The organism is Polaribacter sp. P097 (assembly GCF_036864555.1).
Classification (GTDB): domain Bacteria; phylum Bacteroidota; class Bacteroidia; order Flavobacteriales; family Flavobacteriaceae; genus Polaribacter.
This window is the reverse complement of sequence record NZ_JAZETJ010000001.1, coordinates 1211103-1441788: the sequence shown is the minus strand read 5'-3', so window position 1 is coordinate 1441788 and position 230686 is coordinate 1211103. Positions and strand designations below refer to the sequence as shown.

Sequence of the window (230686 nt, the reverse complement as noted above, 5' to 3'; positions counted from 1 at the left end):
ACATGAGAATTGTAGCTCATAAAACTTGTGGATTAGCTGCAGAAAATTTCATGATTTCTATGGCTGCAGAAGGTTATGACACCTGCCCTATGGAAGGGTCAGACACTTTACGAGTTAAAAATTTATTAGGTTTGCCTTCTGGAGCTGAAATTAACATGATCGTGTCATGTGGAATTAGAGATCCAAAAGGGGTTTATGGAGAACGATTTAGAATTCCTTTTCAAGAAATTTATAAAGAGGTTTAGCAAGTAAATTACTGCTTTGGTTTTAAAACCAAAACATTAACGCTTTTCTTTATTTCTGCTTCATTCAAACTCATTTTTACAAACTCACCATCTACAAATTTCTGAGCTTGATCTTTATAATGATCACTAAACACATTACCTGATTGACCTGTTGGTAAAATTGCAGCACTGTTTTCTATATCAGAAAAATCAATAACTCTTCTTGTTGATGGGCCAGCAGTAATTTTGTACACACCTGTGCTATCTAATTGAAAAATTTGATTGTTAATTACTTCATTACCTCCAATAGTTTCAAAAGGCCCAACATTAAAGATTGACCTTAAAACACCTCCAGCTTTACCAATGGCATGTTCATGTTCTAAAGAAATTACTCTTTTCCACATCCAATTATCTACATTTTCTCCTAACTGAGTTTCTAAGAACGAATAAGCACTTAAAAACGAATTGGTAATAATTTCGTTTCTAGTTTCTGTAGTGTTTTTAGTCGTTACATTATCCCACCAAATAGAATTTTCTCTATTAACTTGAATTGGCAAGGCCTGATCTTGTAATTGAGAATTAATAAATAAAGTAAAACTATCTCCTAATTCATCTTTATAAGTGGCTGCTAAAACTTCATATAAAAATCGATTGTAAATGGTTGGTGCTATTGCCGTTTTTTGATAATTTCCATTCCAACTTTCCAAAATGGAAATCGCCTTTTTTTGTGATGCAGATAAATCTTCTCTATTTACGTTTTGTAATAAATCTTTAGCAATATCAGAAACAGTTGCAGATTGTACATCATATATCATTTGCTCAACATCCTGCTTTGTAAAATCGTTTTTTTGATTTAATAACGTTGTTATTCTTTTAGCTCTGTCTTGAGGCTGATAATAACCTGGGTACAATTTACCTCTCACTGAATCTGGCTGATTATTTGCAGAATATACATAGTTCCAGGAAGGATTTATAGCCTGAGGGTTTTCATCAAATGGTAAAAATTCAGTGATCTCATCATTACCAGAAGCACCATCTAAATACAATTTAGAAGATAAACTATCTCTAAGTTGATATAATTTTGCAGAAGCAAACCATGCTATATTTCCTTTGGCATCTCCATACATTACGTTTAAACCAGGAGCATGAATTTTTGAAACAGCATTTCTAAAACTATTTAAAGAGTTTGCATGAGACATTTCGAAAGAAACATCTAATTGCTCATTGTCTAATTGAGTGTATAACCAATGCATAGCAATTGGTCTATCATCGTTCATATGAGATATAATGCCGTTCATAATTGGCCCATGTTTAGAAACTTTTACACTAAAAGTAGTATCAGCCTCATCTTTAATTTTTATTGTTTTAGAACGTAATGCATAAGATTTGTAACCATCTGATGTTTTGTATTGATTCTCATCATCAACTTTATTCTCTTCTATATAAAAGTTTAAATCATCATTAGCCAACATAGTTAAACCATAGGCATATTCTCTATTATGCCCTAAAAGCGGAAATGGCATTAGTGCTATGTTAAAACCATAAATTTCAAAATCTGGAGTTTTTATGTGATTTTCATACCAAACTGAAGGTTGTGAAAATCCTATGTGAGGATCATTAGCAAACAAAACTTTACCATTTTTAGTTTTTTCTGGTGCTATTACCCAAGAATTGCTACCTATAAAAGTAGAAACAGGTAATTTATCCATCAACTTACTTACAGCTGCAGAAAGTTCGCCTTTAATTTCTTTGGTTTCATACTTGTTGATGGTAAGTTCATTTAAATCGGTTGTCATTATTTCATTGAAATAAGCATCACCTAATTTCTCTTTAATTTCGGTTAACAACGGATCTGTTTTATGTGCAACTGCAAAACTAAAAGCCATATAACCAAACACATTATATACATCTTTAATGGTGTAATTTTCTTTTTCTACACCTACTAATGAAAACTCTAAAGGCGTTTTACCTTCATTAATAAATTGATTAATACCATTTAAATAAGCCTGAGTTAATCTATAAGGTTCACTGTTCTTATCTAAAGCTGCAATAGATTTTTCAGCAGCCTCTTCTATACCTAAACCAGCAAAAAACACATCAGTCTTCAGTAAATCTTTTCCAAAAATTTCAGACAATCTACCAGCAGCAATTCTTCTTATAAGCTCCATTTGCCATAATCTATCTTGCGCATGCACATAGCCTAAAGCTGTGTAAGCATCTTGCTGATTTTGAGCCTCAATATGTGGCACACCAACTTCATCAAAATAAACAGTTACTTCGTCTGATAAATTTTCTAATTCTAATTCTCCTGAATAATCTGGATAATAAGTTCTAGAATACAACCATGCACCAACTACAATTAGCACAATTAATAGAAGAATAATTTTTAGGCTCTTTTTAATAAAATTCATTTGAAAATTTTTGATGTAGCCAAAGATAAAATAATTATGTTGTATTTTTGATACACTAACAATTTGATGATTTATGAATAAAATTCAAATGGTTGATTTGCAAAAGCAATATCAACAAATAAAAGATACTGTAGACAACTCTATTCAAGATGTTTTAAACTCATCTTCATATATAAATGGCCCATTAGTTAAAGAATTTCAAAAAGATTTAGAAGCCTACTTAAATGTAAAACATGTAATTCCTTGTGCAAACGGAACAGATGCTTTGCAAATAGGGATGATGGGTTTAGGTTTAGAGCAAGGTGATGAAGTAATTACTGTAGATTTTACATTTGCAGCTACTGTAGAAGTTATTGCACTTTTAAAGTTAACTCCTGTTTTGGTAGATGTTGATAAAGAGACTTTTAATATTGATATTGAAGCGTTAAAAAAAGCTATTACACCAAAAACAAAGGCGATTGTACCTGTACATTTATTTGGACAAGTTGCAAATATGGATGCTATTTTAGAAATCGCTAAAGAGCATAATCTTTTTATTATTGAAGATAATGCACAAGCAATTGGTGCTAATTATACTTTTAAAGATGGCTCGCAGCAAAAAGCAGGAACTATTGGAGATGTAGGTACAACATCATTTTTTCCATCTAAAAACTTAGGTTGTTATGGAGATGGAGGTGCAATTTTTACCAATAATGATGATTTAGCACATACCATTCGTGGAATTGTAAATCATGGAATGTATGAACGTTATTATCATGATGTTGTTGGTGTTAACTCAAGATTAGACTCAATACAAGCTGGAGTTTTAAAAGCAAAACTGCCTCATTTAGATACGTATTGTAATGCTAGAAGAAATGCAGCTCGTTTTTACAATAAAGCTTTTGCAAATCATTCAGCAATAATTACACCTACTGCACAATCAAACAAAACAGCTAATTGTGGACAAATTTGTGACGTTTGTGATTGTCATGTTTTTCATCAATATACTTTGCAAATTACAAATGGACAAAGAGATGCTTTGCACAAACATTTATTGAGCAAAGAAATACCAAATGCTATTTATTATCCTGTTGCTTTACATGCGCAAAAAGCATATAAAGACGACAGATATAATGAAGAAGATTTTCCTGTAACCAATGAATTGATAAAAACAGTAATTTCATTACCTATGCACACAGAGCTAGAGGAAGATCAATTACAATTTATAACAAACACAATTTTAGATTTTTTAAACTAAATTCAAAAGATGTCAAAATATAAAGACCAACTTGAATATAGCAAAAAGTCTTTAAATAAAATTTATTACATAAATATTCCAATAAGTATTATTGTAGGGATTTTATATTCTATTTATTCACCTTATTTACCAGGAAGAAAAGGAAGACCTCCAATGATAGAGAGAATGGAATACTCAGATGCTGTTTTACAGTCTGCTTTTATGTTTTTCTCAATACTTTTAATAAGCTTCTATTTGATAATTTCTAGGAAAAGGAATAAGCTAAATGAATTAGATAGAAAATATAAAAATGACATTAAGAATATAAAAGAATACAAATCCGTTTCAAACTTTAAAAACTAATTAACCAATGAAAAAAATTTTAGTAACAGGAGGTCTAGGTTTTATAGGTTCTCATACAGTAGTTGAGCTACAAAACGAAGGTTTTGAAGTTGTAATTATTGATGATTTATCTAACACAACCTTATCCGTTTTAGATAGCATTACAGACATTACAGGTGTAAAACCAACCTTTCACAAGGCAGATGTTCGTATTAAAAGTGATATTAAGGCTGTTTTTGATGCTCATGATATTGATGGAGTAATTCATTTTGCTGCCTTTAAAGCAGTTGGTGAAAGTATTGCAAAACCATTAGATTATTACGAAAACAACTTAAGTTCTTTAATTTATATGTTGCAAGAACTTAGAGATCGTAAATTAGATAATTTTATATTCTCTTCTTCTGCAACTGTTTATGGTGAGCCAAATCATTTGCCAATTACAGAAAATGCACCTGTTAAAAAAGCTGAATCTGTATATGGTAATACCAAAAAAATTGGTGAAGAAATTATAAGAGATTCAAGCAAAGCTTATGGAATAAATGCAATTGCTCTGCGTTATTTTAATCCTATAGGTGCACACGAATCTGCTAAAATTGGTGAATTACCTTTAGGTGTACCTCAGAATTTGATTCCTTTTGTTACTCAAACTGCTGCTGGTATTCGTGAACAGTTATCTGTTTTTGGAGATGATTATCCTACAGAAGATGGTACTGCCATTCGTGATTATATTCATGTTGTAGATTTAGCAAAAGCACATATTGCAGCTTTAAAAAGATTAATTAATAAAAATAATAAAGAGTCTTTTGAGTTTTTTAATATTGGTACAGGTAAAGGTACTTCTGTATTAGAAGTAATCAATACTTTCGAAAAGGTAAACGACTTAAAATTAAATTACAAAATTGTAGGTAGAAGAGATGGAGATGTAATGTCTTGTTACGCAGATACTACAATTGCAAACAAAGAACTAAACTGGAAAACAGAAATTGGGCTAGATGAAGCTTTACGCTCTGCTTGGAAATGGCAGCAAAAACAATCTGTTTAAAAAGCATAAAAAAAACCTCAAAAGCAATAATTACTTTTGAGGTTTTATTTTTAAAATAAGATTTTATTATCCTTTTACAGGAACAGAAACTCTTGTTTTTCCCCAACCTAAATGCATCACAGCATTATCATCTTCACCATTAAAAACAATAGAAAAAGCTTCTAAACTTTTTTTACCTTGAGAAACTTGTGCTTCTACTCTAACAACATCTTCTTTCTGATCGTAGAAATAAGAACCCCATACATTTTTTTGATTACTTAAAATAACAGTCCAATCTCCATCTGTTGGTATTGTAAATAAAGTATACGTTCCTGCTTTTACCTTTTTATCTCCAAAAACAACATCTTTATAAAAAGTAATTTCTGCTGCTTCGTTTGCTCCAGTTCTCCAAACTTTTCCTTGAGGAGCTAATTTATCTAAAGATCTGCCTTTTAACTGAGGTCTACTGTAAATCACTTTTACTAATTTGTCTGCTTCTCTCCAGTTAGAAGGATAGGATGCTGCATCCATAGGACTTACATCCATCTTTGGAAAATCTTGTGCAGTAACTTCTGTAGATGAAATTAAGGCGATTGTAAAAATTGCGATTGATAAAATTGCTTTTTTCATGTTTCTATATTTTAATTATTGTTTTACTTCTGTCAATCAAAGTTAAGAATCCTTGCAAAAAAAACTTGCGTTTTTTAATGACAATTACAGTCTGAACTGCATCCTTTAGATTGTTTTGTTGGTAATATGTATTTTTTCACTAAAAATAATAGTGCAAAAGCCAGTAAAATGTATACTATAATTTCTTGCATTAACTTAATATTTGATAGGTTAATAAAGAGGAAACATAGGCTAGAACCGCCATTCCAAATAATTGAATTAATGGCCATTTCCAAGTTTTAGTTTCACGTTTAACAATGGCTAATGTTGCCATACACTGCATAGCAAACGCATAAAAAACCATTAATGACATACCTACTGGAAAATTAAATCGTTTCTTACCTGTATCAGGATTTATTTCTGAAGCCATTTTTTGTTTAATGGTAGTAGTGTCTTCATCATCTGCTCCAACACTATAAATGGTAGCTAAAGTTCCTACAAAAACTTCACGAGCTGCAAAAGAGGTAATTAAAGCAATACCAATTTTCCAATCATATCCTAAAGGTTTAATTGCTGGTTCTATAGATTTACCCAACATACCTATATATGATTTCTCTAATTTTGTTGATGCTATTTTTTGTTGAATTTCTTCTGTACTTAAATTCTGATTTTCAACTTTAGCAAATACAGTTTGTTCTGCGTTTTTAAATTCGTCTCCTCCATTTGATGCCAAAAACCAAAGTATTACAGATAATGCTAAAATAATTTTACCTGCACCTAACACAAAGGCTTTCGTTTTTTCTACCACTTCATAAAATACGTTTTTAAATGAGGGTAGTTTGTAATTTGGCATTTCTACTACAAAAAATGATCTTGATTTTATTTTTAGCGTTTTGTTTAAAATGTAAGCCCCTAATATTGCAGAAGCAAAACCCAGCGCATACAACAGCAACAATACCAAACCTTGTAAGTTTAAAAAACCTAGAATTTTAGTATCAGGAATTATAAGTGCTATTAAAATTGCATAAACTGGCAAACGTGCTGAACATGTTGTAAAAGGTGTTACTAAAATGGTAATTAAACGTTCTTTCCAATTAGAAATAGTTCTTGTGGCCATAATTGCAGGTATAGCACAAGCTGTTCCTGAAATTAACGGAATTACACTTTTTCCATTCATTCCAAATCGTCTCATAATTTTATCCATTAAAAAAACAACACGACTCATGTATCCAGTTTCTTCTAAAATGGCTACAAACAAAAATAAAATTGCGATTTGAGGTATAAAAATCACAACACCGCCAATTCCTGGTATAATACCTTCTACTAATAAATCTGTTAAAACACCAACTGGTAATCTATTTCTAATAAAGTTTGCCAACTCTGCAAAAACACCATCAATAAAATCCATTGGCACAGATGCAATGTCAAATATCGATTGAAAAATTATCAATAAAATCAGAAAGAAAATGGCATACCCAAATATTTTATGTGTAAAAATTTTATCTAGTTTACTTCGTAAATCTTTAGCCTTAGATTTATCTACAATATAGGTTTTCTTTAAAATTTTATTAATTTCTTGATACCTATAAATAGTTTCTTTGTGTTGGTATTTCTTTAATTTAGGCACATCTTGCTTAAAAGCTAAAAGCTTTTCTTTTTCTTCTTTTGTAATGGTATCTGGGTAGTTATTTTGAGTTACCATTAACCACAACTCATATAAAGAATAATTTGGACTAATCTTTTTGAGATTTTCAAAATAATCTGGATCTATCTTAGAATTTATTCCACAAAGAGGAGATGCTTTAGCTGCCACATGACAACGAATAATGGCTTCTTTAACTTCTTGAATTCCTTCGTTCTTTCTTGCACTAATTAATACAACTTCTGTATTTAATTCTTTTTTTAAGAGTGATAAATCAATAGAAATACCTTTTCTATTCATTTGATCTACCATATTAATGGCTAATACAGTAGGTATTTCTAAATCTTTAATTTGTGAAAAAAGTAATAGATTACGCTTTAAATTTTCTACATCTGCAACCACTAAAATAACATCTGGAGATTCTTTTATATCTTTCTTGAGCAATGTTTTTAAAACAATACTTTCATCTAAAGAAGTAGGATTAATGCTGTATGTACCAGGTAAATCTGTAATTATGGCATTTTGTGTAGCAGACAATTTACTTTTACCTAGTTTTTTATCTACAGTAACTCCAGGGTAATTACCTACCTTTTGATTTAAACCTGTAAGTTGGTTAAAAAGCGAAGTTTTACCAGTATTAGGATTACCAATTAAAGCAATTTTTATATCGTTTTTAGACATTAAATTTCGCTTTTAAGAATTTGAATAATTGCTGCAGTTTCTTTTCTAATGGCCAAATGACTACCATTTACACAGATATAAATTGGGTCTTTTAAAGGAGCTTGCTGTATTAGCTCTACTTCTGCCCCAGGCAAGCAACCCATTTCTAACAATTTTAATGGAATTATCTCTAAAGACTCTTCAGATATATAACCAATTTCTCCAACATTTAAAGATGCAATTGTATTCAAAAGTATATTTTTATTTGGTTAACAAAGATAATACTTTAGAATGAGTCTAAACAACTTGTTTGAATCATTTTTAGAATAAATTAATATAACTTTAAAAACCCAAAAATACCTATATGAAAAAAATTCTTTTCTTCTTTTTATTAGGTTTTATGCAAATAAATTCCCAAAACAACAATCTTATAAAATTAGAATTAAAAGATAGTATTTTAAAAAAAACTATTGCTGATTATATAATTCTTAAAAAAAATGATTCATCAGAGTTTGAGAGAATTGGCTACATAGCTTTAAGGCAAATTTATTTAAATGAAGAAGCCATAAACAATGATTTAAAATCAAAATTTGATATAACAGATCAATACTATAGACCTACAAATGATTTACCTAGTTTTTATACTTATATTGAAGAAAGACTAGTGCTGATTTATGATCATTCTGTAATTTCTAAAAACACACCATATTCAAAAAAAAAGCAACGCAAAATAATAAGGCTTGTAAAACCCTATTTAAATAAAACAATTCGTTTAAAAATTAGAGATGACAATGGTAAATTAATTGTTAAAGACAGGCATTTTAGAGATGAAAAAATTACTCTTCATGGTGGCATTCTCCTCTCTATCTATGAGAATGGAAAAGTAATTATTGATAGTGGTTATCGTTAATACTTCAATACAATAGGCTATATATTTTTAAAAAAGGTAGCAAATTAAAATTACTCCCTTTTTTCATACTCTTCTTTTAGCAAAACCATATCGTCTTTCAACTTTTGCATATCCTCTTTATTAGTGCCATCATAATAACCTCTAATTCTTCTTTCTTTATCAATGAGTACAAATTGTTCTGTATGAATAAAGTCATCTTCACCTCCATCACCATCTTCAATTACAGCAAAATAACTTTTTCTTGCTAAATCGTAAATGTGTTTTTTAGCACCTGTAGTTACATTCCATTTACCATCAATAACCCCTTTATTTATAGCATACTCTTTTAAAACAGGTACACTATCCATCACTGGAGTTACAGAATGACTTAGAAACATAATATCATTATCATTCTTATAATATTCTTGTAGCTCATTCATATTGTAAGCCATAGCCACACAAATATTTGTGCATCTTGTAAAGAAAAAATCTGCGATATAGATTTTGCCTTTATAATCTTTTTGAGTAATAATTTTGCCATTTTGATTTATCAACTCAAAATCAGCAATGGTATGATCTTTTGTTATGTGCTTAATAGATTCATGCACCAAACTAGGATTTACATCTGAAGGGCTGTATACTTTTAATTTCTTATCTACCTTTAACAAATGATAAAAAACGGGCACTGTAACTGCAGAAAAAACAACCAAGAAAATTAGAGTGGCTTTACTTTTTTTAAAAAATTTTAAATCCATAAAAAGTGTATCTTTTGCAAATTTACGGCTTAAAAAAATGCAAAAAAAGTACTCTTTAAGTTATTAGGCTTAAAAGTCTGTTAATTTGCAATATCAACTTTTAAGATTACTTTTTAAACTCTCTTTAATAATGTACCTTTGTCAGTTATACAATTAAGCGTTATTACTGAATGGAAATATTAATAAAAGCATCACAATTTATATTAAGCTTATCTTTATTGATTGTTTTGCACGAATTGGGGCACTTTATCCCTGCAAAATTATTTAAAACACGAGTAGAAAAATTCTATTTATTCTTCGATTATAAATTTTCTTTATTTAAGAAAAAAGTTGGTGAAACTGTTTATGGTATTGGCTGGATTCCTTTAGGAGGTTATGTTAAAATCTCTGGAATGATAGATGAAAGCATGGATACTGAGCAAATGAAACAACCAGCTCAACCTTGGGAGTTTAGATCAAAACCAGCTTGGCAACGTTTAATTATTATGTTGGGTGGTGTTTTTGTAAACTTTGTACTTGGTATTTTTATATACATTATGTTAATGTATGCTTATGGAGAGCAATATTTACCTAATGATAATTTAAAAGATGGTGTTTGGGTACAAGATTCTTTGGCCATGAATTTAGGTTTAAAAACAGGTGATAAAATACTATCTGTAGATGGTCAAAAAGTTAAGAAATTTTCTGGCTTATCTTTAGAGTTTATTAATGGTAATAACTTCGAAATTGAAAGAGAAGGACAGGTTATTGACAAAAAAATCCCTACTGATTTTATTTCTCAATTGATGGATAGAGGAAAAGATGCTGGCCCATTTTTATACCCACGTTTTCCTTTTGTAATTGGTAAAATCTCAGATGATTCACCAAATGTGAGTTCGGAATTACAAGAAAAAGACATAGTTACAAGTGTAAATGGTACCCCTTTAAAATATTATGATGAAGCTAAGGCTGTATTATCTAACTACAAAGGACAAGAAGTTACAGCAACTGTGATTAGAGAAAAAGTTGAAAAGGAAATAACACTACAAGTAACCAATGATGGTAAACTTGGTGTAGTTTTTACAACTTTACCTTTGTCTGATTTAGAAAAATTAGGGTATTATGATTTAGCAAATATAGAATACTCTTTTTCAGAGGCTATACCTGCTGGTTTTAACAAATCTTGGAAAACCTTAACAGATTACGTAAAACAATTAAAAAAGATATTTAACCCAAGTACAGGAGCTTATAAAGGCTTAGGAGGATTCATTTCTATAGGAAGTATTTTTCCTGATGAATGGAGTGCAGAATCTTTTTGGAATATAACTGCATTTTTATCTATTATGTTAGGTTTTATGAATCTTTTACCAATACCAGCTTTAGATGGTGGTCATGTTGTATTTACGCTTTGGGAAATGATTACTGGTAAAAAACCTGGAGATAAATTCTTAGAGTATGCACAATTAGTAGGTTTTGTATTACTTATTGCACTGCTACTATTTGCTAATGGTAATGATATTTTTAGGCTACTCAAATAAACTAGGTAGTAAAAATTAAAAAAGCCTCGCAAATTGCGAGGCTTTTTTTTTAAACTCTTAGAGACCTATTAATTACAGAAAAGTATGTGTAATTTGTATTGCACTTATCACAAGCATAGCTTTTTGTACCTGGTATTAATTTAACCATGGGCTTACGTCTCATTCTGTGCCTAGACACAGATTTACATCTTGGACAGGCTTTCATTGATTAGGTAATTTTTTGATTAGCGAAAATCAAATGTACTTAAAATCAATGGTATATGTAGAATTATTTATTAAATTAATCTTTATTTAATGATGGCTTGCTCATTTTTCCAATCTATCCATTTTTGGCCTTTTACTTTTCTCATGATATTATCTATGGTTCTCATCACAAAAATATTGTAAATGGCTTTACCCAAATTTTTAGGGTTTCTGGCAATTGCTCTTAGACTCATTGAAAAACCAGGTGTAATGTATTTCATATAATGCCAATATCCTTCAGGCATGTATAATACTTGTCCATGCTTTAAATGAGTAGTATACCCTTTAGCATTTTTAAGATTTGGCCACTTCTCAAAATCTGGATTAGAAAAATTAATATCTTCCCTTGTAATTAACGAATATGGTATTTTGTAGAGATGTTTGTTTTGCTTCTGATCAAATAGAATAACCTCTTTTTTACCTTCAAAATGAAAATGAAAAATATTAGCTAAATCAATATCATAATGCATAAACGTATAAGAATCTGTACCTCCAAAAAATAACATTGGTAAGCCTTTCATTAGGCGTAAACCAAAGTCAGGAAACTTATAATCTTTTTGCAATACAGGCACTTCTTTTAAAACATTCCATAAAAAAATTCTAAATTTTGTAGGTTCTCTTTTTAATAAATCTACATATTCAGACATTTTCATTTTTGCATGTGGCTCGTTAAAACCGTCTTTAAAATCTACTGGTCTATCATCATATAAAGGTACAGTTTTATCGCCTGCAACTTCTTTCATATAGTCTAAAGACCATTTAGAAAATGCTGGCCAATCTTCTATAAACTTTTCAATAACCACAGGTTTTTGTGGTTTAAAATAATTTTTAAGAAAGTCTTCTTTTGTGATTGTCTGTACTCTATCTATTTGAGATAAGTTTAAACTCATACTGCATCTAATTGAACTGCAAAGTTAAGAAAAGGTAAAGGAAATATTAAACAAAAATAAACCATCAACTTTATAATAAAGCTGATGGTTTAAACAATGAAGTTTATAAAACCTTAGTTATAGGTTATAGCGTAAACCAAAAAGTATATTGCTTGGTGGCATAGGTACAAAACCACTTTCTATGTATTCAGCATCGAAAATATTATTAGCTGTAATTGTAAAACTAAATTTATTTACGTCTAAAATAATAGAAGCATCCCATACATTGTAACTCTGACCTGTAGTTCTTTCTGCATGTTTATACATTATATTTTGTCTTAAGTTCTTAAAGAAAGAGGTAGACAATTGTGTAATAAATTGATGTCTTAAAGTATTTAAAGAATAACGAGATAAGTCTGAGTTTTGATCTATAATATCATCTTCTAAATAAGAGTAACCTACTTTTAAACTTTGATTAAAATCATTTAGTTTAAATAAATAAGTAGCATCAAACTCTAAACCTTTGGTGTTTACCTCTGCAATATTGGTTGCTGTAAATACACCTGTTGCAGTATCTGGTCTAATATAATCTATTAAATTATCTGAATCTCTATTGAAAATAGCAAACGATGCAAAAAAGTTGTTCCCATTAAATTTTACTCCTAATTCTTGTGCGAATGCACTTTCTGGTTCTAAATCAGGGTTACCAGAAGTTGCAGGGTCTGAATAATACAAATCTGTATATGTTGGCACTCTATAAGTATAACCAACATTACCATAAGCTTTAAAGTTATCAGAAATCTGAATTCCTAAATCTAAACCAGGAAAAGCATTAAAATCGAAGTCAGAAAAATAAGTTACAGCCACACCTGGTGTAAGATCTATATTATCTCCTATTTTAAATCTGTGCTCTAAAAAGAAATTAGCTAAAGTTCTGTTTCTATCTCCTAAGTTATTACTGCTAATTGAAAAACGAGAAACATCAATACCAAAACCTGTAATACCTAAACTAGATGTATATGATACATTAGTTTCAACTCCAATTTTATTGGTAATGTGCAAATTTCTAAAAAAACTAGGGTCATCTCTTTTTAACAAGAAAATATCTTGACCTCTTCTCCAATAGATTCTTGGTTTTATTTTAAAATTACCTGTATTAAACGTAGTAGAAAAACCAACTAAACTATTCTGAGTTTCTTCATACTCGTTCCAATCAGGGTTTGTGGTATAGAAGTTTTCTGCACCAAATTTCTTATCAAAAAAAGTAGCAATCATTTCTATAGGTTGTTTGTTCTTATTAAAAACACCTTTAAGAAAATAATTATAATTGTTATAATCTGAATTGTTTCTATATCCATCAGAAGTTAAAGCACCTACGTGTGCAATGAAAGATGAATTTGCAAACTCTTTACCCACAGTTACTGATCCATTTAACTGCCCAAAAGAACCTGCTTCTACATTTGCAGAAACTGTATTTTCTAAATTCTTCTTAGTAACAATATTAATTGCTCCTGTAAATGCATTTTGGCCAAAAACTCTTGCTGCTGGCCCTTTTATAATTTCTATTCTCTCAATTACTTCTATTGGTAAAGCTGCATTCATTGTATGGTGCCCTGTTTGTGCATCATCCATTTTAATACCATCTATTAAAAGTAACGTTTGATCAAAACCACCACCTCTAATGTATAAATCTGCTTGGCTACCTGCAGTACCTCTTCTTCTAATATCTACACCTGCTACCAATTGTAAAAGGTCTGCAACATTGGTTGCTGCACTGTTTGCAATGTCTTTACTAGTAACAATATTTATTGTTCTAGAGTTTTCTTTAAAAGGTAAATCTATTCTTGTTGATGTAATTACAACTTCTTTTAAAGTATCATTTTGTACAATATACGATTGCGCATTTCCAGTTGAAACACCCAACAAAACTGCCAGTAATAAGGTTATTCTAAATTTCATAAATCGTTATTTAAATCGACTGCAAAAGTCGTAACTTTACTAGCGCTTAAAATAGTCCGGTTTTTAAATGACAGATAGTCCACTTTTATCAATAATTGAAAAGAATATCAAATTTGATAAATCTAAAACGCAAGCCATTTATATTCAGGCTGCCCATGATTTTATTGGTTTGTTTCAAAGAAATATCATTTTAGCAAAAACCAAATTACCAGGTACAAGAGCTCTTGCCAAAACTTTACACATTCATAGAAATACTGCTGTAGCTATCTACGATGAATTGGCCTCTCAAGGCTGGGTAGACATTAAGCCTAACAAAGGCACTTTTGTTACCTCGAAAAAAATAGGTGTCTCCAATAAAAAAAGAAATACTGAATTTGTAGGCAGTTCTAATTTATCAAAAACTACGGGTTTTAACTTTCAAAAATCTTTTCATTTAGCATCAACAGTGCAATTAACAGAAGCTAAATACTCTATAAATGAAGGCAAACCAGATTTACGCTTGCATCCTGTAAATCAATTTACGAGATGGTATAGTGCAGCTATGAAGCGTAAAACATTAATTCAAAAATGGAACAGACCACAAGAAGCCTCTACTTCTATGTTTCAAACTCAGTTATGCAATTATTTAAATGCAACAAGAGGTTTACATGTTAGCCCTAAGAATTTAATTAGTACAAGAAGTACAGAAATGAGCTTATACATTGTTTCTCAACTTTTAATACAGAAAGGTGATGTTGTTATAGTGGGCGATTTAAGTAACTACGCTTCTAACATGATTTTTCAGCAAGTAGGTGCTCAATTAATTACAATACCTGTAGATGAAGATGGTCTAAATGTAGATTTTATCAGAAAAAATTTTATTAAAAACAGTATTAGATGTGTTTATGTTTGTGCTCATAGAGATTACCCAACAACGAATACATTGAGCGAAAAACGAAGAACAGATCTATTAATGTTAGCAAAAGAATTTGGTTTTGCCATTATTGAAGATGATTTTGATTTCGACTTTCAGTTTGATGGATCGCCTGTTTTACCAATGATAAATTCAGACGAAAACGGATTGGTAATTTATTTGGGAAAACTAGGCCAGTCTTTGTTTCCAAGTTTCCAAACAGGTTTTGTAATTGCACCAGAAAATTTAATACAAGAAGCTAAAAATTACTTGTATTTATTAGATGAGCAAGGAGATTTAATTCAGCAACAAATGCTTTCGGAATTAATTACTGAAGGTGAAATTTATAGGTTGATGCAAAAAAATATCGTCATTTATAAAGAACGAAGAAATTACCTGAATCAACTTTTATCAAAATACTTTCATAAAATTGCAAAGTGGAGCATTCCTGAAGGTGGTTTAGCTCTTTGGCTCACTTTTATAAAACCTATCTCTTTAGTGCAGTTGGCTACAGAAGCTGAAAACAACAATTTATTTTTACCAAAAACCATTCTTTATCAAAATCAAACTACATGTGCAATTCGTTTTGGTTTTGGGCATTTAAATAAAGATGAGTTAAAAATTGTTATTTTAAAACTAAAAGAAGCTTATGTAAATGTGAGTGCCACTATTTTAGTAGAATAAACACCTCAAAATTCAAAGAAAAGTTATAATTTGCATTTATGGAGGCTTTACAACATCTTACTTTTTTTGAACCAGAACAATCGTTGCACGAAGGGGCTGTTTTTATTGACACAGGAATATCTGCTGGTTTCCCTTTAACCACAGAAGATATTGTAGGTGAAAAAATTTCTTTAGACGATACACTCGTAAGAAATAAAGACACTACATTTTATGCTAAAGTAAGAGGCCAATCTATGATAAATGCTGGCTTAAACCATGATGATTTATTAGTAATTGACAGAAGTTTAGAACCTGCAGATAAGAAAATTGCAGTTTGTTATATTGATGGAGAGTTTACAGTAAAACGTTTACGCGTTCAGAAAAACGAAATTTGGTTGCAACCAGAAAATCCAGATTATCCTATTATAAATATTACAGAAGATAACGATTTTATGATTTGGGGCATTGTAACCAACGTAATTAAAAAGGTATAAAATTATAGTATGAAACGTTTTGTATGCCTAATTTTAATACTACTAGCAGTAAAAACAAGCAATACTCAAACCTTTCATGACACCATTCCTTTTAGAACTAATTTAGGCCTAATTGTAATTCCTATAAATTTTGACAATCATATAAAACATTTTGCCTTTGATACAGGAGCTCAATATTCTGTTGCCTATAGCTGGGCAAAAGAAACTCTAGAAAAAACCAGCAAAACCATTACTATTAGATCTTCTAGTAATTTAAGAAGTAAATTACGATTTTATAAAAGTGGCAAATTTAAGATTGGTAGTAAAACTGTTTCTAATCATCAAATTTTGAATGCACCAAGAAACGAAATCTTTTCTTGTCATAAAATTGACGGGATTTTAGGTGTAGATGTTATTGAACTATTAAACTGGACTATAGATTACAAAAATAAAGTTTTGGTGATGCATCCTAAAAACTATGTACCCAACATAAAAGAAGAGTTTTATCCTTTGGATTTTAAATTCACTAAAAATAGACCTTACGTTTTCTTAAATCATAAGCAGAAATATAAACTTAAATTTCTCTTAGATACTGGTGCAGGAAGTTTATCTAATATTTCTAACAATAATTATAACTTAACCAGTTTAGAAGATTTACCAACAAAACAATTTTACTCTGGTAGTTTTGATGTTAATGGAATTTTAACAACCACAAAACCCACCATCTTTAAATTAAAAAATACGACTTCTAAAAACACAGTGCTCTCTCCAGTAATTAGTTATAACAATCAAAAATCTAGTAAAATAGCAAATTCTTTATGGAAAAATAAAAAGCTATTCTTAAGCTTACAAAAAAACCTGCTACTTGTATCTCAAAATAATATTAATCAGAACTACCTAGCTTATTCGTGTTCTATTATGGTTAGAAATGGTAAAATGATAGTTGTAAAATTACAGAAAGATAGCGAACTATGGAAAATGGGTGTAAGGCAAGGTGATGAAATTTTAAAGTTTAATGGTAAATCTTTTACTGATTTCTGTGAGTTAGACACCTATCAAAGGAGCATAGCAAAAACAGGAAAAAGTTTTGAAATTACGCTGTTGAACAACCAAAAAGTTGTCATCTCAAAAAATGTAGTTTTAGAAGAATAATTTTTCTATTTCGATATTTTATTATTGTTTTTCAATAATTTTAATATATTTGAAAATATATTAAAACATTTCATATGCTCTTTCTTTATCCTATATTAATCATTTTAGGCATTTTTATTTTAGGGACTATTTTTATACTATTCTCTCAGAAAAATATTTCACGATTTCTAAGTATTGTGATTACTATTGCCTTTTGGGTATTGCTCATATTTTCAATTTTTTCCATTTCTATGCAATTATTTGTTAAAGATAGCACTATCAAAACCTCAGAAACATCTTCGTTTACATTAGGCACAAATTTCAAAAAAGGCTATAATATTCCTGTAGAATATTCTATTACTTTCCCAAGTAAAAAAGTTTATAGCACAAAGAATAGTTCTTTTACAAAATATGATGATGAAACAAAAAACTTTTATGATGATGATTTCTTAAGAAGAGCTGGTACAAGTAAAAAGGAACTTGATAGTATTTTTAAATTCTCACCAGAAGTTAAAAAAATTGGCAAAGAATTAATTGTAGACAACCACTTAAACTCAAATAATGGTATGACCATAACAAGTTCATCCTTTGTAAATAAGGAAGGATATATTACAGTCAAATCTTCTAAGTGGTATTTTACAGCAATTCAAATTCTTCAAGAATATTTAAGGATACTTTTTACTTTAATAATTTTGTATCAACTAAAAACGCTGTTCAAACTCTTAAAGCAAAAGATTAATTTTAGTTTAATACTTGCTCAAAAAGTAAAAGTTATTGGTTTGCTAATAATTGTATATCAACTTATACAGCTTACATTTAGTATATTTTATATGACAAATTATAGTTACGCAAGCTTTAAAGATATAACCATGACAGACATTGTTACAATAAACATAACTCCTAGATTAGAATTTGAATATAGCTATATTATAATAGGTTTAAGTTTGTTAGTATTGCATAAACTGTTATCAAAGGGAGATGTTATTCAACAAGAAAACGATTTAACAATCTAATATGGCAATTGTAGTAAATTTAGATGTAATGCTTGCCAAACGCAAAATGCGGAGTAAAGAATTGGCAGAAATAATAGGCATAACAACTGCTAACTTATCCATTCTAAAATCTGGTAAGGCAAAAGCAATTCGTTTTTCTACTTTAGAAGCCATTTGCAAGGCTTTAGATTGCCAACCAGCAGATATTTTAGAATATCAACAAGATTAAACTAAAAAACTCCGAATTTTCATTCGGAGTTTTTTAATTATATAATTTATAAATTACTATCTATTTTTAGGTTCATCCATATTCATAAACATAAAATCTACATCCATGTTTTCTTCACCTAACAAATATTTACTAAAATGATCTGCTCTTAACCAAAAAGAATATTCTGTCATTCTACCAAAACCATGTCTTTGTCCTGGCATAATCATAAATTTAAAACGTTTCTTAGCTTTAATTAATTCATTTGCCATTCTTATAGTTCCTGCAGGATGCACATTGTTATCCATATCTCCATGAATTAACATTAAATGTCCTTTTAAGTTTTTAGCTAAAGATTGATTGTCATCGATTTTGTATTTATGAGAAATTTTACCCTTCTCATCGATTTCTTCTTTAACTCCATGATGCGTTTCACTCCACCAAGAATTGTAAACATTATTATCATGATTTCCTGCAGATGAAACAGCTGCCTTAAAGAAATCTGGATATACCAACATTGCTGCTGTAGACATAAAACCACCTCCTGAATGGCCATAAATTCCTACTTTTTCAATATCGATAAACTTATGTTTGTTTGCCAATTGCTGTGCAACGTATTTTTTATCTGCCAAACCATAATCACGTAAATTACCATAACCATAATTATGATACCATTTAGATCTGTCTGGATGACCACCTCTATTTCCTAAAGTAATAACCACAAAACCAACTTGAGCCATTCTGTCTAACCTATCCATTCTATAAGAAAAAGATTTGTTTACAGCCTCTGTTTGTGGCCCTGGATAAACATATTCTAATAACGGATATACCTTTGTAGTATCCATATCAAAAGGTTTATACATTACTCCATAAATATCAGTAATTCCATCATCAGCTTTTACTTTAAAAGGCTCAGGAAATTTATATCCTGATGCAAACAATTGAGATAAATCTGCAGTTTCTAAATCCATTACTTTACGTCCATTAGCATCTCTCACTTCTGATTTTGGCACTGTATTTACCCTAGAGTAATTACTAACAAAGTATTGATTAGAGTCTGACATACTTGTACGTTTTGTAAAATTACCAGGATCTAAAGTTCGCATTCCAGAACCATTTAGGTTGATTTTATACGTGTGTAAGTAATAAGGATCTTGTTCTTTATTTACACCATTAGCTGTAAAATATAAGGTTCTACTTTTTTCATCTAACCCTTCAAAACTATCTACATGATAATCACCTTCTGTAACTTGGTTTTTTAAATTACCATCTGCATCATATAAATAGAAATGTGCCCAACCATCTCTTTCTGCCCAATGCAACATTTCTGTTTCATTGTTAAACAATACCAATGGTCTAGACTCTATATATGTATTAAAACGTTCTTCAATTAAGGTTTTATACTCACCTGTTTCTAGGTCTGCAACATTAATATCATACTTTTTACGATCTCTAGAAATTACACTAAAGTATAATTTACCTTTTTTAGATAATAGTAAAGATGGTGTAAACTCATCATCTCTTTGAGACTGCTTTCTTGGTGCTCTAAACACATTTATACTTTGCTGACGAACTGTATCTAAAGGAACTGTAACATGCGTTTTTGTTGGAATATCAAAAATCATTAATTCTGATTTGTAATATTCTTGTTCTCCTGGCATGTGGTATTTATATGTTTCTAAAGTTGGTCTTTTCTTACCTGTAGAATTAATTACCCATAAATCTTTAATATGTCTAGAATCCGATTTTTCGAATACAAACTTTTTAGAATCATGAGACCATGTACCCCAAACTCCTTTTCTTTTGTCTTTATTTTTTTCTACATCTTCATTATCTTGTCCTCTACCACCCCAAGTATAGCCATAGTTTTCTTCACCATCTGTGGTCCATTGGTTTTCTACAACAGTAGTATCTTTTTCATCTTTGATAAACTTTTTAAAGTTTACTTTGTCCATCCAATAGATGTTATGATTTTTACCATACAAAACAATAGAACTATCTGGAGCAATATTTGCCCAACGTTGCCAAGGCTTTTTTTCTGGCTTTTTGGTATCTAAAATGGTTAAACGATTGCTACCTAATCTATACTCAAGGTGATACGTTTTCTTCTCCATTTTTGGCTTTTTCTTTTTAGCCTTCTTGGTAGAAGTAGAGTCTTTTTTCTGTTGTTTTTTATCCTCATCTACAACCTCTACTTCTTCTGTAGAAGTTACTCTAAAACGAATAGCATTTTCTGCCTCATTAAATTTGATATTGAATCTTGGCAGATGCTTAGCATCATAAGGATCTTTAGTAATTTCAGTCAACCACTTTGCCATTTTTACATTGTCAAATAGTGGTTTTTTTGTTTTTCTATCTACATCTACTATGTAGTGATTAGAACCTTCTGATGTTTTATAGGCATACCAAAAACGGTTTCCTTTTTTTAACCAATGAGGGCTCACTGAAGTAGAGTGTACCATTTTAGCCAGATTCTTAGGCGAATATTTGGCTGCCTGCCTATAATTAGGTTTTGGAGTTTCTTGCGCAAACACAATAGAAATAGCAAAAAGAAACACAAAAAATAGAGTATTTTTTTTCATTTAAAATGTAAGATTAGTTTGAATTATCTATAAAGTTGACCAAAACAATTAACACTGCAAATTTTTTAAGAAATGTTTGTTAAAATTTTAACAGTTTACTGTTAGTTCAGGTTTCTTTTCTCAATAAAAAATCGTTTTAACAGCAGAGAACAATCATTCTCTAAAATACCTGATGTTACTTTTGTTTTTGGATGCAATTGTGTACCAAGATTCACAAAACCTCTTTTTGGTTCTGAAGCTCCATACACAATTTTTTGAATTTGAGACCAATAGCTTGCACCTGCACACATTTGGCAAGGCTCTAGAGTTACATATAAAATGCAATCTTTTAAATATTTACCACCCAAAAAGTTAGCAGCTGCTGTAAATGCTTGCATTTCTGCATGTGCAGTTACATCATTTAAGGTTTCTGTTAAATTATGCGCTCTTGCAATTATTTGGTTGTTTAACACAATTACAGCACCAACAGGAATTTCACCTTTATCAAAAGCAATTTCTGCTTCTTGATAGGCTTTTTTCATGAAATAGGTATCATCAAAAGGTTCAATCATGTTTTTGAATCTAAAAAACCAATATTACAAAATTTGATATTGTATTTTTGTAATCTAATGAAAAACTTATTAGCCAACATATCAAACCCTTCAGATTTAAGAAAACTGAATGCAGATCAATTGCCTGAATTGGCAAAAGATTTAAGAGCTTTTATTATAGATATTGTGGCTACAAAAGAAGGTCATTTAGGAGCGAGCTTAGGTGTTGTGGAATTAACTATTGCACTTCATTATTTATTTGACACCCCTAATGATTTATTAGTTTGGGATGTAGGTCATCAAGCTTATGGCCATAAAATTTTAACCGATAGAAAAGCAGTTTTTCATACCAATAGACAATTTAAAGGCATTGCTGGTTTTCCTTCTAGACAAGAAAGCAACTTTGATACTTTTGGAGTTGGCCACTCCTCTACATCTATTTCTGCAGCTTTAGGCATGGCTATAGCATCAAATTTAAAAGGTGAAACAAATAAACATCATATTGCTGTTATTGGAGATGCTTCTATTGCAAGTGGAATGGCTTTTGAAGCCTTAAATCATGCAGGAGTTTCTAAAGCAAACATCCTGATTATTTTAAATGATAATGCGATAGGTATAGACCCTTCAGTAGGTGCTTTAAAAGAATATTTAACGCGAGTTAAGACTGATAAAAAATTAGCAGCACAGAACAACATTATCAAAGCCTTAAATTTTGATTATTCAGGTCCTGTAGATGGCCATGATCTACCTAAATTACTCAAGGAATTAGATCGATTAAAACAGGTTAAAGGCCCTAAATTTTTGCACGTTATTACTACTAAAGGTAAAGGTTTACAAAAGGCAGAGGAAGATCAAATTACCTATCATGCACCAGGAAAATTTGATAAAATTTCTGGTGAACGATTGCCTAAAGAGGCTAATTCATTCACCAAATATCAAGACGTATTTGGTAAAACTGTTTTAGAATTGGCTAAAAAGAACTCTAAAGTTGTGGCAATTACGCCAGCAATGTTAACTGGTAGTTCTCTTAAGTTAATGATGCAAGAATTACCAAATAGAACTTTTGATGTTGGTATTGCAGAACAACATGCAGTTACGCTTGCAGCAGGAATGGCTACTCAGGGTTTAGTGCCCTTTTGTAATATCTATTCTACATTTTTACAGCGAGCTTATGATCAGGTTATACATGATGTTGCCCTGCAAAATTTACCTGTAATTTTTTGCTTAGATAGAGCTGGTTTGGTTGGTGAAGATGGTGCCACGCATCATGGTGTATTTGATATTGCTTACTTAAGATGTATTCCTAACTTAATTGTTTTTGCTCCTAGAAATGAAATTGAATTGCGCAATATTTTGTACACAGCTCAGCTTAGTTTAGAAAATCCGATTGCAATTAGATATCCTAGAGGATATGGAAAAATTAAAAATTGGGAAGTAGGGTATTCTAAAATTGAAATAGGTAAAGGGCTTTGCCTAAAAGAAGGATCTGAAATAGCTGTACTTTCTGTTGGTACAATTAGTGAAAATATTATAGAAGCCATTGCAAACTCAAATAATAAAGAGATCATTGCTCATTATGATATGCGGTTCGTAAAACCATTAGATGAAAAGTTATTAGAAACCATATTTCGCAAATTTTCTAAAATTATTACTATTGAAGATGGTACAGTAAAAGGTGGCTTTGGTTCAGCTATTGTAGAATTTACTGCCAAAAATAGTTTTAAAAACGATATTAAAATAATTGGTGTTCCTGATAATTTTATAACGCATGGAAGCATTTTAGAGTTACAAAAAGAAATAGGTTTAGATGTTAAATCTTTAACTAAATTATTTTCTAAAACATAAAAAAAAGGCACTTTAAAAGTGCCTTTTTTTTGTGGTAATCAACAGTTATTTATTGAATAATTATTTTCTTAGAAGTCCTTACTCCTTTATCATCAATTAAATTCAGAATGTACATCCCTGCATTTAAATTAATGCTCATCTGTTTTTCTTTCTGTGAGCTAAAATCTACAGTAGAATTATAAGCTTCTCTTCCAGAAACATCATATATTTTAATTTTTGTTTTTGCAAAACTATCACCTGCATAAATAGTAAAATTACCATTTGAAACTGTAGGATATACTGCAAACAACTCTTTATTATCAATAACATCTTGTACAGAAGCTGTTGCTGCATTTATAGATTTTATGGCCCAACCATATGAATTTACACCTGCATCTGTAACCAATCTAAATCTAAAAACTACAGTTTGCCCAGCAACTAAACCTTTATCAATTAAATTGATGGTTTGCGTTTTAAAAAGATTGTCTGTATAAACTGCAAAAGGATCATTATAAGTACTTAACCAATCAGAATATCTTCTAGCATCATACTTATCTAAAGTTACCCAGTTTTGTAAATCTGTAGAAGCTTCTATTGTTACATAATCGTAGAAAGAAGTCAAATCAGCCAAATTATCTGTATACGGTTCTACAATTGCAACATCTGTATAGGTTAAGGTATTACTACCTTGAGAAATAACTAAAGGTTGCTTTAAAATGGTAGTATACGTTTTATTGGCAACATAAGGATGTTCTGCTGAATTTAAAACATCTTCAGTAAAATAAAGTGCGTTATCAATTTTGAAACCACCATCTAAAGTATACACATCAGATTCTTCGAACTGTGCAATATTTACATTTGAAGCTGGCGCATTAAAATTAATAATATTTACAAACTCTTCAGCAATACCAGTTTCTAAACCAACATTATCATCAAAAAGTTGCACTCCAATTTTATGAGTTCCTTCAGATAATGCTGCTGTTTCAAACGTATAAGTTACACCTGTAGTATAATCTTGAATTACTTGATCTACTTCTACATCATCTACAAAAAACTTAGCTCTTGTTACATCTTCTACAGTTGCATTGTATTCTACAATTGTACTTGAATCATCAATACCTTTTTGTCTTAAAGCAACATCTGGCGCTACTAAATATGCAGGCAAAGTATAACTTGCTAATTCTGTTACTGTAGCAGACCAAACTCCTCTACCATAAGTTGAAATCACAACTTGATCGTTTACGATTCTAAGATCGTAAGTAGCCACAGGTATAAAGCCATTAACCATATTCCAAGTTGTACCACCATCTAACGTTTCTACAATACCAATATCTGTACCTGCCCAAATTACATTTTCGTCAAAAGGCATCTCTAAAACACAGTGAACTGCTACATCTGGAAAACCTCTTAACTCTCTATTTGCAAAGCCAGAAATATCTGTCCAAGTCTGACCTAAATCTTCTGTTTTTAAAATTTTTGCTGCACCTTGAGAAGCGAATGAAACGTAAGCTCTGTTTGCTTCTGTGTAAGAAGGAGCAATTCCTGTAATGAACAAGTTTTGATCTCCATTTGGATTGTCATATACGCCTGTTGCACTAAATGTTTGACCATTGTCTTGTGATACATGCATTACATAAGAACCACTTTCTGTCATTGCTGCACCTGCCCAAACTATATTTGGGTTTGCAGTAGATGATTCTACATTTAAAGCACTAGAAGCACTTGGTGCAAAATTATTAGAAATACTACTTAATCTCCAAAAACCACCAAAATCTGTAGATCTCCAAACTCCGTTTGTTGAAATCGCAAATACTACATTTGGATTGTTATCTACGTTAGATAATTTAGAGTAAAAAGGAGATAAACTTCCATTTCCTGAATCATCAAAACTAGTTAACGCTCCATTATAATCTATATATCTACCAATATTACCGTAGTTTTGAGATGCTACTATAAAATTACCTGGTTTGTTGTAATGCCAAACAGCTTCAAAACCATCTCCTCCTAATATTTTTTGATACGATTTAGTAATGCTTGAATTGTCTCCAGAAGAAATCCAAGAACCATTATCTTGAGCACCTGCTATATAATTGTCTTCTCCATTTTGTTTTGTAGCTGCATAAAATTGAGTACTATTTTTACCTGCTACAGTTGCAGACCAAGAACCATCTATGGCCCCTGGATTTACACTAAAATCTGTACTATAAACTCCACCATCATTTGCCAACAAAATTCTAAATTCTTGATTGCTTCCAAGAATGTAACTCATTCCATGCTGATCTACATGAACTTCATCATTTATTTGAGTGCTATCATAACCAGATGCTATGGATTGAAAACTAAAAGTAGTACCAGTTACAGTTACTTTAAATACAGCTACACCACCAACATAAAACGTATTTACATCATAAGGATGTGCCATAATAATATTATCATACCAACCTTGACCTGTAACTAAATTTGCATTAGGACTTGTGGTTGTTAACTTTGTATATGACTCCCCTTTATCTGAAGAAACATAAAAATCTGTATTGGTATAAGTACCACCACTTGCAGAATAAACACTTAAATAAATGTAATTGCTATCTGCAGCAGATACTGCCAATTCAAAACGACCATGACTTGGATTAAAATTGGCTCTATCAAAAGAAGTAGACCAAGTTAAACCACCATCTGTACTTTTTACGATTCCGAAATTACCCACTGAACCATACTGAATATTAAAATCTGTAGGATCTGCATCTAAATCTTCTACAGTATCAGAAGAAACATAAGTTTGAGACCAAGTAGCACCACCATCTGTAGTTCTATAAATTCCGCTAGTTGTACCCACAAGTACATTGTTTTTATCTGTTGGATTAAGTATAATTCTACCTACATCTCCAAAATTAGCGGTGTTTGGCAAATTAGTCCAAGTAGCACCACCATCTGTAGTTTTATAAACACCTGAGCCACCAATAGCACCCAAGTTACCATAAGGTTCTCCTGTACCTACATATAGTGTATTTTTGTCTTGAGGACTAATAACAATGGTTGAAGTTGCCAAGTTAGGAATTGTACTATCTGTTATATTAGTAAACGTAGTTCCTGCATCTTCTGTAAGCCAAACTCCACCACCTACTGTACCAAAAAACCATCTGTTTGCATCTGTAGGATCTACTGCTATACCTCTAGTTCTTCCTGGTACGTTTGCAGGCCCTCGTTCTGTAAAAACTGCTGTAATTTCTTTGGCGCTTTTGCTAGGTGTTCTTCGTTTTCTAGCCTTTTTAAATTCTTCTATTAAATAGCCATTTTTATAAGTAGATTTTTCAGCATCAATAGGTTTTCTAATTTCCTTTTGATAATCTGCCATGTGTTCAATACCCTTTTTAAGGCTTGTATTTGGACTTTTCTTCGTCTTCTTTTCATTAATGACTTTAATTTTAGTTTCAGAAGAAGTTTTAGTTTCTTTCTTGTTTTCTATATTACAAGAAATAGAGATTACACTTAAAAGTGCGATTAAAAGGTAGTTAACTTTTTTCATTTATTTTATTTCTATTATTATACTATTCTCTTTATTCTTTGAATCATTTTCTAACAAAACACCATCACTATCCTGTTTAATCATTCCAACATGTGGGTATCCTATTAACTGCGTATTTGAATGCCAAATCAATTTTGTGCCTTCGAACTTGCCTGTTTTTAGAACTTTTTTATCAGCTGCATTTAAAACTTTATAATCGATAATTTTTCTTGCAGTTAAATCGTTTTTATAACTTGTAATTAAAATATAGGTTTTGTTATTGTTGTAATTCTGCTCTACAATCATGTCTTTGCTAGTAGTTTCTTTAATTTGCTCTGAATCAGTAGATAATTTATTGCATTTGCATGAAGTAAGAAAGCAAAATAATAGTAGCAATTTTAAGGGTAAACTTACTCTTTTTAGCATATTTTATTGAGTATTTGATATTTCTAGTAAAAATAAAGCTAAAAACTTAAAACTAAATCAAGATAATTGTTAATTTTTTAGCTTTTCCTAATTTTTAGCTTAAACAAAAAGTCAAATTATAGTAAACAAAAAAAGGAGGCTATTATGCCTCCTTTTTTTGTTTTTAAATTAACTATTATCTAGGTATATCATCCATAGAAATTTTTCTATCAATAGTATATTTAGCATATTTAATTTTATTATTTTTCTTATAAGATAAAACAACTTCGTTCGGTTGTAATTCAAAAGGAAAATCTTCGTTTGCTTTTAACGTAAGTTCTTTATTGATACTACCTGAAATACTAAACTTTTCTGTATTCTTTTTAGAAGGTACAATTTGGTTTTTAAAATAGATAGCCATCAACTCATAAGTATTTGTATCAAACTTATTAAAGTTTAGATTTACTTGAATGTAGGCATCCTCATCTGCAATTGCAGGTGGAATTTCTTTATAAATCCCTTCTTTTAATTGCAAATCGTAATCTTTTACCAAAGTATAGTCTTGCGATTTACAACCAAACATTAAAACCACTAAAAAGAATGAAAATAGAATTCTCATAGGTTTAGTTTTTTACAAATTTTCTAGAAATTGCTCTATTATTTTCATTCAACTTTACAATGTAAACACCTTTGGTTAAACTAGATACATCTATAGATTTTTCATTTAAAAGACCTTTTAAAACCTCTTTACCTCTAATATCATAAACAGCGAACTTTGTATCGTTAGATAATTCAATATCATTAGAGCCAAACTGTAATTTAAATTGAGTTGGATTTGGATACATTGCCAATGTTACATCGTCTATCGTATTTGAACTTATTGATAAAGGACTATTTAAATCGGCTTGATAAATTCCATTTCCATGTGTACCCATTAATAAAATATTGTCTGATGGTCTATAGACTAAACCACTTACAACTGGAATACCCATTGTATTTGCACCTTGTAATTCCCAATCTTCAGTTGTAGGATCATCTGAACTATATAAACCTCTAGCAGTACCTACAAAGTAAGTAGTTACTCCATTTACTGAAGCTATTGCTCCAGCTCTAACTGAAAATGCCTCTAAGTTACGTTCAACCTCTGTCCAAGTTGGAGTTGCAGCAGTTGCATTGTTGGTAATGAAAATGTTTCTAATATCATCTCCATAACTTGCGTAAGTAACCATCACAATATCTGGGTTTGTTGGATGCACAGCAATATCTGATGTATATTGGCCATTATTGGTTTCAACAGGATCAATAACCACTTCATCAGGAGTAATTTTTACTAAAGTTGATAAATCAGTAGCATTAATTGGATCTTGTAAACGAAATATATTACCACCTCTACCACCAATAAATAGGTAACTATTTGCTGGATCATAAGTTCCTCTAGTTGTTTCAAAAGTTGTAATTCTTTCTGAGAACTGAGTACTACCTACTAAGGTCCATTCTGTACTAGTCACATTTGGAGCATCGTTTGTTCTTACCAAACTTCCATTACTTGCATAATAGATGGTTGATGGATTATCTGGATCCATATGAAAGTAAGTCACAAACTGACTAGGATATGCTTCTCCACCAGTAGTTGGAGTTATAGTTGCTGTAATATTAGTTCCTGTTCCTCTGTACATAGAACCATTTTGAGTTGTTACATACGTAGTATAGCCTTCTGCCAATAAACCTGTTTGTGGTGTTACTGCAACTGCAGCACCATCACCACCAAATAAATCAATCATGGTAGCAGCATCTGCACTACCAGCTTCTAAACCACCAATTGTAGTACCATTATCTTGTGCTCCACCAATTATAAAATCGTTTCCAGCCTCATTTACCATATTAACATGGTAATATTGATAGGTTAAATAGTTATTATTTAAATTCTCCCACTGAACAAAATTAGAATTGATATTATTTGTTTTGTGCACACCACCATCTGTACCTGTAAAGAATACATTACTATCTGTTATGCTCCATGTTAATGCATGAATATCTGGATGATGATCTACACCTCCTTCATTATATGTTGCATATGTTGCTGCTCCTCTATAACCACCAATTCTTTTAAAAGTGTCATCTGTAGTGATGTCTGCAATTTTATACACGTTTGTACCACCAATAGTTACAAAGTTTTCATCATCTGGCTTAACAGAAATTACTAAATCATAAGCACCTTGAATTGAAAATGGATCATTACCATCACTATCTCCACTAGGATCATCTGGTAATTTACTGCTGTAATCTGTCCATGTAGTTGTAGCAGCATTGTATTGCCATAAATCTGCTTCAGGAACTCTGTTTCCTTCTCTATTACTTTCACCATTGTTATACAAAATGTATAAAATATCTTCATTAGATGGCGCTAAAGCCATTGTAATTCTATTTGAAGGTGTAAAGTCTGCTGAAGTAGGATTTATTTGTAGCCAATTTCCATTTCCTGTAGCTGATGTGTAAACACCTCTGCTAATAGAACCACTACCATCTAAAGATGCATAAACTCTACCTGTACTAGCAATAACTATATCTGTCCAACCTGTATCATTATCTGTTAATTCTAATTCTACAACTGGGCCACCTTCTGCCATTCTATAAATTTTACCTGCTGTACCTACAAATAATTCACCTGTTGTAGGGTGTACCTCTAAATCAATTACAAAATCAAAAAAGTTATCAAAAACTTGAAAAGTACCATTAGCTGTTGCTGGTAATTGTTGCCAAGTTACACCACTATCTGTAGATTTCCAGATTCCATTTCCTAAATAGCTTTCTTGTATTCCTGCACTGTTTCCTCTTAACTCACCTGTTCCATAGTACCAAATATTTTGGAAACCAGCTCTAGGATCTTGAGCAATTGCTGTAACATTATGTATGTCGTTTAAACCAGAAACTTTGGTCCAAGTTGCACCACCATTTGTTGTTCTGAAAACACCACTACTCACACCACCAGCTATCATTGTGTTACCTGTAGCATCAGACAAATCTATTTTTAAGGCTCTTGTTCTACCTCCTAAATTAGAAGGCCCTCTACTTACAAAATCATAAGCTGCAGATTTTTTAGCTACATTTTTTTGTTTTTCAATAAAAGCAGTTTCTAATTCTTTATTCTTTTCCGTTTCTGGAATCAACCCTGTTTTAGGGTTCTTTTGCATGTCAAATTCATGCAACCATCTAGCCTCTGTATCCTCTGCTTTTTCGGCTAAGGTTTTCTTTTTCTTTTTAGGCAATTTTGCATCATCATTGTTACTAACGTTACAAGACAAAACCAAACTCATTGTAAAAACAACAAGCATTACATTGTAGATTTTTTTCATTTGTTTATTTTAAAATATATTTCCAAAAATTTTTCTTCTTAGTCTAATTGCATAGCTATCAGACATCCTCGAAACGTAAGTACAAATAGCCATGATTCTATCATATTGACTATCAGATTCACTAACGAATTCTTGAGGCATTAAATTTACTAATAAGTTGTCATAATTACTATTATTGTTATTATAATTATTATTAATGGCAGTTATAAAAACATCTAATAAATCGCCAATAATTCGATAACCTGCAACTTCTTTCTCTAGCACCTCTTTACTCTTGTAAATTTTATCGATACTTATTTTTATAATGTCATTAATTTGTGCCTCATACTTACACTTGTCTAGTAAAGAATTTTTAAAATCACCATTTAAAATGGACAGTTCATTATCTAAAAAGATAGTTACAGCCTCATCAATTAAAGCATTAATTGCTATTGCTCTTAAATAAGCTGTTCTATCTTTGGTGTGTTGTAAAGCATAATATTTGTCTCTATTGATGCCATGAATTAATTTAGACATGTATTCTAATGCATAATCTTCTTCGATTAAACCTAAGTTTATACCATCTTCAAAATCAATAATCGTGTAACAAATATCATCTGCAGCTTCTACCAAATATGCTAAAGGATGTCTGTAAAATGAATTGGCTTCTAAATTTTTAGGCTTCATACCTAATTCTGCAACAACATCTATAAAAGCTTCTTTATCCGATTGAAAAAAACCGTACTTTTTATCCACAATATGAGAGGTTGGTTTTTTAGGTAAACTCTCTTTAGGATACTTTAAAAACGCACCCAAAGTTGCATAACAAAGACGCAGACCTCCAGAGATACCTTCTCTAGATTCGGTTAAGATCTTAAATCCGTTTGCATTACCTTCAAAATCTACTAAATCTTGATATTCTTTTGCTGAAAGATACTCTTTGTACTGTAACCCTTTTCCTGTTTTAAAATACTCGCCAATGGCTTTTTCTCCTGAATGACCAAAAGGAGGATTCCCAATATCGTGAGTTACAGAGGCTGCTGCAACTATAGCTCCAAAATCGTTAAATGTATAGCCTAATTCAACTAAGTTTGGATGACGTTCTAGCAATACTTTACCTACTCTTCTACCTAAAGTTCTACCTACAACAGAAACTTCTAAACTGTGTGTTAAACGTGTATGAACAAAATCGGTTTCTGATAATGGTATTACTTGTGTTTTGTCTTGTAGACTTCTAAATGCTGATGAAAATATGATTCTATCAAAATCTACTTCAAAACCTAAACGTGTTTCATCTTGTGCAATTCTTGGTCTTTTTTGAGTATCACCAAAACGTTTTAGAGAGAGTAATTGTTCCCAGTTCATTTTTAAAATTTAAGATTACCGAAAATACAAAAAGAGAGGCATTTCTACCTCTCTTTTTATCAACTTTTAATTTATTTAAAGTTTGGTTTAAGATCCACACATTAAACAATCATCATCTGGCCCTGCTCCTTTAGAAGCATCTACCATTGCTTTAAATTCTGCAGGCGTCATTGGTTTCTCTTCTTCAATAACCTCTGCCTTTTTCTCTTTAGAAACCGTAAACTGAATTGCATTTACTGCAGATTTAGTTCTTAAGTAATACATTCCTGTTTTTAATCCAGATTTCCAAGCATAGAAATGCATTGATGTTAATTTACCATAATCTGGATCTTTTAAGAATAAGTTTAAAGATTGAGATTGATCGATAAAGTATCCTCTATGACGTGCCATATCAATAATATCTTTCATACTCATTTCCCAAACAGTTTTATACAATTCTCTTAATTCTGCAGGAATTTCTTCTATGTGTTGTATAGAACCATTTGCACGCATAATGCTTTCTTTCATATCATTATCCCACAGACCTAATTCTACCAAGTCTTCTAATAAGTGTTTGTTTACCACAATAAACTCACCAGATAAAACTCTTCTTGTATAAATATTAGAAGTATAAGGCTCAAACGCTTCATTGTTTCCTAATATTTGTGATGTTGATGCAGTTGGCATTGGTGCAACTAATAAAGAGTTTCTAACTCCATATTTCATTACGTTTTTACGCAATTTATCCCAATCCCAGTTTCCACTTAATTCATTGTCATTTACCCCCCACATGTTAAATTGGAATTCACCTTCAGACATTGGAGACCCTTTAAATGTAGAATATGGTTCTTTTGCTTTTGCAATTTCCATAGAAGAAGTTACAGCAGCATAATACATTGTTTCAAAAATATCTTGATTCAATTTTTTAGCCTCATCACTTGTAAAAGGCAAACGTAAATTGATAAATGTATCTGCTAAACCTTGAATACCTAAACCAACTGGTCTGTGTCTGAAGTTTGAATTTTCTGCTTCTTTTACTGGGTAAAAGTTTGCATCGATAACTGTATCTAAATTACGAGTAACTTTCTTAGTTACATCAAATAATTTTTTGTGATTGAAGTATTTTTCTCCATTTTCTCTTTCAGAAACAAACATTGGCAATGCTATAGAAGCTAAGTTACATACAGCAACTTCGTCTTTTGCAGTGTACTCCATAATTTCTGTACATAAGTTAGAAGAACGAATTGTACCTAAATTTTTCTGGTTTGTTTTTCTGTTTACTGCATCTTTATATAACATATAAGGAGTTCCTGTCTCAATTTGAGATTCTAGAATTTTCTCCCATAATTCACGTGCTTTAATGGTTTTTCTTCCTTTACCAGCAGCTTCGTAACTTGTATACAAACGTTCAAACTCTTCACCATAAGTATCATATAAATGAGGACACTCATGAGGACACATTAATGTCCATTCTCCATCTTCTTGAACACGTTTCATAAATAAATCTGAAATCCACATTGCATAGAATAAATCTCTTGCACGCATTTCTTCTTTACCATGGTTTTTCTTTAAATCTAAAAAGTCGAAAATATCTGCATGCCAAGGCTCTAAATACATTGCAAAAGAACCTTTACGCTTACCTCCACCTTGATCTACATAACGTGCTGTATCATTAAAAACACGTAACATTGGTACAATACCATTACTTGTACCATTTGTACCTGCAATGTAAGAACCTGTAGCTCTAATATTATGTAAAGATAAACCTATACCTCCTGCTGACTGAGAAATTTTAGCTGTTTGTTTTAATGTATCGTAAATACCCTCTATACTATCATCTTGCATTTGTAATAAGAAACAAGAAGACATTTGTGGCTTTGGTGTACCTGAGTTAAAAAGAGTAGGAGTTGCATGTGTAAAATATTTTTTACTCATTAACTCGTAAGTTGCAATTGCTTCATCAATATCATTTTTATGAATACCAATAGAAACACGCATTAACATGTGCTGTGGACGTTCTGCAATTTGACCATTCAACTTTAATAAGTATGAACGTTCTAATGTTTTAAAACCAAAATAATCGTAGTTAAAATCTCTATTATAAATGATGGTAGAATCTAGCTTTTCTGCATTTGCTTTGATAATTTCATACACATCATCTGCTAATAAAGGTGCCTTTTTTTCTGTACGTGGATTTACATAAAAATACAAATCATCCATAGTTTCTGAGAATGACTTCTTAGTATTTTTATGCAAGTTAGAAACTGCAATTCTTGCAGCTAATTTTGCATAATCTGGATGAGCAGTTGTCATGGTTGCAGCTGTTTCTGCAGCTAAATTATCTAGCTCTGAAGTAGTTACACCATCATACAAACCTTCTATAACACGCATGGCCACTTTTACAGGATCAACAATTTTATTTAATCCATAACACATTTTTTTTACTCTAGCAGTGATCTTGTCGAACATCACTGGCTCTTTTTTGCCATCTCTTTTAACTACGTACATAGGTTTGTTTGTTTAATTTATTACTAATTTATTTAGCCGACAAAACATCCACATTTGGCGGCTTTTTATTTTTTTCTGACAAGAAATCATCAGAAGGAATTTATTTTTTGAAGATTTAGTTACTTAAATCTAGAAATCTGAATCGAAACTAATACTACCTGTTCCACCAGATTTTACTCCAGCTTTTTGGTATTCTGATACTCTTTTTTCGAAGAAGTTTGTTTTACCTTCTAAAGAAATCATTTCCATAAAATCGAATGGATTGGTAACATCGTATACTTTTTCACAACCGAATTCTAACAATAACCTGTCTGTTACAAATTCTAAGTATTGTGTCATAAGTTTTGCATTCATACCAATTAAACTTACTGGTAATGACTCTGTTACAAACTCTCTTTCAATGTCTAAGGCATCTACAATGATTTCTTTAATTCTGTCTTTTGGCACTCTATTTACAATGTGATTGTTGTGTAAGTGCACAGCAAAATCACAGTGCATACCCTCGTCTCTAGAAATCAATTCATTAGAAAAAGTTAAACCAGGTAATAAACCTCTTTTCTTTAACCAGAAGATAGAACAGAACGCTCCTGAAAAAAAGATACCTTCTACTGCTGCAAAAGCAATTAAACGCTCTGCAAAAGATTCTGATTCAATCCACTTTAAAGCCCAATCTGCCTTTTTCTTAATTGCAGGAAAAACTTCAATTGCTCTAAATAACCTGTCTTTTTCTACTTCATCTTTTACATAAGTATCAATTAGTAAAGAGTAGGTTTCTGAATGGATATTCTCCATCATGATTTGAAAACCATAGAAAAATTTAGCTTCTGAATATTGCACTTCGTTTACAAAATTTTCTGCTAAGTTTTCATTTACAATACCATCTGATGCTGCAAAAAATGCCAAGATGTGTTTAATGAAATAACGCTCATCATCTGTTAATTTGGTTGTCCAGTCTACTAAATCTGAATGCAAATCAATTTCTTCAGCTGTCCAAAAACAAGCCTGCTGTTTTTTATACCATTCCCATAAATCGTTATGTTGAATAGGGAAAATTACAAAGCGGTTATCATTTGGTTGTAAAATTGGTTCTTGTTTAGACATTGTGTTGTGTAATTTGAGCGTTATTGAATGTTATTTAATCGTTAAGAACGACCTCTACAAATATTGAAAATTTTGTTCCAAAAAGAAAGTCTTACTTATTCACAAATCCCTTGAAGTTTTTAACAAAATGAAAAAAAGTAGAAAAAATAGCCATTTTTAAAATTTATATAAATATCTCATTATCAGTTTTTTAAAATGTTAAAAAATCCTTAAAGCCTAATTCTATTGACATTCTTAAAAACGCGCTTCAGAATTTTATTTTTTAAATTTTGAAACGAATTAAAATTCAGAAAATTAAATTTTAACGTTAAACAAAATGATTAATTTTTAGAAAATGCAAAACATAGACCTTTATATAGTATCTTTGTTTCATTATTAACATTTATTTATAACAAAGTGAAAAACGGAACAGTAAAATTCTTCAACGAATCTAAAGGATTTGGATTTGTAATTGAAGACGGTTCAAAAACAGAGTATTTTGTACACGTATCAGGTTTAATTGACGAGATTAGAGAAGGTGATGCAGTAGAATTTGACCTGAAAGAAGGTAGAAAAGGTTTAAACGCAGTAGACGTTAGAGTTATCTAATTATATTATTTAGAATTTTTTTACATAAGAACAAGTCGCTTAATTTTTTTTAAGCGACTTTTTTTTGCCTTATTTTTGTATAAATATTTTATTAGGCATGAAAAAAAGGTTTCCACAAATTGTACAAATTGCTATTATTTCTCTGTACCTTATTTTTCTAGCAGGCTCTATTGTTAGAATGACTGGTTCTGGAATGGGTTGCCCAGATTGGCCTAAATGTTTTGGTTATTATATACCACCAACATCTGAAGAGCAAATAACTTGGAAACCAAATACCGAGTTTAAAGAAGGCTTTATCATAATAAAAGACGAAGTTTTATTCGTAGCTGAAAAAGACCTTACGACATCTAATGAATTTGATGCTAATAATTGGTCTGAATACACAAAACATGATTACAACATTTTTAATGTATATCATACTTGGACAGAGTACATCAATAGGCTAGTATCGGTATTAGCAGGCTTTGTATTTCTGTTTCTAATTTATGGTTCTACTAAATATTGGAAAGAGAATAAAACCATCACCTTTTTATCTTTTGGTGCCTTTTTCTTGATGCTGTTTGAAGCTTGGCTTGGTAAAACAGTTATAGAGAGCAACTTAACACCTACTATTATAACCATACACATGGTTGTTGGCTTGATAATTATTGCTCTTCTTTTGAACTTAAAATACATTATTTCAGATCAAAAAACCTATCCTTATAACTCACTATTTAATAAATTACTTATAGTTTCTGTGATATTTTCTTTGATACAAATTGCAATGGGTACTCAAGTAAGACAATTTATAGACGAGCAAGTAAAACTATTTGGTTTCGAAAATAAGAACCATAGTTTAATGAACCCAAGTTTTAAATTTTACTTTCACAGATCGTTTACAATTGCAATTGTTTTGGTAAACTTTGGCTTATTTTACATCAATCAAATAAAAAAATTAGGCTACAAATTAATTAATTGGATTGTATTTCTAATTTTCCTAGAAGCAATTACAGGTATTTTAATGTATTATGCAGAAATTCCTATTGGTACTCAAGCTATACATTTAATGGCAGGTGCTTTATTATTTGGGATGCAGTTTTATTTATGGCTACAGAGCAGAAAAACGATTAAGCGTTAGCAGTTAGCAGTTAGCAAGTTAGCAGTTAGCAGTTAGCAGTTAGCAGTTAGCAGTTAGCAGTTAGCAGTTAGCAGTTAGCAGTTAGCAGTTAGCAAAAATAAATTTAAAGCAAAAAATCAAAAAAAAGCGCTATTTTCACTCCAAAACACTGAATACTGAATACTGAATACTGAATACTAAGGATGTGCATTTACCCAAACTTCACCATCAGAAAAGTATTCTTTTTTCCAAATAGGCACAGTTTCTTTTAAGGTATCTATTGCAAATTCACAGGCCAAAAACGCCGCTTTTCTATGCTTAGCTGATGCTGTAATAATTACTGGAATTTCACCTATTTGCAACATACCTTCTGCATGATGTATGGCGATTTTATGGATTTCAAATTTAGCTAAAGCTGCATCTGCAATTTTCTGCATTTCTTTTACAGCCATGGGTTTGTATGTAGAAAAATCTAGCTGTTTTACTTCTTTACCTTCTGTATCATTTCTAACAGTTCCTATAAATGCAGTTATTCCTCCACAAACATCATCTTCTACAAAAGCATAACATTCTTGTAGATTTAATTTATCTGCAGTAATTTTAATTGAAGTTCTTTGCATACATCAACAAAAATAATAATTCGCAATGTATCTTTGTCATGAAATGAGAAATAGTTAAAAAATGAAAACAGCATTTAGAATTATAAGCTTTTTAGAAGGAGTATCTTATTTATTGTTACTCTTTGTTGCTACACCTATTAAATATTTACAAGGTGATGCTTCTTACGTGAAACTTTTAGGTATGCCTCACGGAATTTTATTTATGCTCTACATTGTGCTAGCTATTGTAATTCAGAAACAAATGAATTGGAATACAAAAACTTTAGGCATTGTATTGTTGTGCTCAATAATTCCTTTCGGAACCTTTTATGTAGATAAAAAATATTTGCGATAATTAACCTCCACTAACAGGTGGAATTACAGCAACAACATCATTAGATTTTAAAAGAACTTCGTCTGTTGCGTAAGCTTCATTCACGGCTAATGCATAGGTTTTAATATTCTCTAAAGCTGGATAAACTTCTTGTAAATGCGTTCTAAATTCAGCTATTGAAATTGTTTTATCTAAAGTTAAATCTACTTTATTTTCTGTTACTAAATCAGATGAAATTCCAAAAAATAGCACTGTTATATTCATACAGTAAAGATATTAAAACAAACTAATTCTAAAGACCAAACCACTTTCTTTTACATCTCCATATTGGGCATTTACATAGGCTACTCTTAAAAATCTGTATTTACCAAAACCTAAATTATCTAAACCTACTGAGTATTCTGTGTACGGTTTTTTATCTGCCATAAATAAAGCTTTACCTCCAGCAACCAAATGAAAATTAAGTTTATTAAATAACGGAATTTTACCCAAAACAGAACCTTTAAAATTATGTTCTACATGCATTTCTGCATATTTATCATTGGTATAATATTGGTAATAATCTAGTAAATTAAAACTGTTTAACTCTCTATCTATAGGAAAAATCAATTGATTTCCATTCGCCTGTAAATTATCCATAAAGGCTATATCTTTTGGTTTTACAAAAGCAGCTGCTCTTAAATTATAGGCAAACTTACCAAAGTTACCAGCATTAATATTTTGCCTAACATTTGCTATAAATAAATCTGAATTTAAAGCATCATTATCTGCGCCAAAACGCTTAATATAATTTAATGACACTGTTGGATATTTATTATTACCCTGATTTACTTTACGATCTGGGTAGCTCAAATATTTCTGACCGAATACAAAAGTTGTTCCTAAGTTTAAGGTAGCAATATTATGTTCTGTAAATGCTGGATTTACAAAATCTGTTGGGTCTAAAGGATTGTTAGAAGTATATCCATTTGTTTCTGGCTTTGCAAAAGAATAATCTGTAGTATTAAACAATGGAGTTCTTTTGGCATATTCTAAAGATCCTGAAAAATACAAACCATTTTTTACTTCTTCAGAGTACTGAACTTTAGCAAAAGTTTTCTCGTATATTTTCATATAATTTTGCCTGTAAAACAAGGAAGCTATTGTATTATTTAATCTAAAAATAGGGTTTCTACCATTAAATTGCGGAGTAACAATTCCTCCAGTAACAGAAAGTCTTGGTCTAGATAGGTTGTTCCATTTTTTTGTAAATGAAAATGTAGGTCTTAATTTTTGATCTGAAAAACCATAATTTAAATTGGCTGAAGCATTCCACCATTTGCCTTGCTCATTAATTTGCTCAAAATAACTTACGCCAGCAGAAGTATAAACCCCTTGAACTGTATTAAAACCTGTTCTAAGCAAAGGACCATTAAAAGAAAAAGTACGGTTTTTATAAGAGTTTCTATACGAATAACCTAATAAAGGATCTGACCAATTGAACTTATTACCTTTAGCATCAATAGAATCTAAATACTTTTTAGACTTTCGAATAACTTTAATACTGTCTTTAATTTTATAATCCTTAACCTCTTCTAGCGTTAAAGAAACTGGTCTTAATTCATTCCAAAAAACACTGTCTTTTTTAGTTGCATTTTCTTCAAATGAAAGCACCTCATTTGTAAAAGTAGTTTCAGTAAAATTAGGATTAAAATCATAGTCTGAATACACGTAAGAAAACTTTCCTCTAGGTTTAAATCCGAAAATGGAAATATCAAAATCTATAGATTGACTAATTAACACCCATGCATCTATTTTTTCTGAATAGGCATATCCTTGTTTTAAACCCAAAGAATTTACAAACGGTAAATTCACTTGTACACCAGAAGTAACTAAATCACAACCATAAATTGCCCAGTCATTCTCCACAATATAAATAGACCCTTCAAAAACACGATCATTATTTCTTCTCGGAATTAATTTAATTTTATTGATTAAAATTCCGTTTGCATCATAAAAAGTACCTTCTAATTTGTATTTGTAATAACTAAAAGCATTTGAAGAAATAGGTGACACCAAATCATTAAAAACCTCAATACTATTGTCATACAAATTAATATTTGAATCTTCTGCCCTATTAAAACTCACTCCATTATCTTCTCCAGAAACTTTACTTGCTACAATTTTTTCTTTAAATTTTTTCGGTTTCTTCTGAAACGAAATTTTAGAAAATGTTTCCGATAAATATATAATACCACTCCTTGTAGAATCTAAACCACCCCCAAAATCTCCTGTGCTTTGTCCGAAAAATTTTTCTGGAGCGTCTTTAATTCTGGTTAATCCTCTTGAATAAAATTGTGCAGTATAATTGGCATACTTATCAGTATTTTTACTTTTGGCTGCAATTGCATTTCGTATAATAACATTAGCAGGATTTTCATCTGTAGAAATCGAAATCTCACTTAATTGCACACTTTCTTCTTCTAAAGAAACATCTAGAGTGTAAGGAAATTCAGTAACAACTATATTTTTTTTAAGAGTTTTGTATCCTAAAAATTGAAAAACGATAGTATGCTTTCCTTTAGACGTTATGTCTAAAATATAAACCCCATTATCATTAGATGTTGTACCATTTACAGTTTTATCTAAATAAATACTAACAAAAGAAAGTGGCTCTCCTTTAGTATCTGTGACAATACCTTTTACCTGTGCAAATTGAATGGATGCACACAAAAAGATTAAAAACGTAATTTTTTTCATGGGTTGGTTTTGTTGTATAGACGCAAACATATAGTTTCTGTTACAGGAAAGTCTTTAAAAATTGTTAAACATATCACCTCTAACTTGGTTTAATTGTTAATTATTTTAAAATTTAAGCAATTAATTTCAAGAATTTATACGTTAAAAAACCATTTGGAATATCACTTTTAAACAAGTCCTAATTTTAATTGTTAACCCATCATTTAGAAAGAGTTTTAATAACGTAAAAGAATAGAAAACATTTTATTACTCTTACATTGAAAAGTATATATTTGTAGGTCTAAATAAAGGAAACAAGTATTTATGAGTAATTCAAGAAAAAGACACGAAGCATTACTTTATCATGCCAAACCAAAGCCTGGTAAAATTGCAGTTGTACCCACAAAGAAATACGCAACTCAACATGATTTAGCACTAGCCTACTCACCAGGAGTTGCAGAGCCTTGTTTAGAAATTGCCAAAGACAAAAACAACATTTACAAATACACTTCTAAAGGTAATTTGGTAGCAGTAATTTCTAATGGAACTGCTGTTTTAGGTTTGGGTGATATTGGGCCTGAAGCCTCAAAACCTGTAATGGAAGGTAAAGGTTTGTTATTTAAAATATTTGCAGACATTGATGTTTTTGATATTGAAGTTGATGCTACAGATGTTGATAAATTTATAGAAACTGTAAAAGCAATAGCACCAACTTTTGGTGGTATTAATTTAGAAGATATAAAAGCACCAGAAGCTTTTGAAATTGAAACGCGTTTAAAAGAAGAGTTAGATATTCCTGTAATGCATGATGATCAGCATGGAACTGCAATAATTTCTGCTGCAGCATTAAAAAATGCGATAGAAATTACTGGTAAAGATATTTCTAAACTAAAAATAATAGTAAATGGTGCAGGTGCTGCTGCCATTTCATGCACGCGATTGTATTTAAAACTTGGTGCAGTTAGAGAAAATATTATCATGTGTGATAGTAAAGGGGTCATCCGAAAAGACAGAGACAACTTAACTACACAAAAAGCAGAATTTGCAACATACCAAGATGTAAACACCTTAGAAGAAGCAATGCAAAATGCCGATGTTTTTATAGGGCTTTCTATGGGGAATATTGTTACCCCAGAAATGTTGCTTTCTATGGCTAAAAATCCTATTGTTTTTGCCATGGCAAATCCTGTACCCGAAATTGAGTACGATTTAGCTATAGCTACAAGAGATGATATTATTATGGCTACAGGTAGATCTGATCATCCTAACCAAGTAAATAATGTATTAGGTTTCCCTTTTATTTTTAGAGGAGCATTAGATGTTAGAGCTACAAAAATTAATGAAGCTATGAAATTAGCTGCTGTGCATGCTTTAGCTGATTTAGCCAAAAAATCTGTACCAGAACAAGTAAACATTGTTTATGATGAAGTAAGCTTAAACTTTGGTAAAGAATATATTATTCCAAAACCTTTTGATCCTCGATTAATTTACGAAATTCCACCAGCAGTTGCCAAAGCTGCAATGGAATCTGGAGTAGCCTTAGAACCAATTTCTGATTGGGATGCTTATAGAGAAGAATTAATGGAGCGTTCTGGTTCTGGAAGTAAAGAAATTAGACAAATTCATAATAGAGCTAAAAGAAATAAAAAACGAATTGTTTTTGCAGAAGCAGATCATTTAGACGTTTTAAAAGCTGCTCAAAGAGTACAAGAAGAAAAACTAGGGCTACCAATTCTTTTAGGAAGAAAAGAGGTAATTTTAGAATTGAAAGAAGAAATTGGTTTTACTGAAGATGTACCAATTTTTGATCCAAAAACAGACGAGGAAAAAGAAAGAAGAGATCGTTTTGGAGTTGCTTATTGGGAGTCTAGACAACGTAAAGGAAGAACATTAACAGAAGCAAAAAAATTAATGCGAGAGCGTAATTATTTTGCAGCAATGATGGTAAATGTTGGTGAGGCTGATGCTTTAATCACAGGTTATTCAAGACCTTACCCAACTGTTATTAGACCAATTTTAGAGTCAATACAAAAAGATAGTGGTATTTCTAAAGTGGCTGCTTGTAACTTAATGCTTACAAAGCAAGGCCCAATGTTTTTGGCAGATACTACCATAAACCTGAATCCTACTGCTAAAGATTTGGTTAAAATTTCGCAAATGACATCTAACTTGGTTAAAATGTTTGGTATGAAACCAAATGTGGCCATGTTGTCTTTTTCAAATTTTGGTTCTACTAAGAATGAATCTTCTCAAAAAATTAGAGAAGCTGTTTCTTATATTCATCGTAATTTTCCGAATGCAGTTGTAGATGGAGAAATTCAAGCAGATTTTGCATTGAATCCAGAAATGTTAGCCAAAGAGTTTCCATTCTCTAAATTGAATGGTAAAAAAGTGAATGTACTTATTTTTCCAAACTTAGAATCTGCAAACATTACCTACAAATTATTAAAAGAAATGCAAGGTGCAGAATCTATTGGACCTGTAATTTTAGGGCTAAGCAAAGCTGTACATATTGTGCAATTAGGGGCAAGTGTAGATGAGATGGTTAATATGGCTGCTTTAGCTTGTGTTGATGCTCAGCAAAGAGAGAAAAAATAAAAACAGTACATTAGAGCCAAGAAATAGCCATGATTACACAAGTTAGAGGAAGATTAGTTGAAAAAAGTCCAACAGAAGTTGTAGTAGACTGCAATGGAGTTGGGTATTTATTGCACATTTCTTTAAATACATTTTCGGGTTTACCTGAAGATGAAAATGTAGTTTTATACACCCATTTATCTATTAGAGAAGATGCTCACACCTTGTTTGGTTTTATCAACAAAACAGAAAGAGAAGTTTTTAAATTATTAATATCTGTTTCTGGAGTTGGGCCAAGCATTGCAAGAACCATGTGTTCTTCTATGACATCAGACGAAATACAGCAAGCAATTGCATCAGAAAATGTGGCAGTAATTCAGTCTGTAAAAGGCATAGGAGCTAAAACTGCACAAAGAGTAATTGTAGATCTAAAAGATAAGATTTTAAAAACCTTTAATATTGATGAAGTTTCTGTTTCTGCAAGCAATACAAACAAAGATGAAGCGTTATCTGCTTTAGAAGTTTTAGGTTTTAATAGAAAACAATCTGACAAAGTTGTAAATACAGTTCTAAAAGCAAACCCTAATGCTTCTGTAGAAAACATTATAAAACTCGCTTTAAAAAATTTATAATCAATTGACTAGGGTATTAAAACACATAATTTTATTAGTCCTATTTACTTTTACAGTAAGTTTCTCTTTACAGGCACAAACCAAAACTACTAAAGATTCTTTAGCTGTTAAAAAAGACACCTTAAACTTAAAATACGATTTTAAATACACCCAAAAAGGTGGTCTTTTTCTAGATGATTTGGCTAAGAAAGAAGTCATTTTTGATAAAGAACTCAACAAATACGTAATTCTAGAAAAAATTGGAGATTACTACACCAAAACTCCAATTTATTTAACACAAAGAGAATACCAAGAATACCGTCTTAAAAGAGACATGTTGCAATACTTTAAAGATAAAGTAAGTGCTACAAATAGTAAGAAAAAAGGAAGTGCAGCCGCTCAAAAAGATTTATTACCAAGTTATTATGTAAACTCTAAATTCTTTGAAACTGTTTTTGGTGGCAACAAAATAGAATTTACACCAACAGGAAACCTAAACCTTAAACTTGGCTTCATTTATCAAAATACAGAAAACCCACAAATTTCTGAAGAAAACAGAAGTAGTTTTACCTTTGATTTCGATCAGCAAATTAATGCTAGTATTCGCGCAAAAGTTGGTGAGCGTCTCGAATTTACTGCAAACTACGATACACAAGCAAGTTTCGATTTTCAAAATTTAGTAAAGGTAGATTACACGCCTACAGAAGATGACATTTTACAAGGTATTGAGGCAGGTAACGTTTCTATGCCAATTAAAAACTCGCTTATTAATGGTGCACAAAGCTTATTTGGTGTAAAAACAAAATTGCAATTTGGTAAAACAAGTGTTACAGCAGTTTTTTCGCAGCAAAACTCAGAAAGTAAAACAGTAGTTGCAGAAGCTGGTGCATCTATTCAAGAGTTTGAGTTAAGAACAACAGATTATGATAATGATCGTCACTTTTTCTTATCTCAATTTTTTATAGACAATTATGCCAATTCTTTAAAACAATATCCACTGGTAAGTAGCCAAGTAAACATCACCAGAATCGAAGTTTGGATTACCAATAGAAATGCAACCACAGAAGATTTTAGAAGTATTGTAGCACTTGCAGATATTGGAGAATTAAACAATCCTGGTTCTAATTATCAAAATTTAGCTGATGACAATAACACAGTACAACCTGTAACACCTGTTAGCGTTAATACAAATGGCAATGTATTTTTCTTACCTCAAAATGACGCCAATAATATTTACGATCCAACTGTTTTAGCAGGTATAAGAGATATTTCTGATGTAGACAATACCCTGCAAGGCCGTTTTCAAATGGAGCAAGGTACTGACTATTCCATTTTAGAAAATGCCCGAAAATTAACTACCAACGAATATATTTTAAATTCAAAATTAGGTTACATTTCTTTAAACAGACGTTTAAACGATGGTGAAGTTTTAGCAGTAGCTTATGAATATACAGTAGCTGGTTCTGTAAATGGTAGTACTAAAAAATCATTTAAAGTTGGTGAGTTTTCAAATGATGGTATACAAGCTCCACAAAATTTAGCCGTAAAATTATTACGTTCAGAAATTTTACAAACAGTTAGGCAAAACCCTAACACAAATGAGGCAGAAGCGTTTCCTACTTGGAGGTTAATGATGAAAAACATCTATGCCTTAGGTGCTTACCCACTTTCGCAAGATGGTTTTCGTTTTGAAATTCAATATAGAGATGATGAAACAGGTATTGCCTCTAACATTTTACAAAATGCTAGCACACCAAACATACCTACTACTCCATTAATTCAAGTTTTAAACTTAGACCAATTAGACCAAAGCCAGTTTAGAACTCCAGATGGCTTTTTTGATTATGTAGAAGGTATTACTGTAAATTCACCTAATGGATACATTATTTTTCCAGAACCTGAACCTTTTGGTAACGATTTGGTTTTAGACCCTTCAGACCCAAATGATATTGGTTTAGATGAAACTTTAGATGCTCAATATCTTTTTAAAGAATTGTATTTAAACACCAAAATTAATATTCAAAATAACTTTCAAGCAAAAGACAAATACTTTTTAAAAGGATATTTCAAATCAGAAACTGCAGGTGGTATTCCTATTGGAGCGTTTAACGTACCTCAAGGATCTGTAACAGTTACTGCAGGTGGAAGACAATTGGTAGAAGGTGTAGATTTTGTGGTAGACTATTTACAAGGTCGTGTACAAATTATAGATCCAGGATTACAAGCAAGTGGAACACCAATTAGTGTTTCTACAGAAAATAATGCTGTATTTAATCAACAAAGAAAAACATTTATGGGTGTTGATGTAGAACATCAATTCTCAGAAAACTTTGTAGTAGGTGCAACTGTTTTAAATGTAATGGAAAGGCCACTTACACCAAAAATCAACTTTGGCTCTGAACCAATAGACAACACTATGTTTGGTTTAAATGTAGATTTCTCTACAGAAGTACCTTACTTTACAAAACTAGCAAATAAATTGCCTTTTGTAGATACAGATGTACCTTCAAATTTATCTGTAAGAGCAGACATGGCTTATTTGTTACCAGGAACGCCAAGTGGAATTGATGTAACAGGAGCTGCAACTTCGTATATAGATGATTTTGAAGCCTCACAAATACCAATTAGTTTACTATCTGCCTTAGATTGGTATGAAGCAAGTACACCAAGAAACCAATCTAATGATCGTTTTAATGGTGGTAATAGCGATTTATCTTACAATTATAAAAGAGCAAAATTAGCATGGTACAGCATAGATCAAATCTTTTATGGCTTTGGAGAAACACCTCCAAGTATAGATGCAGACGAACTGTCTAGAGCTGAAACCAGGCAAATTAATTTTAATGAGTTGTTTCCAAATCAGCAGTTTGATATTACTCAGAATACACAAATAAGAACCTTAGATTTAGCGTATTTTCCAGAAGAAAGAGGTTCTTACAACTACAACCCAAATGCTACAATAGTTGGTGATAAAGCTGTTTTACCAAGTCCTGAAACAAATTGGGGTGGAATTATGCGTCCTTTAAACACCAACAATTTTGATCAAGCCAATGTAGAATACATTCAGTTTTGGGTAATGGATCCTTATCAAAATTACTCAATCACACAAGAAGAAGGCTTACCTCAAGGCGTAAATCCAGATGATATTTCTAATCAAGTTGGAGATTTATACATCAACCTTGGTAATATCTCTGAAGATATCACCAAAGACAATCGTAAAATGTTCGAAAATGGGTTACCTGAAGATGGAGCTAAAGTTGATGGTGTAAACGTAAACAGAACAATTTGGGGAGATGTACCTAGAAATCCATCAATCATTTATGCTTTTAGTGAAGAAGATGCAGCAAGAACTAATCAAGATTTAGGTTTTGATGGTTTAACCAATGATGGTGAACGTAATTTGGCCAATGTAGATCCAAAATTTGCAGCGTTAACAGATCCTGCAGCAGATGATTTTCAGTTTTTTAGAGGATCGCAATTAGATGGTTTAAATGCATCTATACTAAGAAGGTATAAAGACTTTAACAATACACAAGGTAACTCACCAACGTTAAATCAATCTCCAGAACCTTATCCAACATCATCAACAACATATCCAGATGTAGAAGACATCAATAGGGATCAAACAATGAATACTGTGGAGAGTTATTTTGAATATCGAATTTCGATGAACAGAAACGATTTACAGAAAGGAACCAATTTTATTGTTGATGAAAAAACCACAACTGTAACCTTAGAAAATGGGAATACTCAAGATACAAAATGGTATCAATTTAGAGTACCTGTAAGAAATGGAACGCCTGTAAATGGTATTACCGATTTTAACAGCATACGTTTTGTTAGAATGTTCTTAACCAACTTTAAAATGCCAGTTGTAATTCGTTTTGGAGAATTAGATTTGGTAAGAGGAGATTATAGAAGATACACTAGAACTATAGACCCTGCAATAGATCCTGATAGAGAATTAACACAAGCAGAACTAGAAGGTTTTGAAGTTGGGGTAGTAAGTATAGAACAAAATAATGGTAGCTACATTCAGCCACCAGGAATTGAGCGTGAGCGTTTACAAGGAAGTACAACTGTACAATTACAAAATGAGCAATCTGTAACTTTAAAAGTAACCAACTTAGAACCAAATAAAACCAGAGCCATTTATAAAAACTTAAGTGTAGATTTAAGACGTTTTAAGAATCTAAAAATGTTTATGCATTTAGAAGGTGATGATGGTTTTGCAGGTGTAATTCGTTTAGGAACAGATTTGAACGATAACTATTATGAGGTGCAATTGCCTTTAACAGTAAGTTCAGGAGGAAATAGCCAATTAGATATTTGGCCAGAAATTAATAACCTAGATGCACTTCTAGAAACTTTTGGTAAAGTAAAATTAGAAAGAGATGCAATAGGCGCTCCAATAAACGAATTGTATACCTCAATTGAGCAAAGTTCTAATGTACCTTATACATTAAGCGTAAAAGGTAACCCTACTTTGGCTCAAATTAGAACAGTAGTTTTAGGATTAAAAAATACAAGTAACGTAAATAGAACTGGTGAGGTTTGGTTTAACGAATTAAGAGCTGCTGGTTTTGATAATGATGCTGGTTGGGCAGCCGTTTTAAATGCTGATGCAAACTTTGCAGATGTTGCTAACGTTTCTTTATCTGGTAGTATGCAAACCATAGGTTTTGGTAATGTAGAAGACAGAGTAAACCAACGATCTTTAGATGAAACAAAACAATATGATGTTTCTACCACAATTAATTTAGGTAAAGTAATTACACCCAAAGATTGGGGAATTCAAGTACCTATGTCTTATAGTATTGGAGAAAAATTTATAGACCCTAAATTTGATCCTCAATACCAAGATGTATTGCTAGAAGATGCCATAGATCAAAACCCTAATAGCGAATTCTCTAGAGATTATACCAAAAGAACCAGCATTAGTTTTGTAAATGTAAAGAAGAATAGAAACCCTAATTCAAGTAAAAAACCAAGATTTTACGATATAGAAAACATTGCAGTTTCTTACGCACACAACAAAGAGTTTCATAGAGATTATAATATAGAAAAATACATTAACGAAAATGTTACAGCATCTGCTGCCTACAACTACAATTTTAATAGTAAACCAATAGAATTATTTAAAAATTCTGAGAAATTTAAGAGTAAATATTGGCGATTTATAAAGGATTTAAACATAAATCCTGTACCAAGTTTATTGGCAATCAACTCTAGAATTAACAGAAGTTATAATGAGCAACAATCTCGTAATTTAGTGCCAGGTTTATCTCCTCAACCAGAATTAATTCAAAGAAGATTTTTATTTGATTGGGATTACACTGTAGGTTTCGATTTAACAAAATCGCTTCAGCTAAATTTTAATGCTACCAATAACTACATTTATGATGCTTTTGGTAGTGGAGAAGAATTGCAAATTTTTGATAACTTCTTCAATACAGGTAGAGCAAATCAATACCATCAAAAGTTAAATGCAACTTACCAATTGCCATTAGATAAATTTCCTTTCTTAAAATTCATTAAGGCAGATTATGCATATACTGCAGATTTTGATTGGCAAGTACAATCTCAAGATGAATCTATTGCAGAGCAAATTGGTAATGTAATTCAGAATGCAAATACGCACAATTTAAATACTACTTTCTCTTTTGATAAGATTTACAAAAGTGTTGGCTTCGAAAAATTACTCTTAACGAAACAACAAAGAAAATTAGCTAAAGAGAATAAAAATGCTAGAATTCAACCTAAAAAGAATTTACCAACAGGAAAGAAAATTTTAAAACTTTCTTGGGATATTTTAACCTCGGTTAAACAAGCAAAAATTAGCTATTCAGAAAATAATGGGCAATACTTACAAGGGTATGATGAAGGTATTGGTTTCTTAGGTGGTGCACCAACTTCATTTGCTTTTGGTAGTCAAGTAGATATTAGAAACAAAGCCTTAACCAATGGTTGGTTAGTTTCTCCACGAGCTTTAGTAGATGACCCTAACACACCAATAGATGAAAGCGCCTTTTACAACAAAACTTATAGCAGAACACATTATAACAAATTAGATTACACCTTTACTTTAAAACCAATAAAGGATTTAAATATAGATGTTAGAGGTAATAAAATTAAAACAACAGACTTGTCACAGCAATTAGATATTATTGCAGATGGTACAGAAAACGGAACAATTGATTTTGGAATCGATGCTTTCGAAACTGGTAACTTTAGTACAAGTCATTCTATGTTCGGAACCGCATTTACAGATGGTGATGCACTTTTTCAAAGAATGAAAGATTACAGAACAACTGTAGCTAACAGGTTTGCGAGTGAAAACCCAAGTGCAGATCCTGCTGGATTTGGAGAAAATAGCCAGCAAGTATTATTACCTGCTTTTATAGCAGCTTATTCTGGTAAAGATCCTAATACAGTAAAAACAGGTTTGTTTAGAAATATTCCTATACCTAACTGGACTTTACGTTACAATGGATTAATGAAGTTAAAATGGTTTAAGAAAAACTTTTCTACGTTTATCATATCTCATGGATATAGATCATCATATACCATTTCTAGTTTTACTAACAATTTACAATATGATGAAGCAACAAAATTCACCACAGTAAATGCAGCTGGTAATTATGAGGCACCTAAATTAGTAGCAGCTGCTACTTTAGTAGATGAGTTTTCACCTTTAATTAAGGTAGATATGAAAATGAAAAACTCTTTTTCTTTAAGAGGAGAAGTAAAAAGAGATAGAACTTTAACCATGAACTTTAACAATAGTACTTTAACAGATATTGCAGGTACAGAATATATTTTTGGTTTAGGTTATGTATTTAAAGATGTTAAAATGAATACTCGTTTTACGGGTAAGAAAACAACCTTAAAAGGCGATATTAATTTAAGAGCAGATGTGTCTTTAAGAGATAATTTAACACAAATTAGATATATAGATGAAGATAATAACCAAATTAGTGGTGGTCAACGATTATTTTCTATTAAATTTGTGGCAGATTATAGGTTAAGTAGTAGTTTAACAGCATCATTTTATTACAATCATCAAACATCTAAATATGCCATTTCTACCACTTTTCCAAGACAAGCAATTAATGGTGGTATTAACATCATATACAACTTAGGAGGAAATTAAAACTTAAATAAATATATTATACAATGAATATTCCAGCTACTTTAAAATATACAAAAGATCACGAGTGGGTTAAAATTGAAGGCAATATTGCAACAGTAGGAATTACAGATTTTGCACAAGGTGAATTAGGAGACATCGTTTATGTAGATGTAGATACTTTAGATGATACTGTAGAAGAAGGTGAAGTGTTTGGCTCAGTAGAAGCAGTAAAAACAGTTTCTGATTTATTTATGCCTTTAACAGGTGAAGTTATTGAATTCAATGACGAGTTAGAAGACGATCCAGAATTGGTAAATTCAGATCCTTATGAAAAAGGATGGATGATAAAATTAGAAATTTCTGATGAAGCTCAGATTCAAGACTTACTAAATGCTGAAGCGTATAAAAGTCTTATTGCTGGATAATTTTATTTTTATAGCCATAACTTTTACAATAACAATTGTAGGGTTAAGCTTATTTAAATTACCAAGTAAAGATATAGGTGTTAAGAATGTAGATAAAATTTATCATCTTATCGCCTATTTTAGTTTAGCTTTTGCTTGGTTGGTTAGTTTTTACCAACAAAAAAGCAAAAAAATGCTAATAGTTTTAGCTTGTGTGGTATTTGGCATAATAATTGAAGTATTACAAAGTGCCTTAACAAATTACAGAACAGGCGATTACCTAGATGTTTTTGCAAACACTTTAGGTGTTTTATTAGCTTTACTCTTTTTTAATGCTATTTTTAAAAAAAAGCAGATTAATTAATAGTAGAATTGTAAATAAAACAATTTTTTATTTAAATTAGCAATCTATTAAAAACTCTTTATAATGCAAATTAAGAAAAATCCAAAATCGAATTTAGAAAATTTTAGTAAGATTTTCATGCAGATAGGGCTTGTATTAGCTTTATTTGTTACATATGTTGCAATCGAACAAAAGACTTACGATAAGACTTATGGTGATTTAGCTGTAGTAAGTATGGATGCTGAAATGGAAGAAGAAGTTCCAATTACAGAAAGAATAGAACCAGTAAAACCTAAAACTCCACCACCACCAACTCCAGAAAAAATTGAAGTTGTTGAAGATGAAAAGGAAATAGAAGAAACTGTAATAGAATCTACAGAAACTGATGAATCAGAAGCTGTAGAAGTAGAAGAAATTGTAGAGGTTGAAGAAGCTGAAGAAGTTGTAGAAGATGTAAGTTTCATGATTATTGAAGATGTACCAGTTTTTCCTGGGTGTAAAGGAAATAAAGCTGAGTTAAAAGCATGTTTCAGTAAAATGGTACAAAAACATTTCTCTAGAAAATTTGATGCAGAGTTACCAAATGAATTAGGTTTATCACCAGGAAAAAAGAGAGTTTTTATTGGATTTAAAATTGATAAACAAGGTAACATTGTTAATATTCAAGCAAGAGGTCCTCACCCAAAAATCGAAAGTGAAGTTATTAGTGTAATGAATAAATTACCAAAAATGACTCCTGGAAGACAAAGAGGTAAACCAGTAGGTGTAAAATATAGTATTCCTTTCTCTCTTATTGTAGAGTAATTAGAATCTTATATCAATATAATAAAAACGTTTAGAATTTTTCTAGACGTTTTTTTTGCTTTACATTGAAATGCAAATTCAGTTTTAAAAGCTTAACACCAAATACAGAATCAACATGAAAATAATATCTACAAATATTGGTAAGCCAACCGAATTTATTTGGAATGGTAAAAAAGAAACCACTGGTATATTTAAAACACCAACTACAGAACCAATTTATTTAACCAAAAATGATGTATTAAAAGATGAAGTTTCTAATAGATTAAATCATGGAGGATACTATAAAGCTTGTTATATATTTTCTGCAGATCACTATCCTTATTGGAAAGAATTATATCCTAATTTAGATTGGACTTGGGGTATGTTTGGCGAAAATTTAACCCTTACCAACTTTAATGAAAAAGAGGTTTATTTGGGTGATGTTTATAAGGTTGGTGAAGCTATTGTACAGGTTTCTCAATACAGAGAACCTTGCTATAAATTTGGTTATAAATTCGGAACTCAAAATGTTCTAAAACAATTTATACAATATGGTTTTGGCGGCACTTATTTAAGCATTTTAAAAGAAGGATTTGTAAAAGTAAACGATGAATTTGAACTCATTGAGCGTTCTGAAAAGAGAGTCTCTGTTTACGACTTGTTTAAACTAGTGTTTGATAAAGATAAAAACCAAGAGTTGTTAAAGATTGCAGCAGAGAGCACCGCAATTCCTGCCAAGAAGAGAATGATGTTAAGTAAATTTCTTAAAGAATAAAAAAAGCTCAATAAAATCGTTAGATTTTATTGAGCTTTTTAAAATAGTGTAAATAGAACCTTAATCGTTATTTACAGCTACTTTAGATTCTGGCTTCCATACATTCACAGAAGCAATTGCATTACTTTCGTAATTAATTTCTTTTAAAGAGTCTGCTGTCCAAACAAACCACTTACCTACTTTCTTACCATTGTCATAATAAGCCAGCTGAACTTTGTTACCTTCTTTATCAAAACGTACCCATTCACCAGTTAATTTTTTATCCTTAAAAAATCCTTGTGTTTTAATTGATCCATCTTCATGATAATAAGTTGCTTTAACTAAATCTCCTTCAGCCTTAAAAGTAGGTTTTTGTTCCTGTGCATATCCACTCATAGTAAGACTGAATATTACAATTGCTAAAAATTTTTTCATAATTCTATGTTTTAAGGTTTACATTTCCTTTACAAATATACAATTTAAATTACATAAAATAAACATTTTGGTAACATTAATTTAACATTGGAGTTAATTTTAACATTTTTAAAATCATAATTCACATAAAATCAGTAATTTAGATTGTTAACATTACTCAGTGTTTTGGTAACATTGAAATTAACTTTATACCTTTTTTATGAATATTTTACAAATTTTACTGATAGCTCAAGTAATCTTAATCCATATTTACATCGTTTTATTAGAAATGGTTTGGTGGACTAGCAAAAGAGGTATGAAAGCTTTTGGTCTTAAAGATCTACACTTTGCTAACGAAACCAAAGTGATGGCTGCCAATCAAGGTTTGTATAATGGTTTCTTAGCAGCTGGGTTGTTTTGGTCTGTTTTAACAGCAAAAACAGACGTTGCCTTATTCTTTTTAGCCTGTGTAGCTGTTGCTGGTATTTATGGTGCTTATTCTACCCAAAAAATTAAAATTCTTTACATACAAACCATACCAGCATTGTTAGCTGTTATTTCATTATTATTCTTATAGAATTTATCGCTTCGTTTTCTTAGATATCTTTATTTTAGCTATTTAAAAAGATATAAAAACAAAAAAAATGGAAGAATACATTGAAAAGTTTCAAGACATATTCGTTGAATATGCACCAAAAGTACTTACAGCGTTAGTAATATTAATAGTAGGTTTATTTGCGATTAAGATTGTTGTTCGTTCTGCAAGAAAATTAATGGGTAAGGGTGGTGTGGATGTTACACTTCAAAAATTCTTAGGAAATTTAGCAGGTTGGGCATTAAAAATTTTACTATTTATTGTTGTTATCTCTAAATTAGGAGTAGAAACTACTTCATTTGCAGCTATAATTGCAGCTGCTGGTTTAGCTGTTGGTTTAGCCTTGCAAGGTTCTTTAGCTAATTTTGCTGGTGGAGTATTAATTATGATTTTTAAACCTTTTAAAATTGGAGATTTAGTAGAAACTCAAGGAGAAATTGGTGTAGTTAAAGAAATCGAAATCTTTACAACCAAGTTAAAAGGTCTTTCTAATAAAGAAATTATAATACCTAATGGAGCCTTATCTAATGGTAATATTGTAAACTATACTACAGAAGGTACAAGACGTGTAGATTTAGTTATAGGCGTTTCTTATGATGCTGATATTAAAAAAACCAAAGAAGTTTTAATGAATGTTTTAACATCTCATTCTAAAGTATTAAAAGAACCAGCACCAACTGTAAATGTTTCTGAGTTAGCTGATAGTTCTGTAAACTTTGCTGTAAGACCTTGGTCTACTGCTGATGATTATTGGGATGTTTATTTTGATATTACAGAAAACTCAAAAATAGCATTAGACAACGCAGGTATAGAAATTCCTTATCCACATAGAGTAAACATTAATAAAACAGAAGATTAATAATTAAAAAGTAGGTTTCTTTTTCTTTTCAGGAATTACTACAAAATCTTTCAAGTAAAAAGGTTCAAAATAAGCGACATCTTCGATGTCGTTTTTTTTGTACTTCTCATATGATAAAACCGCCATTTCTTTTGACGAAGGAAAATAATCTGCCAAAAATACAGCATTCTCATGAGTGATTACTTCTTTGCATTTCAAAGCACCATCACCTAAAAAAGTTACTTTACTAGTCTCTAAATAAGATAAAAATGAATTTTCTGTGATAACTTCTGCCTTTATTGCTCTAACCTCATTGTAATTAGCATCAAATACAGAAGCATAAACCTCCATTCTTCTAGCATCAATCATGGGTACAATAAAACCTTCAGATACTTTAGTGGCATATGCTAGTGATTGTAAGGTATCAATTGAAATTAAAGGTTTGTCAAAAGCAAAACATAAGCCCTTGGCAGCAGACACTCCAATTCTTAAGCCTGTATAAGAACCAGGACCTTTACTTACAGCAACAGCATCTATATCTTTAGAACTTAAGTTGGCTTCTTTTAAAACATCAGCTATAAATGGGTGCAATACTTCTGCATGTGAATAATTGCCATTATTTAGTTCTTTAATAGCCAAAATAACACCTTTGTCTGCTATGCTTACAGAGCAGTTTTTTGTAGCTGTTTCTATGTTTAAAATAATACTCAAATTCTTTTTTTTACAAAGATAAATATAAAAGAAAACCTCACTAAAAAAGTGAGGTTTATTGATGAAATATTTTTTTGATTACTCTAACACTAACTCACCCGCATAAAATTGCAATACTTTAGTTTTAAAAACATAATCATATTTAGAACGTATTAATGTAGTTTGAGCATTCACCAAACGATTTCTTACTTGATCAAAATCAAATTGAGTCATTGCTCCAAAATTATAACGTTCTTGTGCATTCTTAAACGATTCTTCCTGTGCTTCTAAAGAAATTTTAGCAGCCTCATAACTCTTTAATGCTGTTTTTACATCTAAGAAAGATTGCTCTATAGTTTGTTGTAAATTTAATTTTTCGCTCTCTAATCTTGTTTCAAAAATATCTTTATTTATCTCTGCTTGAGAAACTCTGTTTCTTGTTTGAAAACGATTAAAAATAGGTATACGTACATTAAAGCCTAAACCATAACCAAGGTTGTCGTTAATTTGATCAAAGAAATCTGTGTTAGAAAAACCTGGAGGTAAATTTAAGTTATAACCGTAATTAGTAGAAACACCTGCAGATGCAGTGATTGATGGTAAAAAATCTGCTTTAGAAATTTCGATACCCAATGCTGCATTATCTATGGCTAATTTTGCTCTTTCAATCTCTGGTAAATTATTTAAAGACTTTTCGTAAACATTACTTGAGTTTGTATAAAACAAGTTTTCTGATGGCGTACCAACATCTACAGGTGCTACATCAAAGCCTTCTGCAGGTACTTGTAACAACTGAGCTAAGTTTAATAAAGCTAAATCTAATGCATTTTCGTTACTAATTACAGTTTGTAAATTAGACGCAGCTGTAGATTGGGTATTTAATAAATCTCCTTTAGGTATTACCCCAGATTTGAACCTACTTTCTGCAGCTTCAATTTGCTTTTCACTGATTTCGTACTGAACTCTAGCAGCATTTAAATTTTCTTTTGCAAACAAGACATTTAAATATCCGTTAACTACAAATAAAGAAATATCATTTTCTATTTTCTTTAAATCTAATTTACTGGATTCTACACCTAATTGTGCCTGCTTATAAATATTGGTATTTCTAAAACCGTTAAAAACAGTTATACCTGAACTTAAATTGATAGATCCACCAAAGAAACTTGTATTTACCCTGTCTTGAGATACAGGATCGAAACCAGTACCAAAGTTTAAGTTACCACCTGTGTTACCAGATAAGTTTGGTAGAAAGTTACCTTTAGCTATTTCTACATCAATTTCTGATGATGCTAAATTTAATTTATTCTGCTGTATAGAGATGTTCTTAGCCAAGGCTTCATCTACACATTCTCTTAAAGTCCATTGTTTTTGTGAAAAAGTAGCAATAGAAGTAAATAAAGCTACAAGTACTATTAGTTGATTTCTCAAAACTTAAATATTTTTTGGTTGGTTAACACTTTCTTATCAATCGAAAGAAATGCGTTTATTTCAATTTGCTAATAAGACGATTAAAAGTAAAATTTGTTACAGTATTTTACTCTTATTGAAATGTTAATTTTTAATTCTCTTTCTATATCTGTATAAAGTGAAGAATAATACACCAATTAATAAGTAAGGAAAAACCATTAAATAAGTAATTCCGTTATTTACGCCTTCAGCCATAGAAATATCTCCATTTTCTACTACAGCCTTACACATGGCACATTGAGCGTAACCAAATTTCGATAGTAATAAAAAAGCTGCAATAAAAAAGTGTTTATATCTAAGCATAATAAGGAGCTATCATTAAATATACAATAACACCTGTTACTGCTACGTATAACCAAATAGGAAACGTTTTTCTCGCTATTTTTTTATGCGCTGCAAAATTACCCAACTTTGCTCTCATATAAGTTAATAGCACAAAAGGTATTACTATTACAGATAGTACAATGTGCGTTATTAAAATAAAATAATACACGTAAGCAATAACACCTTCTCCACCAAAAGTAGTAGAATCAGAGGTCATGTGATAAGCGATATACATTACCAAAAATACCAATGATAAAAGAATTGCAAACGTATTCAATTTTTCATGTAACTTTTGATTTCCATTTTTAATAGCAACTACAGCTGCAATTAAAACAACTGCTGTTAACCCATTAATAGTTGCATATATAGGTGGTAAAAAAGTTAAAGGCTCTACATCAAAACCTAATTCTCTTAAGTTAATTCCAAACAATGCTGCTACAGCTAAAGGAATAATAATAGTTAAAGCCGTAATAATTTTCTTGTACTTCTTTTCTTGTGCTAGGCTACTCATTTAATAATAATTTTATGTCTTCTTTTAATTCTTTCATTTGATCTGGAAAATCTTCATCACCCAAAGCACTATAATACATTAAAGGGTTACCTAGTTCGTCTTTTCTAGATCTTATGTAACCATCTTTATCTACTAATGCAAATAAACCTGAGTGTTCAAAACCTCCATGCTCTTCTTCTCCTTTTCCAACATACAATTTAAAACCTTTGGTAGATAAATTATAAACTACCTCTTCTGACTTTCCTGAAAGCAAATGCCAATTTTTATGAGTTATACCATTATTCTTAGCATATTCTTTTAATACTTCTGGAGTATCAATTTCTGGTGTTATTGATATAGATGCAATACCAAATTCTGGATTTCCAAAAAACGAGTTTTGTAAAACCAGCATTTTTTGATTCATAATAGGACAAATACTAGGGCATGTAGAAAAGAAAAACTCTACTACATATACTTTGTCTTTATAATTTTCATTGGTAATAGTTTCACCCTCTTGATTTATAAATTCGAAATCTGGTACTTTACCGAATTTCATTAAACCAGAGTCTTCGAATCTGCCTACTATTTTAGGAATAGCATAAATACCAAATAACAATATAATAAAAGCAATACCTACGTATGAATACTTCTTTTTCATAATCCTACTTCCTTTCTGTTGGCTTTATTCTTATTTTTATCTTTAAAGGCTGCATAATATTCATAGTACAAAACCTTAACATCATCCTTTAGTTTACTATTTAATACAGAAACCGAATTTATATTGTACCCATAAAGTTTTCCATCTGAAGTATCATCATCATTTGTTCTACCTCTTAAGTTACCTTCTCTATCTATTAAAAAAACATTATTAGTAGTCAAATCTACCAATGGTTCATTAATAGACATAGTATCGTACAAACCTTCTATTTCGCCTTCTGAGCTCTCTACAAAAATCCAATTTTGCATATCTGTAAAAGCAGATAGCTTTTCTTTTAAACGATCAACTGCTGCATCACTCCCTTTAGGATAAATAGCGATAATTTGAAATTGCTTATAGTCTAAGAAAGTTTTGTAAATCTTTTCATTTAAGGCTAAAATTCCAGGTCTCATATTTTCGGTATTGTTTCCAAGAAAACTAACAATTGAAATATGGCCTTTAAATGAAGTTTGATTTTTACTATCTATTTCAGAAATATCTGCAACGTTCTTAGTTAACACAGGTAACTTTGTAAAGTTATTAGTACCTGTAGATAAAATTAAAAACAGTATTAATGGAAAGATAAAAAGTAGAAATAATACAATTCTTTTCTTGGTAAAAAACTTCATAAGGGAATAAATTATAATTGAACTAAAACTAGTTTTGTACTTATTAAGTATAGAAAAAGGTGGTTAAAACCACCTTTTTTATTTTTTTACCAACGTACAAGTGGTGCTAAAGTATCGAACAAATAATTACCTTCTATAAGTAATAAAGTTACTAAGTAACAGATTAGGAAAATTCCTGTCCAAACAATAGATCTTCTAAACCATTTTTTTTCACCTTCTAAGTGCATAAAAGACCATGCAATGTAGTAAGCTTTAAACAAGGTTAAAATTATAAAAATCCAGTTTAAAGGGCTTGTACCTAAAAAACTTGTTAAATGTAAAATGTCTGGTTTTATGATACCTAATGCTACTTCAACAATAGTAACTATAGATAGTAAACCAAATACCATCCATATTTTCTTAACGTTAGATTCGTGTGCGTGTGCCATTTGTTGCTCTTATTTTTTAATTATACTAAGTAGAAGAATGTAAATACGAATACCCAAACTAAATCTACAAAGTGCCAATATAATCCTACCTTTTCTACCATTTCATAATGTCCTCTTTTTTCATAAGTACCAAGAATTACATTAAAAAATATAATGATGTTAATTACTATTCCAGAGAATACGTGAAAACCGTGGAAACCTGTAATAAAGAAAAAGAAATCTGCAAATATGGTGTTACCATATTCGTTTACTTTTAAGTTAGCGCCTTCAACAACCATGTTTGCTTTAGCCAACTCTTCTAAACCTTTTTCTCTAGAAAAGATGATTTTTTGTTTCTTATCCATATCTATTTGCTCACTTCTAATTAAAATAGAAGGGTTTGCCTCATAAGAAGCCATAACTTGAGCTACAGAATATTCAGGTACTGTTTTTTCACCTTCAAACCACAAACCATTCTTTTTGGTATGTGTTATTCTACCATCTGTTCTTTCTCCAACAACAAAATCAGAAAGTGCTATTTGATGCCCATCTTTTACAAACTGTAATACTTTACCATCTGTAGTTTTAACTGCACCATAAGAACCTTTAATAAACGTATTCCATTCCCAAGCTTGAGAACCAACGAAAATTAAACCTCCAATAATGGTAGCAAACATATACCAAGCTACTTTATTCTTTTGCATTTTATGACCAGCATCTACAGCCAACACCATAGTTACCGAAGAAAATATTAATACAAACGTCATAAATGCAACATAATACATAGGGAATTCTCCATGTATAAAAGGGATGTGCGTAAATACCTCATCTGCAATTGGCCAAGAATCGATAAATTTAAAACGCGTTAAACCATAAGCTGCTAAAAATCCTGAGAATGTTAGTGCATCAGATAGAATGAAGAACCACATCATCATTTTACCATAGCTTGCACCAAATGGTCTTACTCCACCACCACTCCAAGTGTTTTTTCCGTCTGAAGGTATAGCAATATTTGCTTCCATAAATAATATTTAATTAAAATCTTAAATGTTTGTCAAAATTAATCAATTTTCATCACCTAATAAAATAGAAAAAGAAAAATAGATAAATCCATAATAAATCTACAAAATGCCAGAAAATAGCTCCTAATTCGAACCCTAGCAAATCATTTGGCTTGTATTTATATTTAAAATGATTATAAATTACAACAAATAGTACAATAACCCCTGCAAAGATGTGCAAGATGTGCATAAATGTAATACCAATTATAAAAGATGTAGATACTGTGCTTTCTGGCCCAGTAAAAAATAAACCTACACTTTTTAACTGATTAAAACCTACATATTGTTGCCAAATAAAACCTAATCCTAAAGCCAAGGTAAGTACCAAGAAAATTAGTGACATTTGTCTTTTATCTTTCTTTAAAAAACTTTGCGATAAAAATAAAGTAATACTACTTAATACAATTAAGCCAGTACTAATAAAAAAGGCCTGTGGCAAATCAAAATCTACCCAATCATCACGCTTCATACTTATTACATAAGCACTGGTTAGCCCTGCAAAAAACATAACCATACTAATCATGGCTACCCATAACATAGGCTTGGCTGATTTACTTTGAGCTGCCTTATACTCTTGTTCTAATGCTTGTTCTTCTATCATCTTAATGTAAAAATTTATCAACTACATATATAACTTGTACAATGGTTATGTACAAAACGCTGGCTAGCATTAATTTTCGGGCATCTGTATTTTGTTCAGATTTGTGCAATTTTACACCATAATACAACATTACCAATCCTAGTAATGCTACTATTACAGCTGTTAGTGGATAGATATAAAAATCTCCAGAAACTTTTAACACAGGTGCTATAGAAACCAAAATCATAATAACTGTGTAAAAAATAATTTGTTTTACAGCACTTTTATCTTTGGTATTCATTGGCAGCATATTAAAACCTGCCTTTTTATATTCTTCGAACTGCAACCAACCTATGGCCCAGAAGTGTGGAAACTGCCAAAAAAACTGAATCATAAATAGCATACCAGCTTCTATACCAAACTGATTTGTTGCAGCTACCCAACCTAACATAAATGGTATAGCTCCAGGTATTGCACCTACAAAAACAGTTAAAGGTGTAACAGATTTTAATGGTGTATAAACAGAGGTATATAAAAATATAGAAATAGCCCCAAACAATGCTGTTTTTGGGTTAATGCTATACAAGATACCTAAACCCAAAAGTGTAAATAAAACTGCAACAAACATGGCAAAATTAACAGACATTCTACCTGTTGGTAATGGCCTATTCATTGTACGCAGCATAAGAGCATCAGTATCTTTTTCTATAACTTGATTAAATGCGTTAGAAGCACCAACCATAAAAAAACCACCTAAACCTAATAAAATTAATGTTGAAAAATTCACGACATCAACTGCTAACAAATAGCCAGCAACAGACGAAAAAACTACGCTTAAAGATAAGCCAACTTTAGTAAGCTGTTTTAAGTCTGATAAAAGCGTATCCATTGCTATTTTTGTCTCTGAAATTACAGTTGAATTCATATTGCCACGAATGTTTTGCAAAGATATTTGATAATTATGAATTTACCATACAAATCGATGGTTTTGTGATTTAAAACACATAAAAAAACCCACTCATAATATGAGTGGGAAAATTGCTATGAAAAAGAAAAAGTGTGGTTTAATAAAAAACCACGTGCAAATATAAATATAATTATTTAGAAAAATATTTATATTCCTCTTTTTTTGATAAATCAGTCACTTGATACAAAATTGTATTATTTATAGTAGTAGCTTGTAATACACCTCTAATTCTATTATAATAATACACAGAATCAATATCAATATTCTGACTATATCTATTGTTAAATTTTAAATAAATAGAATCATTTTGCATGGTAAATGTTCCTTTATTTATGCACCTGTATGTTTTGTATAAGGTTTTTAATTCGAAATCTTTATCGGTAAAAAGTGTAAGCTTTACATTGGTTTTTGCTGTAGCTGGAGATTTAAAAGCCAACTTTGTAGTTTTGAATAAATTATCATCATGAAAGCATAATAAAAACAACAGCACAATTGTATACACGACTGCAATAAGTACAGGTCTGTAATTAAAAAGTTCTTTCTTTAGTGCAATGCCATATAAATTATTGAATAGCACCACCAAAAACACAATAACAAAGAGTAACGCAAACGCACCAATTACAATAATTTCTGTAACACCATAACAAAAATCTCCTGGATGAACTAGGTGGATTAATGGCAATAGTGCTATTAAAATGAGCAGGATGTATCTCTTTCTTATTTTCATTAGGGGTCTTTGAATAAAGTAATATAGTGTATTATTTTTTAGAAAACTTAGCCAATGCCTTTTTAGTGGCTTCAGATAGGACTAATTCTCCAGAAACTTTAGCTCTTTCTATCAGTAAATTTCCCCAATGATCTGTGTTTTCCCAAAGCACTTTTTTCATTTCTGCTAAGGCTTGTGAATTGTACGAAGCTAGTTTCTGCGTAAAATACTCAAGTTCTGTATCTAATTCCTTTGTATTTTCTAAAACCTTTGAATACAAACCTTTTTCTTTTGCCCAATAAGCATTTTTCCAATTGGTTGCATCTAAAGTTAATTCGCTCAAAGCAGCCAAACCAATTTTACGTTTTACTGCTGGCTCTATAACAAAAGGCCCAATACCTATAGTTAGTTCAGATAGTTTTATAGACGCTGCTTCTGTTGCCAATACATAATCGCAAGCTGCAGCCAAACCTACACCTCCACCAACAGTTTTACCTTGCACTCTACCTACAATTAATTTGCTGCAGGTTCTCATGGCATTAATCACATTTGCAAATCCAGAGAAGAATTGTTTTCCTTGTTCTAAATTTTCGATAGCAACTAACTCATCAAAAGAAGCACCAGCACAAAAAGCTTTTTCTCCTTCAGATTTTAAGACAATTACAGCTACTGCATCATTAGTAGAAATAGCAGTAAATTCTTTTGCCAATCGATCTAATAATTCACTAGGAAATGAGTTACTGGCAGGATGTCCAAATTCTATAGTAGCAATATTTCCTTGAATATTGGTATATAAACTTCCATTTTGTCTTGTAGTAGTCATATCTAAAGTTTTATCAAAAGTATGTTATTATAAATGAAAAATCAAAGTAAAAAGAAAGTCATTATGCGAACATAATGACTTTAACTTCTTAAACAATTGAAATTGTAAATTACAATAATTAACCTACAATATTTACAATTTTACCTGGTACAATTATTACTTTTTTAGGTGTTCTACCTTGTAATTGTGCCTGAGTTTTTTCGTGAGCCATTACCGTTTTTTCTATTTCTTCTTTAGATAAATCTAAAGACAATTCTAATGTAAAACGCATTTTACCATTAAATGAAATAGGATAGTTCTTTGTACTTTCTACCAAATGTTTTGGTTCAAAAACAGGAAAAGGAGCTGTTGAAATTGAACTTGAATGCCCTAACTTATTCCACAACTCTTCTGTAATATGTGGTGCATATGGTGATAATAAAATCAATAATGGCTCTAAGATTTCTCTTTTATTGCATTTTAGAGCTGTCAATTCATTTACGGCAATCATAAAAGTAGATACTGATGTATTGAAAGAAAAATTTTCGATATCATCTTCTACCTTCTTAATGGTTTTATGTAATGTTTTTAATTCGTCTTTAGTAGCAGCTTCCTCAGAAACTTCAAATTGTTCTCCATTAAAATATAGTTTCCATAATTTTTTCAAGAATGATGAAACTCCAGAAATACCAGAAGTTTTCCAAGGTTTGGTTTGTTCTAAAGGCCCTAAAAACATCTCGAATAAACGTAAGGCATCTGCACCATATTCTGCAACAATATCATCAGGATTTACAACATTGTATTTTGATTTAGACATTTTTTCTACTTCACGCCCTACTTTATATGTACCATCATTTAAAATGAATTGAGCATTTTTAAACTCTGCTCTCCAATTTTTAAAAGCTTCAGTATCTAATTCATCAGAAGCATTTACAAACGAGACATCTGAATGTATTCCACTTTTTATAATCGTTAATAATTCTGATTCTTGCTGATTTATAATTTTCTTATCCAATAAATATTCCAATACTATATTTTCGAACTCATCTGCATTTGAAAACAATTCTTTAGAAACAAATATCAACGGAATTTTAGCTTTTATATCATCAAAAGAACTGCTTACGGAACAACCCGATTTTACAAAAACATCTGCTTTGTAAACAAAAGCACTTGTTCCCAAAATCATTCCTTGATTAATTAACTTTTTCGCAAATTCATTTACAGGCAACACACCTCTATCAAATAAAAACTTTTGCCAAAAACGTGCGTATAATAAATGACCTGTTGCATGTTCTGAACCTCCTATATATAAATCGATATTCTGCCAATAGGCTAAATTTGCCTTAGATGCAATTTCGCTATCATTATTCGGATCCATATATCTATTAAAGTAATACGAACTACCAGCCCAACCAGGCATTGTGTTCAACTCTAATGGAAAAACAGTTTCATTATCAATCAACTCGTTAGCAACAACTTCATTCGTTTTTGTATTCCAAGCCCAAACTTCTGCATTTCCTAAAGGTGGTTTTCCATCTTCAGTAGGTAAATATTTTTCTACTTCTGGTAACACAATTGGCAAGTGCTTTGCATCAATCATTTGCGGCATTCCGTCTTTGTAATATACAGGAAATGGCTCACCCCAATAACGTTGTCTGCTAAACACAGCATCACGTAATCTGTAATTTATTTTACCATAACCAAAGCCTCTTTTTTCCATTTCGTAAATGGCTAATTTTAAGGCTTTCTTATATTTTAAGCCTGATAAAAAGTCTGAATTTGCAATTACAGTTCCTTCTTTATCTGCGTGAGCAGCTTCAGAAATATCTACGCCTTCAAAAATATTAGGAATAGGAATATCAAAATGCTTTGCAAAATCATAATCACGTTGATCTCCACAAGGTACAGCCATTACAGCTCCTGTACCATAAGATGCTAACACGTAATCACCAATCCAAATTTGAACCTTTTCACCAGAAAAAGGATGAATTGCATAAGCTCCCGTAAACGCACCTGAAATTGTTTTTACATCAGCCATTCTATCACGTTCAGAACGTTTGGCTGTTGCTTCTACATAAGATGCAACTGCTTCTTTTTGAGCATCAGTTGTAATTTTAGACACCAACTCATGTTCTGGAGCTAAAGTCATAAAACTAACTCCAAAAATAGTGTCAGGACGTGTTGTAAAAACGGAAATACTATCTTCAAAACCATCAATTTTGAATGAAACCATTGCTCCTTGAGAACGTCCAATCCAATTGGTTTGCGAATCTTTTAAAGGTTGTGGCCAATCAATAGTGTTTAAACCATCCAACAAACGTTGTGCGTATGCAGAAATTCGCATAGACCATTGTGTCATTTTTTTACGAACCACAGCATGACCTCCACGTTCTGAAACTCCGTTTACAATTTCGTCATTGGCTAAAACAGTTCCTAAAGCAGGACACCAATTTACTTCTGTATCCGACAAAAAAGTTAAACGATATTGCAATAATATTTCTTCTTTTTTGGTTACTGAAAAAGCGCTCCATTCTTCTGCTGAAAAAGAAATAACCTCATCATCACAAACTGCGTTTACAGTTGTATTACCTTCTTTTTCGAAAATTGAAATCAAGGCAGAAATATCTTCTGCTTTATCTGATTCTTTGTTGTACCAAGAATTAAATAGCTGAATAAAAATCCACTGTGTCCATTTGTAATATTCAGGATTTGAAGTACGTACTTCTCTACTCCAATCAAAAGAAAAACCAATTTGATCTAATTGTCTTCTATATGTTTTAATATTCTCTTCTGTAGTTTTTGCAGGATGTTGCCCAGTTTGAATTGCATACTGTTCTGCAGGCAAACCAAAAGAATCATAACCTTGTGGATGCAATACATTAAACCCTTTATGACGTTTGTAACGTGCATAAATATCACTAGCAATATACCCTAAAGGATGCCCAACATGTAACCCTGCTCCTGAAGGATAAGGAAACATATCTAACACATAATACTTAGGTAAATCTGAAGTATTAGAAGCTTTAAAGGTTTGGTTTTCTGCCCAATATTTTTGCCAATTCTTCTCTATTTCTTGATGATTGTATTGCATCTATTCTCTATTTAAGGGTGCAAATTTACGTTTATTCTATGAAAGAATAAATTCGAATTTTAACAATTCTACTCTTACAATCATTTTGTAAATTAGCCAGATAAATCCATCCAAAATGAAAAAAATTTTTATTGCTTTATTAGTAACTGTTGGTTTAGTTGGCTGTAAAACGCCTTCTGAAGAAAAAACAAAAGAGTTAAGTGTAAATTATAAAAAAATTGAACTAGACAATGGCTTAGACGTTGTTTTTCATATCGACAAATCAGACCCTGTTGTGGCTGTAGAGTTGATGGTTCATGTAGGTTCTGCCAGAGAAATTGAAGGCAGAACAGGTTTTGCACACTTGTTTGAACACTTACTTTTTTTAGAATCAGAAAATTTAGGAAAAGGTGGTTTAGATAAAATGAGTGCAAGAATTGGTGGTTCAGGTGCTAACGGTTCTACCTCTAGAGATAGAACAAATTACCTACAAACCGTGCCAAAAGATGCTCTAGAAAAAATGATTTGGGCTGAGGCTGATAAATTAGGGTATTTTATTAATACTGTAACAGATCCTGTTTTAGCGAAAGAAAAGCAAGTGGTTAAAAATGAAAAAAGACAAAGCATAGACAACAGACCTTATGGACATAATCAATATGTGATTGATAAAAACCTATATCCAAAAGATCATCCTTACAACTGGCAAGTTATTGGCTCTTTAGAAGATTTGCAAAATGCGACTTTAGAAGATGTAAAAACATTTTTTAGAAAGTGGTACGTACCCAACAATTCTACCTTAGTTTTATCTGGTGATATCGACATTGAGCAAGCTACAAAATGGGTAAAGAAATATTTTGATGAAATTCCTAGAGGTGAAGAAATTGAACCACTAGCTAAAAGACCAGGTAAAGTAGCCGAAACTAAATTGTTGTATTATGAAGATAATTTTGCGAGAGTACCTCAACTTACTATGGCTTGGCCTAGTGTTGCTCAATACCACAAAGATTCTTATGCTTTAGAGGTATTAACACAATATTTAACCAATGGTAAAAATGCACCTTTCAATCAGGTTTTAATTGATGATTTAAAATTAACATCAAACACAACCATGTACAATTACACTTCTGAATTAGCAGGTCAAACACAACTAATTGTAAGGGCTTTTAACGGAGTAAAGTTAGATGAAGTAAAAGAAGGAATTGAAAAAGCTTTTGCAAAATTTGAAGAAGAAGGGATTTCTGAAAAAGATTTAAATAGAATTAAAGCAGGACAAGAAACTCGTTTTTATGGCAGTTTATCTAGTGTTTTAGGTAAAGGTACTGGCTTAGCTTCCTACAACACCTATACTGGTAATCCTGGTTTTGTAACTCAAGACATCAACAGCACTTTAGCTGTTACTGCAGAAGATGTAATGGATGTGTATAACAAGTATATTAAAGAACAAAATTTTATTGCAACTAGCTTTGTACCAAGAAATCAAGCAGATTTAGCATTATCAGGGTCTGATTTGGCAGATGTAGTTGAAGAGAAAATTGTTATTGGTGCAGAAGAAAAATTCGACCCTAAAATTGCTGCAAATTATGAAAAAACACCTTCTTCTTTTGACAGAAGTATAGAACCAGATTATGGAGAAACGCCTTCTTTGGCAGTGCCTGATGTATACAAAGCTAACTTAGAAAATGGCTTAAAAATATACGGAATAGAAAATGATGAAGTGCCTTTAGTGCGTTTTAATTTATCTATTAAAGGAGGTCAGTTATTAGAATCTATGGATAAATTAGGTTTGGCCAATTTAACTGCAAGTTTGTTAGAAAAAGGTACAGCCAATAAAACAGTAACAGAATTGGAAGAGGCTATTCAAGAGTTGGGTGCCTCTATCAACGTATATTCAGGCACAGAAAACATTACAATAAGTGCAACTACTCTAGCTAAAAATTACGATAAAACATTAGCTCTAGTAAAAGAAATGCTATTAGAACCAAGGTTTGATAGTAATGAATTCGATTTATTAAAGAAGGCCACAATAGCTCGTTTACGTCAGCAAGAAGCTAGCCCAAATGCAGTAGCTAGAAATACGTATAATGAGTTGATTTATGGTAAAGACAACATGCGTGCAAAAAATAATTTAGGAAGCACAGCCTCTGTAAGCAATATTACCCTAGAAGATGTAAAGAATTTTTATAATACCAACATTTCTCCTTCTGTAGCTAAAATGTTGGTAGTTGGTGATATTTCAGAAGCACAAGTAACTTCATCTTTACAAGATTTAAATGATAATTGGCTGGCAAAAGAGGTAACTATACCTGAATACAAAACACCAGATGCACCTACTGAACCAACTGTATATTTTTATGATATTCCAAATGCAAAACAATCAGTTTTACAATTTGGTGCTCCTGCTTTGGCTGCAACAGATGAAGATTTTTATCCTGCAACTGTTATGAATTACATTTTAGGTGGTGGTGGTTTTGCTTCTAGATTAACCCAAGAATTAAGAGAAGGTAAAGGATATACATATGGAATTAGATCTGGTTTTTCTGGTTCTAATGCAAAAGGTGCTTTTACTATTTCTAGTGGAGTTAGAAGTAATGTAACTTTAGAATCTGCGCAAGCTGTAAAACAAATATTAGAAGACTATCCAGAAACATTTTCTGATAAAGATTTAGAAACTACAAAAAGCTTTTTAATTAAAAGTAATGCAAGGGCTTTTGAAACTTCTAGAGCAAAATTAAACATGTTATCGAACATGAGTGAATATGGCTGGGAATCTGATTATGTAAAAGACAGAGAGGCTGTTGTAAACAACATGACTAAAGAGCAAATCAAAGCTTTAGCCAACAAATATGTGAATCCAAATAAAATGATTTGGTTGGTTGTTGGTGATGCAGAAACTCAATTAGATAGAATGAAGGAGTTGGGTTATGGAGAACCTGTTCTTTTAAACAAGCGTCAAGAAAAAATAAAGAAATAAAACGTTTTCTCTTATATTAAAAAAGGCTTTCAATTAATTTTGAAAGCCTTTTTTAATAATCAATATTTTATGTTTAAATACAATTTAGGTAGTCTGAACCTCTTTCATATAAGGTTAGTTGTATAATTCCATCAGCATAAAAATTAACAATGCTATTGTTACAGGTAAATTCAACTTCATACGTTTTTACATTTCCAAAATGGAAATCCATGGTTAAAAGATCACCTGAAATGGTATAATCTACAGTACCTGGAATCGCTTCACTTGTAAACTCATTATCTACAGCATAGTAAGTAAATCTTTCTCCGTTTGAAAACGTATACATTACCCTATCCTCAAAATCTTTAAGCAACCATTCTTGCTTTTCTAAAACAGCTACTTTTTCATCTATAGTTAATGGTGCTCCATAATCATTTGAATCATCATTACAACTTGTAAAAAGAATTACAAATGTTACTATAAAAAAGCCTACTACTTTGTTCATTTTGTTTTTCATCTTGTTTGGTTTTAATTGGTTGCTGTAAATAAAAGAACAACCCACGTTTTGAGCAACTTAAACTACATCAAAAGGAAAATTATACGTTAAAAAGGAAAAACAAGGGTTTAAATTTCTACAAAGAAGCACCACTTGCAGTAACACTTCTATCTATTTTACGCATTAATCCTTGTAAAACTTTTCCTGGTCCAACTTCTATAAATTCAGTTCCTCCATCAGCAACCATAGCTTGTATACATTGTGTCCATTTCACAGGCGCCGTTAATTGTGCAATTAAATTACTTTTAATTGTAGCTGCATCTGTTATAGCCATTGCTGCCACATTTTGATACACAGGACAAACAGGTTTATTGAATGTTGTATTTTCTATTGCAGCTGCTAACTCTTCTCTAGCTGGCTCCATTAAAGGCGAATGAAATGCACCACCAACAGGCAACAATAATGCTCTTCTTGCGCCTTTCTCAGTTAATACTTCACATGCTTTTTTAACAGCTTCAATATCTCCAGAAATCACCAATTGACCTGGGCAGTTGTAATTTGCTGCAACTACCACTCCTTCTTCAATAGCAGCACAGGTTTCTTCTACAACAGCATCTTCTAAACCTAAAACTGCAGCCATAGTAGATGGTACATCTTCACAAGCTTTTTGCATAGCCAAAGCTCTTTTAGATACTAAGCGCAAACCATCCTCAAAAGAAAGTACACCATTTGCAACCAATGCAGATAATTCTCCTAAAGAATGCCCAGCAACCATTTCTGGCTGAAAATCATCACCCAACACTTTTGCTAAAATAACCGAATGTAAAAATATGGCAGGCTGTGTTACTTTAGTTTCTTTTAATTCTTCTGGTGTTCCAGTAAACATAACATCCGTTATCGAAAACCCTAAAATATCATTGGCTTTCTCAAACATTTCTTTAGCCAAGCCTGAGTTTTCGTATAAGTCTAAACCCATTCCTGGAAATTGTGCTCCTTGTCCTGGAAAAATATATGCTTTCATTGTAAGTTTTTTATAAGTTGAATTCTTTTCTAAATTTTAAAGCGACAAAAATAATGAAATTTAGTTGAAGCTTCATCTTTGTTCTTCTCTGTACATTTTGCCTCTTGAACTTCAAACAAAATTTGTAACTTCGTTTGTATGAATAAAAAAGACAAACAGGCTGCAGACCGAATTTACCTCATTCTAGCAGCACTTTTTATAGCTTCTTTGGTGACCTCTAACTTAATTTTTCAAAAATTTTTTTACTGGTATCCTTTTCAACTAGAAGTCTTTGATGTAAAATTATTTGAAGTTTCTGTAGGCCTTTTGCCCTACCCAATCACCTTTTTAATCACAGATATTTTATCGGAAATTTATGGTAAACGTAAAGCAAATGAAGTTGTTATTGCTGGTATTTTTGCTTCTTTCTTTTCATTACTCATTATATATGTATCTAAAGAAGTACCTGCAACTTCTTGGTCTAAGGTAGATGACACCACGTTTGTAGAAGTTTTTGGTGCAGCACCTTTAGCTGTATTGGCTTCTATGCTGGCCTATTTATTTGCACAGTTTATAGATATTAGAGTGTATCATTTTTGGAAAAAACTTACAAATGGGAAACACCTTTGGCTGAGAAATAATTTCTCTACATTTTCTTCTCAGTTTATAGATACCATGACTGTTCTTTTATTGCTTTGTTCTTTTGAAATTATTGAATGGAATAAATTCTGGGGATTATTATTAAGTGGTGTGCTTTTTAAAATAATCATTGCAGCTTTAGATACTCCGTTTTTATACTTGGCTGTTTATGCATTTAGAAAACGATTCCGATTAAAAATAAACGAGGAAATTTTAGACTAATCTTTTTGTAAAGTTCTAAAAAATTGCTCGTCTAAAAGAGAAACCAATCTATCATGAAACAATTATCTTTTCTATTTTTTGCCCTTGTTTTTAGTACTCAGGTAAATGCACAAACATCAATATTTTCAAACTTACTAGAAAAACATGTTAGCACAGAAGGGTTTGTAAACTATGATGCCTTTAAAGCAGATGAGGCACAGTTAGACAACTATTTATCACATTTAGAAAGTACTATTCCAGATAATTCGTGGTCAGAAAATCAATTAAAAGCCTTTTGGATTAATGCTTACAATGCTTATACCATAAAACTTATTTTAAAAAATTATCCTTTAAAATCGATAATGGATATTAAGAAGGATGGCAAAACTGCATGGAAAATTCCGTTTGCAAAAGTTGGTGGAGAAACCTATACTCTAGATGAGATAGAGCATACTATTTTAAGAAAAAAATACTTTGACCCAAGAATTCATGTTGGTGTAAACTGTGCATCTATTTCTTGTCCAAAAATCTTAAATAAAGCCTTTACTGCTGTAAATATTGATAGTGAATTAGAAGAACTAATGAAAGAATTTGTGAACGATTCATCTCGAAACAAATTAGGAAAAAAGAAAGTTCAAATTTCTTCTATTTTTGATTGGTTTAAAGACGATTTTACAAAAAATGGTAGTGTAATCGATTACTTAAATAAATATGCCAACACAGCAATTAATCCAAAAGCAAAAATCTCTTATTTGAAATACGATTGGAGATTGAACAGTAAATAATTACTATCTTTCATATTTTTTTATAAAACAAATTCAATTTATGTCTAAAACATATTACGATGCTGCTGATTTGAGAAAATTTGGCAAAATAACAGAATGGAGTGAAGAACTAGGAAATAAGTTTTTTGATTATTATGGAAAAGTTTTTGAAGAAGGTGCCTTAACTGCTCGTGAAAAATCGCTAATAGCCTTGGCTGTTGCACATACAGAGCAATGCCCTTATTGCATAGATGCCTATACTAAAGATGGTTTACAACGAGGCATTACCAAACCAGAAATGATGGAAGCCATTCATGTAGGTGCTGCTATTAAAAGTGGAGCAACTTTGGTGCATGGTGTTCAAATGATGAACAAGGTGAATAAACTAGAAATGTAAGTGATTCACTAAAAAGTGATGGGGCTTAAAAAACCACAAAACCATTTTCTGCGTACATAAAGTAAATAACCTAAAAAAGATTCTGAGATAACTTCAGCATACATATGGCTACAAAATCATTAAAAGCAAGAAATAACGACATCGCAAATACCTCTCGTCAAATGGAAATTCTTTCAAACGGAATTTTCGCAGATGGTGAGTTGCCAACCTTTGCAAAAAAAATAAAAGAAACCAATCAATTTCCTTTACGTCCAAAAAAATTAGAAATTCTTCAAATTAACTTAGGCTACATGTGTAACCAAGTTTGTGAGCACTGTCATGTAGATGCAGGGCCAGACAGAAAGGAAATTATGACTGTAGAAACCATGCAGCAATGTTTGGATATTATTAAAAAAACAGAAGCCCATACTTTAGATTTAACTGGTGGTGCCCCTGAAATGAATCCTAATTTTAGATGGTTTGTAGAAGAGGCATCTAAAGCCGGAATTAAAGATTTCATTGTGCGTTCTAATTTAACCATTATTAGAGCCAATAAAAAATATTACGATTTACCTGAATTCTTTAAAAAACATAATGTACATGTGGTTTCTTCAATGCCTCATTGGACTCGTGGAAAAACTGACAAACAAAGAGGTGATGGTGTTTTTGATAAATCAATCAAAGCATTGCAAGAACTAAATGCTGTTGGTTATGGTATGCCTGGTTCTGATTTAAAATTAGACTTGGTTTACAATCCTTCAGGAGCATTTTTACCTGGAGATCAACAAGCTTTAGAAAACGATTTTAAGAAAGCCTTAAAAGAGGAATTCAATATCGATTTTCATAGTTTGTTTGCCATCACAAATTTACCAATCAGTAGATTTTTAGATTATTTAATTGCTTCAGACAATTATGAAGATTATATGTATGCTTTAGTAGACGCCTATAATCCTGCAGCTGTAGAGAATGTAATGTGTACAAATACATTATCTATTAGTTGGGATGGTTGGTTGTATGACTGTGATTTTAACCAGATGCTAAATTTAAAAGTAGCCAATAAAGTAAAGCACGTTTCTGAATATAATGAAGAATTGTTACAAGACAGAAACATTATTATAAACCAACATTGCTATGGTTGTACTGCAGGTGCAGGTAGTAGTTGTCAAGGTGTAGTTGCATAATTTAAGATTCTAATTTCTCCCCCAAAAGAGAAAATAAAACTATTTGATTCAAAATACTGCCATATTAATTTTTGCAAATTCAGCTGAAAAAGATGCTGAAAGAAAATCGTTTCTTTCTGCTGATGCTATTGCTGCATTAAATAAAGACACTTTAAAGAAGGTTAAAAAATCTGGAATTACCTATTTCCATTTTTCTGAAAAAAATCAAGTTGGCGCTAATTTTGGTGAGCGTTTTTCTAATGCAATAGCTTCAGTTTTTAAGAAAGGATATCAGAATGTAATTACCATTGGTAATGATACTCCTCATTTAAAAACAAGCCATATTCTTAAAGCTGCTCATCAGCTAGAACATAACAATTTAGTTTTAGGGCCTTCTAAAGATGGTGGTTTTTACTTAATGGGAATCAAAAAAGCACATTTCAATAAAAAAGCTTTTGTAAAATTACCTTGGCAAACGAAGTTGTTAAACGCTTACATTTCTAAACTTTCTGCTAGCAGTAATAGTTCTATTGCTTATTTAGAGCTTTTGAACGATTTAGATGCACAAGAAGATATTGCCACAATTTTAGAGAGTCGTTTTTATATTAATAAAGATGTACTTCTAATTTTAAAAAAGCTTTTCATTTTTAAAAAAGTTACTTTTTATCATCTAGAAAAAAGTATTGACTCTTTTCTGCAACCTTTATACTATAATAAAGGTTCTCCTAACCTTGCTGTTTAGTTCGTTTTTGTTGCCTTAGCAACACCTCAATCAAAATTCTTTTACACAAAATTACTACGTAATGAAACACATTTTTATGTGGATTTTACTGTTGGCATCTAGCATCAGTTTTTCACAAATTAAAATATCGGGTACAGTTACCGATAAAATTTCTGGAATGGGTATTCCTTCTGTGGCCATAGCTACCTCATCAGAAAACGGAACAACTTCAGACATAAATGGATCGTATACCATTTTTGTAACTGATAACAATCAAGTATTAACCTTTTCCTATTTAGGATACAAAACACAAAAAATAACTATAGGTACTCAAAGAATCATCAATGTTCAATTAGAAGAAATTGAAACCAATTTAGATGAAATTGTGGTAACAGCCTTAGGTTTAAATAGAAAAACAAAAGAACTGGGTTATGTAGTTCAAGAACTAAAATCAAAAGAAGTTACCAGCGTAAAAACTGTAAACTTTCTAGATAACTTAGCTGGTAAATTGGCAGGTGTTACTATTTCACAAGGAGCTACAGGTGTAGGTTCTTCTTCTAAAATTACCATTCGTGGAGAAGCTTCTTTCTCAAATAATAATCCGCTTTTTGTGGTAGATGGTACACCAATTAACAACAACTCTGTTTTTAATTTTACCAACGAAGCAGCTGCTGGTTTTCAAGAAATTGATTTTGGTAATGGAGCTATGGAAGTAAATCCTGATGATATTGAATCTGTTACAGTTTTAAAAGGGCCAAGTGCTGCAGCTTTGTATGGTACTCGTGCTTCTAATGGTGTAATTGTAATTAACACAAAAGATGGTAGTAAAAAACAAGGTTTAGGGGTAAGCATTAATTCTTCTATTACATTTGATTCTGCCTTTCGTTTACCAGATTTTCAAAACGAATTTGGCCAAGGAAATTCAGGAAATTTTGAATATGTAGATGGTTTAGGAGGTGGAGTTAATGATAACATTACCTATTCTTGGGGGCCAAGATTAGATGCAGGCAACTTAATTGCACAATTCGATTCGCCTGTAACGTTAGCTGATGGCACTGTTGTAAGAGGTGGAGATACCTCTTTATATTCAGGCAACACTATCACTCCTACTCTTTTTCAATCAAACCCAGATAATTTAAAAGACTTTTATCAAACAGGAGTAACCACCATTAATAATATCGCTATTAACGATAGTTTTGAAAGAGGTTCTTACAGATTATCTATCACAGATTTGGATAGCGAATCTATTATTCCTGGTGTGAACTTAGAGCGAAAAACGGCTGCTTTAAAGTTGAATTTCAATCCTTCAGAAAAAACAAGAATTACAAGTTCTGTAAACTATATAAATTCAAGTTCAGACAACAGACCTGCAAATGGTTATGGTAGCGAAAATGCAAACTATTCATTAGTTGCTTGGGGGCCAAGATCTTTAAATATTGATAGTTTACGCGATTATTGGCAACCTGGTTTAGAAGGAGTGCAGCAATACTCTTTCAATTACACATTTTTTGATAATCCGTTTTTTATTTTAAAAGAAAATACGAATGCTTTCAATAGAGATCGTGTTTTTGGAAAGATTGCTGTAAAACATCAATTTACAGATAATTTAAGTGTTTCTCTTCGATCAGGAATGGATTATTCATCAGAAAAGAGAGAACTAAAACGAAACTTTAGTAGCAATCGTTTTAAAAATGGTGCCTATGCAGAACACGATGTTTTTTACAGAGAGGTTAATACCGATTTTTTAGTAAATTACAACAATACCTTTGGTGATGTTTCTTTTGATGTTTCTTTTGGTGGTAATCGATTAGACCAAAATGCAAGTACAAAACAAACACAAACTACCAATTTGGCTCAGCCTGGTATTTTTAGCTTAAACAATGCAGCATCTCCTTTAGAGGTTTTTGAATTTACGTCTAAAAAGAGAATCAACTCTTTATATGGTATCGCTAAATTTGGTTACAAAGACTTTTTGTTCGTAGACATTACAGGCAGAAACGATTGGTCTAGTGCATTAGCCACACCTTTTTCTATAGATGGTACATCCTTCTTTTACCCTTCTGTATCTTCTAGTTTCATTCTTTCTAATTATACAGAATTGCCTTCGGCTATTTCCTTTGCAAAGCTAAGAGCAAGTATTGCTCAAGTGGGTAATGATACCAATCCTTACCAAACTTCTGGTGCATTCGTGTCACAAACGCCTTTTAATGGGCAACCCACCTTTAGCAATCAAGACTTTATTCCAAATTCAAATCTAAGGCCAGAAATTACCACTTCTTATGAATTGGGTGCAGATTTGCGTTTCTTTAAAGATCGACTAAATATTGACTTTACCTATTACAATGCCACCACAAAAGATCAAATTATTTCTTTGCCAATTCCTATTTCTTCAGGATACAATCAACAAGTTATTAATGGCGGAAAAGTAAATACCACTGGTGTAGAAATTATTTTAGGAGGTACACCAATACAAACCGAAAACTTTACTTGGAACACCACTTTTAACTTTGCAAGTAACAAATCTGTAATTAAAGATTTACCTCAAAATGATGGACGTTTAACCCTAGCCTATAGCAGAATTTACAACAGTGCCAATCAAACAGTTTGGTTTCAAGTAGAAGAAGGTGGTCAAATAGGTGACATGTATGGTACAGGTTATGAAAAAAATGCAGAGGGTGAATTTCTCTTAGATGATAATGGTAGATATATAGCCAATAACGATTTAATAAAAATTGGAAACTACAATCCAGATTTTACCTTAGGTTGGAACAACTCGTTTCGTTATAAAAACTGGAACGCAAGTTTCTTGTTCGATTGGAGACAAGGAGGAGAAATTGTATCGAGAACAAGAGCTTTAGGTAATGTAGGTGGTCAATTAGCAGAAACCGCTTTTAGACCAGATGCAGGTATTGTTGCTCAAGGTGTAAATGTAAATACAGGTCTGCCCAACACAGTTGCTGTAACTGCAGAAAGCTATTACAGACAATTTTACGATAGAAACCATGAAGAAAACAATGTGTATGATGCATCTTTCTTAAAACTTCGTCAAGTTTCTATAGGCTATGTTTTAAATTTAGAAGAAGGTTTTTTAGGCTTAAAAGATACCTCTAGCATGAGTTTTTCATTTATAGGCAACAACCTTTTTGTGCTTACAGAAAACCCACATTTCGATCCAGAACAATTGGCTGTACAAGGCAATGGTTTTGTAAGTGGTGTAGAAGATATGAGTTATGCCAATAGCAGAAGTTTAGGGTTTAAATTAGGGTTTAATTTCTAGTTCTTACTAGCGTAAGAATTCTTAAAATAAGAAAACATGAAAAAATATATAGTCATCATTACAATATTCATTGCAGCTATTACAGGCTGTACCAAAGATTTTGAAGAAATCAATACCAATCCTAATGCACCTGTGGCTGTGCAACCTAGTTTGTTATTAAGACAGGTTATTTATGATTTTGGTGAACAAATGAGTTACGAAGGTTTTGTTGCAGGCGATTTGTTAGGGCAGCACAGAACTGCCTTAGATTTTAATTTATTTGACAGACACGATTTAAAAAGTCCGCAATTGGGTGGTAATCCTTGGTCTATTTTTTACACCAATTTACGTGATAATGAAATTATACTAAACCAAAGTAGAACTACAGATGCTTTTGCTGTGTATGAGGGTCCTACCTTAATTTTAAAAGCTTATATGGCTGCTGGTTTAACAGATTTATTTGGAGATGTTCCTTACTTTGAAGCCTTTAATGGTGTAGAAGGTACTGTAACCCCTAAGTATGATTTGCAAGAAGACATCTATCAAAATGAAAACGGAATTTTAGACAATTTAGATAAAGGTATTGCAGCCATAAACGCCTACAATGGTTCTATTGGTTTAGAGGGTGATATCTTATTTGACGGAAACTTGCAATCTTGGATTCAGTTTGCCAACTCCTTAAAAATCAAATACCTCATTCGTATTTCTAAAAAAGTAGATGTTGCTGCTCAGCTGCAAAGCATCTATACTCAAGGCAATTATATTACCAATAATAATGATAATGCTGTATTCGATTTTACAAATTCAGAACCAAACAGTTTTAGATTGGCGCAATTAAGAGTTGGAGATTTCAACAACTTTGTGCTTTCTGAAACCATGGAAGAAATTCTGCTAGATTTAGATGATGCTAGAATAGCCACCTTTTTTAGACCTTTTGCAAACGCAACTTCCAACGAATTTAACGGTTTAATAAACGGAATTAACTCTTCTACAACCTCAATTGCTTTAGCAGATTATTCGCTATCAGGCACTACATTTAGAGAAGACACCTCTACTTTAGATGCCAATCTTATGACTGCTTGGGAAACTAGTTTCTTATTGGCAGAAGCTGCAGAAAAAGGATTGATTACTGCCAATGCAGAAACTCTTTACAATGAGGGTGTAGCACAAGCTTTTGATTACTGGAATACTGCTTTGCCAAGCAATTATTTAGTAGGTAATGCCAATTATAATGCTGCAGGTACAACTCCTTTAGCGCAAATTATAACCCAAAAATGGATAGCTTCTATCATTCAAGGTTATGAAGGTTGGATAGAATATAGAAGAACAGGTTTTCCTGCACTTAAGGCTGTTTCTGCAAGTTTAAATAATGGATTAATTCCTGTTAGAATGCCTTATCCTGCTGAAGCTGCAACTTTAAATCAAGAAAATTACAGTGTAGCTGAAGCTGCAACAAATGGCAATAGTTTAGATGTAAACGTTTGGTGGAACGAATAATATGGATGTAATTAATTGGCAATGGGCGTTGGTAATTTGTTCAAGTATCATCTTGTTCTTTCTATCACCACTCGCAAAAACTACAGATGAATTCTTTAAAGCAGTTCATAAAAAGAAAGCACCTAGCACCTTAGTGTTAACAGGTAGCTTAATCATTTCATGGATTTTTGCAAAAAGCATAACCAATGCAGCCAATTTAGGCTTGGCATTTGGTTTAGTGGGTGGTGTTGCTTATGCTGGGTATTACCTATCTTTTGCTGTAGCAGGCGTTATCATTTATCAATTAAGAACACAAGGTAATTTTACAAGCATTCATCATTTTCTAAATTCTAAATTTGGGAAACAAGCTGTAGCCATTTTCTCATTGCTTATCGCATTTCGATTGTTTAACGAAGTTTGGAGCAATACCATGGTTATTGGTAACTATTTTGGTGATGTTGGCAGTGCCTCATACTATTGGTCTATATTAATTTTTACAGGTTTAACCTTAAGCTATGCCTTAAAAGGTGGCTTAAGTAGTTCTATTTTTACTGATGTTCTTCAAATGGTATTGTTCGCAGTTTTACTCATTGTAATATTAGCTATGTTATTTCATACCGAAGATTTTTCCTCAAAAGAAATTCTAAATTCAGGAACTTGGAGTTTTGAATTGGGGCTCAATTTGTTTTTTGCAGCACTTTTACAATCCTTTAGTTATCCTTTTCACGACCCTGTTCTTACAGATCGCGGATTTATAAGCAGCCCAAAAGTAACGCGTAAAAGTTTTCTTTGGGCAAGTATTTTAGGTGCTTTCTGTATCATCTTTTTTAGTTTTATTGGTATTTATGCACAAACGCAAGGTTTAGATGGACAAGCTGCAGTTGCTGTAGGTAAAGCTTTTGGTGTAGTGTTGTTATTAGTAATTAATTTTATAATGATTACCTCTGCAGCCTCTACCTTAGACTCAACATTTTCATCATTTTCTAAATTATTGACAGTAGATTTAAACTTAGGGAAATCCGTTTCTTTTGGACGATTGGCCATGGTTGCAGTAGCCATTTTAGGTACAATTCCTGTTTTTTTAAATGCAGAAATTTTATCAGCAACCACCATATCAGGAACCATGGTAATTGGGTTAACACCTATCTTTATTTTCTGGAAACAGAACGTTCCTAAAATTAGTTTTTACCTATCTGTAGGTGCTGGCTTGGTTTTTGGCATCCTTTTAGTGTTTGATGTTTTTCCTGAATCACTCATTTTTACTGAAGGCAAGTATGCCAGTTTATTGTGGGTTAATCTTTGGGGCATTAGCAGTTGTATCATTTTATATTTTATTCCAAAATGGATCAGATAACAGAAAAATTAGGTCAGAAATCAGGAAAACTACTTGTTTTTGGTGGTGTGTATAGCAATTTACAAGCCCTAGAGGCCTTAAAGCAAGTTGCAGAACAAGAAGGTATTGCACCAGAAAACTGCATTTGTACAGGAGATATTGTAGGCTATTGTGCTCAACCAGAAGAAACAGTACAACTCTTTAAATTATGGGGCGCAAAAAGTATTGTGGGAAACGTAGAAATACAATTACGAGAAAATGCTGCAGATTGTGGTTGCGATTTTAGAGAAGGCTCAAGATGCGATGGATTTTCGCAATTGTGGTATCCTTATGCACAAAGCAAACTTTCTGAAAACTCGTTAGCTTTTCTAAAAACATTACCCAATTACATCAACTTTAAGTATGCCAATCAAAAAGTTAGTGTGGTGCATGGTTCGTATTTTAATGTGTCAGAATTTATATTTAAATCTACACCTTGGGCAACAAAACAACCAAATTTTAAGGCCACAGAAAGTGATGTAATTATTGCTGGTCATTGTGGTTTACCCTTTTATCATCAAAAAGAAAATAACTTATGGTTAAATCCTGGTGTTATTGGTATGCCAGCAAATGATGGTAATCCTTCTGTTTGGTATGCCATTTTAGATGATACACAGAATACTTTGTCTTTTACACATAAAACCTTAAATTACAATTATAAATTAACCAGTAAATTAATGCAAAATGGTTTGTTACCAGAAGAGTATTCAAGAACCATAGTTACTGGCATTTGGGACAATACAGAAATTTTGCCTGCCATAGAAAGTGGCTTGCAAGGTTTTGGAATACAATTATAATCATCATGAAAAGAATTGCTTTTTTACTACTATTTATTAGTACAGCTACTTTTGGGCAACATAAATTAGACAAGTTACTAGAAAAATGGAACAAGAGAAATGTGCCCTACATGTCTGTAGAAACTTTGGCCTTGCCACAAACTGATGCTATTTTATTAGATGCAAGAGATCAAAAAGAATACAATGTAAGTCATTTAAAAAACGCCATTCGAGTGGGATATGATGATTTTAAAATCAACGAAACCCTACCCAAATTACCCAAAGATAAAAATGCAAAAATAGTGGTATACTGCTCTTTAGGCATTCGCTCTGAAACTGTAGCGTACAAATTAATGCAAGAGGGCTATACCAACGTTTACAATTTATATGGTGGCATTTTTGAATGGAAAAACGCCAATTTTAAAGTTGTGGACACTTTGGGCAATGACACAGAAAAAGTACACACGTTTAACAAGACTTGGAGCAAATGGCTTCAGAAGGGAAAAAAAGTGTATTAAGTTCTACCCTCTAAAAGCACAAAAAATTCATGAATAAAAACCTACTACTCATTTTTACAAGAAATCCAGAATTGGGTAAAGCTAAAACACGTTTAGCCAAAACAGTGGGCGATGAAACTGCACTTGATATTTATAAGTTCTTATTAGAAAGAACAAGAGATGAAGCCATTCAAGTAGCAGCAGATAAAGCAGTTTACTATTCAGTTAAAGTTAGAGAAAATGACATTTGGGATGCTGCTCTATTTCAAAAACACCAACAAAAAGGAGCAGATTTAGGCCATAGAATGCAACATGCTTTTGAGCAAGGATTTAAAGCCGGTTATGAAAAAGTACTTATTGTAGGTAGTGATTTGTATGATTTATCTTCTAAAAACATCGATTATGCTTTCGAAACATTAGACCAACATGATGTAGTACTTGGTCCTGCAGAAGATGGTGGGTATTATTTATTGGGCATGAAAACTTTACATACGTCTGTATTTCACAACAAAGAATGGGGTACTTCCACTGTTAGAGCAGATACTTTAGCAGATTTAAAATCACAAAACGTTAAACTATTAGCAATAAAAAACGATATTGATTTGTATGAGGATATAGAATCTATACCAGAAATTATGAATCGTTTTATTCTAAATAAAAATTAAAAAACAAACAATTCGATAGCTATTATGAAAGCAGCACAGTTACAAGAAACCATACAATTTTTAAAAGCAAAAGGCATTGACAACCCAGAAGTTGGTATTGTTTTAGGTACAGGCTTAGGTAAATTGGTAGACGAGATTGAAATTAGTATTGAAGTCGCTTATTCAGATATCCCTAATTTCCCATTAGCTACTGTAGAATTTCATTCAGGTAGAATTATATACGGAACCTTATCAGGTAAAAAAGTTGTGGTGATGTCTGGTCGTTTTCATTTGTATGAAGGCTACACACCTTGGGAGGTTACTTATGGCATTCGTACACTACATGGATTGGGCATTCAAAATTTATTGATTTCTAATGCAGCAGGTGCTATAAATCTAGACTATAACAAAGGCGATTTAATGCTAATTGAAGACCATATCAATTTACAAGGTAGTTCTCCACTAGCCTTTAAAGGTGCTAATGAGTTTGGAAACATTTTTGCTGATATGTTAGAACCTTATTCAAAAGCCATTAACACCCAAATAAATTTAATTGCCACAGAACAAAATATTCAGTTACATAATGGAACCTATGCCAGTGTTTTAGGCCCTCAATTAGAAACAAGAGCAGAATACAGAATGCTTCAAATTTTAGAGGTAGATGCAGTAGGTATGAGTACTGTGCCAGAAGTAATTGTTGCCAAGCAATTAAACCTACCTTGTGCAGCCATTTCTGTATTAACAGATGAATGTGATCCTAAAAACCTACAACCTGTAGATATTGCTGAAATCATCGCCATTGCTGGTGAAGCAGAACCAAAAATGATTGCATTATTTAAAGGAATTATAGGAAAATTATAAAAAGCGCTAAAACCCTTTAGTGCTACTTTTTTATGAACCATCACTTCCAATCTTTTATCCTACAACAAACAAAGGCAACCTCTCTACAAGAAAAAGAGGTCATCCAATCGCTTTGGAGTGGCTATGGCCAAATTAAACGCATTGCTTTGCAAGGTTCTGATATTAAAAGTGTGGTGGTTAAAAACATACAATTGCCTCAGCAGGATCGTCATCCTAGAGGTTGGAATAGCGAAATAGGCCATCAGCGTAAGCTAAAATCGTATCAAGTAGAAACACATTGGTATAGAAAGTATGCCTCAAATGCCTATGCTAGATTGCCTAAGTGTTATGGCATCACTACTCAAAAAGATGAAGTTTGTATCCTTTTAGAAGATTTAGATTCAGCTGGCTATAACCATAGAAAGCAAAGCCTTTCTTGGCAAGGTATTGCCAATTGTTTAGCATGGCTAGCCAAGTTTCATGCCTCTTATTTAGGCAAAGACCCTCAAGGTTTATGGGATACAGGCACCTATTGGCATTTGGCAACAAGACCCCAAGAATTAGCGGCCTTACAAGATGAAAATTTAAAAACAGCCGCTCATAAAATTGATGAAAAATTAAACCAATGTACCTTTAAAACTTTTGTGCATGGTGATGCTAAATTGGCCAATTTTTGTTTTTCTGATTTTGATGAAGTGGCTGGTGTCGATTTTCAATATGTAGGTGCTGGTTGTGGTATGAAAGACATTGCTTATTTTATAGGAAGTTGTTTGTCTGAAAAAGAATGCGAGCGTTTAGAATCACAAATTTTAGATACCTATTTTAAACATTTACACAAAACTTTAGGCAAAGAACACAAAGCCTTAGAAAAAGAATGGCGTGCTTTGTACCCTGTAGCTTGGGCAGATTTTCATCGTTTTTTAAAAGGATGGAGTCCTGGTCATTGGAAAATAAATTCTTACAGTGAGCGCGTTACGCAAGAAGTAATCAAACAACTGAATTATGGATCTTAAAGCACTTGCAGATATTGCCACAAAAGCGGCTTTAAAAGCTGGTGAGGCCATCCAAAAGTTCGATAGAACTAGCTTAAAAGTTCAGCAAAAAGAAGGAGGCAATACCTTAGCCTCTCAAGTAGCCACAGCTTTAGATTTGGAGTGCGAAAAGATAATTCGTACTTATTTAGAACCAACATGCAACCAATTTCAATTGGGCATTTTGAGTGAAGAAACCGAAGATGATCAAAGTAGATTTACCAACGACTATTTTTGGTGCGTAGATCCTTTAGATGGCACCTTAGCATTTATAAACAATCATCCTGGTTTTTCAGTGTCTATTGCTTTAGTTTCAAAAGAGGGTAAACCTGTAATCGGAATTGTGTTCGACCCAAGTACTAACAACCTTTATGCAGGTATTCATGGCATTGGCACTTTTAAAAACAGAAAGCCTTGGTTACTAAACAAACCCAATAACAAACTAACCTATATTACCGATAAAACTTTAGCGGATACTCCACAAAAGGAGGTCATCAAAAAGCACATTCAAACCAAGGTGCAAGCTTTAGCATTAAAAGAGTATCAAACAATATCAGGAGGTGGTGCAGTGCTAAATGCCATCTTAGTTGCCGAAAACAGCCCTGCACTTTTACTTAAACCTACGAAACTAGAAAAAGGTGGTGGTAGCCTTTGGGATTTTGCAGCTACCGTTTGCATATTTCAAGAATTAGGCCTTACTGCAACTACTTACAATGGCACAGCCCTAAACTTAAACCCTAAAAACACTACTTTTTTAAATACACAAGGGGTTTATTTTTGTTCATAACAACTATATAATTTTCAGACATAAAACATCATGGAATTTCAATAGCAATGCAAAAATCATTTTATATTTATTTTTAAAATGAAAAATGTATCACCATAAATTTTGAAATAACAGACCTCAATCTTACTTACTACAAAATACAATGATATTGATTTACAACGAATTTCATCTTCAGATAATGGTCATAAAAAAGTAACGTTATCCCATAAAATTTAATGAAAAAAGAGTACTTTTATGAAGATATAATATGTTGTAGCACATTTGAGAAACGAATTAAATGATAGAATTAATACTTTCGACTTTAGCTGAATTTGGATTAATTCGTGAAGATTATAAACATCAAAAACGAATAACTAAAAAGGAAAAAGAAGACGGAATTAAAAGACCAATTCAAAAATATTTTATACAACCAAGTGCATTGATGTTTATTTCTGTTTTAGTCATTGGAAGTTTAAGTGCTATTCTGCTTTTTACTTATCAAAGAAAATCTGTATTTCCTGAAAAAACGAAAAAAGAAATATCGGAAATGAGCGACAGAATGGAAAATTGGAATAAAAATTTAGGAAAATATCCAACGGAACTAAATGAATTAATCGGAAACAGCCCTTTAAGACAAGATTGGAAAAAAGACGCTTGGAATCGAGAATATGAATTTAAGACTATCGAAAATGGAAACGGATTTTTAATCACATCTGCTGGTTCTGACGGAAAATTTGGAACTGAAGATGATATTAAGTCTGTTAAATGAAAAAAAAGGTTAATGTAGTTTTAGGTTTAATTCAAATAATTTTATCTGTTTACTGGATTTATAAAATGATATTGCTTTATTACAGATATCATTATACAGATATACTTTTTGCTTTTATATATCCAAATTGGGTAATATTCATAAATATTATCTTAAGTATTACAAACATATACTTTGGAATAAAATTAATGAACGGGAAAATATCCAACAAACGAATTTATTTGACAATGGTAATTTTAATAATCATTGGAGGAATGATAAATATATTAAGTGTAGCATAAATAAAAACGTGCTACAACAACGTGTATATTTTATTGCTTTCTTTTAGCCAACTTACGAAAATCCTCGCGGATTTTCTATTCAGTTTTTATTTGCTAAATTTACACTAAACCAAAGCAACAAAGCATACACAAACACGTTCCAACTATTTTTTTGATTATACTGTAACCTTTATTTTTTAATTACATGAATAAGTTTTACGTTTTACTTTTTTTATGTTTTGGCATTCAATGCATGACTTTTGGCCAAAACGATATCTTAAAATTAAAAAACAATGATATCATTGTAGGAGACTTAAAAAATATGGACAGAGGTATTGTAACAATAGAACCTCCCTACTCAGATGTTGACTTTAAAATTAAATGGGAAGAAATACTAGAAGTTACCACATTTCAGCGCTATTTAATTACACTAACCAATGGAAGTAGAATTAACGGTAGTTTCAAAAGTGAGGCACCTGGAAAGATATTTATAGACAATGAAGAGGGTGAAGACCTTACCGTTAATCAAGATGACATTGTAAACATTAATAGTGTAGACAGAGGGTTTTTAAGCCGTTTATCAGCAAATATAGATTTTGGTTTTTCACTTACCAAAGCCAATAATCAGAGGCAATTGAATAGTAATTTGAGAATAGACTATTTAGCAGACAGGTGGTCCACAAACCTATATTACAATACCTTAGTTACAAATCAGGATGATGTTGATCGAATACGAAGAATTGATGGAGGCCTTGGCTATAGGTATTTCCTTCCTAAAGATTGGAATCTAGGAGTAGATTTAACCTTTCTTTCCAACACAGAACAGTCTTTAGATTTAAGGACCTCAGCAAAACTAGGTTTAGGTAAATTTGTAAAAAGAAGCAATGCTTTGTACTGGCTTATTGCAGTTGGTGCAGCATACACTAGTGAAACTCATTCATCAGTTCTAAATTCTAATAACGATTTATCTTCACAGATCCCAGATCGAAATTCTATGGAAGGCTATTTAGGAACATCGTTAAACCTATATGATATTGGCGATATAAATTTGATCGCTAATCTCAATTTATATCCAACTATTATTGCTGATGATTCTGTTGAATCTGGTCGTTTTAGAACCGACTTTAGGTTCGATGCAAAATACGATGATTTCGTTTTAAAAGATTTTTATATTAGAGCTGGCTTTACCTTAAACTACGACAACAAACCTGTTGAAGCTGGTAAAGAAGTAGATTACATTTTTACCACTGGTTTTGGATGGAGTTGGTAAGAAAACAAAAGTACTGTAAGACTTTCTGTCTGCGATTTATTTGCTAACTTTAGTATTTAAATCACGTAACTAATCTCACCCAAACGCTTTGACTGCAATTAAATTAAAACTAAAAATGAAAGAAATATTCAAACTATCTTATCTAATCGCAATTGTTCTTTTTTTGACTATCAGCTGTAAAGATGAAAGAAAAAAGACAGAAAAAGTTTTAACCCAAGAGGCTACTGAAGAATTTAATGTAATAGGTAATTACGTTTCTGAAGATTATTCAAAAAGAAGCGAAGGGTATGATTGGGTGTCTGTTGCGATTACGGAAGTAAATAATAATCAATTGAATATTTCAGTACGCTCTCGAGCAGACAAGAAAAAACCCACTTGTACATTCGATGCAGTTGCTAAAAAAGTAGATGACAAAGTTTACCAAACTCAAATTAATGGGAAATCCATTCTGTTTGAATTTACTAATGCACAAATCAGTATATCTGCAGAAAAAGAAGAACACGAAAGTATACTTTATTTTTATTGCTCTGGTGGAGCAAGTATTGCCGGAACTTACGAGAAAATAAATGAACAAATGGATCAAAATCAAATTGACAAAACAAAATTCAATAGCGTACTTAATTTACAAGACGTTGGCTTTAGTGTTTCTTCAATAGAAAAAGATGGCAAAAACACCCTCACAATTTCCACATTTGGCTTACAAGAAAGTGAATACAACGAAACATTTATTATTGACGGTGAAGAAGTTACCAATGCAGAAGTTGAAGACCTTAATTCTGATGGCTCACCAGAACTTTTTGTTTTTACCCGATCTGTTGGAAGTGGAAGTTACGGAAAGGTATACGCATTTTCCGTTAACAATAAGAAATCAATGAGTGAGATCTATTTTCAGCCAACATCAGAAAACAGCGTGATAAATAAAGGTTATATGGGCCATGATGAATTTTCTCTCGTTGAAAATACTTTAGGTCAACGATTTCCAATCTATAAAGAAGGTGATACAAACGCTGCACCAACTGGAGGAACAAGACAAGTTTCTTACAAACTAGTTGATGGAGAAGCCATGAGAAAACTTAAAGTTGATAAAATCACCGAATATTAAAAACTACCGCCAACAATGGCTAAAAGTAATTACTAGTTCTAGCCTTCTTACAAAAGTCTTGGCAGACTTTCTATCTGTGATTTATTTGCTAACTTTAATTCTTAAATAAGGCAGCTTTCTTTATCACAATTACACAGCTAAAACGTTAAGAATGACACGTAACTTTATAGTAATTTTTGCATTTATTGCACTTTTGGCCTCATGCAATGAAAAACCTAGCTTTTCTGAGTTCACATATCCTGATGGTAAAACAAAGGCATTAATATTGAGTTATGATGATGGAACTATTCAAGATATGGAACTCGCTAATTTGTTTGATAAATACAACCTTGTTGGAACATTCAATTTAAATTCAAAATACTTAGGAGTAACGAGAGGATGGCCACAAGAAAATGGCGATACTATTTATCAACGCTATGTTCCAAAAGATTCTTTACTCATTATTTATAAAAACCATGAAATTGCAGCACACGGAGCATTACATAAAAATTTTACGGCAATTTCAAAAGAAGAAGTTCTTGAAGAAATTAATACAGATTTAGCTATTTTAGAAAAGCTTACCAATAGAAAAATTATCAGTATGGCCTATCCATTTGGTAGCACAAATGATAGCATTGCCAATTTAATAACTTCTACTGGAATTAAAAACGGACGAACTGTAAATGATACGTATACATTTGATTTTCCAAAAAACTACATGACATGGCATCCAACTTGTCATGATAGTAAGGCGCTCAATTATCTGGATTCTTATTTGGCATTAAATCAGCAACAATTATCAATATTCTATGTTTGGGGCCACTCGTGGGAATTCGGAAACAAGAAAAGATGGGACAACATGGTTGCTTTTTGCGAGAAAATATCAAAATCTAAGGATATCTGGTCTGTAGGCCATGGAGAACTTACCAATTATTTACTGGCAATACAAGATGTTGAAATAACCAATAATCAAATTCTAAATCCTATAGGTAATCAACCTGTCTGGATAAAACTTTCGAGCGGCATTCAGAAACTCAATGCTGGAGAATCTATTAAAATTAAACAATAACTCACAAGTTAGATAACAAACTACTTATTTCAAGCTACTTATTAAAGTCTTTTCCGGCTTTTCATTCGATTTTTATTCATTAAATTAGGTGATTGAAACTCGTAACCAAGCGTAAATAGATAGGTTAGCCCTAAAAAAAATCAAATTAAAATATAGTAATTTCTTATGCAGTGGCTCAACTCACCCTATCCTTTATTACAAAATACTAGATACAAGTGGTTATTTGCCTTATTCTCTGGCATTTTTGTATTTACATTTTTGATTGTTTTTGAACCTTATGGCTCAAGCCGTTTAACAATTGATAAATATTTGTTCTTAGCTGGTTTCGGAGTTGCTGTCTTTTTAGGGGTTTGTGTAACTTATTTTATACTTCCTAAATTATTGCCATGGTTCTTTCGTTCAGAAAGATGGACCATAGGAAGAGAAATACTGTTACAATCCTCTTGTATCTTAATCATAAGTGCTTTTAACGCACTGCATAATTTCTTTTGGTGGGATGATTTAATTCTATTTAACACCTTTCTTAATTTTTTAAAAATAACAATTTCTATAGGGATTTTTCCAATTATAGGTTTAATCTTTTTTACTGAGCGTGCGCTTTCTAAACGTAATATCGAAAAAGCACAATTACTTTCTAATCAACTAACTCCGTCAACTGTAGAAAAAACGTCTGCCGTAAAAATACAAGAAGAAAGTGTAAAAGCACCGCCAATTGTTATGCCAATAACCGAGTTTCTATATGCCCAATCAGAGGGGAATTATGTAACAATATTTCATTTAAAAGATGATGAACTTAAGCATAAACTCATTCGATTATCTTTAAAACAGCTTGAAATACAATTGGGAGATTTTTCTCAAATAAAACGTTGCCATCGTTCCTACCTCATCAATAGGCAGCATATAAAATCTGTTGATGGCAATGCAAGGTCACTTACCATACAACTAGATCATATTGCTACGAATATTCCAGTTTCTAGGGCTTTTTCAAAAGCAGACTTTCACTAGCTTTCCCATTCATCACAAAAGCGACACAGCCATACCAATTCTTTCTAGCACACCGCTTATAAACCTATTTTTGAAGCGTAAAATTTAAAAACAAACTCATGAAAAATCGTATTCACATCATTTTAATCTTAATAGTAGGTACCTTATTATTAAGCAGCGCTGCAAGTTTAAAATCAGACGAAAGAAATTCTACGCTCACATTAAAACTTAATGAAGTAGCATCCTACAGTAATGTTCGAGATACAATAAATGGAAAAGTGTCAGAAGCTTCTGTTGCTTGGCATATGGACCACATTTATTTAATGGTAAATCAGTTGCATAAAGCCCTAAAGTATTCTGATGAAACTAATTATATAGCGGAATCGAATACAACACGTGACTATGTCTTTAATTCTAATACGCTGCCTAGAGGAAGAGTTACTGCACCAGAAGTTGTAAGTCCACCAAAAAATGTAACTCTCAATACCTTACAGAAGCATTATAATGAAGCCCTTGCTACAGCCGAAAAAATGCCTTTGCTTGCAGAAAAGAAGCACTTTAAACATCCCATTCTGGGCACTATGAATAGGGACGAAACTATTCAGTTTCTTAATATTCATACCGAACATCATTTAAAAATTATCCGTGATATTTTAGAGGAGAAATAACATCGTGCAGCATGAATTTACAATCTGAACCAGTTGCATTTATTAAGAAAACCATAGAGTAGAAATCACTAGTACTATCAAATATACCTAATGGATAGTTCTCTACTATTTCCCAAAATACGCACTGGTTTTCTTAATCTGTAAATATTTAGTAAATTGTTTACTTAAACTAGGCAATTAAACGTGCAGAAATATGCTACAGGTAATTTAAGATTGATATGAAAATTGACCTTCTAAAAAAAGCTGACATAAATCCATCGATACAAAATCAAATATCAGATTTGTTCAAACAATTGGGTGGAAACAAAAAACAAGTTCCTTTGAATGAATTGCTTGACGCAAATAACCCTATCACAATTTCCTATTGTAGTACAGACAACAAAATAATAGGCATTGCTCTAATGTGTACCTACAAAGTAATATCAGGAAAAAAAGGGTGGATTGAGGACGTTGTTGTAGATTCAACACATAGAGGCAAAGGCATTGGAAGAAAAATGATGAATAAATTACTTGAAGTCGGAAAAGAAAAAGGGCTATCAGAAATACTTCTTTTCACAGAAGACCATAGAACACCTGCCATAAAACTTTATTCCGACTTGGGTTTTACCCTCAAAAACAGTAAGATTTACACTAAAAAATCATAATAAAACTGAGCAACAACATAAAGTTTATGACTCACTTTTGTACTTAAACATACCCATTCATCCAAAGTATTGGTTATCAACCTTACCTCTAATTCAATATTGATTTCATAATTATTCTTAGATTTTTTTAATCAGTGTAATTTTTTTTACTATTTTAGAATTTTAAAGTTGTAAATAAATATAAATCAGACTATTAAAAACAGAATTTGGACTAAAAATCTATATGATTAGATAATGAATAGAAAATGTCTTTTTGGATTGGTCTTTTTTATAGTAACCTCCACCAGTCTTTATGCTCAAAAATCAGAAAAAGATACGTCAACGAGCAACTTCAAAGGCTTTAGAGACAGAATGTCTAGTAATGGAATATCATTCCAACCTAGATTAACCCTGTTTCAGCAAAATTTTGTTAAAGGTACTAACTCAAATAATTCGGTATTTGCTGGTAAAGCAGATTTAAAAATATTTTTTAATGGTGCTAAAATTGGCCTAAAACGCTTAACACTAGTAACGCAATTAGAACAAAACTTTGGACAATCTTTGAATGGTTCTGGAGGTGTGGCCATTCCTTTAAATACGGCAACTACTTTTCCTGGAATTAGTGGCGCTAATGCATTTGATATTACAAGTTTGTATTTTATATATCAATTTGGTCAAAAGAATACGTTGCTTTTTGGTAAAATTAACGTAATCGACTTAGCTGCATCTTCTCTTTATTCAGGAGGAGCAGGCATAACATCTTTTTGGAACATGAATTTTGCAGCACCTGTATCTGGTATAACACCAGCCTATATTTTTGGAACGGTAGCTTCTATTCACACCAAAGCATTCAAATATACTTTTATGGTATATGACCCTGTAAGTGCTGTAAACACGTCAGGTTTAGAAAGTCCTTTTTCTCAAGGCATTACTTTTTCTGCAGCTATTGAGAAAAAAGTTCAAATTGGTGGCTTGCCAGGATCGCATGCTTTAAAAGCATCTTACAGTACACAAGACGGAACAGATCTCTATGATTTAGGTGATATTTTTTTTCCAACTCCTGGAAGCACTGCAAACTTAGAAGACAGTCGCTATTATTTCAGCTATAGATTTACACAACAACTAGGCAAAATTTCCAATTCAGATAAAGGTTGGGGTTTATTCGGTCAAATAGGTGTTTCAGACGGTAATCCTAATCCTGTCGATTTTGGTGCCCTAATGGGTATAGGAGGTAACAGTTTTTTTAAATCTCGCTCTGAAGATAAATGGGGCCTAGGTATTTATTATTATTCCTTTAGTAGGCCAGTCGATGAATTTTCGGCAGCAAACGGCATACCGCTAAGGAATGAAACTGGTATTGAAATGTTCTATGAATTTCAAATCAATAAATGGCTTTCTCTAGGTGGAAATACACAATATATTGTTCCTTTAGTAAAAAATAATGAAAACGCGATATTCCTTGGTTTAAGAAGTAGTATAGCATTATAACTCAATTTGTATAAATAAAAGATGAAAAAATGAAAAAACAAATAATAACCCTAGGTCTTCTGCTAGTTGCACTTTTTATTGGCTGTGATAGTAAGAAAAACAACTCCGTTACAAATAATACTACTGCAACTATTTATCACAATGGAGATATCATTACCATGGATGGTGAAAAACCAGTATATGTAGATGCTTTGGTGGAAAATGAAGGTAAAATTGCTTTTATTGGTAGTTACGAAGATGCTTTGGAAAACTATGGAAGTGATGCTCAAAAAAATGACTTGAATGGTAAAACGCTTTTACCTGGGTTTATTGATGGTCATGGCCATATTTACAATACGGGTATGCTAGGTATGACAGCCAATATATTACCTGCACCAGATGGGCCTGGTACTGATTTTGATAGCCTTGTTGAGGCCGTGAAAGAATGGACCGAAACAGAGAACGGAAAGTTTATGAGTACTAAAATTGGTTGGATTATGGGTAATGGCTATGATGACTCCCAACTAAAAGAAAAAACGCATCCTACTAGAGAAGTATTAGACAAGATTTCAACTACAGAGCCTGTCATAGTTATCCATCAATCAGGGCATCTTGCTTGCGTAAATACCAAAGCACTAGAGGTTATAGGTTACACCAAAGATTCAAAAGAAATAGAAGGAGGAGTTATTCGAAGAGATAAAAACGGAATGCCTAATGGTGTTTTAGAGGAAGCCGCATTTTTTAATGCACTTCTTCCAATTATTGGAGCGAATTCAGATCAAGAATTGCAATTAAAATCTGTTGAAAAAGGCCAAGAGGCTTATGCCAAATACGGCTATACCACTGCTCAAGATGGTAGAAGTACTCCAGATGTTACAGCAGCATTTAAAGAGGCTGTAGCTCAAAACAAATTTTTTATAGATGTTGTTGCCTACCCAGATATTATTTGGAACAAGGAAGCAGTTACACCAGAATTTTACAAGGAAGACAGAAGCTACACCAATCATTATCGTATTGGAGGTGTAAAACTTACCTTAGATGGTTCACCTCAAGGTAAAACCGCTTGGCTTTCTAAATGCTACCATGTAAATCCAGAAGGTCAAGAAGGATGCTATACAGGTTATCCAATAATGCCAGATGAAAAAGCCATAGAATATGTAACAACTGCCTTTGAAAACAAATGGCAAATTATGGCTCATACAAACGGAGATGCAGCCATCGATCAATTTATCAAAGCCATAGATGCAGCCATTAAGACAAACGGTTACGAAGATCATAGAAGTGTTATGATACATGGACAAACACTTCAAAAAGAACAAATACCAGAATTGACTCGTTTAGATATATATCCTTCGCTCTTTCCTATGCATACCTTTTATTGGGGAGATTGGCATAGAGAATCTGTTTTAGGAGAAGAACGAGCTGCCTATATTTCACCAACTCGAGATGTAGTAGATGCAGGAATGACTATTACATCTCATCATGATGCACCAGTAACATTCCCAAATTCATTGCGCGTTTTAGATGCTACCGTAAACCGCGTTACACGTAGTGGATTTATACTAGGTCCAGATCAAAGATTAACTGCTTACGAAGGACTAAAAACATTAACAGAGTGGGCTGCCATTCAACATTTTGAGGAAGATTATAAGGGAACCTTGGCCGTTGGAAAATTAGCAGATTTCGTGATATTGGATAAGAATCCTTTAAAAATAGATCCACTCACCATTAATACAATTCAAGTTCTAGAAACAATCAAAGAAGGTAAAATAGTATATCAAAAAGAAAATAGGTCTGGTAATTGGAATGAAACTGCGGTTGAAGATGATGTGCAAGATGCATTAGATTATGCAATCCAAAACGTTAGTACTAATGCAAAGTTAAAGCAAGTAATTAGTGCCAAAAAGCAAGTGGTTAAAGGTTTGAATTACGACCTTAAATTCATGCTAAACAATGGAGAAATTTGGTCGGTACTTGTTTACAGAGATCTTGATGGAAATTTAAGCATCACAGAAAAAGCAAAAACAACTATGCCTGGAGGATGGTCTGATACAGAAATTACAGACGATGTAAAAGCAGCTACAAATTACGTACTTTCTAAAATGAACAATGCTTCTAATCTTAAAGAAATAGTATCAGCTAAAAGCCAAGTGGTAAAAGGCATTAATTATCAAGTAACTTTTAGCCTGGAAAACAACACGGTTTGGACGGCTACTGTAAATCGTGATCTTGATGGAAAATATGCAATTATTCAAGAAGCAAAAAAGCAATAAAATAATTAAAACATACAACCAATGCTTAAGAAAATAATACTATTCGTATGTTTAATAGGTGCTTCTGTCTCATTTGCACAGACAGAAGATACTGTAGAAATTGATCCATCAAAACCTACCAACTTATATACACAAATTAATACGTTAGGTGAGTTAAATGCTTATGATGGGTTTAACACCTATGGTACAAGAATCAATTTTCAATATGCGTTCAATCCCGATCATCTTGTTTTGGCTGAAGTTCCGTTATTGTATAATGATGCTACCAGCAAATTTGGTCTTTCAGACATTAGAGTAAGGTATTTTAGGGCAGTTAAAAGAAATATTTCAAAATCAATTATCGCTATTGCACCTTTTGCAGATATAACGATACCAACAGGTTCAGCACAAAATGGTCTTGGTTCTGATACTTGGTCTATAGCTGCAGGTGCTGTAGTTGGAATTGTATTAAATGAAAAACTTTCTCTTTTTCCAGGGGCTAACTACGTGTATTTGACAGCGTCTAAAGAAAGTGGATTGGGCTTACAAACCAATATGAGTTTAAAATTTAACAAACGAACATTTATGTTTGTAAATCCTATGGTTACTTTTTTTGATTTTGAAACCGTTTGGCAAGGTGAATTAAACTTAAATTATATTGTTACACCTAGCAAATTTAAAGTCAATTTAGGTTGGGTTCCAAATTTTACCTATGACATAAATACCATAAGGCTTGGTGCTACATTTTTTATATAATTGTTTCCTTGTGGTTTAAATTAAACCTCAAGGAAGGATAGATAACAAATTCATCGAGAAAAAAACAGAATAAACTACTGGCAAATTCAGAAAATACTGAATAGGTAGTTCTCGTCTACTTAAAATACCTTACCAACTTTATATCTGTGATTTATTTGCTAACTTTAGTACGATAAATATTCAGTACAATCCTAAAATAAACTTTTGGTTGTAGTTAAATTAATAGGAATGAAAAAAATAGTTCTTGCAATAATTCTAAGTTGTTTTATAATAGGCCAAGTTAAAGCGCAATTTGGAAGTAGAGTTTTAAATGATGAGCAATCCAAAGCATCTTTTGTCAAACTTACTTATCATTCAATGAACGACAGTGTTGTAAATGGTTATGGTTTTCCTAACCCCACATCAATTAAACATATTGTTTTTTCAAAAGAACGACCAACCGAAAAGAAGACCAAAGATTGGCAAAGCATTAAAGTAAAATATGCCGAATTTTATTATAATAAACTTGCCATGCAAACCAGATCTGTTTATAACATAAAGTACTCTGAAAAAAAGTTATTTTTAACAGACACATTAAGAGTATATTACATTAAAGGCAAAGGTAGTGGGATCTCAAATGGTTTAGAGGCTTTAAGTTATGAGAACAACAATGTGCGTCTTTATGAACCCATTCGATGGGAAGGGTTCAACGTTTACGCCAAACTGGTTTACATGCAAACAAAAAACGAGGAACCCATAAATAGTAAAACACATTTTTTAAATTACAATAATCAAAAGGCATTTATGCGCTCTAGTAAACGTGTCTTCAAAGGCTGCTCAAAACTTGTTCAAAAAATCAAGAAAGGGGCCTATTTTCCTAAATCCAGAAAAAACTTAAAGCAACTAGCAGATGATTATGAATCTTTATGCATGCTAAACTGATAATCTATCCTGGGATTAAAACTTGGAGCTTATACCACAAAAAAAGCATTGCTAGTTATCGCTTACCTACAAAAGCACTGACCGACTTTCTATCTGTAATTTATTTGCTAACTTAGTACTTGAACATACTATGAACCTTTCAGCAACACGTTAGCGATAATTGAAGCAACGTACTAAAAACTAAAAATTGAGCATACCTAAATTAGAATACAAACAGAGAATAAACGCGGTTAAAGAAAGGATAAAGAAGGAAAACCTGGATACCTTAATCATTTCAGAAGAAGAAGATATTTATTATTTAACCGGTTTAACTTACAAAAGCCTTGAACGATTATTTTTACTGATAATTACAGAAAGTACAGTCAGTTTTATTGTACCAAAAATGGAACTTGCGCATTTAAAAAAGGTTGATCATGTAGATGCTATAAAAAGTTATTGGGAATATCCTGCTCAAAAACCAGAACGTTGGAAAGATGTACTTCTAGACGCCCTAAAAAACAGTACACTTATTGGTATTGGCGCTAAAACACCTTTCGAAATTTCCGCTTTTTTACATTCGGTTCAACTTGATGTTATAGAAAGTCCAATTTTAGAAGAACTACGTTGGGTAAAAAGTAACACTGAAATTGAGCTCATCAAACAAGCATCTAAATATTGTGATCTTAGTATTGAAAACTTAAATAAAAATGCTTATTTCGGAATGTCTGAACTTGAAGTTTTTTCAATAGGACGTGCTATTCAACAAAAAGTAATTAAAGAAACAGTATTTGACTATTTAGCCACAAATATCTTAGTTGCAGCCTGGCCTAGTAGAATTTCTTATCAGCCTCATGGAATACCAAAAGTATCGGATGTATTAGTAGAAGGTTCACATATTAGCCTAGCTTTTTTAAGAGTAAATGGCTATTCTGCAGAATTAGAAAGAACATTTTTTACTAGTAAACCAACCAAAGAACAAGAAGAGGCATTTGAATTAATGATGGAGGCTAGAAGAAGAAGTTATGACGCATTAAAAGCTGGTGTTATTGCAGAAGATGTAGATTTAGCAGCCAAACAATTTTTAATTGACCAAGGATTAAAAGAAAACTTAATGCATAGAACAGGGCATGGAATAGGTTTAGGAAATCATGAAGGTCCTTACTTGGCAGAAGGAGACAAAACAGTGCTAAAAGAAAATATGGTGGTTAGTATTGAACCCGGAATTTATATTGAAGGTGTTGGCGGTTTTAGGCACTCAGATACTGTATTAATAACTAAAAATGGTTATGAAATACTAACCAACTGTCCTGATGATATAAAAAGTTTAACTTTTACAAACCAAAAACCTCTTCAAAAATTAAAAGGTACTATTATTAAAAAAATGTATGGGATATAAGTAACTACGAGTAAAATCAAATATCATTTATTCTTAGTTTTGAACTATTTACCAAAATTAATACAGACGTTAAATGTAGTTTTTATTTGCTAAATTACGTTTTAAAGTATCGCACAAAACTTATAAGAATATGTTATTCTTCATTTCAACTAACCAGTAACCAATGATTAAATTCTTTAGAAAAATTAGACAAAAATTACTTGCAGAAGGTAAAACTGGAAAGTATTTTAAATACGCTATTGGTGAAATTTTTCTCGTTGTTATTGGTATTTTAATTGCCTTATCCATTAATAATTGGAATCAACAAATAGAAGATGAAGCAAAAATTACAAGTATTCTAAAAGAAATTCAAAATGACATCTTAATTGATTTAGAGACGTCTAATATGATTTTTGATTATCATGTATTCACAGATTCGGTTGCAAAAAATATTTTAAACAATAAATACACAGCAGAAGATATTAAAGATATAGATTTTATACCAATAGGATACAATTATCGAGACTTTAAAACAACAACAAACGGTTTTGATAATTTATCAAACAACCTTGATAAAATCCCTGAAAAATACAAACACTTACTTCCAGAGGTTAAAAATTTATATATCAGTCTTAAGACTACTATAGATGTATATAATGTAAAAATAAGAAGCACAGTTTATACCAATGTTGATGATTTAGCTGGTTTTAATTGGTATCAAGATTATTTAAAAAATGAGTTAAATAATGAAGCGATTGACTATTTTTTAAATGACGTAAAATACAAAAACTTGGTTGGCGCATACATGGGATATAGAAGTAATATATTTCAAATTAGTAATGAATATAGAGTAAAAGCTATCGACTTATATTTAGAAATACATAAAGCAATTAATAGTACAACTAAAATTCCAGAAATTGTAAATTACAAAAGCAAATCTTCAAATAATTATATTGGATCTTACAGATTAAAAGAAACTGTAAATCCCGATGGTATCTGGGATGCAAATTTGAAAATTGTAGCCCGAAACGAAGAGTTAGTAATTGTATTTCCTGAGAATAATTTTGAATTAAAATTATTAGCTTATGCCAACAAAACTTTTTTTCCCGATGAACTTTTTTATTCAATAATAACTTTTGACAGCCCAGAGAAAGGGAATTTATATATATCCCAAGGTGTTAATACTTATGCAATTTATGAAAGAATAAAACCTGACTTGGCCAGGCCAAAATAACGAAAGCAAAAAAAAAGATATACCTAATAACTATTATATATTACTAAATCGAAAATATTGGTTTTGTATAAAATACAAGTCAAATAGAAGACTGTTATTTTTAATACTCCTTGCCATCTTATTGAATTCCTTTTTAAACACATAATATACTGCCAAATATTATAGCTACTTATAGTATCATGGAAAAAGCGCATCGCCTAAATTCAATTGTTGCGCATAAGGCACCTTGTCTAAAATAGAAGGTCTATCGCTTATTTTTTTAGAAGAAAACACATCTGTAGATACAGCATAACTCACCAATTCTTGTTGGGTAAAACTGTCTAATACCGTTTTTACCTCAGCTGTGGTGGTTGCCATCAACCAGGTTTCGTAAGTACTAGGATCTAAAATTAACGGCATTCTATAACTGCCTAGAGCATTGGGTTTGTTGTGTATGGCCTTAAAAAAGTCATTGGCCTCAGTAGTAATAATAGAGGCAGCATAGGTAGTGCTATTATTTTCAATAACTTTTGAGTAAATACCTGCAAACGCAAACAACTCATGGTTTTTTTCTTTAAAAAAATAGGGTATTTTCTTTTGAACACCTGCTGCTTCATGAGGTTCAAAAAAGCCATCTGCATAAATAATACAACGTTGCCCTTCTATAAACTGACTGTACAAATCACTTTCAAACAAGCGTTCTCTAGTGGCATTTAACGTATTGGTTTTAGCTAAGAAATCGGTTCTATAGCTTACATCATAGTGGGTAGGCAATACACCCCATTTGGCAAGGGCTATTTGGGTAGATGCCTCTTGTGTGGTAATGGCCAAGTTTTTAGACTCCCAACCATTAAAGTGAAAATAAGGCTGAAACAACTGCGGAGTTGTAAACTCTTTTTTAGTCTTTTTTTCAATGGCCTTGGCCGATTTTGTTAAGGAAGTGTGTACGCACATAGTATATAAAGATATAAAAGTTTGCTGTTTTTTAAAAAAGATGCAAAGGTTTGTAGCTAATGCTTACTAACTTTCTAAAAAACCTTAGCACCTTTTTGTATAAAGCTTACTAGGTTTTTTAATTTCCTTACTAGCTTTTTATGCTAAGTATAGGGCAAAAAAAAACCTCAATAGCAAAAGCTATTGAGGTTTGTACAAAAAAACTACTAAAAATTATGCGCTCTGCACAATTGTAAAATCTACAGTTTTAATATTCAAAGAATTTTTCATTCTTTTATCGGGTCTAAATTTAATACGTACGTTATTTACCAAATTTGCAGACACCTCTTCTGGTGTATCTACGGCTTCAGAATTAATACCTATTTGAAAAGAACCCAGCTTATCTAACTTTACGATTCTACCTTGCTTTAACTCGTCTACTACGTTATGTAGTAAAGATAATATTACAGCATAGCAATCGGCCTCTCTTACCGTACTTTGGTTCGAAACCAAATAGGCTAATCTTTCAAGATCTGTTTTACCTGTTGCTACTACTTGAGCATAATATTTATTATCCGCAGCTCTATCCTGAGGATTTGATTTACTAATTGGCTTTATATTAACCATAAGATTTATAATTTTAAATTACATATCGCATTTGATAATAGGTTGCGATATAGACACCTTCTAAACACGCTTTAAAAACTCTGCACAAATAGGCCCAACCTTATACGTTTTTATAAAGTTTAACTGATAGTATATGAAATACTTACAGGAGTTTTAACTAGAAAAATTAAGTCATAAGTTTACCAATGCAGTATGTGGACTGCTTTTAAAAATTACTATTTAAAATTTGGTAAACGATAAGAAGAATTGTAATTTTATGGTTCGAAAATGAAACTACGCACTTCTTAAAGTGTTACCGGTTTAAAAAAGTCTTAAAGCACATCTTTAAGGCTTTTTTGTTTTTGTAAATATAAAAGGTTGGTTTTGTAAAATAGTTAACAATTGTTAACTCGTTGCCATTATTTTATAAACCGTTTCTCATAACCTATTTGGATATGCCCTTTTTTTTACAAGGGTAAAACTATAAATCATTTTGAATCTTTTGGGGGTAAATTCTTAAAATGTTTAGCAAACTTATCAACAAATTATTGCATTTTTTAAGGGTTTTAACCACTTAAAACACTATAAATCATAAAGTTAAGTCGTAATTTCACCAAAAGCGAATGCGAACGTAGGTATTTCTGCTTATTTTAATATCAAAATACAGAACGTCAAAACCTAGTGCATGTATTTTGTAAAGTAATTGCTGCCACATATAGACTTTTTTTTTGTAAGATGTTTAATCTAAAATAGACTATAATCTAGTAAATGATAAATATCCATTCACACTACAAGATAATTAAAAATACCGACTTTATCAATTGGTGAACTCTTTGTAAATTTGCAATCTGTGGAGAAATATATAGACATTATAAAAAATTCATATTCCAGCTACTGGAACTACCTGAAAAACTCAGTTTTGTTTGAGTTAAATTGGGAGAATTATTTCTATGGCCTAATTATAATTTCTTTAGTGGTTTGGGGTTTAGAAGCCTTGTTTCCTTGGCGTAAAAATCAATCTTTGTTTCGTAAAGATTTTTGGTTAGATACCTTTTACATGTTCTTCAATTTTTTTCTATTGAATTTAATTGTACTTATTGCCCTTTCAAATACAGCCGCTGAATTATTTAATGATGTATTAGGGGTGGTTGGTTTAACTCTAAGTAATTTTCAGTTGTTAGATTTAAATAGCTTGCCTTTTGCCTTGCGTATTTTCATCTTTTTTATTGTGGTTGACTTCACCCAATGGTGGACACACAGACTATTGCATAGAGTGGAGTTTCTATGGAACTTTCACAAAGTACATCACTCTGTAAAAGAAATGGGATTTGCTGCTCACTTACGTTATCATTGGATGGAGCCTGTAGTTTACAATTCGTTACGATATATACCTCTTGCTATTATTGGTGGCTTTTCTGCACAAGATGTGGCTGTTGTTCATTTTTTTAATATCACGATTGGTCATTTAAATCATGCCAATATTAATTGGGATTATGGTTGGTTGAAATACATTTTTAACAATCCTAAAATGCACATCTGGCATCACTCTAAAGAATTGCCAGTAGAACGCAAGTATGGCGTAAATTTCGGATTAACCTTAAGCGTTTGGGATTACCTTTTTAAAACGAATTACATTCCGTATTCTGGAAGAGATATTGAGTTAGGCTTTGAAGGTGATGAACGTTTTCCAAAAAGTTTTGTACAACAAGAATTGTATCCTTTAGGCAAAAAAGACTGATTTTACTATTCTTCATTGCTACTCTGTAGTCACCAATGTTTGTGAATATCCCAAGAAATAGGGAATGAAAGATTGGAAGTGCTGTGCGAAAGCACTAAGCATGGAAATCTAAAAATGAACGTTGTGAAGCAATTTCATAGGGATATTCTTGTTCTTTTGTCTCTTTTGTAACAAGACAAAAGAGAAGTGTAAAATATTTATGCACTTTAAATTATTACATTTTTTTTTCCATTGATAAAAAATGAAACAAAAAAATCTAAACGTATTTTACTATTCTCAAATTCTACTTTTTAATCCATTCAAGTGTCCAGACCGTAAAACTTTTTGGACACTTACCATTCCTTAAAAATTGAATTTTAGCGAATACTAAAAGTATGTCGATTTCCAAGTAATTAAATTAGCTACTTTAAGTAACAAGTTTAAATTTTGAAAATAAAAAGTAAATATAATTTAAGAAATGAAAGAACTATTTATTCCTCCCTTTTTCGTTAGGATACAAAGTAGGTAAAGCATCACTTTGATAAAATGCTTTTGTTTCAATATTTAGTGCAGTTACTTTCCCTTTAAAAGCAGCGCCTGTATCTACATTCCAAATATTGGCAGCATTCATTGGATACTCCTCATTATAGTTTGTAGTTGGTGTGTGCCCAATGTAAATTTCGTGATAATGTTGTAATCTTTTTGGGTAATTATTCGCAGTTACCTCAATCTTTTTATCTAAGGCCAACGCCATTTCCCATAACGTTCTATCTGTACAAAATTTATGTGGGTAAGTTTCTTTTTCAACACCATGCATAGAGGTAAAACCTGCATGTAAAAACAAACGGTTTTCATCATCTAGGTGATACATCTGTAACGCCTGGAAAAACGCCAAATGTTCTTGTTTCTCTTCCTTAGAAAAGCCTGCATAACTATCTATGGTTTCTTTTCCTCCATGCATAAACCAAGAAGGATTTACATCATTTTCATCTTTTAGCCAATTTTCGCACCAAACATCATGATTTCCTTTAATAAAGATACAGTTAAACTTTTTTGAAAAATCGATAAGAAAATCGATTACCTGAGCCGCTTCACTCCATCCATCTACATAATCACCCATAAAAATTAGGTGATCTTCTTCTGTAAGTTCAAGTTGATTTAAAACTTGAATTAGTGCTTTAAAACCTCCATGTATATCACCAATAGCAAACGTTCTCATTTCTAGTATTCTTTTTTACAAAGCTAACAATTCTCTTAACTTTAAATGCAAGTTAAAGTTATTATAAAATTAATATTTGTAAACTTCTACAACTTATGTATCTTTCAAAAATATGAAACCTGTAGATAGTTTTTTACTCATTTTATTGGCAGCTGGGGCTATTCAAGGTCTCATTTATGGTTTTATATTACTCAAAAAAAACGCAAAAAATAAAAGTGCAAATCTCTTTTTAGCTACTATTTTATTTTTCTTTTCTTATCGACTAATAGTTGAAATTTGCAAACTTTTTGGATATGGTTTTTACGATTTTTGGTATCACGTTTTCATTGAATTCAATTGGATTTATGGTGCGTTAATTTACTTTTTTGTTAAAGCGAGCGTTACACCAAAATTTAAAATTAATTTTAAAAAAGATTGGATACACTTTCTCCCGGTTTTCATCGAATTTCTTTGGAGTAACTTCATAAAATCTCAAAACTTTTATTGGGATGGTACACAAGAAAGCCTTTCTTGGTTGGGCTATTATGGATACATTGTTTGGATGCACTATCCTACAATGTTTATCATTTCTGGCCTTTTAATTATATTTTATGCGTATAAATCTTCTCAAATTTTGAAACAAAAAAGAGATGAACATCTTATTTATATTGATAAAGTACAATGGATTAAAAGAGTGCTTTTTGTATTGAAATATTATGCTATTTTCTTAATTGTAGTGGTTTTAGTTGATGTGCTGTTTTTTGATTATGCCTTCAGAAAATATTATAGTTATCCTTTATTTATTGGTATGGCCATAGTTACCTATTGGTTAGGATTAGAGGGTTTTAACAGAAGAAATAATGACGTGATTAAAACGCAAAATATCTTACCAGACAAAGAAAAACAACAACTAGAACAAATTGCTAAAGCTTTAAAAAAATTGATGGAAGAAGATGAGATTTATACAAACTCGGATTTGAATTTGGCCATATTATCAGAAAAATTAAATGTAAAACCGTATCAAACAACAAAATGTTTGAATGTTATTTTTGGGAAAAAGTTCAATGATTTTGTAAACGAATATAGAATTAAAGCGCTTAAAGACATTCTGAAAAATCCGAAAAATGAAAAATTTACATTATTAAGTTTGGCTTTTGATGTAGGCTTTAACTCAAAATCTTCTTTTAATAGAGCAGTGAAAAAAATCACAGGGAAATCTCCTAAAGACTTAAAATCAAGTAACTAAACGTTTCATTTTTTTAATTGATACTTTTTTCAAATTTTAAATTCGTCTCAATTCTAAAATAGAGACGACCAACATCCTTATAAATTTCATATTTGCAGTGTTATTCATTTAAAACTAAAAATTATGAAATTTATAATCTCTTCTTTGTTAATTTTCTTTCTAAGTGTTTCGTGCCATTCACAAATTAAATATGGCACGCCTACTGAAAAAGATATTCCTGAGAAATTGCAAAACATCCCTAAAAAAATAATCGTTAAGAATTTTCCAGTAGTGGTAGATCCTATAAAAATTAATGATAGATATTACTGGAAACACAATACTTTAATTTTCTGTAAAGAAAGCAAGATAACCATAACAGAATATGGTGCGTACTTGTTTTACAATGGAAAATGGAATTTAAGAAAATCATATCCGTTAAAAGACCTCAACAAAAAATTTGGCACTAAAAAACAAGTGTTACAACAAGCCCAACCTTACACTTGGAATAACAATTGGAGAAGCGACAATCGTTTATTTGGTGGTTGGGCAATGTGGTATTTTATTGGCACTACTGACGCTGGTGAAACTGTTTGCGGCTATGAAATGATACACACAACTAATAATTTAATACACTAAATACAATGAAAAAATTACAACTTTTTACAGCAATTTCACTTTTTATATCGATGAGTATTTCTGCACAGAAATTCAATCTAGAAAGCAAAAACTCAAACATTTCTTGGACTGGAAAAGCTGCTTTTAATGCCTATGCTTTAACTGGAAGTTTGAAAGCAAAATCAGGAGAAATCTTGATTGAGAATGATTCAATTAAAAAATTGGAAGTGATTATAGATATGAAATCGCTCGATCATTCAAATAAAGATTTAAAAAAACATTTACGAAATAAAGATTTTTTTGAAGTAAAAAAATATCAAACTGCCACTTTTAAACTATTAAATTCTGTAAAATTGGTTAAAGGAAAAATTCTTTTAGTTGGAAATATGACTATTAAAAACATTACTAAAAAAGAAGAGATAGAAGTTGAAATTCATAAAAATGAAAACATCAATCTACAATTTACTACCAATTTAGACAGAACTAAATATGGCGTAAAATTCAACTCACCAAGTTTTTTTAAAAAAATGAAAGAAAATGCAATTGCGGATGAATTTGTGTTAAAAAGCGAATTGACTTTTAACTAAAAATACTGGCCAATACCAAATACGAGTCCGCCTTTAGACGTGTTAGACTGCCCTACAATTCGAAATCCGTAATCGATTCGAAACGTAGCATTGTATACTTTTTTGCTGATAAAACGCAAACCTATACCAGAATAAACACGAAGGTTTTCTTCCTGAAAAAAGTCATTCAGTTCACCTCCAGGATTTCTCCAAGATCCAAAATCGGTAAAGACGTTGGTTTGTATGGCTAGCCATTTTTTATCGTAAATAGTATGCCTGTATTCTGTATTGAGTACAAAACTACCTGTACCCCTATCTACCAAAATACCTACCCCTCTTAAATTTACATTATTATCTAAAGCAAAAGGTGCAAAGGGTGTGTTTTCATTAGAAGACAAACCAAATCGTAATCTGTTGGCCCAATTGCCTTTTTCACCTATTCTTTTGTAATAGAAAAAGTCGTTCCAAAAAATGTAAAAATCATTCTGATAATCATTTTCTGTAAGCACGTATTGTGCATAAAGCACACTCTTAAATCCGCTTACATATTGGTAATAATAATCTAAATTGGTATAACCATAAACCAGCTTAAACAATGCCTTTTGTAAATCGAGCTGTTGTGGAATCTCTGGTGCAATTATTCCAGACAAATATTGATATTTCTCTGTAAAGAAATTTACACCAAAATTTACTTCATTGTTTACATCAATTTGATAGAGTGCCAAAGCCTCAAAAGAAATATTATTGTATAAATAATTGGCAGATTGATTATTAAAATACAAAGGCTCTTCACTTTTCCAATTTTGATGATTTAAGGCCACTCCCCATTTTCTAGAAAACAGGTTGGGTGCCCTAAAATTCAGAGCATAAGTATGAAACCCATTGTATTGATAAAAGCCGCCAAAAGTGATGTTTCTACCTAGTAAATTGTAATCGTACAAACCCAATTTATACGAAAATACATTGTTGGTGGTTGTCCAAAAATTAATATCGGGCAATAACGTATAATTCTCTTCAATTGTGATGTCAATTGCGCATTCTTGAGCGCTAATTTCTTTTACGGTATAATAGGCATAGCTAATGGCTGGTAAGCGTTTTAAACGTAAAATATCTTGATGCAATACACTAGAATCTAGAGATTTCCCCACTTGCGTTTCTAGAATTTTAGCAATAAAAGAAGGCTTTGTTTTTTGTGCACCTTTAATTGTAATAGATGCAATTTTGGTAGTTTGCGCTTGCCCTAAGAAAACACTGCACAAACATAAAACTAAGACTATTTTTAATTTAGAAATCATTGTTGCAGTAAATATAAAACTTCTTATTGAGCATATAGCTTTATAATAAGTTCTTCTGCTGGTTTATTTTGAGGGGTAAATCTGTTGTTGTTTTCTCCACCAACTTTGTCATGCCTGTGAAACCATTTCCAAAGAAATCCGCCAGCAAACCAATCTTCTCCCCAAAATTGATTGTGTATGGCTTGCAAACCATTGGCTTGAGCTTGTAGATTTACACTGCCTTGAAGTCTATGAAACTCCCATGGTTTTTTAGCATTATAGTCTACACTTCTATACCCAAATTCTGTAAAAAGAATAGGCTTGTTAAACTTTTGCTGAATGCCTATAATTTCTTTTTTGTGTTTTGCCCAACCTTCTTCTAAATGCGCCACTGTTGGTGTTTTTACATCACTTAAAGGAAAATAGGCATCTATTCCAATAAAGTCGAGCTCGCTCCAAAAAGACAAACGTTTGTACTCATCCCAATTGGCTGCATAGGTTAACTTACCTTTATAAATAGTTCTAATTTCTTTGATGAGTTGCACCCAATATTCTGGCCTATTCATCACAAATTCTTTTAATTCTGTACCAATGCAAAGTACCTCTGCATCTAAAGCTTCAGCAGCTCTTGCATAGGTAAGAATGTAGGCTTTGTAAGAATTTTCTAAAAGTTGCCAGTGCTCTTCTGTGGTTGGTTTTAAATCACCTGTAAACCCACCTCTTCTTAACCATAAATGAGGTTTTACCATTATTTTAATACTCACTTTTTTAAACTCTTTGGCATATTGTAGTAACCCATTTTCGGTTTCGCCAAACCATTCTCTATTGGTATTAAATTCTATTTTTGGGTACTCCAAATTGCGAATAAAACTATAAGGCATTAAAGCCACATAGTTACTTTTAGAATTTAAAACGGGTGTAATATGTTCTTGGCTAATAGAATCTCTAGAAGCCACAAAGCTTAATCCGTTAATTTTTTGGGGTTGACTTTTACAAGCGGTTTGTAAAAAAAGTACAGCAATTAAAAAGAGATATCTTGTTTTCATAAATCTCTTAAAAATACTTCTTTTTCTTAAAACAAGGCTCTTAAACCTAAGTTAAAACTTTGCCCTAAACCAGTATCACTACCTCTTACAAACTTGCTGTATAAAACCTCTAAATTTAAGACAGGTGTAATTTGATATTTACCCCCAAAACCTAAACTGGTAAAGTCTTGCGCAAAATCTCCTATTCTTTGGTAATGCTGTACAAAACCTAAAATAGTGGTTGCATCATTAGGAAAATAACTCATGAACAAACCTGGAGCTAATACAAAAGTATTGTTTGCAAAGCTATCTTCATCACCAAAATTATATTCGGTACTTAACTCTGTAAATAATTGCCAATCTCCACTTGGAAAGGTATAATCATAGAAAAATCGGTTTTGAAACATGTAAGCAGTTTGATCTAAAAACACCCCATTCGCATCTGATTCTTCATCGATCAAAGGAATATGAAAAGCACTTTGAACAGAAAAATTACCTACATTGGATATTGGCTGCCATTTTAAGGCAGGTGCTAAAGAAGACAAACCATTTCTTGAGCTATTGTCTGAAGGAAAACCCAAAACAGACGTAGCACTCTTACCATTAATTGCATTAGATCTGTACTCTAACAATAACCCTACATTTAAACGATTGTTTTCTGAAACTCCTGTAAAAATATCTAATGTAGAAGTAAAGTACGTTTCTCTTGCTTTATCTGCTTTTACCCCATTAAAAGTGGCTTCTGTTTCTGTATATAGGTTGTTGAAAAATTTAATATCCCACTGCCCTTTGTTTAATAGTTTAGAAGGTGTGTAGGTTTGAATATTACTTTTTGTTGTAGTATCTGCATCTTGTGCAAAACTGCTTTCTACAAGAATGATGATAAGTAGTATTGCTAGATTTCTTAGGCTAATTTTATTCATTTGGTTGGTTTATTTGGATGAATTTAGAGGATAGTCTTAGAAGTTTTAAAATACTTACAGCCTCTAGAAAGTTTTTTATTTATACTTAATCTAAATTATAGGTATCTGTTAAGTTCTTAACTTTAGCTTCGACAGAAAGTCAAGAATCAATCAATACATTATGGAACACATTGTAATTATCGGAAATGGAATTTCTGGGGTTACAGCTGCAAGACATATCAGAAAAAACTCTGATAAACAAATTACCATAGTCTCTGCTGAAACCAAATACTTTTTTTCTAGAACTGCACTCATGTATATTTATATGGGGCACATGAAGTTTGAACATACGCAGCCTTATGAAAATTGGTTTTGGGATAAAAATAACATCAACCTAAAAGAAGGCTACGTTTCTAAAATAAATACAGCTACTAAAGAATTATCGTTTAAAGATGGTTCTGCCTTAACTTACGATAAGTTAATCATTGCAACTGGTTCTAAACCCAATAAATTTGGTTGGCCAGGTCAAGATTTAAAAGGTGCTTTGGGCATGTACCATAAGCAAGATCTAGAAAATTTAGAACAGTTTGCGCCTAATAATGACGTGTGCAAACGCGCTGTAATTGTAGGTGGTGGATTAATAGGAATTGAATTGGCAGAAATGCTTAGAAGTAGAGACATACCTGTTACTTTTTTGGTTCGTGAAAGTAGTTTTTGGAATGGCGTTTTGCCTGCACAAGAATCTGAAATGATTAACAAACACATCAAAGAACATCACATAGATTTGCGTTTAAGCACCAACTTAAAGGAGATAAAATCCGATGAAAATGGCCGTGTAAAATCGATTATTATTGAAGAAACAGGTGAAGAAATTGCCTGTAATGTTGTGGGTTTAACTGCTGGAGTTACACCTAATATTGACTTTTTAGAAGGTTCAGGCATAGCAACCAAAAAAGGAGTTTTGGTAAATAGAATGTTAGAAACCAATACAAAAGATGTGTATGCCATAGGTGATTGTGCAGAACAACATGAAGCCATTGGTTTACGTAGAAATATTGAAGCAGTTTGGTATACAGGAAGAATGATGGGCGAAGCGTTAGCGCAAACCATTTGTGGCAATCCAACTGAATACAAGCCTGGGCATTGGTTTAATTCAGCCAAGTTCTTAGACATTGAATACCAAACGTATGGTTGGGTATTTAGTGAGCGTAATAAGAAGGATTATGAAAGCTATTTTCAGTGGAAACACCCTTCAAAAGATATTTGTATCACCATTTCTTACCATAAAAAAACACAACAATTTTTAGGAATAAATACCTTCGGAATTCGAATGCGTCATGAAAAATTTGACCAATGGTTAACCGAAAAACAATCCATACAACACGTCTTAAAGTATTTAAAGGATGCCAATTTTGACCCTGAATTTTACAGTTTGTATGAAAAAGATATTGTTGCAAAATTCAATAGCGAACACAACACCCAACTAAAATTACAGGCTAAAAGCTGGAAACGCATATTCTCTAAAGCATAAAAGCTTTGTAAGAGAAAAAATAAGGTAAATAAAATAGCAATCACACATCTAACAGCACCATTTTGAAAGCAATAAAAAATATAGGACTCGTCATTTTTTTAACAGGCTTAACACTATTTACAGCCACCATTTTTACAGGTAATTTTACATTTACCCAACAAGAATTTGATTCTTTTGTAGCAGAAAAAGGCTATAAAAGTGAGCTATTTGTGGAGGAACTCCAAAAAGCCTTGGTTACCGATGAAAACGTAAACATCTTTGAATTTTCTAAACGAGTTAGAAATGCAGTAGATGTAAACAACAAGTATTACAATGAGCTAATTGCGAAATACAATGCAGAGAAAAATTGGAAGAAAAAAGGAGCTAAATACCAATATAAAATCAACGGAAAACCACATACCATTAGTTTTAATATCGCTAAAAAAGCAGGTAGTGGTTTTGTAAAAGAGAATGCAGGCTTGGTGTGGTTTTTAACTTTTGGTTTAGGCATAATTGGGGCACTCCTTTTTATTTTACCAAACCTAATTTTATTAGGAAAACCAGGTATTAAAAACGATCACATTTATCAGCAATCTGCTACCAATAGAGGCTTTATAGCTTGGTTAGTTTTGGTGTATTTGGTTGCCTTTTATTTGGTGCTTTATTTTATGGCAGACTATGTTGTAAACTGGACGTTTATTCTAGACCCAATTAGTAAAGTATTAAATGGTGGTGATGCTTCACAGTGGTTTGTGTACGGTTTTCTATACTGTACAATTATGCTAACCATGGGTGTTCGAATGTATATAAAGTACAGACATAACAAATATCAAATTATAAGAACTACATCTGTTTTATTTTTTCAAATTGTATTTGCCTTTTTAATTCCGGAGATTATGACCAGCTTAAATATGCCTGGTTACGATTTTAAAAATGCCTTTCCTTTAGATTATGATTTCTTTTTTGAATGGAATTTAAAAAGCTTAACCGAAAGTGGTGGTATTGGTATTTTTATATTGGTTTGGGGTATTGTTTTAACCCTAATTATTGTACCTGTAATGGTTTACTTCTTTGGAAAAAGATGGTATTGTTCTTGGGTTTGTGGTTGTGGTGGCTTGGCTGAAACTCTTGGTGACCCTTACAGACAACACTCTAATAAAAGTTTGAATGCATGGAAATTAGAAAGATGGCTAATACATTCGGTTCTAGTTTTTTCTTTAGTGATGACACTAGTTACCTTATATTGCTATTTTTCTGGCACTTCATCATTCTTAGGTATAAAATCACAATGGATTAAAGATACCTACAGCTTTTTAATCGGAGCTTGGTTTGCTGGTGTAATTGGTACTGGTTTCTACCCAATTTTTGGAAATAGAGTTTGGTGTAGATTTGGTTGCCCATTGGCTGCTTACTTAGGTTTAGTGCAACGTTTTAAATCGCGTTTTAGAATTACCACAAATGGTGGGCAATGTATTTCTTGTGGAAACTGTTCTACGTATTGTGAGCAAGGAATTGATGTAAGAGCTTATGCACAAAAAGGAGAAAACATAGTTAGATCTAGTTGTGTAGGGTGTGGAATTTGTTCTGCTGTGTGTCCTAGAGGAGTTTTAAAATTAGAAAACGGTCCTGAAGAAGGCAGAATAAATCCTACTGAAATTTTGTTAGGTAACGATGTTGATTTAATGCAACTGGTAAATAAGAAATAATGATTCATAAAGCACTGCTTGTATTTTTTCTTTACGTTGGTCTGTTCATCAATGAAAAAACCTACACCAAAATCTATCATACCAATGGAAACTTAAAAGCAGAAGGCTGGCTTTTTAAGGGCGAAAAGGTAGATTATTGGAAAACGTATTACAAAAACGGCGTTTTAAAAGAAGAAGGTAGGTATAAAGAAGGGCAAAAAGTAAAATATTGGTACTTTTACACCAACAAAGCAACACTACTACAAGAAGGGCATTATAACAATGGTGTTAAAGAAAATTGGTGGCTTTTTTACAATTCAAAAGGCGAGTTAATTCACAAATGTCAGTTGAAGAATAATAAAAAGAATGGGTATTGCTTAATTTATACAAATAAGAAATTGGTAAAAGCTTCTAAATTTGCAGCTGGAAAAAAAATAAAAGAATGGACAGATTTTTCTTCTTTTAAAAGAGAGAACAATCTAAATGATTTAAGATAAATGAACCCAGTAATTAAAGTGATCATCCCTGCATATAATGAGCAAGATTCTATTGCACATGTTATAAAAGATATTCCTAAAATAGTGGATGAAGTTATTGTTATTAGTAACAATTCTACAGACAGTACAGAAATTAATGCTCAAAAAGCAGGTGCAACTGTATTGAAAGAAACCCAAAAAGGCTATGGTTATGCTTGCTTAAAAGGCATGGATTATATTAAACAGCAAACTACAAAACCAGATATTGTTGTTTTTATAGATGGCGATTATTCTGATTACCCTGAGCAATTGACTGAAATTATAGCACCAATAATCGAAGAGAATATTGATTTTGTGGTAGGTGCAAGAGTAGATGAATTTAGAGAATCAGGTGCAATGACACCCCAACAAGTATTTGGCAATTGGCTAGCTACTTTTTTAATGAAGCTCTTTTTTAAAGCACGATTTACAGACTTAGGCCCTTTTAGAGGTATTAAATATGATAAACTACTGGCACTGAACATGGAAGACAAAACCTATGGTTGGACAGTAGAGATGCAATTAAAGGTATTAAAGCAAAAAATGAGTTACAGAGAAATACCCGTGAAATATAGAAATAGAATAGGTGTCTCAAAAGTTTCAGGAACTGTAAAAGGTACTATATTTGCAGGAGTTAAAATTCTTGGTTGGATTTTTAAATATAGTTTTAAGTAATGATTTTAGAGTACATAATCATATTCATATATACCATTTGTCTGTTGCTAATTTTTTTATATTCATTAGCACAATTAAATCTTCTTGTCAATTATCTAAAATATAGAAATAGAGAAGATAATGCTCCTAAATTCGACTTTACCCATCCAGAAGAAATTCCGTTTGTAACCATACAATTACCTGTGTATAACGAGTTGTATGTAATGAAGCGTTTGCTTAAAAACATTGCAAAAATAGATTACCCAATAGCTAAATTAGAAATTCAAGTTTTAGATGATTCTACAGATGAATCTGTAGCCATGACAGCTAAACATATAAAGAAAATTCAAGATTTAGGAATCGATATTCAACACATTCGTAGAACCAACAGACAAGGTTTTAAAGCAGGAGCTTTAAAAGAAGGTTTAAAAACAGCGAAAGGCGAGTTTATTGCCATTTTTGATGCCGATTTTTTACCCAAAAAAGATTGGTTGTATAAAACCGTGCCTTATTTTAAAGACAAAAACATAGGTGTAGTTCAAACCAGATGGAGCCATATCAATAGAAACTACTCTACGTTAACACGAATACAAGCTTTTATGTTAGATGCACATTTTACCCTAGAACAAGTGGGTAGAAATAGCAAAGGACATTTTATTAACTTTAATGGTACTGCTGGTATTTGGAGAAAAGAGTGTATTTATGATGCAGGCAATTGGCAAGGAGACACCCTTACAGAAGACATAGATTTAAGTTACAGAGCACAGCTAAATAATTGGAAATTTAAGTATTTAGAAAATGTAGAAACACCTGCAGAATTACCTGTAATTATTAGTGCTGCAAGATCTCAACAATTTAGATGGAATAAAGGTGGAGCTGAGAACTTTCAGAAAATGATTAAAAGAATCATCACCAACAAAAATGTTTCTTTTAAAACCAAAGTACATGGCTTATTGCATTTATTAAATAGCTCTATGTTTACATGTATCTTTTTGGTGGCAATTTTAAGCATACCTATGTTGTACATCAAAAATGAGTATGCACACTTAAAAAATTACTTTTATGTAATGAGCTTTTTTGTAATTAGCTCACTAATTTTCTTTGTTTGTTATTGGCACATGTATAGGAATATATATGGAGGTGGTTTTGTAAAATTCTTTAAATATATTGGCGCTTTTTTCACATTCTTTTCTGTAGCTATGGGCTTTTCATTACACAATACCATTGCTGTCTTAGAAGGGCATTTGGGCAAAAAAAGTGAATTTGTAAGAACTCCGAAATTTAATATTAAAACGATTAAAGACGGTTGGAAAAATAACAAATACATTAAGAAAAAACCATCAGTACATGTAATTCTAGAAGGCTTATTAGCCATTTATTTTGTTTTTGGTATGTATAGCGCATTTGTAGTAGGTGATCAAGGAGGAGATTTTGGATTATTCCCTTTTCATTTGATGCTTTTTATAGGATTTAGCTATGTGTTTTTTAAATCGATATTCTCTAAAGCCTAATGTCTGTATTATCAAAATACAAAGACATTGTACTTATCTTTATTAGTGCCTTACTTTATTTCTATATCGCTTACGCTTTAGACAGAACCAACTTTACAGTTTTGGCTTCTCTTTGGTTTGGCTTGTTTGCCTGCTTTTATTTTTTAGTTCAAAAGCCCAAATTATCGTTTAATAATTTAGTAGGCATTGCCTTTTTATTTCGACTGATTTTCCTTTTTTCAACACCAAATTTATCACAAGATTTTTATCGTTTTATTTGGGATGGACGCATGATTTTAGAAGGATTAAATCCGTATTTATCTTTACCAGAAACCTTTATTCAGCATATCAATTACCCTATTGCTGAAGCCAGAGAACTGTATGCAGGAATGGGTGAATTGAATGGAAGTCATTTTACAAATTATCCGCCTTTAAATCAGTTGTGTTTTTTAGTTGCAGCTCTTTTTGCTAGTAAAAGTATTTTTGGGAGTGTACTTGTTTTAAGAGTGATTATCATTCTGGCTGAATTTGGAATTTTCTATTTTGGTAAGAAATTACTTCAAGCATTGCATTTGCCAAAACACAATATATTTTGGTATGTATTGAATCCGTTTATCATTATAGAACTTACAGGAAACCTTCATTTTGAATCTGTAATGCTCTTCTTTTTTATTTGGGGAATGTATGCATTGCAAAAACGCAATTGGATTTTAGCTGCTGTTTTAATAGGCTGCTCAATATCGGTTAAACTATTGCCTTTTTTCTTTTTACCTTTATTCTTTAAGGTTTTTGTACATAAAAAATCAAACTTATCATTAGGTAAACAATGGCTGCAACTCATTTTGTTTAACTTTATCATTTTAGGTACAGTTGTTTTATTATTTCTACCTTTTTTATCAAGTACTTTAATAGCCAATTATGCTAACTCTGTGGGCTTGTGGTTTGGTAAATTCGAATTTAACGCAAGTTTTTACTATTTGTTCAGAGAAATAGGTTACTTGTTTAGAGGTTATAATGAAATAGGAATCATTACCAAGATAACACCTATTTTAACCATACTTTACCTCATCTACCTAACATTTTTTAGAAAAAACAATCATCAGGTCATCCTACTGTCAAGCATGCTTTTTGGTTTGTTTTTTTATTATTTTACATCAACCACCATACATCCTTGGTATTTGGCAACCCCATTGTTAATTAGCGTATTTACCAAATATCGTTTTCCAGTTTTTTGGACCTTAGTCATTATTTTAAGTTATCAAGCCTATGCCAATACTCCTTGGCAAGAGAATTTATGGTTTGTTGCTGCAGAATATGTATTGCTATTTGCATTTATGATTATCGAATTTAAATCTCATAGGAGAAAAGACTCGATAATTTCTGCTTAATTTTTACACCATCGTTTATATTTTTATATCTTCGTAACTAAACGTTTTTAGATGAAAAAGCTAACCATAAAAGATATTGCCAAAGAATTTAAAGTTTCTATTTCTACAGTATCAAAAGCTTTGAATGATAGTTACGAAATTAGCCAAAGCACCAAAGAAAAAATTCAGAAATACGCAAAAGAAAACAACTACAAGCCTAACTTTAATGCGTTAAGTTTAAAAAATAGAAGTACAAAAACCATAGGGGTAATTATACCAACTATGTTAAACTATTTCTTTGCTCAGGTATTTAAAGGTATCGAAAAAACAGCCTTAGAAAAAGGGTATAAAGTAATTACCTGTATCTCTAATCAATCTTATGACAAAGAAGTAGAAATTATAGAAATGCTTTCTAATGGAAGTATCGATGGCTTTTTACTTTCTATGGCTAAAGAAACTGAACTCAGTAATAAATTTGATCATTTTAAAGAATCTATAGAAAACGGAACTCCGATTGTTATGTTTGATAGAGTTGCGCAATCGATTTCTTGTGATAAAGTGATTACTGATGATTTAGAAGGGGCCACAAAAACAGTTGAGTTTTTATACAAAAAAGGACATAAAAATATTGCTTTTGTTTCTACCATGAGCGACTTGCATATTGGTAAACAACGATTTGAAGGTTATAAGCAAGGTCTAAAAAATGTAGGTTTATCTTTAGACGAAAATCTAGTACTTAATATTGTTGAAAGAGATTATAAGAAGTACAAAAACATTGTTAGGCCATTTATTAAGGCCAATAAAATAGATGCAGTAATTACTACAGGCGAATCTGTTGCTGTTTCTGTGATGAAAGCTGTAAAAAAGAACGATCAAAAAATACCAAAAGACGTTGCTGTAATTGCATTTTCTAACGGAATTTTATCAAGACACTCTAGCCCAAAAATGACAACAATTAGTCAGCATGGTGAAAAAATGGGTTCTGCTGCTGCAGCCATTTTAATTGATAAGTTAGAAAACAAAACCAAAGAAATTACTACAAAAGTGATTCAAACAGACTTGGTAATTAGAGATTCTACTCGTAAATAATGAAAGACTTTACTCAAGTAAAACTGGTAGTTTCTGATATGGATGGTACACTCTTAAGCTCTAAAGGAGAAGTGAGTGATGAGTTCTTTACCCTATTTGAACAACTAAAACAAAAGAATATCACTTTTTGTGCAGCAAGTGGCAGACAGCACAATAGTATTGTATCTAAGCTCGATGCTATAAAAGATGAAATTTATGTTATTGCAGAAAATGGTGGCGTTGCAAAAAAGGGCACAGAAGTTTTACTCTCTAACTTTTTAGCTACTGATAAAATTTTGCAGCTAATTCCAATTCTAAGAACTATTGCAGGTGCAAATATGATATTATGTTGTGATGGTGAAGCGTTTATAGAAAGCAAAGATCCACGTTTTATTAAGCATTTTCAAGAATACTATCATAGCTTTCAGCAAGTAGAAGACCTAATAGCTATAGCAAAAAACAAACCTGCTTACAAAATAGCTGTGTACCATTTTGATTCTTCTGAAGAATTTATTTACCCAGTAATTGAACACTTAAAAGAAGAAGTACTACTTAAGGTTTCCGGAAAAAACTGGCTAGACATTTCTGACGAGAAAGCCAATAAAGGGCGTGCTTTAAAGCATTTACAAAAAGTACTTGATGTAAGTAAAGAAGAAACTCTTGTTTTTGGTGATTATCATAATGACATAGAAATGATGCAAGAAGCCAAGTATAGTTTTGCAATGGCAAATGCGCATGAAGATATTAAAGAGCTTGCTAAATATGGTACAGCAAGTAATGATAATAATGGTGTAGAAAAAGTAATTAAAGAGTTACTAGAAGTACTTTAATTTTTAAACTCAACAGTACTTTGTCTCTCTCTGTTTACCTGTAACTTGGTAACATCTGGTCTTGAATAATGTCCAACTACATCAAAGTTTTGACGCTCTTCTAAAACACGATTAAAATCTAAAGTTTCTATAATTAAACCTTCTTTTTCCAAGACTGGTTCTATAATCCATTCACCATCAGGCCCTGCAATACAAGAACCACCATTTGCCAATATTTCTGGGGCGTCTTTTACTATTTTATCATAATGAGGTACATCTTTAGGAAAATCTGTTTTTGCCATTAAACTAGAGACAGAAATTACAAAAGAGCGTGATTCTCTTGCTATAAAACGTGTAATATCTTTGGTATTATGATCAGAACCGGGCCAAACTGCTATGTGTAAATTTTCGCCCAAACCATACAAGGCCGTTCTTGGTAAAGGCATCCAGTTTTCCCAACAATTTAAGCCTCCTACAGTAAAGTCTTTTAAAGGATGTACCTGTAAACCATTACCATCTCCAGGTGCCCAAGTTAAGCGCTCATCGAAAGTAGGTTGTAATTTACGATGCACAGATTTAATTTCTCCAGTTTCATTTATATACACCAAACTTGCATAAATGCTATGCCCTCCTCTATTTGCTGCTCGTTCCATAATACCCAAATAGATTGCTATTTTATGCTTTTTGGCTAATGAACAAACTGCATTTAATTCGCCTTTTTCAATAGTAATGGAATTGCGAATGTAATGTGCATGAATTTCTTTTTGCGTAGTTGAGTTCCATGCAGCACCATTGGTTAAGGCAATCCAAAAAGGGTAGCCAGGTAATAATGCTTCACCAAAAACAATTAGCTCACAATTTTCTTGAGCTGCGTTTAAAATTGATTGTTCTATTTTCTCCAGCGTCTTTTCTTTGTTTAACCAAACAGGCGCTATTTGAGCTAAGGCAACTTTTAATAGATTGTTGTTCATCATTTAAATTTCGATATTCACTACTAAACCTTCATTAGATCTTACATTAAAAACAGTCTCGTCTTCAAAAATTAAATACTGACCTTTTATACCCACTAATTTACCTGTATAAGTGGGTGTTTTAATTAGGTTTAAACTTTTAGGTTTTGCTGGGTATTGCCTAACTGGAAAGTTAATATTGGTTTCTGTATTGCTTTCAATAAAATAAGCACTGGCTTCCTCTGGAATGTATTGTTTTAGCTTTTCTCTCCATTCTACTAAGTCTACATCTTCAATATCATTTTTTAGCATTTTACGCCAATTGGTTTTATCTGCTACATGTTCTTTTAACGCTACCTCTGTAATTCCTGCTAAATATCTGTTGGGTACTTCTACAATTTCTATGGCTTCATGTGCACCTTGATCAATCCATCTTGTAGGCACTTGCTGCTTTCTTGTAACTCCTACTTTTACGTTACTTGAATTCGCCAAATAAACAATATGAGGTTGTAATTGCACACGCTTTTCATAGGCTAAATCTCTGTCCTCTTCATCTAAATGTGCCTTACTAAGTTCGGGCCTCATAATCCAATCTGCAGCTTGTGGAATATCAAAAAAACAAGATTGGCAATACCCTTGTCTGTATATTTTTTTTTCTAGATGACAGTTTAAACATTCGTAGGTAACAAAAGATAGTTTTATTTCTTTAGCTATCAGCTGATTCATGTTTAGAAAATCGGTTTTCATATCTAAATAATATTGCACCTCATCTCCAATTTCGGTCATCATTTTTCTTAATACTCCTTGATACTGCATAAATAAATTTTGTTATTTTTAGCTTATCAACAAACTTACAAAAAAAACGAATTTCATTTATGCCTTATCCTATTGTTAATTCAATTATTTCTTGGTTTTTAAAGAAAAGAATTCATCAAATAGAATTGTTTTTAAAATACCCAACAGATGTGCAAAATGAACTTTTATTGAAGTTAACAAGTGCTTCAAAACGCACAGAATTTGGTAAAAAACACAATTTTACATCGATTAAAAATTACGCTGATTTTACAAAGCAAGTGCCTATTCAGAAATACGAAAGTATAGAGCCACTGATAGAGCGTTGTAGAAAGGGCGAACAAAATTTATTTTGGCCTACGCCTATTAAGTGGTTTGCGAAAAGTAGTGGTACTACCAATGCAAAAAGTAAGTTTATACCTGTTAGTGATGAGGCTTTAGAATATTGCCACATGAAAGCTGGTAAGGATATGTTGTGCTTGTACATACACAATAATGAAGAGACCAAATTATTTACAGGTAAGGGTTTAAAATTAGGTGGAAGCTCAGATATTTACGAAGACAATAACTCGTATTTTGGAGATTTATCTGCTATCATTACTGAAAACTTACCTTTTTGGGCAGATTACAGTTCTGCACCAAGTCAAGAAGTTTCGATGATGTCTGAATGGGAAACGAAGATGGAAGCCATTATTGATGAAACCATCAATGAAAATATTACGAGTTTGGTGGGTGTACCTAGTTGGATGCTGGTTTTATTGAATCGTGTTTTAGAACGTACAGGAAAAAATCACATTTTAGAAGTTTGGCCTAATTTGGAAGTATACTTTCATGGAGGAGTAAACTTTAATCCCTACAGAGAGCAATACAAAAAGCTTATTCCTAAGCAAGATTTTCAATATTATGAAACCTATAATGCGTCTGAGGGCTTTTTTGCAATTCAGGATGAAAATGGTTCTAAGGAATTATTGCTTATGCTAGACTACGGAATTTTTTATGAGTTTATAGACATGAAAAATTACAAAGGTGAAAGCTCAGAAACCATTCCGCTTTCTGAAGTAGAAAAGAATGTTGATTATGCTTTAGTTATTACAACCAATAGTGGTTTATGGCGTTATTTAATTGGAGATACCATTCGTTTTACCTCTCTGCAACCTTATCGCATCAAAATTACAGGAAGAACTAAACATTACATCAATGTGTTTGGAGAAGAGTTAAATATAGAAAATGTAGAAGACGCTCTAAAACTAACCTGCGAAAAAACAGATGCATTAATTAAAGAATACACTGCTGGCCCAATTTTTATGAAAGATAAAAAAAGTGGTGGTCATGAATGGGTCATTGAGTTTACCAAAAAGCCAGAAAGTATGGATTATTTTACAGAAATGTTAGACAATTCATTAAAATCAATCAACTCTGATTATGAAGCAAAACGTTACAACTCTATGACCTTAGCCATGCCAAAAATTCATGTAGCTAAAGAAGGTTTATTTTATGAATGGCTAAAAAAGAAAGACAAATTAGGAGGGCAACATAAAGTACCAAGATTGTCTAACTCTAGAGATTTTGTGGAAGAGTTGTTGGCCCTTTAAATTTCGTTTACGAATTAATTTATATAAAACTATGAAAAGAAACATTTTACTATTACTCGTATGCTTAAAATTTAGTTGTTTTAGTGCTCAAGAAATAAAGGAACAAAAAGTTAAGTCGGAAGTTAAAGAAGCTACTGTATTTTTGAATTGTGCTCAGGTATTTAGAGAAAAGAGTGTTTACTTACAAAAGGGCTTGCAGAATATACGTTTTATAAATTTATCCCCTTTCATATCAAAAAAAAGCATTCAAATTACTTTAAAGGATACTGAAGTTCAAGCTATAAATTTTGAAAAAAATTACGATCAAAGAGTAGACAAAAGCCCTAAAGAAATAGAAATAGAAAACAAAATAAATTCTATTGATAAAAAAATTGAGATTGAAAAGGTTAATCTTATTTCTGTTCGTGAAGAAATTGAATTTTTAAAAAGCAATAAAAGTATTAGAGGAAATCAAACCTTATCTGCAATAGCATTAAAAGAGGCTGCAAAATATTATAGCGCTCAAATGCGTAGTTTAAGATTAAATGAACTTGAACTAAAAAATAATATTCAAGCGTTACAAAAACAACAAAATAAGTTAAACCTACAACTACAAGATTTTAACGGTGCTAAAAAATTTGCAAGTGGTGAAATTGTTGTGAAAGTTAATTCTAAAACCAGTAAAAAAGTTACTATTGGATTAAATTATAATGTTACCAACGTTAGTTGGTATCCAACTTATGATTTGCATGTTAAAAATATTAATAGTCCTTTAGAAATTGTTTACAAGGCCAATTTAAAGCAAAACTCTAAAGTAGATTGGAATAATGTTAAATTAAAATTTTCATCAGCAAACCCTACCAATTCAAATAAAGCTGGAAAAATAATACCTTATTTTATAGATTATGGCACAAGACCTCCTTCATATTCTAATATTGACGGAGAAGTTTCAGGCTCCGTTTATGATATTGAAGGACCTTTACCAGGAGCTAATGTACAGGTTAAAGGAACTACAATAGGAACTACAACAGATTTTGATGGCAAGTTTACATTAAAAATTCCTGAAGATGCAAGTATGCTTGAATTTTCTTATTTAGGCTATAAAAAACAATCTAAAATTATTGGTAATTCATACCTAGAAGTTATACTAGAAGAGGATGCAAATAGTTTAGATGAAGTAGTCGTTGTTGGGTATGGAACAACCAAAAGGAGCAAAGCAAAGAATAATAAGAAGGAATCCTATTTAACTGATACCAATAGAGAAAGTAATGTTTTAGATACTAAAGAAAAAATTAATCAAACTTCCTTTAATTTTGAGGTTGTAAAACCATATACCATAAAATCTAGCAATAAAGATTTTAGCATTGCAATGAAGAGCTACTCTACCACTGCTAGTTTCACCTACTATTCAATACCAAGAATTGAGGAAACTGCATTTCTAGTTGCAAAAATTAGTGATTGGGAGCAATTTAACTTACTAGAAGGTGAAGCCAATGTATATTTTGAAAATACTTTTATCGGTAGCACTTTGCTAGATACAAGAATAGCGACTAAAGAGCTTCAAATTTCTATGGGAAAAGATAAAAATGTTACGATTGAGAGAAAAAAAGTAAAAGACTTTGTTAGTAAACAGTTTATTGGTAGCAAGAAAGAAGAAACCAGCAACTGGGATATTTTAGTAAAGAATAATAAAAACGAAAACATACAAATAGTAGTATTAGATCAAGTACCAATCTCTAAAAGGGAGGAAATAAAAATTACTTTAGAAAAACCGTTTGAAGGTAATTTAAATAAAGAAACTGGTGAAATTAAATGGAGTTTTAACCTAGCTTCAAAAGCCAATAAAATTTTAAAACTGAAGTATACCGTAAAATATCCGAAAAATAGAAATCTTTATATCGACTAAATTTTACGCTCCACAACATAATCAATCATTTGAAGTAAAGAGGCTTTGTAGGGCGATTCTGGATAGTTATTTAAAATAGCAATGGCTTTGCTTTTATAGGCATTCATTTGTGAAATGGTATAATCTATACCACCATTCTCTTTTACAAAAGCAATCAATTCTTTTACACGAACTTTGTTTTTATTATGCTTTTTAACGGTATTAATAATCCAAGCTTTTTCTTTTGCAGAACAATTGTTTAAAGTATGAATTAAAGGCAAGGTCATTTTTTGCTCTTTAATATCTATGCCTGTTGGTTTCCCTATTTTTTCATCTGAATAATCAAACAAGTCATCTTTAATTTGAAAAGCAATACCAATATATTCTCCAAATTTTCGCATTTGTTGCACAGTATCTTGGTTTGCACCAACAGAGGCAGCTCCAATACCACAACAAGCAGCAATTAATGTGGCTGTTTTTTGACGAATAATATCAAAATAAATATCTTCTGTAATGTCTAACTTTCTTGCTTTTTCAATTTGCAACAATTCGCCTTCACTCATTTCACGAACAGCAATCGAAATCAATTTCAGTAAATCAAAATCTTCATTATCTATAGAAAGTAACAATCCTTTAGAAAGTAGAAAATCGCCTACTAAAACTGCAATCTTATTTTTCCAAAGGGCATTTATAGAGAAAAAACCACGTCTTCTGTTGGAATCGTCTACAACATCATCATGCACCAAAGTTGCAGTATGAATTAACTCGACTACAGATGCTCCTCTATACGTACGTTCATCAAAACCACCATTAGAAACCATTTTTGCAACTAGAAAAACAAACATTGGTCTCATTTGTTTACCTTTTCTACGCACAATATAATAGGTAATTCTGTTTAATAAAGGCACTTTAGATAGCATGGAATCTTTGAACTTTTTTTCGAAAAGTTCTATTTCTTTCTTAATAGGCAATTTTATAAGTTCTACTGGTTTCATGTAACGTGAACTAAATACAGAATTTGACTGCAAAAATACGAAATATAAACAAGAAGAAGGGGTGTTGATAAAGTAAGAGTTCTTACTAAAATGTTAAGCTTTATTGGCCAACTGACCACAAGCTGCATCGATATCTTTACCTCTACTTCTTCTTACATTTACAGTAATATCATGCATTTCTAAATTAGAGATGTAATTGTTTAAAGCTGCATTACTAGCTTGTTGAAATTGACCATCGTCTATTGGATTGTATTCAATTAAGTTTACTTTGCAAGGCACATATTTACAGAATTGTACCAATGCTGCAATGTCTTCTTTTTTATCATTAATACCTTCCCAAACTACATACTCATACGTAATTGCTCTTTTGGTTTTTTCATACCAATATTCTAAAGATTCTTTTAAATCTTTTAAAGGAAACGTAGTATTAAATGGCATTATTGAAGTTCTAACCTCATCTATTGCAGAATGTAGAGAAACCGCTAAATTAAATTTTACTTCTTCATCTGCCATTTTTTTAATCATTTTTGGCACACCAGAAGTAGACACTGTAATTCTTTTTGATGACATTCCTAATCCTTCTGGAGAGGTAATCATCTCTATAGATTTTAATACGTTTTTATAGTTCATTAAGGGTTCACCCATTCCCATAAAAACAATATTGGTTAGTTTATGATTGTGATATAATCTGCTTTGTTTATCGATTACAACAACTTGATCGTAAATTTCATCTGGATTTAAATTACGCATTCTTTTCAAACGAGCAGTTGCACAGAACTTGCAATCTAGACTACAACCAACTTGACTAGAAACACATGCTGTTGTTCTTTTTGGTGTAGGAATCAATACAGATTCTACTACTAAGCCATCATGTAATTTAATTCCGTTTTTTATAGTACCATCTGCACTTTTTTGCATAGAATCTACTTTGATATGGTTGATAACAAAGTGCTCTTCTAACATCTCTCTTGTTTTTTTAGAGATATTTGTCATGTCTTCGAAAGTGTGCAAAGACTTGCTCCATAACCATTCATATACCTGATTTCCACGAAAAGCCTTGTCGCCATTTTCTACGAAAAAATCACGCAATTGTTCTTTGGTTAAGGCTCTTATGTCTTTCTTTTTAATCAATGGTTCTTATTTTTTAAATGCTATTATTCTGATTGCAAAAATACACTAATATTTTAAGGTAAACTTTAAGTTTTGTCTTAGGTTGTTTTTGTGATTAGGCTTAACATATTATTCTATTGATATCTGCACTGCACTAACTTTTCTGTGATGTTCTTTTTTGAGTTAAAAAGGATAAACTATTGACCACCGTCAATAATAAATATCTAAAAGAAAAAAACTGATAATTCTATGCAGAATTATCAGTTTTAAAAATGATTTATTTCTTTATTAGATGATGATCATCGCATCTCCATAAGTAGAGAATTTATACCCTTCTTTTACTGCTGTTTTATACGCTTCCATTAAAAAATCGTAACCCGCGAATGCTGCAGCTTGCATCATTAAAGTAGATTTTGGAGGATGAAAGTTTGTAATCATTGAATTTGCAATGCTAAAATCGTAAGGAGGAAAAATGAATTTGTTCGTCCAACCTTCAAAAGGATTTAATTGTGCATTAGAAGAAACCGAAGATTCTACAGTTCTCATAACTGTTGTACCCACTGCACAAACTCTTCTTTTTTCTGCTTTTGCTTTGTTAATTTTATCTGCTGCATTTGCAGGAATCACAATTTGCTCAGAATCCATTTTATGCTTAGATAAATCTTCTACCTCAACAGGACTAAAAGTTCCTAAACCAACATGTAATGTCATTTCTGCAAAATCTACTCCTTTAATTTCCAAGCGCTTCAATAAATGTTTAGAGAAGTGCAAACCTGCAGTTGGTGCAGCCACAGCCCCTTCGTTTTTAGCAAAAATAGTTTGGTAACGCTCTTCATCTAACTCTTCTACCTCTCTGTTTACAGATCTTGGTAAAGGTGTTTCACCAAGTTCTAATAATTTCTCTCTAAAAGCTTCGTAACTACCATCAAATAAGAAACGTAAAGTTCTACCTCTAGATGTAGTATTGTCTATTACCTCTGCAACTAAACTATCATCTTCTCCAAAAAACAATTTGTTTCCAATTCTTATTTTTCTTGCAGGATCTACTAAAACATCCCACAATCTATTTTCTGCATTTAGTTCTCTTAGTAAGAAAACCTCAATTCTTGCTCCTGTTTTTTCTTTATTACCATACATTCTTGCAGGAAATACTTTGGTATTGTTTAGCATTAAAACATCGCCTTCATCGAAATAATTAATTACATCTTTAAAGGTTTTGTGCTCTATGGTTTGCTCTTTTCTGTTTAATACCATTAAACGAGACTCATCTCTATGTTCTGCAGGATATTTTGCCAACAATTCTTCTGGCAATTCAAAATCGAAGTTTGATAATTTCATAAGTGTATTTTGCTATAAAGATGCAAATATACGATATGAGAATAGGCGTTGTCAAGTGTTTGACACTTTATCTTTACAAACGAGTAATATTAACACCAATCTGCTCAATATCATTCCAGAATTTTTGGTATGATTTTGTAACTACTTCAGCATCATTTATTTTAATAGAAACCTTTAAAGCCAAAGGCGCAAAAGCCATTGCCATTCTATGATCATTATAGGTATCAATGGCAACATTGCTGTTGATTGAAGTAGCCGTTTCTACTTGTAATGTTTCGTTTGTAATAATGACTTTCGCTCCAAGTTTTGTTAACTCATCATGCAAGGCAACTAATCTATCAGTCTCTTTAATTTTTAAAGTATGTAAACCAGACAAGTTACAAGCAATACCTTCTGCAAAACAAGTAACAGCAATAGTCTGTGCAATATCTGGAGCGTCTTTTAAGTTTCTAACTAAAGTTTCTCTATTGGTGTTTTTCTCTTTAGTAAGCGTAATACAATCTTCGCCAAAAGTAGTTGCAACTCCGAAATGTTTGTAAATTTCTGCCAAGCAAGAATCACCTTGAAGGCTTTCTTTTTTATAAGCAGACAATTTTACAGCAGAACCCAATTCAGATAAGGCCACAATTGAGTAAAAATAACTTGCTGATGACCAGTCTGACTCTACAACAACAGTTTGTGTATCTATAGATTCTTTAGGAAATACTTTAATAATATTATCTTCAAAACTACTTTCTATACCAATTTGAGAAAGCAAGCTTAATGTCATATTGATATAAGGAACCGAAGTTATTTTCCCTGTTAATTCTATTTCTAAACCATTATCTAGTTTAGAAGAAATTAATAATAATGATGAAATATATTGGCTACTTACATTACCATTAATTTGCACTTTGTCTTTAGTCAGTTCTTTTCCTTTAATTTTTAATGGAGGATAACCTTCTTTTACAGCATACGTAATATCTGCACCTAAATCTCTAAGTGCATTTACCAAAATTTCAATAGGTCTGTTTTGCATGCGCTCAGAACCTGTTAAAAAAACCTCTCTACCTTTGTTTACTGCAAAGTAAGAAGTTAAAAAACGCATTGCAGTACCTGCATGACCAATATCTACCAATAAATCTTCTGTGGTTAAGGCATGATGCATGTGAACAGAATCATCTGAATCTGATAAATTATCAATAGTAATTTCAGGAAAAAGCTTTTGTAGAATTAGTAATCTATTCGACTCGCTTTTAGAACCAGAGATTGTTATTTCTTCTTGTATTCTTCTATTCTCTAAAACATTTAACAATATGTCCATTCTAAAAACTGATTTAATTTCTTACTTTTAAATTCTAAATTTACAACTAACCAACATGAAAAAAATACTTTTTCTGGCTGTTTGCATCTTCTTTTCTGCAAATGCCAAAGTTAATGCACAAAAAAAAGTTACCCAAGTTTCTAACGATAATTTTAGCGCTGTAAAATGGAGAAATATTGGGCCCTTTAGAGGTGGTAGAAGTGCTGCTGTAACTGGAGTTGCTGATAAAGCCAATCTTTTTTATATGGGTTCTACAGGAGGTGGAGTTTGGAAAACAACAGATGCTGGAGGCACTTGGCAAAATATTTCAGACGGATTTTTTGGAGGTTCTGTAGGTGCTGTAGCTGTTTCTGAATCAGACAATAACGTAATGTATGTTGGAATGGGAGAAAAAACCGTTCGTGGAAACGTATCTTCTGGAGATGGTGTTTGGAAATCTGAAAATGCTGGTAAAACATGGAGACATGTGGGATTAAGCAACTCAAGACATATACCTAGAATGCGCATTCATCCTAAAAATTCTGATATTGTTTTTGCAGGTGTTATGGGTGATTTGTACAAACCAACACAAGACAGAGGAGTTTACAAAACAACAGATGGAGGTGAAACTTGGCGTAAAGTGTTATTCTCTAATGAAAATGCTGGTGTAGTAGATTTAATAATCGACCCAAACAACCCAAGAGTTTTATATGCCACAACTTGGAATGTGAGAAGAACACCTTATAGCTTATCTTCTGGAGGAGATGGTTCTGCTCTTTGGAAAAGTACAGACGAAGGTGAAACTTGGACAAACATTTCTACCAACAAAGGTTTACCTGGTGGTATTTGGGGTATTGCAGGTGTAACAGTATCACCTGTAAATTCTGATATTGTTTATGCTTTAATTGAAAACAAAAAAGGAGGCGTTTACAAATCTACAGATGCAGGAGAAACATGGAGATTAATTAACGCTGAAAGAAAATTAAGACAAAGAGCTTGGTATTACACACGTTTGTATGCAGATACGCAAGATGAAGATATTTTATACGTTTTAAATGTTCGTTATCATAAATCTACAGATGGTGGTAGAACTTACAAAACCTATAATGCACCTCATGGAGATCATCATGATTTATGGATAGCACCAGAAGACAACCAAAGAATGATTATTGGTGATGATGGTGGAGCACAAATTTCTTTTGATGCTGGTGAGAATTGGAGTACTTATATGAATCAGCCAACTTCGCAGTTTTACAGAGTAACTACAGACAATCATTTTCCTTACCGAATTTTAGCTGCACAGCAAGACAATTCTACTGTTCGAATTTCTCATAGAACAGATGGTCGTTTTATAACTGAATCTGATTGGTCTTCTACAGCTGGTGGAGAAAGTGCACATATTGCTGTAGATCCTTTAAATGATGACATTGTTTATGGAGGTAGTTATGGTGGATTTTTAACAAGAGTAAATCATAAAACTGGAGATACTAGAGCTATTAATGTTTGGCCAGATGACCCAATGGGTCATGGCGCTGAAGATTTTAAATATCGTTTTCAATGGAATTTCCCAATCTTCTTTTCACCTAATAATAAAAAGAGCTTGTATGCAGCTTCTAATCATTTACATGCTACTGATAATGAAGGGCAGAGTTGGAAATTAATTAGTCCTGATTTAACCAGAAACGACCCTAAAACACTAGGTCCTTCAGGTGGGCCAATCACCAAAGATAATACTGGTGTAGAATATTATGGAACTATTTTCGCTGCTACAGAATCTGCTTACGAACCTGGTTTAATTTACACTGGTTCAGATGATGGTTTAGTGCATGTTACCAAAAATAATGGCGAAACTTGGGATAATATTACTCCTAAAAAAATGCCTGAATGGATGATGATTAACTGCATAGAAGTTGATCCTTTTACAAAAGGTGGTGCCTATATTGTTGGTACAAAATACAAATCTGGAGATTACAAACCTTACATCTACAAAACAGAAAATTATGGTAAATCTTGGGAATTAATTGTAAACGGAATTGGCAATGAAGATTTTACACGTGCACTAAGAGCAGACCCAAAGCGTAAAGGTTTGTTATATGCAGGTACAGAAAGAGGTATGTACATGTCTTTTGACGATGGTAAAAACTGGGAAAGCATGCAGTTGAATTTACCTATTGTACCTATTACAGATTTAGCCATTAAAGAAGATAACTTAATTGCAGCTACTCAAGGACGTTCTCTTTGGATTATTGATGATTTAACTGTATTTCATCAATTAGATAAAAATGTGGCCAAAAAAGAAATGTTCTTGTACAAGCCAAAAGATGCTTATAATTTATCTGGTGGTAGAGGAAGAACTTCTAGAACAGCAGGTACAAACCATTCTGGAGGCGTAAACATGTATTATTACCTTAAAGATTTAGAGGATAAAGATGTGGTTTCAATTACCATTTCTGATGCTAATGACAATGTAATAAAAACCTTTTCTACCAAACCAAATAAAGATTTAAAAGAAGGCAAATTAAGCGCTAAAGAAGGAAATAATATATTTAATTGGAACATGATGTACGATGGTGCTGAATCTGTTAAAGGCATGATTTTATGGTGGGCTTCTTTATCTGGGCCAATGGCATTGCCTGGCACTTACAAAGCCACTTTAAAATTAAACGATGCACAACAATCTCAGCAATTTACCATTTTAAAAAATCCGGTATCTGAAGCAACTGAAAGTGATATGAAAGCACAGTTTGACTTTATTAATGACATTAATACTAAAATGACAGAAATTCATAAAGCATTGAAAAATGTAAAGAAAGTGAGAAGTCAGGTTGGTTTGCTAAAAAAATCTATTGCTGATAAAGAAGCTAACAAAGAATTGATAGATTTTGCAGATAAATTAGTAAAAGATATGACCACCATTGAAGAAACTTTGTATCAAACAAAATCGAAAAGTGGTCAAGATCCGTTAAACTTTCCTATACGTTTAAACAACAAATTGGCACATTTAAACTCATTAACAAGAGTGGGTAATTATGCTCCAACAGATCAAGCAATAGCTTTTAAAAATGAAATTACAGCTACAATAGATGTAGAATTGGCAAAACTGTATCAATTGTTTGATAATGAGGTAAAAGCTTTAAATCAAAAAGTAAAAGAGAGTAACATCAATTTAATTCAAATCGATTAAAATTATATTTTACAGCATAAAAAAAGCGACTTTAAAAAGTCGCTTTTTTTATTTCATATTCTTATTGGTTATCCACAAACCGTAAATAATACTTATTACAATTTTCATACCCCAAAACGTAGCCCATTTTCCGTTTGTAAAATTTTGTTCTGCAATTGCCATAAAATCACCAGAAATTATTGCACTCCAACTATTAATGAATAGAGAAATAATAGTTACAAAAAAGAAAAAAGGAATGGCAACTTTTAAAAAGTTAGACCAAAATAAAGGGTTATTAATATTTTTTTTGAATGACATACTACTAGTTTTTAATACTTTATAAAATAAATTAAGAGATTTTAACTATATTTAAACATACTTTCTTTAGCCCTCAAATCTATGAAAAGAAAAATAGTTTATTCTTTTATTACCTTATTTATATTATTATACATTAATAAATACCTTTTATTTACCGATGTAAAACATCAAGACAATAATGTAAAAGTTGTAAATATTGCTGGTATGCAAAGAATGTACGTGCAAAAAATTACAAAGCTGGCTTTGTACTATGAGTTGCATAGTACTCCAGAATTGGTAAACATAAGTGGTTTACAAGAAACGTATGATTTATTTGAAGATAACCACAATAATTTAAAAAGAAACTACATTACAAATTACAATGATTTTGTTTTAGAAGAATTATTTAATGAGTTAGAGCCTTATCAAACCAAAATAGAAAATAGCTCTAAGGGATTAATTGCTAATTTTAAAAACTACAATACTGCTAAAGAATTTGTTACCAATATAAAAAATAACGAATCTAAATTCTTAAAAATAATGAATGCTATTGTATTAAGATATGAGGAATTAGCACAGCAAAGAATTGACGAAGTAAAAACTAGAGAAATTACTTTCAACACCTCTTACGCTCTGATATTCATATACATACTACTTTTCATTTTTATCCCTTTTCAAAAAGTTCGTATTAAATAAAAATGTTAAAAAAATAGTTTTAATTATTTTTTTTACTAACTTGAAACTATATTCCTCAACATTATTTCTATCATTTTACTATAACAACTAAAGTAGATTATATTTTTAGTTTTTATCGTAAAACATTTATTGTAGCGCTAATACAGAATGATATGAAAATAAGGTTAATATATGGCTTGGTTATCTTTATTATTGTTTATTCTATTGAACGATATATGGATCAGCAAAACCGAGAAGAACTGTTTACCAACATTGAGCTGGTAAATATTGCTGGTAAACAACGCATGTACAGTCAGAAAATTACCAAATTAGCACTCTATGCTAATGAAAGTCCGTTTAAATTACTGGTAATTAACAAGGAGTTAGAAGACGCTTATCATCAATTTTCGACAACTCATAATATGCTTAGTGAACAAAAGAAAAAGGGCAAAAGCGATGTTTACTTAGATGAATTGTTCACGAATCTGGAATCTTATTATCAAGAAATAATGATTAATACCATTGTTTTGATAGAAAACACTAGAAATGGCGTTAGTTCCAATAATGAGAGAACAGAAGAAGCAATTGAAACCATTAAAAAGAACGAAAATCAGTTTTTACATTTAATGGATAAAATTGTAAATCAATACGAGAAAGAGGGTAAAGCAATCATTGAAGTAAGTGCTGCTAGAGAATCTACTTTTAATATTATTTTTATTGCAATTTTAGCCTACATTGTGTTTTTTGTACTATTACCCGACCACAGTAAAAAAGGGGGCAATGTATTTAATTTTTAGAGTAAACAATAAAAGTAAAACGTATTATTTGAGTTTTTGATTATTGTGATGACGATAATGATCTCTTTTTGTTTTAAGGTCTAACTTTTTTTCAAAAGCATCTTGCAAATCTATTCCTGTTTGATTCGCCAAACACAAAACCACAAATAATACATCTGCTAGCTCTTCACCTAAATCTTTGTTTTTATCGGATTCTTTTTCACTTTGCTCTCCATATCTTCTTGCAATAATTCTTGCAACCTCACCAACCTCTTCTGTTAATTGCGCCATATTTGTTAGTTCATTAAAATAACGAACTCCATGATTTTTAATCCAATCATCAACCTGTTTCTGTGCGTTTTCTATGTTCATAATTCTTGTTTTATGGCTTCTCAATGTTATTTTAAAAATTCACAAACTTCTTTGTAAAAATCTTTCGGATTTTCTGCGTGTAACCAATGCCCAGCATTTTTTATGGTTACAACTTTATGATCTGGAAAATGATTGTTGATAATCATTTGTTCTTCAGGAATAATATAACCCGATTTTTCTCCTCTTAAAAACAACGTCGGTTTAGAAAAAGTAGCATTTGCAGGTAAAGCTTTACCTACTTCTGGGTTATTTTCTGTTAACGATTGTAAATTAAATCTAAAGTCTAACACTCCTTTTTCTTTCCAATAAACATTCTTTAATAAGAACTGTCTAACTCCGAATTCTGGAATGTATTCAGACAGTTGTTTATCTACTTTACCTCTTGTATTTTGCTGAGTAAAATCAATAGAATTTAAACCTGCTAAAATTGCATTATGATGAGGGTCGTAAGCTTTTGGTGAAATATCTACAATAATTAATTTTGCTACCAATTCAGGATATTTAGAGGCGAACAACATGGCTGTTTTTCCGCCCATAGAATGCCCAATTAAATACACTTCATCTAGCTGATGAAATTCTATGTAATTGTAAATATCTTCTGCTAACAAATCATAATTAAAAGAAGCTGTATGAAAGCTTCTACCATGATTTCTCTGATCTATTAAATGCACTTGAAAGTCCTCAGAAAATTGATTCCCCAAGGTTTTCCAGTTATCAGACATTCCAAAATAACCATGTAAAACCAGTAATGGTTTCCCTTCTCCTAAAATCTGTGAGTGTAAAACATCCATTATTGCAATCTATGTAAATACATATTTACCACATTTTCTAAGCCCAAGTATAAACTTTCTGCTATTAAGGCATGCCCTATTGAAACCTCTGCTAAATTCGGAATGTTTTGCTTAAAAAACTGAATATTGTCTAAACTTAAATCGTGCCCAGCATTAATACCCAAGCCTAAATCATGAGCTAAAATAGCAGCCTCTGTATAGGGTTTTACAGCATCTTTATTTCCTTTATCAAATTGGCTTGCAAACTCTTCTGTGTACAATTCAATTCTGTCTGTACCTGTTTTTGCAGCAGCCTCAATAAGTTTTGCATCAGTATCAATAAAAATAGAGGTTCTTATTCCATTTTGTTGAAACTCAGCTATCACTTCCTTTAAAAAAGATTGATGTGTAATGGTATCCCAACCAGCATTAGACGTAATTGCATCTACAGCATCTGGCACTAAAGTAACTTGCGTTGGCTTTGTTTCTAAAACCAAATCCATAAAAGATTGTATAGGATTACCCTCTATATTGAATTCTGTTGTTACAACACCTTTCAAATCTCTTGCATCTTGATAACGAATATGTCTTTCATCTGGTCTTGGATGAATGGTAATACCCTGTGCACCAAAACCTTCAATATCTGTGGCTACTTTTAATAAATTTGGCACATTACCACCTCTAGAATTACGTAAAGTTGCTATTTTGTTAATATTTACACTTAACTTTGTCATGGTCTAAAATTAGACTACAAAGATAATTTATTAAATCATTTTATCCTATATTCGTAAAGCATGAATATTAACGATTACATCTTAAAAGAAATAAAAGCGTTTCATTTAAAAGACACTGTAAAAAAGGCGCAAAGACTCTTTAAAAATTACCCTATAACACATTTTCCAGTGATAGAAAATAATAAATTGTTGGGTTCTTTTGCAGAAGATGATATTCAAACTTTAGAAAACAAAGAAGAAGAATTAGTTGCGCATTCTTATCTACTAAATTCGTTTTTTGCAGATGAAAAAGCCACAGTTTTAGAGTTGTTAAAGATTTTTGCAGACAATAACACTACTATAATTCCTGTTTTAAATAAGGATAAAAATTACATGGGTTATTATGATTTGTGTGATGTATTAGACGTGTTTTCTACAAGCCCTTTTATGATTGAAGAAAGCGAAACCTTAATTGTAGAAAAACTAGAGATGGATTATTCTATGGGCGAAGTTTCTCAAATTGTAGAGGCGAATGGTGGTAATTTACTTGGAGTTTATATTTCAGAAAAATCAAACGATTTTGTACAAGTTACCTTAAAAATTGTTTCAGATGAAATTAACGAAATCATACAAACGTTTAGAAGGTATGACTATAAAATAGTTTCGAATCATGAAAATGACATTTATTTAGAAGACCTGAAAAACAGATCTGATTATTTACAGAAATATCTAGAAATGTAAATTTTATATTTAAAATTTTAAAACAAACTAAAGTGAAAAAAGTTGCTATTTACGGTCAATCTTACTCCATTTCTGCAGAGAAAGAGATTCAGATTTTATTAAAAGTATTGCAACAACACAATATTGTATCTTTTATAGAAAAAAAGTTTTACGATTTACTAGTTCAAGGAAATATCTTAGATAAAAAATACCCAACATTTTCTCACTTCTCCGATTTAAACTCATCTTTTGATGTACTATTTACTTTAGGTGGAGATGGAACAATTTTAAGAGCAGTAACTTATATTCGAGATTTAGACATTCCTATTTTAGGAATTAATACGGGTAGATTAGGTTTTTTAGCAACCATAAATAAAACTGCCATTGTAGAAAGTGTTAACCTAATATTAAATGGAGATTATTCTATTCAAGAAAGAACTTTATTAAGCGTAAAAACGAGTCCAGAAACAGCCACTTTTGCAGAATTAAATTTTGCCTTGAATGAAGTAACCATTGCCAGAAAAAACACGACTTCTATGATTGGTGTAAAAACCTGTTTAAATGAAGAATACCTTACCAATTATTGGGCAGATGGTTTAATAATAGCAACACCAACAGGCTCTACAGGCTATTCTTTAAGTTGTAATGGCCCTGTAATTTCGCCAGATTCTAAAAACCTGGTAATTACACCTATTGCACCTCATAATTTAAATGCAAGGCCCATGGTTATTGCAGATGATACTCAAATTAAATTAACGATAGATTCTAGAGAAAAAGACTTTTTAATATCTTTAGATTCACGCATAACAACAGTAGCAAAAAACACTGTAGTTTATATAGAAAAAGCATCATTTACCATAAAAAGTATCATCCCTAAAAATCAATCTTTTTTACAAACTTTGAGAACTAAATTACTTTGGGGAGAAGATACCAGGAACGAAACCAATCTTTAACCCTTTAGCAACAATAAATTACTTAATTTTTAGTTATTCAGAAAAGACTGAATATTAACTTTATTAAGCAAATTGAAATCCCTATATTTGCTCGCTATTTTTACGGATGAAAAAAAGTATATTATTAATCATTTTTGTAAGCCTGTCTAATGTTTTAGTAAGTCAGGTATATGAAGCAGGAGTATTTATTGGTGGTTCTAACTATGTTGGAGACATTGGAAGAACCAACTACATTTACCCAAATAAAATTGCAGGAGCTGCATTTTTTAAGTACAATTGGAATCCTAAAATAGCACTAAGAGCAACCTATAGTTATTTGCCTATTGAAGCAGATGATTTAGATGCAGATACAGATTTTAAAAGAGATAGAGGGTTAAGTTTTTCTAATACCATACATGAGTTAGCCATTGGTTTAGAATACAATTTTTACGAGTATGATTTATCATCATCAGATAAAACTTGGACACCTTACATCTTGTTAGAATTAGCTGGTTTTAATTACCAATATGTAGTATCTGAACCAAGACCACAAGAATTTATTTTTGATTCTAAAAACGGTTTTGCAGTTCCTTTTGGAGTTGGCTTTAAATCTAAATTAGTTGGTGATTTAGCATTTGCTGTAGAAGCAAAATTTAGATATACTTTTGATGATGATATTGATTATACCTCATCAAACGTACCTAGATTAGATATTGGAGATAATAATAGTGATTGGTATATGTTTACAGGCATTTCTTTAACCTATACCTTTGGAAGACCAGCTTGTTATAAAAACGGACTGTAAAATATGGATAAAAAACTACACATTGATTTACTGAAAACACCAAAGCATGTTGCCATAATTATGGATGGTAATGGACGTTGGGCAAAAGGTAAAGGAATGAATAGAATTTTTGGTCATAGAAATGCCTTAACTGCTGTAAGAGAGTCTGTAAAAGCAGCCTCACAAGTTAATGTAGAAGCCATTACTTTATACGCATTTTCTACAGAAAACTGGAACAGACCCAAACTAGAAGTAGATGCTTTAATGAGTTTATTAATAAACTCATTAAAAAAAGAACTACCCGAATTTATGAAACAAGGAGTTAAAGTTAACTCAATTGGTTCTATAGATAATTTACCCAGTAAAGCACAAAAAGTTTTAAAAGATGTTATTTTTGAAACCAGAAATAACACAGATATTGTATTAACCTTTGCACTAAGCTATGGCTCTAGAGAAGAAATTGTTAATGCAATCAAAAACATATCTAAAAAAGTTGTTAATAAAGAACTTAATTTAGAAAAAATAGATGAAAATACTATAAATAATCATTTATATACATTTAATTTGCCCGATGTTGATTTAATGATAAGAACTAGTGGAGAACAACGCATTAGTAACTTTTTATTATGGCAAATGGCGTATGCTGAACTATATTTTACAAATGTACTTTGGCCAGATTTTAGACAAGAACATTTCTATGATGCCATCATAGAATATCAGAACAGAGAAAGACGATTTGGAAAAACAAGCGAACAAATTACAGAGTAAATTTTACACAAAATTATTTTCTGTTGCACTAGTGCTATTTGCACTATTTTTTGGTTTTAGTGCTAATGCACAAACACAAAATGATTCTATAGCTAAGAATAATACTGCCTTTGAAAAAGGTAAAGAATATATTTTAGGAGGCATTTCTGTAACTGGCCTAGTTAAATTTAGCGAAGAAACTGTAAAAGTATTTACAGGTTTAAGAAATGGCCAAATCATTAAATTACCAGGAGACAAACTTACGAGTGCCATTAAAAAACTTTACGAAAGTAAGCAGTTTAGTAACGTAGATGTTTACTTGGCAAAATTAGATGGCAATACAGTTTATTTGCAGTTTGATGTACAAGAACTACCAATGCTTAAAGATGTTTCTATTGTTGGGGTAAAAAAATCTAAAGCCAAAGAATTATTAAAAGAAGCCGAATTAAAAGAAGGTGCCATGGTTACAGACAACCTGGTGGTTACCACAAAAAATTACTTCACTAAAAAATACACAGATAAAGGATTCTTAAAAACCAAAGTAACTTTAGATACCAGAAAAGATTCTTCAGACATTAATGTGGTAAACATGAATGTTTTTATTGATAAAGGCTCTAAAATCAAAATTAAAAACATCAACTTTACTGGAAACGAGGCTTTATCAGATAAAAAATTAAAAAAAGCAATGAGCAATACCAAAGAGAAATTTTTGGGACGTTTTTGGAAAGGATCTAAGTATATAGAAGATGAATATCAAGAAGACTTAGAAAGCATTTTAGACAGATACAGCAGATTAGGGTATAGAGATGCCAGAATTTTAAGTGAAGGTATTTCTTGGAACGATGACAACACCATAGATATTAATATTGAGTTAGAAGAAGGTAAACAATACAGATTCTCAGAAATTGTTTTTGTTGGTAACAAAGAATATACTGATGATGAATTGATGAAAGTGCTAAGAATTGACAAAGGTGATGTTTACAATGGTGCTGTTTTAAAAGAAAGAGTAAAAGGTGATGGTTCACCAACATCAGAAGATCTTTCTACACTTTACCAAGATAGTGGTTTTCTTTTCTCTCAAGTAAATGCTGTAGAAACCAAAGTAGAAAACGATTCTATTACAGTAGAAATTAGAATTCGTGAAGATGAAAAAGCACGTATTCGAAAGGTTACAGTTTCTGGAAATGACAAAACAAACGATCATGTTATCTTTAGAGAGTTAAGAGTAAAACCAGGCGATTTATTTAGTAGAAGTAACATTATACGTTCTATTCGTGAAATTGGTCAGTTAGGTTTCTTTGATCAAAATGTAACTCCAGATGTTGTTCCAGATTACACTAATAAAACTGCAGATATTAACTTTAATGTAGTAGAAAAAGGTGGTAGCCAAATTGAATTGCAAGGTGGTTATGGTGGTGGTTCCTTTATAGGTACTTTAGGGTTATCATTCAACAATTTCTCTATTAAAAATATCTTTAAAAAAGAAGCATACACTCCTTTACCAATGGGAGATGGTCAAAGCTTATCTTTACGTTTACAATCAAGTAGAACGTTTAATACTTATAGTTTTTCGTTTACAGAACCTTGGTTAGGAGGTAGAAAACCAAAATCGTTATCATTCTCTGTTTATTCATCAAATCAATTTCAATTAGATCCTCAAACTTTTCAAGTTGATAGAGATCGTAGTTTAGGAATTATTGGGGCATCTATTGGTTTAGGACAACGTTTAAAATGGCCAGATGATTATTTTCAACTTTCACAAACCATCAGTTACCAAAGTTTTAACTTAGATAACTACGGCTTTAGAGTTGGTGCTAATGTACTAGATAATGGTACTTTAAATAACTTATCATACAGCGCAACTATATCTAGAAACTCTGCAGGACCAAGTTTAATTTTCCCTACTTACGGATCTGAATTCTCTTTTGGTGTAAAAGCAACTTTTCCTTACTCATTAGTAAATAATAAAGACTATTCTATTGATAGTGGATTGAGCCAAGAAGAAACAAATGCACAAATTGCAGAAAAATACAAGTGGTTAGAATATTATAAATTAAGCGCTAAAGGTAAATGGTACACTTCATTTACAGACAAATTAGTATTAATGACAAATGCAGAAATGGGATTCTTAGGTTACTATAATTCTGATGTAGGTTTATCACCATTTGAAAGATACTTTGTGGGTGGAGATGGTATTGCCGTTTTTCAATTAGATGGTAGAGAAGTTGTAGGTTTAAGAGGTTATGAAAACAACCAATTATCTCCATTAGAAGGTGGTTCTATTTATAACAAATTTCAATTAGAATTAAGATATTCTATTACAGATGCACCTTCTGCCTCTATTTATACTTTAGGATTTGTAGAAGCTGGTAATTCTTACGACAATTTTCAGTCATTTAATCCGTTTGAATTAAAACGTTCAGCAGGAGTTGGAATAAGAATCTTTATGCCTGCCTTTGGTCTATTAGGTATAGACTTTGCGCATGGATTTGATCCTTTACCAGGATTTACAGAAAAATCGGGCTGGCAAACGCATTTTATCATTGGAAGACAATTCTAAGAAAACAGTACATTTGTAATGTCGAAAGTTTTTTTGGCACGGTTTTTTCTAAATACATTATACAAATGAAAAAAATATTTTTATTAGTCGTTCTTTTATTTAGTGTCACTTCAATCTGGTCACAAAGAAATCAAATTATTGCTTATATGGATATGGAATACATTCTAGAAAATGTTCCAGAATACATTCAAGCGCAAAATACTTTAGATGCCAAAGTTGCCAAATGGAGAAAGAAATTAGATGATCAAGCAAGACATATAGAAGTATTAAAATCTGATTTGGCAAATGAAAAAGCCATTTTAACCAAAGAGTTAATTGAAGAAAAGGAAGAAGAAATTTCAATTAAACAAGTAGAATTAAGAAGGTTAGAATCGCTTTATTTCGGTCCAAATGGAGATTTATTTCTTGTAAGAAAACAATTGGTTAAGCCAATACAAGACCAAGTTTACAATGCTGTACAGAGTATTGCTAAAAGAAAAAACTACGATTTTGTTTTTGAAAAATCTAGTGATTTAGTAATGCTATATTCGAATAAAAAATACGATATTAGCGAACTTGTTTTATCTACCATAGACAGAACAAGATTACAGGAGCAGAAAAAAGAAGAAAGAAACAAGAAAAAAGCTGCGCCTAAGAAAGAAGTAACCAAAGTTCAACAAGAAAAAATAGAGCAAAAAGAAGCGTTACAAAACAAAAAAATTGAAGCTGTAGCTAAGAAAATAGCAGAACAAGAAGCTAAGAAAAAAGAAATAGCAGACAAGAGAAAAGCTTTAATGAAACAAAGAGAAGAAAAAAGAAAACTCTTAAGACAGAAAAAAGAAGAAGCTAGAAAAAAGAAAGAAGAAGAAAAAAAGGAAAAAGAGAAAGAAAAGAACAAAGAAGATAATTAATAACAAGAGACAAGAATAATAATTAAATTAAAACAAGAATGAAAAATTTTAAATCGTTACTATTAATTGCTGTATTTACATTAGGGTTTGGTGGTGTTGCAAATGCACAAAAGATGGGTCATATAGACTTTGAAAAATTAGTAGCTGAAATGCCTGCGACAAAAAAATTAAAATCAGATATTGAAAAGTTAGGTAAAACTTATCAAGACGAAGTTGAAGGTATGGCTAAGAAATTGGATGCTAAAATGAAAAAATACACCCAAGAGCAAAATACACAGACTAAAGAAATAAACGAAATTAGAGCAAAAGAAGTTCAGCAAGAAAATCAAAGATATGAGCAGTTAAGACAAACTGCATATCAAGACATGCAACAAAAGCAAGCTGATGGTTTAAAACCAATTATTGAGAAAGCTCAAAAAGCAATTGAACTTGTAGCTTCTGAAAAAGGTATTTCTTATGTATTTGATGCATCTATGGGTAAAGGACTTTTAGTAAAGAAAGGTGAAGACTTATATGCTGCTGTAAAAGCAAAATTAGGTTTCTAAACATATACCTTATTAAATTATTAAAAAACCTACTTTTAAAGTAGGTTTTTTTATTTTTACAATAGTATGAAAGCAAATCAAAATCCTATTGGTTTTTTTGACTCTGGTATTGGTGGCACCTCTATTTGGAAAGAAGTCACAGCACTCTTACCTAATGAAAGTACCATTTATTTATCAGACAGTAAAAACGCACCTTATGGCACTAAAAATAAAGATTCCATTCTTGATTTAGCTATCAAAAACACCGAATTTTTGCTTAATAAAAATTGCAAACTAATTGTGGTTGCTTGTAACACTGCAACTACAAATGCTATTGATTATCTAAGAGCAAATTATAAGATACCATTTATTGGTATAGAGCCAGCCATAAAACCTGCTGCACTTAAAACAAAAACTAAGAGAATTGGTATACTTGCTACAAAAGGCACTTTAAATAGTGCTTTATTTGAGAAAACAGCAAGCACAATAGATCAACAGATTATTGTAAAGGAAACTATTGGAACTGGTTTGGTAGAACTCATAGAAGAAGGGGAAATAGCTTCTAAAGAAATGGAGCAACTTTTAGCCAGTTACATAAATCCTTTAGTGAAAGAAAATATAGATTGTTTGGTTTTAGGTTGCACACACTACCCCTATTTAATTCCTGCTATTCAAAAAATTACAGGCAATCAATTAGAAATTATAGATTCTGGCCAAGCAGTAGCCAAGCAAACCAAGGCCATTTTACAACAACATAATTTAATGCATAATGGTTCAGCTTCTGCAAAGCATGAGTTTTACATCAATAAAGATAAAAGTGTTTTAGAAAGAATACTTAGCTCAGTGACTTCAAAAACTATCACAGAAACAGATTTTTAAAATCCGCCAAAAGCAGCATTAATGTTAGGACATGCTGCAGCTCTAGGCTCTCTGGTCCATAAATTTACACCTACAGAAATTTGATGAAAACCAGTGTTTGTTAAAACAGTTTCGTTCATTTGATTCGTGTATGTATATGAGAATAAAAAGTTCTGATAATTGATACCTACGATTGGCGATAAAAACTGAGCATTTTCTATAGCATTTGCATCAAAACCTCTTCTGTAAGACAGTGCTGCCCAAAATTGAGTTTTTGAAAAGTTCTTGTAAGCTTTTAAATTAAAATCTGCAATTCGTTGACCTGTACCTTCTCTAAATTGTAACATTACAGATGGTTCAAACTGTACAAATAAATCTTGGCCAAAATAATATCCTGCAGAAAATATGTAGTTTCTTAAATCTAAAGGTTCTTGAACATTTAGATTGTTCTTAGCTGTAAGTAATAAATTTTTTACGGTAAAATACGATGATAAACCTCCATAATGATAAGCAACACCAAAATCTGCATTGTAGTAACTAGTGCTTTCTACAATCGCAGCAACTGCAGCATCTCCAGTAAAAGTAGTTTGATCTGATTGATTTTGAACAAAGGTAAAAGACAATCCAAATGAAAGCTGATTAAAAAGCCTATCATTACTCATTGGCAAATGGTAAGCATAAGTTGCTTGGACTCCTTTTTGAGAATGGAAACCATTCTTATCATTAAACAGAACCAAACCATAGCCAGCATTAGAATACTCGCCAAATTTAGTGTGAAAACTTAACGTTTGTAATGAAGGTGCATTAGGTATACCTGCCCATTGTTGTCTTGCAGTTAACCTTAATTTACTTGAATTACCAATTCCTGCAGCAGATGGATGAACCAAATACACATTATCAGATAAATAGTCTTGATAAATTGGTAAAGTTTCTTGAGCATTCCCTTTTAATGAGAAAATAAATGCTACCAAAAAGAGAATCCTAAAAGAGAGTAACTTCATTAAAAGCTAAATTATTTTTTTGAATTTCAAATATATTCAATTTAATAAGAATATTTTCTTTATCTATAAAAGTTTAACACAATATAAAACTCTTAAGAAAGGCTTTTATTATAATTTGCTATAAAATGATTTTTCTTACAACCTTTTTGTGTAAATGATAAATAAAACTAACCTTCTATTTTAAGTATTGCTTTTTTAAAGACGATAACTCTACTCCTAAATCTTGAAACATATTTATAATACTGCTAATTTTTAATTCGTGCTCTTCATATTCTTGTGTATTAATGCTACAAGTAAACTTCCATAACTCTAAAACCTCAGAAATTGGTACTTGATATGATTGGTAAGAAGGATTGTCTGGCTTTAACAAAAAACACCCCTTTTCTTCAATAAGGTTTTCTATTCTTTTATAAGTCATACCATCATTTTTAGTTACAATAATATACGAATACCCACTTTTTGCATTTTTAATATCTTCTACAAATTCAGCTACCACATAAGAACCATCTTTCATGGGTAACATAGAATCACCCTTAATAGGAAAAGCCCTATGTTTTCCTGTAGGTAAAAAAGGCAATTTAATTTTTTCTAACTGCTCTATATATTCAGGATCATCATAACCTAACAAATAGCCAGCAGAAGCTTTTGCTGGTATTACTTCTATAAGATTTTCGTTTTCACTATCTACAGTTATTGGAAACAAAACACGCTTATTACCAACCTCTATAAAAGACACATCATTGGCTTTTGTTAAATCGTTTTTTATGATAATGTCAATAGGAATTTTAAAATATTTAGAAAAATCTATCAAAAAATCTATGGTTGGAGACGATCTATTTTCTTCATAAGAGCTTATTCTAGATCTTGTTACAGATAATTCTTCTGCCAAAGCTTCTTGTGTTAACTTTTTAAGATTTCTTAAATGCTTAATGTTTTTTGATAAAATATTCATAATGCTACAATATTGAGCAACAAATGTATGAATTTGTAGCTAATTTTGTAGTGTGAATAAACATATTTTACATCTTGATTTAGATACTTTTTTCGTTTCCTGCGAACGATTGATAGATAGTAGGCTTAAAAAAAAACCGCTTTTAGTTGGTGGTACAGGAGACAGAGGTGTTGTAGCTGCTTGCAGTTATGAAACTAGAGCTTTTGGCATACATTCTGGCATGTCTATGAAAATTGCCAGAAAACTTTGTCCTGAAGCAGCTGTTATTAGAGGTAATACAGGTATTTATTCTAAATACTCAAACCTTGTTACAGAAATTATTAGTGATAAAGTTCCTGTGTTTGAAAAAGCAAGTATTGATGAGTTTTATGCAGATTTATCTGGAATGGATGCCTTTTTTGGGAGCTATAAATATGCATCAGAATTACGTCAGAAAATTATAAAAGAAAGTGGTTTACCTATTTCTTTTGGCTTATCTCAAAATAAAATTGTTTCTAAGGTTGCTACTGGAGAAGCAAAACCCAACAACCAACTTTTAATAAATAAGGGTTTTGAAAAAGACTTTTTGGCTCCTTTATCTATTAAAAAAATTCCTTCTGTTGGTCAAAAAACTTATGAAGTTTTAAGAAATCTAGGGGTAGATAAAGTAAAAGTAATACAAGAAATGCCTTTAGAAATGATGATGAGTGTTTTAGGCAAAAATGGTAAAACCATTTGGAAACGCGCTAATGGTTTAGACAATCCACCAATTGTTACCTATCATGAACGCAAATCATTATCTACTGAAAGAACTTACAATAAAGACACTATAGATGTAAAAAAGCTAAAAGAAACCATTTTTGCAATGGCAGAAAACTTAGCCTATCAACTTAGAAAAGGTAATAAACTAGCCTCTGTTTTTAGTGTAAAAATCAGATATTCAGACTTTAATACATACAGTAAACAAATAAAAATACCTTATACAAGTGCAGATCATATTATAATACCAACCGTTTTAGATTTGTTTCAAAAACTGTATCAAAGACGTTTATTAATACGTTTGGTAGGCGTAAAAGTATCAGATATTGTAAACGGAAATTATCAAATTAATTTATTTGATGATACTCAGCAAATGCTAAACCTATACAATGCTATGGATACTGTTCGTGACAAATATGGTGAGTTAAGTATTATGAGAGCCTCTGCAATGGGTGCAAAAACAATAGGCAGATTTAGCAACCCTTTTAATGGAGAACCTCCATTAGTTTTAGCCCACAGAAAACAATAATGTATGTATTTAAACTGCCATACATATTACTCCTTACGTTTTGGAACCTTTTCTGAAACAGAACTTTTACAACTTGCTGTAAAAAATAATATCAACTGTATTGCACTTACAGATATTAACAACACCTCTGCTTGTATGAACTTTGTACAACAGGCAAAAAAAACAACTATTAAGCCTGTAATTGGTGTAGATTTTAGAAATGGAAATTCGCAACAATTTGTAGCTATTGCTAAAAATAACAAAGGTTTTCAGCAAATTAACGCTTACCTATCTTCTTTTTTAGAGTCGAAAACCAATTTTCCAAACAAGCCAAAATATTTAGCTGATGTTTTTATTGTATATCCTTTTGAGAAAGCTCTAGAGCTTAATTTAACTTCATTTAAAAAGAATGAGTTTGTAGGTGTTTCTGTAGCCGAAATTAACAAACTTCGTTTTTCTTATTTAAACAATTACAAAGATAAAATTGTAATTCAGCAACAAGTTACTGTTCGTAATAAAAAGGATTTTAATGCACATCGTTTACTAAGAGCCATAGATAAAAATATTCTACTAAGTAAATTACCCAAAACCGAAGAATGTTTAGAAACCGATATTATGTTTGCGTATCAAGACTTAAAAAATCATTTTAAAGATTTTGAGAACGTAATACAAAATACAGAAAACCTACTAAACCAGTGTACAATTAACTTTGGCTTTAATGAAAATAGAACCAATCAAAACCTAGAAGTATACACCAATTCTTTTGATGAAGATTGCCAACTATTAAAAAAACTATGTGCAGAAAATTTAAAAAAGAGGTATGCAAATCCTACAGAAAAAGTATATAATCGTCTTGAAAAAGAACTTAAAGTAATTATAGACTTAAAATTTGTATCCTTCTTTTTAATTAATTATGATATTATTTCTTTTGCCAAAAGAAACAACTTTTTTCACGTTGGTAGAGGAAGTGGAGCCAATAGTATTGTTGCCTATATTATTGGCATAACAGATGTAGATCCTATAGAATTAGATTTGTATTTTGAACGTTTTATAAATCCTTTTAGAGCATCTCCTCCAGATTTTGATATCGATTTTTCGTGGAAAGATAGAGACATAGTTACCAATTATATTTTTAATCGTTTTAAAAATGTAGCACTTTTGGCCACCTATGTTACTTTTAAATATAGAGCTGTTGTAAGAGAACTTGGTAAAGTGTTTGGTTTGCCAAAAGAAGAAATAGATAAATTAAGCAAAGGGGTTTCTACGCTTGGTAATTATTCTAGATCTCAAAAACTAGCAAATACTACAAATAACTTAAATAAAGAAAATAAGAGTCAGTTTGATTCTATGGCTCATCTCGTTTTAAAATACGGAAAGTTAATAGAAGGGTTTCCTAATTACGTGAGTGTACATTCTGCAGGAATTTTAATTTTAGACAAACCCATTCATTATTTTTCTGCAACAAGTTTGCCACCAAAAAATTTTCCAACAGTGCAGTTTGATATGAATATTGCAGACGATGTTGGTATTTTTAAATTCGATATTCTTGGTCAGCGTGGTTTGGCAAAAATAAAGGATGCCTTAATTTTAATTAAAGAAAATAATCCTAATGATCCTGAAATAGATATTACAGATATTGAACGTTTTAAGAATGATAAGAACATAAATAACCTCTTAAAAACAGGAGGTGCAATTGGGGCTTATTATGTAGAATCGCCTGCAATGCGTGGTTTAATGCAAAAACTACAAACAGAAGATTATTTAGGTTTGGTTGCTGCAAGCTCTATTATAAGGCCAGGTGTTTCTAGTTCTGGAATGAAAGATGAGTTTATTAAAAGACACAGATACCCTGAACATCGAAAAAATGCAAACCCTATTCTACTTAAAATAATGCCAGAAACATATGGAGTGATGGTTTACCAAGAAGACGTAATGAAGGTTGCCAATCAATTTGCAGATTTAACGTTGGGTGAAGCAGATGTTTTACGAAGAGGCATGAGTGGTAAGTACAGATCTGTGTCAGAATTTAAAGCCGTAGAAAATAAATTTATAGAAAATTGCAGAAAAAAAGGATTTAAAGACGAACTGATCTTTGAGGTTTGGAACCAAATTAAAAGTTTTGCTGGTTATGCTTTTGCTAAAGGGCATTCTGCATCTTATGCTGTAGAAAGTTATCAAAGTTTATTTTTAAAATGCTATTACCCTATTGAGTTTATGACTGCAGTTTTAAATAATGGTGGTGGCTTCTACTCTACAGAACATTACATTCACGAAGCAAAAATGCGTGGAGCAACAATTGAATTGCCTTGTATAAATACTAGCGATCATCCAAACATTGTAAAGGGTAAAACAATCTACTTGGGTTTTGGTTATCTTAAAAATTTAGAACATCTTTTAATAGAGCGTATTTTAAGTAGTCGTCAAACTGAAGGTTTATTTAATTCTTTAGATGATTTTTTAGACAGGGTATCTATATCTATAGAACAACTAACCATTTTAATAAGAATAAATGCTTTTAGGTTTACAAAAAAACCAAAAACAACTTTGTTGTGGGAAGCCACTTTTAGAATTAATGGTACTAAAAAAAACGAGCTGTTGAGTCAAGTGAAACTATTTGTAGTTCAGCATCAAAAATTTAAAATACCAAAATTAGAAAATCATTGGTTAGAAGATGTTTACGACCAATTAGAATTGTTAGATTTTACAACATATAATTATTTTTCTTTGGTTGTAGAAGCATATCATAAACATATAAAGGCAAAAGAAATGCATAAATACGCAGATAAAAATGTACTTCTTTATGGAAAACTTGTAACTACAAGATATAATAAAACGAGTAAGGGTAAATTAATGAGATTAAGTACCTTTATAGATGCAGATGGTAATTATTTTGATGCTGTTCATTTTACAAATGTGGTACACTTATACCCAATAAATGGTATGGGTATTTATGCTTGTTATGGTAAAATTACCAACAGATTTGGCTTTTGTAGTATGAATATTATTAAGTCTAAAAAAATGAGTATTGCTCTAAATCCTCGTTCTTAATATCAATTTCATCATCTCAAATTTTATTCATAAAATTTTTTAACCTATTATGAGTTTACAGTATAGTAAATCAATAAAATGAACAGAAACCTTAATACAAATAAAGCCTTATACTTTGGTCTATTTTTTATGATAGCCACATTTTTTAGCTGTAGTATTCCAACCAACTTTTACATTCAAAACTTAACGAATAAAACTCAGAAAATTAAAATTTATCACGGCTTAAAAAGCGGGACAAATTTAGATGATGTACTATTAAATTCGTTCACCCTTTACTACAGGAATGAAATTATAAATCCTAAAAAATTCAAAGAAATTCAAAATGATTTAACCTTAAATTTTACACAACCTACAGATTCTACATTGGTTGTTTATTTAAAACCAAAGTCTACCACACAAATTGTAAAAACTAATAATTATAGATGGGTAAATTGGTTTATTAAAAGTGTAACTATAGCAAATAACAATATAAACGTTTCGCAACTAAGAGCAGCTTCTAAGAAAATGAAACATGATTATGTTTATATAATTGAAGAACCTTAAGCCAATCATAAAATACTTTTATTTTAGACCAATTCATTAAGGTATTATTTCATAAATTCGATGTTCAAATAACTCATTTAAACCAAAAAAGTGACTAAATTTTCTTTACCCAAACTCCTTTTAATTACTATTAGTATTCTGTTTATGCATTGTACAAATAACAAGCAGTTTCAATTAAATGAAGGTGATTTACTTTTTCAAAATACTGGTACAGACGAAATAGATAATGCTATTAAAGATGTTACAGCTACTGCAATTGCTAAAAACTATTCTCATGTTGGCATTGCAATGCAAGAAAACAACCAATGGTTTGTGGTAGAAGCCATACCTAAAAAAGGCGTTCGTAAAACTCCATTGAATGAATTTTTAGCAAGAAATAAAAATAAAGACAATAAATCTCAAACCACAGTAGCTAGATTAACCAATTACTATGCACCTTATATTTCTAAAGCAATTCAGTATGGTTTAGAAAGGGTAAACACACCCTATGATGAAATTTTTCTATGGGATGATAATTCTTACTACTGCTCTGAATTGGTGTATAAAATGTTCTCATCACAAAACCTCCCTAAAGATTCAGTTCCATTTCTTACACACCCAATGACCTTTAATGATAAATCTGGCAAACCTATGTCTAGTTGGGTTAAATACTATAAAGAACGTAACCATGTAATTCCTGAAGGAATTGAGGGTACAAACCCCAACTTAATGGCCAGTAGTCCTCACCTAATGTTTGTTCATGACTATGAAAAAGAATAGAAAAACAATACTATTTCTTATCCTAAGTTGTGTCTATTTAGTAAGTTACGCTCAACAAAAATATACTTATAAACAGCCCATAGAACTGAATGATGGTTGGAAAACTAACAGCATCATTTCTCAAAAAACAGATACTACTTTAATACACAAAGGATTTACACAGTTATTAAATCGTGAAAATAATATTCATAGTATTTTAGTTATTAAAAATAATGAGCTAATTATCGAAGAATATTACAAAGGTTTTTCGATTAATAAACTTCATGATTTAAGGTCTGTTACTAAAAGTATTGTATCAATTTTATTAGGTATTGCCATTGACAAAAAAATTATTGATTCAGTTGATGACCCAATATCAAAATACCTCAAAAAACCAATTCCTCAAAAAAATATTGACAGCAGAAAAAATGAAATTACCATAAAACATTTAATAACCATGTCTAGTGGTTTAGATTGCAATGATTGGGACAAAACCTCTAAAGGACAAGAAGATAAAGTCTATAAAAAAAGAGATTGGCTACAATACACTTTAGATTTACCTATAATTAATGACCCAGGTACAACAGCAACCTACTGCACAATGGGTGTAATTTTAACAGCAGAATTAATTAGTCAGGCCTCTGGCTTAACCATTGATGAATTTGCACAACAATATTTATTTAACCCGTTAAAAATTGATGATTTTTACTGGAGTCATACTTCTAAAAAGCAAGTTATTTCGTCAGCAAAAAGAGTTTATTTAACCTCTAGAGATTTAGCTAAAATTGGTCAATTGGTAATAAATAAAGGGTCTTGGTATGGCAAGCAAATCGTATCTAAAGATTGGATTGAAGCATCAACCACACCAAAAACCAAAATAACAGGTTTAGATTATGGTTATTTATGGTGGAACATTCCATTTAAAATTAATAACGAAGTTTTACATGCAAAAGTAGCCACAGGAAATGGTGGCCAGTACATTATGGTTTTGCCCTCACTAAATATCGTTGCAATTTTTACTGGAGGAGCTTACAATTCTCAAAACGATAAATTACCATTTGCTATTTTGAATGATATCATTATACCTACTTTTCATCAAGCAAAAGAATAAATTTTAAGTTGGTAGGCGCTATAAAGTTTCCAGAATCACCTATAATCTTTTTATCTTTTTCACTAAATTTGATTGTAAATCAAGCATTTAGTTTATTTTTTTATTAAAAACAAGACAATAAAAAAGTTCAATTTGTTCTGCTTACCAATAATTTGAAGAAGATGCAAAAGTTGTTTTAGAAGAAAGTAAACTGACAGATTTTGTAATTTTAGATAAAAAACCCGCTTAAAGTTAATCAAGAAGATATTAAAGATATAATTGATTTAGAAACCAACAAAGAAAGTAAAAGCTAAAAATTAAATATTATTTAAACCTTAAGGCTTAACTATAAAACATTTATTTAAAGAAAATATAAATGAAAGAACAAGAAATAATTAGAAAAGGAGAAGGAAACAGCTACGATTATTCTCAAGATCATTGTTTTGTTAAACTAGCTTCAACCGAAACAAATGGTGATCTATGCATAGTTGAAGATACATTAAAACCAGGTTTTTACCTTCCTAGACATCATCATAAAATAATGACGGAAGTCTTTTACTTTTTAGAAGGTGAGGTAAAATTGATATTCGATGATGAGACAATAACATGTAAACCAGGAGATACTATTACTGTTCCTCCAAATATTTGGCATGCAGCAAGCTGCGAAAAAGGAGGTAAAATGTTAACTATTTTCAAAAATGGTCAATTTGATTTATATCTAGAAAAACTATCAAAAATGACAGCGAAAGAATTCGCAGATGTTGAATTAATGAAAACTATTTCTGAAGAATTTGATATTTATGAAGAATAAAAACGAATTTCAAACTAAATCTTAAAAACGAAAAAACGGATTGTTCGTAAACAATCCGTTCTATTATTGACTTTAAAAGTAGTAGCGGGAACTGGACTCGAACCAGTGACCTTCGGGTTATGAGCCCGACGAGCTACCTACTGCTCTATCCCGCGATTTGGACTGCAAATATACAACACAAACTAAGTAGAAACCAAACTTTATTTTAATTATTTTTTAATACTGAAAAATTAAAACAAAGATTAAAACTAATTACCTTTGTATTTATGATACATAAAGCAGGATTCGTAAATATAATAGGTAACCCAAACGTTGGTAAATCAACATTAATGAATGCTTTGGTAGGCGAAAAACTATCTATCATTACACCTAAAGCACAAACTACTAGGCACCGTATTTTAGGAATTGTAAACCATGAAGAGTATCAAATTATATTTTCTGATACACCTGGAATTATAAAACCGGCCTACGAATTACAAGCTTCTATGATGGATTTTGTAAAATCTGCTTTTGAAGATGCTGATGTATTAATTTATATGGTTGAAGTAGGAGAAACTGCTTTAAAGAATGAAGCTTTTTTTAACAAAATTATTCATAGTAAAATTCCGGTTATTCTTTTATTGAACAAAATTGACAAATCAAACAAGGAAGAAGTAGACGAGAAGATTGCCTATTGGAGAGAAAAAGTACCCAACTCTTTTGTATATGTGATATCTGCTTTAGAACGGTTTAATGTAGATGCTGTTTTTTATAAAATCATAGAATTGTTACCAGAAAGCCCTCCTTTTTATCCAAAAGATCAGTTAACAGATAAAAATGAACGCTTTTTTGTAAACGAAAAAATCAGAGAAAAAATTCTAACGCATTATAAAAAGGAAATTCCATATTCAGTTGAAGTGGAAACAGAAAGCTTTATTGAAGAAGAAAATATTGTTAGAATTAGGTCTATAATAATGGTGGAAAGAGATACACAAAAAGGAATCATTATTGGCCATAAAGGAACAGCTATAAAAAGGGTTGGTGCAGAAGCACGTAAAGATTTAGAGCGTTTTTTCCAAAAGAAAGTATTTATTGAACTTTACGTGAAAGTAAATAAAAACTGGAGAAGCGATAAAAATCAATTAAAAAGATTTGGGTATCAACAATAAAATTACTCAGACAAATAATCTAACTTCATCGTAATTGAAGCTGTTTTTTCTTTAGAAGATGTATTAAAAGCGCCTCCCCAAGAATAACTTTCGTTCGAATTTTGACCAGTGATTTGGAATATTCCCATTTTCGCAGAAATTAAATCACCCAGTTTACCACCAGAATTATCAGCAATTTTCTCTGCTCTCGCTCTTGCATCTGCAGTAGCTTTAGAAATCATTTCTACTTTTAAATCTGCCAATTTTGTATAATAATACCTTGGTGGTTGAGAGTAGAATTCGATACCCTTGTTTAATAACTCAGTTATTTCTCTAGATATTTTCTCTACAGTTTCTACGTTCTTAGAATCTATTTGTAATGATTGAGTTAAAACATACCCTAAAAACTCATCTCCAGCATATTTGCCATTCACATAAATAGATTTATTATCCTTTCTACTTTGTACTGCTTTAAAAACAATTTCGTTTGCTGTAATTCCTTTAGAAATCAAGTATTCTGTAATAATTTTTTTATCCTTTTCAAGATTGTTATAAGCTTGTTTCAATTGTTTGTTAGTGTTAGAAAAAGAACCTTCCCAAACAATTAAATCTGAAGTAAAATTAGCATTACCCAAACCTGTTACAGAAATATTCCCTTGTCCATTATTTCTATTTATAATGGCATCACCCAATAAATAAGCAGCAATAACTATCGCTATTGAAAACACTACAGAACTAAAACTTTTTTTCATAATTAAGGTATTTAACTGTCTCTAAAAATACAACTAAAAATCTTCGCTTTAATTGTATCTTTGCACCAAATTATTTTAACAAATGAATAGTATTATAGCCATTGTAGGAAGACCAAATGTTGGAAAATCGACTTTATTTAACAGATTGGTTCAAAGAAGAGAAGCTATTGTAGATTCTGTAAGTGGAGTTACAAGAGACAGGCATTATGGAAAATCTGATTGGAATGGAAAAGAATTTTCTGTTATTGATACAGGTGGATATGCTATTGGTTCTGACGATATTTTTGAAGAAGAAATTAGAAAGCAAGTTAAATTAGCAATTGACGAAGCAGATTTAATTGTTTTTGTTGTAGATGTTGAAGATGGTATAACACCAATGGATGCTGAGGTTGCAAAGCTTTTAAGAAAAGTTAAAAAACCAATTTTTACTGCAGTTAATAAAGTTGATAATGCAATGCGTGATGCAGATGCAGTTGAATTTTATAATTTAGGTTTAGGAGACTACCATACAATTTCATCTATTAACGGAAGTGGAACAGGTGAATTATTAGATGCAATAGCAGAAAAAATTCCTGCCCCAGAAGAAGTAGATTTAGAAAAAAAGGAATTACCAAGATTTGCTGTTGTTGGTAGACCAAATGCAGGAAAATCTTCATTTATTAATGCATTAATTGGCGAAGACAGAAATATTGTAACCAATATTGCTGGAACAACAAGAGACTCTATAGATACCAAATATAACAGGTTTGGTTTTGATTTTAATTTAGTAGATACTGCAGGAATTCGTAAAAAATCTAGAGTAAAAGAAGATTTAGAATTCTATTCTGTAATGCGTGCTGTAAGATCTATTGAATATTCTGATGTTATCATTTTAGTAATAGATGCTACTCGTGGTTTTGAAGGCCAAGACCAGAACATATTTTGGCTGGCGGAAAAAAATAGAAAAGGTGTTGTTATTCTAATTAACAAATGGGATTTGGTTGAAAAAGAAACCAATACAATGCGTGATTATGAAGCCAAGGTAAAAGAACAAATTGCACCATTTACAGATGTGCCAATTGTTTTTATATCAGCATTAACCAAACAGCGTTTATTTAAAGCTATCGAAACTGCTGTAGAAGTTTTTGAAAATAGAAAAAACAGAATTCCAACAAGTAAGTTTAATGATGTAATGTTAGAGGTGGTTAAAAACTATCCTCCACCAGCAATTAAAGGTAAGTTTGTTAAAATCAAATACTGTATGCAATTACCTACACAAACTCCTCAGTTTGCGTTTTTCTGTAATTTGCCTCAATATGTTAGAGATCCTTATAGACGTTTTGTAGAAAATAAATTGCGTGAAATTTATAATTTTTCTGGGGTACCAATTACCATCTATTTCAGACAAAAATAAGATGTAATTATATTTTTTGTAACTTAAACTCAAATCAAGCGTCTAAAAGAGTACCATTTTATAATCTTTGAAGCATGAATATCATAAAATCAACTAAAATAGATGATGTAGAGTTGCCATTACAACTCAATATTTCTTTTCAAAAAGTTTTCGTTTTATTTGAAAAATATGCCGAAAATAATTTTGCTCATCACCCATATCATGATGCAGCAAAAAAAATGGTAACGCTCTTTAAAAATCATCCAGAATTAATTGATGGTTTTTCTGATCTTAGTTTGTTAACCAAATATAAAGAACAAATAAACTTACTCTTAGACCCTTTATTTCCTGAACCTTTAAGAACTAATGAAATAAAGGCTGCCAGTATTCCTTTCTCATTTACCTCGTTTAAATTTACAGACAGATTTGAAGATATTATAGAAAATGCAGGTGAAGATTACGAATTAGTTGTTCGTAATTTTGAAGATAATAGCATGTTTGTAATGGCATGTACCTTTATTTTAGGTTTTGTTTATGGTTTTAAAATCGATATAAAAAGACCTTTCTATTTCGATATTCCTGATAAAAAAACAGGAACTATGAAATATTACAGAGCTGCTTTTAATGCCGATTTTTCTGAAGTAATTCCTACAGAAAATGCGCCAGAACTTACTCAAGAAGATTTTAGAGAATTGCTAAATAATTTTGAAAATATAGATTTATGGAAAGAAAAATTTCCACCAAACAGTTATATTTTTAAAGGTTTTGGTATTATTAATTTATTTGATGTTACTGCAGAAGAAATGTTATCTGCAATTAAAGCAAATTTATTGGCAGGTGGAGATCAATTGATTTTTAAACTACAAAACAATTTAAGAGATTTTTATAGCATAAAAGATTTAAGATTAGGTTATTCTATTTTCGACAAAATAAATTCTAAGATTTGCGAAACCATAGTAAACAAATCTAATAGCTTAATTCTTAGCAGTGTAGAAGAAATTAAATGCGATAATTCTTATTTCTGCAATACAATTATGCAGAAAGTTTTTAAGAAACACGAAACATTTATTATTTCAGATATTGATGAATATGGAGCAAATACAGGTAAAAATCCCTTTTATCAAAACCTATATGATTCAGGTATAAAGAGTATTATTTTAATACCCATTTTAGCTTCAGGAAAAGGAGATTTGGCATTATTAGAAATTGCTTCACCAAGAGCCTACGATTTAAATTCAGTAAATATCAACAAGCTGAAAGATATTATTCCTGTTTTTGAGGCAGCTGTAAAAAGATCTTCAGAAGAGCGTCAAAATGTTCTGGAGGCTACCATTCAAGAGAATTACACTTCAATACATAGTGCTGTAAAATGGCGTTTTTATGAAGCTGTAGAAAAATTTCATGTAGAATCTCAAACTAACGAGAATGCAAAGTTAGATGAAATTATTTTTGATGATGTTTATCCCATATTTGGACAGAGTGATATTAAAGGTAGTTCAGATGCTAGAAATGAAGCTATTCAAGAAGACCTAATTACACAACTTTCCTTAGCTATAGATGTACTAGAACATGCTTGCAAAAGAGAAGCATTACCTATTTACAAAGAACTTATGTTTAGAATAAACACGTTCTTAAAAGAGGTAAAAAGTGAACTTAATGCTGGTGATGAAATAAATATATTAGAGTTTTTAAAGCGTGAAATCTATCCTGTTTTTAATCATATAAAAGACATTAATAAAGAGCTTTCTAAAAAAGTAAACACTTACATGAATCGTTTGGATCCAGATTTAGGTGTGGTTTACGAAAAAAGAAAAGAGTATGAGAAAAGTGTAAATCGTTTAAATGATAAACTTTCTAGATATTTAGATTTAAAACAAAAAGAAGCTCAAAAAATGTATCCTCATTACTTTGAAAGATACAAAACAGATGGTGTTGAGTTTAATATTTACATTGGGCAATCTATCACCAAAGAAGATACTTTTGATGATATTTACCTATACAACCTTCGTTTATGGCAACTACAAACCATGTGCGAAATGGAAAATATTGCCTACAGTGAACTTTCTAAAATGAAGCAAGAACTTAGAGTGGCTTCTTTAATTTTAGTACATAGCAACCCTATGGCTATTAAATTTAGGATGGATGAAAAGCAGTTTGATGTTGATGGAGCTTATAACATTCGTTATGAAATCATCAAAAAACGAATTGACAAAGCGTACATTAAAAACACTGAAGATAGATTAACAGTTCCTGGTAAAATTGCCATTGTTTACTCACAAGACAAAGATGCTTTAGAATACATAAAGTACATTAATTTCTTACAATCTAGAAATCAATTGGGTAAATTAGAGTTCTTAGAATTAGAGGAATTACAAGGTGCTACAGGCCTAAAAGCACTTCGTGTTGAAGTAATTTATCAAGAAAATTTTGACGCCAAAAAAGTAATTACCTTTAATGATTTAATTAAAGAAATAGAATCTTAAGGAGCTATTTCCTGAAATGAAAACGATACTGCAAACGCAATTACACTAACTATAATACCTGTCATAAAAACAGTGTAGGTAATTCTTAGTATTTTATATTTCCTGTTCAGAACCAAACCTAAATAGTATAAATCTTTGGTTAATGAACCATAAAGATAATCTCTATCTTGCATCATTTCAGATATTCCCCATTCAAAATCATCTAATTTCATTTGATGAAAATTACCAAAGAACAATAGGTTTACCTTTCTTTTAGCAACATCTTCTTTGGTAAACTTGCCCTCTGTTACATTAGGTCTAGTAGCCAAGATTGATAAAATTATAGAGATTACAGTAAACCCAACAAATATAATTGTTGGCACAAATAAATGCGAGTTTGAAGGATTGTCTAACTTTGGCAATAAACTAGAAAGTGCCAAAGAAACTATAATGGCATTTACAGATAGTAAAATATTGGCTTTGGTATCTGCAATATCACTTAAAGTAATGTGGTTTCTTAGAGCTACCCTAAACATTGTTTCTACACCTCTTTCAGGTACAATACTTTTATTTTTCTTAAGATCTAAAGCCTCTTTCTTTTGTTTAAACTTTTTATTCTCTTTTTTTAACTTCTTTTGATTTTTTAAAAGTTTGGCTAAATTTTTATCTTTTGGCTTGCTCCAATTTCTTAGTGCAAACTCAGTATAATATCTATGTTTCTGAGTAAAAAAAGCAAGATTTAAAGTAATCCATTCTTTATTACTGTAGGTTTTTTCTAACACCAATTCCCACTCTTTTCTCAATAAAGAAGTATAATCAAAAAAGTTACCTGAAGCTAAATGTGCAGAATCTGCATCTCTTAAAACCTCTTCTAATTTATTTTTAGGAATCGAATTCATTCTAGTAGCAAGAATAAGCTCACCAATAGCAGTTATTCGCTCCTCGTTAAATTTGTGCGATTTTAAAAATTCTGAGGCAATTTTAATACTTTCCTCTTCATGATTTTCATCACTTACAGTAAAGCCAACATCATGAAACCAAGCAGCAATAACCAAATTTTCTAAATCATCTCCTTTAATATCAGAATCTTCAGAAATTTCTATAGTTTTCTCAACAACTCTTTGAGTATGAGATAAATTATGATAAACATAATTGGCATGTAATTTCTCACTCAATAAATTGTAAACAAATTTCTCTACTTCATTAATAACGTTGTTCATGCTAAAATTTTTATCAAAAATAAACAAATAATTTTGCTTTTTAACCTCTTCATTTTATCGTAAATTTATAGAAGTTAATTCTATACTTAAATCCGTTTTCAATTGTAATTTTTTAAGTGTTTAAACGACTATTTTTAAGAAAGATTTTAAAAGAAAATAATTTATATGCTTACTTGGAAAGATATTATACATTTTGCTACCAAAGGAAACCCAACTCCAGAGAAAAGAGTTGAAAAATCAGAGGCAGAATGGAAAGAAATTTTAACTGCAGAACAGTTTAGAATAACACGATTAAAAGGTACAGAAAGACCTCATACAGGCGAATTATGTTCTATTTATGATGAAGGCCAATACAATTGTGTGTGTTGCAATACACCTCTTTTTGACTCTACCATAAAATACGAATCGAGTTCTGGTTGGCCTAGTTTTACTCAACCTATTCAAGAAAATGCAATTCAGTACGTAAAAGATACCACATTTGGTATGGTTAGAGTAGAAGTTTTATGCAATACTTGCGATGCTCATTTGGGGCATATTTTTCCTGATGGACCAGAACCAAGTGGTTTGCGTTATTGCATAAATTCTGAATCTATGAAATTAGAAAAAAACAATGAGTAAAGATATTAGAATAGCCACAGTTGGTGGTGGATGTTTTTGGTGCACAGAAGCCGTTTTTATGGAAGTTAAAGGCGTAGAAAAAGTAGTATCTGGTTATGCAGGTGGTAATGCACCTGGCAAACCTACTTATAGAGAAATCTGTTCTGGGTTAACTGGTCATGCAGAAGTAATTCAAATTACCTATGATGCAAATGTTATTTCGTTCGAAGATATTTTAGTAATTTTTATGACAACTCATGACCCTACAACATTAAACAGACAAGGTGCAGATAGAGGTACGCAATACAGATCTGTTATTTTTTACCATGATGAAAATCAGCAAAAAATTGCAGAAGAAGTTTTAAAGCAATTACAAGTTTATTTTGATGATAAAATAGTTACAGAACTTAGTCCTTTGCCAATATTTTATGAGGCAGAGCAAGAACATCAAGATTTTTATAAAAACAACCAAGGTTATGGCTATTGCACTTATGTAATAGAACCAAAGTTAGCGAAACTTAGAAAATTACACGCAGATAAATTAGCATGAAATTAAACCTGAAACATATTTTTTTAAATGAATTACCAGCAGATAGTATTCTAGAAAATACTAGAAGACAAGTTTCAGATGCTGTATATTCTTTTGTAAATCCAAAAAAAACACAGCAACCTGAGATACTTCATGTATCTCAAGAAATGGCAAATGAACTGGGTATTACACAAAAAGAAACCAAAAAGACCTTATTTAAAAAAATATTTACAGGTAATGAAGTATACCCAAATACAAAGCCTTATGCTATGTGTTATGGAGGTCATCAGTTTGGAAATTGGGCAGGTCAATTAGGTGATGGTAGAGCCATTAATTTGTTTGAAGTAGAACATGATAATAAAAATTGGAAAGTACAATTAAAAGGTGCTGGTGAAACTCCTTATTCTAGAACTGCAGACGGTTTAGCTGTTTTACGTTCATCAATTAGAGAATATTTATGTGCAGAAGCCATGTATCATTTAGGAGTACCGACAACCAGATCTTTATCTTTGGCCTTATCTGGAGACGATGTTTTAAGAGATGTTATGTATGATGGAAATCCTGCTTATGAAAAAGGCGCCATTGTTTCTAGAATATCTCCATCATTTTTACGCTTTGGAAATTTCGAAATATTTGCCTCAAGAAATGATATTAAAAATCTTAAAATTCTAACAGATTATACTATAAAACATCATTTTTCTCATTTAGGAAATCCTTTTAAAGAAACCTATATTCAATTTTTTGGTGAAGTCGCAGATCGAACTTTAAACATGATTATTGATTGGCAAAGAGTAGGTTTTGTTCATGGAGTTATGAATACAGACAACATGTCTATCTTAGGATTAACCATAGATTACGGACCTTATGGTTGGCTAGAAGGTTTCGATTTTGGCTGGACACCAAATACTACAGACAGACAAAATAAACGCTATAGATATGGAAATCAGCCTAATATTGGTTTATGGAATTTGTATCAACTTGCTAATGCTTTATATCCTTTAATAGAAGATGCTTCTCCTTTAGAGGCTATTTTGAATAAATACAAGACAGATTTTGAAAGAAAATCTTTACAAATGATGAAAAGTAAATTAGGGCTTTTTGTTGTTGATGAAGATGATTTAAAATTGATACAAGAATTAGAAGATAATTTACAATTAGTAGAAACAGACATGACGATTTTCTTTAGAAATTTAAGTAATTTTTCTAGTTCTAAAGAAGGTTTCAAAATTATCGAAGATGCATTTTATGATTTAGAAAGTATTTCTGATGATGTAAAAATCAGATGGAATAGCTGGTTCAAAAAATATGAAGATAGATTAGCCATTGAAAGAGTTCCTTTTGATGAACGTAAAGAAAAAATGGATGCCATAAATCCGAAATATGTATTAAGAAATTATATGGCACAGCTAGCTATTGATACTGCAAACAATAAAGATTACAGCTTAATTAATGAGTTATTTGAACTATTAAAAAAACCATATTCAGAACAACCAAATTATGAAAAATGGTTTGCAAAAAGACCTGAATGGGCTAGAGATAAAGTAGGTTGTTCAATGTTATCTTGTAGCTCTTAACCTAAACTAAATAATTATGAAAGCAATTTGGAATAACGAAATAATAGCAGAAAGTAATGCAACAGTAGTTGTGGAGAATAATCATTATTTTCCTGAAAATAGTATAAAAAAGGAGTTCTTTATACCAAGTAAAACTAGAACCACTTGTCCTTGGAAAGGTGAAGCCTCTTACTACACTTTAGTCGTTAATGGTAAAGAGAATAAAGATGCAGCTTGGTTTTATGGGCGTCCTTTTGAGGCTGCAAATAATATTAAGAATCATGTAGCTTTTTGGAAAGGCGTAAAAGTTACAGAATAACTACATATGCAAACCATTAAAATTGCTTTTGGTGGTGGCTGTCACTGGTGTACAGAAGCTGTTTTTCAATCTTTACCAGGGGTGGCTGAAGTAAATCAAGGTTGGGTTGCTTCAACAAATAAAAATAACACATTTTCAGAGGCTGTAATTGTACATTTTAATCCTTTAGAAATTAATTTAAAAGATCTAATTTCAATTCATTTAGCCACTCATAAAAGCACCAGCAATCATTCTATGAGAAAGAAGTATAGATCTGCTATTTATGTATTTTCTAATCAGCAAAAAACAGAAAGCGAAAATATTCTAACTGAAATTCAAGAAAATACAGCAAGTCAAATCATCACTCAGATTTTACCTTTCTCCAAGTTTAAACCTTCTGAAAATCAGTTTCAGAACTATTACAAGAAGAATCCTCAAAAACCCTTCTGTCAGAAATATATCTTACCAAAATTAGAACTCATTTCCAATCAGTTTGCTGCTAATGCTATTGTAAAAAATTAGAAATTATTTTTTTAAAATTATTTACTGTAACTTTAGGTACCATAAACTTGTATTAAATAGTTTATCACAACATAAAAATCAGCCAAACATGAAAAAAAGAAATCGTTATTATATAATTCCGCTTTTAATGTTAGGAGGAATTTTATGGGCTTCTAACTACAACAAAACAGAAAAAGAATATACTCCTATAGAAACTAAGCTTATAAGTGCTTCAGAAAATTCTGATAATTTTAATAAAATGATGGATGTTCTTACACATCCAAGATGCATGAATTGTCATCCAAGTGACAACATTCCAAAACAAGGTATAGATAGTCACCCTCACTATTTTGGTATGAAGGGTGGTGAAAAAGATCATGGTTTTGAAGCTACAAAATGTGCAACTTGTCATCAAAAAGAAAACAATAATTATTCAGGTGTGCCTGGGGCTCCTCATTGGGGTTTAGCTCCACAATCTATGGCTTGGAAAGGTTTAACAAGAAAAGAAATTGCAGAAGTTATCTTAGATAAAAATAAAAACGGTGGTAAAGATTTAAAAGGTGTAGAAAAACATTTAACAGAAGATGATTTAGTGCTTTGGGCCTGGAATCCTGGTGTAAATGCTGCAGGAGAAAAAAGAGAAATTCCACCTATTTCTGAAGAAGAATTTAAAAGAGTTGTAAAAGAATGGATTGCTAATGGTGCAGTAATTCCAGAAAATTAATCACAAAAAAGAGACAATGAATATATCATTTAAAATAAATAACGAAGCTATTACAGTTAATGTTTCTGATGAGAATACTCCTCTTTTATGGGTGGTTAGAGATGTATTAAATTTAAAAGGTACCAAATTTGGCTGTGGTAAAGCAGCTTGTGGTGCATGTACGTTGCATGTAGATGATGTTGCTGTGCGTTCTTGCTCTTATGCAGTAAAATTTGCAGAAGGTAAAAACGTAACTACTATCGAAGGTTTGGGTGATGCAGAAAACCCACATCCTGTACAACAAGCTTGGATAGAAGAAGTAGTGCCTCAATGTGGATATTGTCAGCCAGGTTTTATGATGGCAACTGCTGCTCTTTTAAAAGAAAACGACAATCCAACAGATGAAGATATAGATAACAATATTATTAATATTTGTAGATGTGCAACCTATTACAGAATGCGAAAAGCAATTCATAGAGCTGCTGAATTAACAAGAGAAACTAAACTATAAAACATGAGCAAGAAATTATCACGTAGAAAATTTTTAGTTAGAGGTGGTTTAGGTACACTTGGAGTTTTGGCTGTAGGTACTTATCTATTTCGTAATCCAATTCGCAGAGAAATTATTGGTTTTGCTGAGTCTTTTGTGGCACCTTATTCTGGCTCAGGTACAGATGCTAATTTGTGGTTTGAAATTACAAAAGACAATAACATCATTTTACATTCGCCTAAAGTAGAAATGGGCCAAGGTACTTTTACTGGCTTAGCACAAATAGCTGCAGACGAATTAGATGTAAATATCAACCAAATGCAAGTGATTGCTGCAAGCTCTGCTAGCGGAATTGTAGACAGACTTGGAACTGGAGGTAGTTTATCTATAGCTTCTATGTGGACTACCATTCGTGAATTGGCAGCTACAACTCGAGAAATGGTAAAGTTAGAAGCTGCTAAAAAATGGGAAGTTTCTGTAGATGATATAACAACTAAAAATGGAATAGTAACTCATGAAAATAAAGAATTATCGTTTGCAGAAATTGCTGCGAATGTTACTGAATGGAAAATACCAGATACACCAAAATTAAAGCCAGTAAATTCTTATAAATTGGTAGGTAAACCTGTACCAAGAATCGACTTAAAGGCTAAGGTATATGGAGATCCTATTTTTGGAATGGATGCAGAAATGGACAATATGCTTCATGCAGTTATCTTAAGACCAGAATATATTGGAGCCACCTTTAAAAGTGCCAATTTTAGTAAGGCAGAACAAATGCCAGGAATTGTAAAGGTTGTACAAATTGATGACTGGGTAGGTATTGTTGCTAAAACATATCCAGAAGCTTTAGCTGCAAAACTTGAGGTTGATGTTGAATGGAACATCCCTAAAAAATGGACAGAAGAAGATATAAGAAATCTAATTACTGTAGGTAGTGGAGATGAAATGATTGTTCAAAAAGAGGGTGATGTTCTTGAAAATGATGATGAAGATTTTCTAGAGCTGGAGTTTAAAAGTCCAATTGGTGCTCATGCACAATTAGAACCAAATGGTGCTGTTGCTTCTTATAAAGATGGCAAAGTAACCGTAATTTTATCTACCCAAGTAATTGGAATTACACAAAATCAAATTGCAAAAGCGTTAGATATTGATACAGATGATATAAATGTCATTCCTACCTATTTAGGAGGTGGTTTTGGTAGACGTTTAAATACAAATCATGCAATTCAAGCTATTAAATTATCTAAAGCAGTTGGGCAACCTGTAAAGTATTTCTTCACTAGAAAAGAAGAGTTTCAAAATGATATGTTTAGACCTCCAACACACCATATTATGAGAGGTAAACTAAATGAGGAAGGTTTGATTGAGCATTTAGAGCATCACTTTGCAAGTGGTAATGTGGCTATAGATTCACTGCTTTTACCAGGTATTGCAAATACAGTTTTAGGTGCAGATTTTGGTGCAATTCGTGGAGGACGAATTCATTACAGTGACATAAAAAATGTTAGATCTATTCAGTGGCATAAAACCTTGCCATTTGCCACAAGTTGGTGGAGAAGTTTAGGTTTGCTAGCTAATACTTTTGCCATTGAAAGTTTTGTTGATGAATTGGCTTTTCAAAACAATAAAAATCCTATTGAATTGCGTTTAGCTCAAATAAAAGATAATGAAGAAGGAATTCGTTTAAAAAACGTTATTAAAAAAGTACAAGAAGAATCAAATTATTCTGAGACTGTTTCTAATGGAAGAGCCATGGGTTTTGCCTGTTCAACAGATACAGGAACACCATGTGCACAAGTTGTAGAAGTATCTATAGAAAACAAAGAAATAAAAGTGCATAAAGTTACTTGTGTTATGGATTGTGGAATTGCTGTAAATCCAGATCAAGTTAGAGCACAATGTGAAGGGGCAATGATAATGGCCATGAGTGCAGCCATGCACGAAAAAATGTATATAGAAGATGGTCAATTACAACCTACCATTTTCGGACCTTATGAAATGGCTATGATAAAACACGCTCCAAAAGAAATTAATGTACACTTACTGCAAGGTATGGACAAGCCAGGGCCTGTTGGCGAACCTCCTTTAGGACCAATTGCAGCTGCTATAGGGAATGCAGTAAAAAGATTAACAGGAGAAAGACTAACTGAAATGCCATTAAAACTCTCTTAACCTTGATACACGAACTTAAAGAAATCATACAACAAGCAATAATCAATCAAAAAAAAGGATTGAAAAATGTGATGGCTTCTGTTGTACATTTAGAAGGTTCATCTTACAGAAAACCTGGAGTTAGAATGCTAATTTCTGAAGATTTACATTCAGTAGGTGCAGTTTCTGGTGGTTGTGTAGAAAAAGAAATCATACAAAGATCAAAAACTGTTTTTAAAGATAACAAACCAAAAATCATAACTTATGATGGCAGGTACAGATTGGGTTGTGAAGGTATTTTGTACATTTTAATAGAACCTATTTTTATTAAAGATGATTTTATAGCGTTATTTCTAGAAGCATATTCAAAAAGAGAATCATTAAAAATTGAAAGCAATTTTAAACTAGAAGACGAATCTTTTGGTGCTTATGGTTCTGTTATCACTTTTGAAAATGGACACCAATTTTCGTTTAGTGAGCAATTCACCATTGATGAGCAAACACAAGTTTTTTCACAAATATTACAACCTGCCTTTAAATTGGTGATTATTGGTGGAGAACATGATGCAGTGCAATTGTGTAAAATTGCAGCAAATCTTGGTTGGGAAATAGAAGTGATTACATCTGCCAAAGACAGTAAAGAGCTATCGGATTTTCCAGGGGCTAATAAAGTGTTAGGCGAAAGTCCTGAAACCATTAAATTTAAAGACATCAAAGAAAATTGTGCAATTGTTTTAATGAACCATAGTTATGTGCAAGATTTAAAATATCTCGTAAAACTATCTGAAGAAAACTGTTCGAATTACATAGGTATTTTAGGTGCACCTAAAAGAAGAGAACGTTTATTTAATGAGCTTTTTGAATTTGCTCCTGAAACTACAGAAGAATTTTTAGAAACTATTTATACGCCTGCAGGTTTGCATATTGGTGCTCAAACTCCACAAGAAATTGCAATTTCAATTATTGCAGAAATTTTAGCGGTAACAAGAAATAAAAATCCTTTTTCTCTTAGAAATATTACTGGCAAAATACATAGTAACTAACCTTATGAATATTGCTATTTTAGTTTTAGCTGCAGGTAAATCATCTCGCATGAAAAGTATCAAACAGCTAGAGAAAATTGAAGGCAAAACCCTTTTAAACATCACTTTAGAAAAGGCAAAATTATTACAAAAAAATAATGTTTATTGTGTTTTAGGCGCAAATGCTAATCGTATTGAACAATCCATTTCAGCTTCAAAAATAAAAACAATTTACAATGATAATTTTGCTGATGGTTTAAGTACAAGCATAATTTCAGGGCTTAATTATTTTAAAAATCAACATTTAAAATTTGATGCTATTTTTATCCTTTTAGCAGACCAACCAGCTATAGATATAGCTTATCTTTTATCTATGAAAAGCTTGTCTTTAAAAAATCCTACAAAAATTATAGCTACCAAATATCCAGCTCATTTTGGAGTTCCTGTAATCATCCCTAAAATATATTTTGAAGCTCTACTAAAAATTAATGGTGATAGAGGTGCTAAAAGTTTTATTAACGCACATAAAAACGAAGTTTTATCATCAAATTTGCAAACTAATCATATAGATATTGACACGAAAGAGGAGCTAAATCTTTTTAGAAAGTCAATTTTAAAATAGTTAATTTTACCAATATGAAATTCGTAAAATATATTGCCTTAGTTTTAACAATAGTCCTGGTATCTGCTTGTGCTACAATAGATATGCAAATTACAGAGGGCCAGAAATTTACACCTAAAACAAACAGTAAAGTTTTACACTCATTTTATTTAATTGGTGATGCAGGAAATTCTGAATTATATAAAAGAGATTCTGCTTTATCATATTTGAGTCAAGAAATTTTAAAAGCAAAAGAAAATTCGACACTTATCTTTTTAGGAGACAATGTGTATCCTAAAGGTATTCCAAATAAAAATAAAAAAGGCTATAAACTAGCCAATCATCGCTTAAAAGTTCAAACAGATATTGCTAAAAATTTTCCAGGAAAATCACTTTTTATACCTGGGAACCATGATTGGTATAGTGGTTTACAAGGCTTAAAAGATCAAGAAAAATTAGTAGAAGATGCCTTAGGTAAAAAGAGTTTTGAGCCAGATAATGGATGTCCTTTAGAGAAAATTGAAGTAAATGATGAAATTAACATTATTGTTGTTGATACTCATTGGTATGTAACAAATTGGGACAAACATCCAGGAATTAATGATGATTGTGAAATAAAAACTAGAGCTAAGTTTTTTGAGGAGTTAGAGGGTTTAATAAAAAAATCGCAAGGAAAAACGACATTATTAGCACTACATCACCCAATGTTTACCAATGGTCCTCATGGAGGGTATTATTCTTTTAAAAGCCACATGTCCCCAGCACCAATTTTAGGAACTGCCAAAAATATACTTCGTAAAACTACTGGTTTAACCAATACAGATCAGCAGAATGACAAATACAATACGCTTAGAAAACGTATTATTAGTTTAGCTCAGCAAAATGAAAAAATCATTTTTGTTTCTGGTCATGAGCACAGTATTCAATATATAGTTCAAGATAACATACCTCAAATTGTTAGTGGTTCTGGTTCTAAATTAACAGCAACTAAAAATGTAAACGGAGGTAAATTTTCTTATGGAACTCAAGGTTTTGCAAGGCTAGATGTTTATGAAGATGGTGCATCTACAGTTCACTTTTACACAGCTAAAGAACGTAAAATTGTTTATGAGGCTAATGTTTTCGAAAAAGATAGTATTGTAGAATATTCAGAATTTCCTAATGTTGATTTAAGCGAAAAAGAAGCTTCTGTTTATACAGATAAAGAAGTTAAAAAAGGTAATGTATATAACCTACTTTGGGGTAAAAGATATCGCAAATATTTTGGCGAAAAAATTGTAGCTCCTACAGTAAAATTAGACACTTTGTATGGTGGATTAACCCCTGTAAGAAGAGGTGGAGGTCATCAATCTAAATCTTTGCGTTTACAAGACAAAGAAGGTAGAGAATATGTAATGAGGGCTTTGCGCAAAAATGCAGTTCAATATTTACAAGCTGTTGCATTTAAAGATCAATATGTAGAGGGTCAATTTGATAAAACTTATACAGAAAGTTTGTTATTAGATGTTTTTACAGGTTCACATCCATATGCACCATTTACTATTGGAGAATTAGCAGATGCTATAGATGTATATCATTCAAATCCTATTTTATTTTATGTTCCAAAACAAAAAGGTTTGGGCGAATTTAATGCAGATTATGGAGATGAATTATACATGGTTGAAGAACGAACAGCAGATGGTCATGGAGATAAAAAAAGCTTTGGGTATGCAGATGAAATTATAAGTACAGATGACCTTAGAAAAAATTTAAAGAAGGATGAAAAATACGTTTTAGACGAAGAAGCTTACATTAGAGCACGTTTGTTTGACATGCTTATTGGAGATTGGGATAGGCATCAAGACCAGTGGAGATGGGCTGAATTTGAAGAAGGAGACAAAATTGTGTATAGACCAGTTCCTAGAGATAGAGATCAAGCATTTTCTGTATTTAGTGATGGTATTTTACTCAATATTTTTACTAGATTAATTCCAGATTTAAGGGGTATGCGTTCTTATCAAGAAGATATAGAAAAGCCAAGATGGTTTAATTTATCTGGCTACCCAATAGACATGACTTTAATTCATGCATCAGACAAAGAAGTTTGGGATGCACAAGTAGCTATTATTCAATCTCAAATTACAGATGAAGTAATAGAAAGTGCTTTTGCAAAGTTTCCTAAAGAAGTAAATGATGAAACTGTAAATGATATCAAACAGAAATTAATTGGTAGAAGAAAAAACTTGCAAGACATTTCTGACACCTACTTTAAGTATTTAAATAGATTTCAAGTAATTAAAGGAACCAATAAAGACGATCATTTTGAAATTGAAAGATTTGTAAATGGTGATACAAAAGTAACTGCTTACAGAATTAAAGATGGAGATAAAGCAGATATTATACACCAAAGAAGGTATAAGTTTGCTACAACTAAAGAAATTTGGATTTATGGTTTAGACGATGATGATGTTTTTGTTGTAAATGGTGAAACTGGCAACAACAATGCAATTCGTATAAAGATTATAGGAGGTTTAAATAATGACACCTATGAAATAAATAAAACAAAAAAGGTGAAAATTTACGATCAAAAATCGAAGAAAAACACCTTTATAACACCTAACGTTAGTAAGAAAATTACTGATGATTATGACACAAATACTTACGATTACAAGAAATTAAAAAGTCAGAAAAACTCAATATCTCCAGCAATTGGCTACAATCCAGATGATGGAATTAAATTAGGTTTAAAAAACACCTTTTTAGTGAACTCATTCGAAAGAAATCCGTTTACAAGAAAATATACAATTTCTGCTTTTTACTATTTTGCAACTAATGGTTTTGAACTGAATTATAACAGTGAATATGCCAATATTTTAAATAAATGGAACTTAGGTTTCGAAGCACAATATACAGGTCCAAATTACGCTTTAAACTTTTTTGGTTTTGGTAATAATTCAGAAAATTTAGAGGCAGATGGTACAGAAGATAGAGATTACAATAGGGTTAAAATATCACAAATTAAAGCAGGCTCTTTTGTAAAATGGATTGGAGACTTAGGTGATGAATTAAAAATTGGTGCAAAATTTAATAGTTATAACGTAGATAGAACTGCAGGTAGATACCTAGAAACACAATATGCAGCAGATAACAGAATCTTTAACAGAGAAAACTTTATCAACTTAGAAACAAGTTACAGCTACAAGCATGCAGACAACCCTGCTTTTCCAACACTAGCTATGGATTTTATGGTAAGTGTTGGCTATACCAAAAACTTGGCAAGCAGTAATAATTTCTCTTACGCTAGTTCTGGTTTAGGAATTACACATAAATTAATACCTAGTGGTAAATTGGTTTTTGCTACTAAAGTTCATGGCCAATTTATTTTCGGTGATGATTTTGAGTTTTATCAAGCAGCAAATATTGGTGGTAATAATGGTTTAAGAAGTTATAGAAATCAGCGTTTTACAGGTAAAAATGCATTTTATCATTCAAGTGATGTAAGATGGAATTTAAGAGATGTAAAAACCAACCTAGTGCCTATGAACATTGGTTTATTTGCTGGTTTCGATTATGGTAAAGTTTGGGGAGCACCAAATACAATTGTTACTAATCCACAGTTTTACTCGAACACACCTAATACATCTATAGGTGGTGGCTTTTTCTTTAACACTGCAGATATTTTTGCAGGAAACATCTCTGCATTTACTGGTGAAGATGGTTTACGAATTATGTTTAACGTAGGTTTTGATTTATAAATAAAATGAGTGTAATCGCATTAATTTTTGGAAGTATCTTCGGATTTTTAGCAATAGTTTTAGGTGCATTTGGCGCTCACCTACTAAAGAAAAAACTAAATCAAGATCAATTACAAAGTTTTGAAACTGGTGTAAAATATCAGATGTATCATGCCATTGTTTTATTAGTATTAGGCTATAATTTAAATGATACTTTGGCTTTAGATAATTACATAGTATACTGCTTTATTATAGGAGTAATTCTTTTTTCCTTTTCAATTTATGGTTTAGTAATTTCTGCATATAAAGGAAAAAAATTGAAATTTTTAGGGCCAATCACACCTTTAGGAGGTTTATTCTTAACCCTTGGCTGGCTTCTTTTGTTGTATAAATATATCGTTCTATTTTAAGCTATATTCATATAAATTTCCTCCTTCACCTCCTGCTCTTTCATCCGTAATTAAAAGTGTGTTATCGCCTTTAAAACAGATACCTTCTTTTTGAGATTTATGAGTTAAAGGTATTTTTTTTACAGAGCCAGAAAAGAAATTATCTCCTGTAAAATTGGTAAAGATTAAAATATTTTTTTGAGATAATAAAACTACTTTTTTACCATCATCAGAAATATCTGCAGAAGTTATCCAAGAGGATTCCTTTTTACCATTATCAAACTTACCAATTAACTTGGCTTTATGTTTACCAGGTGTTGATGGTACTCTGTATAAAGAAGTTTTACCATATTTGTTTTTAACTCTACTCTTTGTAAAGATGTAAAAGTGATTATTAAAATAGAAAAAAGATTCTGCATCAAAATAACGATCTTTCTTTTTAGGTGGATACTTTTTTTGATCTTCATATTCAAACTCCATTTCCTGAACCTTTGCATCTTCCTTATCTAAATGGTTTTTGTTGATTTTTAGGATTTTTAGCTTTTTACGTTTGCTATAATTATTTCCAAAATCGCCAATGTAAAGATTCCCAAATTCGTCTGAAGTTAAGTCTTCCCAATCTTTATTTTTAGCATCAACATCTAACTCATGTAAAATTTTTCCTTTAGAAGAAATTCTGTAAATATCAGATGAATTTCCTCCATCTTCTAAAATCCAAATAGCGTTAGAATTCTGAATATATTCATTCCCTGAAACCTCTTTTAGAGAATTAGGTAAATCCCCCAACATTTTTAATTGACCAAAATTTTGGCAACTAAAAAACACAAGTAAGCAATTAAGAATAAATAGTTTTTTCATGAAAATGCAATTAAAATAAGATTAAAAAATAGGGTTTGGCTGTTGTATAGAATAGCTAATTACCAGCCTCCAGAAGCGCCTCCTCCACCAAAAGAGCCTCCTCCAAATCCGCCACCAAAACCACCTCCACCAAAAGAACCACCTCCTGATGAGCTACCTCCAAAACCACCACCAAAGCTTCCTCCACCTCTACCAGCATTGCTTAATATGATTGTGTCGAAAATAGTATCTGCCAAAGAACCTCGTCTAAAACGTCTTCCTCCTCCTCTGTTGTTTTTATTTCCTCTAGAAATTATAATAAAAAATATAACAATAAGCAGAATAAAAAATACAATTCCAGGATCAAACCCTTTCTCTTCTTGTATTCTAGTGCCTTTAAATTCACCTTGCAGCGTTTTAAAGATGTAATCTGAGCCTTTATCTAAACCTCCATAGAAATCTCCTTTTCTAAATTCAGGAATTATTACTCTTTCTATTATTCTTTTTGATTGAAAATCGGTTAATAAATATTCTACTCCTTTACCAACTTGGATGGCGATTTTTCGATCATTTTTAGCCAATAAAATTAAAACTCCATTATCTTTTTCTGCATCTCCAATTCCCCATTCTTCTCCCCAATTCGCAGCCAAATAATTAATATTCTCACCTTCTGTAGAATTTATAATGGCCACAACAATTTGGGTTGATGTAGTGTCTGAATAGCGAACTAATTTATTCTCTAAATTTGATTTTTGCGATTGCGATAATAGGTTTACATAATCGTAAACACTAGTTTGAAACTTTGGTTTTTCTGGAATTTGAAATCCTTGAGCAAAGGTTTGTAATGAAAAAAGTATCGCTATAAATAAGAACCACTTTTTACTTTTAACTGCTAATTGACTGCTTGCTAAAAACTGCTTATTCAATATCATCCTTTAGAAATCTCATTAGAAAGTTCGTTCTCATCATCTATCTGCCAAGGAAAATGTTCTTTTAGTTCTTCACCTGCTTTTAAAATACCTTCTACCAAACCTTGCTTAAAGTTGTTATTTTTAAAATGGCTTTGCATAACATCTTTTGTAGCATTCCAAAAATCTGTTGGTACAACATTGTTTATGCCTTTATCACCATAAATAACAAACTTTTTATCTTTTACTGCTACATAGATTAAAACTGCATTTTCATCTTTTGTATTGTTCATTTTTAACATGTGGAATACCTCCAAAGTTCTATCAAAATGATCTTTGATTGATGTGGCTTCCATATGAACACGAATTTCTCCAGAAGTATTGGTTTCTGCTGTTCTAATAGCCGCAATAATTTCTTGCTCTTCATCTTTTGTTAAAAATGCTTCTACTTTAGACATTTAGGCTGCTTTATTAAAATCGAAGTTAACATCTGGTGCATTTTCAGAACCTGGATTTGCTTTATATCTATCCATTTCTTCAAAATTAAACATACCTGCTAATACAGAGTTTGGAAAAATTTTGATGTGCTTGTTGTACTTATTTACACCTTCATTAAAACGATCTCTTGCTACATTAATTCTATTTTCTGTACCTTCTAATTGGCTCTGTAATTCTAAAAAGTTTGCGTTTGCTTTTAAATCTGGATAACGTTCTACAGATACTAATAATTTAGATAAAGCACCACTTAAACCTGCTTGTGCCTGCTGAAATTGAGCCATATTTTCTGCAGTTAAATTACCTGCATCTATAGTTGTAGATGTTGCTTTTGCTCTTGCATTAATAACTTCGGTTAAGGTACTTTTTTCAAAATCTGCAGCACCTTGTACTGTTTTTACCAAATTACCAATTAAATCATTTCTTCTTTGGTAAGCACTTTCTACATTAGACCAAGTGGTTTTAGCATCTTCTTGTAAAACTACAGCTTCGTTATTAAAACCTTTTGCCCAACTATATATTGCGAATGCTATTACTCCTATAATTATAACCGGAATTAACCATTTTTTCATAATTTCTAATATTTAAAATTTTATTTTGATTTGTTTGATTTCTTCAAAAATACTTAATATATCCTACAGTAAAAAAAGACTTTTTAGCTGATAAACTAATTCTATTAACGCTAATGAGATCTTACAAAGAAGTCCCTCCGTCTAAAGTTATGGTTTGCCCAGTAATAAATTTTGTGTTATCTGAAGCCAACCACACAACTGCATCTGCTATCTCTTCTGCTTTACCATAACGTTTCATAGGTATTACACTTTTTAAAATTGCATCCATTTCTGGCTTTGCATTGATAAGTTGTGTTAACAAAGCAGACTCTGTATACCCAGGACAAACTGCATTTATTCTAATGTTCTTAGTGGCATATTCCATAGCTGCAGACTTTGTCATACCAACCACTGCAAATTTACTTGCACTGTAACTAATATTATTAGGTGATGCCTTTAATCCTGCTAAGGAAGCTATATTAACAATATTTCCAAATCCTTGTTCTAAAAACTGGTGCAAAGCAAGCTTCATTCCATAAAAAACACCTGTCTGGTTTACAGCAATAACTCTATCCCAATCTTTTACTAAAGATTCATGAGTTCTTAACAAATGAGGACCAATACCTGCATTATTCACTAAAACATCTAGCTGTCCAAATTTGGCAACTGTTTCATGTATTAACCTTTCAAACTCATCAAAAACAGCAACGTTTGCTTTTATAGGTATCGCTTTTCCTCTATTTGTTACAATTTCTTGTGCAACTTTTTCTGCACTCTCTAAATTAATGTCTGATACTACTACTGTTGCTCCATGTTTTGCAAAGTGCACTGCAGTTGCTTTACCAATACCTGAACCTGCTCCTGTAACAATTACAATTTTATTTTTTACTTCCATTAGTCTATTGATTTAGTTTTAATTGCTTTTAAAGCCAGTTTACAACATAGTTCTGCTGCCTTATTTAGGTTTGTAAATCGAGGATCTGTTGTCCAACCTTTAGAATATCGATAATAAATTTGTTGTGCAATCACAGCAATTTTGAATAGACCAAAAACATAATAGAATACTAAGCTTTCTGTTGTTCTTCCTGAATTTTGAATATATTGTTGTGCAATTTCACTTCTTATAGGATTACCTTCAAAAATAGTTGGTGATGGTATGCCTTGTTTTACAAATTCGTGATCTGTAGCTACAGTCCAATATCCTAATGAAGTTCCAAGATCCATAAATGGATCTCCTAAAGTAGCCATTTCCCAATCTAAAACTGCAGAAATTTCTTGCCATGAATCATCTTTAAAAACAACATTATCATATTTAAAATCGTTGTGAATTAAACAATAATTATATGTTTTAGGTTGATTTTTCTGCATCCAATCCATTACCATTTCTGCTTCTGGATATTCATCTGTTTTGGCTTTTAAGTACTGTTTGCCCCAATTTGTAACTTGTCTTTCAACATAGCCTTCTGGCTTTCCTAAGTCAGTTAAACCAACTGCCTTGTAATCTACATTATGTAATGACACCAAGGTATCTAGCCAAGAATTTGCAATGATTTGATAATCATTTACTGAAATTTTTCTCTTTTGAGCTTCTTTGTAATTTAAAATGATTCCTTCTACTTTTTCCATTATATAAAAGTCACTTCCTAAAATGGTTTCGTCATTAGAAAATCCATACATTTTTGGAACCTTAGAAAATTGAGAGGCTACTGCCTTTTGAACCTTAAATTCACGACCCATATCATGCCCTCTTTTTATGGCACCTTTGGGTGGTTTTCTAAGTACAAATTCTTTACCTTCAATTTGTAAAAGATAAGTTAAATTAGAATAGCCATGTGTATATTGCACTATGTTTAAATCGCTTTGAATATCATCAATTAAATTAATTTCTTTCAAATACTTTTTTAAAGGTAGTTCTGGTAATTCTTCTCCTTTTCTTACTTTTTGATTGCTCATGAATTCCCAAATTTTTTGATGCAACTTTTACCTAATTGATACATGTGAACTTCATCTGGACCATCTGCTAAACGTAACATTCTTGCAATTGTATAATAATGTGCCAAATACGTATCTGGGCCAACACCTTTTCCTCCTAAAATTTGAATAGCTCTATCTATTACTTTTTGAGCCATGTTTGGTGCTACAATTTTAATCATAGCAATTATATCTTTTGCTTCTTTGTTACCAACCTTATCCATCTTATCTGCAGCAGATAGCGTTAACAGGCGTGCTTGTTCTATCTCGCAAGCAGATTTTGCAATTTCATGACGAATACTACTGTAGTCATAAAACTTTTTACCAAAAGTTTCTCTTTCTAACGTTCTTTTAGACATCATTTCTAAAGCATATTGAGCCATGCCAACCAATCTCATACAATGATGAATTCTACCAGGACCTAAACGTCCTTGTGCAATTTCGAAACCTCTACCTTCACCTAAAATTAGGTTTTCTTTAGGTACACGAACATTGTCTAAAATTATTTCTGCATGTCCTTCAGGAGAGTCATAAAAACCTAGTACAGATAGTGGCCTTACTATTTTTAAACCTGGTGTACTCATAGGAACCAACACCATACTTTGTTGCTGATGCCTATGTGCTTCAGGGCTTGTTTTACCCATTACAATTGCTACTTCACAGTGTGGATCCATCGCTCCAGAAGACCACCATTTACGGCCATTTATAACATATTCATCTCCTTCTATTGCTATTGAAGTTTCAATATTTGTAGCATCTGAAGATGCAACTTGAGGTTCTGTCATTAAAAAAGCAGAACGAATATCTCCGTTCATTAAAGGAGTAAGCCATTTCTTTTTCTGAAATTCACTTCCATATTTGGCCAAAACCTCCATGTTTCCAGTATCTGGTGCAGAGCAGTTAAAAATCTCTGAAATCCAGATTTTTTTACCCATAATTTCTGCTAATGGTGCATATTCTAAATTGGTTAAACCTGGACTTAATTCTCCATAATCTTTAGGTAAAAATAAGTTCCATAAACCAGCATCTTTTGCTTTTTGCTTTAACATTACCGTTTTTGGAAAACGTTTCCACATTTTATTCGCATCACTTTGAAAAGCCAAGAATTCCTTTTCTATTGGTACAATATGGGCATCAATAAAAGTGTTTAGTTTTTCTTGTAATTCTATTGATTTCTTTGAGTATTCGAAGTTCATCGTTTTTCTATTTTAACCTGCAATCATATAACCACCATCTGCAGTATAAACGCCTCCAGTCATATAATTACCTGCATCTGAAGCTAGTAAACATGCCAAACCTACCATTTCTTCTGGCATTCCCATTCTTGAAGATGGTAAAGCTTTTTCTACTTTACTTAGTATTTTTTCATTTTGCCATAAAGCAGCACTAAACTTTGTTTTAATTAAACCAGGACAAATGGCATTTGCTTTTACACCATACTTACCCCATTCTTTAGCCTGATTTTTTGTAAGCATTAAAATAGCTGCTTTACTTGTGCTGTAAATACCTAAACCTAAACCTGGAGTTAAAGCTTCTACAGATGCGATATTAATTATACTACCGTTTTTATTGGTCTGAAAATATGGTAACACCAAATTTGACAAAGACCAAGGAGCTTTTACATTGACATCCATAATTTTATCAAAAATTTCTGGAGAAACCTCTTCAATTGGTCCAAAAACAGGATTAATAGCTGCATTATTCACTAAAATATCTATTCTACCAAAAGACTCGATTGTCTTATCAACCAAATTTTTTCGTTGGTCTTCTTTTCCTATATGACAAGCAATACCAATGGCATCTAAACCTTGTTCTTTAAATTCTTTTGCAACTTCGTCACAAGCTTCTTGGTTTCTGCTAGAAATAACAACTTGTGCTCCTTGTTCTGCTAAACCTTTAGCAATAGCCTTACCTATACCTTTACTTGAACCTGTAATAACAGCAACTTTTCCTGATAAATTAAATTGATCTTTACTATGCATTATATAATGTATTCTTTTTCATTTTTAATCGTTATAACTTCATTATTCATTAATGATTCAGCTAAAGAATTGGTTTTAGGTAACTCATATTTAAAGTAAAATTTCATAGTGTGAATTTTACTCTCATAAAACGTTGCTGTGTATTTTTTATCCTTATTACTTAAAGATTTTTTAGCATCAACAGCCATTTCTAGCCATAACCAACTTAACACAACAATACTCATATATTCCATAAATAAGTTAGCATCTGCTAAATAACGTTCATAATTACCTTTCATGGCAAAAGGCATTAAATGACCAAGAATTTTTTGGGAGAGTTCTAATTTATCGCCTAAAATTTTAGCATATATTTTAAGATTTTCATCATTGCTTGCTGCAATAATAGTTTTTACTATTTCTGCAGATAATAATTCTAATCCTTTACCATTTTGCATAGGCACTTTTCTACCTAATAAATCTTGAGATTGAATACCAGTTGTACCTTCATACAAAGCAGAAATTCTAATATCTCTATAATATTGTTGCAAGGTAAAATCGGTACAAAAACCATAACCTCCTAATACTTGCAAGCCATTATCTACAGATTCTGCACCAGCTTCTGATGGATATGTTTTTACAATAGGAATAATCATTTCTAACAATAAATGATACTTTTCTTTTTCCTCTTTTGATGTGGCTGTTGTTAATATATCTTGATATTTAGAGGCCAATAAAACCAAGCTTAAAGAACCTTCTACAATAGATTTTTGGAGCAATAACATTCGTCTAACATCTGGATGTTCTATAATAAGACTTTGCTTTTCAGTAGGGTTCTTCTTACCATCTGCAGATAACTTTCTTCCTTGTGGTCTTTCATTCGCATATTGTAAAGAAGTTCTATATGCAGCCATTGCAATTGCTGCTGCACCTCTACCTACTGCAATTCTAGCACCATTCATCATTAAAAACATTTGGGCTAAACCTTTGTGTTCTTCACCAACTAACCAGCCTCTACAATCATCAGAATCTCCAAAACCTAAATGCGTAGTGCAATATCCTTTTTGGCCCATTTTCTGAAAATCAGCTACAGTCATTACATCATTATATTCTAAAGTTCCATCTTCTTTTAACCTGTTTTTTGGTACTACAAATAATGAGATTCCTTTAGTACCTTTTGGAGCGCCTTCAATTCTTGCCAAAACTAAATGCACAATATTTTCTGCACCTTTGTAATCGCCTCCAGAAATAAATATTTTTTGCCCTGTTATTTTGTAATAACCATCATTAGTTGGTGTGGCTTTAGTAACAACATCAGATAAAGAACTACCTGCTTGCGGTTCTGTTAAACACATGGTACCACCCCAAACTCCAGCCAACATATTTGGCACATATTTATCCTTTAAAACTTGCGAACCAAACTCTATAATTAATTCTGCAGCACCTAATGTTAAACTAGGATAACCAGGTAAGTGATTATTGGCTGCATCCATAATATACACTGCTGCCTGAAATGCAGAAATTGGCATTTGTAAACCACCATCATCATAATCGAAACAAGCAGAAATAATACCCATTTCTCCTGATTGATGCATTACTTTTTGAACTTGCTCGTGAACAATAACAGTTCCATCTTTATGATATGCAGGATTTGCATCCATCTCTTGAAAATAAGGATACATTTCTCTATCAGAAAAGTCTTTTACAGAATCTATAAATAGATTTAAAGATTCCATATCATGTTCTTGGAATCTTTCTCTTGAAAGTAAATCTTCTAATTTGTGAATATCATAAAGTATGTATTTCAATGTTTCTAAATCTACATACTTTTTTGACATAATTTTGAGGTTTTATTTAAATGTACTGCTATAAATTAGCAAATACGTAATTTCATACTTCCCAAATATAGGGAAAATTACTATGCATGCATAATATAAAAACAGGTAAAATATATTGGGATATTTAAATAAGAACGTCTTACAAAAAGTAATTAAAGTGAGTTCTTTATTTTTAGCAATTCTGCTTTTACAGCTTCTAGTCTGCTAATAACCTCATGCTTATTGAAAGTGCTTTCTGGGTTCTTTTTAAGCTGCTGTTTTGCCCCTTCTAAGGTGAAGCCTCTTTCTTTAACTAAATTAAAGATAAGTTTAAAGTTATGAATATCATCTTGCGTAAAAAGTCTATTTCCTTTTTTATTTTTCTTTGGTTTGATGATATCAAACTCCTTTTCCCAAAATCGAATTAATGAGGTGTTTACATCAAAAGCGGATGCAACTTCGCCAATCTTATAATATCTTTTTTCGGGTAAATCTATATACATAAAATAGGCCTAAATTAATCGTAAGATTGACTTTCTTCTGAGGTTTGCTGCAAGTTTGCAAACTCTTCTAAGGTTAAATCTCCATAATAAAAGTTTATCGGATTTAAAGCCACATCATTTTTATGAACCTCATAATGCAAGTGTGGAGCTACAGATAAACCTGTGTTACCAACATAACCAATTAAGTCTCCTCTTTTTATAGTTTCTCCTCTTTTTACTACCATTTTGCTTAAGTGAGCATAAATGGTTTTATAACCATAACCATGATCTATGTAAATTACTTTACCAAATGTAGAGCTTCTTTGGGCTCTGTAGATTTTTCCATTTCCTGAGGCGTAAACAGGTGTGCCTTTTGGAGCCGTAAAATCCATTCCTTTATGAAACTTATTGATTTTTAAAATAGGATGCATTCTCATTTTATATCCAGAAGCCACATAAAAATCACCTTTTTTAACAGGTAAAATAGCTGGTATTGACGCCAACATTTCTTCCTTTTCTTTTGCTAATGAAACTATTTCATCTAAAGATTTAGATTGCACCACCATTTGTTTAGATAAGATATCTACTTCTTTGGTAAGATTTTTAATTAGTTCAGAATTTTCAAATCCGTCTAAGTTTTTATATCGATTTACACCACCAAAACCTGCTTTTCTTTGTTCTTCAGGTATTGGGTTTGCCTCAAAATAACTTCTATAAATATTATTATCTCGCTCTTGTAGCTGAGATAATATAGAAGCACTTTCTTCTAACCTCTTATTAATTAACTCGTAATGAAACTTTAAGTTTTCTAATTCTCTTTTTTGAGCACGTTCTGAAGGAGAAGTAATTATTTGACTAAAGCCAATAAAACCAATGAACGCAATAAGAATTACACCTAAAAAGCTAAATAATATTTTACGATAATAATCGCTCTTCTTTACAGCAATTTTTCTGTAAGAAAGCGTATCCTCATCATAATAATATTTTACTTTTGCCATATTGTGAAATATACTATTTTTGTGTTTGTATTAAAGATTTCTTGGAAAACTTTTAAATACAAGAACTCACAAATTTACGAAATGTTTTACAACTGCTTTTTTAGAGCAGTTATTTTAAAAATATATTAACATAATCCAACTTGTTGGAAACTTCTTTTTTATGAAATCTCAAGATATTCGCGCTACTTTTTTAGACTTTTTTCAAAAAAAATCACACTTGGTAGTTCCTTCTGCACCAATGGTTACAAAAGACGATCCAACATTGATGTTCGTAAATTCTGGAATGGCGCCTTTTAAGGAATATTTTCTTGGGAATGCAACTCCAAAAAAGAATAGAATTACAGATTCGCAAAAATGTTTACGTGTTTCAGGTAAACATAATGATTTAGAAGAAGTTGGGTATGATACCTATCATCATACATTATTTGAAATGTTAGGGAATTGGTCTTTTGGAGATTACTTTAAGAAAGAAGCAATTGCTTGGGCTTGGGAGTTATTGACAGAAGTTTATAAGATTGATAAAGATATTCTTTACGTAACTGTTTTTGAAGGTTCAGAAGATGCAGACCAACTAAACATGGATACTGAAGCCTATGATATTTGGAAAGAATATATAGCTGAAGATAGAATATTAAAAGGAAATAAGAAGGACAATTTTTGGGAAATGGGAGAACAAGGACCTTGTGGACCATGTTCTGAAATTCATGTTGATATTCGTTCTGCAGAAGAAAAAGCAAAGGTTGATGGACGTACTTTAATTAATGAAGACCATCCTCAAGTTGTAGAGATTTGGAACCTTGTTTTTATGCAATACAATCGTAAAGCAAATGGTACTTTAGAAGAATTACCAAACAAGCATATAGATACTGGAATGGGATTTGAACGTTTATGTATGGTATTACAAAACGTACAATCTAATTATGATACTGATGTTTTTACGCCAATTATTAGAGAAATTGGTACAATTACCAACACTTCTTATGGTAAAAATGAAAAACAAGATATTGCAACAAGAGTAATTTCGGATCATGTTAGAGCTGTTGCATTTTCTATAGCAGATGGTCAATTACCAAGTAATACAGGAGCTGGTTACGTAATTCGTAGAATTTTACGAAGAGCTGTAAGATATGGTTTCACATTCTTAGATAAAAAAGAGCCTTTCATTTATAGGTTAGTATCTATTTTATCAGATAAAATGGGTAAAGCTTTCCCAGAGTTAAAAAGTCAAAAACAATTAATAGAGAATGTAATTAAAGAAGAAGAAACTTCATTCTTAAGAACATTAGACCAAGGTTTAGTTTTATTAGACGGAATTATTGAAAACTCAAAATCAAAAGAAATTTCTGGAGATAAAGTTTTTGAACTATATGATACTTTTGGTTTCCCTATAGATTTAACTGCATTAATTTTATCGGAAAAAGGCTATACTTTAGACGAGAAAGGCTTTGAAGAAGAATTACAAAAGCAAAAAAATAGATCTAGGGCTGCAAGTGAAATGTCTACTGATGATTGGACAATATTAATTGATGATGCTGTAGAAGAATTTATTGGATATGACTTTTTAGAAGCAAATGTTAAACTAACAAGATATAGAAAAGTAACCTCTAAGAAAGATGGTGAAATGTATCAATTAGTATTTAACTTAACTCCTTTTTATCCAGAAGGTGGAGGTCAAGTAGGTGATAAAGGTTATTTAGAAGATACTCATGGAGATGTTGTATATATTTTAGACACCAAAAAAGAAAACAATGTAATTATACATTTTGCTAAAAATCTACCTCAGAATTTAGATGCAAACTTTAAAGCAGTTGTAGATGAAAAACAACGTTATAGAACCGAATGTAATCATACAGCTACTCACCTATTGCATCAAGCATTAAGAGAAGTTTTAGGAACTCATGTAGAGCAAAAAGGTTCTGCTGTTCATTCTAAATACTTACGATTTGATTTTTCTCACTTTTCTAAGTTAACTACAGAAGAATTACAAGATGTAGAAAACTTTGTCAATGCACGTATTTCTGGTAAATTACCTTTAGAAGAAAGCAGAAACATAACTATGGAAAAAGCAATTGCAGATGGTGCAATGGCTTTATTTGGCGAAAAATATGGTGATACTGTTAGAGCAATTAAATTTGGTAAATCTATAGAACTTTGTGGTGGAACTCACGTAAAAAATACAGGCGATATTTGGCATTTTAAAATAAAATCTGAAGGAGCTGTAGCAGCAGGAATTCGTAGAATTGAAGCTATTACAAATGATGCTGTTAAAGACTTTTATTTTGATAACAACAGAACATTATTTGAAATTAAAGATTTATTAAACAACACAAAAAATCCTGTTAAAGCTGTTCAAAAACTTCAAGATGAAAATACTGAATTACAAAAGCAAGTAGAACAGCTATTAAAAGAAAAGGCGCAAAACCTTTCTGGAGAGATAAAAAATCAACTTCAAGAAATTAACGGAGTTCAATTTTTAGCCACTAAAGTAGATTTAGATGCTAATGGAATAAAGAATTTGGCTTTTAGTTTAGGTAAAGAACATCAAAATTTATTTTTGCTATTTGCTTCTGCTCCTACTAACGAAAAAGCATTGTTAACTTGTTATATTTCTAAAGAATTAGCAAACGAAAGAGGTTATAATGCAGGAACTGTTGTAAGAGAATTAGGAAAATTAATTCATGGAGGTGGAGGTGGCCAGCCATTTTTTGCTACTGCAGGTGGTAGAAATCCTGGTGGAATTCCTAAAGCTTTAGAAAAAGCCAAAGATTATTTAACAGCCTAATTAAACCTTATTGCAAAGTTAAAGTCTTAATTAATAGTAGATTATTCTATATCTATTATTTTATTATCTTTAACTATGGCTTACCTAGATACGTATTCTGGAAATTGGACAGCTGCAGAAGCTAATCATTTATTAAGAAGAGCTTCTTTTGGTTGTTCTCGAGGTACCTTAACTGAGGCTTTAGATTTAGGTTTAACTGGCACAATTTCTAAACTTTTTGAAGCTCAGCCAATGCCTGAGCCACCCTTAAAGTACGAACTTGATGGTACAGAAAGAGACGAAGTTTATGACCCAGAGGTAAATTATGGAGAAACTTGGGTAAATGCACCTCCATACCCTATTTTACCAACACAACAAGCTACTAATAAAGCTATAAGAGCTAGAAATCGTTCTTTATATGCTTGGACTTTTATTCAAATGCAAGAGTCTGGTATTTCTATCAGAGAAAAGCTTACGCTATTTTGGCACAACCATTTTGTATCTGTAAATACCAATCCTCATAGAGAATTTTATTACATTAATACGTTAAGAGAAAATGCTCTAGGCAACTTTAAAGAGCTTACCAAAAAAATTACGGTAGACCCAAATATGTTGGTGTATTTGAGCGGAAATCAAAACACAAATTCTGCTCCTAACGAAAATTACGCAAGAGAACTTTTAGAACTTTTTACCTTAGGTAAAGGTGCTGCTGTTGGTAATGGAGATTATACAAATTATACAGAAGATGATATTGTAGCTATCGCAAAAATTCTTACAGGGTGGAGAGTTAAAAGTCTACTAGACCCAGATACATTAACTCCGTTTTTCTCAAACTTTAATCATTCAAAAGGCAGTAAAACATTATCTCATAGATTTAACAATGCAGTTATTGAAGAAAATGGAGCAGATGAATATAAAGATTTAATTGATGTAATTTTTCAGCAAGAACAGTGTTCAAAGTTCATTATTAGACAAATCTATAAATGGTTTGTAAACTCTGAAATTACTGATGATATTGAGGTAAATGTAATTACACCTTTAGCCAAAATCTTAAGAGATAATGATTACGAAATTGCACCTGCATTAAAAGTACTATTAGCTTCAGATCACTTTTTTGAAAGTACGTTTTGCATGATAAAAAGTCCTATTGATTTAATGTTATCTGTAACAAAATCTTTACTTTTTGATGGGCCATCTACAACCATTAAAGAGCAATATGATTATGCTTTAGTATTATATTCTGCTTGTTTTGATTTGAATCAAGATATTTTTCATCATCCAGATGTTGCTGGTTGGAAAGCCTATTACCAAGCACCATTATTTTACAAAAGCTGGGTAAATAGTTTCTTATTGCCAAAAAGGTTAGACTATTGTAGAATTATAGTTACAGGAGGTGATTTGGTTATCGATGATATAACCTATACTATTCCGCCTTTAATTCCGGTTTTAACCATAGTTTCAAAGATAGAAAATGCAACAGATCCTAATGTATTAATAAGATCTTTATCTAATTTATTATTTAATTACGAAGTTTCAGAAGAACAAATAATAAGTTTAAAAGAATTTTTAATACCAGGTTTACCCGATTTTGAGTGGACAGTAGAATACAGTGAATATTTAGCAGATAGCACTAACATTACCTTAGTAGTTTCTGTAGATAAAAAGCTAAGAAACTTACTTTCTATTATGGTTCAAATGTCTGAATTTCAAATAATGTAGGTTATGAAAAATCAAAAAAAACTTAACAGGAGAGATTTTATTAAGCTAAGTTCTATAGCCTCAGCATCATTACCTATTGCACTGAGTGGTTTTCCTGTATTTGCAAAAGAGAAACCTAATAATTATCAGTTTACAGAAAATAATGAGAATGTTCTTGTTTTAATACAACTTCAAGGAGGAAATGATGGTTTAAACACTATTTTTGATTTGAATGATTATGCCAATTTGCAATCAGTTCGTTCAAATATTATAATTCCAGAAAATGAATTGTTAAGTCTAAATGGCTCTACTTATGTGCATCCTTCATTAGAAAAAATGAAAGAAATTTGGGATCAAGAAAAATTAGGAATTATTCAAAATGTGGGTTACCCAAATCAAAATAGATCTCACTTTAGGTCTACTGATATTTGGAACTCTGCATCAGATGCCAATGAATTTGTTGCTTCTGGTTGGTTAGGTCGTTATTTTGATATCAATCACAGCAGTTTCCCATCAAACTATCCTGATGCCACAAATCCAGATCCATTTGCAATTACAATTGGTAAAGTAGTTTCTGAAACATGCCAAGGTGTAAATTCTAACTTTTCTTTAGCTATTGAAGATCCAGAGAATCCAGGTACAGCACTAGTATCTAGCACTAGTACAATACCCAATAACTGTTATGGAGATGCTTTAAGTTTTGTAAACGAAACTATAGCGCAAACCAACGCATATGCAGAAGTAATACAAAATGCAGCTAGTTCTGGTGCTAACAAATCGAATAAGTATACAGACTCAGACTTATCAGAAAAATTAAAACAAGTAGCTAAATTAATCGCTGGCGGTTTACAAACAAAAGTTTATGTTGTGCAAATTGGTGGTTTTGATAATCATGATAATCAAGTTGTAGAAAGCGATAAAAAAACAGGCCAACATGCAAGTTTACTACAAGAATTATCAGAGGCTATGGCTGCTTTTCAAGATGATTTAAAACTTTTAAACATAGATCAAAAAGTATTGGGAATGACCTATTCTGAATTTGGGAGACGTATACGTTCTAATGGAGGTTTAGGTACAGATCATGGTTCTGCTGCACCTTTATTTTTATTCGGAAATTGTGCAAAAAATCAAATTTTAGGTGATGCTCCAGAAATTGATACACAAGTGGATGATCAAGAAGGTGTGCAAATGCAATTCGATTTTAGAAATATTTATAGCACCATTTTAACAGATTGGTTAGGTGCTACAAAACAAGAATCTGAAACCGTACTTTTTAAAAATTTTGAAGCTCTACCTATTTTTAAAGTAAATTGTAATGCTACTTTAACATCAGATACTAGTATTAATAACGAGCCTGTTTTTAAGGTGTATCCTAACCCTACTACAGACTTTGTAATTTTTAATTTTAAAGGTAGTAATGCCAACACAAAAATTACTTTATACAATGCAATTGGGGCTGTAGTAAAAATAATTGCTAACACCACTTTTAACGACTCCAATCATACAGTTAAAATTGATTTACAATCCTTACCAAGAGGCAATTATTTTATTCATTATCAAACGAAAGGAAACTCTAAAACCAAAAAATTGTTGAAGTACTAAATTTCGATTAAATTTACTTTTCAAAATAAGTAATTTATGAAATTTCAAACCACGATTCCTTTAGAAAAACGATCTAGAAAGCTCATAGATTACAACTCAAAAATTCTATTATTAGGTTCTTGTTTTTCAGAGAATATTGGGCAAAAATTAGATTATTTTAAATTTCAAAATTATCAAAATCCTTTCGGTATTTTATTTCATCCAAAAGCTATAGAGCAATTTATAACTGATGTTATCAATACAAAATCTTTTACTAAAGAAGATTTAATATTTCAGAATGAAAGGTATCATAGTTTTGACGCGCATTCTTCTTTAAGCGAAGTTGATGAGAATATGATTTTAAACAATCTAAATTCTCAAATTATAGCGACTTCTAAATTTTTAAAAAACACTTCTCATTTAGTAATTACTCTAGGTACAGCTTGGGTTTATCGTTTTATAGAGGATGACAAAATTGTGGCTAATTGTCATAAAATTCCCCAAAAAAAATTTTTAAAAGAACTATTGACTATTGCTGAGATAAGTGAGAGTTTAGAAGCGATTATTTCTTTAGTAAAAAATGTAAATCCAGATATTAACTTGCTTTTCACAGTATCTCCAGTAAGACATTTAAAAGATGGATTTGTAGAAAATATGCAAAGTAAGAGTCATTTAATTTCGGCAATTCATGAAGTGATTGACAAAAGAAAAAGTATTCACTACTTCCCTGCTTATGAAATAATGATGGATGAACTTAGAAATTATAGATTCTATGCAGAAGATATGATACATCCTAATAATACTGCAATACAATACATTTGGGAGAAATTTACATTTACTTGGTTTTCTGAAAATACAACAGCAACCTTAAAAGAAATTGATACAATTCAAAAAGGAATTGCCCACAAACCATTTAACCCTAAAAGCAAAGAACATTTAAAATTTTTGCATAATTTATCGTTAAAACAAGAGCTAATAACTTCTAAATTTCCACATATATCCTTTTAAAATAAGGCATTTGGCGTATTTATAATTATGAATAGTTTTTATTGATTTGTAGTTCTAAAATTTACTACATGATTAAGAAAATATTATATCCTACACCTCAAAATGCATTTATCTGGTTAAGTAGCATTTATTTGCTTTTCTTGCTATACTTGGGCAAAGCAAATGCCCTTACTATTTTGTTTGCCTACTTTCTAGAAACCATTTTAATAGGCATTTTTAATGCATTAAAAATGGCAACTACAATTTGTTATGGCAATTCTAAAACTAAGAATGTTACCTTGATTCTTTTCTTTGTAGTACATTATGGTTTTTTTGTAGCCATACAATCCATATTCGGATTTGCACTTTTTAGTATGGGCAAAAGTAGTATCATAAAAGAGCCCTTTAACCTCATAGAAAATTATACCTCAATTTTGCAATTAGAAGACATAAAATTTGCCTTACCTGCCATTATTTTTACGCACTTGGGTAAATTTATTTCAGATTATATTGCTCAAAAAAAGTATCTTAAATTCACTACCAAAGAGTTGATGTTTAAACCCTATTTAAGAATTTTTATCCAACAATTTGTTGTAATTATTTCGTTTTTCTTTATTGTTTTTAATAACGGTGCAGGCTTAATTGCTGCTGTATTATTAATTGTTTTTAGACTTATAGTCGATTTATTTTTTGAATCTATAAAAGAAAACTCAGCAATTCTAGATTCACTCTCTATAAAATTAGCCAATGAAAAAACTACTGCAGATGAAATTAAAAAACAACTAATTTCTTATACCGAATAAAAATATACGTCAAATGACGTATTGTAAGCGCTTTCCTTTCTTGTGACTTTTGTAAGGTAACATTAAAACACTAAAAATGAAAAATTTAGCACTTCTTGTATTTGCTGTTTGCATATCTTTTGTAAGTACCGCTCAAAATATTGGAGACTTGAAAATCACATCTAAAAAATATGGGATGAGCACCATGAAAAAAGCACCTAAAAAAATATACATCAACACTTTTAACGTAAACTTTGAGATGTATAAGGAAGCAATAGATTTTAAAGCTGGTGGAAATGGAGGTAGAATTGGTGGCAATACAAGTAATGCAACTGCTAAAGCTGCTGTTGGTTTAGATGGTATTGATGCAAATTTAATGCTTGCAAAAACAAACGAACTTTACAAGAATTTTATTGATAGAATTACCAAAGAAGGTTATGAAATAATAACTTTTGATACTGCAGAAAACACTGCTGTTTTTGAAGGATGGCAAAAGGCCTCAGGGCCTGCTATTGGTGAAAGTATTTCTGGAATTATTAATGTAATTCCTGAAGGTTATACTACTTTTTACAAACGAAAAACTGATAAAGGAGAAGTAAAAAAAGGTTTTTTAGGCGGTATTGGCTTACAGTCTAAATTATCTAAAGCGCTAAATGATGCTATTGTTGCAGACGTAAATTTATACGTTATGTTTTCTGAAGAAGGCAGTGACTGGATGAAAGGTAAAGCAGCCAAGGTTAAAATTAAAACAAACTTAAGATTGATAAATACCCATGCCATATCTGTTCCTCAAAAATTTAAAAAGAAGAAAACAACTATGGGTAAGTTATTTGGTTCTGTAAAAATTGCTGGGGCATCAGATACTTATCCTGCCAGTTCAAACATTACTTTTTCTCAAGGTAAATCTGGCTTAGGAACAAAATCATCTTTTATTGGAACTTTAAAAGGTGACGTAGAAATTGAGGGAGTTATGAAAAAAGAAAAAATTGTAGCCTATCAAAAACAAGGCTCTTTTGTACCTACATCTTTTTCTACCTTTTCTAATTATTTAGATGCAAAAGCCGATCGATTTTCTACTACAACGAAATGGATTCCTGTAGATGCTACAAAATTTGCAAACGGATTCTATAACGCTTGTAACACATTTTTAAACAAACAGTTAGATGCTATATTTTCTAAGTTAAACTAAGATGAAAGCATTACAACATTTATTGTGTCTTATTGTTTTTTTGTTACTTTTTAGTTGCTCTGAATATGGCAAAAAATTACAATATGATAAAACAGAAATTTACTATACAGATCTAGTTGAAAAAGAGGAAGCAGAAAAGTTGGGCGATTTTTTAGTATCATCAAAATTTGCAGGTGAAAACGAAAAATCGGTTCAACTTTCTAAAAACAAAGAAAACAATCATTATCAATTTAGAATGGTAACTACCACAGATGCTGCAGAAAGTGAAACCTATGAAGCTATATTTAAAATGTTTGCTCAACAATTATCTGATTCTGTTTTTAACAAACAACCTGTAGACTTTCATGTTTGTGATACTACTTTTCAAACGCTAAAGGTCATCACTTTCAAATAAAAAACACAATCTATAGTAGCTTTAAAAACGACTTAAAACACCTTAAAATGGAAGGATATCCCCCAATTTTAATTTTTATAATCATTGCATTTATGGTGTTATTGATTGTTTTTTTATCCAATTCTTATTATCAATTAAAGAGAAGAGAGCATACTAAAATTAAAATTTTAATGAAGACCATATTAGAGGAAAAAAACGCAACTTTACTATTAGAACATGAAAATCGTTCTCTTAAGGTGGTGATGCAATCAATTAAATTGAAGCTAAAAATAGTGAATGTAAACCTTTTAAATATTCAATTTTCGCTTGTAGAAATCTTACATTAAATTGTTTTTTTTAACTTGGTTACCTGATTTACTTTTACTTATGAAAAAGACCTTACTCGTATTTGCCCTATTATTAATGGCAAATCCCTCTATTTCAATAGCTCAAAACAATACCATAGATAGTTTAAAAACTTCACTCACATTAGCTAATACCAAAAAACAAAAAGCGGCTACATACTTACTTTTAATAGATAATTATTTTAGCTCTAACAAAGATTCTGCAGAGTTCTATTTAAAAAGAACTTTACAATTTACAGAATCAGAACCTACACTTCAAGTAAGTTACATTAGTGCCATTTTAAAGTATGCACAACTATTTATTGTTAAAGGAGATTATAAAGAATCAGAAAAATATTATAACAAAGCTTGGGCAATTTTAAAAGACAACTACAATTACGAGTTATACTCTAAATATTATGGAGATTTTGGTGTTTTGCATTTTTATAAAGGCGATTTTAAAGGTGCATTAAACAATTTTTCTAAAGCGTTAGAATTGGCTGAAAAAGAGCAAATAGATGAGGATCAACTGCGCTTTTTAAATAATAAAGCATTAGCTATGTCTTATTTAGGAGAAGCTGAAGCTTCTTTAGACGTTCATAAAAAAGCCATTTTTTTAGCTGAAAAGTTAAACGATTCTACAGCACTTGGTAAATCTTTTAACAACATTGGTTTAATTTACGAAGACATGAAAGAATACAATAAAGCTTTAGAGTTTTATTTGAATGCATTAGAAATTAAAAAGAATGGAACCAGCCAAATAGATGTTGCAAATAGTTTATACAATGTGGCTGGTATGTATAAAGAAATTGGTGAAAAAGAAAATGATACCACTTTGTATGTCAAAGCAGAAAATTACTACCAGCAGTCTTTAGAATTGGGTGATAAAATTAATTACGGAAAAATTATTTTATATACTAAAACAGGGCTAGCTCAATTGGCAACAGCTAGAAATAAACCCAAAAAAGCTATTGAAATTTATAAAACAGTTATTCCAGAAGCAACAAATTCGAATGACAATCAAACTTTAAGGTTAACTTATTTAAATCTTGGTGTTAATTATTTAAAAATTAATCAATTGAATAGAGCAGAAAACTATTTATTACAAGCAAAACCTTTAATAGAATCTTCGAATAAACCTTCAGATAAGGCTAAATTGTATAAAAATTTATCAAAATTATATGCAGATAAAAATCAATTTAAAGTTGCATATGAGTTTTTTGAACAACAATACAATTTAGAGCAAGAATTATCTAAAAACTCGTTACAAAATAAAATTTCTGATTTTGAAATTAAATACGAAACTGCTAAAAAAGAGAAAGAAATTGCAGAGCAAAAAGAACAGTTATTAGCACAAGAACTTGATATAAAAAACAGAAATTTATATGCTCTTTTGCTTAGTTCTGCTTTAATTATTTTAGGTATAATCTTTTTCGCTATCTACAAAAGAAATCAGCTTAAAAGAAATCAACTGCAAAAAGAAATCGATTTAAAAGATGCACTTGCTACCATAAAAACTCAAAACAGATTGCAAGAACAGCGCCTTAGAATTTCTAGAGATTTGCACGATAATATTGGCTCTCAACTCACCTTTATAATTTCTTCTATAGACAATTTAAAATATGTGTCTAAAGATGCAAATGAAAAACTGAAAGAAAAACTATCTAATATAAACACATTTACAGGAGATACCATTCATCAACTAAGAGACACAATTTGGGCAATGAATAAAAGTACTATTTCTGTAGAGGATTTACACTCTAGAATATTATCATTTATAGAAAAAGCAAAAGTTTCTGTACCAAATATCGATTTTAATATCTCTTATGATATTGATGCAAATAAAAGTTTTCCTTCTATAGTAGGCATGAACGTTTTTAGAGTAATTCAAGAAGCCATTAATAACGCTTTAAAGTATGCAGAAGCATCTAAAATAAATGTAGAACTTGCCAAAAAGGAAGCTCATTTTTTAATTAAAGTTTCTGATAATGGTAAAGGTTTTAATTTAAAAACTGTAGAACTTGGCAATGGTTTAAGCAATATGGAAAAAAGAATGGGCGAAATCAATGGCTCTGTAATTATAAATTCTGAACTTGAACAGGGAACAGAAATCATTTTAAAAATTGCTTCAGAAAACCAAATAACATGAGTTTAAAAATTTGTATTGCAGAAGATAATTACTTTTTAACCAAAGCCATTAAAGAAAAATTGTCATTTTTTGACGATATTTCTGTAAAGTATCATGCAAATAATGGTGCTGAACTTATTGGTAAATTAGAGGAGAACCATAACATAGATGTTGTTTTAATGGATATACAAATGCCAGAAATGGATGGTATTAAAGCAACAGAATTGGTAAAGAATAAATACCCTCAAATAAAAGTTATTATGCTAACAGTGGTAGATGATGATGAGTATATTTTTAACGCCATCAAAGCAGGTGCCAATGGCTATTTATTAAAAGAAATTGATGCAGAAAATCTGTACAAGAGCATTATTGAGGTTACAGAAGGTGGTGCACCAATGACACCAAGTATTGCCTTAAAAACTTTAAACCTATTAAGAAACCCAACAATAGCTACTGAAAAAATAGAAGAATCTGATACTATTAAATTAACAAAAAGAGAAACCGAAATTTTAATACAGTTAAGTAAAGGCTTAAACTATAATAGTATTTCTGATAACTTAATAATATCACCTTCTACCGTTCGTAAACATATAGAAAACATTTACAAAAAATTACAGGTTCACAGTAAAATGGAAGCTGTAATGAAAGCTCAAAAAAGAAATTTGATTTAGTCTTCTAAATGTTGTGCTACGTTTTGCCAAGGGCCACCATTAATTACATCTAGTCCGTTTTGTTTTAAGAACTGAGTAGCTTGTCCACTTCTACCTCCACTTCTACACACAGCAATAATTGGTTTTTCCCAAGCCTTTATTTGATCTAATTCTGTAGGAATTAAGTTTAATACAATATGTTTTGCAGCTGGTATATGGCCTTCATCCCATTCCATTTGTGTTCTCACATCTAATATTACTGCATCCTTTCCTAAATAATTTTTGATTTCATCACTCATATCTTTCCTTTTAAAAATGTCAAATAAACCCACGTTATTTTGTTTAAAGTTGATGCAAATTTAAACCATTTTCAATAAGGCTAGTGTAACTTTTGTTACTTTTTAGTGATTGTAGCGTCTCTAAAATTGAACTTTTTATGGCATAATTATTAACTAAAGCCAACTCATAAAGTTCTAAATGCAAGAGCCAATCATTAGGATAATTATTTTTTAACTCAGTATAAATAGCAGTTATTTTTTCTTCAGAAACTGTTGCTTCTTCGCGCATTTTTCTAACTGATGCATAAAGAGAATACAACTGTTTTTCGGCATTTGTATAAACAATTTTATGCGTTTTTGTTTCTGAAACTTTGCCCAAACCATCAAAAGAATCTACATCTGCAGGCCCTGCATAAGCAGATACAATTGAAGAACCAACAGCCATATCATATAAACCCCATTCAGGTTTAAATAATACCTCATCTTTGTAAGTAACAGTACATTCATCAAAAGTAATTAATAGTATTTTACCTCTTAAATCTCTTGTTCCTGTAATTGCTCTACCTTTTAAAACAATACCACTTTCGAACTCTAAGGTCATGAATTCACCTTCATAAATGCCATAAGCTTTTAAATCTCTTGGACTCATGTCTTCAATAGGCAAATTAATTCCTTTTAATTTACCTATTGGGCTACCAAATCCATTTTGATGCACAGCTGTTCCATGCCCAATTAATTCTTTATCTCTATTAGCCAAAGCTGTTGCTCCCTTAGTTTGAAAGTAAGCTACTTTATTGTTTTTAAATTGAATTACTTTATCAAAAACACCAGAAATTTGAATACCAGTAGTTAATTCAATCGTTCCCAAATTTTGAGAATCTATTAATTTTTGCACACCATTTAAGCCTCCTTTTCTCAGAGCCATTGTATTTGCAAATTCGTCTAAAACTAAACTTAAATAAGCAAAATCTGGAGTTACAAATAATTGTGGTTGTGGTTTTGTAATGTCAAAATTTTTAGTGGCAGCTTCTATAGAATATTTTACCTTTTTAACTTTGTCTTGCATGCACCAAGCACTTTCACCTATAGATGATAATAAACCTGCTCCATAAATTTTTGGATTCTCTAAAGTGCCAATCAAACCATATTCTACTGTCCACCAATGTAAATTTCGAATCATAGCCATTTCAGACAATTCACCCATATTATCTTGCAGCCAAGCTACTTTTTCTTCAGCCTCTTGAATTTGTTTCTCTGTCGAGTTTGGATTCTCTTTTAAAATAGATAAAAGTCGAATAGCTTCGTACATTTCGTGATCTTTAGCAGATGAAATGGCTTTACTACCAATTTCTCCAAAACGTCTTAAATACTCAGAATACTCTGGGTTTGCAATAATTGGTGCATGACCTGCAGCTTCGTGAATAATATCTGGTGCAGGTGTGTATTCTATATGATTAATGGTTCGCATATCTGATGCAATCACTAAAACATTGTAAGCTTGAAACTCCATAAACGCATTTGGTGGTATAAAACCATCCACAGAAACAGCTGCCCAGCCAATTTCTTTTAAGATTCTGTTCATACCTTCCATTCTTGGTATGCTTTCTGTAGAAATACCTGTTTTTTCTAAACCTGGAATGTAAGATTTGTGAGCTACTTTACTTAAATAATCTACGTTCATTCGCATTACATACCTCCAAACTGCTTGGTTTTGTGGTGTGTATTCCTCATAAGGTTGCTTAACAACAAACTTGTGTAAATGTTTTGGTAACTTCTTAGTTACAGCATTCATTTCAAAGTGTGAATCCATTAAAAAAATCTCATATAATTTACCTTGTAAAATTACGATTTTTACAATTAATCTGTGTTTTATTTCATGTTAAAAATTGATTTGAAAACGATTGGCGAAATAAATTACGATATTACTAATTGTAACAAAATCAATAAAATACCTACATATCTATAAAAGAGATACAATTATGGGTTTTGGAGGTTCTGCAGCAGCAATGATTACTAGTTTAAAAAATAACAAGAGAAATCGTGTGTCTGCTTTAGAAAAACTTAAAAACCATAAAAAAGGTAATGCAATTCAGGTTAAGTTTGATAAAAAAGCCAATAAAATTCAACTTAAACAAATTAGAGAAAAACTACAGGCAGAAAACAAGCGTAAACTAAGAAGAAATATCATTCTTTTTGTCTTGGGAATCCTTATTATCATTTACGCTATCGGTTTCGTAAAATTTTAAGTTACTCTCTAAAATCTTTCTTATTTTTACGTTATAAATCAATAACATGAACAAGAAAGTAATCTTAATGATTCTAGATGGTTGGGGTATTACACAAGACCCAAAAGTTTCTGCCATTTACAATGCGAACACACCTTATATTAACGCTTTATATGACAAATATCCTCATGCAGAATTAAGAACTGATGGAGAACATGTGGGTTTACCTGAAGGACAAATGGGGAACTCAGAAGTTGGACATATGAATTTAGGTGCCGGTAGAATTGTATATCAAAACTTAGCTAGAATTAACAAAGCTGTTCAAGAAAATACTTTAGGTCAAGAAAAAGTGTTGTTAGATACCTTTAAATACGCCAAAGAAAACCATAAAAATGTGCATTTATTAGGTTTAGTTTCTAATGGAGGTATTCATGCTCATATTAATCATTTAAAAGGAATTTTAGATGTTGCCAAAGAAAATAAGGTAGATAATGTTTTTCTACATGCTTTTACAGATGGTAGAGATTGTGATCCAAAATCTGGTGCTTATTTTATAAATGATATTCAAGAATATATGGCAAATAGTACAGGGCAATTGGCTACTGTTACTGGGCGTTATTATGCCATGGACAGAGACAATAGATGGGAAAGAGTTAGTGAAGCATATCATGGAGTTGTGAATGGTACAGGTACCAAAACTACTGATGTAATTGCAACCATTAAGCAGAATTATGAAGATGGTTTAACTGATGAATTTCACAAACCAATTATTGTTACTAATGAAGATGGCACACCAAAAACAACCATTAAAGAAGGTGATGCTGTAATTTTCTTCAATTACAGAACAGACAGAGGTAGAGAGTTAACAAATGCGCTTTCTCAAACAGATTTTCCTGAATTTAATATGAAAAAACTAGATTTATATTATACAACAATGACCTTGTATGATGAATCTTTTACCAACATTAATGTAATTTACAATAACGATAATATTAAAAACACTTTAGGTGAAGTTTTAGCCAATGCTGGTAAAAAACAAATTAGAATTGCTGAAACAGAGAAATATCCTCATGTTACTTTCTTCTTTTCAGGTGGCCAAGAAGCACCTTTTGAAGGCGAATCTAGAATATTAAGAAACTCTCCTAAAGTAGCAACTTATGATTTAAAACCAGAAATGTCTGCTTATGAATTAAAAGATGCACTTTGCGAAGATTTAGAAAAAGGTGATGCTGATTTTGTTTGTTTAAACTTTGCAAATGGTGATATGGTTGGGCATACAGGTATTATGGAAGCTGCCATTAAAGCTTGTGAAGCTGTAGATGAATGTGCAAAAGCCGTTATTGAAACTGGCTTAAAAAATGGTTATACAACCCTTTTAATTGCAGATCATGGAAACTGTGAAACTATGATGAATCCTGATGGATCACCTCATACAGCACATACCACAAATCCAGTTCCTTTTATTCTAATAGACGATGAAATTAAATCGATAAAAAGTGGTATTTTAGGTGATGTTGCACCTACTATTTTAGAATTAATTGGAGTAGATCAACCAAAAGAAATGACTCAAAAATCGCTTTTATAACTATGAAAAACATATCAATACTATTTTTTACAATACTACTTTCAGCATGTAATGCAAATAAAACTGCAGTTGAGAACAATACAGAAATTGAAGAAAAAATTGAAGTTGTAGAAATTAAGGAGGTTGTTAGACAAAAAGCACCAGCAGCAAATGCTACAAAAAATGATAGAGGTTATTTAATTGGAATTGCAAACAGAGAAATGTTTAATGATGACTCTTACAACTACTGGTTTGATGATAGGTACAAAGAGTACAATACAGACAAAGAATTAATAGCAAAATTAAAACCAATTATTAACGATTTTACCATTAAAGGTTTTATGGGTACTTGGTGTGGAGATAGTAAAAGAGAAACACCTCGTTTTTATAAAATTTTAGATGAAACAGACTTTGATCAAGAATATTTTGAACTTATAACTGTTGGTCGAAACAAAAAAACACCAAACAATTTACAAGAAGGTTTTAATATTATAAGAGTACCTACTTTCATTTTTTATAAAGATGGTAAAGAAGTTGGGCGTTTTGTAGAGTACCCTAGAGAATCTTTAGAAAAAGATATTCTAAAAATTCTTACAGGAGAACCTTACAAACACTCTTATGATAGAAGTAAATAAACAGTACTACTCTTAAGCACTAAGCATTCATAAATCCTAATAATTGTAGTAACTTTGCGTTTCAATTTTTTTAAGATGATTAAGATTAAAACCAGAGAAGAAATAGAAATTATGCGCGAAAGTGCGTTAGTAGTTTCTAGAACATTAGGTATGCTTGCTAAAGAAGTTAAACCTGGTGTATCCACTTTATTTTTAGATAAACTTGCAGAAGATTTTATAAGAGAACAAGGTGCTATTCCTGGATTTTTAGGTTTGTACGATTTTCCAAACACACTATGCATGAGTCCAAACTCGCAAGTAGTTCACGGTTTTCCTACAAAAGAGCCTTTAAAAGAAGGTGATATTATCTCAATTGATTGTGGCGCTTTAAAAAATGATTTTTATGGTGATCACGCCTACACTTTTGCTGTAGGTGAAATTGATGCAGATACCAAAAAACTTTTAGATGTAACTAGAGAAAGTTTATATGTTGGGATTAGAGAATTTAAAGCAGGGAACAGAGTTGGTGATGTTGGTTTTGCTATTCAAAATTTTACTGAAAAGCATGGTTATGGAGTGGTTAGAGAACTTGTTGGTCATGGTTTAGGACGTAAAATGCATGAAGATCCAGAAATGCCAAATTATGGTAAAAGAGGAAGAGGTAAAAAGTTTACAGAAGGTATGGTTGTAGCCATTGAACCTATGATAAATATGGGAACTCAAAAAATTAGACAACACTCAGATGGTTGGACAATTACTACCTTAGATAATAAACCATCTGCTCATTTTGAGCACGATGTTGCTATAGTTAATGGTAAACCAGAGCTTTTATCTACTTTTAAATATGTACATGAAGCTTTAGGTATAGAAACTAACGAAGAAGATGAATTTAGACAAAATTTATAAATGTCTTTTTTCAAATCCATATTAAATACCATACCAAGACCTTTTTTAATAAAAGCAAGTTACGTAGTTAGACCTCTAATTGCTTTGTATTTGAAGGGCGATAAGTTTACAGACCCAATAGATGGTAAATCTTTTCGCAAATTTTTACCTTATGGTTATGGTAAACAACGCGAAAATGCACTTTCTCCTTCTACGTTGTCTTTAGAAAGACACAGATTAATGTGGTTATTTTTAAAGGATGAAACTAAGTTCTTCACAGCAAAAGAAAAACTAAAAGTTTTACATATAGCACCTGAACAATGCTTCTTAGACATTTTCAGAAATCAAGATAATTTAGAGTACATCACATCAGATTTAGAAAGCCCTATTGCAGATGTTAAAGCAGATATTTGCGATTTACCTTTTAAGGATAATGAGTTTGACGTTGTTTTTTGTAACCATGTCTTAGAACATATACCTGATGATAAAAAAGCAATGCAAGAATTGTTTCGTGTTTTAAAAAATGGCGGATTTGGAATTTTCCAAATACCTCAAGATTTAAGCAGGGCAACTACCTTTGAAGATGATTCTATTACAGATAAAAAACAACGAGCAGAAATTTTTGGGCAATATGATCATGTTCGTGTTTATGGTAGAGATTATTTTAATAAGCTTAGAAAAATTGGCTTTAGGGTTGATGAGGTAGATTATACAAAAAAAATCGCTCCAGAAAAACTAGAACGATTTTGTTTAATGAAAGGAGAAATACTCCCTGTTTGTTATAAAGACTAATTATTTACCTGAATTTTGTCTTAGAAAATCTGCCATTTTTGGCAACTTCTCTTGGCCTTTAATAATCATATTATCTCTCAAAATCTGATACGCACCAGAATTTAATTTCCTTACTTTCGAATCTCCACCATAAACTGCAGTTTCGCTTTTGGCATCAGATACTTTTGTTCCATTTTGATTTACCCAAACAGTTTTGTTATTTTTCATTGCTTGGTATTTATTTTGATAGAAATATCCTAAGTAACCAAAATCAGAAGAAGCATCTATTAAATTACCGTCAATAGAACACAAATAGTATTGTAATTTATAATCTTCTACAGAATATAGAGGATGAACTCCACCTCCTAAATGACCTCCAAATACATACCATTCTTTATCAACCTTAACCTCACCATCTTTGTTGTATTTATCAATTACATCTGCCTTTTTTAAATCTTTTAATAGATCTTCTTGGTTTGCTACTCTTACAAATTTTTTTGAGCTTACATCATACACCAATGGTTCTTTAACATTGTTTGGATAAGTTACAATACGCCCATTTCCTCTTGGCAACATAACCATACCATAATTTGTAGACAAAGTACTAAAGTCAGAAACAGCTGGTAACATTGCACCTACTTTACTTGAACTGTCGTAAGCAAATATTTTTGTTGGATTATCCTTCTTATTTTTAAAAACGAAATAACCATCAAACTGAAGTGCATCTGCATATTTACCAGTATTTATAATCGTTTCTCCTAAATCATTAATCAAGCCATAAGAACCATCGAGTTCTATCAATGCAAAACCATTTTTATTAAACTTGTAAAGGCTATCTACTTTAATTGCTAAGCTTTCAGATTGTTTAGACCAAGTTGCTTTTAAAGAATCTATTCTTCTAATTTCTTTCTCTTTTCGAAGTTTTTCTTCATTTTCAGCCTTAATTTCATTAGAAACTTCTTCAATAGTTTCTCTAATTAAAACGTATTCTTCTGTATTCTCAATATATTCTTCAGAACCTTTGTTCTTTGCTAGAAGAAAATATTGTTTCGAATAATCCTGAGCAATTTGTAAATAATTTAATTGCTCTTCTAGCGTATTTTGTTTGTGATGTACTTCGTAATGTATTTTAGAACCTAAGTGTGCAATTTTACGATCTGTTATGGTATCTGTAAACTTCATTGCTTTATTAAAGTAAGTTAAAGCAGTTTCGTAATCAACACTAGTTTCTATAGCTTCTTTTGCTCTTTTTAAATAAACATTTGCTATTTCCTTGTTTGATTGACTGTAAGACACAACAAAAGATAGCAAAAAAGCTAGGGTGAATAATTTAATTTTCATGGCGTTCAATTAATTTATGTAATTATTTTTTTTGGTATGAGCAAGATAGTAAAAATAACAAACTAAAAATGAACAAAATATACCTAATTGTGGGTATTTGTGGAGTATTCATTCAAATTTCCATCTTTGTCAGAAAATAGTAAAATAACCTCTATATTTTTATAATCTTCTAAAAAAGCTTTGGTCTTTTGTAAACCCATTGCCATAAAAGCAGTTGCATAAGCATCTACGTCTGCACAATCTAAAGGTGCAATTACAGAAGCACTTAACAAATTACTTTCGGTTGCTAAACCTGTTTTTGGATTTATGGTGTGCACGTATTTTTTACCATCGTCTGTAACTTTAAACTTTCTGTAATTACCAGAAGTGGCCATAGATTTCCCTGAAAGGTTTATAGTTTTATAACCTGTATTTACATCTACAGGATTCACCAACTGTATTAACCATGGTTTACCATTCTTCTTGACACCTTCTGCTCTTATTTCTCCACCAATTTCAACCATATAATTTTTGATGTTTTTAGATTCTAAAAATCTTGCAATAACATCTATTCCAAAACCTTTTGCTATAGAATTAAAATCTAAATAAACTTTAGGGTCGCCTTTAACAATTACTTGATTTTTAAGACTAACCTTATCTAAACCAACGTATTTAAGTTCTTCATTTATAACCTCTTCAGTAATATCTAACAATTCTTTTTCTGGGCCAAAACCATAGACATTTACTAAATTACCTACAGTAGGGTCAAAAAAGCCATCTGTTTGCTTATAAATGATTTTAGATTTTTCTAAAACTTCCTTAAAAATAGCATCTACTTTAACATTTTTTTCACCTTTGTTAATTCTTGAAATATCAGAATCTGGAATGTATGTAGAAACAGAATTATTCACTACCTCAAACAAACTATCTATCTCTTTTTGATAGTTTTTATCTGCCTCTAAATAGGTTATTTTATAGGTGGTACCAAAGACACCTCCTTTTAAAGTATAGTCTTTTTTTTCTACATTTTTAGCGCAAGAAACAAGCAGAAATAAAACCAAAAAACGACTTATTACAATTCGAAATGACATAGATAAAAATTTAGAAACAAAAATAGGATATAAAATTTTCATAAAATACATGCATTGTTACTATTTATTTAACGATTTTGTTAAATTTGTCTGAGAATATATAATTTATAAATGATGAAAAAATTAACAGCGGTAGTAGTTTTATTTACTTTTTTTATGACTTCTTGTGTTTCAAAAAAAGAGTTTGTAGCCTTACAAGAAGAGCATGCACAGGCTAAAGACGAATTATTAAAAGTAGAAACTAGTTTACAAAAATGTTTAATTGAGAAAGAAAAACAAGACACTAAAGTTTTTGCATTATCTGAGCAGGTAAAATATTTGCAAGAAGATAAAAAGACAGCTTTAAAACAAGTAGAAAACTTAACAGTTTTAACTCAATCTTCATCTGATAACATTAAAAATGTAATTTCACAATTGAGTGAAAAAGACAAATACATCAATGGAGTTAGAAAAGCAATGACTCAAAAAGATTCTTTAAATCTTGCAATTAAATACCACTTAACTAGAAATTTAGCTGATGGTATACAAGATAAAGATATTGAAGTGAATGTAGAGAAAACAGTTGTTTTCATTTCTATATCAGACAAGTTATTGTTTAAAAGCGGAAGCTATAATGTAACTGAAAATGCTTACACAGTTTTAGATAAAATTGCGAAGGTTATTAAAGATCAACCTAAAATGGAAGTTATGATTGAAGGTCATACAGATACTACACCTATTAAGAGAGATTTAATTCAAGATAACTGGGATTTATCTGCTTTAAGAGCAACTTCGATTACAAGAATTTTACAGTACAAATTTGGTGTTAAACCAGAACGTTTAATTGCAGCTGGTAGAAGTCAGTACATTCCTTTAGCACCTAATGATACTGCAGAAAACAAAGCAAAAAACAGAAGAACAAAAATTATTATTATGCCTAAATTAAATCAATTCTTTGATTTATTAGAGCAAGATTCTGAATAATTCTTCAGTTTAAATTTTATAAAAAACCAACTCTAATGAGTTGGTTTTTTATTTTTAATCAAACAACAAACTTAATACGATTTCAATGATACATTTAATTGTAGGAAATACAGGTTCAGGCAAAACAACCTATTCAAATGCATTAAAACAAAAAATAAATGGCATTGTTTTTTCTATAGATTATTGGAACAAAACCTTATTTTTAAAAGATAAAAAGATAGAGGATGGTTTAGAATGGTTTCTTGAAAGAATTGATAGAGCTGAAGATGTAATCTTAAATTTAGTGCATCAATTAGAAAATACTAAAACAGATTCTATTTTAGATTTGGGCTTATCAAAAGTAGAACATCGAGAAAAATTTAGAAAGTTTGCAGCCCAAAATGGTTACGATCTTAAAATTCATTTTTTAGACATTTCAAAAGAAAAAAGACTTGAGAGAGTTTTACATAGAAATAAAACTAAAGGTGTTACTTATCAATTTGAAGTAACTCAAGAAAATTTTGATTTTATGGAGGCTTGGTTTGAAAAACCGAATCAAGAAGAAATGGTAAATGGAATAACCATTACTAATTAAAATGTAAATTTATACTTACAACAACTTTAAAAAATCATCAAAAGCCACATAATAAGGCTGATCTTTAAACACCGGATTTTCTACACTTTCTGCATTTGCAATACCTACACCTGCATACCACACCTTTGCATTTTGCTTTTTTGCGTGGTTTAAAAATGTTTCCATCCAGATTGTATCATATTCATTAGGGTTCTGCAAATTATTAGTTGCTTTTACCAAAACAAAAATAGTAGGTTCTCCTTTTTTAAAAAGTACAAATTGTGGATGTCTTTTTAACTGACTGTTTATAGCTTGAAATTCATAGCCCATTTTTGTAAGCTTCTCACCCACAATATTCATGGCTAAATTATGCAATTCTTGAGCGGTTAAAATCTGCATTACTTCTTTTTATTTCGTCTGTTGTAATTTTTATCACCTCTTGTTTTAGGCTTTTTATATTTTTTGGCAATTTCTCTTCTGTAAGAACCACCTAAATTTACTTTGCTGTTCTTTTCACTTTTTTCATGAAAAGCTGGGCCAGGCACATACTCTAGACCTGTTCTGTTTTTAGATTGTTCTCTATCTTCTTTTGGGCGTTCATCTTCTGTTAACTGCGTAGAGATTTCTATTTCTTCTGGTAATTCTAAAAGAGGAATTTTATAATCCATCAAAGCTTCTATTTCCTCTTTTGCTTCTTGCTCTTTTGCAGTAGATAATAAAATAGTTTTACCCGCTTTTTCAGCCCTACCTGTTCTACCAATTCTATGCATGTAGTTTTCAGGGAAATCTGGAGTATCAAAATTAATAACATGACTTACATTATCAAAATCTAAACCACGAGCCATAACATCTGTAGCCACCAAAATTCTGTTATTACCTTCATCAAACTGACGAATTGAACGTATTCTATAATTCTGAGTTTTATTGGAATGTATTACACAAGTTTCACTACCAAAAACTTCTTCTAAATGCTTAAACAAATAATCCGCAGTTCTTTTAAAACCCACAAAAATCAACACTTTATTATAAGTTTCTTTATCACCTAAAAGATGATTTAGCAAATTAACTTTGGTAAAAAAGTTAGGTACATTATAAGAGATTTGTTCAATATTATCTAAAGGTGTACCACTTACTGCAATTGATATTTTTTCAGGATTTTTAAAGAAATCGTAAATTAATTCATCCACATCTTCTGTCATGGTTGCAGAAAATAATACATTTTGTCTTCTTTCAGGTAGAATATCAAAAATGTTCATTAGTTGAAAACGGAATCCCAAATCTAGCATTACATCAACCTCATCTATCACCAATTTTTGAATTGATTTTAGCTTTAAGGCATTGCTTAACCCCAGGTCATATAAACGTCCAGGAGTTGCCACAATAATATCTTGGCCCTGCAAAATGGCCTGTTTTTGTGTATTGATGTTTGTACCACCATAAACCCCTAAAACACGAGTATTAATGTATTTAGATAACTTTTCTATTTCATCTACAACTTGCACTACCAATTCACGAGTTGGCACCAAAACCAAAACTCTTGGATGTTTCTGCTTAGAGAATTTTAAATCGCGCAAAATTGGCATCATATAAGCAAAGGTTTTACCTGTACCTGTTTGTGCAATTCCTACTACATCTTTTCCAGATCTCACTACAGAGAATGCTTGCTCTTGAATAGGAGTTGGGTTTTCGAAACCTAAATCTTCAATAGCATATTGTAGCTGATTAGATAAGTCTAATTCTTTAAAAGTCATATTATGAAATTTGTGCAAAGATACAGTTTATAAATAGCAATTCTTTTGATTTTATACGCATGAATATTCTTAATTTTGTTCATGAAAATTATTCACATTTCATGATTACAGATACACATACGCATTTATACTCAGAACAATTTGATGAGGATAGAAAAGCAATGATTCAACGTGCTAAAGATGCAGGCGTTTCTCGATTTTTTATTCCTGCTATAGATTCTAGTTATACAGACAGAATGTTAACTTTAGAGGAAGAAAATCCTGAAGATGTATTTTTAATGATGGGGCTTCACCCAACTTCTGTTAGGGAAAATTATCTTGAAGAATTGCATCACGTAAAAGAGTGGATTGATAAAAAAAGCTTTTATGCTATTGGTGAAATTGGTATTGATTTGTATTGGGATACAACTTTTTTAAAACAACAACAAGAGGCGTTTCGAACTCAAATTAAATGGGCAAAATCTCAAAAACTACCCATTGTAATTCATTGCAGAGATGCTTTTGACGAAATTTTTGAGGTCTTAGAATCTGAAAAAGGAGATGATTTAAGAGGTATTTTTCACTGCTTTACAGGTAACCTAGAACAAGCCAAGCAAGCTATTTCTTACAATATGAAATTAGGTATTGGCGGAGTTGCCACTTTTAAAAATGGCAAAATTGATAAATTCTTAAACGAAATAGATTTAAAGCATATTGTTTTAGAAACAGATGCACCTTATTTAGCACCTAAACCTTTTAGAGGTAAAAGAAATGAAAGCGCATACATAACCAATGTAGTTGATAAGTTAGTAGACATTTACCAAGTATCGTATCAAGAAATTGCACAGATTACCACTCAAAATTCTAAAGACGTTTTTGGAGTCTAAGTTATGGAATCAGAAATCACATACCACAAAACACCAATAGGCATTGCAAAAATTACAGGCAATGAAAATGGTATTCAATCTGTTTGTGTACTAGATGAAAAAGAAGTGCTTAAAGAAGACTTAGCTAAAAAAACACCTGAGCTATTGCAAAATTGTGTTACTCAATTAGAGGAGTATTTTAATGGAGAAAGAGCAAGTTTTGATTTAACTGTAAATCCTGAAGGAACACATTTTCAGATTAAAGTTTGGAAATCATTACTAAACATTCCTTATGGTAAAACTAGAAGTTATTTAGAACAAAGTAAAACTTTGGGCGATGCTAAAGCCATTAGAGCAGTTGCTGCTGCAAATGGGAAAAACCCTTTATGGATTATAATTCCTTGTCACAGAATTATAGGTTCTGATGGATCTCTAACAGGATATGCAGGTGGTCTTTGGCGTAAAAAGTGGTTGTTAAATCATGAAAGCCCCAATAAACAACAATCTCTTTTTTAAAAAAAGGCATCGTAAAACATAAAAAACATATTTTTACGTTACGTACATATTGTTAATATGTTTAAAAAAATACTTTTTCTTTTTTTCTTATTTATTGGGTTCTGTATTCAGGCTCAAACAACAAATACAGATTATAGAAAAAAAGTTTTAGAAGTAAAACAAGATACTATTCAGCTTGATTCTGTTCCTCTAAATCCTTTAGAATTCAAGATTTTTGACGCCACCAAAAAACGATTGTCAAAAACCGATTATAGCATCGACTTTAACAAGGCAATATTAATTGTTGATGCAAAAAAATACCAAATCCTTTATGTAGAATATTATCGATTACCCAATTTTCTAACAAAAGTTTACACTCCTTTTGATAAAAAATTAATTATCAAACAAAATACCAATCAGGGAAAACTATATAGCTTAACTACAAATAAAAAACCTTCAGAAATTAATTTGTTCGAAGGTTTAGAAACACGAGGTTTTATTACTAGAGGATTAACTTCGGGTAACAATCAAAATGCTGTAACCAACTCTGCTTTAGACCTAGAAATTTCTGGTAAATTATCTAAAAATGTATCATTAAGAGCCAATATTTTTGACACGAATATTCCCATTCAAGAAAATGGATACTCTCAAAATTTAACAGATTTTGATCGAGTTTTTATAGAAATGTATGCCAAAAATTGGCGTGTTAAAGCTGGTGATTTATCTCTAAAAAATTCAGAAACATTTTTTTTTCCTTTTGTAAAACAAGTTGCTGGTTTAGAGGTAGAAGCAAAAGTTACAGATGATTTACTAGTAGCTGCTTCTGGCGCAGTTGTTAGAGGTACTTTTAATACGTTTACATTTACAGGAATTGAGGGCAACCAAGGTCCGTACAAAATTTTAGGCGCCAACAATGAAGCTGCTATTTTAATTATTGAAGGAAGTGAAAAGGTTTACGTTAATGGCACCCTTTTAAAACGAGGGGAAAATGAAGATTATAACATTAATTATAATTTAGGGGAAATTACGTTCACCACTACTTTTCCTATTACTAATGACATGCGAATTTGGATAGATTTTCAATATTCAGAAAGAAATTATACACGATTTATTACTTATGAAAAAGCGGAATATAAAGGAGAAAAATTTAGTTTAGCTGGTTACTTTTATTCAGAAAATGATGCAAAAAACCAACCTTTACAACAAAGTTTAACCAACGACCAAAAAGAAATATTAGCCAATGCTGGTAATGATATCAATGCAATGTTTGCAGAAAGTGCATTCTTAGATACTTTTGATGAAAATAAGATTCTCTACAAAAGAGTAACGAATACCAACGAAACTTTTTTTGAATATTCCACAAATGAAAATGATGAATTATTTTCTGTAACTTTTACTAATGTTGGCAGTAATAATGGCGATTACGTTTTAGACAGAACCATTGCTATTGGAAATATTTATGTTTATGTTGGCGCAAATCAAGGAGATTACAATCCTGTTGTTCGATTAATTGCGCCTTCAAAATCGCAAATGTTTGTTGTAAAATCTTCTTTGAATGCTACAAAAAAAATAACTTTAGATGCAGAAATTGCATTAAGTAATAATGATCAAAATCTATTTTCAAACATAGGTGATGATGAAAATATTGGCTTGGCTGCTAAAGTAAATTGGCAACAGGTTTTAATAGATAAAGAGTGGAAATTGGTTAGTAAAATCAGTCATGAATATGCACAACAAAACTTTAGAACAGTGCAAAGATATGAACCTGTAGAGTTCAATAGAGATTGGAATATACTTACAAACAATGCTACAAAAAATTACTTTCAATCAGAATTAAATCTTAGCAATGCAAAGGACGATTTTATTACTTATCGTTTTAACAACTTAACTTATGACAATGGTTTTAGAGGTGCTAAACACAGGTTAAAATCAAAAATAAAATCTAACAAAACTACTTTTTTTGCTGATGCTAGCTATTTATCTAACTCTTCAACTATTGAAGATAATTTCTTTTTAAGAGCAAGAGCAAAAGCAGAATATTCTTTACAAAAATCATGGCTAGGTTCTTTTATCAACATAGAAACAAATTCTAGAAAAGAGGCAAATACAAATCAATTTATAAACACAAGTCATAGATTTAAAGAATATGAAGCATACTATGGAATAGGAGATTCTACTAAAGTTTTTGCTAAAATTGGAGTAAATTACAGAAATAACGATAGTATAAAATCCAACTCATTTACAGAAATTAATAACCGAAAAACATTTTACGTTAATAGTAAACTTATTAAAAACAAAAACACCAATTTGGCAATTTATGCCAATTACAGACTTACTGAAAACGCTTTTACAGAAAATGAAAAAACACTAAATTCAAGAATCGTTTTTAATCAAAAACTGTTTAATAATTTTTTGAATATTAGCACCATTTACGAAACCTCTTCTGGAAACGTTGCAAGGCAAGATTATATTTATGTACAAACAGAACCTGGTTTAGGTTTCTATACCTGGATTGATTATAACAATGATGGTATTAAAGATTTTAACGAATTTGAAGTGGCTCAATTTCAAGATCAAGCAAATTATTTACGTTTACCTAAACCCAATCTAAGTTTTATTGCTACTCAACGTGCACAATGGAAACAGAATTTAACCATTAATTTAAGAAATTGGAGCTCAAAAACAGGGTTTAAAAAAATACTTTCTAAGTTTTATAATCAAAGTTTTTTAACAATAGAGAACGAACAGGAACGTATGGGAAATAGCTTTCAGCTTAATCCTTTTGATTTTGATGAAAATTCTTTAGTTGGTCTGAATTTAAATTTTAGAAACAGTTTGTATTTTAATAAAGACTTGCAACAACACAGTTTTACCTTTACTTATGGTAGCTCTAAGTTAAAACAACAATTCTTTATTGGTAGTCAAGAAAATAAAATTAGAATTCATCAATTAGATTATGCTCATAAATTCTCTAAATTTTGGTTGATAGAAATGCTAAACAAGCTAAGTAAAAACTATTTGGATACTGAGAATTTTACAGACAGAAACTATAGTATTGATGCTTTTGAAATTTCTCCGAAAATAAGTTTTCTATACAATAGCAATCATAGATTTTCGGCCTTCTATCATTTTAAGAATAAGGAAAACCAAATTGAAAATTTTGAAACCTTAGCTCAGCAAAAATTCGGTGTCGAATATTTTTTAATTGATAAAAAACAGAATCAAATCTCTGCAAACTTAAATGTGTTCTTAAACGATTTTACAGGCAATACAAATTCACCTGTTGCTTATCAAATGTTAGAAGGTTTACAAGCTGGTAAAAACTACACATGGAATTTGCTATTCAATAGAAAGCTGAACAGCTTTTTAAACCTTAATTTGAGTTACTTTGGAAGAAAAAGTGAAAACTCTAGAGCCATACATACAGGAAGTGTTCAGTTAAGGGCTATTTTTTAACTTTTTTACATTTAAATTTTAATACATTAGCTAGACTTAAAATCAAATTAATTATCTATGAAAAAAGTAATACTATTAGTATTTTTAGGTGTGTCGTTTATTTCTTTGGCACAAGAAAAAGAGAAAGTTTATCCACAAGATGTGGGCAAAAAACATGAACTTAAAATCAATGCATTAACACTAATTGCAGGTAAATGGATAGATGTTTCTTATGAAGGTTTAATTGATGAAGAATCTTCTTATGGATTAGCAGCTACCTTAAATACAGATACTGATGAAAGCAGTTTAAAATACGCGATTACTCCATATTATAGACGTTATTTTTCGGGTAAATATGCTAGAGGTTTTTTTGTAGAAGGTTTTGGTGCTCTTTTCTCTGCTACAGATCGTTACATATTTGGTAACAATGAAGATTTCGAAACAGGTTTTGCTTTAGGCGTTTCTGTTGGAGGTAAATTTGTTTCTAAAAAAGGTTTTTCTACGGAATTGCTTTTAGGTGTTGGTAGAAATCTGATAAAAGATTCTAGTTATGAAGGATTTCCAAGAATTGGAATATCTTTAGGTTACAGATTCTAAAAAATGATATTTTTAAACAAAAAAAATCCTCATGAAATAACTTGATGAGGATTTTTTTATGCTAAGTAATTCTTAAGCTTCCATTTTCTTAAGCCAAGTTTTTACATCAACTTCAGCTTTAATAATGGCTCTTAAATCAGAAATTTTAACACGCTTCTGATCCATAGAATCTCTGTGTCTAATAGTTACTGAATCATCTTCTAAAGAATCATGATCTACTGTAATACAAAATGGAGTACCTGCTGCATCTTGCCTTCTATAACGTTTACCAACTGCATCTTTTTCATCGTAAAATACATTAAAATCCCATTTTAAATCTTCTACAATTTGCTTGGCGACTTCTGGTAAACCATCTTTTTTAACTAATGGAAAAACTGCTGCTTTAAATGGTGCTAAAACTGCAGGTAATTTTAAAACGGTTCTTGTTGTACCATTTTCTAATTCTTCTTCTTGTAACGATTTAGAAAAAACAGCTAAAAACATTCTATCTAAACCAATAGATGTTTCTACTACATAAGGCACATAACTTTTATTTTCTTCATGATCAAAATACTGTAATTTTTTACCAGAAAATTCTTCGTGTGCTTTTAAATCAAAATCAGTTCTTGAGTGTATTCCTTCTAATTCTTTAAATCCGAAAGGAAAATTAAACTCAATATCTGCTGCAGCATCTGCATAATGCGCTAATTTGTCATGGTCATGAAAACGATAGTTCTCTTCTCCCATTCCTAAACTTAAATGCCATTTTAAACGTGTTTCTTTCCACGAATTATACCATTCTTTTTGGGTACCTGGTTTTACAAAGAATTGCATTTCCATTTGTTCAAACTCACGCATTCTAAAAATGAATTGTCTTGCTACAATTTCATTTCTAAAAGCTTTACCTGTTTGTGCAATACCAAAAGGGATTTTCATACGTCCTGTTTTCTGAACGTTTAAAAAGTTTACAAAAATACCTTGGGCAGTTTCTGGTCTTAAATAAACTTGAGTAGAATTTTCTGCTGATGCACCTATTTGTGTACCAAACATTAAGTTAAACTGCTTTACTTCTGTCCAATTTTTAGAACCAGAAGCTGGGCAACCTATACCTAAATCTACAATTAGCTGTTTAAAACCAACCAAATCACTTTCTTCTTGAACCCTAGTTAATTCAGCAGAAATTTCATCGATTTGTTTTTGTCTTCGAATTACATTTTGATTAGTAGCTCTAAACTCTTCTTCATTAAAAGCATCACCAAAACGTTTTTTTGCTTTAGCAATGTCTTTTTCTATTTTCTGATTTATTTTTTCTCTAAAATCTTCTACCAAAACATCAGCTCTGTAACGTTTTTTTGAATCTTTATTATCAATTAAAGGATCATTAAAAGCGTCTACATGGCCAGAAGCTTTCCAAGTAGTTGGGTGCATTAAAATTGCTGCATCTATACCTACAATGTTTTCGTGCATTTGCACCATTGCTTTCCACCAATAATCTCTAATATTTTTCTTTAGCTCAACTCCATTTTGAGCATAATCGTAAACCGCACTTAAACCATCATAAATTTCAGAAGACTGAAATACATAACCATACTCTTTTGCGTGCGATAAAACTTTTTTAAACTGATCTTCTTGTTTTGCCATAATGAGCGCAAAGATAAACGTTTACTGAAATTTATCAATAAAACTGTGATTTAAAAAGTGGTAAAAATCATTTTATGTATCTTTAGGTAGATTTCTTTTATGCTATGAAAATATTAAAAGATCTATTGTATCTCCTTTACCCAAAGTTATGCGCAGTTTGTGAATTGAAACTAGTTGATAATGAAACTACAATTTGCACACTTTGCAGACATGATTTACCATTGACTAACTTTACCAATTTTAGAGAAAACAAGGTTACTAAAACTTTTTACGGACGCACTTTAATACATAAAGGTTATGCCCTACTTTTCTACAGGAAAAAAGGCAGTACAAGAAGGTTAATACAAGAATTAAAGTATAGAAACAATGAAGAAATTGGGGTATTCTTTGGCAATTGGTTAGGTGAATTACTCAGCGAAAATAAAGAGTTTGAATCTGTAGATTACATTGTACCTGTACCTTTACATCCTAAGAAATTTAAAGAAAGAGGTTACAATCAGGTTACCAAATTTGGAGAACAATTAAGTCATCATTTAAATAAACCTTTAATTGAAGGCAAATTAAAACGAATTTCTGCCACAAAAACGCAAACTTTAAAAGCACGTTTTGAACGCTTTAATAATAATGACACTAAGTTTCAATTGGAGGATTCTTCTTTTTTTAACAATAAACATATTTTACTTATTGATGATGTAATTACCACAGGCGCAACTCTAGAAGCTTGTGCAAATGAATTTCAAAATGCTGAAAATGCAACTATCAGTATTTTAACAATGGCATTTACTGAATAAATTTTATGATTTTTTATTCAAAAATTAATCGTTATTTTGTCTTAAATTTATTTTTGTGAAAACAGGTTACAAGCTACTTTTTTTAGTATCATTTCTATTTTTGATTACCAATTGTGCAAGAACTGGAAGACCAGATGGAGGTCCTAAAGATGAAGAAGCACCTTTGTTTGTTACTGCAAATCCTCCTTATGAAAGTATTAATTTTGACGAAAAGGAGATTAAAATAAATTTTGATGAGTATGTTACTTTAAAGGATTTAAATAAACAGTTGGTAGTTTCTCCTCCAATGAAAAATCCGCCTTTAATTACACCTCAAGGTACTCCAAGTGAATTTATTAAAATTGAAATAATAGATACACTAAAAGCAAACACCACCTATATTTTTAATTTTGGAAATGCTGTACAAGATAATAATGAGGGGAATAAACTAGAAAACTTTAAATATGTTTTTTCTACAGGCACTTATATAGATTCTTTAACCACTTTTGGTACTATTAAAGATGCTGAATTACTTGAAACACCAAGAAGTGTAAACGTGTTAATGTATAGAATTGATAGTACTTTTAACGATTCAATCATTTATAAAAGAAAGCCAGATTACGTAACTAGTACTTTAGATACTACCAACTATACTTTTACTAATTTAAGAAAAGGCAACTATTTACTATTGGCTTTAAAAGAGCCATTAAACGATTATGTTTTTAATCCTAAAACAGATAAAATTGGTTTTTATAAAGATACCATTCAATTGCCAAGAGATAGTATTATTCCGAATTCTATTGTATTATTTAACGAAGAACAACCTTACGAATTTGCAAGAGGTAAAGAAACTACAAAAGGTAAAATTGAATTTGGCTTTTCAGGCAATGCTAAAGACATGAAAATAAATTTGCTTTCTAATGTTCCTGAAGATTTTAAAAGTATTGCCAAATTTGATACACAAAAAGATACTTTAAATTATTGGTTTACACCTATTGAGGCAGATTCATTAAATTTTGTTGTAGCTAACAAAAATATTTTAGATACAATTACAGTAAGATTGCGTAAAAAGAATATAGATTCTTTAGTACTTGAAGCCTCTACAAGAAATATTTTAAATTTAAGAGATACTTTTTTCATAAGTAGTAATACACCTATTATAAATATAGATAGCACTAAAATCAACTTATTTGATAAAGATACATTGGCTGTTAAATATGATATAATTTCATCCCAAAAAGAAAATAAAATTGCTTTTATTTTTGATAAAAAACCAGAAGATAAATACAAATTTAAAGTGCTACCAAAAGCATTTACAGATATTTATGAGGTTTCTAATGATAGTTTAACCTATTATTTTAACACCAATGAATTAGAAGATTATGGTAGAATTACTTTAAACGTAAATAATATAAATTCTAAAAACTTAATTATTGAATTACTGGCTGGTAAAGATCAAGATAAAATTATAGAAAGACGCTTCATTAACTCGTCTTCTAAATTAGTTTTTGATTTATTAGAACCTATTAGATACACTGTAAGAGCTATTATAGACGAAAATGGTAATAATAAATGGGATACAGGTAATTATTTAAAGAAACAGCTTCCTGAAAAAATTATTTACAACGAAGCAATAAATAATTATACGCTTAGAGCCAATTACTTTGTAGAAGAAATATTTATAATAAACTAAAAAAGAATTATGTTAACTTGGTCTTTACCTTTACTAATTTTAGTGCTATTGGCAGTAGTATTATGGTTTTGGGCAATTTTCGATGTGAGCAGATGCAACTTTAAAAATCAGAAAAATAAAATGCTATTTTTCTTTTTCATTCTAGTTGCACCTATTTTAGGTTCAATCATCTATTTTCAGATAAAAAAAAGCTTTATCTCAAAAGAGAAAAAAAGTTTTAAACCAAATTTTAATACAACATCTTAAACTTTACAGAAATTAAGCATTTAATGCCTGCTCTAAATCATTAAGCAAATCTTCAATATCTTCTATACCAACACTTAAGCGAATTAAGGAATCTGTAATACCTATTTTTAAACGTTCTTTCTCTGGTATAGAACCATGAGACATGGTTACAGGATGATTTACCAAACTTTCTACACCTCCTAAAGATTCTGCCAACGTAAATAACTTGGTGCTTTCTAAAAATGCAAACGTCTCTTTTTTAGATTCATCTTTTAACTTAAAAGAAACCATTCCTCCAAAATCGTTCATTTGCTTCTTAGCAATTGCATAACTTTCATGGGTTTCTAAACCTGGATAATAGACCTTGTCTACTTTTGAATGTGCATCTAAAAATTTAGCCACCTTCAACCCATTTTCACAATGTCTTTGCATTCTTACATGCAATGTTTTTACGCCTCTTAACGCTAAAAAAGAGTCCATTGGCCCAGCAATTGCACCTGCTGCAAATTGAATAAAATGAATATCTTTAGCCAGTTTTTCGTTGTTAACCATTAAAGCGCCCATTACCAAATCTGAATGGCCACCTAAATATTTTGTAGCAGAATGCATTACAATATCTGCACCTAAATCTAAAGGTTTTTGCAAATAAGGTGTAGCAAAGGTGTTGTCTACAGCTACTAAAATTTCTGAATTTTCATCTTTTATTTTTGCTGATATTGCTTCTATATCTGCAATTTTCATTAAAGGGTTTGTTGGTGTTTCTATCCAAATCAACTTTGTATTAGCAGTAATTGCATTGGTAACATTCTCAATAGAGTTCATATCTACATAAGTAAACTCCAACCCATATTTCTGAAAAAGTTGGGTAAACATTCTATACGTACCACCATATAAATCATCTCCTGCAATAACCTCATCACCAGGTTTTAATAAGCGTAAAACTGCATCTATAGCAGCCATTCCAGACGCAAATGCAAAGGCATGTGTACCATTTTCTAGAGCTGCAAAACTAGCTTCTAAAGCGGTTCTGGTTGGGTTTGTTCCTCTTGCATAGGCATAACCTTTATGTTCACCAGGGCTAGATTGTGCAAAGGTAGATGTTAAAAAAACAGGTGGCATTACTGAACCTGTTGTTTCTTCATGCATTTGACCTCCGTGAATTGTTTTGGTATTGAATTTCATGTTTTGAATAGACTTAAAATTATTGAAAGCTAGAAATTAATAGAAACGCTTAGCCCAGATTGAACGTTTTGTTTGAGCTCTTTTTAAGTTGCTGATAAAAATCAGCAACTTAAAAAAGCGAGTAGTGAAAGCTGGAAATAGCTTCTAAAGCTATAAAAACTTTTTTATAGATCTAATGATACCATAATGAATACCTTCGTGAAAATTGTTAAACGGAATTGCGTTTTCTATAGAAGAAAGTACAAAACCTGTACTGGTTGGGTATTCTTTGTAATTTTCGAAAATACCAGCTTCAAAATCTTCCTCTAAAGTATCTGGCAAACCCATAAGTAGTTCTTTTACTTCATTAAATTCTTCTTCTGTAAAAGTTTTTGTAGGCACTGTACCTTTTCTGTGTGCTTCTACCAAATCGTCTGGACATAATAAATTTAAGCCTGATAAACCATAGTGTAATAATTGTTGAGTCACTACTACATGTGCTACATTCCAAGCAATATTGTTTTTAAAACCTTCTGGAATTTTATGCAGTTCTTCTAAAGATAAACCATCTATTTCTTTTAAAATTAAATCTCTAGATTTTCGTAAAATATCAAATTGAATTTTCATTTTTATACTTAATTTTGATACTGTAAATATAATTGATATAAAATGAAGAAAGTTTATTTTTTGAAAACTTGTGATACTTGTAAACGTATCTTAAAAGAGGTGAATTTAGATGGATTTGAACATCAAGAAATAAAAGCCAATCCAGTTAATGAAACTCAGCTACAAGAAATGTATGCACTTTCTAATAGTTATGAAGCTCTGTTTAACAAACGTGCAAGGTTATACAAGTCTTTAGGTTTAAAAGATAAGTCTTTATCTGAAACCGATTATAAAAAATATCTTTTAGAAGAATATACTTTTTTAAAACGACCTGTTTTTATTATTGATGATGAAATTTTTATTGGAAATAGTAAGAAAGAAGTAGAAAAAGTAAAAGAGAAAGTGAATTAACACTTTCTCTTTTTTGTTTTAAATTTTATCTGAGTTAGATAGCAATTTTGCTAGTTCTTCTTTTGTCATGCTGGTTTTTAAACCTAAAAGCACTAAACTATCATCGTCACTATTTGCTTTAAAAATTATTTCTTTTATTAAGTTGTTTTTTTCTAACGTGTAAAATTCAGCTCTACTATCATCGCCTTTTACACGAACCATTGTCTTTAAATTATTTCTTCTAATGTACTTTTTAAAGTCTTTAGATACTTCTTGGTTTTCGTTATCAAAAACCATTAATTTAAAATTACCCGATTTTTTAAGTAAATCTGTAACCTCTTCTGAATCTTCATCATTAAAAAAAGAACCTACCATAGATGCAGATACATTTAATGAAAATTGAGAATATTCTTTATGATTTTTATAAAACTTTTTAAAGGTTGATGTTTGTGCTGATGCAGTTAAAACAAAAAGTGCAAATACGAATGTGATTAATTTTTTCATGTTACTTGGTTTTCCTTTCAGACGATCAAGTAAAAATTTTGTTACATTTTGGTATTATTTTTTAAATATGCATTTGTTCTTAAAACCGCATTTTGCTGAATGTCTTTCCAAAAAAGATTGATATCTCCTACATGATAATTTTTCATAAAAGACATAAAAAGCCTACCAGGAAATTTGGGTGTGGTTGTCCAAACTAAACCATCTGTTATTTCAATTTCTAAAGCATTCTCGTATAATTTTTTGTTAGAATAAAAAAAACCTTTGTGCTGCTCTAAAGTTGTGGTTTTATCTAAATTCCAAGTTATAGGATTTGAAGTTACACTACCTCTAAAATAATCTTTTCCCTTTTTGGAATAATAGCCTTTTTTAAAAGTATTCCAACCTACAAAACCACCAGTTTCATTCGGTTTTGTCATCACTTTAATTGATTTAAACTGATTTGGTTTTACGATAGTACCAATAACATAAGCCGCAATTAACTTTTTTTGTAAAGGTTTTTCATCGAAAAAATCTTTTAACAAAAGCTTGGTATGTGTAGAACCTTGACTATGACTTGCTATGATAATTGGTCTGCCATTATTGTATTTTTTTAAATACAATTTAAAAGCTTTTTTTACATCTGAATACGCCAATAATAATGCTTTTTCTCCTCCATTTTCTAAATTAGAATACGAACGTAAATGCGCTTGTCTGTAAAATGGAACATATACCTTACCTGCAGTTGCAAAGGCAGATGCCTGAAAAAGCACAGCTCTATTTAAGACTTTATTTTGTTGTTTTTCATCATCTAAAGGTACATTCCATCTTAAATCATCTTTTTCTGAATTTAGAGTTGGGTATACATAAAATACATCTGCTTGTAAAGTATCTTGTGCTTTAGATGCAAACTCAGCAAAGTCTTTGGTGTATTTGTTGGGTAACACTGCCCAATTTTTTTCTAAATTATAATTAGGTGATGTACTAGTATCGGTTTCTATATAATTTGCAACATTTTTTGTGGATTTACAAGCTGTAAACACCATAAAAAATGCAAGAAGGGTAAGTATCTTTTTCATTAGAAGTTCATTGAGATGCCAACGTTTGCACCATTAATTTTTAAATTAAAGCTGGGTTGAAATTGATAACTGGTAGACGAAATACCATCATTATATAACTCTACTGCTTTTTTGGTTTTTCTATTAAAACCTTTTACAATAGGAATAGTAGCCACAATTAAAGCAGCACCTGCACCTGCTAAAGCCCATTCTGGATCTCCACCACCAATGGCAGTTCCAATAGGGAAACCAACTAAAGCACCACCTGCAGTTCCTAAGATCAATGCCCAAGTTTGATTGGACTTAGCAGATTGAACCAACTCAAATGCTTCTTTGTTCTCCTTCATGATTACTTGCATATCTTTTAAAAGCAAAGTTTTTCCTTCTTGTTTAAATTGGTAACCTCCAAAAACTTTTTCCATTTCAATTTTTTGAGCATTTAACATAGATGATGACAATACTGTTAAATATAAGATTGCTAAGATTTTTTTCATTTGATTAATTTTTTAAATAGAATTCAGTTAAACTTTTGGCCTCTTTTTTGGCACTCCAATTATTAATAATTTCTTTTCTAGCTTCTTTACCTAAATAAGGAATTTTTTGCTCTATTAATTTAAATAAAATATCTTTTAGTTGATTTTCATTGCCTGCTTCAAATAAGTATCCATTTTTACCATGGTTTATTAACTCAGAATGTACACCTACATTTTGGGTAGCTATTACTGTGTTTTCACAACTCATAGCTTCTGCAGTTACTAAAGAAAATCCTTCAGAAAAACTAGGTGCAACTACAATTTTTGCGGCTTGATAATAAGAAACAATATCTCTAGTTTCATTTATAAAATAAACTTGACTTTCTATCTGATGTTTTTTAGCAATTGATTTTAGGTCGTTTAGAAATTCAGGTTTGTCTACTTTACCAACAATTACCAAAGCCCAAGTTGGGTGTTTTTTTAAGTTTTTTACAGCCTCTAATAACACCAATTGCCCTTTTTCTTTACGAACTCTACCCGCATTTAAAATGATATTTTCTTGAGATATATTCAACAACCTCTTAGTTGATTCTGGTACAAATTTATCTACTTGAACTCCATGACCAATCTTCGTGTTTTCTATCCCTAAGTTTTTACTCATAGAAGTAATAAGAGTAACTACTTTATCTGCTTTTTTTAATAAAAACAAGGTTAATCCAGAAGGTTTAGCCTCTGCATGTCTAGTTGCTACAAGTGTAAATTTAGCGCCCAAAAAACGATAAAATAACATTCGCATAATTTCATTGTTTCTATGACAATGCACAATGACTTTTTCGTTAGAAAATAATACTGATTTAAGTTTTTTGGTAGTGATATGATTCCCATTAATATTAGAACCATACACATAAGTTTCAAATTGATCAGCAAAGAAAGGAAGTACGTTTTCTATACTTCTAGTAACACCTGTTTTTCGCTTATGAAAATGCGTATGAATTAAAATCGGCTTCAGAATTTAAACTATTTTTTGATGTACTTTTTAGGCAAACTTTCGTGCCACTATTTCTAAGAACCTACTTTCTAGTTCTTCTTGTTCTGCCCAATTATAATCTGGCTTAACCATTGTGTTGATAAAGTTTTTGGCATCTTTTTCAGTTTTAAAAGTATTTAATTGAGATACCACTCTGTTATAATCTTCTTGTTGGTTATTAAAGAGATGTTTTACAAATGCAATTCTATCATTTAAACCAATTTGAATATTCGTATTTAATTTGTCATTTAACGATTTTGGTTGCGCGTTTTCAAACAAATCAGCCATGACATCTACAGAAATAATATCGTGCAATTCTTCTTCTAAAGACATTGTTTTGCGCTCTTCTACTTTTATTACCTCTTTTTCTGCTTCTGGTTCTGCAACCTCATTTGGTTTAGAAAACATAATCTCTTCTAATTCATCAAAAGGTTGTTCTATTTTTTGCTGAGTTGTTTTCTTTTCTGGCTTTGGTTCTGTTGCTTTTGGTTCTTCAACTTCTGGTTCATCAATTAAATTAAAAACTACTTTTTCTTCAAGTACTTTTTCTTCTTTAACTTCATCTTCACTTACAATTGGTTCCTCTTTTTGTTCAAACGCTTTTTCAACTTTATCAACCAAAACCTCTTTATTTTCAGCAGTATTTGGAGTTGTAGCTAAATATTCATCTACAAAAGCCAGCATAGATAACTTTTCGTAGATTTCTCTAGATTTCTCTTTTAATGCAAACACATCATCCTTATTCTTCATCTTTAAGATGCTATGAGCTAAACTAATTAATTCGCTCTCTAATTTTTTGTGCATAAGTTGTGTCTTATAATTAAATTAAACTACTAAATATTTATAAATTTGTAAACGTTGAGGATTACACAAAAGTATAAAATTATAACGCTTAAAATTACAAAATGTTTCTTGAAAATACTGTAAATCATACAGAACAATTTGGTTGGATTGAGGTAATTTGTGGCTCTATGTTTTCTGGTAAAACAGAAGAGTTAATTAGGCGTTTAAAACGTGCTCAATTTGCAAAACAGCGTGTAGAAATTTTTAAACCTGCTGTTGATACAAGGTATGATGAGGAAGAAGTGGTTTCTCATAACGATTCTAGAATTCGTTCTACGCCTGTACCAGTTTCTTCAAATATTCGTTTGTTAGCCAATGATGTAGATGTTGTTGGTATTGATGAAGCTCAGTTTTTTGATGATGAAATTGTTGCTGTTTGTAATGATTTAGCCAATAGAGGAGTTCGTGTAATAGTTGCTGGTTTAGATATGGATTTTAAAGGTAAACCTTTTGGCCCAATGCCAGCACTAATGGCAACTGCAGAGTATGTTACTAAAGTGCATGCAGTATGCACACATACAGGTAATTTAGCTCATTATAGTTTTAGAAAAGCACAAAATGACAACTTGGTTATGCTTGGCGAAACCCAAGAATATGAACCATTAAGCAGAGCTGCTTATTACAAAGCTGTTAAAGAAAAAGAACAACTTACCTCTGTAGAAGCTAGCAATAATTTAGATATCGATACTTCTAAAACTGATTTAAATTCAACGCAAGAATGAATAATCACGTAAGCGTTTTAGAGATTGATAGCAAAGCATTAGTCCATAATTTAAATTATTTTAAAAATAAATTAAACGAAAACACTAAGATTTTAGCAGTGGTTAAAGCCTTTGGTTATGGTAGTGATGGAGTTTTAGTTGCTGATTTTTTAAAAGATAAAGTAGATTATTTTGCGGTAGCTTACGCTCATGAAGGTATTGCCCTAAGAGAAGCGAATATTAAAACACCAATTTTAGTTTTACATCCTCAAATAGCTACTTTACAAGACATTATTGATTACAGATTAGAACCTAATTTATACAATTTTAAAATATTTCACGCCTTTTTAGAATTGGCAGACACAATTCCTTTAATGAATTATCCTGTACATATAAAATTCAATACAGGCTTAAATAGGCTTGGATTTTGGCATACAGATATTCCTAAAATTATCTCAGAATTAAAAGAAACCAATCACATAAAAGTACAATCACTTTTTTCTCATTTAGCAGCTAGTGAAGATTTAGAGGAAAAAGATTTCACCAACAATCAACTAAATAGTTTTGCATACATAGCACAACAGTTTTATAAACATTTAAGCTATGAACCTATGTTGCATATTTTAAACACTTCTGGTGTTGTAAACTATGCCAAAGCGCAATTTGATATGGTTAGAGTTGGTATTGGTTTGTATGGTTTTGGTAATGATGATGAAGAAACCAAGCAACTTAAAAATACGCACAATTTAAAATCTATAATTTCGCAAATTCACCTTATTGAACCAGGTGAAACTGTGGGTTATAATAGAGCATTTGTTGCTAAAAAACCTAGTAAATCTGCCACAATTCCTGTGGGGCATGCAGATGGTTTATCTCGAAAATTAGGAAATGAAGCAGGTTATGTTTTAATCAACAATCAGAAAGCAAAAATTATTGGTAATGTTTGTATGGATATGATTATGGTTGATGTAACCAAAATTGATTGTAATGAAGGTGATGAAGTTATCATCTTTAACAGTCAAGACATGCTTAAACATATAGCAGATGCCTCTGAAACTATCGTTTATGAAACCTTAACTTCGATTTCTCCACGTGTTAAGAAAATGTTAAAATCATAAAATTTTATTACTTTAGCATTTCATCAACTTAAAATTATACAATAAATGGGAATGTTAAAAGAGTTTAAAGACTTTGCAATGAAGGGTAACCTTGTAGATATTGCAGTAGGTTTTGTTATGGGTGCTGCTTTTAAACAAGTAGTAACATCGTTTACAGGAGGTATTGTTTCACCTTTAATTGGTTTAATTTTCGAAGCCGATTTTAAAAAGTTAAAATGGGTAGTGAAAGAAGGTACTTTAAATGATGCAGGTGAAACTGTTGGTCAAGTTGCTGTTTTATATGGAGATTTCTTAACCAATGTCATCGACTTTATCATTGTAGCTTTTGTAATGTTTATGATTGTAAAAGGTATTAATGCAACAAAGAAAAAAGAAGAGCCAAAACCAGAAGCTCCAAAAGGACCAAGTCAAGAAGAATTATTAGAGCAAATTAGAGATTTACTTGCTAAGCAAAATAAATAAGCTAATTTAACTTGTTATAAAAAAACCCAAGCTAAGCTTGGGTTTTTTATTTTTTAAGTATTTCTGCAGCTTTCCTTTCTAACTCTGCTTGGAATTCTTCCATTACCGGTTTTACTGTACTTTCTGGTATATCTGCAACCTTAATATACATTAAACCATCTACAGCATTGTTAAATTTAGGATCTACATTAAACGCAACCAATCTTGCATTCTGTTTCACGTATTTCTTAATTAGAACAGGAATTCTTAAAGCTCCAGGTTCAATTTCATCAATAATCTTATCAAACTTTTGCATGTCTGCTTTTGTAGCATCAAACACAAAATCTTTATCATCGCCTTTTAATTTAACCTTGTATTCTTTCTTTGGATAAATGTACTGAGCAATATAAGGATCATAATAATGAGACTTCATGAACTCAATCATTAACGACTTTGAAAAATCTGAAAATTGATTGCTAATAGAAACGCCACCCATTAAATATTTATATTCAGGATAACGTAAAGTTACATGCACAATACCTTTCCATAACAGAAACAAAGGCATTGGTTTTTGCTGATATTCATCAATAATAAAAGCCCTACCCATTTCTATGGTATTCTCCATCATTTGATGCAATTCTGGCTCAATTCTAAACAGCGTTTGAATGTAAAAACCATTAATGCCAAATCTTTTATAAATTTCTTTACCAAGACCCATTCTGTAGGCTCCTGCTAAACATTGAGCCTGATTATCCCAAAGAATTAGATGATAATAATACTTATCGTATTTATCTAAGTCTAGAGCCTTGTTAGTTCCTTCACCTACATTTCTAAACGTAATTTCTCTTAACCTGCCTATTTCATGTAAAACGTTAGGTATGTCTTTTGCATTGGCAAAGAAAACCTCATAATTCTTACTTTCTAAAAGTCGGCAGTCTTTGTCTCTTAAATTATTAATTTCTTTAAGAAAAGAATCTTTATTTCTTTGTGCAGCAATTTTTTTAGCTGGCTTTTTAATTTTAATAGACTCTGTAGAAATTAGCTTGTTTGCTTTCTCAAAAGGATTAGCCAACATATAAGTTTTCTTTCTAATAAATTCATAGAAAGAAGGTATGTCTTTGTATTCTTTTTGATCGGCTACAGAAATTGGTTTTCCTATTCTAACTTTTATTACTTTCCCATCTTGCGAAATAACTTCTGATGGTAATTTTGCGGTTCTTAACGTGTCAGAAATTTTAGATAAAAAATAGAATAATCCACTATTTTTTGCATGAAAATAAATAGGAATAACAGGTACTTGTGCCTTTTTAATTAAACGTACAGCTCCTTCCTCCCAAGGCTTATCTACCTTTAATTTACCATCTTTATAGGTAGAAACTTCACCAGCAGGAAAGATCCCTAAAGGTTTACCTTCTTTTAAATGCTGTAATGCACTTTTTATACCTGCAACACTAGATTTAGCGTCCTTTCTGGTTTCAAAAGGATTCACAGGCATTATATAGGGCTTTAAAGGCTCTATTCTATGCAATAAAAAGTTTGCTATAATTTTATAATCGGCCCTTTTTTCTATTAATAATTTTAATAATAAAACACCATCTATACCTCCTAAAGGATGGTTAGATACTGTAATAAACGGACCTTCTTTGGGAATTCTTTTTAAATCTTCTTCAGGAATTTGGAATTCAATATTACAATCATCTAAAACACCATTTAAAAAAGCTAAATCAGTTTTATCTTTATTCTTTTTGTAAATTTTATTGATTGCAGAGATTCGTAAAACTCTAATAAGTAGCCATCCAACAAAAGTTCCTAAAACACCAAATTTCTGTAAACCAATTACTTGTGCAATTTCTTTAGATGTTACTAATGGCATAATTCGAAGTTAATACTAGAGAACAAACATAGTAAAAAAAACGAAATCGAAATTTTATTTAATTGGGTTTTATCACAATTTGCGAAGTTTCTTTGTTTACTTGAGTTAATAAAGATTCTCCTTTGTTTTCAATCAATTCTATTGCATTATCATCAAAGTGACGAATGGTATATAAGTCTACATTTTTCTGAACATCTATTTTAAACTGATGCTCTAATTCTTTATGAAATTCATCAAACTTATTAAACTTGTTATCTATACAAACAGAAAAGCTAATGGCAGAGTTTTGAATCAGGTTAACTTTTAGCTGATAATCATGTAGCTTTTGAAAGATAAAACTAATATTATTTTCAACCATAAATGAAAAATCTAAGGCCGATATTGAAACTAAAATTTGATTTTTCTTTACAATATAGCAAGGTATATATGGTTCTAACATGGTACCTTTAGAAACTGTTGTACCTTTTTCTTTTGGGTTAACAAAAGAACGTACCAACAAAGGAATTTCTTTCTTTTCTATAGGTTGTAACGTTTTTGGGTGTATTACAGAGGCGCCATAGAAAGCCATCTCTATAGCTTCTTCGTATGAAATTTGAGCTAATAAAGTGGTGTCAGAAAACACTCTTGGATCTGCATTTAGAACTCCTGGCACATCTTTCCAAATAGTTACACTTTCTGCGTTTAAGCAGTAGGCAAAAATACCTGCAGTATAATCAGAACCTTCTCTACCTAAAGTGGTAGTATTTTCTGTATCATTAGCTGCAATAAATCCTTGAGTGATGTTAATTTTAGAAGCATCTACTTTCTTATTGATAAGCTCTTCTGTTAACTCCCAATCTACTTTTGCATCTCTATAATTACTGTCTGTTTTAATATAATTTCTTACATCAAACCAAATATTCTCTTGGCCTATTTTTGCTAAATAACCACTTACAATTCTTGTTGATAATAACTCACCAAAACAAATAATTTGATCGTAAACGTAGTTAAACCTTTGTGAAGTATTTCTGGCCAAAAACCAACCTAACTCTCCAAATAAAACATCTACTTCTTTGTAAACCTCATCTGTTTTATCGAATAAAGAGCTCATGATATTTTTATGAAACTCTTCTATATAGTTCAGTTTACTTGGTAAATCTTCTTTTTTATGATAATATGAATCTATAACATCTTCAAAAGCGTTTGTCATTTTACCCATAGCAGAAATTACTACTAGAGTATCTTTGGCTCCTTCATTTTTAATGATTGAAACAACATTTTTTACACTTTCTGCGTCTTTAACAGAGGCACCACCAAATTTAAAAATCTTCATCTATCTAGTTATTTTCTATAAATTTTGCCAAATTTCCTTTGTTCATTTGAACCACAGACCAATCATTTAAATAAGTAGCACCAGTGCTTTTATAAAATTCAATGGCATTTGTATTCCAATCTATAACCTCCCAAGCAACTCTATTGAAATCATTTTCATAAGCATAGTTTAGCACAGCTGTGTACAATGCTTTACCTGCTCCTATTTTTTGGCGTTTTTTGGTAACGATTAAATCTTCTAAGTGAATGGTTTTACCTTTCCAAGTAGAATATCTTTCATAAAAAAGAGCAATACCAATAATGGTTTCGTTTTCTTCTGCTACAAAAATTTTAAATCTTGGTTTTTCAGAAAATCCGTCTTTGATTAAATCGTCTACAGTAATTTCTACAGCATCTGGTTCTTTTTCAAAAATAGCCAGTTCCATAATTAAATTATGTACAGATTGCATATCTTCTTTTAGACCTCTTCGAATGGTAAAACTCATATTTTCAAAATTTTGGCAAAGATAAATCATTTTATAATCGTCAAAAATATTTGTAAAATTTTGACAATTAGCTACAATCTGTATAATTTTTTATATAATTCTTAAATCATTATGATTCAAAAAAATAAAAATCTAAAACGTTGTAGTAACTCAAAAAAGTTCAGATATTTGTTAAAAATCAACCTTTAACGCTTTTATGACAGTAAAAAAACAAACTCTTGGTGAATTCATTATTGAAAATCAGCACGCCTTTAAATACAGTTCAGGTGAATTAAGTAGCCTTTTAAATTCTATTAGATTGGCTGCAAAAGTGGTAAATCATGAAGTTAACAAAGCAGGTTTAGTAGATATTATTGGTGCTTTTGGAGACACTAATATACAGGGTGAAGATCAGCAAAAATTAGATGTTTATGCAAATGATAAATTCATACAAACCTTAACAAGAAGAAATATTGTTTGTGGAATTGCTAGTGAAGAGGAAGATAGTTTTATATCTATCAATAGTATTGATGAAAATCATCAAAATAAATATGTAGTATTAATAGATCCTTTAGACGGTTCATC

The 230686-nt window shown here is 31.2% G+C and carries 209 protein-coding genes, 1 tRNA gene and 1 pseudogene (2 of these 211 only partly in view); 127 read left to right on the top strand and 84 right to left on the bottom strand.

Translation table 11 applies throughout. From position 1 onward, the window contains the following. A protein-coding gene (locus tag V7R38_RS06625) for a nitroreductase family protein (protein WP_334056869.1) crosses the window boundary here: on the top strand, positions 1–245 show its 3' end. The gene continues 493 nt to the left of window position 1, outside the view; the window shows 245 of its 738 coding nt (coding positions 494–738); its start codon lies beyond the left edge, outside the window; its stop codon occupies positions 243–245. A gap of 8 nt (positions 246–253) precedes the next feature. On the opposite strand, the gene V7R38_RS06620 is transcribed toward V7R38_RS06625, so the two are convergent. After that, entirely contained in the window at positions 254–2635 is a 2382-nt protein-coding gene (locus tag V7R38_RS06620) for a penicillin acylase family protein (RefSeq protein WP_334056867.1), read from the bottom strand. 73 nt (positions 2636–2708) lie between these two features. On the opposite strand from V7R38_RS06620, the gene V7R38_RS06615 reads away from it, so the two are divergent. From V7R38_RS06615 to galE, 3 genes are read left to right on the top strand one after another with little or no spacing between them, the layout of a single operon-like run. Continuing rightward, the gene (locus tag V7R38_RS06615; protein ID WP_334056865.1) at positions 2709–3872 is read left to right on the top strand and encodes a DegT/DnrJ/EryC1/StrS family aminotransferase; all 1164 of its coding nucleotides are present in this window, start codon (positions 2709–2711) and stop codon (positions 3870–3872) included. 9 nt (positions 3873–3881) lie between these two features. After that, the gene (locus V7R38_RS06610; protein ID WP_334056863.1) at positions 3882–4214 is read left to right on the top strand and encodes a hypothetical protein; all 333 of its coding nucleotides are present in this window, start codon (positions 3882–3884) and stop codon (positions 4212–4214) included. 7 nt (positions 4215–4221) lie between these two features. Continuing rightward, positions 4222–5235 carry a UDP-glucose 4-epimerase GalE gene (gene galE / locus V7R38_RS06605; protein ID WP_334056861.1) on the top strand — a complete coding sequence of 338 codons (1014 nt, stop codon included), beginning with the start codon at positions 4222–4224 and terminating at the stop codon, positions 5233–5235. A 66-nt stretch (positions 5236–5301) separates the two neighbouring features. Here galE and V7R38_RS06600 read toward each other — a convergent pair whose 3' ends face one another. The 3 genes from V7R38_RS06600 to V7R38_RS06590 form a co-directional block, all read right to left on the bottom strand. Beyond that, entirely contained in the window at positions 5302–5844 is a 543-nt protein-coding gene (locus tag V7R38_RS06600; RefSeq protein ID WP_015481067.1) for a DUF2911 domain-containing protein, read from the bottom strand. A 190-nt stretch (positions 5845–6034) separates the two neighbouring features. Continuing rightward, the gene (gene feoB, locus V7R38_RS06595; RefSeq protein WP_334056858.1) at positions 6035–8146 is read right to left on the bottom strand and encodes a ferrous iron transport protein B; all 2112 of its coding nucleotides are present in this window, start codon (positions 8144–8146) and stop codon (positions 6035–6037) included. Beyond that, the gene (locus V7R38_RS06590; protein ID WP_015481069.1) at positions 8146–8376 is read right to left on the bottom strand and encodes a FeoA family protein; all 231 of its coding nucleotides are present in this window, start codon (positions 8374–8376) and stop codon (positions 8146–8148) included. Before V7R38_RS06590 ends, feoB begins: the two co-directional genes overlap by 1 nt. Before the next feature lie 113 nt (positions 8377–8489). Between V7R38_RS06590 and V7R38_RS06585 the strand changes: the two genes are divergently transcribed. After that, positions 8490–9035, top strand: coding sequence for a hypothetical protein (locus tag V7R38_RS06585; RefSeq protein WP_334056855.1), 546 nt, complete (start codon positions 8490–8492; stop codon positions 9033–9035). 50 nt (positions 9036–9085) lie between these two features. Here the strand turns inward: V7R38_RS06585 and V7R38_RS06580 are convergent, their stop codons facing one another. Next, entirely contained in the window at positions 9086–9769 is a 684-nt protein-coding gene (locus tag V7R38_RS06580) for an SCO family protein (RefSeq protein WP_334056853.1), read from the bottom strand. Positions 9770–9939: 170 nt separating this feature from the next. Between V7R38_RS06580 and rseP the strand changes: the two genes are divergently transcribed. After that, on the top strand, positions 9940–11286 hold the full coding sequence (gene rseP / locus V7R38_RS06575) for an RIP metalloprotease RseP (protein ID WP_334056851.1): 1347 nt from the start codon (positions 9940–9942) through the stop codon (positions 11284–11286). Positions 11287–11573: 287 nt separating this feature from the next. Here the strand turns inward: rseP and V7R38_RS06570 are convergent, their stop codons facing one another. Then, complete coding sequence (locus tag V7R38_RS06570) at positions 11574–12419, bottom strand: cupin-like domain-containing protein (protein WP_334056849.1); 846 nt, start codon at positions 12417–12419, stop codon at positions 11574–11576. 117 nt (positions 12420–12536) lie between these two features. Further along, positions 12537–14357: a TonB-dependent receptor plug domain-containing protein gene (locus V7R38_RS06565; protein ID WP_334056847.1), complete on the bottom strand. Its 1821-nt coding sequence runs from the start codon at positions 14355–14357 to the stop codon at positions 12537–12539. Positions 14358–14424: 67 nt separating this feature from the next. Between V7R38_RS06565 and V7R38_RS06560 the strand changes: the two genes are divergently transcribed. The 5 genes from V7R38_RS06560 (at position 14425) to V7R38_RS06540 (ending at position 18737) form a co-directional block, all read left to right on the top strand. After that, a complete protein-coding gene (locus V7R38_RS06560) occupies positions 14425–15933 on the top strand; it encodes an aminotransferase-like domain-containing protein (RefSeq protein ID WP_334056845.1) in 1509 nt (502 codons plus the stop codon). A 38-nt stretch (positions 15934–15971) separates the two neighbouring features. Next, the gene (locus V7R38_RS06555) at positions 15972–16406 is read left to right on the top strand and encodes a LexA family protein (RefSeq protein ID WP_334056843.1); all 435 of its coding nucleotides are present in this window, start codon (positions 15972–15974) and stop codon (positions 16404–16406) included. A 9-nt stretch (positions 16407–16415) separates the two neighbouring features. Further along, a complete protein-coding gene (locus V7R38_RS06550) occupies positions 16416–17537 on the top strand; it encodes an aspartyl protease family protein (RefSeq protein WP_334056841.1) in 1122 nt (373 codons plus the stop codon). A gap of 230 nt (positions 17538–17767) precedes the next feature. Beyond that, a complete protein-coding gene (locus tag V7R38_RS06545) occupies positions 17768–18529 on the top strand; it encodes a DUF2975 domain-containing protein (protein ID WP_334056839.1) in 762 nt (253 codons plus the stop codon). Between the two features lies 1 nt (position 18530). Then, entirely contained in the window at positions 18531–18737 is a 207-nt protein-coding gene (locus V7R38_RS06540; RefSeq protein ID WP_015481078.1) for a helix-turn-helix domain-containing protein, read from the top strand. A gap of 56 nt (positions 18738–18793) precedes the next feature. On the opposite strand, the gene V7R38_RS06535 is transcribed toward V7R38_RS06540, so the two are convergent. Next, positions 18794–21298, bottom strand: a complete 2505-nt coding sequence (locus V7R38_RS06535; RefSeq protein ID WP_334056836.1) for a S9 family peptidase — start codon at positions 21296–21298, stop codon at positions 18794–18796. Positions 21299–21399: 101 nt separating this feature from the next. Beyond that, positions 21400–21849 (bottom strand): nucleoside deaminase, encoded by a 450-nt coding sequence (locus tag V7R38_RS06530; RefSeq protein WP_334056835.1) that lies wholly within the window; start codon positions 21847–21849, stop codon positions 21400–21402. 57 nt (positions 21850–21906) lie between these two features. Between V7R38_RS06530 and dxs the strand changes: the two genes are divergently transcribed. Beyond that, positions 21907–23673, top strand: coding sequence for a 1-deoxy-D-xylulose-5-phosphate synthase (gene dxs / locus V7R38_RS06525; RefSeq protein WP_334056833.1), 1767 nt, complete (start codon positions 21907–21909; stop codon positions 23671–23673). A 49-nt stretch (positions 23674–23722) separates the two neighbouring features. On the opposite strand, the gene V7R38_RS06520 is transcribed toward dxs, so the two are convergent. From V7R38_RS06520 to V7R38_RS06490, 7 genes are all read right to left on the bottom strand, one after another. Next, complete coding sequence (locus V7R38_RS06520; RefSeq protein WP_334056831.1) at positions 23723–27175, bottom strand: T9SS type A sorting domain-containing protein; 3453 nt, start codon at positions 27173–27175, stop codon at positions 23723–23725. Beyond that, positions 27176–27580, bottom strand: a complete 405-nt coding sequence (locus tag V7R38_RS06515) for a hypothetical protein (RefSeq protein WP_334056829.1) — start codon at positions 27578–27580, stop codon at positions 27176–27178. 175 nt (positions 27581–27755) lie between these two features. Beyond that, entirely contained in the window at positions 27756–28178 is a 423-nt protein-coding gene (locus V7R38_RS06510) for a hypothetical protein (protein ID WP_015481084.1), read from the bottom strand. A 4-nt stretch (positions 28179–28182) separates the two neighbouring features. Beyond that, positions 28183–30912, bottom strand: a complete 2730-nt coding sequence (locus tag V7R38_RS06505; protein ID WP_334056826.1) for a T9SS type A sorting domain-containing protein — start codon at positions 30910–30912, stop codon at positions 28183–28185. A gap of 9 nt (positions 30913–30921) precedes the next feature. Continuing rightward, on the bottom strand, positions 30922–32256 hold the full coding sequence (gene dgt, locus V7R38_RS06500; RefSeq protein WP_334056824.1) for a dGTP triphosphohydrolase: 1335 nt from the start codon (positions 32254–32256) through the stop codon (positions 30922–30924). A gap of 87 nt (positions 32257–32343) precedes the next feature. After that, on the bottom strand, positions 32344–34743 hold the full coding sequence (locus V7R38_RS06495; RefSeq protein ID WP_334056822.1) for a ribonucleoside-diphosphate reductase subunit alpha: 2400 nt from the start codon (positions 34741–34743) through the stop codon (positions 32344–32346). 129 nt (positions 34744–34872) lie between these two features. Then, positions 34873–35844, bottom strand: coding sequence for a ribonucleotide-diphosphate reductase subunit beta (locus V7R38_RS06490; protein WP_015481088.1), 972 nt, complete (start codon positions 35842–35844; stop codon positions 34873–34875). A gap of 396 nt (positions 35845–36240) precedes the next feature. Here V7R38_RS06490 and V7R38_RS06485 point away from each other — a divergent pair, with 396 nt between their 5' ends. Together V7R38_RS06485 and V7R38_RS06480 are read left to right on the top strand one after the other, a co-directional pair. Then, the gene (locus V7R38_RS06485; protein ID WP_015481089.1) at positions 36241–36432 is read left to right on the top strand and encodes a cold-shock protein; all 192 of its coding nucleotides are present in this window, start codon (positions 36241–36243) and stop codon (positions 36430–36432) included. Between the two features lie 97 nt (positions 36433–36529). Next, a complete protein-coding gene (locus tag V7R38_RS06480) occupies positions 36530–37549 on the top strand; it encodes a COX15/CtaA family protein (protein WP_334056819.1) in 1020 nt (339 codons plus the stop codon). 176 nt (positions 37550–37725) lie between these two features. Here V7R38_RS06480 and V7R38_RS06475 read toward each other — a convergent pair whose 3' ends face one another. Beyond that, complete coding sequence (locus tag V7R38_RS06475; protein ID WP_334056817.1) at positions 37726–38148, bottom strand: molybdenum cofactor biosynthesis protein MoaE; 423 nt, start codon at positions 38146–38148, stop codon at positions 37726–37728. 61 nt (positions 38149–38209) lie between these two features. Between V7R38_RS06475 and V7R38_RS06470 the strand changes: the two genes are divergently transcribed. Beyond that, positions 38210–38482, top strand: coding sequence for a DUF3817 domain-containing protein (locus tag V7R38_RS06470; protein ID WP_334056815.1), 273 nt, complete (start codon positions 38210–38212; stop codon positions 38480–38482). On the opposite strand, the gene V7R38_RS06465 is transcribed toward V7R38_RS06470, so the two are convergent. Then, entirely contained in the window at positions 38483–38725 is a 243-nt protein-coding gene (locus V7R38_RS06465; protein ID WP_334056813.1) for a MoaD/ThiS family protein, read from the bottom strand. A gap of 12 nt (positions 38726–38737) precedes the next feature. After that, a complete protein-coding gene (locus V7R38_RS06460) occupies positions 38738–41200 on the bottom strand; it encodes a DUF5686 and carboxypeptidase regulatory-like domain-containing protein (protein WP_334056812.1) in 2463 nt (820 codons plus the stop codon). A 303-nt stretch (positions 41201–41503) separates the two neighbouring features. Between V7R38_RS06460 and V7R38_RS06455 the strand changes: the two genes are divergently transcribed. From V7R38_RS06455 to V7R38_RS06425, 7 genes are all read left to right on the top strand, one after another. Continuing rightward, a complete protein-coding gene (locus V7R38_RS06455) occupies positions 41504–43777 on the top strand; it encodes an NADP-dependent malic enzyme (protein WP_334056810.1) in 2274 nt (757 codons plus the stop codon). A 29-nt stretch (positions 43778–43806) separates the two neighbouring features. Next, entirely contained in the window at positions 43807–44388 is a 582-nt protein-coding gene (ruvA, locus tag V7R38_RS06450; RefSeq protein ID WP_334056809.1) for a Holliday junction branch migration protein RuvA, read from the top strand. Positions 44389–44392: 4 nt separating this feature from the next. Then, positions 44393–51520 (top strand): T9SS outer membrane translocon Sov/SprA, encoded by a 7128-nt coding sequence (gene sov, locus V7R38_RS06445; protein ID WP_334056806.1) that lies wholly within the window; start codon positions 44393–44395, stop codon positions 51518–51520. A gap of 23 nt (positions 51521–51543) precedes the next feature. Then, positions 51544–51924 (top strand): glycine cleavage system protein GcvH, encoded by a 381-nt coding sequence (gcvH, locus tag V7R38_RS06440; RefSeq protein WP_334056804.1) that lies wholly within the window; start codon positions 51544–51546, stop codon positions 51922–51924. Then, entirely contained in the window at positions 51890–52267 is a 378-nt protein-coding gene (locus tag V7R38_RS06435; protein ID WP_334056802.1) for a VanZ family protein, read from the top strand. Before gcvH ends, V7R38_RS06435 begins: the two co-directional genes overlap by 35 nt. A 63-nt stretch (positions 52268–52330) precedes the next feature. Beyond that, entirely contained in the window at positions 52331–53050 is a 720-nt protein-coding gene (locus V7R38_RS06430) for an energy transducer TonB (RefSeq protein ID WP_334056800.1), read from the top strand. A 115-nt stretch (positions 53051–53165) separates the two neighbouring features. Further along, positions 53166–53804 carry an MOSC domain-containing protein gene (locus V7R38_RS06425; RefSeq protein ID WP_334056798.1) on the top strand — a complete coding sequence of 213 codons (639 nt, stop codon included), beginning with the start codon at positions 53166–53168 and terminating at the stop codon, positions 53802–53804. A 60-nt stretch (positions 53805–53864) separates the two neighbouring features. On the opposite strand, the gene V7R38_RS06420 is transcribed toward V7R38_RS06425, so the two are convergent. Then, positions 53865–54218, bottom strand: coding sequence for a toxin-antitoxin system YwqK family antitoxin (locus V7R38_RS06420; protein WP_015481102.1), 354 nt, complete (start codon positions 54216–54218; stop codon positions 53865–53867). Positions 54219–54417: 199 nt separating this feature from the next. On the opposite strand from V7R38_RS06420, the gene V7R38_RS06415 reads away from it, so the two are divergent. Together V7R38_RS06415 and V7R38_RS06410 are read left to right on the top strand one after the other, a co-directional pair. Next, positions 54418–54774: a DUF1304 domain-containing protein gene (locus tag V7R38_RS06415; RefSeq protein WP_334056795.1), complete on the top strand. Its 357-nt coding sequence runs from the start codon at positions 54418–54420 to the stop codon at positions 54772–54774. Positions 54775–54841: 67 nt separating this feature from the next. Continuing rightward, entirely contained in the window at positions 54842–55651 is an 810-nt protein-coding gene (locus tag V7R38_RS06410) for a mechanosensitive ion channel family protein (RefSeq protein ID WP_334056793.1), read from the top strand. 3 nt (positions 55652–55654) lie between these two features. Here the strand turns inward: V7R38_RS06410 and tsaB are convergent, their stop codons facing one another. The 13 genes from tsaB to V7R38_RS06345 form a co-directional block, all read right to left on the bottom strand. Next, positions 55655–56341 carry a tRNA (adenosine(37)-N6)-threonylcarbamoyltransferase complex dimerization subunit type 1 TsaB gene (tsaB, locus tag V7R38_RS06405; RefSeq protein ID WP_334056791.1) on the bottom strand — a complete coding sequence of 229 codons (687 nt, stop codon included), beginning with the start codon at positions 56339–56341 and terminating at the stop codon, positions 55655–55657. A 78-nt stretch (positions 56342–56419) separates the two neighbouring features. Next, positions 56420–57751 (bottom strand): TolC family protein, encoded by a 1332-nt coding sequence (locus V7R38_RS06400; RefSeq protein WP_334056790.1) that lies wholly within the window; start codon positions 57749–57751, stop codon positions 56420–56422. Between the two features lie 123 nt (positions 57752–57874). Next, positions 57875–58093 (bottom strand): hypothetical protein, encoded by a 219-nt coding sequence (locus V7R38_RS06395; RefSeq protein ID WP_334056788.1) that lies wholly within the window; start codon positions 58091–58093, stop codon positions 57875–57877. After that, positions 58086–58625 carry a DUF420 domain-containing protein gene (locus V7R38_RS06390; protein WP_334056786.1) on the bottom strand — a complete coding sequence of 180 codons (540 nt, stop codon included), beginning with the start codon at positions 58623–58625 and terminating at the stop codon, positions 58086–58088. Before V7R38_RS06390 ends, V7R38_RS06395 begins: the two co-directional genes overlap by 8 nt. Continuing rightward, positions 58618–59262 carry an SCO family protein gene (locus V7R38_RS06385; RefSeq protein WP_334056784.1) on the bottom strand — a complete coding sequence of 215 codons (645 nt, stop codon included), beginning with the start codon at positions 59260–59262 and terminating at the stop codon, positions 58618–58620. The genes V7R38_RS06390 and V7R38_RS06385 overlap by 8 nt, the downstream gene beginning before the upstream one ends. Then, positions 59259–59930 carry a hypothetical protein gene (locus tag V7R38_RS06380; RefSeq protein WP_334056782.1) on the bottom strand — a complete coding sequence of 224 codons (672 nt, stop codon included), beginning with the start codon at positions 59928–59930 and terminating at the stop codon, positions 59259–59261. The genes V7R38_RS06385 and V7R38_RS06380 overlap by 4 nt, the downstream gene beginning before the upstream one ends. Before the next feature lie 86 nt (positions 59931–60016). Beyond that, positions 60017–60358 (bottom strand): cytochrome C oxidase subunit IV family protein, encoded by a 342-nt coding sequence (locus tag V7R38_RS06375; RefSeq protein ID WP_015481111.1) that lies wholly within the window; start codon positions 60356–60358, stop codon positions 60017–60019. A 20-nt stretch (positions 60359–60378) separates the two neighbouring features. Then, positions 60379–61359, bottom strand: coding sequence for a cytochrome c oxidase subunit 3 (locus V7R38_RS06370; protein ID WP_015481112.1), 981 nt, complete (start codon positions 61357–61359; stop codon positions 60379–60381). Positions 61360–61411: 52 nt separating this feature from the next. Next, complete coding sequence (locus V7R38_RS06365; protein WP_015481113.1) at positions 61412–61999, bottom strand: cytochrome c oxidase subunit 3; 588 nt, start codon at positions 61997–61999, stop codon at positions 61412–61414. A gap of 1 nt (position 62000) precedes the next feature. Further along, complete coding sequence (gene cyoE / locus V7R38_RS06360; RefSeq protein WP_015481114.1) at positions 62001–62903, bottom strand: heme o synthase; 903 nt, start codon at positions 62901–62903, stop codon at positions 62001–62003. A 172-nt stretch (positions 62904–63075) separates the two neighbouring features. Further along, the gene (locus tag V7R38_RS06355) at positions 63076–63672 is read right to left on the bottom strand and encodes a hypothetical protein (protein ID WP_334056777.1); all 597 of its coding nucleotides are present in this window, start codon (positions 63670–63672) and stop codon (positions 63076–63078) included. A gap of 31 nt (positions 63673–63703) precedes the next feature. Next, entirely contained in the window at positions 63704–64474 is a 771-nt protein-coding gene (locus V7R38_RS06350; RefSeq protein WP_334056775.1) for an enoyl-CoA hydratase/isomerase family protein, read from the bottom strand. 118 nt (positions 64475–64592) lie between these two features. Next, entirely contained in the window at positions 64593–67544 is a 2952-nt protein-coding gene (locus tag V7R38_RS06345; RefSeq protein ID WP_334056773.1) for a leucine--tRNA ligase, read from the bottom strand. A gap of 115 nt (positions 67545–67659) precedes the next feature. On the opposite strand from V7R38_RS06345, the gene V7R38_RS06340 reads away from it, so the two are divergent. After that, complete coding sequence (locus tag V7R38_RS06340) at positions 67660–70494, top strand: M16 family metallopeptidase (protein WP_334056770.1); 2835 nt, start codon at positions 67660–67662, stop codon at positions 70492–70494. Positions 70495–70567: 73 nt separating this feature from the next. Here the strand turns inward: V7R38_RS06340 and V7R38_RS06335 are convergent, their stop codons facing one another. Together V7R38_RS06335 and fabD are read right to left on the bottom strand one after the other, a co-directional pair. Continuing rightward, a complete protein-coding gene (locus V7R38_RS06335) occupies positions 70568–70990 on the bottom strand; it encodes a hypothetical protein (protein ID WP_334056768.1) in 423 nt (140 codons plus the stop codon). A gap of 115 nt (positions 70991–71105) precedes the next feature. Further along, a complete protein-coding gene (fabD, locus tag V7R38_RS06330; RefSeq protein WP_334056766.1) occupies positions 71106–71990 on the bottom strand; it encodes an ACP S-malonyltransferase in 885 nt (294 codons plus the stop codon). Positions 71991–72128: 138 nt separating this feature from the next. Here fabD and V7R38_RS06325 point away from each other — a divergent pair, with 138 nt between their 5' ends. The 27 genes from V7R38_RS06325 to V7R38_RS06195 all read left to right on the top strand — a co-directional run bounded on the left by V7R38_RS06325 (position 72129) and on the right by V7R38_RS06195 (position 101196). Next, the gene (locus V7R38_RS06325; protein ID WP_334056764.1) at positions 72129–72830 is read left to right on the top strand and encodes a queuosine precursor transporter; all 702 of its coding nucleotides are present in this window, start codon (positions 72129–72131) and stop codon (positions 72828–72830) included. Positions 72831–72883: 53 nt separating this feature from the next. Beyond that, entirely contained in the window at positions 72884–73594 is a 711-nt protein-coding gene (locus V7R38_RS06320) for a DUF547 domain-containing protein (RefSeq protein WP_334056762.1), read from the top strand. A 40-nt stretch (positions 73595–73634) separates the two neighbouring features. Then, the gene (locus V7R38_RS06315) at positions 73635–73970 is read left to right on the top strand and encodes an arsenosugar biosynthesis-associated peroxidase-like protein (RefSeq protein ID WP_015481123.1); all 336 of its coding nucleotides are present in this window, start codon (positions 73635–73637) and stop codon (positions 73968–73970) included. Positions 73971–74074: 104 nt separating this feature from the next. Next, complete coding sequence (gene arsS / locus V7R38_RS06310; RefSeq protein WP_334056759.1) at positions 74075–75130, top strand: arsenosugar biosynthesis radical SAM (seleno)protein ArsS; 1056 nt, start codon at positions 74075–74077, stop codon at positions 75128–75130. Positions 75131–75173: 43 nt separating this feature from the next. Next, on the top strand, positions 75174–75851 hold the full coding sequence (locus tag V7R38_RS06305; RefSeq protein ID WP_334056757.1) for a TIGR04282 family arsenosugar biosynthesis glycosyltransferase: 678 nt from the start codon (positions 75174–75176) through the stop codon (positions 75849–75851). Between the two features lie 61 nt (positions 75852–75912). Further along, positions 75913–79107 (top strand): SusC/RagA family TonB-linked outer membrane protein, encoded by a 3195-nt coding sequence (locus tag V7R38_RS06300; protein ID WP_334056756.1) that lies wholly within the window; start codon positions 75913–75915, stop codon positions 79105–79107. A 36-nt stretch (positions 79108–79143) separates the two neighbouring features. Beyond that, positions 79144–80583 (top strand): SusD/RagB family nutrient-binding outer membrane lipoprotein, encoded by a 1440-nt coding sequence (locus tag V7R38_RS06295; RefSeq protein WP_334056754.1) that lies wholly within the window; start codon positions 79144–79146, stop codon positions 80581–80583. A gap of 1 nt (position 80584) precedes the next feature. Then, entirely contained in the window at positions 80585–81916 is a 1332-nt protein-coding gene (locus V7R38_RS06290; protein WP_334056752.1) for a sodium:solute symporter family transporter, read from the top strand. Further along, positions 81904–82731, top strand: a complete 828-nt coding sequence (locus V7R38_RS06285; RefSeq protein ID WP_334056750.1) for a metallophosphoesterase family protein — start codon at positions 81904–81906, stop codon at positions 82729–82731. Before V7R38_RS06290 ends, V7R38_RS06285 begins: the two co-directional genes overlap by 13 nt. Positions 82732–82736: 5 nt before the next feature. Further along, positions 82737–83228 (top strand): rhodanese-like domain-containing protein, encoded by a 492-nt coding sequence (locus V7R38_RS06280; RefSeq protein ID WP_015481130.1) that lies wholly within the window; start codon positions 82737–82739, stop codon positions 83226–83228. Between the two features lie 29 nt (positions 83229–83257). Next, entirely contained in the window at positions 83258–83872 is a 615-nt protein-coding gene (locus V7R38_RS06275; protein ID WP_334056747.1) for a TIGR04282 family arsenosugar biosynthesis glycosyltransferase, read from the top strand. A 24-nt stretch (positions 83873–83896) separates the two neighbouring features. Then, positions 83897–84712 (top strand): purine-nucleoside phosphorylase, encoded by an 816-nt coding sequence (locus V7R38_RS06270; protein WP_334056745.1) that lies wholly within the window; start codon positions 83897–83899, stop codon positions 84710–84712. 32 nt (positions 84713–84744) lie between these two features. Beyond that, on the top strand, positions 84745–85704 hold the full coding sequence (locus V7R38_RS06265; RefSeq protein ID WP_334056744.1) for an oxidoreductase family protein: 960 nt from the start codon (positions 84745–84747) through the stop codon (positions 85702–85704). Further along, positions 85694–86509, top strand: coding sequence for a 3'(2'),5'-bisphosphate nucleotidase CysQ family protein (locus tag V7R38_RS06260; protein WP_334056743.1), 816 nt, complete (start codon positions 85694–85696; stop codon positions 86507–86509). The genes V7R38_RS06265 and V7R38_RS06260 overlap by 11 nt, the downstream gene beginning before the upstream one ends. 277 nt (positions 86510–86786) lie before the next feature. Continuing rightward, positions 86787–87257, top strand: coding sequence for a type II secretion system protein GspG (locus V7R38_RS06255; protein WP_334056741.1), 471 nt, complete (start codon positions 86787–86789; stop codon positions 87255–87257). 465 nt (positions 87258–87722) lie between these two features. After that, positions 87723–88787: a DUF481 domain-containing protein gene (locus tag V7R38_RS06250; RefSeq protein ID WP_334056739.1), complete on the top strand. Its 1065-nt coding sequence runs from the start codon at positions 87723–87725 to the stop codon at positions 88785–88787. 115 nt (positions 88788–88902) lie between these two features. Further along, positions 88903–89889, top strand: a complete 987-nt coding sequence (locus V7R38_RS06245) for a PliI family lysozyme inhibitor of I-type lysozyme (protein ID WP_334056737.1) — start codon at positions 88903–88905, stop codon at positions 89887–89889. 151 nt (positions 89890–90040) lie between these two features. Further along, a complete protein-coding gene (locus V7R38_RS06240) occupies positions 90041–90937 on the top strand; it encodes a polysaccharide deacetylase family protein (RefSeq protein ID WP_334056735.1) in 897 nt (298 codons plus the stop codon). A gap of 165 nt (positions 90938–91102) precedes the next feature. Further along, entirely contained in the window at positions 91103–91942 is an 840-nt protein-coding gene (locus tag V7R38_RS06235) for a LytR/AlgR family response regulator transcription factor (protein WP_334056733.1), read from the top strand. A 98-nt stretch (positions 91943–92040) separates the two neighbouring features. Continuing rightward, positions 92041–92589, top strand: a complete 549-nt coding sequence (locus tag V7R38_RS06230; RefSeq protein WP_334056731.1) for a DinB family protein — start codon at positions 92041–92043, stop codon at positions 92587–92589. Positions 92590–92807: 218 nt separating this feature from the next. Continuing rightward, positions 92808–93233 carry a GNAT family N-acetyltransferase gene (locus V7R38_RS06225; protein ID WP_334056730.1) on the top strand — a complete coding sequence of 142 codons (426 nt, stop codon included), beginning with the start codon at positions 92808–92810 and terminating at the stop codon, positions 93231–93233. A gap of 234 nt (positions 93234–93467) precedes the next feature. After that, positions 93468–94700 (top strand): carbohydrate porin, encoded by a 1233-nt coding sequence (locus tag V7R38_RS06220; protein ID WP_334056728.1) that lies wholly within the window; start codon positions 93468–93470, stop codon positions 94698–94700. Between the two features lie 29 nt (positions 94701–94729). Further along, complete coding sequence (locus V7R38_RS06215; RefSeq protein ID WP_334056726.1) at positions 94730–96952, top strand: amidohydrolase family protein; 2223 nt, start codon at positions 94730–94732, stop codon at positions 96950–96952. Positions 96953–96973: 21 nt separating this feature from the next. After that, positions 96974–97687, top strand: a complete 714-nt coding sequence (locus V7R38_RS06210) for a hypothetical protein (RefSeq protein ID WP_334056724.1) — start codon at positions 96974–96976, stop codon at positions 97685–97687. 228 nt (positions 97688–97915) lie between these two features. Beyond that, positions 97916–98608, top strand: coding sequence for a hypothetical protein (locus V7R38_RS06205; protein ID WP_334056722.1), 693 nt, complete (start codon positions 97916–97918; stop codon positions 98606–98608). A 187-nt stretch (positions 98609–98795) separates the two neighbouring features. Beyond that, on the top strand, positions 98796–99983 hold the full coding sequence (locus V7R38_RS06200; RefSeq protein WP_334056720.1) for a M24 family metallopeptidase: 1188 nt from the start codon (positions 98796–98798) through the stop codon (positions 99981–99983). Positions 99984–100146: 163 nt separating this feature from the next. Then, positions 100147–101196 carry a DUF6090 family protein gene (locus V7R38_RS06195; RefSeq protein ID WP_334056718.1) on the top strand — a complete coding sequence of 350 codons (1050 nt, stop codon included), beginning with the start codon at positions 100147–100149 and terminating at the stop codon, positions 101194–101196. A gap of 177 nt (positions 101197–101373) precedes the next feature. Here the strand turns inward: V7R38_RS06195 and V7R38_RS06190 are convergent, their stop codons facing one another. Then, on the bottom strand, positions 101374–102129 hold the full coding sequence (locus V7R38_RS06190; RefSeq protein ID WP_334056716.1) for an SOS response-associated peptidase: 756 nt from the start codon (positions 102127–102129) through the stop codon (positions 101374–101376). A gap of 213 nt (positions 102130–102342) precedes the next feature. After that, positions 102343–102735, bottom strand: coding sequence for an HU family DNA-binding protein (locus V7R38_RS06185; protein ID WP_334056715.1), 393 nt, complete (start codon positions 102733–102735; stop codon positions 102343–102345). An 829-nt stretch (positions 102736–103564) separates the two neighbouring features. Between V7R38_RS06185 and V7R38_RS06180 the strand changes: the two genes are divergently transcribed. Further along, positions 103565–104452, top strand: coding sequence for a sterol desaturase family protein (locus V7R38_RS06180; RefSeq protein WP_334056713.1), 888 nt, complete (start codon positions 103565–103567; stop codon positions 104450–104452). A 466-nt stretch (positions 104453–104918) separates the two neighbouring features. Here V7R38_RS06180 and V7R38_RS06175 read toward each other — a convergent pair whose 3' ends face one another. After that, complete coding sequence (locus V7R38_RS06175; RefSeq protein ID WP_334056711.1) at positions 104919–105650, bottom strand: metallophosphoesterase family protein; 732 nt, start codon at positions 105648–105650, stop codon at positions 104919–104921. 112 nt (positions 105651–105762) lie between these two features. Between V7R38_RS06175 and V7R38_RS06170 the strand changes: the two genes are divergently transcribed. From V7R38_RS06170 to V7R38_RS06160, 3 genes are all read left to right on the top strand, one after another. After that, entirely contained in the window at positions 105763–106875 is a 1113-nt protein-coding gene (locus V7R38_RS06170) for a helix-turn-helix domain-containing protein (protein WP_334056709.1), read from the top strand. A 123-nt stretch (positions 106876–106998) separates the two neighbouring features. Continuing rightward, positions 106999–107490: a hypothetical protein gene (locus V7R38_RS06165; protein WP_015481166.1), complete on the top strand. Its 492-nt coding sequence runs from the start codon at positions 106999–107001 to the stop codon at positions 107488–107490. A gap of 5 nt (positions 107491–107495) precedes the next feature. Next, positions 107496–108056 carry a YceI family protein gene (locus V7R38_RS06160; RefSeq protein WP_015481167.1) on the top strand — a complete coding sequence of 187 codons (561 nt, stop codon included), beginning with the start codon at positions 107496–107498 and terminating at the stop codon, positions 108054–108056. Here the strand turns inward: V7R38_RS06160 and V7R38_RS06155 are convergent. Genes V7R38_RS06155 through V7R38_RS06145 form a run of 3 tightly spaced genes read right to left on the bottom strand, consistent with a single transcriptional unit; the run spans position 108053 to position 111257 of the window. Continuing rightward, positions 108053–109330, bottom strand: a complete 1278-nt coding sequence (locus V7R38_RS06155) for a POTRA domain-containing protein (protein ID WP_334056705.1) — start codon at positions 109328–109330, stop codon at positions 108053–108055. The two genes, V7R38_RS06160 and V7R38_RS06155, sit on opposite strands and share 4 nt — an antisense overlap. A gap of 23 nt (positions 109331–109353) precedes the next feature. Next, on the bottom strand, positions 109354–110355 hold the full coding sequence (locus V7R38_RS06150; RefSeq protein WP_334056703.1) for a glycoside hydrolase family 113: 1002 nt from the start codon (positions 110353–110355) through the stop codon (positions 109354–109356). A 26-nt stretch (positions 110356–110381) separates the two neighbouring features. Then, positions 110382–111257, bottom strand: a complete 876-nt coding sequence (locus tag V7R38_RS06145) for a hypothetical protein (protein WP_334056701.1) — start codon at positions 111255–111257, stop codon at positions 110382–110384. 160 nt (positions 111258–111417) lie between these two features. Between V7R38_RS06145 and V7R38_RS06140 the strand changes: the two genes are divergently transcribed. From V7R38_RS06140 to V7R38_RS06105, 8 genes are all read left to right on the top strand, one after another. Further along, entirely contained in the window at positions 111418–112767 is a 1350-nt protein-coding gene (locus tag V7R38_RS06140; RefSeq protein ID WP_334056700.1) for an NAD(P)/FAD-dependent oxidoreductase, read from the top strand. Positions 112768–112829: 62 nt separating this feature from the next. Next, positions 112830–114452, top strand: coding sequence for a 4Fe-4S binding protein (locus V7R38_RS06135; protein ID WP_334056698.1), 1623 nt, complete (start codon positions 112830–112832; stop codon positions 114450–114452). After that, positions 114452–114928 carry a toxin-antitoxin system YwqK family antitoxin gene (locus tag V7R38_RS06130; RefSeq protein WP_334056697.1) on the top strand — a complete coding sequence of 159 codons (477 nt, stop codon included), beginning with the start codon at positions 114452–114454 and terminating at the stop codon, positions 114926–114928. The genes V7R38_RS06135 and V7R38_RS06130 overlap by 1 nt, the downstream gene beginning before the upstream one ends. Beyond that, the gene (locus tag V7R38_RS06125) at positions 114929–115621 is read left to right on the top strand and encodes a glycosyltransferase family 2 protein (RefSeq protein ID WP_334056695.1); all 693 of its coding nucleotides are present in this window, start codon (positions 114929–114931) and stop codon (positions 115619–115621) included. Beyond that, entirely contained in the window at positions 115621–117111 is a 1491-nt protein-coding gene (locus tag V7R38_RS06120; RefSeq protein ID WP_334056694.1) for a cellulose synthase family protein, read from the top strand. Before V7R38_RS06125 ends, V7R38_RS06120 begins: the two co-directional genes overlap by 1 nt. Then, entirely contained in the window at positions 117111–118478 is a 1368-nt protein-coding gene (locus tag V7R38_RS06115) for a mannosyltransferase (RefSeq protein ID WP_334056693.1), read from the top strand. Before V7R38_RS06120 ends, V7R38_RS06115 begins: the two co-directional genes overlap by 1 nt. Positions 118479–118529: 51 nt before the next feature. Next, on the top strand, positions 118530–119546 hold the full coding sequence (locus V7R38_RS06110; protein WP_015481177.1) for a LacI family DNA-binding transcriptional regulator: 1017 nt from the start codon (positions 118530–118532) through the stop codon (positions 119544–119546). Further along, positions 119546–120355 (top strand): HAD family hydrolase, encoded by an 810-nt coding sequence (locus V7R38_RS06105; protein ID WP_334056690.1) that lies wholly within the window; start codon positions 119546–119548, stop codon positions 120353–120355. Before V7R38_RS06110 ends, V7R38_RS06105 begins: the two co-directional genes overlap by 1 nt. Here V7R38_RS06105 and V7R38_RS06100 read toward each other — a convergent pair. Next, positions 120352–121305, bottom strand: a complete 954-nt coding sequence (locus V7R38_RS06100; protein WP_438825588.1) for a carbon-nitrogen hydrolase family protein — start codon at positions 121303–121305, stop codon at positions 120352–120354. The genes V7R38_RS06105 and V7R38_RS06100 overlap by 4 nt on opposite strands. A 3-nt stretch (positions 121306–121308) precedes the next feature. Further along, the gene (locus tag V7R38_RS06095) at positions 121309–122100 is read right to left on the bottom strand and encodes a DUF2797 domain-containing protein (RefSeq protein ID WP_334056687.1); all 792 of its coding nucleotides are present in this window, start codon (positions 122098–122100) and stop codon (positions 121309–121311) included. Positions 122101–122159: 59 nt separating this feature from the next. Between V7R38_RS06095 and V7R38_RS06090 the strand changes: the two genes are divergently transcribed. Both V7R38_RS06090 and V7R38_RS06085 read left to right on the top strand, forming a co-directional pair. Continuing rightward, positions 122160–123668, top strand: coding sequence for a GH3 auxin-responsive promoter family protein (locus V7R38_RS06090; protein ID WP_334056685.1), 1509 nt, complete (start codon positions 122160–122162; stop codon positions 123666–123668). 31 nt (positions 123669–123699) lie between these two features. Further along, positions 123700–125553 carry a DUF4139 domain-containing protein gene (locus V7R38_RS06085; RefSeq protein ID WP_334056684.1) on the top strand — a complete coding sequence of 618 codons (1854 nt, stop codon included), beginning with the start codon at positions 123700–123702 and terminating at the stop codon, positions 125551–125553. On the opposite strand, the gene V7R38_RS06080 is transcribed toward V7R38_RS06085, so the two are convergent. The 4 genes from V7R38_RS06080 to V7R38_RS06065 form a co-directional block, all read right to left on the bottom strand. Further along, entirely contained in the window at positions 125550–126527 is a 978-nt protein-coding gene (locus V7R38_RS06080; protein WP_334056683.1) for a polyprenyl synthetase family protein, read from the bottom strand. The two genes, V7R38_RS06085 and V7R38_RS06080, sit on opposite strands and share 4 nt — an antisense overlap. Positions 126528–126620: 93 nt before the next feature. After that, positions 126621–127658, bottom strand: a complete 1038-nt coding sequence (gene rlmN, locus V7R38_RS06075; RefSeq protein WP_015481183.1) for a 23S rRNA (adenine(2503)-C(2))-methyltransferase RlmN — start codon at positions 127656–127658, stop codon at positions 126621–126623. Between the two features lie 267 nt (positions 127659–127925). Further along, positions 127926–128975 (bottom strand): tRNA preQ1(34) S-adenosylmethionine ribosyltransferase-isomerase QueA, encoded by a 1050-nt coding sequence (gene queA / locus V7R38_RS06070; RefSeq protein WP_334056681.1) that lies wholly within the window; start codon positions 128973–128975, stop codon positions 127926–127928. A gap of 73 nt (positions 128976–129048) precedes the next feature. Continuing rightward, positions 129049–130278: a 3-phosphoshikimate 1-carboxyvinyltransferase gene (locus tag V7R38_RS06065; RefSeq protein ID WP_334056680.1), complete on the bottom strand. Its 1230-nt coding sequence runs from the start codon at positions 130276–130278 to the stop codon at positions 129049–129051. Positions 130279–130333: 55 nt separating this feature from the next. On the opposite strand from V7R38_RS06065, the gene V7R38_RS06060 reads away from it, so the two are divergent. Continuing rightward, complete coding sequence (locus tag V7R38_RS06060; protein WP_334056678.1) at positions 130334–133441, top strand: WD40/YVTN/BNR-like repeat-containing protein; 3108 nt, start codon at positions 130334–130336, stop codon at positions 133439–133441. Positions 133442–133489: 48 nt separating this feature from the next. Here the strand turns inward: V7R38_RS06060 and V7R38_RS06055 are convergent, their stop codons facing one another. Next, complete coding sequence (locus tag V7R38_RS06055; RefSeq protein ID WP_334056677.1) at positions 133490–133738, bottom strand: hypothetical protein; 249 nt, start codon at positions 133736–133738, stop codon at positions 133490–133492. 81 nt (positions 133739–133819) lie between these two features. Between V7R38_RS06055 and V7R38_RS06050 the strand changes: the two genes are divergently transcribed. After that, complete coding sequence (locus tag V7R38_RS06050; RefSeq protein WP_334056676.1) at positions 133820–134413, top strand: hypothetical protein; 594 nt, start codon at positions 133820–133822, stop codon at positions 134411–134413. A gap of 152 nt (positions 134414–134565) precedes the next feature. Next, positions 134566–135189, top strand: coding sequence for a type IV pili methyl-accepting chemotaxis transducer N-terminal domain-containing protein (locus tag V7R38_RS06045; RefSeq protein WP_334056675.1), 624 nt, complete (start codon positions 134566–134568; stop codon positions 135187–135189). Positions 135190–135213: 24 nt separating this feature from the next. Here the strand turns inward: V7R38_RS06045 and V7R38_RS06040 are convergent, their stop codons facing one another. From V7R38_RS06040 to V7R38_RS06030, 3 genes are read right to left on the bottom strand one after another with little or no spacing between them, the layout of a single operon-like run. Next, positions 135214–135540, bottom strand: coding sequence for a nucleotide pyrophosphohydrolase (locus V7R38_RS06040; RefSeq protein ID WP_334056674.1), 327 nt, complete (start codon positions 135538–135540; stop codon positions 135214–135216). 26 nt (positions 135541–135566) lie between these two features. After that, entirely contained in the window at positions 135567–136331 is a 765-nt protein-coding gene (locus tag V7R38_RS06035; protein WP_334056673.1) for an alpha/beta fold hydrolase, read from the bottom strand. Continuing rightward, positions 136331–137044: a pyridoxine 5'-phosphate synthase gene (locus V7R38_RS06030; RefSeq protein WP_015481192.1), complete on the bottom strand. Its 714-nt coding sequence runs from the start codon at positions 137042–137044 to the stop codon at positions 136331–136333. The genes V7R38_RS06035 and V7R38_RS06030 overlap by 1 nt, the downstream gene beginning before the upstream one ends. 60 nt (positions 137045–137104) lie before the next feature. Between V7R38_RS06030 and V7R38_RS06025 the strand changes: the two genes are divergently transcribed. From V7R38_RS06025 to murI, 8 genes are all read left to right on the top strand, one after another. After that, positions 137105–137764, top strand: a complete 660-nt coding sequence (locus tag V7R38_RS06025) for a CBS domain-containing protein (protein WP_334056672.1) — start codon at positions 137105–137107, stop codon at positions 137762–137764. Positions 137765–137796: 32 nt separating this feature from the next. Next, positions 137797–138696, top strand: coding sequence for an NAD kinase (locus V7R38_RS06020; protein ID WP_334056671.1), 900 nt, complete (start codon positions 137797–137799; stop codon positions 138694–138696). 106 nt (positions 138697–138802) lie between these two features. Continuing rightward, entirely contained in the window at positions 138803–139480 is a 678-nt protein-coding gene (porG, locus tag V7R38_RS06015; protein WP_015481195.1) for a type IX secretion system protein PorG, read from the top strand. Between the two features lie 3 nt (positions 139481–139483). Next, positions 139484–140227 (top strand): isoprenyl transferase, encoded by a 744-nt coding sequence (locus V7R38_RS06010; protein ID WP_015481196.1) that lies wholly within the window; start codon positions 139484–139486, stop codon positions 140225–140227. Next, a complete protein-coding gene (bamA, locus tag V7R38_RS06005; protein WP_334056668.1) occupies positions 140196–142766 on the top strand; it encodes an outer membrane protein assembly factor BamA in 2571 nt (856 codons plus the stop codon). Before V7R38_RS06010 ends, bamA begins: the two co-directional genes overlap by 32 nt. Before the next feature lie 65 nt (positions 142767–142831). Next, positions 142832–143656: an OmpH family outer membrane protein gene (locus V7R38_RS06000; protein WP_334056667.1), complete on the top strand. Its 825-nt coding sequence runs from the start codon at positions 142832–142834 to the stop codon at positions 143654–143656. A gap of 38 nt (positions 143657–143694) precedes the next feature. Beyond that, a complete protein-coding gene (locus tag V7R38_RS05995; RefSeq protein WP_015481199.1) occupies positions 143695–144201 on the top strand; it encodes an OmpH family outer membrane protein in 507 nt (168 codons plus the stop codon). 66 nt (positions 144202–144267) lie between these two features. Beyond that, complete coding sequence (gene murI, locus V7R38_RS05990) at positions 144268–145059, top strand: glutamate racemase (protein ID WP_334056665.1); 792 nt, start codon at positions 144268–144270, stop codon at positions 145057–145059. On the opposite strand, the gene V7R38_RS05985 is transcribed toward murI, so the two are convergent. Continuing rightward, entirely contained in the window at positions 145056–146039 is a 984-nt protein-coding gene (locus V7R38_RS05985; RefSeq protein WP_334056663.1) for a PorP/SprF family type IX secretion system membrane protein, read from the bottom strand. The two genes, murI and V7R38_RS05985, sit on opposite strands and share 4 nt — an antisense overlap. A 175-nt stretch (positions 146040–146214) precedes the next feature. Further along, on the bottom strand, positions 146215–146991 hold the full coding sequence (locus V7R38_RS05980; RefSeq protein WP_334056661.1) for an XRE family transcriptional regulator: 777 nt from the start codon (positions 146989–146991) through the stop codon (positions 146215–146217). Positions 146992–147043: 52 nt separating this feature from the next. Here V7R38_RS05980 and dinB point away from each other — a divergent pair, with 52 nt between their 5' ends. The 6 genes from dinB to V7R38_RS05950 all read left to right on the top strand — a co-directional run bounded on the left by dinB (position 147044) and on the right by V7R38_RS05950 (position 154467). Continuing rightward, on the top strand, positions 147044–148258 hold the full coding sequence (gene dinB / locus V7R38_RS05975) for a DNA polymerase IV (RefSeq protein WP_334056659.1): 1215 nt from the start codon (positions 147044–147046) through the stop codon (positions 148256–148258). A 3-nt stretch (positions 148259–148261) separates the two neighbouring features. Next, a complete protein-coding gene (locus V7R38_RS05970) occupies positions 148262–151285 on the top strand; it encodes a DNA polymerase III subunit alpha (RefSeq protein WP_334056657.1) in 3024 nt (1007 codons plus the stop codon). A gap of 78 nt (positions 151286–151363) precedes the next feature. Continuing rightward, positions 151364–151828: a hypothetical protein gene (locus V7R38_RS05965; RefSeq protein ID WP_334056655.1), complete on the top strand. Its 465-nt coding sequence runs from the start codon at positions 151364–151366 to the stop codon at positions 151826–151828. A 144-nt stretch (positions 151829–151972) separates the two neighbouring features. Beyond that, positions 151973–152587, top strand: a complete 615-nt coding sequence (locus V7R38_RS05960) for a YiiX/YebB-like N1pC/P60 family cysteine hydrolase (RefSeq protein WP_334056654.1) — start codon at positions 151973–151975, stop codon at positions 152585–152587. Further along, entirely contained in the window at positions 152574–153677 is a 1104-nt protein-coding gene (locus V7R38_RS05955; protein WP_334056653.1) for a serine hydrolase domain-containing protein, read from the top strand. Before V7R38_RS05960 ends, V7R38_RS05955 begins: the two co-directional genes overlap by 14 nt. Before the next feature lie 355 nt (positions 153678–154032). Then, complete coding sequence (locus V7R38_RS05950) at positions 154033–154467, top strand: cupin domain-containing protein (protein WP_334056651.1); 435 nt, start codon at positions 154033–154035, stop codon at positions 154465–154467. Between the two features lie 82 nt (positions 154468–154549). On the opposite strand, the gene V7R38_RS05945 is transcribed toward V7R38_RS05950, so the two are convergent. Then, positions 154550–154622 (bottom strand) — tRNA-Met (locus V7R38_RS05945). A gap of 111 nt (positions 154623–154733) precedes the next feature. On the opposite strand from V7R38_RS05945, the gene era reads away from it, so the two are divergent. Next, positions 154734–155615: a GTPase Era gene (gene era, locus V7R38_RS05940; RefSeq protein WP_015481234.1), complete on the top strand. Its 882-nt coding sequence runs from the start codon at positions 154734–154736 to the stop codon at positions 155613–155615. A 2-nt stretch (positions 155616–155617) separates the two neighbouring features. On the opposite strand, the gene V7R38_RS05935 is transcribed toward era, so the two are convergent. Continuing rightward, a complete protein-coding gene (locus V7R38_RS05935) occupies positions 155618–156346 on the bottom strand; it encodes an SIMPL domain-containing protein (protein WP_334056649.1) in 729 nt (242 codons plus the stop codon). Positions 156347–156428: 82 nt separating this feature from the next. Here V7R38_RS05935 and der point away from each other — a divergent pair, with 82 nt between their 5' ends. Then, positions 156429–157739 (top strand): ribosome biogenesis GTPase Der, encoded by a 1311-nt coding sequence (der, locus tag V7R38_RS05930; RefSeq protein ID WP_015481236.1) that lies wholly within the window; start codon positions 156429–156431, stop codon positions 157737–157739. 74 nt (positions 157740–157813) lie between these two features. Continuing rightward, positions 157814–160201, top strand: a complete 2388-nt coding sequence (locus V7R38_RS05925) for a GAF domain-containing protein (protein WP_334056645.1) — start codon at positions 157814–157816, stop codon at positions 160199–160201. On the opposite strand, the gene V7R38_RS05920 is transcribed toward V7R38_RS05925, so the two are convergent. Continuing rightward, the gene (locus tag V7R38_RS05920) at positions 160198–161400 is read right to left on the bottom strand and encodes a Pycsar system effector family protein (RefSeq protein ID WP_015481238.1); all 1203 of its coding nucleotides are present in this window, start codon (positions 161398–161400) and stop codon (positions 160198–160200) included. The genes V7R38_RS05925 and V7R38_RS05920 overlap by 4 nt on opposite strands. A gap of 165 nt (positions 161401–161565) precedes the next feature. Between V7R38_RS05920 and msrB the strand changes: the two genes are divergently transcribed. The 12 genes from msrB to V7R38_RS05860 all read left to right on the top strand — a co-directional run bounded on the left by msrB (position 161566) and on the right by V7R38_RS05860 (position 173971). Beyond that, positions 161566–162018 (top strand): peptide-methionine (R)-S-oxide reductase MsrB, encoded by a 453-nt coding sequence (gene msrB / locus V7R38_RS05915; protein WP_334056642.1) that lies wholly within the window; start codon positions 161566–161568, stop codon positions 162016–162018. Continuing rightward, complete coding sequence (gene msrA / locus V7R38_RS05910) at positions 162011–162547, top strand: peptide-methionine (S)-S-oxide reductase MsrA (protein WP_334056640.1); 537 nt, start codon at positions 162011–162013, stop codon at positions 162545–162547. The genes msrB and msrA overlap by 8 nt, the downstream gene beginning before the upstream one ends. After that, positions 162544–164100: a protein adenylyltransferase SelO gene (locus tag V7R38_RS05905; RefSeq protein ID WP_334056638.1), complete on the top strand. Its 1557-nt coding sequence runs from the start codon at positions 162544–162546 to the stop codon at positions 164098–164100. The genes msrA and V7R38_RS05905 overlap by 4 nt, the downstream gene beginning before the upstream one ends. A gap of 16 nt (positions 164101–164116) precedes the next feature. Continuing rightward, a complete protein-coding gene (locus tag V7R38_RS05900) occupies positions 164117–164398 on the top strand; it encodes a DUF427 domain-containing protein (RefSeq protein WP_334056635.1) in 282 nt (93 codons plus the stop codon). 6 nt (positions 164399–164404) lie between these two features. Continuing rightward, positions 164405–164899 (top strand): peptide-methionine (S)-S-oxide reductase, encoded by a 495-nt coding sequence (locus tag V7R38_RS05895; RefSeq protein WP_334056633.1) that lies wholly within the window; start codon positions 164405–164407, stop codon positions 164897–164899. Positions 164900–164987: 88 nt separating this feature from the next. After that, positions 164988–165602 carry a hypothetical protein gene (locus V7R38_RS05890; protein WP_334056632.1) on the top strand — a complete coding sequence of 205 codons (615 nt, stop codon included), beginning with the start codon at positions 164988–164990 and terminating at the stop codon, positions 165600–165602. Between the two features lie 16 nt (positions 165603–165618). Further along, positions 165619–166092 (top strand): (2Fe-2S)-binding protein, encoded by a 474-nt coding sequence (locus tag V7R38_RS05885; protein ID WP_334056630.1) that lies wholly within the window; start codon positions 165619–165621, stop codon positions 166090–166092. 3 nt (positions 166093–166095) lie between these two features. Continuing rightward, positions 166096–168246, top strand: a complete 2151-nt coding sequence (locus V7R38_RS05880; protein ID WP_334056628.1) for a xanthine dehydrogenase family protein molybdopterin-binding subunit — start codon at positions 166096–166098, stop codon at positions 168244–168246. A 2-nt stretch (positions 168247–168248) separates the two neighbouring features. Further along, positions 168249–169268 (top strand): XdhC family protein, encoded by a 1020-nt coding sequence (locus V7R38_RS05875; RefSeq protein ID WP_334056626.1) that lies wholly within the window; start codon positions 168249–168251, stop codon positions 169266–169268. 4 nt (positions 169269–169272) lie between these two features. Further along, positions 169273–169869 (top strand): nucleotidyltransferase family protein, encoded by a 597-nt coding sequence (locus tag V7R38_RS05870; protein WP_334056624.1) that lies wholly within the window; start codon positions 169273–169275, stop codon positions 169867–169869. Between the two features lie 14 nt (positions 169870–169883). Further along, the gene (locus tag V7R38_RS05865; protein WP_334056622.1) at positions 169884–173582 is read left to right on the top strand and encodes a metallophosphoesterase; all 3699 of its coding nucleotides are present in this window, start codon (positions 169884–169886) and stop codon (positions 173580–173582) included. A 5-nt stretch (positions 173583–173587) separates the two neighbouring features. Continuing rightward, on the top strand, positions 173588–173971 hold the full coding sequence (locus tag V7R38_RS05860; RefSeq protein WP_334056619.1) for a DUF423 domain-containing protein: 384 nt from the start codon (positions 173588–173590) through the stop codon (positions 173969–173971). Here the strand turns inward: V7R38_RS05860 and V7R38_RS05855 are convergent. From V7R38_RS05855 to V7R38_RS05805, 11 genes are all read right to left on the bottom strand, one after another. After that, positions 173963–174808, bottom strand: coding sequence for a hypothetical protein (locus V7R38_RS05855; protein WP_334056617.1), 846 nt, complete (start codon positions 174806–174808; stop codon positions 173963–173965). The genes V7R38_RS05860 and V7R38_RS05855 overlap by 9 nt on opposite strands. A 59-nt stretch (positions 174809–174867) precedes the next feature. Then, positions 174868–175719, bottom strand: a complete 852-nt coding sequence (locus tag V7R38_RS05850) for a TPM domain-containing protein (RefSeq protein ID WP_334056615.1) — start codon at positions 175717–175719, stop codon at positions 174868–174870. Next, entirely contained in the window at positions 175716–176153 is a 438-nt protein-coding gene (locus V7R38_RS05845) for a TPM domain-containing protein (protein WP_334056613.1), read from the bottom strand. The genes V7R38_RS05850 and V7R38_RS05845 overlap by 4 nt, the downstream gene beginning before the upstream one ends. After that, positions 176154–176762 (bottom strand): LemA family protein, encoded by a 609-nt coding sequence (locus V7R38_RS05840; protein WP_334056611.1) that lies wholly within the window; start codon positions 176760–176762, stop codon positions 176154–176156. A gap of 121 nt (positions 176763–176883) precedes the next feature. After that, positions 176884–177636, bottom strand: a complete 753-nt coding sequence (locus V7R38_RS05835; protein WP_334056609.1) for an SDR family NAD(P)-dependent oxidoreductase — start codon at positions 177634–177636, stop codon at positions 176884–176886. Continuing rightward, entirely contained in the window at positions 177636–178694 is a 1059-nt protein-coding gene (locus V7R38_RS05830; RefSeq protein ID WP_334056607.1) for a phosphotransferase family protein, read from the bottom strand. Before V7R38_RS05830 ends, V7R38_RS05835 begins: the two co-directional genes overlap by 1 nt. Next, on the bottom strand, positions 178691–179908 hold the full coding sequence (locus V7R38_RS05825) for an acyl-CoA dehydrogenase family protein (protein WP_334056605.1): 1218 nt from the start codon (positions 179906–179908) through the stop codon (positions 178691–178693). Before V7R38_RS05825 ends, V7R38_RS05830 begins: the two co-directional genes overlap by 4 nt. 12 nt (positions 179909–179920) lie before the next feature. Next, a complete protein-coding gene (locus V7R38_RS05820) occupies positions 179921–180694 on the bottom strand; it encodes an SDR family NAD(P)-dependent oxidoreductase (RefSeq protein WP_334056603.1) in 774 nt (257 codons plus the stop codon). Further along, a complete protein-coding gene (locus V7R38_RS05815; RefSeq protein WP_334056601.1) occupies positions 180694–182508 on the bottom strand; it encodes an acyl-CoA dehydrogenase in 1815 nt (604 codons plus the stop codon). The genes V7R38_RS05820 and V7R38_RS05815 overlap by 1 nt, the downstream gene beginning before the upstream one ends. Positions 182509–182660: 152 nt before the next feature. Next, on the bottom strand, positions 182661–182990 hold the full coding sequence (locus tag V7R38_RS05810) for a MerR family transcriptional regulator (RefSeq protein ID WP_015481260.1): 330 nt from the start codon (positions 182988–182990) through the stop codon (positions 182661–182663). Between the two features lie 14 nt (positions 182991–183004). Further along, positions 183005–183967: a M23 family metallopeptidase gene (locus V7R38_RS05805; protein WP_334056598.1), complete on the bottom strand. Its 963-nt coding sequence runs from the start codon at positions 183965–183967 to the stop codon at positions 183005–183007. A 160-nt stretch (positions 183968–184127) separates the two neighbouring features. Between V7R38_RS05805 and alaS the strand changes: the two genes are divergently transcribed. From alaS to V7R38_RS05755, 10 genes are all read left to right on the top strand, one after another. Further along, entirely contained in the window at positions 184128–186749 is a 2622-nt protein-coding gene (gene alaS / locus V7R38_RS05800; protein ID WP_334056596.1) for an alanine--tRNA ligase, read from the top strand. Between the two features lie 75 nt (positions 186750–186824). Continuing rightward, positions 186825–188447 (top strand): DUF1800 domain-containing protein, encoded by a 1623-nt coding sequence (locus tag V7R38_RS05795; RefSeq protein WP_334056594.1) that lies wholly within the window; start codon positions 186825–186827, stop codon positions 188445–188447. A 3-nt stretch (positions 188448–188450) separates the two neighbouring features. Beyond that, on the top strand, positions 188451–190028 hold the full coding sequence (locus V7R38_RS05790) for a DUF1501 domain-containing protein (RefSeq protein WP_334056592.1): 1578 nt from the start codon (positions 188451–188453) through the stop codon (positions 190026–190028). Between the two features lie 36 nt (positions 190029–190064). Further along, positions 190065–191015: a GSCFA domain-containing protein gene (locus V7R38_RS05785; RefSeq protein ID WP_334056590.1), complete on the top strand. Its 951-nt coding sequence runs from the start codon at positions 190065–190067 to the stop codon at positions 191013–191015. Positions 191016–191083: 68 nt separating this feature from the next. Next, positions 191084–191797: a DUF6498-containing protein gene (locus tag V7R38_RS05780; protein ID WP_334056589.1), complete on the top strand. Its 714-nt coding sequence runs from the start codon at positions 191084–191086 to the stop codon at positions 191795–191797. A 76-nt stretch (positions 191798–191873) separates the two neighbouring features. Next, positions 191874–192965 carry a hypothetical protein gene (locus V7R38_RS05775; protein ID WP_334056588.1) on the top strand — a complete coding sequence of 364 codons (1092 nt, stop codon included), beginning with the start codon at positions 191874–191876 and terminating at the stop codon, positions 192963–192965. 1 nt (position 192966) lies between these two features. Continuing rightward, positions 192967–193359: a hypothetical protein gene (locus V7R38_RS05770; protein ID WP_334056586.1), complete on the top strand. Its 393-nt coding sequence runs from the start codon at positions 192967–192969 to the stop codon at positions 193357–193359. Between the two features lie 170 nt (positions 193360–193529). After that, complete coding sequence (locus V7R38_RS05765; RefSeq protein WP_334056585.1) at positions 193530–193685, top strand: hypothetical protein; 156 nt, start codon at positions 193530–193532, stop codon at positions 193683–193685. 40 nt (positions 193686–193725) lie between these two features. Continuing rightward, complete coding sequence (locus V7R38_RS05760; protein ID WP_334056583.1) at positions 193726–195831, top strand: tetratricopeptide repeat-containing sensor histidine kinase; 2106 nt, start codon at positions 193726–193728, stop codon at positions 195829–195831. Further along, positions 195828–196481 carry a response regulator transcription factor gene (locus V7R38_RS05755; RefSeq protein ID WP_334056582.1) on the top strand — a complete coding sequence of 218 codons (654 nt, stop codon included), beginning with the start codon at positions 195828–195830 and terminating at the stop codon, positions 196479–196481. Before V7R38_RS05760 ends, V7R38_RS05755 begins: the two co-directional genes overlap by 4 nt. Here the strand turns inward: V7R38_RS05755 and V7R38_RS05750 are convergent. Then, positions 196478–196759, bottom strand: coding sequence for a rhodanese-like domain-containing protein (locus tag V7R38_RS05750; RefSeq protein WP_334056580.1), 282 nt, complete (start codon positions 196757–196759; stop codon positions 196478–196480). The genes V7R38_RS05755 and V7R38_RS05750 overlap by 4 nt on opposite strands. 43 nt (positions 196760–196802) lie before the next feature. Next, a complete protein-coding gene (locus V7R38_RS05745; RefSeq protein ID WP_334056578.1) occupies positions 196803–198548 on the bottom strand; it encodes an aromatic amino acid hydroxylase in 1746 nt (581 codons plus the stop codon). A gap of 169 nt (positions 198549–198717) precedes the next feature. Between V7R38_RS05745 and V7R38_RS05740 the strand changes: the two genes are divergently transcribed. From V7R38_RS05740 to V7R38_RS05720, 5 genes are all read left to right on the top strand, one after another. Then, positions 198718–198984 carry a hypothetical protein gene (locus tag V7R38_RS05740; protein ID WP_015481274.1) on the top strand — a complete coding sequence of 89 codons (267 nt, stop codon included), beginning with the start codon at positions 198718–198720 and terminating at the stop codon, positions 198982–198984. Positions 198985–199030: 46 nt separating this feature from the next. Then, on the top strand, positions 199031–200548 hold the full coding sequence (gene gpmI / locus V7R38_RS05735) for a 2,3-bisphosphoglycerate-independent phosphoglycerate mutase (protein WP_334056575.1): 1518 nt from the start codon (positions 199031–199033) through the stop codon (positions 200546–200548). A 2-nt stretch (positions 200549–200550) separates the two neighbouring features. Next, the gene (locus tag V7R38_RS05730) at positions 200551–201162 is read left to right on the top strand and encodes a thioredoxin family protein (protein WP_334056573.1); all 612 of its coding nucleotides are present in this window, start codon (positions 200551–200553) and stop codon (positions 201160–201162) included. A gap of 75 nt (positions 201163–201237) precedes the next feature. Then, the gene (gene map / locus V7R38_RS05725; RefSeq protein WP_015481277.1) at positions 201238–202047 is read left to right on the top strand and encodes a type I methionyl aminopeptidase; all 810 of its coding nucleotides are present in this window, start codon (positions 201238–201240) and stop codon (positions 202045–202047) included. Continuing rightward, positions 202048–202818 carry a class I SAM-dependent methyltransferase gene (locus tag V7R38_RS05720; RefSeq protein ID WP_334056570.1) on the top strand — a complete coding sequence of 257 codons (771 nt, stop codon included), beginning with the start codon at positions 202048–202050 and terminating at the stop codon, positions 202816–202818. It abuts the gene before it with no gap. Here V7R38_RS05720 and V7R38_RS05715 read toward each other — a convergent pair whose 3' ends face one another. Next, positions 202819–204138, bottom strand: coding sequence for a hypothetical protein (locus V7R38_RS05715; RefSeq protein WP_334056568.1), 1320 nt, complete (start codon positions 204136–204138; stop codon positions 202819–202821). 83 nt (positions 204139–204221) lie between these two features. Continuing rightward, positions 204222–205208 carry an FAD:protein FMN transferase gene (locus V7R38_RS05710; RefSeq protein WP_334056565.1) on the bottom strand — a complete coding sequence of 329 codons (987 nt, stop codon included), beginning with the start codon at positions 205206–205208 and terminating at the stop codon, positions 204222–204224. A 114-nt stretch (positions 205209–205322) separates the two neighbouring features. On the opposite strand from V7R38_RS05710, the gene V7R38_RS05705 reads away from it, so the two are divergent. Both V7R38_RS05705 and V7R38_RS05700 read left to right on the top strand, forming a co-directional pair. After that, the gene (locus V7R38_RS05705) at positions 205323–206171 is read left to right on the top strand and encodes an OmpA/MotB family protein (protein ID WP_041383475.1); all 849 of its coding nucleotides are present in this window, start codon (positions 205323–205325) and stop codon (positions 206169–206171) included. A gap of 85 nt (positions 206172–206256) precedes the next feature. Beyond that, the gene (locus tag V7R38_RS05700; RefSeq protein ID WP_334056562.1) at positions 206257–206745 is read left to right on the top strand and encodes an AAA family ATPase; all 489 of its coding nucleotides are present in this window, start codon (positions 206257–206259) and stop codon (positions 206743–206745) included. Between the two features lie 15 nt (positions 206746–206760). Here the strand turns inward: V7R38_RS05700 and V7R38_RS05695 are convergent, their stop codons facing one another. Both V7R38_RS05695 and V7R38_RS05690 read right to left on the bottom strand, forming a co-directional pair. Beyond that, complete coding sequence (locus V7R38_RS05695) at positions 206761–207123, bottom strand: hypothetical protein (RefSeq protein ID WP_015481283.1); 363 nt, start codon at positions 207121–207123, stop codon at positions 206761–206763. After that, positions 207123–208475, bottom strand: coding sequence for a DEAD/DEAH box helicase (locus V7R38_RS05690; protein WP_334056558.1), 1353 nt, complete (start codon positions 208473–208475; stop codon positions 207123–207125). The genes V7R38_RS05695 and V7R38_RS05690 overlap by 1 nt, the downstream gene beginning before the upstream one ends. A gap of 101 nt (positions 208476–208576) precedes the next feature. Between V7R38_RS05690 and V7R38_RS05685 the strand changes: the two genes are divergently transcribed. From V7R38_RS05685 to V7R38_RS05670, 4 genes are read left to right on the top strand one after another with little or no spacing between them, the layout of a single operon-like run. After that, a complete protein-coding gene (locus tag V7R38_RS05685; protein WP_334056556.1) occupies positions 208577–209341 on the top strand; it encodes a TatD family hydrolase in 765 nt (254 codons plus the stop codon). A gap of 3 nt (positions 209342–209344) precedes the next feature. Next, positions 209345–209836 (top strand): methylated-DNA--[protein]-cysteine S-methyltransferase, encoded by a 492-nt coding sequence (locus V7R38_RS05680; RefSeq protein WP_334056554.1) that lies wholly within the window; start codon positions 209345–209347, stop codon positions 209834–209836. A gap of 57 nt (positions 209837–209893) precedes the next feature. Beyond that, positions 209894–213271, top strand: coding sequence for a hypothetical protein (locus V7R38_RS05675; RefSeq protein ID WP_334056552.1), 3378 nt, complete (start codon positions 209894–209896; stop codon positions 213269–213271). Positions 213272–213328: 57 nt separating this feature from the next. Next, positions 213329–213847, top strand: coding sequence for a DUF3575 domain-containing protein (locus V7R38_RS05670; RefSeq protein WP_334056550.1), 519 nt, complete (start codon positions 213329–213331; stop codon positions 213845–213847). A gap of 72 nt (positions 213848–213919) precedes the next feature. Here V7R38_RS05670 and V7R38_RS05665 read toward each other — a convergent pair whose 3' ends face one another. Beyond that, a complete protein-coding gene (locus V7R38_RS05665) occupies positions 213920–215467 on the bottom strand; it encodes a glycine--tRNA ligase (protein ID WP_015481289.1) in 1548 nt (515 codons plus the stop codon). 104 nt (positions 215468–215571) lie between these two features. Here V7R38_RS05665 and V7R38_RS05660 point away from each other — a divergent pair, with 104 nt between their 5' ends. Genes V7R38_RS05660 through V7R38_RS05650 form a run of 3 tightly spaced genes read left to right on the top strand, consistent with a single transcriptional unit; the run spans position 215572 to position 218176 of the window. Continuing rightward, positions 215572–216258, top strand: a complete 687-nt coding sequence (locus V7R38_RS05660; protein WP_334056547.1) for a ComF family protein — start codon at positions 215572–215574, stop codon at positions 216256–216258. Positions 216259–216313: 55 nt separating this feature from the next. Then, complete coding sequence (locus V7R38_RS05655) at positions 216314–217930, top strand: Ig-like domain-containing protein (RefSeq protein WP_334056545.1); 1617 nt, start codon at positions 216314–216316, stop codon at positions 217928–217930. Between the two features lie 9 nt (positions 217931–217939). Then, a complete protein-coding gene (locus tag V7R38_RS05650; RefSeq protein WP_334056542.1) occupies positions 217940–218176 on the top strand; it encodes a PLDc N-terminal domain-containing protein in 237 nt (78 codons plus the stop codon). Positions 218177–218188: 12 nt separating this feature from the next. Here V7R38_RS05650 and V7R38_RS05645 read toward each other — a convergent pair whose 3' ends face one another. Next, the gene (locus tag V7R38_RS05645) at positions 218189–219346 is read right to left on the bottom strand and encodes a cystathionine gamma-synthase (RefSeq protein ID WP_334057123.1); all 1158 of its coding nucleotides are present in this window, start codon (positions 219344–219346) and stop codon (positions 218189–218191) included. Positions 219347–219487: 141 nt separating this feature from the next. Further along, positions 219488–219943: a DinB family protein gene (locus tag V7R38_RS05640; protein ID WP_015481294.1), complete on the bottom strand. Its 456-nt coding sequence runs from the start codon at positions 219941–219943 to the stop codon at positions 219488–219490. A 42-nt stretch (positions 219944–219985) separates the two neighbouring features. Here V7R38_RS05640 and V7R38_RS05635 point away from each other — a divergent pair, with 42 nt between their 5' ends. Then, on the top strand, positions 219986–220333 hold the full coding sequence (locus V7R38_RS05635) for an arsenate reductase family protein (RefSeq protein WP_334056540.1): 348 nt from the start codon (positions 219986–219988) through the stop codon (positions 220331–220333). Positions 220334–220351: 18 nt separating this feature from the next. On the opposite strand, the pseudogene V7R38_RS05630 reads toward V7R38_RS05635, so the two are convergent. From V7R38_RS05630 to V7R38_RS05610, 5 genes and pseudogenes are all read right to left on the bottom strand, one after another. Next, a pseudogene (locus V7R38_RS05630) lies at positions 220352–220840 on the bottom strand (DUF4252 domain-containing protein); the annotation flags it as partial. 17 nt (positions 220841–220857) lie between these two features. Then, positions 220858–221871 carry a DUF3089 domain-containing protein gene (locus V7R38_RS05625; RefSeq protein ID WP_334056537.1) on the bottom strand — a complete coding sequence of 338 codons (1014 nt, stop codon included), beginning with the start codon at positions 221869–221871 and terminating at the stop codon, positions 220858–220860. After that, positions 221871–222344 (bottom strand): hypothetical protein, encoded by a 474-nt coding sequence (locus V7R38_RS05620; RefSeq protein ID WP_334056534.1) that lies wholly within the window; start codon positions 222342–222344, stop codon positions 221871–221873. The genes V7R38_RS05625 and V7R38_RS05620 overlap by 1 nt, the downstream gene beginning before the upstream one ends. Before the next feature lie 4 nt (positions 222345–222348). After that, the gene (locus V7R38_RS05615; RefSeq protein ID WP_334056532.1) at positions 222349–223119 is read right to left on the bottom strand and encodes a glycosyltransferase family 4 protein; all 771 of its coding nucleotides are present in this window, start codon (positions 223117–223119) and stop codon (positions 222349–222351) included. Between the two features lie 240 nt (positions 223120–223359). After that, positions 223360–224154, bottom strand: coding sequence for a hypothetical protein (locus tag V7R38_RS05610; protein ID WP_334056530.1), 795 nt, complete (start codon positions 224152–224154; stop codon positions 223360–223362). A gap of 101 nt (positions 224155–224255) precedes the next feature. Here V7R38_RS05610 and V7R38_RS05605 point away from each other — a divergent pair, with 101 nt between their 5' ends. From V7R38_RS05605 to mscL, 3 genes are read left to right on the top strand one after another with little or no spacing between them, the layout of a single operon-like run. Further along, positions 224256–224915 (top strand): thymidine kinase, encoded by a 660-nt coding sequence (locus tag V7R38_RS05605; RefSeq protein WP_334056528.1) that lies wholly within the window; start codon positions 224256–224258, stop codon positions 224913–224915. Continuing rightward, entirely contained in the window at positions 224912–226012 is a 1101-nt protein-coding gene (alr, locus tag V7R38_RS05600) for an alanine racemase (protein ID WP_334056526.1), read from the top strand. The genes V7R38_RS05605 and alr overlap by 4 nt, the downstream gene beginning before the upstream one ends. A 51-nt stretch (positions 226013–226063) precedes the next feature. After that, a complete protein-coding gene (gene mscL, locus V7R38_RS05595; protein WP_334057121.1) occupies positions 226064–226474 on the top strand; it encodes a large-conductance mechanosensitive channel protein MscL in 411 nt (136 codons plus the stop codon). Positions 226475–226520: 46 nt separating this feature from the next. Here mscL and V7R38_RS05590 read toward each other — a convergent pair whose 3' ends face one another. Genes V7R38_RS05590 through V7R38_RS05580 form a run of 3 tightly spaced genes read right to left on the bottom strand, consistent with a single transcriptional unit; the run spans position 226521 to position 230122 of the window. Continuing rightward, positions 226521–228326, bottom strand: a complete 1806-nt coding sequence (locus tag V7R38_RS05590; protein WP_334056524.1) for a lysophospholipid acyltransferase family protein — start codon at positions 228324–228326, stop codon at positions 226521–226523. Positions 228327–228384: 58 nt separating this feature from the next. Beyond that, the gene (locus V7R38_RS05585; RefSeq protein ID WP_334056522.1) at positions 228385–229638 is read right to left on the bottom strand and encodes an aspartate kinase; all 1254 of its coding nucleotides are present in this window, start codon (positions 229636–229638) and stop codon (positions 228385–228387) included. 4 nt (positions 229639–229642) lie between these two features. Next, complete coding sequence (locus V7R38_RS05580; RefSeq protein ID WP_334056520.1) at positions 229643–230122, bottom strand: GNAT family N-acetyltransferase; 480 nt, start codon at positions 230120–230122, stop codon at positions 229643–229645. Between the two features lie 196 nt (positions 230123–230318). Between V7R38_RS05580 and fbp the strand changes: the two genes are divergently transcribed. Further along, a protein-coding gene (gene fbp / locus V7R38_RS05575; RefSeq protein ID WP_015481307.1) for a class 1 fructose-bisphosphatase crosses the window boundary here: on the top strand, positions 230319–230686 show its 5' end (the start). Its footprint extends 643 nt past the window's final position; only the first 368 of its 1011 coding nucleotides appear in the window; its start codon is at positions 230319–230321; its stop codon lies beyond the right edge, outside the window.

Bases quoted from the DNA above. Each gene is read 5' to 3' on its own strand.
- der (WP_015481236.1), top strand. From the start codon at position 156,429: ATGAATAGTATTATAGCCATTGTAGGAAGACCAAATGTTGGAAAATCG.
- V7R38_RS06345 (WP_334056773.1), bottom strand. From the start codon at position 67,544: ATGCAATACAATCATCAAGAAATAGAGAAGAATTGGCAAAAATATTGG.
- V7R38_RS06220 (WP_334056728.1), top strand. From the start codon at position 93,468: ATGAATAGAAAATGTCTTTTTGGATTGGTCTTTTTTATAGTAACCTCC.
- rseP (WP_334056851.1), top strand. From the start codon at position 9,940: ATGGAAATATTAATAAAAGCATCACAATTTATATTAAGCTTATCTTTA.
- V7R38_RS06535 (WP_334056836.1), bottom strand. From the start codon at position 21,298: ATGAAAAAAAATACTCTATTTTTTGTGTTTCTTTTTGCTATTTCTATT.
- cyoE (WP_015481114.1), bottom strand. From the start codon at position 62,903: ATGAATTCAACTGTAATTTCAGAGACAAAAATAGCAATGGATACGCTT.
- V7R38_RS06325 (WP_334056764.1), top strand. From the start codon at position 72,129: ATGAATAAAAAAGACAAACAGGCTGCAGACCGAATTTACCTCATTCTA.
- V7R38_RS06600 (WP_015481067.1), bottom strand. From the start codon at position 5,844: ATGAAAAAAGCAATTTTATCAATCGCAATTTTTACAATCGCCTTAATT.
- V7R38_RS06085 (WP_334056684.1), top strand. From the start codon at position 123,700: ATGAAAAGAAACATTTTACTATTACTCGTATGCTTAAAATTTAGTTGT.
- V7R38_RS06205 (WP_334056722.1), top strand. From the start codon at position 97,916: ATGAAAAAAATAGTTCTTGCAATAATTCTAAGTTGTTTTATAATAGGC.
- V7R38_RS06395 (WP_334056788.1), bottom strand. From the start codon at position 58,093: ATGCTTAGATATAAACACTTTTTTATTGCAGCTTTTTTATTACTATCG.
- V7R38_RS05925 (WP_334056645.1), top strand. From the start codon at position 157,814: ATGAATATCATAAAATCAACTAAAATAGATGATGTAGAGTTGCCATTA.
- V7R38_RS06215 (WP_334056726.1), top strand. From the start codon at position 94,730: ATGAAAAAACAAATAATAACCCTAGGTCTTCTGCTAGTTGCACTTTTT.
- V7R38_RS06565 (WP_334056847.1), bottom strand. From the start codon at position 14,357: ATGAAATTTAGAATAACCTTATTACTGGCAGTTTTGTTGGGTGTTTCA.
- V7R38_RS06420 (WP_015481102.1), bottom strand. From the start codon at position 54,218: ATGAAAAAATTTTTAGCAATTGTAATATTCAGTCTTACTATGAGTGGA.
- V7R38_RS06105 (WP_334056690.1), top strand. From the start codon at position 119,546: ATGAAAGACTTTACTCAAGTAAAACTGGTAGTTTCTGATATGGATGGT.
- V7R38_RS05715 (WP_334056568.1), bottom strand. From the start codon at position 204,138: ATGAAAATTAAATTATTCACCCTAGCTTTTTTGCTATCTTTTGTTGTG.
- arsS (WP_334056759.1), top strand. From the start codon at position 74,075: ATGGCTACAAAATCATTAAAAGCAAGAAATAACGACATCGCAAATACC.
- V7R38_RS05880 (WP_334056628.1), top strand. From the start codon at position 166,096: ATGAGCAAGAAATTATCACGTAGAAAATTTTTAGTTAGAGGTGGTTTA.
- V7R38_RS05705 (WP_041383475.1), top strand. From the start codon at position 205,323: ATGAAAAAATTAACAGCGGTAGTAGTTTTATTTACTTTTTTTATGACT.
- V7R38_RS06550 (WP_334056841.1), top strand. From the start codon at position 16,416: ATGAAACGTTTTGTATGCCTAATTTTAATACTACTAGCAGTAAAAACA.
- V7R38_RS05890 (WP_334056632.1), top strand. From the start codon at position 164,988: ATGAAAAAAAGAAATCGTTATTATATAATTCCGCTTTTAATGTTAGGA.
- V7R38_RS05985 (WP_334056663.1), bottom strand. From the start codon at position 146,039: ATGAAGTTACTCTCTTTTAGGATTCTCTTTTTGGTAGCATTTATTTTC.
- V7R38_RS05825 (WP_334056605.1), bottom strand. From the start codon at position 179,908: ATGAACTTCGAATACTCAAAGAAATCAATAGAATTACAAGAAAAACTA.
- V7R38_RS06275 (WP_334056747.1), top strand. From the start codon at position 83,258: ATGAATAAAAACCTACTACTCATTTTTACAAGAAATCCAGAATTGGGT.
- V7R38_RS06100 (WP_438825588.1), bottom strand. From the start codon at position 121,305: ATGAACAACAATCTATTAAAAGTTGCCTTAGCTCAAATAGCGCCTGTT.
- V7R38_RS06090 (WP_334056685.1), top strand. From the start codon at position 122,160: ATGCCTTATCCTATTGTTAATTCAATTATTTCTTGGTTTTTAAAGAAA.
- V7R38_RS06620 (WP_334056867.1), bottom strand. From the start codon at position 2,635: ATGAATTTTATTAAAAAGAGCCTAAAAATTATTCTTCTATTAATTGTG.
- V7R38_RS05625 (WP_334056537.1), bottom strand. From the start codon at position 221,871: ATGAAAAAGATACTTACCCTTCTTGCATTTTTTATGGTGTTTACAGCT.
- V7R38_RS06530 (WP_334056835.1), bottom strand. From the start codon at position 21,849: ATGATTGAACCTTTTGATGATACCTATTTCATGAAAAAAGCCTATCAA.
- V7R38_RS06225 (WP_334056730.1), top strand. From the start codon at position 92,808: ATGAAAATTGACCTTCTAAAAAAAGCTGACATAAATCCATCGATACAA.
- V7R38_RS06240 (WP_334056735.1), top strand. From the start codon at position 90,041: ATGACACGTAACTTTATAGTAATTTTTGCATTTATTGCACTTTTGGCC.
- V7R38_RS05690 (WP_334056558.1), bottom strand. From the start codon at position 208,475: ATGACTTTTAAAGAATTAGACTTATCTAATCAGCTACAATATGCTATT.
- V7R38_RS05960 (WP_334056654.1), top strand. From the start codon at position 151,973: ATGCATTGTACAAATAACAAGCAGTTTCAATTAAATGAAGGTGATTTA.
- V7R38_RS05905 (WP_334056638.1), top strand. From the start codon at position 162,544: ATGAAATTAAACCTGAAACATATTTTTTTAAATGAATTACCAGCAGAT.
- V7R38_RS06095 (WP_334056687.1), bottom strand. From the start codon at position 122,100: ATGCAGTATCAAGGAGTATTAAGAAAAATGATGACCGAAATTGGAGAT.
- V7R38_RS05840 (WP_334056611.1), bottom strand. From the start codon at position 176,762: ATGAAAAAATGGTTAATTCCGGTTATAATTATAGGAGTAATAGCATTC.
- V7R38_RS05950 (WP_334056651.1), top strand. From the start codon at position 154,033: ATGAAAGAACAAGAAATAATTAGAAAAGGAGAAGGAAACAGCTACGAT.
- V7R38_RS05980 (WP_334056661.1), bottom strand. From the start codon at position 146,991: ATGAATATTTTATCAAAAAACATTAAGCATTTAAGAAATCTTAAAAAG.
- V7R38_RS06460 (WP_334056812.1), bottom strand. From the start codon at position 41,200: ATGAAAAAAATTACGTTTTTAATCTTTTTGTGTGCATCCATTCAATTT.
- V7R38_RS06125 (WP_334056695.1), top strand. From the start codon at position 114,929: ATGAACCCAGTAATTAAAGTGATCATCCCTGCATATAATGAGCAAGAT.
- V7R38_RS05865 (WP_334056622.1), top strand. From the start codon at position 169,884: ATGAAATTCGTAAAATATATTGCCTTAGTTTTAACAATAGTCCTGGTA.
- V7R38_RS06540 (WP_015481078.1), top strand. From the start codon at position 18,531: ATGGCAATTGTAGTAAATTTAGATGTAATGCTTGCCAAACGCAAAATG.
- alr (WP_334056526.1), top strand. From the start codon at position 224,912: ATGAATAATCACGTAAGCGTTTTAGAGATTGATAGCAAAGCATTAGTC.
- V7R38_RS06570 (WP_334056849.1), bottom strand. From the start codon at position 12,419: ATGAGTTTAAACTTATCTCAAATAGATAGAGTACAGACAATCACAAAA.
- V7R38_RS06270 (WP_334056745.1), top strand. From the start codon at position 83,897: ATGAAAGCAGCACAGTTACAAGAAACCATACAATTTTTAAAAGCAAAA.
- V7R38_RS05650 (WP_334056542.1), top strand. From the start codon at position 217,940: ATGTTAACTTGGTCTTTACCTTTACTAATTTTAGTGCTATTGGCAGTA.
- V7R38_RS05855 (WP_334056617.1), bottom strand. From the start codon at position 174,808: ATGAAAAAACTATTTATTCTTAATTGCTTACTTGTGTTTTTTAGTTGC.
- fabD (WP_334056766.1), bottom strand. From the start codon at position 71,990: ATGAAAGCATATATTTTTCCAGGACAAGGAGCACAATTTCCAGGAATG.
- V7R38_RS05720 (WP_334056570.1), top strand. From the start codon at position 202,048: ATGTCTTTTTTCAAATCCATATTAAATACCATACCAAGACCTTTTTTA.
- V7R38_RS06290 (WP_334056752.1), top strand. From the start codon at position 80,585: ATGGATGTAATTAATTGGCAATGGGCGTTGGTAATTTGTTCAAGTATC.
- V7R38_RS06170 (WP_334056709.1), top strand. From the start codon at position 105,763: ATGAAACCTGTAGATAGTTTTTTACTCATTTTATTGGCAGCTGGGGCT.
- V7R38_RS06115 (WP_334056693.1), top strand. From the start codon at position 117,111: ATGTCTGTATTATCAAAATACAAAGACATTGTACTTATCTTTATTAGT.
- V7R38_RS05850 (WP_334056615.1), bottom strand. From the start codon at position 175,719: ATGATATTGAATAAGCAGTTTTTAGCAAGCAGTCAATTAGCAGTTAAA.
- V7R38_RS06370 (WP_015481112.1), bottom strand. From the start codon at position 61,359: ATGGAAGCAAATATTGCTATACCTTCAGACGGAAAAAACACTTGGAGT.
- V7R38_RS06265 (WP_334056744.1), top strand. From the start codon at position 84,745: ATGAACCATCACTTCCAATCTTTTATCCTACAACAAACAAAGGCAACC.
- V7R38_RS06495 (WP_334056822.1), bottom strand. From the start codon at position 34,743: ATGTACGTAGTTAAAAGAGATGGCAAAAAAGAGCCAGTGATGTTCGAC.
- V7R38_RS05955 (WP_334056653.1), top strand. From the start codon at position 152,574: ATGAAAAAGAATAGAAAAACAATACTATTTCTTATCCTAAGTTGTGTC.
- map (WP_015481277.1), top strand. From the start codon at position 201,238: ATGATTAAGATTAAAACCAGAGAAGAAATAGAAATTATGCGCGAAAGT.
- V7R38_RS05660 (WP_334056547.1), top strand. From the start codon at position 215,572: ATGAAAATATTAAAAGATCTATTGTATCTCCTTTACCCAAAGTTATGC.
- V7R38_RS06580 (WP_334056853.1), bottom strand. From the start codon at position 9,769: ATGGATTTAAAATTTTTTAAAAAAAGTAAAGCCACTCTAATTTTCTTG.
- V7R38_RS05835 (WP_334056609.1), bottom strand. From the start codon at position 177,636: ATGGAAGTAAAAAATAAAATTGTAATTGTTACAGGAGCAGGTTCAGGT.
- V7R38_RS05680 (WP_334056554.1), top strand. From the start codon at position 209,345: ATGGAATCAGAAATCACATACCACAAAACACCAATAGGCATTGCAAAA.
- V7R38_RS06515 (WP_334056829.1), bottom strand. From the start codon at position 27,580: ATGCTAAAAAGAGTAAGTTTACCCTTAAAATTGCTACTATTATTTTGC.
- V7R38_RS05695 (WP_015481283.1), bottom strand. From the start codon at position 207,123: ATGCAGATTTTAACCGCTCAAGAATTGCATAATTTAGCCATGAATATT.
- V7R38_RS05775 (WP_334056588.1), top strand. From the start codon at position 191,874: ATGAAAAATTTAGCACTTCTTGTATTTGCTGTTTGCATATCTTTTGTA.
- V7R38_RS05605 (WP_334056528.1), top strand. From the start codon at position 224,256: ATGTTTCTTGAAAATACTGTAAATCATACAGAACAATTTGGTTGGATT.
- alaS (WP_334056596.1), top strand. From the start codon at position 184,128: ATGAAATCTCAAGATATTCGCGCTACTTTTTTAGACTTTTTTCAAAAA.
- V7R38_RS06505 (WP_334056826.1), bottom strand. From the start codon at position 30,912: ATGAAAAAAATCTACAATGTAATGCTTGTTGTTTTTACAATGAGTTTG.
- V7R38_RS05900 (WP_334056635.1), top strand. From the start codon at position 164,117: ATGAAAGCAATTTGGAATAACGAAATAATAGCAGAAAGTAATGCAACA.
- V7R38_RS06555 (WP_334056843.1), top strand. From the start codon at position 15,972: ATGGAGGCTTTACAACATCTTACTTTTTTTGAACCAGAACAATCGTTG.
- V7R38_RS06390 (WP_334056786.1), bottom strand. From the start codon at position 58,625: ATGAGTAGCCTAGCACAAGAAAAGAAGTACAAGAAAATTATTACGGCT.
- V7R38_RS06455 (WP_334056810.1), top strand. From the start codon at position 41,504: ATGAGTAATTCAAGAAAAAGACACGAAGCATTACTTTATCATGCCAAA.
- V7R38_RS05935 (WP_334056649.1), bottom strand. From the start codon at position 156,346: ATGAAAAAAAGTTTTAGTTCTGTAGTGTTTTCAATAGCGATAGTTATT.
- V7R38_RS06335 (WP_334056768.1), bottom strand. From the start codon at position 70,990: ATGAAAAACAAAATGAACAAAGTAGTAGGCTTTTTTATAGTAACATTT.
- V7R38_RS05640 (WP_015481294.1), bottom strand. From the start codon at position 219,943: ATGAAAATTCAATTTGATATTTTACGAAAATCTAGAGATTTAATTTTA.
- V7R38_RS06040 (WP_334056674.1), bottom strand. From the start codon at position 135,540: ATGAACATAGAAAACGCACAGAAACAGGTTGATGATTGGATTAAAAAT.
- V7R38_RS06300 (WP_334056756.1), top strand. From the start codon at position 75,913: ATGAAACACATTTTTATGTGGATTTTACTGTTGGCATCTAGCATCAGT.
- dxs (WP_334056833.1), top strand. From the start codon at position 21,907: ATGAAAAACTTATTAGCCAACATATCAAACCCTTCAGATTTAAGAAAA.
- V7R38_RS06210 (WP_334056724.1), top strand. From the start codon at position 96,974: ATGCTTAAGAAAATAATACTATTCGTATGTTTAATAGGTGCTTCTGTC.
- V7R38_RS06280 (WP_015481130.1), top strand. From the start codon at position 82,737: ATGAAAAGAATTGCTTTTTTACTACTATTTATTAGTACAGCTACTTTT.
- V7R38_RS06510 (WP_015481084.1), bottom strand. From the start codon at position 28,178: ATGAGAATTCTATTTTCATTCTTTTTAGTGGTTTTAATGTTTGGTTGT.
- gpmI (WP_334056575.1), top strand. From the start codon at position 199,031: ATGAACAAGAAAGTAATCTTAATGATTCTAGATGGTTGGGGTATTACA.
- V7R38_RS06340 (WP_334056770.1), top strand. From the start codon at position 67,660: ATGAAAAAAATTTTTATTGCTTTATTAGTAACTGTTGGTTTAGTTGGC.
- V7R38_RS05580 (WP_334056520.1), bottom strand. From the start codon at position 230,122: ATGAGTTTTACCATTCGAAGAGGTCTAAAAGAAGATATGCAATCTGTA.
- V7R38_RS06145 (WP_334056701.1), bottom strand. From the start codon at position 111,257: ATGAATAAAATTAGCCTAAGAAATCTAGCAATACTACTTATCATCATT.
- V7R38_RS05785 (WP_334056590.1), top strand. From the start codon at position 190,065: ATGAAATTTCAAACCACGATTCCTTTAGAAAAACGATCTAGAAAGCTC.
- V7R38_RS06615 (WP_334056865.1), top strand. From the start codon at position 2,709: ATGAATAAAATTCAAATGGTTGATTTGCAAAAGCAATATCAACAAATA.
- V7R38_RS06110 (WP_015481177.1), top strand. From the start codon at position 118,530: ATGAAAAAGCTAACCATAAAAGATATTGCCAAAGAATTTAAAGTTTCT.
- V7R38_RS06060 (WP_334056678.1), top strand. From the start codon at position 130,334: ATGAAAAAAATACTTTTTCTGGCTGTTTGCATCTTCTTTTCTGCAAAT.
- V7R38_RS05745 (WP_334056578.1), bottom strand. From the start codon at position 198,548: ATGGATTCACACTTTGAAATGAATGCTGTAACTAAGAAGTTACCAAAA.
- mscL (WP_334057121.1), top strand. From the start codon at position 226,064: ATGTTAAAAGAGTTTAAAGACTTTGCAATGAAGGGTAACCTTGTAGAT.
- V7R38_RS05610 (WP_334056530.1), bottom strand. From the start codon at position 224,154: ATGCACAAAAAATTAGAGAGCGAATTAATTAGTTTAGCTCATAGCATC.
- V7R38_RS05820 (WP_334056603.1), bottom strand. From the start codon at position 180,694: ATGCATAGTAAAGATCAATTTAATTTATCAGGAAAAGTTGCTGTTATT.
- V7R38_RS05710 (WP_334056565.1), bottom strand. From the start codon at position 205,208: ATGTCATTTCGAATTGTAATAAGTCGTTTTTTGGTTTTATTTCTGCTT.
- V7R38_RS06470 (WP_334056815.1), top strand. From the start codon at position 38,210: ATGAAAACAGCATTTAGAATTATAAGCTTTTTAGAAGGAGTATCTTAT.
- V7R38_RS06425 (WP_334056798.1), top strand. From the start codon at position 53,166: ATGAAAATAATATCTACAAATATTGGTAAGCCAACCGAATTTATTTGG.
- V7R38_RS05795 (WP_334056594.1), top strand. From the start codon at position 186,825: ATGGCTTACCTAGATACGTATTCTGGAAATTGGACAGCTGCAGAAGCT.
- V7R38_RS06050 (WP_334056676.1), top strand. From the start codon at position 133,820: ATGAAAAGAAAAATAGTTTATTCTTTTATTACCTTATTTATATTATTA.
- V7R38_RS06410 (WP_334056793.1), top strand. From the start codon at position 54,842: ATGGAAGAATACATTGAAAAGTTTCAAGACATATTCGTTGAATATGCA.
- V7R38_RS05685 (WP_334056556.1), top strand. From the start codon at position 208,577: ATGATTACAGATACACATACGCATTTATACTCAGAACAATTTGATGAG.
- V7R38_RS05620 (WP_334056534.1), bottom strand. From the start codon at position 222,344: ATGAAAAAAATCTTAGCAATCTTATATTTAACAGTATTGTCATCATCT.
- V7R38_RS06480 (WP_334056819.1), top strand. From the start codon at position 36,530: ATGAAAAAAAGGTTTCCACAAATTGTACAAATTGCTATTATTTCTCTG.
- V7R38_RS05970 (WP_334056657.1), top strand. From the start codon at position 148,262: ATGTATTTAAACTGCCATACATATTACTCCTTACGTTTTGGAACCTTT.
- V7R38_RS06520 (WP_334056831.1), bottom strand. From the start codon at position 27,175: ATGAAAAAAGTTAACTACCTTTTAATCGCACTTTTAAGTGTAATCTCT.
- V7R38_RS05885 (WP_334056630.1), top strand. From the start codon at position 165,619: ATGAATATATCATTTAAAATAAATAACGAAGCTATTACAGTTAATGTT.
- V7R38_RS06475 (WP_334056817.1), bottom strand. From the start codon at position 38,148: ATGCAAAGAACTTCAATTAAAATTACTGCAGATAAATTAAATCTACAA.
- V7R38_RS06165 (WP_015481166.1), top strand. From the start codon at position 106,999: ATGAAATTTATAATCTCTTCTTTGTTAATTTTCTTTCTAAGTGTTTCG.
- V7R38_RS06320 (WP_334056762.1), top strand. From the start codon at position 72,884: ATGAAACAATTATCTTTTCTATTTTTTGCCCTTGTTTTTAGTACTCAG.
- V7R38_RS06365 (WP_015481113.1), bottom strand. From the start codon at position 61,999: ATGATAGAAGAACAAGCATTAGAACAAGAGTATAAGGCAGCTCAAAGT.
- V7R38_RS06160 (WP_015481167.1), top strand. From the start codon at position 107,496: ATGAAAAAATTACAACTTTTTACAGCAATTTCACTTTTTATATCGATG.
- V7R38_RS06045 (WP_334056675.1), top strand. From the start codon at position 134,566: ATGAAAATAAGGTTAATATATGGCTTGGTTATCTTTATTATTGTTTAT.
- V7R38_RS05755 (WP_334056582.1), top strand. From the start codon at position 195,828: ATGAGTTTAAAAATTTGTATTGCAGAAGATAATTACTTTTTAACCAAA.
- V7R38_RS06155 (WP_334056705.1), bottom strand. From the start codon at position 109,330: ATGATTTCTAAATTAAAAATAGTCTTAGTTTTATGTTTGTGCAGTGTT.
- V7R38_RS06245 (WP_334056737.1), top strand. From the start codon at position 88,903: ATGAAAGAAATATTCAAACTATCTTATCTAATCGCAATTGTTCTTTTT.
- V7R38_RS05830 (WP_334056607.1), bottom strand. From the start codon at position 178,694: ATGAGCAATCAAAAAGTAAGAAAAGGAGAAGAATTACCAGAACTACCT.
- V7R38_RS05670 (WP_334056550.1), top strand. From the start codon at position 213,329: ATGAAAAAAGTAATACTATTAGTATTTTTAGGTGTGTCGTTTATTTCT.
- V7R38_RS05740 (WP_015481274.1), top strand. From the start codon at position 198,718: ATGGGTTTTGGAGGTTCTGCAGCAGCAATGATTACTAGTTTAAAAAAT.
- V7R38_RS06195 (WP_334056718.1), top strand. From the start codon at position 100,147: ATGATTAAATTCTTTAGAAAAATTAGACAAAAATTACTTGCAGAAGGT.
- galE (WP_334056861.1), top strand. From the start codon at position 4,222: ATGAAAAAAATTTTAGTAACAGGAGGTCTAGGTTTTATAGGTTCTCAT.
- V7R38_RS06230 (WP_334056731.1), top strand. From the start codon at position 92,041: ATGAAAAATCGTATTCACATCATTTTAATCTTAATAGTAGGTACCTTA.
- V7R38_RS06000 (WP_334056667.1), top strand. From the start codon at position 142,832: ATGAAAAAAATATTTTTATTAGTCGTTCTTTTATTTAGTGTCACTTCA.
- V7R38_RS06385 (WP_334056784.1), bottom strand. From the start codon at position 59,262: ATGAAAAAGAAGTATTCATACGTAGGTATTGCTTTTATTATATTGTTA.
- V7R38_RS05585 (WP_334056522.1), bottom strand. From the start codon at position 229,638: ATGAAGATTTTTAAATTTGGTGGTGCCTCTGTTAAAGACGCAGAAAGT.
- porG (WP_015481195.1), top strand. From the start codon at position 138,803: ATGAAAAAAAGTATATTATTAATCATTTTTGTAAGCCTGTCTAATGTT.
- V7R38_RS05780 (WP_334056589.1), top strand. From the start codon at position 191,084: ATGATTAAGAAAATATTATATCCTACACCTCAAAATGCATTTATCTGG.
- feoB (WP_334056858.1), bottom strand. From the start codon at position 8,146: ATGTCTAAAAACGATATAAAAATTGCTTTAATTGGTAATCCTAATACT.
- msrA (WP_334056640.1), top strand. From the start codon at position 162,011: ATGAGTAAAGATATTAGAATAGCCACAGTTGGTGGTGGATGTTTTTGG.
- V7R38_RS06285 (WP_334056750.1), top strand. From the start codon at position 81,904: ATGGATCAGATAACAGAAAAATTAGGTCAGAAATCAGGAAAACTACTT.
- V7R38_RS05895 (WP_334056633.1), top strand. From the start codon at position 164,405: ATGCAAACCATTAAAATTGCTTTTGGTGGTGGCTGTCACTGGTGTACA.
- V7R38_RS05805 (WP_334056598.1), bottom strand. From the start codon at position 183,967: ATGGCAAAAGTAAAATATTATTATGATGAGGATACGCTTTCTTACAGA.
- V7R38_RS05920 (WP_015481238.1), bottom strand. From the start codon at position 161,400: ATGAACAACGTTATTAATGAAGTAGAGAAATTTGTTTACAATTTATTG.
- V7R38_RS06140 (WP_334056700.1), top strand. From the start codon at position 111,418: ATGGAACACATTGTAATTATCGGAAATGGAATTTCTGGGGTTACAGCT.
- V7R38_RS06250 (WP_334056739.1), top strand. From the start codon at position 87,723: ATGAATAAGTTTTACGTTTTACTTTTTTTATGTTTTGGCATTCAATGC.
- V7R38_RS06065 (WP_334056680.1), bottom strand. From the start codon at position 130,278: ATGGACATATTGTTAAATGTTTTAGAGAATAGAAGAATACAAGAAGAA.
- V7R38_RS05870 (WP_334056624.1), top strand. From the start codon at position 169,273: ATGAATATTGCTATTTTAGTTTTAGCTGCAGGTAAATCATCTCGCATG.
- V7R38_RS05965 (WP_334056655.1), top strand. From the start codon at position 151,364: ATGAACAGAAACCTTAATACAAATAAAGCCTTATACTTTGGTCTATTT.
- V7R38_RS06150 (WP_334056703.1), bottom strand. From the start codon at position 110,355: ATGAAAACAAGATATCTCTTTTTAATTGCTGTACTTTTTTTACAAACC.
- V7R38_RS06375 (WP_015481111.1), bottom strand. From the start codon at position 60,358: ATGGCACACGCACACGAATCTAACGTTAAGAAAATATGGATGGTATTT.
- queA (WP_334056681.1), bottom strand. From the start codon at position 128,975: ATGAAATTATCAAACTTCGATTTTGAATTGCCAGAAGAATTGTTGGCA.
- V7R38_RS06010 (WP_015481196.1), top strand. From the start codon at position 139,484: ATGGATAAAAAACTACACATTGATTTACTGAAAACACCAAAGCATGTT.
- V7R38_RS05770 (WP_334056586.1), top strand. From the start codon at position 192,967: ATGAAAGCATTACAACATTTATTGTGTCTTATTGTTTTTTTGTTACTT.
- V7R38_RS06120 (WP_334056694.1), top strand. From the start codon at position 115,621: ATGATTTTAGAGTACATAATCATATTCATATATACCATTTGTCTGTTG.
- V7R38_RS06490 (WP_015481088.1), bottom strand. From the start codon at position 35,844: ATGTCTAAACAAGAACCAATTTTACAACCAAATGATAACCGCTTTGTA.
- V7R38_RS05730 (WP_334056573.1), top strand. From the start codon at position 200,551: ATGAAAAACATATCAATACTATTTTTTACAATACTACTTTCAGCATGT.
- ruvA (WP_334056809.1), top strand. From the start codon at position 43,807: ATGATTACACAAGTTAGAGGAAGATTAGTTGAAAAAAGTCCAACAGAA.
- V7R38_RS06055 (WP_334056677.1), bottom strand. From the start codon at position 133,738: ATGTCATTCAAAAAAAATATTAATAACCCTTTATTTTGGTCTAACTTT.
- V7R38_RS06315 (WP_015481123.1), top strand. From the start codon at position 73,635: ATGTCTAAAACATATTACGATGCTGCTGATTTGAGAAAATTTGGCAAA.
- V7R38_RS05845 (WP_334056613.1), bottom strand. From the start codon at position 176,153: ATGTCTAAAGTAGAAGCATTTTTAACAAAAGATGAAGAGCAAGAAATT.
- V7R38_RS05790 (WP_334056592.1), top strand. From the start codon at position 188,451: ATGAAAAATCAAAAAAAACTTAACAGGAGAGATTTTATTAAGCTAAGT.
- V7R38_RS06610 (WP_334056863.1), top strand. From the start codon at position 3,882: ATGTCAAAATATAAAGACCAACTTGAATATAGCAAAAAGTCTTTAAAT.
- V7R38_RS06560 (WP_334056845.1), top strand. From the start codon at position 14,425: ATGACAGATAGTCCACTTTTATCAATAATTGAAAAGAATATCAAATTT.
- V7R38_RS06585 (WP_334056855.1), top strand. From the start codon at position 8,490: ATGAAAAAAATTCTTTTCTTCTTTTTATTAGGTTTTATGCAAATAAAT.
- V7R38_RS05750 (WP_334056580.1), bottom strand. From the start codon at position 196,759: ATGAGTGATGAAATCAAAAATTATTTAGGAAAGGATGCAGTAATATTA.
- V7R38_RS05995 (WP_015481199.1), top strand. From the start codon at position 143,695: ATGAAAAATTTTAAATCGTTACTATTAATTGCTGTATTTACATTAGGG.
- V7R38_RS05615 (WP_334056532.1), bottom strand. From the start codon at position 223,119: ATGCGAATGTTATTTTATCGTTTTTTGGGCGCTAAATTTACACTTGTA.
- V7R38_RS05815 (WP_334056601.1), bottom strand. From the start codon at position 182,508: ATGTCAAAAAAGTATGTAGATTTAGAAACATTGAAATACATACTTTAT.
- V7R38_RS06350 (WP_334056775.1), bottom strand. From the start codon at position 64,474: ATGACTACTACAAGACAAAATGGAAGTTTATATACCAATATTCAAGGA.
- V7R38_RS05635 (WP_334056540.1), top strand. From the start codon at position 219,986: ATGAAGAAAGTTTATTTTTTGAAAACTTGTGATACTTGTAAACGTATC.
- V7R38_RS06190 (WP_334056716.1), bottom strand. From the start codon at position 102,129: ATGTGCGTACACACTTCCTTAACAAAATCGGCCAAGGCCATTGAAAAA.
- V7R38_RS06080 (WP_334056683.1), bottom strand. From the start codon at position 126,527: ATGAAACCAGTAGAACTTATAAAATTGCCTATTAAGAAAGAAATAGAA.
- V7R38_RS06380 (WP_334056782.1), bottom strand. From the start codon at position 59,930: ATGAAGTTTTTTACCAAGAAAAGAATTGTATTATTTCTACTTTTTATC.
- dgt (WP_334056824.1), bottom strand. From the start codon at position 32,256: ATGAACTGGGAACAATTACTCTCTCTAAAACGTTTTGGTGATACTCAA.
- V7R38_RS06260 (WP_334056743.1), top strand. From the start codon at position 85,694: ATGGATCTTAAAGCACTTGCAGATATTGCCACAAAAGCGGCTTTAAAA.
- V7R38_RS06295 (WP_334056754.1), top strand. From the start codon at position 79,144: ATGAAAAAATATATAGTCATCATTACAATATTCATTGCAGCTATTACA.
- V7R38_RS05760 (WP_334056583.1), top strand. From the start codon at position 193,726: ATGAAAAAGACCTTACTCGTATTTGCCCTATTATTAATGGCAAATCCC.
- V7R38_RS05700 (WP_334056562.1), top strand. From the start codon at position 206,257: ATGATACATTTAATTGTAGGAAATACAGGTTCAGGCAAAACAACCTAT.
- V7R38_RS06545 (WP_334056839.1), top strand. From the start codon at position 17,768: ATGCAATTATTTGTTAAAGATAGCACTATCAAAACCTCAGAAACATCT.
- V7R38_RS06430 (WP_334056800.1), top strand. From the start codon at position 52,331: ATGCAAATTAAGAAAAATCCAAAATCGAATTTAGAAAATTTTAGTAAG.
- V7R38_RS06025 (WP_334056672.1), top strand. From the start codon at position 137,105: ATGAATATTAACGATTACATCTTAAAAGAAATAAAAGCGTTTCATTTA.
- V7R38_RS06035 (WP_334056673.1), bottom strand. From the start codon at position 136,331: ATGGATGTTTTACACTCACAGATTTTAGGAGAAGGGAAACCATTACTG.
- V7R38_RS06235 (WP_334056733.1), top strand. From the start codon at position 91,103: ATGCAGTGGCTCAACTCACCCTATCCTTTATTACAAAATACTAGATAC.
- V7R38_RS05860 (WP_334056619.1), top strand. From the start codon at position 173,588: ATGAGTGTAATCGCATTAATTTTTGGAAGTATCTTCGGATTTTTAGCA.
- V7R38_RS06185 (WP_334056715.1), bottom strand. From the start codon at position 102,735: ATGGTTAATATAAAGCCAATTAGTAAATCAAATCCTCAGGATAGAGCT.
- V7R38_RS06415 (WP_334056795.1), top strand. From the start codon at position 54,418: ATGAATATTTTACAAATTTTACTGATAGCTCAAGTAATCTTAATCCAT.
- era (WP_015481234.1), top strand. From the start codon at position 154,734: ATGATACATAAAGCAGGATTCGTAAATATAATAGGTAACCCAAACGTT.
- V7R38_RS06465 (WP_334056813.1), bottom strand. From the start codon at position 38,725: ATGAATATAACAGTGCTATTTTTTGGAATTTCATCTGATTTAGTAACA.
- V7R38_RS06435 (WP_334056802.1), top strand. From the start codon at position 51,890: ATGCTGAAGCGTATAAAAGTCTTATTGCTGGATAATTTTATTTTTATA.
- V7R38_RS05590 (WP_334056524.1), bottom strand. From the start codon at position 228,326: ATGCCATTAGTAACATCTAAAGAAATTGCACAAGTAATTGGTTTACAG.
- V7R38_RS05810 (WP_015481260.1), bottom strand. From the start codon at position 182,990: ATGTATATAGATTTACCCGAAAAAAGATATTATAAGATTGGCGAAGTT.
- V7R38_RS06130 (WP_334056697.1), top strand. From the start codon at position 114,452: ATGATTCATAAAGCACTGCTTGTATTTTTTCTTTACGTTGGTCTGTTC.
- V7R38_RS05665 (WP_015481289.1), bottom strand. From the start codon at position 215,467: ATGGCAAAACAAGAAGATCAGTTTAAAAAAGTTTTATCGCACGCAAAA.
- murI (WP_334056665.1), top strand. From the start codon at position 144,268: ATGAAAGCAAATCAAAATCCTATTGGTTTTTTTGACTCTGGTATTGGT.
- V7R38_RS06175 (WP_334056711.1), bottom strand. From the start codon at position 105,650: ATGAGAACGTTTGCTATTGGTGATATACATGGAGGTTTTAAAGCACTA.
- V7R38_RS06030 (WP_015481192.1), bottom strand. From the start codon at position 137,044: ATGACAAAGTTAAGTGTAAATATTAACAAAATAGCAACTTTACGTAAT.
- V7R38_RS05765 (WP_334056585.1), top strand. From the start codon at position 193,530: ATGAAGACCATATTAGAGGAAAAAAACGCAACTTTACTATTAGAACAT.
- V7R38_RS06255 (WP_334056741.1), top strand. From the start codon at position 86,787: ATGATAGAATTAATACTTTCGACTTTAGCTGAATTTGGATTAATTCGT.
- V7R38_RS05675 (WP_334056552.1), top strand. From the start codon at position 209,894: ATGTTTAAAAAAATACTTTTTCTTTTTTTCTTATTTATTGGGTTCTGT.
- gcvH (WP_334056804.1), top strand. From the start codon at position 51,544: ATGAATATTCCAGCTACTTTAAAATATACAAAAGATCACGAGTGGGTT.
- V7R38_RS06355 (WP_334056777.1), bottom strand. From the start codon at position 63,672: ATGAAAATAAGAAAGAGATACATCCTGCTCATTTTAATAGCACTATTG.
- msrB (WP_334056642.1), top strand. From the start codon at position 161,566: ATGCTTACTTGGAAAGATATTATACATTTTGCTACCAAAGGAAACCCA.